The following is a 222,972-nucleotide window of genomic DNA, read 5'->3' as shown; positions in this document are numbered from 1 at the left end:
GCCGCCGCCCAGGAGCAGCACGGCCAGGCCGGTCACCAGGCCGATGATGAGCGCGTTGTTGCTCTTGGCCGGGGGCCTGGGGGCGTGGCCGGGCGCGCCGTATGGCGGTTGGTTACCGTACGGGGGCTGGTTCCCGTAAGGCGGTTGGTTTCCAGGTGGCGGCTGGTTGCCGTGCGATGCCGCACCGGGCCCCTGGCCATGCGGTGGCCGGCCGGGGCCTGGCTGCTGCGGGGCATGGTGCGGCTGCTGCGGCCCGTAACCCTGGGCAGCAGGGCCGTAACCCTGGGACGGGCCGTAACCTTGGGCGGGACCGGGACCCTGGGCGGGACCGGGACCCTGGGCGGGACCGGGACCCTGGGCGGGACCGGGACCCTGGGCGGGACCGGGACCCTGGGCGGGGCCGTGGGCCGGGGGAGGGCCGTAGCCTCCTTGCGACGCCCCCGGGCCCTGTCCGCCGCCCCACGGTCCAGGCTGGTGGGGCTGCGGTTGCGGAGGCGGCTGCGGAGGGTATGCCATGCCCCCATTGTGGTGCAGCCCCTTACCTTCTGCCCCAATTACCCCACCAATCGCCACATCGGACGCGTCGCAGCCCGCGATCCTTTGGTCGCTCACAGCCAGACCAAGGTCGGATGCCCGCCCAGGCCCGCCGTCCGTAGCTTCGGCCTCATGACAGAAGTGCGCACGCCGCCCGCCAGCCGGGTCCACGAGGTCGACGTGGTGCGCGGGTTCGCCCTCGCGGGCATCCTGGTGGCCAACATCGGCTACTTCGCCGACCCCGGCCACGCCGTCAACGGCACCACGCCCATCCCCGACGGCCCGGTGGCCTCGGTCATCACCGCCCTCGTGCTGACCAAGTTCTACATCATCTTCTCGTTCCTGTTCGGCTACTCCTTCACGCTCCAGATGCGCTCGGCGGAGCGGGCCGGCGCGAGCGTGCGGGCCAGGACGTTGCGCCGGTGCCTGGGGCTGTTCGTGATCGGCGTGGCGCACGGCATCCTGCTGTGGATCGGGGACATCCTCACCCTGTACGCGGTGCTCGGCCTGCTCCTGCTCGCGATGCGCGGCATGCGGCCGAGGACCGCCGTGGTGACCGGGTCCGTCATCGTGGGCGTGCTGACCCTGCTGTGGGCGGGCCTCGCGGCGCTGTCCACCCTCGACCCGGCGGCCGGGCAGGCCCCGCCGGTCGACACGGCGGCGGCGGCCCGCACCATCGCCCTGGCCACGGGCAGCCCGCTCGACGTGCTCACCCTGCAACTGGAGCTCTACCCGCCGCTCGCCGCGATGATCTGGGCCTTCCAGGGGCCGATGGCGCTGGCCATGCTCCTGTTCGGGCTGGCGGCGGGCAAGACCAGGCTGCTGGAGGAGACCGGGCGGTGGTGGCACCTGGCGACGCGGATCCAGTGGATCGGGTTCGGCCTCGGCCTGCCGGGCGGGATCCTGCTCGCGGTGACGGCCGGCCGGCCCGGCGCGTGGGAGCTGGCCGGCCTGGCGACGAGCACGGTCACCTCGGTGCTGCTGGCCGCCGCGTACGTGGTGACCCTGCTGCGCGTGACCCGCCGCTTCCCCGCCACCGGGCGCGCGCTGGCCCCCGCGGGGCGGGTGGCGGCCTCCAACTACCTCGGGCAGTCGGTGCTCTGCTGCCTGGTCTTCACCGGGTACGGCCTGGCGCTGGCGGGCAGGCTGTCGCCGCTCGCCGTGATGGGCGTGGCCCTGGTGATCTACACGGTCCTGCTGGGGTTGAGCGCCTGGTGGCTGCGCACGCACCGGTACGGTCCCGTCGAGTACGTGCTGCGCCGCGTCACCAACGGCGGCTAAGCGGCGGTGGCGCAGCGGCGGTACCGGCCGGGCGCCACGCCGTACTCCCGCTTGAAGGCGTTGCCGAAGGCGAACTCCGACGTGTACCCCACCCGCTCGGCCACCTCCGACACCGGCGCGTCGGACTCGCGCAGCATGCGGGCCGCGCTCGCCAGCCGCCACCAGGTCAGGTACGCCAGCGGCGACTGCCCGACCAGCGCCGTGAAGCGGCGCGCGAAGCCGGCCCGCGACAGGCCAGCGTGCGCGCCCAGCGACTCGACCGTCCAGCGGCGGCCGGGCTCGCTGTGGATGGCGTTGAGCGCGCGGCCGATGGCGGGGTCGGCCAGCGCGCCCGCCCACCCGGACAGCGTGCACGGCTCGTCGGCGTTGTCGAACCAGGCCCGCAGGATGTACAGCTGCAACGCGTCGAGCAGGGACGACACGACGGTGTGCGCGCCGAGACGCGGGTTGTCGATCTCGCCGGCCAGCAGCTCGACGGCGGCCCTCAGCTCCGGGTTGCAGCCGAGCGTCGCGGGCAGGTGGATCACGGCGGGCAGCGAGCCCAGGATGGGGTGGACGCGATCGGGGTCGGTACGGTAACCACAGGACAGGATGACCGTCTCGGCCCCGGTGCCGTCGAAGCCGGCCGAGGCGAACAGCTCGGAGTGCAGCGCGCAGTCCGACTCGGCCAGCGGCCGCGCGGGATCGTCGGCCAGCCCGAACGCGTCGCCGTGCGGCAGGAACACCACGTCGCCCACGCTGAGCCCGATGGGCTCGCCGCCCGCCGGGATGAGCCAGCAGGACCCGCGCAGCACCACGTGGAAACCCGCGGACCCGGGCAGCGCGGGGAACGACTGCCCCCACGGGGCGCGCCAGGAGACGCGGGTGGAGGCCGGACGGCCCGTCCGCATGAACGCGACCACGTCGCTCAGCACATCCATGAGCGATGAGTCTAACGCCTGAGACGATGACGTATAAATCTGGGACAGCAGCGCATTCAGTATCTCAGCATCTCCTCCTACGGTGTTTCGAGTAACCGAACCCCCGAGAGGGAGCACTGACATGCTGAAGGTAGGCATCATCCTGGGCAGCACCCGTCCTGGGCGCGTCGGCGAAGTGGTGGCGAACTGGGTCCGCGATCTGGCGGTCAAGCGGGGCGACGCCGAGTACGAGATCGTCGATCTGAAGGACTACGACCTGGGCAACCTGGACGAGCCCGAGCACCCCGCCACGGGCATCTACCAGCACGAGCACACCAGGCGCTGGTCGGCCAGGATCGGGCCCCTGGACGCGTTCGTGATCGTGACCCCCGAGTACAACAACTCCTACCCGGGCGCGCTCAAGAACGCCCTCGACTTCCTCCACGTGGAATGGAAGAACAAGGCGGCCGGGTTCGTCGGCTACGGCGTGGACGGCGCGCCCCGGGCGATCTCGCACCTGCGGGACGTCCTCGGCCTGCTCAGCGTGGCCACCGTGTCGAACCAGGTCGGCCTGTCGATCCACACCGACTTCACCGACGGCTTCAACCCCGCCGGCCACCACGAGGACCGGCTCAATGCCGTCCTCGACCAGCTCAACGCCTGGGGCTCGGCCCTGCGCCCGCTGCGGGCGTGAGCCGCGTACGAGGGCTCACGCCCCCTGCTCACGCGATCTGCGTACGAGGGCTCACGCCCCCTGCTCACGCGGTCTGCGCGACGATGGCGCTGATCGTCCGGGCGGTGGCGAAGTCGGCGGCGAGCCGGTTCTTGGTGACCGCGAACGCCACGCCGGTGGCGGTGTCGGCGCAGGCGTAGCTGCCGCCGCTGCCCGCCCAGCCGAACACGGTCGGCGTGTCGCCGGGATCGGTGCCCAGTCGGCCGACGGCGTACCCGTTCGACAGCACCGCGCGGTTGCCGAACACCCGGTCCACGTCGTCCACGACCGGGGTGCTCAGCTCGCGCAGCCGCTGCGCGGAGACCAGCCGGACACCGTCCACCGGGCCGAGCAGGGCGGCGTACATGCGGGCCGCGGCCCGGGCGGTGAACTGGCCCGCCGCCGGGATCGCCGCGGACAGCACGTCCGGCCGGTTCCCGAACGCGGCCGTCGGCCGCACCCCGCGCGGCGCCACCGCGAGGGAGGGCGAGCCGTCGGGCGCCTCGGCGTAGCCGGGAACGTCCTCGAGCCGGGCGAGCCGGCCCAGCTGGGCCCGCGGCACGCCGAGGAACAGCTCACCCGCCACCTTCAGCGGCGCCGCCACCTCCTCCGCGAACGCCCTGGGGACGGGCACGCCGGTGACCCGCCGCACGACCTCGCCCACGACGTAGCCGAAGGTGTAGGAGTGATAGCCGGTCCCGGTGCCCGGCTCCCACCACGGCCGGGCGCCGGCGACCAGCGCGCACATCCGGCTCCAGTCGCACAGGTCCTCCGGGGTGACGTCGGCCGGCAGCCCCGGCACGCCCGTCGCGTGCGTCAGCGCGTCCCGCACCGTGGCCGCGCCCTTGCCGTGGGCGGCGAACTCCGGCCAGATCTCGGCGATCGGCGTGTCGTAACCGAGCGCGCCGCGTTCGGCGAGCACGTGCACGAGGGCGGCCGTCATGCCCTTGCCCGCCGAGAAGACGTGGAACGGGGTGTCGGGGGTCACCGGCCGCCCGGTGCGCGGGTCGGCCTGCCCGGCGACGACGTCGGCGACCTGCTCGCCGTGCCGGTAGACGGCGATCTGCAGCCCGCGCTCGGCCCCGGAGCGGACGAGCTCGTCGGCCGTGTCCTGGAGCCGTCGTTGCAAGGCGTTCACGAGGGCCTCCTGGGCGGCGTCAGGCGCCGGCCTCGGTACGGTGGACGAGGTCGGCGATGCGGGCGGCAAGCTGCGGCCACAACGCCCTGGGCAGGTGGTGCCCCATGCCGTCGATGACGACCAGCTCGGCCCCCGGGATCGCCTCCGCCGTGGCCCTGCCCCCGCTGACGTCGCACATCAGGTCGGCGGCCCCGTGGATCACCAGCGTCGGCACGCGTACGGAACGCAGCCGCGCCGTCCGGTCCCCCGAGGCGAGGACCGCGACGCTCTGCCGCGTCACCCCCGCCGGGTCGTAGGCCCGGTCGTAGGCGAGCGCGGCACGCTCGCGCAGCTCGGCCTCGCCGGACGGGTAGCCGGGCGACCCGACGAGCAGGAACGCTCTGACCCAGTGCTCGATCACGTCCTCCCGCGCGGCCGGCGGCGGCCCCGTCATCCGGGACAGCGCCTCGAGGTCGGGCCCGCCGACGCCCGGCGCTCCCGTCGTGCTCATCATCGACGTCAGGGACCGGACCCGGGCGGGATGCTCGATCGCGACCTGCTGGGCGATCATCCCGCCCATCGAGGCGCCGACGAGGTGCGCGCTGTCCAGCCCGAGCGCGTCGAGCAGCCCGACGGTGTCGGCCGCCAGGTCGGACAGGGTGTAGGAGGCCGAGGACGCGTCACCGGCCAGCGCTGCCCGCAGGTCGGGCTCCGGCGCGTCGTGGAAGTGGGTCGACAGGCCGGTGTCGCGGTTGTCGAACCTGATCACCTGGCAGCCGCGGGCGACCAGCTCGGCGCAGAACCCCTCGGGCCAGTGGATGAGCTGCCCGCCGGCGCCCATCACCAGCACCACGGGCGGCGCCTGCGGGTCGCCGAGCCGCTCGTACGCCACCTCGATCTTGGCAGGGCCGACGTCGAGCGCCTTTTCCTCGCTCATCATGGCGCCACCTCCTCGTCCGATCATCGTATTTCGCGGGGGCGGCCGCGCGGGCATCATGGATTCCGCCACAAACGAAAATGCGGGGACGATGGTTCAGAGCTCGCGGGCGGCCCAAGCCCTGGCGGATGAGGCCACCGGGCTCGCTGCGCCACTCGGCCAGCGGCACCAGCCCCGGCTCGATGAGCTCGCCGGAGTGCGACGCGTAACCCGCATTCCGGGGGTGCCGAAACAGTTGGCTACCGCGAGCGCCTCTCCCAGGTCCGTTTCTCGGCCGAGTGGCTGCGGCCGTGGCGCGCGGGGAAGCTGCCCTGCGCCCGCCCCGACGCCGCCGCCGCGCGCCTGGCCGCCTTCCTGAGACGATCATGTCCAGCCGACGAGGAGGAGCAGCAAGCATGATCCACGCACTGCCGGTCACCCTGGACGACGTCCACGACGCCGCCGCGCGCATCAAGGGCGTCGCCCACCGCACGCCCGTCCTGCGCTCGCGCACCCTCGACTCCCTGGTGGGCGCCGAGGTCTTCGTCAAGTGCGAGAACTTCCAGCGCATCGGGGCGTTCAAGTTCCGCGGGGCCTACAACGCCGTCTCCCGGCTCACCCCGGACCAGCTGGCCAGGGGCATCGCCGCGTACTCCTCCGGCAACCACGCCCAGGCGGCCGCCCTGGCCGCACGCGAGCTGGGCGGCAGCGCGGTGATCGTCATGCCCGAGGACACCCCGCGCTCCAAGCTGGAGGCCACCGCCGGGTACGGCGCCGAGGTCGTCACCTACGACCGTTACACCGGCGACCGGGTGGCCATCGGGGAGGCACTGGCGGCCGAGCGCGGCCTGACGCTGATCCCCCCGTACGAGCACCCGCACGTCATCGCCGGCCAGGGCACCGCCGCGCTGGAGCTCGTCGAGGACGTCGAGGACCTCGACGCGCTGCTCGTCCCGGTCGGCGGCGGCGGCCTCATCGCCGGCTGCGCCACGGCCGCCAAGGGCCTGCTGCCGCGGATCCGGATGATCGGCGTGGAGCCGGAGGCGGGCGACGACACCAAGCGGTCGCTGGAGGCGGGGGAGCGGGTGTCGATCCCCGTCCCGCGCACGATCGCCGACGGGCAGGCCGCCGAGATCCCGGGCGAGCTGACGTTCTCCATCAACAGGCACCTGGTGGACGACATCGCCCTGGTGGGCGAGGACGACATCCGCGCGGCCATGCGCTTCGCCTTCGAACGCATGAAGATCGTCATCGAGCCCAGCGGCGCCACCCCGCTGGCGGCGCTGCTGTCCGGACGGGTCACCGGCCTGCCGCGCAGGGTCGGCGTGATCGTCTCGGGCGGGAACATCGACGCCCGCCGCTTCGCCGAGCTGTGCGGCCCGTGAGCCTCAGAACTGCCGCCGGCGGACCAGCCACAGGCACAGCCCCATGAGCCCCAGGGCCAGAGCGGTGTAGATGCCGGTCTCGTACCACTGCAGCGGCCAGAACCGGCTGGAGGGGTGGTAGGTGACGTCCTGCCGGTAACCCAGCCGGTTGAGCTCGTCGAGGCAGGTGTCCCTGCTCCGCTCCGGAGGCCCGTCCGGCTGGGCATGGAGGCTGCAGGGGCCCGAGGCCGCGGCCACGGGGACGTGGGTGCCGTCCTCCGGCGCCAGGCCGGGGACGCCGAGGACGCCGGCGCCCGGCGGGCCGGTGATCCGGCTGGACAGCGTCCAGGCGCCGGGGTCGCCGGGCACCCGCGTGTCCACGGCCACGGCCAGCGCGCCGTCATGGCCTCTGAGCAGCTGGTCCACGTTTCCCGGTGAGAGCTCGAAGGTGGCGCGGGACGGAGGCAGCAGGTGGGGCCTGACCAGGAGCGGCATGGCGATCTGGACGGAGGTGAACAGCACCAGGGTGACGGCCATCGCGGGCTGGGGATGGCGCACGAGCATCCCCGCGGTCACCCCGAGGGCGAACGCGAAGGCCGCGTACCCGATGGGGGCGACCCCGCGCCCGCCGAACACCAGCGGCCCCATCAGCGGGAAGTCCGCGGCGGCCCGGTCGAGCGAGGTGGCCCACCAGCTCACCGCGAGGCTGCCCAGCCCGCCGGCCACCGCGGCGGCCCCGCCGAGGAGCGCGAGCTTGACGGCCAGCCAGCGCGTACGGGTGATGCTCTGGCTCCACACCAGCAGGTGCGTGCCCGCCTCCAGCTCGCGCGTGATCAGCGGCGCCCCCCAGAAGAGCCCGATGAGGGCCGGCAGGACCAGGGCGGCGGCGGTGACGCCGAGGAACGGGGTCTGGTGCTCGTCGAAGAACCGGTCGAGGAAACGCTCGCAGTCCCCGCCCTGCGCGCACGCGGCGATGCCCTGCGCGTACTGCTCGGCCAGCGCGGTGCGGGACACGGCCAGGACGGCGGCGAGCACGCCGAGCGCGGCGGCCGTCAGCGCGGCGGTGGCGCGGAACTGCCGCCAGGCCAGCCAGATCACCGCACCACCGCCAGCGCGGGGCGGCTGCGGCGGGCGGCGGGGGCGGCCTGCTCCATGTACGCGAGGACGAGGTCTTCCATGGTGAGCCGGCCGACCGTCCAGGCCGGGTCGAGGATCGGCCCGCCGGCGCGGACGATGAACGTGCTCTGCCGGTCGGTGTGCCGGGCGGAGACGACGTGCTGGTCCGCGGGGAGGCGGTCGGGGTCGCGGCGCGGGCCGGTGAGCCGGTGGTGGGTGGCCAGCAACTCGTCCACCTCTCCCGCCAGGCGGACCTGCGAGTCGACGAGCACGATCAGGTAGTCACAGGTGCGTTCGAGGTCGGAGACCAGGTGCGAGGAGAGCAGCACGCTCAGCTCGTGCTCGGCGGTGGCCTCCATCAGGCCCCGCAGGAACTCGCGGCGGGCCAGCGGGTCGAGCGCGGCCACCGGCTCGTCCAGGACCAGCAGTTCGGGCCGCTTGGCCAGGCCCACGGTGAGGGCGAGCTGGGCGCGCTCGCCGCCCGACAGCCGGCCCGCGCGGCGGCCGGGGTCGAGGCCGATCCGCTCGATCCGCTCGCGCGCCAGCGCGGCGTCCCAGCCGGGGTTGAGCCGGGCGCCCAGCCGCAGGTGCTCGGCCACGGTCAGGCCGGTGTAGGTGGGGGTGTCCTGGGCGACGAAGCCGACCCTGGCCAGTTGCGCCTGGCCGCCGGGCGGTCCGCCGAGCACGGTGATCCGGCCCGACGTCGGGGCGAGCTGGCCGCAGGCGAGCTTCAGCAGCGTGGTCTTCCCGGCCCCGTTGGGCCCGACCAGGCCGACGACGTGCCCGGCGGGCAGTTCGATCGTGCAGTCTCGTAACGCCCAGTGGCGGCCGTACTTCTTGCCCAGGTCCTGGGCCTGCAGGACAGCGGTCACGCGATGTCCTCCTGCGCCGTGTTCCGGAACGTGGTCATGAACAGGGCCTCGATGCTCTCGTCGTCGAGCCCGGCGCCGCGGGCCTTGGCCAGCCAGCGCCGCAGCTCCTGCCGCAGCGGGCCGTGCGCGGCGAGCGTGGCGTCGGTCAGCGTCGCCGTGACGAACGTCCCGACACCGGGCCGGGCGGCGACGAGCTTCTCGTGTTCGAGCTCCCGGTACGCCTTCAGCACGGTGTTGGGGTTGATCGCGAGCTGGGCCACCACCTCCTTGACCGTCGGCAACCGGTCGCCCTCACGCAGCAGGCCCAGCCGCAGCGCGTGCCGTACCTGCCGGACGAGCTGCTGGTACGGCGAGACACCCGACCCGCTGTCCAGATGGAACTCGATCACCGGTTTCTCCATTGAGCTAGTGTCCTAGGTCTTTCTAGGCATGTCACCATACGGTGCGGGTAAAGAACCGCTCCGGAGAAGCCGGGAATGGTGGTGTTCGCAGCCGCTCACTCCGCCTTGGTCAGGTGGTCGAGGAGCGCCTGGCTGATCTCGCCGAGCTGCCGGAACTGCTCGGGGGTGAGCGCGTCGATCAGGTGCGCCCGTACGCTCTCGACGTGGCGCGGGGCCGCCACCCGTAGCGCGGCCAGGCCCTCGTCCGTGAGCACGGCGAGCCACCCGCGCCGGTCTCCCTCGTAGTGCTCCCTGCGCACCCAGCCGCTCTGTTCGAGCTTGTTGACCGCGTGGGAGATGCGGCTGGGCTTGGAGCGGGTCCAGCGCGCCAGCTCGCTCATGCGCAGAGTGCGCTGGGGCGCCTCGGAGAGCAGGACCAGCAGCTCGTAGTAGGTCGGCGGCATGCCGGCCTCGCTCTGCAGATCGCGGTCGAGCCGGTCGATCAGCAGGCGGCTGGCCTGCGCGAATGCCCGCCAGCTGCGTTGTTCGTCGTCGTTCAGCCACCTCGTCACGCCCAGCATCCTACTCAACTGTTGCGCGCTGAAATAAATCTATGTACTGTCGTGCTGGATCTTCCAGTACTGAACTAAATGTGTTCTTGAAGGAGCAGACATGTACCCCAGTGAGCTCGGTGGCGCCTACACCATCGACCCCGCGCACAGCCGCTTCGGTTTCGTCGCCCGCCACGCCATGGTGACCAAGGTCCGTGGCAGCTTTCCCGTCGTGGAGGCCACCGCCACGCTGGACGCCGCGGACCCGGCCGCCTCCAGCGTCCGTGTGGTCCTGGACGCGGCCAGGGTCGACACCGGCAACGGCCAGCGTGACGAGCACCTGCGCACGGGTGACTTCCTCGACGTCGCCACGCACCCGCACATCACGTTCACCAGCACCGGGATCAAGCACGTGGGCGGTGACGGCTTCGAGGTGACCGGCGACCTGACCATCCGCGGCGTCACCCGGGAGATCACCATCCCGCTCGAGTACACCGGATCCGCCACCGACGTCATGGGGCTCAAGCGGGTCGGCTTCGAGGGCGGCACCGTGATCAACCGCAAGGACTTCGGGGTCAGCTTCAACGCCGTCCTGGAGTCCGGCGGGGTGATGGTGTCGGAGAAGATCACGCTCGAGTTCGACCTGTCCGCCGTCAAGGCCGGCTGATGAGACGCGCGTGGCCGGCCACGGGTCGCGGCCGGCCATCGCGGATCAGCGGGCGGCCGTCCGGCGGCGGCTCACGCGGGGCAGGGTGAGTACAGCGGCCGCGTGCCGGTCGGGTAGGCCGACGGGTCGGTGAAGCGGCAGCCGTAGGCGGGGTCGGCCACGGTGGCGGGGCGGCTCACGTCGTCGCCCTGGGGCCGCTTGCCGGTGCGCTCCCAGCGTACGAGGTCGTCCCAGGCCGTGCCCGCCTCGGCGGCGCTGAACTCGCAGTGCCCCGCCGCGCGGATCGCGCGCTGCACCAGCAGCGCGGACCGGCCGTGCCGGGCCACGTCGGCGCGGTAGTGCTGCTCCATCGAGAACGGCACGAAGTTGTCGCCCAGGTTGTGCAGCGACAACACGGGCACGCCGATCCGGCCGGACACGCCGGGGACCTCCGTCAGCCGCTCCGTACGGCGCGCCACCGGATCGGCGGGATCGACCCGCTGCACGCTCGCGTTGACGTTCACCGGCGCCGCCGGGTGGTAGGCGGTGCCGCGGTTGGTCGCCACCCTGCCCGGCTCCCGCGCGAGCGTGCCGCCCTCGTCCGGCCCCGCCAGCCCGAACAGGAAGTCCTGCCAGTACGCGAACGCCGCCGACGCCCCCGGCCGCTGCCCGCCGCCGAGGTTCACCACGATGGAGCGGAACTGCCTGCCCAGCTCGTTGCCGGGCTCGGCCGCGCCCGTCAGGCCGAGCCGTTCCTTGATCCTCGGCACGACCGAGGTCGCGTAGTCCGCCGGGATCGGGTACGCGGGCAGGTCGGCCAGGTCCTGCGCGACGAGCTGGTAGTCGAGGAAGAAGTCGAACAGCTCGTGGTCGCCGAGCACCCCGCACATGGGCAGCGCGGCGTCGTACACGCCGGGGTACTGCTCGATGGAGCGGACGGTGACGTGACCGCCCATGGACACGCCGGCGAGGAACGTCCGGTGCGGCCGCCCCACCTCCCGGGTGAAGCGCGTGACGAGGGCGCGGGTGCTGAGCACGCCCGCCCGCACGTCGTAGCCGTTGGCGTAGTAGGAGGAGGCGGCCCAGGCGTACCCCTGCTCCAGCAGCCGCTGCCGCAGGCCGTAGGCGGGCGGCTCCACGGTGAGGACCGTCGTGTCGCCGCGGTAGCCGTGAGCCCACATCACCAGCTCGCCGTTCCAGCGCGGCGGCACCTCGATGTCGAAGGCCGCGTGCTCGTGCACCCCTTGCAGGACCCGGCTGGGCTTGCCGTGCACGGTGGCCGGGGGCAGGGGCGGGTTGTCGATCGTGTAGCCCGGCAGGGGCTGGTCGTCGGGGACGTCGGGGGTCGTTCCCGCGGCGGGCGTGGCCGATAACGCGCACAGCACGGCGGCGAGAACGACCGGGAGGAGGGTGCGCATCGGCCGTCACCTTTTCCGGAATGGGGGACTCCATCCCATGAGACACCAGTTGCCGGTTCCGCTCCAGCGATGGGAGCCGGGTTATTGCTGAGATCTATGGGCTTTGACGGGTTGTTTGGGTTTAAGGAGGTAACTGAGAGTATCTGCATGGGTACGTCTGCTTCCGTCTAGGCGCTCGCCCAGCCGGGGGACGCCGGATTCTGGCCGATCTATCCAGGAACGGAAACGAGCACGTGAACACTTCAATTCGGCAATCGCGGGCCCCGCGCCAGGGGCGCCTCGCGGCACTCGTTCTGACCGGCGCGGTCGCCGGTGTCATGTTCCTTCCTCTGGGCATGGGGGTGGCCAGCGCGAGCGCCGGCTCCCCCGCCGTCGAGGCCGGAGGCCCGCCCTCCGAGCCGGTACGGCACGTCACCAAGACGAGGTACGTGCCCAGGGAGAAGCCCATCCTGCACAACCCGCGCTACCACATGCCGCGGATCGACGTCATCGTCGACAACGACAACTACTCGCGTAACGAGCGGCGTCACGAGCACGGCAGGCACGAGCCGGTCAGGCGCCCGCCGGTGAAGCAAGAGCCGGTCAAGGAGGAGCCGGTCAAGGAGGAGCCGGTCAAGGAGGAGCCGGTCAAGGACGACAACGACCAGTGGTGGTGGCCGAACCTGGACTGATCCCGGTCCAGGCTCGTGCGCCCGTCGCTGGTGTGGTGACCTTGGGGCCGCTTCCTGTCGGGGAAGGAGGAGGCGGCCCCTCAGCACGGCGGGTCGTCCGACGCACGCGCGACGATGTACGTTTCATCGGCCCCGCCGGGCCGCTGCCGCAACCTTCCAGGTCAGTGGGCGGAAACGGCCCGGTGACGCTGCTCGGGACGGCGGCGTGGTTCCGGTGATCGCGACCTAGCGGATAGCGTCCGATCTCGACGAAGCCTCGCCGCTGGAGCCGTGAAATGCCAGGAAAACGCTGGGCAGTCCCCGTGCTGCTCGCCTTGTCCCTGCCACTGCTAGCCCCCCTGAGCGCCCCACCGGCCGCCGCCGCGGCGTCCGCCGCCGTGCCGCCGCTGGAAGAGATCAACGCCACCACCACCCAGGTCGCCTTCGGCTTACGCCGCCCCACCGCCATCGCGGCCCCCGACGACGGGACGGACCGGCTGTTCATCACCGAGAAGCGCGGCACCGTGCGCGTCTACCACCCGGACACCGGCCTCGAACAGTCGCCGATCATCGACGTCACCGCGTCCGTGGACGAGTCCGGCAACGAGCGGGGGCTGCTCGGCATCGCCCTCGCCCCCGACTTCGCCCAGAGCCAGGACGTGTACCTGGCCTACACCGCGCTGCCGGACGGCGCCGTCACCCTGGCCCGGTACCGGCTGGACGAGGCGCGCCTGGAGCCCCTGCTCTCCCAGGAGCACGCCGAGTACAGCAACCACAACGGCGGCCAGATCACCTTCGGCACCGACGGCAACCTCTACATGAGCATCGGCGACGGCGGAGCCGCGGGCGACCCCTTCGACAGCGGGCAGCGCCTGGACACCCTGCTGGGCAAGATCCTGCGCGTCGACGTGCGCAGGAGCTGCGGCGAGCTGGCCTACTGCATCCCGGCCGGCAACCCGTTCGCCGGGGTCGCGGGGGCGCGGGCCGAGATCTGGATGTACGGCGGCCGCAACCCCTGGCGCTTCTCCGTCGACCGCGCGGACGGCTCCATGTGGATCGGCGACGTCGGCCAGGGCCGGTGGGAGGAGATCAACCACGTCAAGGCCGGGCGGCAGGCCGGCGCGAACCTGGGCTGGTCCTGCTACGAGGGGCTGGAGGTGTTCGACGAGACGCAGTGCAGCTCCGGCGCCACGTACACCAAGCCCGTCTTCACCTACTCCCCGCACACCGGCGGCTGCGCGGTCATCGGCGGGCAGGTCTACCGCGGCAAGCAGTTCGCCGACCTGGTCGGCGGCACCTACATCGCCGCCGACTACTGCTACATGACCGTGTGGGCACTGCGCGAGAACGGCGCCGGCGGCTACACCGCGGCCGAGCTCGGCCAGATGCCGACGCAGGTCACCGCGTTCGGCGCCACGCCGGACGGCGAGCTCTACGTCGTCAACGACCTGCCGGGCGGCCTGCACCGCGTCTCCTTCGAGCGGGCCGCGCCGACCTGCCGGATCGCCTACACCACGCGGGCCTGGGGCACCGGCATGACCGTCGACCTCACGATCACCAACACCGGCACGGCCCCGATCAGCGGCTGGACGCTGCGCTTCCCGCTCGCCAGGGGGCAGAGCGTCGTCTCGGACTGGAACACCGACCTCACCCAGAGCGGTGACATGGTCAACGCCGTCAACGCCACCCACAACGGCTCCGTCGCCCCCGGCCAGAGCGTCACGATGGGCTATCTCGTCAGCCACACGGGCGACGCGTCCCTGCCGAGCCGCTTCACGCTCAACAGGGACACCTGCGCCGTCACCCGCTGAGCGGCGGTTTCGGACGACGGGGCGCCGCCTGGCGTCAGCCTTCGTCCGCGGGGAGGGTGAAGAGGCGGACGTACACCGGGCGGGCGTCCGGCGGGGCCTCGTCGGCCGGGCGGCTGTAGCGCAGCAGCAGGGCGATGTACTCCTCGTAGAACGCGTCCAGGTCCTGCCGGGTCATGCGGGCCAGCCCGCGCGAGCCCTTGGCCCAGCCGGGGTCGGCCCGGTAGGCGGCGGGGAAGCGCTCGAACAGGGCGCGGTCCTCCTCGTAGCCGATCCGGTGGAACTCCTCCAGCACCGCCCGGTCCTCGGGAGCGACCTGGTCGGGGGTGGGCAGGCGCAGGTCCCTCGGGATCCGCGCGCGGCGCCACCAGCGTTCCCGGCCCGTCGAGCGCTCGGGGATCTCCTCGATGAAGCCGTACTTCTCGAGCTGGCGCAGGTGGTAGCTGGTCGTGCCGGTCTTGGCGCCGAGCAGCTCGCCGAGGGTGGTGGAGGTGGCTGGGCCGTGCACGTTCAGGTGGGTCAGCATGCGGCGGCGCATTGGGTGCGCCAGCGCCTTGAGCCGGTCGGGGTCATCGAGCAGGTGCGGCTCGTCATCCTTCATGAGGAGCAGGCTAGTCCTCCAGAACGATATCTGCAGACATCCCTTTGCCGAGAACTCTCTGCAGACTAGTGTCGGCAGTATGAGGAAGATCTTCGCGGCGGTCGTCGCCCTGTTAGTCGCGCTCGCCATGCCGGCCTACGCCACCGCGCGGCCGGCGCCGCCGGGGCTGCCGGGCGACCTGACGTCCACCGAGGTGAGTTTCCGCGGCGCGGGGGACCTGGAGCTGCGCGGCAGCGTGATCAGCCCGGCCGGCGCCCCGGACGGGCGGCCGGGGGTCGTGCTGGTGCACGGCGCGGGCACCGGCACACCCCGGGAGAAGCTGCTGGCCGAGGCCGTGGCCTTCGCCCGGCAGGGCATGTCCGTGCTCGTCTACGACAAGCGCTCGGTCGGGTACTCGCTGTTCGAGCGGTCGTACGCGCAGCTCGCCGAGGACGCCCTGGGCGCCGTCGAGACGCTGCGGCGGCAGCCCGGCGTCGATCCGGGCAAGGTCGGCATCTGGGGGCTCAGCGAGGGCGGGTGGGTGGCGCCGATCGCCGCCACCCGCTCCTCCGGCATCGCCTTCGTCATCCTCGTCGGCGCCAACGCGCTCCAACCGCTCCGGCAGCAGGCCTGGGCGGTGGCGGCCGGGCTGCGCAAGGCGGGTGTCGGCGGATCGCTGGTGGACCGGGCCGAGCCCAACCTGTACCGGGTGATCGCGGACGGCGGGCTGTTCCCGGAGCCGTACCACGACCCGGAGCCCGTCCTGGCGAAGGTGCGGCAGCCCGTGCTCGGCATCTGGGGCGTGCACGACCTGCTCACACCTCCCAGGGAGACGCCGCCGATCCTCGCCGGGGCCCTGGAAGAGGGCGGCAACCGCCGCTACGCGTTCCGGTTCTTCGCCGGGGCCGACCACGCCGCCCACCTGACGCCCGACGGCGGGGTCACCCGGCTGCCCCAGCTGGCTCCCGGCTACGCCGAGCTGGTCGGGACGTGGGTGCGCGAGGCGACCTCAGGGCGCGCGCCCGTGGCCCAGGTGTCGGGGCCGGCCCCCGTGCAGGCGAGCGACAGCTTCGGGGTGCCGCCCACCGCCTGGTGGGAGTCGGCCGCCGTGCAGCTCGCGGCGCTGGTGCTGCTCCTGGTGGCGTTCGGCGGGTATCCCGTGGTGGCGCTGGTCCGGCGGATCAGGCGGCGCGGGGCCGGCACGCCGGTCAGGGCGGCACGGCTGGCGAGCGCGGGCGGGCTGGTGGCGCCGCTGGGCGGGTTCGCGTACCTGTTCCACGTGGTCATGACGGGCGGGAAGCTGGCCGCGCCCGGGCCCATGGCGGGCGACAGGCCGATCCTCTGGCTCGCGCTCCAGGCGGTCGCGGTCGTGACCGTCGCCGCCACCGCGGTCACGGCGGCGCGGTGGCGGCGAGCGGCCCCGCGAGGCGAGCGGGTGCGGCTGGGACTGCTGATCGCGGGCGGCGTGGTGTTCCTGCCCTGGGCCCTGTACTGGGGCCTGCTGCTGCCCTAAGCGCTCTGACCGGCGAGAAGTCCGGTCCGGGCGCGCGAGCGGAAGGTACGGCGGTAGGCGTCCGGAGGCACGCCGACCGTGCGGTTGAAGTGCCGGCGCAGGGTCGTGGCGGTGCCCATGCCCGTGGCCGCGGCGATGCTGTCGACGCTGTCGTCGGTGGCCTCCAGCAGCTCCTGGGCGTGGCGGATCCGCTGGATCAGCAACCACTGCAGCGGGGTGGTGCCGGTCACCGACCTGAAGTGGCGGCCCAGGTTGCGCGAGCTCATCCGCGCCTGGCGGGCCAGGTCGTCCACGGTCAGCGGATGGTCCAGCCGCTCCATCACCCAGGGGAACAGCTCGGCCAGCGGATGGTTGCCAGGGGCGGGCACCGGGGTGGTGACGAACTGGGACTGGCCGCCGTCCCGGTGCGGCGGCACGACCAGGCGGCGGGCGACCGCGTTGGTGACCGAGGAGCCGTGGTCGAGGCGGACCAGGTGCAGGCACAGGTCCATGGCGGCGGCCTTGCCCGCGGAGGTGAGCACGCTGCCGTTGTCCACGTACAGGACGTCCGGGTCCACCTCCACCAGGGGATGGCGGGCGGCCAGCTCCCGGGTGTGCGCCCAGTGCGTGGTCGCGCGCCTGCCGTCCAGCAGGCCGGCCGCGGCCAGCACGAACGCGCCCGTGCACAGGGAGGCCACGCGCGCGCCCGCCTCGTGCGCCGCGCGCACCGCGTCGACCAGGTCGGCGGGCGGGTCCACGTCCACGTCGGCCCAGCCCGGGACGATCACCGTGCCGGCCCGCGCGAGATGGTCGAGGCCGTGGTCGGGCTCCAGCTGGAACCGGCCGGCACGCACGGCGCCCGGCCCGCAGACCACGAAGTCGTACCAGGGATCGGCCAGGTGGGTCAGGTCGGACCCGAAGACCTCGTACGCCAGGGACAGCTCGAAGTGCAGCATGCCGTCGGTGACGGCCAGCGCGACTGTGTGCATGTCCGGAATTGTACGGCTAATGGCGTTCCGGACACTCGTGCGGGGACGGTGGTCCCTGCCAGGATGTTCGCAACAGGATCATCCGAGAACGGGGGAGAACCCATGGGATCAGGGCAGACGGTCGCGGTGTTCGGCGCATACGGGCACACCGGGCGTTTCGTGGTGGCGGAGCTGCGCGAGCGCGGGTTCGTCCCGGTCCTGTCCGGGCGGGACGCCGACAAGCTCAAGGCGCTGGCCTACGAGACCGGGCTGGAGGCGCGGCCGGCGTCGGTCGACGACCCGGCCTCGCTCGACCGCGCGCTGGCCGGAGCGGCGGCCGTGATCAACTGCGCCGGGCCCTTCGCCACGACCGGCGGCCCCGTGATCGAGGCGGCGCTGCGCGCCGGGATCCCCTACCTGGACGTGGCGGCCGAGATCGAGGCCAACGCCGACACGTTCGCGCACTTCGGCGAGCGCGCCCGCGCCGCGGGAGCGGTGATCGTGCCCGCGATGGCCTTCTACGGCGGCCTCGGCGACCTGCTGGCCACCGCCGCGATGGGCGACTGGACGTCGGCCGACGAGGCGCACATCGCGTACGCGCTGAGCAACTGGCACCCCACCGCCGGGACTCGGGCCTCGGGCGTGATCTCGCGGGAGCGGCGGGACGGCCGGCGCGTCCGGTACGCGAACGGCCGGCTGGAGTACCGCGACGACCAGGCACCGACGCTGGAGTGGCCCTTCCCCGAGCCGGTCGGGCCCCGGGCCGTCATCGGGGAGTTCACGATGGCGGACGTCGTCACCGTCCCCAGCCACCTGTCGATCCCCGAGGTGCGCACGTACATGACGGTCGAGGCGGCCAAGGACGTCGTGGCCCCGGACGCCCCGGCGCCCGCCCCGGCCGACGAGTCGGGGCGGTCGGCGCAGACGTTCCTCGTGGACGTGGTCGTGCGCTCGGGCGGCAAGGAGCGGCGCGCCGTGGCCACGGGGCAGGACATCTACGCCATCACCGCGCCGCTCGTGGTGGAGGCCGTCGAGCGCGTCCTCACGGGGCGGACCAGGGCGGTCGGCGTCGCCTCCGCCGGTGAGATCTTCGACGCGCCCGACTTCCTCCGCGCGCTGTCCGCGCACCTCTCGGTGGATCTGCGCCCGTAGCCGCGCTCAGGGGCGCCGCCCGCCGGCTTCCGTCCCGCCGGAGCCGGGGTCGACGTGCCCGCCGGGCGGCAGCCACGCCCTGGCCTTCCGGTGGTCGACGAGCATCATCGAGGCGCGGTCCCGGTCCACCAGGGCGGCGTACACGACGAGGTGCCACGGTGGTGTGGCCGGCTTGGCCACCCGGAACAGCGGCGCGCCCGAGTCCACCCAGCCCAGCGTCCACCGGCGGTCGGCGGCCTCCCGGTCGTCGTGCGGGGAGATCCCCTCGACCAGGGCGCGGATCAGCGTCCGGGGCTGATCGGCGAGTGGCATCGGATCAGTCCCGGCCGGGTTTGTACGCCAGGAAGAACCCCTGCGGGCCCGACCGCGGCCGCTCGCTCGCGTCGGGCTCGCGGATCAGCCGGGCGTCCACGACCAGCCCGGCCTCGCCCAGCAGCTCGGCGATCTGCTCGGGAGGATTCCAGTAGACGTCGAGCGACAACTCGTGACCGTAACCCCTGCTCAGGTGGCGACGCTGGTCACCCACCTTGAACGCGATCAGCAGGTGACCACCCGGAGCCAGCACCCGATGGGCCTCGGCGAACACCGTCGGCAGCAGCTCCGGCGGCGTGTGCACGGTGGAGTACCACAGCACCGCGCCGCCGACGGCCTCGTCCGCCAGGTCCAGAGCGGTCATCGACCCCACGTCGAACCGCAGCCCCGGGTGGCTCCGGCGGGCGACGGCGATCATCTCCGGCGACAGGTCGACGCCGAAGGCGTTCACCCCCAGAGCCCGCAGGTGCGCCGTGACGCGGCCGGGACCGCAGCCGAGATCGGCGACCTCCCCGGCGTCCCGCACGAGCTCGGCGAACGCCGCCAGCATGGCGCGGTCCAGCGGCTTGGTGTCCAGCTCGTCACGGAGAAGCTCGGCGTAGTCGGCGGCGACGGTGTCGTAGGCCACCCGGGTCTCATGGAGGTAGGCAGATTCGGTCACGGCCAAGGACGATAGCCCCGCCGACTGACAGCCGCGGCTAACTCGTGACGACCCGTTCGTCCTGGCGGCCCAGGAAGAAGTAGACGCCGCGGTCCGTCTGCATGGCGGTGTGGAACTTCCTGGCCTTGGGCTTGGCCGACTCGTTGGTGGTGACGACCGTGACGACCACGTAGTTCAGGTACGCGCCCGAGTAGATCGCGCCGTAGGCGTACCTGCTGTGAGCGCTGCCCCTGCGCCAGGCCACCTTCCTGTCGGCGCTGTTCTTGAGCTGGTTCGCGGTCTTCTTGGCGTCGCCGGTCCCGGGGAACTGCAGCACGATCTGCACCGCCCTGAGGTTCCCGCCGTAGGCGGTGTAGGCGAGCTGGATGGCGCTCTCGCAGTTGTTGTCGGCCATCACGCCCTCGGCGTCCAGCGGGTCGCACGAGTCGTACGTCCAGCCGCCGACCTTGCGCGCCGCGTACTTCTCGCCCTTCAAGGAGTAGTTCCAGTTGCCGAACTCGGTGTGGTCGAGCGGTCCCTTCGAGTTGTCGCTGGGCGTGCTGGACGGCTCGGGGGACTCGGTCGGCGTGGGCGACGCCGCCGGGGACGACGGTGCTGGGGACGACGGCGCGGGGGACGACGGTGGTGCGGACGTCGGCGGGGTGCTCGGCTGGGCGATGGGGGTGGCCGTGGGGCCGCCTGAGGAGTTGAGGTAGGCGTAGGCGCCGAAGGCGCCGCCCCCGAGCAGGAGGAGCGCCGACAGGGCGACGATCACGCCGATGAGCACGGGGTTGTTGCGGTTGCCCGGCGGAGGGCCATAGGGCGGCGGCGGGCCGCCCTGGTTGCCGTACTGGCCGGGTGGCGGGCCGCCCTGGTTGCCGTACTGGCCGGGTGGCGGGCCGCCCTGGTTGCCGTACTGGCCGGGTGTCGGGCCTGCCTGGTTGCCGTACTGGCCGGGGGGTGGCCCGGCCTGGTTGCCGTACGGGCCCTGGCCCTGCCCGTGATCGGGCTGGCTCTGGGGTGGCCCGTAGCCGGGCCGGCCCTGTCCGGGGGCCTGAGGGGGGCCGTAGCCGGGGGCACCCTGGGCTGGTGGCGGCGGCCCGTACCCTTGGTGCCCCTGAGGCCCCCAGGGCCCTTGGGGAGGGGGCTGCGGAGGGTATGCCATCACCCCATTGTGGGACACACCACCACCACATACCCCAACCGCCCCACAATTACGATCTCACGCACACCGCCAGACGGCCGCGGCCGGCGAGGCGTTCTGGCCGCGCGTCGTACCGCCGATGGTGTCGTCGTCCCCGATCGTCGTGACGGAGGTGGCATCGCCGAGCTGGCCCACCAGCGTTCCGAACCGCCAGACCTGGAACGGCGTGGACGTCAGGGAGCTGACGATGAGCCCGTTCCTGTTGATGTGCGCCGCCAGCGCGCTCTGGGGCAGCACGTGCGGCTGCCCGTTCCGGTCCCAGTACGCCGGCCGGTTCGGCTCGGAGCCCAGCCGGAGCGACCCGGCCACCAGCCCGTCGGCGATGACCCGGGCGTATCCGTGCTGCATGTCCGGCGCCTCCGGCAGGCGGGTGAGCCGGCCGTCGCGCCACAGGTGCGGCCACGGATAGGTCGAGTCCGTCCCCACCAGCAAGGTGCCGTCGTGGTCCACGTCGATCACCTGCATGCCCGCGGGCATGTCCGGCACCGGCTCGACGACGCCGGGCCGGTCGTGCGGCCAGCGCACCACCACGACCACGGTGCTCGTGCCCTGCCAGACCGTGGCGTGACCGTAGACGTCGCCGCTCTCGGTGATCCCGATGGCCCTGCTGCTCGTCTCCGCGCCGGGCAGCGGGGGCAGGATCTCCCGCCTGCCGTCGCGGATGCGGAAGGAGATCGCGGACGCTCCCCACAGGCCCGTCACGGACGTTCCCGCGATGGTCCCGCTGCGGTTCTGGCCCACGACCCGGTCGGTGCCATGGCCGGTTGACCCGTAGTCGATGACCCGGCCGTCCTTCCAGTAGACGATCCGCCAGCCGGTGTCGGGGAAGTAGGCCCTGCCGGAGTAGCCGCCGTTGTGGTCGGTGGCGTCGACCTGGTGCTGCGTCGCGCCGGCGGGCGCCTGGAGCGCCTGCATCCGCCAGGTGCACGCCGATCGTGCCGCCGCTGCCTGGGGCGCGACGGCGAACGCGGCGACGACCAGCATCGCCGCCATCACGAGTCTGCCTGTCATGACAACAGTCGATCGTGATCGGCCGGGGCGGGCATCTCCCTGAGTGCTCAGGAGCCGAACGCGCGCCGGTAGCTGTTGGGGCTCACGCCGGTCATCCTCTTGAAGCGGTCGCGGAAGGCGGTGGGCGAGCCGAAGCCGACCTGGGCGCCGATGCGCTCGACCGGGTGCCGGGTGGTCTCGAGGAGATGCTGGGCCTGCCGGATGCGGGCGCGGTGCAGCCACTGCAGCGGGGTGGTGCCGGTCTGCTCGCGGAAGCGGCGGATCAGCGTGCGCGTGCTCATGCCGGCGTGGGCGGCGATGCCGTCGAGGGTCAGGCTGCCGGCGAGGTTGTCCTGCAGCCAGGCGAGCAGCGGCTCCAGCTCCGAGCCGCGCGGGACGGCCGGGTGGTCGTGGACGATGAACTGGGCCTGCCCGCCCTCCCGCTCCAGCGGCATGACGGACAGGCGGGCGGCGTCGGCGGCGACGGCCGAGCCGTAGTCGCGGCGGATCAGGTGCAGGCACAGGTCGAGCCCGGCGGCGGCGCCGGCCGAGGTGAGGAACTGGCCGTTGTCCACGTACAGGACGTCGGGGGCGACCTCCAGCCGCGGATGGGCGGCGGCCAGCCGCTCGGCCAGGATCCAGTGGGTGGTCACCCGCCGGCCGTCCAGCAGCCCGGTGGCGGCCAGCGGGAAGGCGCCCGAGCAGATGGAGGCGATGCGGGCGCCGTTCGCGGCCGCCGCGCGCAGGGCGTCGCGGACGGCACCGGGCAGCGGCGCGAACGGGTCCGAGGTGCCCGGCACGATGATCGTGTCCGCTCCCTCCAGCTCGTCCAGCCCCCAGGGCACGCCTATCGTGAACGCGCCCGCGCTGACCTCGGACCGCTCGCCGCACACCCGGGTCCGGTAGCCGGGACGCCCGCCGGGCAGCCGCGTGCGGGTGAAGGCCTCGATCGGGACGGACAGGTCGAACGGGATCACCTGGTCGAGCGCCAGTACGGCGACGGTGTGCATGGCCGCAACCTACCTGGCCGCCCGCCCGCCCTCTCCGGCGGTCATCGGCCGGCCCGCCGTCCGGCCAGCGACGCCACCCGGTACTGCAACGCCGGCGCCGGCCCGAACCCGAGCATGGCCAGGACGCGCGGCGCGAACGCGGACCGGGCCTGATCGCGCAGCCCTGGCGGCCCCACCGGCGGGTGGCACCGGCCACCGAGCTCCGCGGGAGACAGCCACGAGGACAGGGGGTGGTGCGCCCGTCACCCCATGATGACCGTGAGCTCGAACCTGCCCTGGTGCGGGATGCGGAGCGCGTGGAAGCGGCGGGAGCCGTCGCGGAAGTAGCGCACGGTGCCGGCCGCGACGGTCGCCTGCGAGGGGACGCCCCAGCGGAAGCGGATCGTGGTGCGGCCCCAGCGCACGTCGAAGCCGTCGGCGGTGGCGGTGGTCGAGCCGCCGAACGCGGCACGCGTGCCGTCGGTGAAGGTGAGGACGTCGTCGGGCCGCAGTACGAGGGGGATCTGCTCGGTGGCGGCGGCGTTCGCCGTGACCGTGCGCCGGACCGTCCGGCGGGTGATCAGCACGTCCGTGGTGACGTTCGCGTTGCCGTACCGGATGCCGAAGGCGGCGGGCGCCGGGCCGCCGGTCCACTCGCCGCCACCGGGGGCGCCGCGGAAGTAGGTGGCGGGCAGGGGGCCACCCGAGTCGGGGACCTGGCCGGGGAAGACGGTGGACCAGCAGGCGTGGTTGTTGTCGTTGAGCCCGCAGATGATCGTGCCGGCCTCGGGATGCCACAGGAAGGTCAGCCCCGTGCGGGCGCGGGAGGCGCGGTCGCCGAAGTAGCCGCCCAGGTACAGGCCGGGCTTGCGGACGTACAGGAAGTCCTGGCCGCGGTCGCTGCGCAGCTCGACGAAGTCGGACGAGCGCAGGTAGGGCAGGTCCGCGATGGCGGCGGCCCGCTGCCGCCTGCTGGGGAAGCGCTCGCCGAGCAGGCCGTGGGTGAGGATGCGCGGGGAGGTGTCCTGCTTGGCGAGCGGCGTCACCGGCTCGGCGGACGCGGCCCAGGCGGCGCGGGCCTGGGCCAGGTCCTCGCGGGCGGTCATGAACGCCGACAGCAGCGGCACCTGGCGGGTGAAGGTCCAGTTGAGCGCGGTCCTGTCGGGGTCGGGCCTGACCTCGTCGTACCAGCGGGTGCTGGTACGGGTGGAGGGGGCGACGTTGACCAGGTATCCGGCGCCGTCCGGCTCGCGCAGCAGGTTGTAGGACAGGAAGCCGGTGAACGCGCGGGCCATGTCCACCAGGTGCGGGTCGGGGTTGTGGTGGTAGGCGTCGGCCAGCTCGGGGAGCATGACCTCGAAGTTGTAGTTCATGTCGTGGCCGCCCTCCTCGTGGAAGAAGCCGGCGGAGCTCAGGCCGGTCGTGGCGATCCTGGCGAAAGCCTCGGTCAGGCGGGCGGAGAGCGCGGGGTCGGGGTCGAGCCGGAGCGCGACCGAGGACCCGGCCAGGCCCGAGGCGGTCTGGTTCGACCAGGTGAGGCGCTCCTGCCAGACGGTCGGGTTGCCGGCGTCGAGGAACCACGTCATGGCCGTCCGCAGCGCGGCGGTGAGCTGTGCCTGCCGTGCGGGCAGGGCCCCGCTCGCGCGCAGGATGCTCAGGGTCTTGGCCAGGTAGCCGATGCCGAACCCGGTGGGCGCCAGGCCGTGCTGGCCCCGGCTGTACTCGGGGAAGGAGCCGTCGGCGTGCTGCAGCGACAGGTAGTGGCCGAGCGCCGCGTCGAGCGCGGCCAGCAGCCCCGCGTCCCCCGCGTACGGGTTCCACGCGCGGGCGTTGGCGTGGAACCAGGCCAGCGTGAAGACGTGCTCCTGCACGCGGGCGTTGTACGGCGCCGCCGGGTTGCGCCACCAGCCGCCGGCGAAGAAGCCGCTGTCGTCCATGTCGTTGACCATGGGCGCGAGGGTGGCCAGGTACGGCGCGAAGCGCTGCTCGTGGGGGGCGAACAACCCGCGGTCCACGGGCGGCACGGAGGGGATGCCGGCGTGGGCGGTGCCGGGCGCGAGCACGGGGACGGCCGGGAGCAGGGCCGCGGCGCGGAGGAGGGTGCGGCGAGAGAGCATGGTCAGCCTTTCAGACCGGTGTGCGCGAGCCCCTCGATGAACTGCCGCTGGGCCAGCACGAAGACGACCAGGATGGGCAGGGCGGTCATCGTGGCGGCGGACAGCTGCACGTTCCACAGGGGCGAGCCGTAGGCGTCGACGAACTGGGTGAGCGCCTGCGGCAGGGTGAACTTCGACGGGGTCGACAGGAACACGATGGGTTCGAGGTAGAGGTTCCACGAGTGCAGGAACGTGAAGATGGCGACGGCGCCGAGCGCGGGCCTGGCCAGCGGCAGCGCGACGCGGTAGAAGGTGCCGAAGCGGCCGAGCCCGTCGACCCTGGCGGCCTCCTCCAGCTCGCCGGGCAGCGTGATGAAGAACTGCCGCATGATGAACGTCGCCAGCACGCTGGGCGCGCCCAGGATCGGCACCAGGATCAGCGGCCAGTGCGTGTCGGTCAGCCCCGCCGCGTGGAACATCTGGAACAGCGGGACGATCGTCACCTCGCTGGGGATGAGCAGGCCGACGAGCACGACCAGGAAGAGCACGTTCTGGCCGGGGAAGCGGATGCGGGCGAACGCGTAGCCGGCCATCGCGGCCACCGCCATCGTGCCGGCGGTCACCACCGCCGCGATGTAGAGGCTGTTGAGGTACTGCTGCCCGAACGGCTGCAGCTCGAAGACCCGGCCGTAGGTGGAGAAGTCGAACCTCGACGGCAGCAGCGCGGGCGGGAAGGCGAAGATGTCGCTGATCGGCTTCACCGACGAGGTGACCATCCACCAGGTCGGGAAGACGAACGGCACGCACAGCACGCACAGCAGCGCGTACAGCGCGAGCTTGACCCTACGACTCATGGAAGACCCACTTCCGGCGCAGCCGCCACTGCAGCAGCGTCAGCGCCGCGACGATCAGGAACAGCAGGACCGACAGGGTGGCGCCGTAGCCGAGGTGCCGGAACTGGAAGGCCTGCTGGTACAGGTAGTAGACGAGGACCGTGGTGGACATGCCGGGCCCGCCCTGGGTGAGCACGGCGATCTGGGCGAACACCTGCAGCGACCCGACCACGGTGATGATCGAGGTGAGCAGGATGGTGGGGCTGATCAGCGGCACCGTGATGCGCAGGAACCGGGTCCTGGCGCCGGCGCCGTCGAGCTGCGCGGCCTCGTAGAGCTGGCGCGGCACCCCCTGGAGCGCCGCCAGGAACAGGACCATGTTGAGCCCGACGTTCTTGACGACCTGGACCACGATGACCGACAGCAGGGCCGTGCCCTCGCCGCGCAGCCAGTTGGGCCCTTCCACGCCCGCCACGCCGAGCAGCCCGTTGACGCCGCCGTCCTGCTGGAGCAGGAACTGCCACACGATCGTCCAGGCGACCAGCGACACCAGCACCGGCGAGAAGAACAGCGTGCGGAAGAACGTGGTGCCGCCCAGCCGCTGGTTCAGCAGGACGGCCAGGGTGAGCGCGAGGGCGAGGTTGAGCACGACCAGGCCGGCCGAGAAGAGCGCGGTGCTGGTCAGCACCTGCCCCATGTTCGGGTCGGCGAGCAGCTTGGCGTAGTTCTCGCCGCCGACGTAGTCGAACGTGCCCGCCAGCACGTTCCACTCCTGGAGGCTGTAGTGGACGACCAGGCCGAGCGGCAGCAGGACGAACAGCGCGCTGCCCGCGAGCTGCGGCGAGATCAGCAGGTAGCCGACGAGGGCGTCGCGGCGGGGGATGGTCCAGAAGGGGCGGGGCCGGGTGGCGGCGCGCACCGCCACCCGGTCACGCAGGTTCGTCGCCGCCACGTCATCCCCCCAGCAGCGGCTGGATCTTCGCGCACACGCCGTCCAGCACCGCCTTGACGTCGGCGTCCGGCTTCCACAGCGGGTCGAGGGCGGCCCTGGCGGTCTGGGCGAGCTCGGCCTGCCCGGTGTGGCTGGGCTTGACCACGCCCTTCTCGATGCCGTCGATCACGACCTCCTGGAGCTGGTCGCCGTTCAGCATGGGGCTGGTCTTGGCCATGGTGCCGGCGGTCAGCAGCGAGCCGCGCGCGGGCGGGAAGTACGCGGCGAGCTTGGCGGAGTTGGCGGCGTTGGCGAAGTAGGCCAGGAAGTCGGTGGCCTGCTCGGCCCTCGGCGACTTCTTCAGCACCCCGATCCCGGCCTGGCCGATGACCGCGTACTCGCCCTTCGGCCCGGCGGGCAGCGGCACCAGGTCCCACTTGAAGGTCGCGTCCTCCAGCATGGCGGCGCGCGAGATCTGGGCCACGGCCATCGCGGTGTCCCCGGAGAAGAAGTCGACGGCGGTGCCGGGGCCGGGCATCGACTTGTCGGTGAAGATCGCCTTGTGCATGAACGTCATGGCCTCGACCATCTCGGGCGCGTTGAACTGGCAGGTGCCGCCGTCGTCGCTCCACGCCTTGGCGCCCCAGCCCTGCCAGACGGTGGCGAGGTTGTCCCAGGCCTTGTAGTCGAAGTTGAGGATGGTCAGGCCGTTCTTCCCCTTCGCCGCGACGGCCTTGTTGATCTCGCTGGCGTGCTCCCAGTCCCACTGGCCGGCCTCCATCAGGTCCCTCGGCGCCTTCTGGCCCGCGGCCTTGACCAGGTCGGTGTTGACGAAGACGCCGAAGGGCGAGGTGGAGAACGGGTAGGCGTACAGCTCCCCGTCGCGCTCCCACAGGCGGGTGGCGGCCGGGACCAGCTCGCCGGCGTTCTCGATCTTGCTCTTGAGCGGGACGAGAGCGCCCGAGCCGACGAAGTCGGGCGCGGAGTTCTCCATGATCCACGCCAGGTCGGGCGGGTTGCCGCCGGCGATCTGCGTGGTCAGCGTGGTCGTGTAGTTCTCGAACGGGATCGGGTCGAAGGTGATCGCGCCGACCTGCGGGTGGGACTTGCGGTACTCGGCGGCGATCTCGTTGAACAGCTTCAGGTGGGCCTCGTTGGAGGTCCAGATCGACATGCGCAACGGCTGCGGGCCCTGCGCGGCCGTCCCGGCGTCGCCGCCGCAGGCGGTGACGGCGAGGAGGGCGGTCAGCGAGAGTGCCGCCAGCTTCCCGGATGCTTTCATGGGGGGTTTCTCCTTCTGGCGTCGATGACGGCGTCACCAAGTCGACGACGGCGTCAGTAACCGGTGACGTCGGGCCAGCGCAGCTCCACGCCGTCGCGGACGAGCCGATGCTGGTAGTCGGCCAGCAACCGCCCGTCCGCCTGCACGGCGTGCGGCGTGGTCGCGTGGTCCAGGCAGAAGGCGGCGAGCGCGCCGGCCGCCTCGCCGACGTTCCACTCCACCGGGTGCAGGCGGTAGGCGCCGTTGGTGATGTGGGTGGTGCCGATGTTCTTGCAGGCGGGCAGCAGATTGGCCGTCCGCTGCGGGATCAGCGCCCCGAGAGGGATCTCGAACGGGGAGCAGGCGACGTCGATGTAGTTGTCGCCGCCGGTCGAGGGGTGCAGGTCGATGCGGTACATGCCCACGCCCACGGAGTCGTGATAGGAGACGGCGCCCTTGTCGCCGCGTACCGCCACGGACAGGTCCTGCTCGGTGACGGTGGTCAGGGCCCGGACGCGCCGGGACTCGCGGATGTAGGGGGCCTGGGCGAGCCCGTCGGCGCCGCCCGTGACGTCGCCGCGCAGCCGCAGGCCGGGGTAGCCGGTGCCGCCGTCGTGGCGGGGCGCCTCGGTCTGCAGCCAGTACAGCACCGACAGGGACAGCTCGCGGGCCGCCTGGAGGTGCCGGTCGGCGTCCGGCACGTCGATGACCGGCCCCTCCAGGTAGTCGATCATCGGCCAGTTGACGAGCGTGATGTCGCTGCCGTACGCGCCGGGCAGGAAGTTGTCCCGGGCGGCGATCCTGCGGAACGTCCACAGGTTGCCGTCGCCCGGGTTGACCCGCTGGTCGGCCTCCACCAGCCGGGGGTCGTCGCCCGGGTTCGGGGTGAAGGAACGCTCCACGATCTCCAGCGTCCGCGGGCTCGGGCAGCGCCACGACAGCAGCCGGTCGCCCCAGAAGGGCGGCTGGTAGGCGCGCCAGAAGTCGTACGAGGCGGGCCTGTCGATCGTGTGGTCGCCGTCCACGTGGTCGATCGCGAAGCAGACGGACACGGCCTGCATGTTCATCGGCTGCGCGGTCGAGGGGGCGCTCGGCTCGCCGGTCTCGTCCTGGGACTCGAAGCCGGTCACGTACTCGGTCCCGGTCAGGGGCAGCAGCTCGCCGGTCTCGGTGGCGTCCAGCACGTACGCCGCCACGGCCGTGATCTCCCCGCCCCCGTCGCGGTGCGCGAGCCGCACGGCCGTGACGCGGTCGCCGTCCACCTCGGCCCCGACCGGCCGGTACGGCTGCAGCACGCGCAGCCTCCCCGCCCCCCGGTACGGGGCCAGCATGGCCTCGATGACCGCGACGGCGACCCGGGGCTCGTGGCACAGCTTGCTGACGTGCCCGGCGCCCGGGTTGAGCTCGCGCCACGCCCGCGCCCGCTCGGTCAGCGGGTAGTGCTCGCGGTAGTAGCGCCGGATGCCGTCGCGCAGCGCGCGATAGCTCGCCGTGACGCCGAACCGCTCCACCCAGGTGTGCTCGTCCGGCGGCACCGCCTGGCTGGTGAGCTGGCCGCCCAGCCAGTCGTACTCCTCGGTGAGCACCACCGAGCGGCCCGCCCGCAGCAGGGCGAGCGCGGCGGCCACGCCGCCCAGCCCGCCGCCGACGACGAGCGCGTCTGCCGATATCTCAACCACGTGGGGATTGCCTCTCCTCGACTACGGGTCAGGGGGTGCCAAGGCCGAGCCCTGGACTACGGATCAGGTGGCGCCCTGGACTACGGGCGGGGTGGTGCCAGCGTCGAGCCCTCGACCAGCTCGCACGCCAGCAGTTCCTGCGGGGTGCCGCCGTGCTCCAGCACCTGGGTGAGCAGCTCGACGGCCCTGCGCCCCATCTCCCGCCGGGGGATGCGGAACCCCGCGAAGTCGATGTCGGTGGACACCGGCCTGGTGGGCGCGCCCAGCGCGACGATGGACAGGTCGCGCGGCACGTCCAGGCCGCGGGCGCGGGCGACCTCGGCGATGGCCGCGCCGTCCGCCAGCTCCTCGGCGAACACCACGGTGACCTCGGACGCGGGGCCGGAGCCGAACAGCTCGTCCGCGCCCGCCAGGTGCACGCCTTCGGCCCCTGCCTCGGCCACGCCCTCGGTGAAGCCGCGCAACCGGTCGGCGTAGGACTCCGCGCCCTGCCCGGACCCGACGTAGGCCATCCGCCGGTGCCCGAGCGCCGCCGCCCGCCGGACCAGCGCGCGCACCGCCGGCGGGTAGTCCGCGCCGACGTACGGCACCGGCCCGCCGGCGTCGTCGCGGCGCCCGACCGAGACGAACGGGATGCCCTCCGACAGCAGCCTGGACAGGTCGTCCCGGTGGATCGTCCGGCCGAGCAGGACGCATCCGTCCGCCAGCCGGATCCGGCTCTCCGCGCTGAAGATGCGCCGCCGCTCGCCCTGCTCCACCTTGGCGCTGGTGAACAGCAGCAGGTCGCAGCCCGCCTCCTCCGCGCACTCCTCGATCCCGACCAGGAACGGGTGGTAGAAGTCGGCGCTCTCGGCGGGGAAGACGGCCTCGTAGGTGAACACGCCGTAGATGCGGTTGCGCCGCTCGACGAGCCGCCGCGCCGCCGGGTCGGCCACGTAGCCGGTCTCCCTGATCACCTGGAGCACCCGCTCGCGGGTCTCGGGCGAGATCCGCACCTCGCCCTCGGCCCTCCCGTTGAGCACCAGGGACACCGTCGTCTGGCTCACACCCGCCATGCGCGCGATGTCCTGCTGCGTCAGCCGCCGACCTGAAGGAGCCACAGTACGTATCACCCGTTCCGCTGATAATGCGTATTAGTCCGGTCATTGTGGAACCGGGCACAGTGGGGCGTCAAGGGGTAATCGCTGAAGTAATAGGTATTAGCGGTCTTGGCGCTGGAAACGGGCGGTCTCGCCGTTGACAGGCGTAACAACCAAGCGCATGCTTGGGCGCATGGCCGGATCAGCGAGATCGACCAGCAGTCACGACCCCGGAGGCCCCAGCCGCCGTACGCTGCTGCGCGGCGCCGCCGTCGCCGGAGGCGCGCTGGTGACGGGCGCCGCGCTGGGCGGCTCGCCCGCCCGCGCCGAGACCGAGTACGACGTCGTGGTGGTCGGCGCGGGCGCCGCAGGGATGACCGCGGCACTGGCGGCGGCCAAGCGCGGGCTGCGCACCGTCGTGATCGACAAGGCGCCGACGTTCGGCGGATCGGCCGCCCGCTCGGGCGCGGGCATCTGGATCCCGAACAACGAGGTCATCCTCGCCGCCGGGGTGCAGGACACCCCCGCCAAGGCCGCCGCCTACCTCGCCCGCGTCGTCGGCGACACCGTGCCGATCGAGCGGCAGCGGGCGTTCCTGGCCGCGGGGCCGGCCATGATCTCGTTCGTGATGCGGAACAGCCCGCTGCGCTTCCGGTTCATGGAGGGCTACTCCGACTACTATCCGGAGCTGCCCGGCGGCATGCCCGGCGGGCGCTCCATCGAGCCCGCCCAGCTCGACGGCAACCTCCTCGGCGCCGAGCTGGCCCGCCTGAACGGCCCGTACATCCCCACCCCCGCCGGCATGGTGGTCCACAGCGCCGACTACAAGTGGCTCACGCTCGCCGCCGTCAACCCCAAGGGCCTGGAGGTGAGCGCCGCGTGCCTGCTGCGCGGCACCGAGGCCGCGCTGCGCGGCGAGAAGCCGCTGACCATGGGCCAGTCGCTGGCCGCCGGGCTGCGGGCCGGGCTGGCCGCCGCCGGCGTGCCGGTGCTGCTGAACACCCCGCTGCTCGACCTGAGCCGCGAAGCAGGACGGGTCACGGGCGTCATCACGCCGTCCGGCGCGATCAGGGCCCGGCGCGGCGTGATCATCGGGTCGGGCGGGTTCGAGCACAGCGCGGCCATGCGCGCGGAGTTCCAGCGCCAGCCCATCGGCACGAGCTGGACCGTCGGCGCCAGGGCGAACACCGGCGACGGCATCGAGGCCGGCGAGCGGGCCGGCGCCGCGCTCGACCTGATGGACGACGCCTGGTGGGGCCCGGCCATCCCGCTGCCCGACGAGCCCTACTTCTGCCTGGCCGAGCGCACGCTGCCCGGCAGCGTCCTGGTCAACGGCCACGGCGTGCGCTTCGTCAACGAGGGCGCCCCCTACAGCGACGTCGTCCACGTCATGTACGACCGCAACAGCGCCGCCACCCCGCACATCCCCGCCTGGCTGATCGTCGACCAGCACTACCGCAACAAGTACCTGTTCAAGGACGTCGCGCCGCTGCTGCCGCTGCCCGGCGCCTGGTTCGACAGCGGGGCCGCGTACAAGGCGTGGACCATCGAGCAACTGGCCCAGCGGATCGGAGTGCCCCAGGCCGCGCTGCGCGGCACGATCAACCGGTTCAACGGGTTCGCGACGACCGGCAAGGACCTCGACTTCCACCGCGGCGACAGCGCCTACGACCGCTACTACGCCGACCCCCTGGTCAAGCCGAACCCCTGCCTGGCCCCGCTGTGGCTGCCGCCCTTCTACGCGTTCAAGATCATCCCGGGGGACCTCGGCACCAAGGGCGGGATGCGCACGGACGCCCGCGCGCGCGTGCTGCGCGCCGACGGCTCGGTCATCCCCGGCCTGTACGCCGCCGGCAACGCCAGCGCGGCCGTCATGGGCCACAGCTACGCCGGCTCCGGCTCGACCATCGGCCCCGCCATGACCTTCGGCTACGTGGCCGCCAACGACATCGCCGGCATGCTCTGAAGCCGCCGATCGCCGGACGCGTCAGGTCCAGGTCGCCGAATCCGGATCGACGCCCCGCGCGCGGGCGTTGGCGTCGATGATGTCACGGAGCCAGAGGGTCAGGCCCGGCTCGATCGCGTCGTAGTAGGCCGTGAAGCCGGGATCGGCGGCGTGCGTCCTGCCCAGGCAGACCTGCATCGCATGGGTGCAGTCGAAGTACGCGCCGATGGAGGCCCTGTGCCGCTCGGCCAGGGCGTTGGCCTCGGCGCTGCCCGGCCTGACGCCGGCGCGCTTGGCTGCCGCCAGGTCGTTCTCGAGCCTGGCGAGGTTGTCGGCGATCCGCTGCCAGTCCTCGGGGGACATGCCCGCGGCGCGCTCGGCGTACTGCGCCCATTGAGCCGTGTCGCCCCACCGGTCACGTGCGCCCGCGAGCGATGACGGCTCCCAGCGCTGCCCGAAGATCGCGACCTGCTCCTCCGGGGAGAGCAGGATGCCGGCGCTCGCGGCATCGATCATGCGATCGACCGCGTCGACCATCGCCTGCAACCGGGAGATGCGCTCGACGAGCTGGGCGCGCTGCTGTCTCAGCGGCACGGCCATGTCGACCGTCGGAGCGTCGAGCAGCTCGCCGATGTCGTCGAGGGGCAGGCCGAGCTCGCGGTAGATGAGCACCCGGTGGATGCGGGCGACGTCGGCCGCCGAGTAGAGCCGGTAGCCGCCGGAGGTGCGCCCGGACGGGCGGACGAGCCCGATCGCGTCCCAGTGATGCAGGGTGCGGACGGTGACTCCCACGTGCGACGCGGCGGCCCCGACGGTCAGCCCGCCGGCGCCCGCGGCATCGTCCATCACGGTGTCGGTCACGCCATCGAGTCTGACATGCGCGGACCGGTGCCCGCCCTCGCGCCCGGCGCCCGGCCCGCGCGGCGGGCACGGCCGCCACGGCGTCAGCCACTGCGCGATCTTCAACCGGAGGGAGGAGGGCACGCCCGACTTCGACGCGATCGACCCCATCCTCGGCAAGGCGACCGGCACCGTGACGACCTGGCCCACCACGGACCACTCCCCGCGGTACTCCTGATCCCCCGGGCCCAGTGGCGGGCATCACGGAGCCATGCGCGAGACGCGTCAGTCGCTCCATTTCGGCTGGCGCTTGCTCAAGAACGCGGACATGCCCTCGCGAGCCGCGGCGGACTGCGAGGACTCGGCCATGACCCTGGTGGCGAGCTGGTAGGCCTCCGCCTCGGGCAGGGACAGCTGCTGGTGGAGGGTGCGCTTGCCGAGCGCCTTGGAGGCCCGGCTGCCGCGAGTGGCCCGGCCGAGCAGGTCGATGACGGCGGCGTCGAGATCCGCGGCGGGTACCACCCGGTTGACCAGCCCCCATTCAAGCGCTTGCGCGGCGGAGATGGTGTCACCGGTGTAGGCCAGCTCGGCGGCGCGCTTGCGGCCGATGTTGCGGGCGATGGCCACCATCGGGGTGTGGCAGAACCAGCCGCCCTTGCCTCCGGGCGCGGCGAAGCCGGCGGAGTCGGCGGCGACGGCGAGGTCACAGGTGGCGACCAGCTGGCAGCCTGCCGCGGTGGCCAGGCCGTGGACCCGGGCGATGACCGGTTGCGGCACCGATTCGATCAGCTCCATGAGGCGGAGACAGGTGTCAAGGAGGGTGCGCACCCCGTCCACGTCGGCTTCGGCGACGTCGGCGAAGTCATGACCGGCGCTGAAGACGGGACCTGCCCCGGCCAGGATGATCCCTGAGGCGTCGCTGTCGCCGGCGGCGCTGAAGGCGTTGATCAGATCGCGCAGATGGGCCAGCGACAGGGCGTTGCGTCGCTGCGGCCGGTTCATCGTGATCGTCACGAAGTCGACGTCGCGGTCGACCAGTACATGATCGAGGTTCATGGGCGGGCTCCTGATGATTCCGCAGGCCGCGTGACCGCCATCGGCCACGTGCACATTGTTCCCGCCTCGGGGGGCGGCAGCCCTTCGACAGGGTGCCGATGGCGGCCTGGTCGTCCCGGGACCGGCAGCGCCCTTCTTCCCCATGGTGGAGCGGGACGAGTCGGGCGCTGCGGCTGGCGGCCGATCTGGCCGATGCCGGGCATCTGGTCCGGTGGGTGGACGCGAGCGATCACGCCCAGCTCACCGTCCTGCTGTTGCGGGCCGCCCAGGACGACCTCGACGTACCGGACGGGGTGGTCAAGGAGACGCTGGCGGGCAGACGCAACGCTCGCGATGGGTTCTGGACCGCGGTGCCGGCGGACGACACTGGACGGCAGGCTCCGCGTCCTGGGCCACACCCATCCGGAGCCCCTCCGCAGTCAGCGTGACCTGGACGAGCCGGCCGGATGACGGGCGCGCCCTTCTCCTCGGCTGGGACGAGCCAGGTCGGAGCTAGTCGCACCCACCGCGACGGTAGGGGACGTACGGGATGTAGCGCCGCCATTCGGCCTCCGTCAGCGACCGCCCCGCTCTCGCGCAGACGGCGTCCGCGGCGCGTGCGGGGTCGGTCGGATAGTCCAGCAGGTCCCGCCCGCCGCTGGTCGCGTGCAGCGTGCCGTCGGAGTCGAAGGCCAGCGACCCGGCGCCGGCAGGGCCGGCGAACGGCGGGCCGACCTGCTGGCCGGTCGTGGTGTCCCACAACCGGATCTCGCCGAACGTGGCCGAGGCCAGCAGGTCCCCGCCGGGGGAGAACACGATCGCGGAAGCGTCACCGCCCGCGATGCTCGCCGGGGCTCCGGCGCGCACGTCACGTACGAGGGCACGGCGCCTTCCCGTCGCGGTGTCCCAGATGCCGACCTGCCCCTCTTCGCCGACGGCGACGAGCCGGCGGTCGGCGCTGAGCGCCACGACGTTTCCGGTGAACGGGCCGGCCCCGGCTAAGGCCGTCCGCTTCCCGGAGGTCAGGTCGACGATCTCGGCGCCCGAGGTGAGGACGCGGTCGTTGGCCACGAACGCGAGCACCCGCCTGTCCTCGATCGGGAAGGTCTCCGTCATGCTCCGTTTCGCGACGTCCCATGCTCTTGTGTGCTCCGTGCCGTCCTGGCCGACGGCGATCGCCAGCGTCTTGCCGTCCGGGCTGAACGCCTGGACGTGGTCGATGAGGTGGCTCGGGTCGTGCAGATCCGGGAGCCGGCGCCGGGAGGCCACGTCCCACAGGCTCGTCCGCGTGGGTTCGGGTCCGACGCTGATCGCGATGGTGCGCCCGTCCGGGCTGAACAACATCCAGGCGCCCGTGACGGCAGCGGGCTCGCCCAAGCCCTCGAGCTGCCCCAGCAGGCGGCGTTTCCGCACGTCCCACAGCTGTACGGCCGCCGTGCCGCGGTCGAGCAGGGCGGCGACGCGGCCGTCCGGGCTCAGCGCGTGCCCCGCGATCGCCGTCTGCGCCGGCATGGTCGCGTCGCCCAGGGACGGGGGCCGGGTGTAGGCGGAGACGTCGAGGGAGGTGACCGTCATGGGGTTGTCCGCGCGCAGATAGCGCAGTGTCCGGCCGTCCCGGTCGAAGCTCAGGGTGTGCACGTCCTGGCGCCCCAGGGGGAAGGTGGCCAGGGCGATCTGGTCGCCGATCCTCCACAGCGTGATTCCGTCCGGATCGACAACGGCCAGACAGCGGCCGTCCGGGCTGTACGCCACCAGGCCGGGCCCGTAGGAGTTGCGCCACAGGGCGCCCGGCCTCGTCAGCGGCGGGCCGGCGGCCTTGCCTGACGCCACATCCCAGAGCAGCACCTCGGTCGGCCGGACGATCGCCAGGGTGCGGCCGTCCGGCGAGAAGCGCACGGCGATGACGTCCTGGCCCTTCCGCGCGGTGGGCGCGCGAAGCCGCTCGCCGCGGGACAGGTCCCAGATCTCGCCCGGTCCCTCCTGGCGGAACAGGGCCGCGAAGCGGTCGTCCGGGCTGATCGCCACCGACTCGAACGAGCCGCGTTCCAGGAGAGGTTCGCGACCGCCCACCCGCCACAGCTGGGTACGCTCGCCCGCGGTGGTCGCCGCGTAGACCCGGTTCCCGTCGCCGAAGTCGGCGCCCGTGAGGCGGGTGTCGAGGCCGCCGGCAGGCCGTCCGGACGTCATGTCCCACAGCCGGACCCCGTCGCCTTCGACGTCCCCGGCGAGCGCCGCCAGCCGGCCGTCCCGGCTCAGGGAGATCTCGCCGTCCTCGCCGGGCATCGTGACGGCGACCGTGCGGGCCCTGCTGCGGGTGGCGACGTCCCACACGGCCACCTGCCGGTCGTCCCACGTGTAGAAGGTGCGGCCGTCGGAGCCGAACCGGCCGTACCCGAGCGCGTGGACGTCCAGGGCGGGCTGGGCCAGCGAGCCGTACAGGGCCGTGCGCGCCTCGGGCGCCGGGGCGATGTTCCAGGCGGCGGCGCTCAGCAGCATCGCGACCACCGGGTCCTCGGCGCGCAGGGTCTCGGCGCGGGCGGCGACGGCCCGGGCGGCGGCCTCGTCACGCTGCTGGGCGAGGTCCAGGCTCTGCCGGACGGCGATCGCCCCGGCGCCGAGGGCCAGCACGAGCAGGACGCTCAGGCTGGACGTCACCAGGCGGCGGACGCGGCCCCGGCGGCGGGCGACCGCTGTGCCGGCCTCCAGGAACGAGCGTTCCTGGGGGTTCAGGGTCAGGTGCCGGCGGCCCGTGGCGGCCCAGCGCAGCGCCGACTCCAGCGTCCTGCCCTGGAAGGGATCGCCCTGCCCCTCCTGCCAGCGCCGTGCCGCGACCGCGATCTCGCGATGGACGGCCAGGCCGGGACGCTCGGCTTCCACCCAGTCGCGCAGGCGTGGCCACGCCCGCAGCAGCGCCGGCCGGGAGATCATCACGTACTCGCCGCCGGAGGTCACCAGACTGGCCTCCGCGAACGCCGCCAGCACGTCGTCGCCGCCGGCCGGAAGCTCGGCTCGGGCCACTCGCCGCACCGTGTCCTCGCTGTCGGGACCGGCGGCGACCATACGCAGGAAGATCTCGGGTACCAGCTCCTGGGCGGCAGGCGTCAGGGCCGCGTACACCTCCTCGGCGCGCGCCCCGATCGAGGGATCGTCGGAACCGGCGCGAACCTCCGACGCCTTCTCGACCCCGGCGACCAGCGGATCGGGCACGGCCCCCAGCAGCCCCATCAGCAGCTCCCGGGCGGCCGGCCGGTCGGCGGGCTCCTTCCCGAGGGCCGCCTCCACCAGGGAACGCAGCGGGTCGGCGAGGTCGCTCAGATCCGGTTCGGCCGTGAGCACGCTGTACATCACCGCGCCCAGGTTCTCCGCGTGGAAGGGGTCGCGTCCGGTGGCCGCGAACAGGACGATCGCTCCCCAGGCGAACACGTCGGCCGGGGTGCCCGCCCGCCGCCCGGTGAGGATCTCGGGCGCCATGTACGTGGGCGTACCGGCCACGACGCCCGTGGAGGTCAGCGACATCTCGGCGGTCCTGGCGATGCCGAAGTCGATCACCCGTGGGCCGTCCGGGCCGAGCAGCACGTTGTCAGGCTTCAGATCGCGGTGGATGACCTCGGCCTCGTGGATCGCGGTGAGCGCGGTGGCGACGCCGACGGCGAGCCGGTGAAGGTCGGCGCCGCCGAGCGGGCCGCGTTCCGCGACGAACCGGCGCAGGCTCGGGCCTTCGACGTATTCGCTGACGATGTACGGCCTGGCTGCCCCCAGATCGTGGCCGAGCACCTGGGCAGTGCAGAACGAGGCGACCCGCTCGGCGGCGGCCAGCTCCCGGGTGAGCCCGTGCCGCAGCTCGACCCCGTAGAGAATCTTGACGGCGACCCGCCGCCCGGAATCGTCGTACGCCTCGTAGACGACTCCCTGCCCGCCCGACCCCAGCCGCCCCGCCAGCAAGTAGTCGCCCAGGCGCGCCGGATCACCCGGAAGTAGTTCGGCCGAACCACCCATGTCCCGATCCCCCGTCTCTTCCGATCCCCATGCCGTTAGTCGAGACGGGGAGCGAGTTTGTTCGGCGTCCGTGGATCACGCCGGTGGGGCGGGGAGGTGCAGCGGCGAGGGTCGGCCTCCGCGAGAGCCGCCGCGAGCAGTCCCATGGCCTCCCGGCGGTGTGAGTTCGGCGGTGGTGATCATCGGCCGGCGGGGGAGCCCTGCGAAGTCGTGGCTCCCTGCTGGCCCTTTATACCGGCCGGGGGTATGTTCGGAGAGGAGAAGACGACGTGCGGGAGGCGCGCAGTATGAGTGACGCATCCGAGATGTCCGGTATGGCGCAGGTCGAAGGGTTCGCGGCCGATGGATACGACAAGGTACGCGAGGTCTTCCAGAAGCTGGTTCATGACGGCCGGGAGACAGGTGCCGGGGTGTCGGTCTGGCGCGACGGGCGAGAGGTCGTCCGGCTGAGCGGGGGATGGGCCGACTCCTCGCGGCGCCGCCCCTGGCGCGCCGACACCCTCGTCCAGCCGTACTCGCTGTCGAAGTCCTTCGTGACGCTCGCCGCCCTGGTGGCGGTGCGCGATGGCGCACTGGCACTCGATGAGCCGGTGGCCAGGCGCTGGCCCGAGTACGGGGTCGGCGGCAAGGACCGGACGACGTTGCGCCAGGTCCTCACGCACCGGGCAGGACAGCCGCGGTTCCCGGCGGAGGCGGCCGGCCTGGATCTGCTGGACGACGCCGGGCTGCGCGGGAGCCTGGCGAAGGCGGCGCCGGAGTACGTTCCGGGAACGTCGCTCGGGGAGCACGCGCTGACCTACGGGCACCTGGTGGACGGCATCCTGCGCGCGGGTGCCGGCACCACGCTGGGGGAGCTGTTCAACGAGGTCGTACGGCCCGCGCTGGGGCTGGACGCGTGGTTCGGGGTGCCGGACGACCTGCTGGGACGGGTCGCCGACCTGGAGTACGCCGACCCGGACTGGCCCCGCCGGTTGCACGCCGCGCCGTGGCTCCAGATCCCGGACGGGACCCTGGACGTCGAGCGGGCGAACTCCAGAGCCTGGCGGCAGGCGGTCTTCGGCGCGGTCAACCTCCACACGACCGCCGCGGCCATGGCCCGGTTCTTCTCCGAGCTGACCGCCGAGGACGGCCCCGTGCGCGCCCTGCTGGGGCCGGAGCTGCACGCCGAACTGCTCGCCCCGCAGGTCACGGAGTTCGACGAGGTCTTCGGGACCAGGATCACCTGGACGCTGGGCTTCGTCCGAGACCATGGCAAGATCGCCAAGGGTGGCATCGGCGGCTCGGCCGCCTGGTGGTCGCGCAGGCATCACCACGGCTGTGCCTACCTGACCCGCCGGCTGGACGATCACTCCAGGGCCGCGGAGATCGCCGCCGCCCTGGGCGACGACCTGACGGTCGTGGGCGAGGACTGACCGGGATCCGCTGGTGGAACGCCGGCGGCGGGTTCGCGGGCGGCCGATCCAGGGCTGCCCGGGCCGCCGGCCGATCCCCGGACATGCCGGCGTCGCTCACCCGCGCCAGGCTCGGACGTCATCAGGCCGTTGGCCACCTTGGAACCGCCGTATCCGCCGCCCGGCACCACGACGCTGGGACGCACGCCGGCCTTGCTCTCCGTGTTCGTCATCGACGCGGCACTAGCCTGTGCATAGATGCTAGCAAAATAAAAGCGACGACTCTTCTACTAGTATGGGTGTATGGCAAGAGCAGACACGCGGAACGCCATGGACGACTGCGATCGCGGCGACGCCGCGCTGACACGCGCCTTCACCCTCCTCGGCAAGCGCTGGAGCGGCCTGGTGCTGGGCAGCCTCCGAGCCGGGCCCGCCGGGTTCCGCGAGCTGTCGCGGGCGATCGGCGGAGTCAGCGACTCGGTGCTGTCCGACCGGCTGTCGGAGCTGACCAAGGCGGGCCTGATCGCGCGCACCGTGGACGAAGGGCCGCCGGTGACCGTCACGTACGAGCTGACCGAGAGTGGCAAGGCGCTCATGCCCGCGCTTCACGAGCTGTCCCAGTGGGCCGAGGACCACCTGCCCACCGCGCCCGCGTAGCCGCTGGCAGCCCTGCGCGGCAAGGTCCCTGTGTTCTGTGCGCCGCGTGCCCCGGCTGCGGCGCGGTCGGGCACGGGTGTGGCGTAGCCGGCGCCGCTCGGAGGTGAAGCCGAGCAGCGCCGACCATATCGCCAGGGTGACCAGTTCGGCGTCACTGACGCTTGGGTTGCAGACCGGTCCGGGGCCGCTCGGGAGCCAGATCCGGGGGGTGCGATCAGCGCTCCTGTGCGCTGGACGAGGGTGTCAGGGTGTGCCGAACCAGCCGGTGAGTGCTTCTCGCAGTGCGGGCGTGGCGGTGTCGGCGGGTTCGTCGAGGCCGGCGGCCCAGGCGATGTGGGCGTCCGGGCGGATCAGCAGGGCGTCGGCCGGTCGGTCGTCGGTCTTGGCGGTGTGGACGTCGACGCGAGGCTGCCAGTCCCGGGCGGTCTCGCTCAGGTCCGGGCGGGCGGTGAGGTTGAGCAGGACGGGCCGGGCGGGGTGCATGAGGTGGGCGATGCTGGTGATGCCCTGGTCGGTGTGCAGGGTGAGGTCGGGGGCGAAGGTGCCGGCCAGCGGGTGGGGGTGGGTGCCGGGCATCGGGTAGCGGATGTCGGTTCCGGCGAGGAGTGCTCCCATGCGGCGCAGTGGCTGTTCGTCGGTGAGCAGTTCGGTGAACACTTCGCGGAGCGCTTCGGCGGCCGGGTCGTGTCCGCGGCGCAGGGCGACTTGGGCGCGGGTGTGCAGCAGGGTGCGGGCGCCGGCGTGGTGGCGTTCGGCGTGGTAGGTGTCCAGCAGGCCGGCCGGGGCCGTGCCGTGGAGGTCGGCGGCCAGCTTCCAGGCCAGGTTGACCGCGTCCAGCATGCCGGCGTTGAGTGCCACTCCGGTGGCCGGGAACAGGTGCGCCGCGTCGCCGGCCAGCAGGATGCGCCCGTGGCGGTAGCGTTCGGCCTGGCGGGCCTTGAAGGTGAAGCGGGACAGCCGGGTCGATCCGGCCAGGGGCAGGTGGGCGCCGAGCACGCGGTGGATGCTGTCCTGCAGTTCGGTGAGGGTCATGGGGACGTCGTCGTCGTATTCGGTGGTCTCGTCCTCGATGGTGTAGAGGGAGACGGATTGGGAGCCGGGTGAGGAGCCGATGCCGAGCAGGCCGTGGTCGGTGCGGGTGAATCCGGCGCGGATGGTGCCGGAGCCGGGGACGTCGAGATCGCCGTTGCCGAGCACGGTGACCGTGTCGGGCAGGGTGGCCTGGGCCAGCCGGTTGACCTCGGGATAGGTGGTGCCGGGGAACGGGATGCCGGCCCAGTCGCGGATGCGGCTGCGGGCGCCGTCGCATCCCACGAGGTAGCGGGCGCTCACCTGGTACGGGCCGTCCGGGCCCCGCACGTCCACCCGCACCGCGGCCTCGTCCTGGCTCACTCCGGCCGCCTCGTGCCCGCGGCGGATCTCGGCGTCGAGCTCTCGGGGTCGACCTGGCGCAGGTAGTCGGCGATGGGGGCCAGGGCGGGCAGCAGGGATCCGCCGGCCGCGGGGATGTCGATGCCGGCGAAGCGCACCGGCGCCTCGGCTGTGGCGTTGTGCCGGCGTATCCAGCGCAACGGCTCGTCGACTCCCACGGGGATCGCCGCGGCGAGATGAGCCGACAGGTCATCCTCTGTTCCCTCTCCCTGGGCCCAGGCGTCCAGGGAGAAGGCTTCGCTGAAGCCGTACTCGAAGGCCAGGACGGTGAAACCACAACGTTCGGCCAGGAACCGCAGGATGCGCTGGCGCATGAGTGAGAACTCGGTGATGAAGTGGGAGTTCTCCCCGATCGCGACGACGCGCGCGTCGCCGATGATGTCGCGTAGCGGCTCGAGGTCATCGAGCGGTGCCGCAGGGTCGAGGTGGGTGAGCGGGACGGCATGGCCGCGGAGCCAGCCGGCGAAGGGATTGGGGTGGGGCGAAGCAGGCATGCTGATAGCTCGATTCCCGGGGGCTGGAACTGTGAAGGGCTGGAGGCGAGCGGATCACCGGCTCCGGGGCGCGGGCGCGCGTTCTCCAGATGGTCGATGCTGCCGGACATGATCGTGCGGACGTGTTCGGTGATGTGCTGGAGCGGCCAGTCCCACCACGCCACGGCGAGGAGGCGGGCGATGTCGGCGTCGCTGTAGCGGCGGCGGATGAGCCGGGCCGGGTTGCCGCCGACGATGCCGTAGTCGGGCACGTCGTCGACGACCACGGCCCCGGAGGCGACGATCGCTCCGTGCCCGATGCGGACGCCGGGCATCACCAGGGACCGGTAGCCGAACCAGACGTCGTTGCCCACCATGGTGTCACCCCGCCCGGGCAGGCCGGTGATGAGGTCGAAGTGCTCGGCCCAGGAGCCGCCCATGATCGGGAAAGGGAACGTCGAGGGGCCGTCCATGCGATGGTTGGCGCCGTTCATGATGAACCGTACGCCCTCGCCGAGCGCGCAGAACTTCCCGATGATCAGCTTTTCCGGCCCATGGTGGTAGAGCACGTTGCGGGCTTCGAAGGCGGTCGGATCGTCCGGATCGTCGTAGTAGGAGAACTCCCCGACTTCGATCAGCGGTGAGGTGATCAGCGGTTTCAGCAGCACCAGACGCGGCTGTCCGGGCATGGGATGCACCACGGTCGGATCGGTGGGAACAGCGGGGGTCACGAATCTCCCCTTTCTGAAGGCTGTCTCACGGGTGGCGCGAGTCCACCCACGTATGTCTCTTCAGCCCGATAACGGGACTGGTCGTCCCGTATGGCATTGCCCAGAGCGTGCCGGAATCATTCCTTCGTTGTCAAACCAAACGTCCTGTCCCGTTATGATGGAATCATGAACGCCCGCCGCCGCTCCGACGACCGGACCGCAACGATCATGCAGGCCGCCCTGGACCTGGCCCTCGAGGCCGGCTACGCCAAGCTCAGCATGGAGGCGGTCGCCGCCCGGGCCGGCGTCGGCAAGGACACCATCTACCGCCGATGGCCCTCCAAGGCCCTGCTGTTCCTCGACGCGGTTCTCAGCTCGAGAACCACAGGCCTGGAGCATCCCTACACCGACGACATCATGGCCGACCTGCGCGAGGTCATGCACCGGGCCGTCGACCTGCTGGCCCGGCCGCCGTGGGGACCGCTGTACCGAGACCTGATCGGAGAGGCGCAGCACAGCCCCGAAGTCGCCGCCGCCCTCATCGAACGCTTCATCCGGCCACAGACGGCCGACACCCTGGCCCGCCTCAAGGCCGCCCAGGAGCAAGGGCAGCTCGCCCCCGATGTCGACCTGGACCTGGCCTTCGAGATCCTGTCAGGACCGCTGTACTACAGGCTGCTCATCACCCACGAGCCGCTGACGCCCGCCTACCTCGACCGCGTGCTCCAAGCAGTCTTCGCCGGCATGGGCCCTCGGTCATGACCCGCTCGCCGCTGGGCCTGGCCGAGCATCTGCACGCGCTCGCTCGCCCGTGACGCGCCCCCGTGATCACATGGGTGATCACGGGGGCGCTTTCGTCTTGGCTGCTTCGCCGGCAGGTCCCGCTACGGAGAGCCGGGGCAGCCGTGTCAGCGATCAGCGACTCGTCTGCCGCGTTGCGTTCTGAGGTGTCAGCCGCGGGAGGCGGTGACCTCGTCGGCGGGCGCGCCGGTGCGGGTGCGCAGGGTTGCCGCGGCGATCAGGGCGCCGGCGAGGGCGATGGCGGCGGCTCCGATGAAGGCGGCGGAGAAGCCGTTGGTGAGGGCGGGCAGGTCGCCGAGCTGGTCGGCGCCGTTGGCCGAGGCCACGGCGGTCATCGCGGCCAGGCCGAGCGCGGAGCCGACCTGGTAGCTGGTGTTGACGATGCCTGAGGCCAGGCCGCCTTCCTCGGGGCGGGCGGAGGAGATGGCGGTGCCGAGGGAGGGGATGAAGGCCAGTGACATGCCGAGGGCGGCGAGCAGGCTGGCGGGCAGGACGTCGGTGGTGAAGCTGCCGTCCGGGCTGATCAGGGACAGCCAGGCCATCCCGGCGGTGAGCAGGAGCAGGCCGGTGACCGTGGTCGGCTTGGGGCCGAAGCGGCCGATGGCTCGCGGCGCCAGGACGATCATGCCGATCATGATGAGGACGGTCATCGGGACCAGGGCGGCGCCGCTGGGGAAGGCGCTGTAGCCGAGGGCCTGCTGCAGGTAGAGGTTGAGGAAGAACCACATGGGGATCCAGGCGCCGCCCAGCAGGAGCTGGGTGAGGTTGGCGGCGGCCAGGTTCGGGGTGCGGAAGATGGACAGGCGCATCAGCGGTTCGCGGCGGCGGGCCTGGACGGTGACGAACGCGGCCAGCAGCAGTACGGCGACGGCGAGTGTGATCCAGGTCTGGGTGGAGCCCCAGCCGGTCTCGGGTGCGCGGACGATGGCGTAGACGGCGGCGCCGAGGCCGAGGGTGACGGTCAGGGTGCCGAGCACGTCGATGGAGCCGCGTGTTGCGGGGGCGGCGGGCATCAGGGGGCCGGTGGCCGCGAGCGCGATGAGTGCGATGGGGATGTTGATGTAGAAGACCCAGGGCCAGCTGAGGTATTCGGTGATGACGCCGCCGAGGAAGACGCCGGCGGTGCCGCCGGCGGGGGCGGCGGCGCCGTACAGGGCCAGGGCTTTGGTCAGTTCCCTGGGGTCGTGGCCGAACAGCATCATCAGCAGGGTGAGGGCGGACGGGGCGATCAGCGCGGCGCCGATGCCTTGGACGGCGCGGCCGGTCAGCTCGACCCACACTTCGGGTGCGATGCCGGCCAGCAGGGAGCCGGCGAGCAGGATGAGCCAGCCGGCGCTGAAGAGGCGGCGGGCGCCGAGCAGGTCGGACAGGCGGCCGCCCAGCAGGAGGAGGCCGCCGAAGGCGACGACGTAGGCGTTGAAGACCCAGGACAGGTTTTCCTGGGAGAAGCCGAGGTCCTGCTGGATGCGGGGCAGTGCCACGCCGATGATCGACGTGTCCATGATCACGATGAACTGGGCTGTGGCGATCAGGGCCAGGGCGGTCCAGCGCCGGGGGGATGGTGTGGACATGGGGATTCTCCAGTCTTCATGTACCCCTAGGGGGTATGTGCGAGGGCTAATAAATACCACCGGGGGGTATCTGTCAAGCCCGCGGGATCAACGTCCTGTTTCCGGGTGCCGCCGCAGCACCGCCAGCACGATCAGTGCCGCAGGGCCGGCCAGCCCGAAGCCGACGGCCATCCCGGCACCTACGCCGACCAGTTCCTGGAGCCGGCCCAAGGCGACGTACAGCGCGCCCGCCAGGGCGGCCGACACTCCCAGGACCATGCCGGCCGCGCTTGCCGGCGCGCCGGGCGCGAGGTCCTGTGCGAGGACCACGGTGATCGGGCTGCCCACGTACAGGAGGGCGCCCGCCAGGATGGTCGCGATGAAGTAGGGGACGCCGCCCGGCTCCAGGCTCAGGGCCGCGATCAGCGGGACGGGCGCGATGCCCAGGGAGCCCGCCAGCACCGACCGGCGGCCGAGACGGGGCGCCAGCACACCGCCGAGCAGGGATCCGAGCCCCGCGGCCAGCGAGAACGCCGCCAGCGTCCAGCCGATGAGCCCGTCGTCGGTCGGCAGGCCGTGCTCGTTCACCAGCCAGATGGGGACCGAGCTGGTGAAGGTGACGAAGGCCAGGCTCGCCAGGCCGGCCGCGAGCGTCAGCCCGCCGACGGGGCCGCGCAGCAGGCGTAGCCGGAAGAGCGCCCGCAGCGGCCTGCGGCCATGGGACTCCCAGTCGGGCAGCAGGGCGAACATCAGGGCGGCGACCGCGATGCCCGGCACCATCAGCCACGGGGTGGCATCGACGCCGAAGGCCGAGACGATGGAGAGAATCAGCACCGGCCCGAGAGCGAACCCGATCATCCCGCCGGCGGTGAACAGGCCCACGCCGAGGGTTCGGTTCGGTACGGTCGGGCCGCCGGCTACCGCGGTGCCCACGGGATGCAGCGCCGCCGACCCCATGCCGCCGATGATCAGGAGGGCGAAGACCGCCACCAGGGCGGGCGCGACGCCGATCAGGCTCAGGAACAGCGAGGCCAGCAGCACGCCCACTGCTCCGACCAGGCGCAGGCTGCGATCCTCTGCCACCGCGCCGAAGAACGGCTGGGTGACCGAGGACGAGATCGAGTAGACGGCCACGATGAGGGCCAGCAGAACGGGCCCCAGATCGAAACGGGCCTGCAAGGTCGGCAGCAGGGCTCCGAGCATCGCGGTGATCGCGTCGTTGACGAAGTGAACGGCGGCCAGGAAGACGGCCAGCGACGTCCCGCCGAGGATGCCTGGCCTGCGGATCGCGTGGGGCATGTCGAACTCCTCAAGTCTCACCGGGCGGCCGATGGGCCGCCGTCGGTTGTCAGGAATACCATAGGGGGGTATGGTGTTGTCACGAGCGGTTGACCTAGGAGAGGGGTGGACATGGCCGGATATACCGGTACGAAGCAGGATCATGCGATGCGCCTGCGCCGCGTGGAGGGGCAGGTCCGCGGCCTGCAGCGGATGGTCGAAGAGGACAAGTACTGCATCGACATCCTGACGCAGGTGTCGGCGGCGACCAGCGCGCTGAAGTCGTTCTCCCTGTCGCTGCTCGAGGAGCACCTGGCCCACTGTGTCGCCGAGGCCACGCAGAAGGGCGGGCCGGAGGCGGAGGCCAAGGTCAAGGAGGCCTCCGACGCCATCGCACGACTTGTTCGTTCCTGACTGACCCACGGATTGAAGGAGAGACTGATATGAGCACCGCCACCTACACCGTCAAGGGCATGACCTGCGGTCACTGCGTCAGCTCGGTCAAGGAGGAGGTCGGCGAGGTGGCCGGTGTCACCGGCGTCGAGGTGGACCTGGCGACCGGCCTGCTGACCGTGGACAGTGACGGCCCCGTCGACGCGGCGAAGATCGTCGCCGCCGTCGAGGAGGCCGGTTACGAAGTGGCGAACCAGTGAACACCGCGACGAAGCTCGGCTCGTACGTCCTGGGGCTGGCCGTCGTCTTCGGCGGCGCCCTGGGTGTGGGCAAGGCGGTCGGCCCGGTCGGGGCACCTCCGGCCGAGGACCACGCCGCCATGGCCATGCCCACGGCGAGCGCGAGCGCGGGACACGGAGAACACGCCACCGCCCAGGCGAAGGACGATACCCCCGGGGGGCTCCAGGTGTCCGAGAACGGCTACACCCTCAACCCGCTCACCGCGACGATCAAGCCCGGTGAGCCTGCCGACTTCCGCTTCACCGTGACCGGCCCCGACGGCAGGCCGGTCACCGGCTTCCAGGTCGAGCACGACAAGAAGCTGCACCTCATCGTCGCCTCCCGCGATCTGAAGACTTTCCAGCACGTGCACCCGGAGATGGCGCCCGACGGCGTCTGGTCGGTCAAGCTGACACTGCCCAAGGCCGGCCCGTACCGCGCCTTCGCCGACTTCACGGCGACAGGCGGCAGCGCTCTGACCCTGGGCGCCGACCTGTCCGTGGCCGGCGACTACCAGCCGGAGGCGCTCCCTGAGGAGAGCCGCACGGTGAAGGTCGACGGCTACGAGGTCACCCTCGACGGCGACCTGACGCCCGGGCAGTCCAGCAAGCTCACCCTCAAGGTGAGCAAGGACGGCAAGCCGGTCACCGACCTGCAGCCCTACCTCGGCGCCTACGGCCATCTGGTGGCCCTGCGCGCCAGGGACCTGGCCTACCTGCACGTCCACCCGGACGGGGAGCCCGGCGACGGCAGGACCAAGGCCGGCCCCGAGATCGTCTTCCACGCCGAGGTGCCCAGCACCGGCGACTACCGGCTGTTCCTCGACTTCCAGCACGAGGGCGAGGTCCGTACCGCCGACTTCACGCTGGGCGCGGGCGAGCGACCGCAGCTCCCGACGCCGACACCCTCGCCGACGCCGACCGGGCACGGCGACGACGGCCACAGCCACTGAGCGAGAGGAAGGAGAACGGTGATGTCCCAGGTCACCGATGACCGGCAGCACGCGGTCGAACTCTCGATCGGCGGCATGACGTGCGCGTCGTGCGCGAACCGTATCGAGCGCAAGCTGAACAAGCTGGACGGCGTGACCGCCACGGTCAACTACGCCACCGAGAAGGCCAAGGTCACCTTCCCCGAAGGCGTCGCCCCGGAGCAGCTGATCGCGGAGGTGGAGAAGGCCGGCTACACCGCGGCCCTGCCCGCCCCGCCCCGAGCCGAGAGGGCCGAGCAGGAGCCGCAGGACGAGCTCCAGCCGCTGCGCAACCGTCTCATCACCTCCGTGGTGCTGGCCGTGCCCGTGATCGCGATGGCGATGATCCCGCCGCTGCAGTTCACGAACTGGCAGTGGTTGTCGCTGGTGCTGGCGGCGCCGGTGGTGGTGTACGCGGGCTGGCCGTTCCACAAGGCGGCCTGGACCAACCTGCGGCACGGCGCGGCCACCATGGACACGCTGATCTCGCTCGGCACGATCGCCGCGCTGGGCTGGTCGGTGTGGGCGCTGTTCTTCGGGACGGCGGGCACTCCGGGGATGACGCACCCGTTCGCGTTCACGATCGAGCGCACCGACGGCTCCGGCAACATCTACCTGGAGGCCGCGGCAGGCGTCACGGCGTTCATCCTGGCCGGCCGGTACTTCGAGGCGCGGTCCAAGCGGCGGGCCGGGGCGGCGCTGCGGGCGCTGATGGAGCTGGGCGCCAAGGACGTCGAGCTGGCCGACGGCCGGCGCGTCCCGGTCGAGCAGCTCAAGAGCGGGGACCGGTTCGTCGTCCGGCCGGGCGAGAAGATCGCCACCGACGGGGTCATCGAGGAGGGCACCTCGGCGGTGGACGCCTCGATGCTGACCGGTGAGTCGGTGCCGGTGGAGGTGCGGCCGGGTGATCCGGTGACCGGGGCGACGGTGAACGCGGGCGGGCGGCTGATCGTGCGGGCCTCCCGGGTCGGCGCGGACACGCAGCTCGCTCAGATGGCCAGGCTGGTGGAGGAGGCGCAGACCGGCAAGGCGCAGGTGCAGCGGCTGGCCGATCGTATCTCCGGCATCTTCGTGCCGATCGTGATCGCCCTGGCCCTCGGCACGCTGGGCTTCTGGCTGGGCACCGGCGACGGGGTGGGGGCGGCGTTCACCGCGGCGGTGGCGGTGCTGATCATCGCCTGCCCGTGCGCGCTGGGGCTGGCCACGCCGACGGCGTTGCTGGTGGGCACCGGGCGGGGCGCCCAGCTCGGCATCCTGATCAAGGGGCCGGAGGTGCTGGAGTCCACCCGCCGGATCGACACGGTCGTGCTGGACAAGACCGGCACCGTCACCGAGGGCAAGATGACCCTGACCGCCGTCCACGTGGCCGAGGGCGAGAACGAGGAAGAGGTGCTGCGCCTAGCCGGCGCACTGGAGCACGCCTCCGAGCACCCCATCGCCCAGGCCGTCGCCAAGGGTGCCGCCGCCCGCGTCGGCGACCTCCCGGCGGCCGAGGACTTCGCCAACGTCGAAGGGCTGGGCGTCCAGGGCATCGTGGACGGCCACGCCGTGCTGGTCGGCCGCCCCCGGCTGCTGCAGGAGTGGTCCCAGCACCTGCCCGCCGATCTGGAGCGGGACCTGCACGAGGCCCAGGCCGCCGGCCGCACCGCGGTGGCGGTCGGCTGGGACGGCAAGGCCCGCGCCGTGCTCGTCGTGGCCGACGTGGTCAAGCCCACCAGCAAGGAAGCCATCGCCCAGCTCCGGGCCCTCGGCTTGACGCCAGTGCTGCTGACCGGCGACAACGAGGCCGTGGCCAGGACCGTCGCCGCCGAGGTGGGCATCGACGAGGTGATCGCCGAGGTGCTGCCCGCCGACAAGGTGGACGTGGTCAAGAAGCTGCAGTCCGAGGGCAAGGTGGTGGCGATGGTGGGCGACGGCGTCAACGACGCCGCCGCGCTGGCCCAGGCGGATCTGGGGCTGGCCATGGGCACCGGCACCGACGCCGCCATCGAAGCCTCCGACCTGACCCTGGTACGCGGCGACCTGCGGGTGGCGGCCGACGCCATCCGGCTCTCGCGCCGCACGCTGTCAACGATCAAGGGCAACCTGTTCTGGGCCTTCGCCTACAACGTGGCCGCCCTGCCGCTGGCCGCCCTCGGCCTGCTCAACCCGATGATCGCGGGAGCGGCGATGGCGTTCTCCAGCGTCTTCGTCGTCACCAACAGCCTCCGGCTGCGCCGCTTCAAGTAACACGAGCGGGATGGCTCCGCGTCGAACGGCGTGGAGCCATCCCTCGACGCCGGCCAGTGCGATCGGTCACGAGGTCCCAGATCGCGGAGAGGGCCGGCATCGGCCGTGCGACGCCGTACAAGTACCTCCCTGACGTCGAAACGATCCTGCTCGCCTGGCACGAACGGCAGATCACAGGCCACCTCGAACACCTGGCACTGGTACGGGATCAGGCCGGCGAGCCCGCCGCCCGGCTACGGGCCGTACTGGGGGGCATACGCGCACATCTCGGGGCGATCTCGCGGGCACGGGGGTGGCGCGCTCGTGGCGTTCCTGCACCGCGACGAGCAGGTGGGCCGCGCCCAGCAGCAGCTTCACGGCATGTTGCGAGACCTGCCGGCGGAAGGCGCCTTCCGCGCAGACGTGGTCCCTGACGAACTCGCGGCCTCTTGCTTGCACGCGGTCACGGCGGCCAGGGAGTTGCCGTCCGAGGATGCCGCCCACCGCTCGGTCATGGTGATCTTGGATGCGGTCCCACATACCGCTGAGGGGTAAGGTCATGGGCGGTGGCGCCGATGGAGGGGCGGAAATGGCCGGATACAGCCATGGCAAGAAGAACCACATCACCCGGTTGCGCCGTGTCGAGGGGCAGATCCGTGGCCTGCAGCGCATGGTCGAGGAGGACACGTACTGCGTCGACATCCTGACTCAGATATCCGCTGCCACCAGCGCGCTGAAGTCGTTCTCCCTGGCCCTGCTGGAGGAGCACCTCGCCCACTGCGTCGCCGAAGCGACCCGGCAGGGTGGCCCGGAGGCCGAGGCGAAGGTCAAGGAGGCCAGCGACGCCATCGCGAGGCTGGTGCGTTCCTGACCTGCGTTTCGTCACGTAGGTAGCAGGCGTGGCCGGGTACCGCTGGGCCAGGCGGAGCGTGGGCTACCTCGGTTGCCGGCGGCCGATCTTCTCGGAGACGAGGATGACGCCGATCCGCTCGTAGAAGCGTTGTGCGGCTACGTCGGCCTCGGCCACTTCCCGACGGATCACTTTGCCGTCGGCGAGTAGGCGGTGGTGAAGGTCTTGCCGCCGTCCTTGGACTCCAGCACCGTGCCGTCCTCCAGGGCTGCCAGCAGGTGCTGCCGGTCCACGGCGGCGAAGGCTGCAGCCTGTGCGGGGAGCCTTCCGGCGGCCGACCACGTCTCGCCGGAGTCCTGGCTGATGTGTACCCGGCCATCGGCTCCGGCGCCCACGAGCACTTCGCCTGGCAGGACGTCGACGTGGCTGAGCGGGGGAGCCTTCGTGAGGTCGTCGTAGTTCAGCCCGCCGTCCTCACTGACCTTCAGCCCGTCGGGGGTGGTGGCGTAGATGCGGGACGCCTGCTCGGCGCTCGCTCCGAGGTCGATCACCTTCTCCTCGGTGCCCTTCGTCCAGGTGGCGCCGCCGTCGATGCTGCGCCAGACCTTCGAGGTCTGGCTGTCGTAGGCGTACAGGTTGTCGCCGGCGGGCTGGATGGAATGGAAGTCGGCCGAACCGCCTTCCGAGACGGTCTTCCAGGTGAGCCCGGAATCCGTCGACTTGATGAGGCCGAGATGCGGCGGTCGTTCGGGGGAGACGTCCTCTGCCGAGGGGTGCCCGCTCGCCAGGAACGTCTTCGGGCCCATGATGGTGAAGCCCATGTGGTCCTGGTCGCGGTCGGCGACCCGGGTGGCGGCCGTGGGCGAGGTGATCCTGAACAGCCCGTGGTGGCCCGCCACGTAGAGGGCTCCATCGGCCGGGTCGACGCCGAGTCCGTGCACATGTCCGATGCCCAGGTCCGCAGTGGCCGTGCCGCCCGGCTCCTGTGCCGCTTGGCCGCAGGCGGTCAGCGTGACGCCCAGTGCGATTCCGGCCACACCCATGCGCAGCCGCTGTCCCGCGAACTTCATGTCGCGAGTCTACAACTTACTACTATCGTCCGTCGTAGTAGCTAGAGGGTCAGGAAGGAATGACAGTGATGGGCGAGGAACGCGGCCACGCCCGGTGCCGCCGCCAGCGTGGCAGGCCCCACGAGCAGCGCGGCAACCGCAACCAGCCCGGCGATGCGCTCCCGCCGGCCGAGCGGCGCCTGCGGATGCAGCATCCGGCGGACACGCGTCAGTGCCGTCTCACCGCCCGCGCCCAGTGCGAACGACGGCACCTTCCCCGTCGCGAGCCCGACCAGCGCGGTCGCGATGTGGATGCGCTGGTGGCGGCGTGCCGCGACGTCGTCGGCCAGCAGCTCGACCAGGCGCGCGACCTCCACGCGGGCCTGCTCGAACAGGGGCACGCGAGGGAATGCCCGAGCCAGGGCCTCGGCGGCGGCGAGCACCAGGTGATGCCGCCCCCGCAGGTGCGCCTGTTCGTGGGCGAGCACGGCGGCCACCTGTTCGGGGGCGAGCGAGCGCAGCGCGCCGGTGGTGATGACCGCATGGCCCTTCCTGCCGGGCAGGCAGTACACCAGACGCTCGTCGTAGTCCACCACGAGCGCGTCGAGGTCGCCGTCGTGTTTGCCGAGAAGCGACAGCGCTTCGGCGTGCCGCCGACGTTCGCGGCGCGCACGGAGCAGGACGGCGGCGCCCGTGCAGGCGACTCTGATCAGGAGGAGCCCGGCGATGGCGATGCTCGCGCGGGTGCCGGCCGAGTTCAGGGCCGCTTCGTCGTGGAGCAGCGCGGCGCAGGCCTCGAACAGGTCGGCCAGGCCGTGCCCCACCACGGAGGCGGGCACGGCGACGGCGAACGCCGACAACAGCGCCGAGGCGATCACCGACGTTCCGGCCGCCTGCCACATGGCGATCGCCAGTCGCGGCGCGCGGTCGGCCCAGGAGGCCCGCTTGAGCACCTTCGGCAGCGCCAGCGCCGCGAAGAGGCCGTACAGGGCCAGGACGATCGCCACGATCATGAGCTGCGTCCCCGCGGCGGATACACCTGGAGCGCCGCCTCCAAGGCGCTGGCCTCCTCCGGGGTCAGGCGCTCGAGGAAGTGGACCAGCGTGGCCGCCCTGTTGCCGCTCGAGGCCAGGGACGCGCGCATCACATCGGCGGTGTAGGCCTCCTTGGACGACACCGCCTCGTAGATGTAGGCGCGCCCTACCGGCTGGCGCTTGAGCAGGCCCTTGGTGTGCAGCTTGTCCATCACGGTCATGACCGTCGTGTAGGCGAGGGTGCGCTCCTGCTGCAGATGCTCCAGGACATCTCTGACCGAGGCCGGACGCTTGACGGCCCACATGTGATCCATGATCGTGGACTCGAGCTCCCCTAGGCCACGCACCATCTGATCGTCCCTCCACCCGCGGTCTGCCCAAATGCTACCGGTGATCGTAGATGCGTGGCCAGGAGTGCCTGCTGGTCACGCCAGGGAACTCAGGCCATCGCCGGCCGCGATGGCGCGCTTGATACGGATCAGGTCCTTGGGCGCGTTCACCGCGGCCGCGCCGACGAGCGCGCCGTCCTTGGCGAAGGCGACGGCGAAACGTCCCTCGCCCGGGTCCCCGGTCACGATGCGGCTCTCGTCCGCGAGATGCGGCAGGCCGGCGGTCTGGACGCGCGCGCCGTGCACGTGGGTGGCGAAGGAGGGCAGGTCGGCGAAGGGCTTGGCGTTCTCCGGCCCGGCCAGCAGGTTGAGCGCCGCGGCGGCACCCTGGTCGTTGGCGTTCGACCAGTGCTCGATGCGGACCAGCGTGCCCCCGTACAGGTTGTGCGGCCAGCGCGCGACGTCGCCGGCGGCGACCACGTCCTGCGCGCCCGAGGCGAACAGGCGCTCGTCGCACACCACCCCGTCGTTCACCGTCAGGCCGCTGCCGTCCAGCCAGTCGGTGTTCGGCACCACGCCCATGCCGGCGATGACCAGGTCGGCGGGCAGTGTGCGGCCGTCGCTCAGGCGCACCGCCGTCACCCTGCCGTTGCCGTCGAACCCGGTCACGCGGCTCTCGCTGACGAGTTCGACGCCGTTGTCCCGGTGATGGCCGGCCAGCCAGCGTGCGGCTTCGGTGCCCAGGACGTTCCGCATCGGGTACGGGGATGCGTCCACGAGCGTGACGCCCAGCTCGAGGGCGCGAGCGGTCGAGGCGACCTCGCCCCCGATGAAGCCGCCGCCGATGACGACGACGTTGCCGGGCCTCGCGGCCAGCTCCGCGCGCAGCGCCAGGGAGTCCTCGACGGTGCGCAGGGTGTACACGCCCTCGGGGGCGTCGGGCAGCCGTCGCGGGCGTGCGCCGGTGGCGATGATCAGGCCGTCGTAGTGCACCTCCGAGCCGTCGTCCAGGATCAGTCGCCGCTTCGAGGTGTCCAGCCGTACGGCATGGCGGCCCTTGAGCCATCGGTCGCCGAGCTCCTCGGCACCGGGAAGCGTGACCTCGTCGTCGCCCCTCAGCATGCTCTTGGACAGCGGGGGGCGGTTGTAGGGCAGGTGCTTCTCGGCCCCCACCAGGGTGATCGTGCCGTCGAATCCTTCACGCCGCAGCGCCTGGAACGCGCGGAGACCTGCCAGCGAGGCTCCGGCGATGGCGATGCTGGTTCCTGGTGGGTACTACGAGTCGCGTTAGTACACTGGCAAGTGTCGTGACGTGCCGAAGGTCTGCGAGGGGTGGTGGGATCTATGTGGCAGCGTCGTGCAGTGCACGCGCTGCGGGCCGTCCTGCTCGTGGCCCTCGCCCTGGGCGTCTGCGGCATGCACACCCTCGGACACCTGGACGGCCGGCACGGCGGCTCTTCTGCCGCACATGACATGCAGGCCGCTCCAGCTGCCGTTGCCGTGGTTCCCGCGGGCATGGAGGCCTTCGTCCCCGACGGCAAGATGCCCGGGTTCGACCCCACAGACGTCTGCCTGGCCGTGCTCATGACGTTCGTGGTCCTGTTGCTGATCGCGACCTGGGCCAGAGCGGGGCGGCGTGGCGATGGCGAGGGCGAGACGTGGACGTCCGCCGGCCAGGTCGCCAGACCTCCGCCGAAGCACACCTCCCGGCGCCTGGCGATTCTCTCGATGTTGCGCATATAGGCCGACGGCTCACGCGGGACAGGCTCCCGGCCTGCCCGCGAACAGGCCCGAACCTTCCACACGATCGAGAGAACGTACAGCAATGCGCATCAACCGCAAGATGTCCGTCGCCGTCGCCGCAGGAGCACTCGCGCTGGTGGCCGCCTGTGGCGGCAACGGCGACGCCATGGCCGGACACGAAGGAATGGGCGCCGGCAGCGTGCCTGCCACCACCGCCGGCGCGCAGCCCTCGGCCACGTTCAACGACGCGGACGTCATGTTCGCCCAGATGATGATCCCGCACCACGAGCAGGCGGTCGAGATGGCCGAGCTGGCGCCTGAGCGCGCGGCCGACCCGGAGATCAAGGAGCTCGCGGCGAAGATCAAGGCCGCCCAGGACCCGGAGATCCAGACCATGAAGGGCTGGCTGACCGGGTGGGGCAAGGCCGCGCCGGAGGGCGGCATGGGCCATGACATGCCCGGCGTCATGTCCGAGGAGGACATGACGAAGCTCAAGGCGGCCAAGGGGGCGCAGTTCGACAAGCTGTTCGCGCAGCAGATGATCGCCCACCACAACGGCGCCATCGAGATGGCCCGCACCGAGCAGTCGAGCGGCACGAACCCGGAGGCGAAGGAACTGGCCAAGACCATCGAAGCCACGCAGCAGGCCGAGGTGGAGCAACTGCAGAAGATCCTCGACCGGCTCTGAGCGCCAGGCGTGTCCGGGCGTGATGGACGCCCGGACACGCCTTCGCTCACGGTCTCCCATGTGCTTACGAAAGCAACTTGTCCGGGGTGATGGGGAGGGTTCGGACGCGCGTGCCGGTGGCGTGGTAGATCGCGTTGGCGATGGCTGCCGCCACCCCGACAATGCCCAGTTCGCCGATGCCCTTGGCGCCGAGAGGGGTCTGGCGGTCGGGCCGGTCCACGAAGCGCACGTCGATGCCGGGCACGTCGGCGTGGGTGGGGATGTGCTGTTCGGCGAGGCTGGCGTTGACGATGCGGCCGCCGTCGAAGGCGCCGGCCCAGCGGGTGACGCGGACCTCGGCGGTGTCCTCGTCGGCCCGCACCTCCGCGAAGTGCGCGCCGTACGTGCTGGTGGTCCGTTTGAGGGTTTGGTACGGCGGTGCTGACTTGCCGGTCACCTCGACGTGGTCGCGGCCTGCCAGTTCCAGGATCTGCTGGTATGTCGCTCCGCGGCCGTCCTTGGTGAAGAGTCCCTCGTCGCGCGTCTCGATGTCGTCGGCCCGGAGCCCCGCGAGCGGCGTGTCTCTGGCGAGCTTGAGGAGTTCACGTACGAGCCGGTCGCACGCGTTCCGGATGGCCGAGGCGAGGGTGGTGGTGGCCGCCGAGGCGCCGGCGCGGCTCAGGCGTCCTTCAGCGGGCACTCACAGAGTCGTGCGACCGGTCGCGCAGCCGCGTTGCTCGTCCGCCACCTGCCGGGGCTGCCGGCCGGCGTGCGCCACATCGAGCAACTGGTGGACCCGATCGTCTTCCTGACCGAACTGGCCGCCGACGGTTCGTCCTCGACGTGGACGGGTGAACCGCGCGGGAGGCGGTCCCGTCGCTCGCCGGTCAGCCGGGGTCGAGCCAGCCGAGTCGTGCCGCCCGTACGCCTGCCTGGAACCGGCTGCTCGCTCCCAGTGTCGTCGTCAGCTCGCCGACCAGACGGGTGACGGTCCGCGTCGAAACGCCCATGCTGCGCGCGATGGCGGAGTCCTTCGCACCGGCTGCCAGCATGCGTAGAACTGCGAGCTGCTGCTCGGTGAGCGAGACGCCATCAGTTGACCGTGGTACGTCCTCGGGCTCGGAGGCCGTCGTCCAGCAGTAGTCGTAGATCGCCGCCAAGGATTTCACCACGCTGCCGCCGCGAATCAGCACGGCGCCGGCCTGCAGGGACTCCGGATCGGCCTGTACGACGGCGATGTGGCGATCGTAGACGAGCATGCGCGTGGGGATCACGGGTGTGACCCGCACCTCGATGCCGCACCTTCGCCATTCACCCATGAATTCACGGATCAGCGGGTTGGACAGGGCGATCTGCGCGTGCAGGGCGCGCAGCCGTACACCGTTGCGGGCGGTGGTCTCGCTGCGGGCGAGGCCGGCCTCCAGCGACTGGCGTGTCCACGGTGCGACCGGGTGCATGCCGAGCACTTCGTGCTCGGCCTGTTCGGCCAGCTCATCAATGCGCTCGGACAGATGCTCGCGGCGGTCGGGCCAGGGGAAGAACTCGACATGCGCGCGGCTGTCTGCCGGCCCGGACAGGCCGAGATAACGCTTGGCCAGCGAAGCCGTCCTGACGTGCTGCTCCACCAGGCTGTCGAGCAGCCGATGGCTGCTCTGCAGGCTCCGGTTGAGCGCGGTGGCGACGTCGGCGGCGGTCTGCGTTTCAGGATTCAGCAGCTGGAGCCGGACGAGTTCGGAGCGAGCCCGGTCGATGTCCGCCGCCGCCAGGCGCATCTGCTCGGCGGCCTCGGGCAACGACTCCCCTCGGTGCCGCATGCGGGCGTACAAGGAACGCGCCACACTGTCATCCGCGGCAGGCGGCTCCCCGTCCACCACCGAACTCCCTTCCTGGCGCTGGCTCGACGCTGAACAGTGACATATTCAGCCCTGTGTGGCAAAGGTTCCGGTTTCCGCCATGTCGTGATCCGGAAGCGTCTGATACCTCCACGCTGGCCTTTTCGTGCAGCACGATCTGTTCTGACGCGGCGGAGTACCTCGCCGTGAAGCAGAAGGAGGGATCCCTTGATCACTGTTGCCTACAGCCTCGTCGCCTATCGCATCACCGGCCTGTCCCCGGAGACGTGCGATCACTGCGTGGCCGCCATCAAGTCGGAGCTCATCCAGGTGCCGGGAGTCGTCGGCGTGGAGGTCGATCCGGCCGAGGGGCGGGTCAGCATCCTGACTGATGGTCCTGTCGGCGAGGAACGGGTCCGCGTGGCCGTGGAAGCGGCCGGTTGCGCCGTCGCGGGCTCCTGAGAATCTGGGCACCGGGGTCCGCCGGCGCCGATATGGCGGACCCCGGCCGTTCTGGCGGACCACACCCCAGCCGCCGGCTCTGGCGCTCCTGACCCCGCGCCATGGCCACGGCACCGGACACTTCAACGCCGACTCCATCAGGCAGGCCGTCTTCTCGTCCATGCCGGAGTCAAGTGCGCCCGGCCGGCAGCGTGATCAACGGGCTTCGGTGGCGCCGAAGGCGAGCCATCCCCGGTCGGGGAAGCCGGCGGCCTCGGCCACCGCGGCGGAGGCCAGGTTGGCGGGGGAGTGCAGGTAGGTGGGCAGGGCGCCCTCGTCCAGCACTCGCCGGGCCGCCTGGGCGACCAGCCGGCGGGCCAGGCCCCGGCCCCGGGCCGGGGGAGCGGTCACCACGGCCAGCTCGTGCCCGTAGGCGTCGTGCCGCTTGATCCCCACCCCGGCCAGGTGCTCGCCGGTCGCGGGGTCCGTTGCCACCAGGACGTCCCCGCCGAACGGCAGCAGCCATCCCGGTACGCCGGGGGCGTCCGCGGCCATCCAGGTGCCGGCGTCGGGGAGGGGCTCGGGGCGGGTGGTCCACCGGTAGACGGCGGTGAACCAGCCGCGCTCGGGGAAGCCCACCATGGCGGGGATCCGCGGCCCCAGCACGGCGAGGTCCTTGTCCTCGGCGTACTGCTCCGCCACGGCCGTGGCGGCGTGTGGCGGGACCGACAACACACCTGCCTCCGGGCTGGACACCCCGATCGCGGGATGGAACTTGCCGTCCCAGCCGGGATGATCTCGCTCGTCCGCGCCGATGATGTCCAGCTCGGTCACCGCGGGCCAGCCGCCGAGCCAGTGGGACAAATGGTCAACGAGCAGTCGCTCCATGCCTTCCTCCATTATACGGTAGGGGGGTATAGTACACGGGGAGTCCGGAGGAGGACATATGCGACGTCTCGTCCCGCTTGAGCCCGCCGACGCACCGGGCAAGTCCAAGGAACTGCTGAACGACATCCTCGACAGAAGAGGCAGCGTGGGGGAGATGGTCGCCACCATGGCGCACTCGCCGGCGCTGCTCGAGGGCTACCTGAACTTCTCGCGTGCCATGAAGCGGGTCAAGCTGCCCCGTGCCCTCAGCGAGAAGGTCTCCCTCGCCGTCCAGGAGTGGATCGGATGCGGCACCTGCCTGCAGGCGCACGTCGAGGCCGGACGCGCGGCCGGGCTCAGCGAGGCCGACATCGCGCTGGCCCGGCAGGGCACGTCCACCGACGCCAGGGAGGCGGCCCTGATCGCCGTGGCCGTACGGGTGCTGGCGGAGCCGTCCTCCCTCACCGACGCGGATGTCGCCGACCTCCGGGCGCATGGCTGGAGCGACCGCATCATCGCGGAGATCGTCGGCGTGGTCACCCTCAACCTGCTGACCGGAGCCTTCAACCTCCTGTCCGGCCTGCAACCAGCGAACTGAGCGGTGGCACGACGCCCTGCGTTCACTGTCTGGGGAATCGCCGGAACGCCGTGTGGTCCGGGGCACGTCTGGCGCGTGGCTCATCGGCTGTCGTCGGAGCACAACCGTACGACGGCGTCGGCGACCTGCTCCGCGCTGCCCCACGGCGCCACGGCCATGACGTCGATCCGGATGCCGGAGGAGGACCGCGCCGGCCCTCGTCCGGCCGTGGATCCCGCGCGTACTACGCCTTGACCGGCGTCGATTCGCCCCGACCGTCGCGATGTAGCTACGCTGCTGCCCTCTTCTCGCAGGCCGGCTCGCCAAGGCCATCCTTATCCTTCGGCTCCGCGAGGCAAGTTGGAAAGCACTCAATGGTCGATGGATCAGAATATTGTCCGAGCAGATCGCCATAAAACAGCGCACTGTTATCCTGGATGGCAGAAACGCGAAACAGGCAGCGATTGACGACATCAAATGCATCGTCGACAAGAACGGCTGAAGACAATGTCATCTGGTACCCGTAATCACTGGACTCCTGCCAGCCCTCCTGAGGATGGCATCGCAGCCCAGCGCGTGCGCGAGTGGATCGATGCTGGCGAGGGCGGCCTGGACGCCGTAGGGCTCAACCTCTCCGGCGCCGACCTCTCCCACGGCGACTTCTCCGAATCATGGTTTACCGGCGCAAAGCTGGTGAATCTGCGGCTGAGAGGAGCGGAGTTGTACCGCTCGGACGCCCAAGGTGCCGACTTCAGCGGAGCGGACCTGACGGAATGCTCGTTGGTGCGAGTCAACCTTGATGACGCGGTCATGCGAGGGGCTATCCTTGATGGAGCGAACATGGTGAAGGCGTCTCTTTGTGGTGTTGACGCATCAGGGGCAAGTTGTCGCGGAACGCAGTTCATGGGTTCTTCGTTGCTGGAGGTAGATCTTCGTTCCGCAGATCTCAGTGATGCTGTGTTCCAAGAAAATTCATTCATGGTCACCTTGGATCAAAACACCAAGCTCGTTGGTGCATCTGGGTCCGTTTTCGGGCCTGTGGTGATCGTTGAAAATGGGATTTCCCGCGAGCTCTCCGGTGCTGCGCTCGAAGAATGGCTCACACTCAAAGGTGGGTCGCTGCGTGTCATGACGAATGATTGGTAGGTCATTCCGTCCCCGAGTCGACAAGGACGGCATGCTCACCCGGCGGCCCGAATGGTTCTTCGACGAGTGGGAGAACTCGCACGACGAGCTGCTGAACTGACGGCGACGTGTTTGGTGCCGATCGCGCCACCAGCGATCGCGGTCGCCGAGGTCGCCGGGCTGGCGGACACCTGGTGGCGCGGCGCCGACTCGGTCGCGTCCGAGATGCGGTGTAAAAGTGAACGAGCGTAGGTTGCCGTGCTGAACCGACCAAAGTTCGCACAACGCAAGGACCTCCGCTCGTGGCACGCACACTACCGCCCGTCCAAGCCATCCGCGCCGAGATCGACGCCCTGTTCACCGAAGGCCGTGACCTGGTCGAGGTCATCGAGGACGTCGCCCGGCTCGGCGCCCGCCTGATCATCCAGACCGCCGTCGAAGCCGAGGTGGACGCCTTCCTCGGCCGCGCCCGCTACCAGCGCGCCTCCACCATCACCGGTACCGGCGGCAGCGACCAGGACAGCACGCTGCGGCCCGGCTACCGCAACGGGCACTGCCCGACCACCGTCAAGACCACCTCAGGGCCGATCACCATCGCCCGCCCGAAGCTGCGCGGCACCACCGACAAGTTCGCCTCCCGCCTGTTCGGCACCACACCTTCCAATCCGACGGATCCGTGGTCGCCAAGGGCATCGTGAGCAGCGGTACCTCCACCCTGTTCGACTGCTATGTGACCTTCACCGACATCACTACGGTTCGAGACTCGTACGGTGGCGACGTCATGAAGCGCAAGTAAGCGAGGGCAGGCTTGATGACCATGCTCAGGGCCGGGCTGGCGAGCAGAGCACTGGCAGTGGCCGGCGTCCTACTGGTTGCGGCGGGATGCAGTACGTCAGAGTGGCGCGAGGTCAAAAATGTGACACTTTCGCCCGACGGACAGACGCTGACTGTGCAGGTCATGTTTAGCCGCCCGCCCTCGAACCCCGAACCGTGCGAGCGCGTGACCGACACCCTGGTAGAAGAATCCGTCGACGGTCGTCATCGGCGTTCTCGTAGAGGAGGATATCTGCGATCGCCCGTGGCCTTGGGAAGAACCGACGTACAGCATGCTGACCGCGTATGGGCATTCGGTGCAACTCCGGTTGCGGGAACCGCTGGGCAACCGGACCGTAGTAAATACCGCGACCGATAAACCCGTCGCGGTCAGCCCGCAGTCGGGGTAGGAACGCGACGGTTGTGTGTGTGTGTGACAGGCCCGTAGTTCGCTGCGGGCCTGTCAACGCTCCGGCCTTCTCGCATTGCGCCATGAACCGGCGCGGAGGCGGTTGGAGTCCTCGCGCCTCGACCTCCTGTGGGATCTAAGATCAGCGGCGTGCAGCGCCTTCCCCTCTTTGACCTTGACCGAACGCTTATTGACCTCGATGCCGCGTTCCGCCGGTGGGCCGAAGAGTTCACAGAGCGACAGCGCTTAGATCCAGATCCGCCCTTCGGGCGTGCTCGCGTGGATGAGAATCGGTGAGTGTGCCGCCCGCTGACGTCGGTTCCCCTTGGCTCGTGGAGACCGTCGCTTATATTGACACTGGAGCGCTCACCTTCGGGTGTCCCCCGGTTGCGTTGTGAACGCGAGTGTCAGCGTCTTAGTGGTCCAGTTCGTAAGTCATTCGAGGGTTCACGCGGTTGCTTGCAGTGCGGCAGGCTGGTTGCCGCAGCCAGCGGGCTGCTGGGAATGGTGCTCTTTCTGTTCGTGTCGCTCGATCCGGACCATCAGGTCCTCGAGGTCGGCCGGAGTGAACTTCCATGTGAAGGGCCGGGCGGTCTAGTTGTAACGACGCTCGAAGGCGATCAGTCGGTCTTCGACCTGGTCAAGACCGGTGAAGTCGTTGGGTGTGACAACTTTGCGCTGCACGATGGAGAAGAAGATCTCTATTTGGTTCAGCCAGGACGCGTGCACGGGGGTGTGGACCATCACCGCGTTGGGGAACCGCGCGGTGAGCCGGTCGGCGGCCGCCTTGCCACGATGGGAGGAACCGTTGTCCACGACCCAGAACACCCGCCGGGCGGAGGCATATGGTTCCTGCGTCATGACCTGCTCGACCAGGTCCATGAACGGGATGATGCCCGTTTCGGGCGAGCAGCGCCCGAACACGCGGGCCTGGTGGACGTCGTAGGCGGCCTGGTAGGCCAGCGCGCCGCCGCAGTCGTATTCGTGATTGACGCGCATCATCCGGGCGGTGCCGGGCGGCAGGGTGGGGTGACAGCGGCAGCGGGCCTGGATCGAGGTCTTCTCATCAGAGGAGATCACATACTCGTTGCCGGCGAGAGGTTGCCCGTTCCAGATGCGCTGGTAGAGGCCGAGTACACGGGCGGCCTTGGTGGCGAAGTCGGGGTCGCGGATGAACACCCGGGAGGCGTGCTGCCAGGGCTTGAGTACGTCGGCGGCCAGGATCCGGCGGATGGTCGAGGCGGACATCACCTCGGTGATGCCGCGGCCGACCGCTTCGCGGGCCAGGTCGGTGCTGCTCCGTCGGGACAGCGGCATCCCGGTCTCGGCCGGCAACTGGCAGGCCGACGCCGTGACCTCGGCCCGCTGTACAGGGGTGAAGCGGGGCGGCCGGCCCGTCCGTGGCCGGTCCTTGAGCCCGTCGATGCCGTGATCGGCGTAGCGGCCACGCCACCGGCGGACGGTATCGAGGTGGACCCGCTGTCGCAGGGCGATGCGGGCGTTGGAGTAGCCATGTGCGGTGTCCAGCACGATCCGGACGCGGACGACCTGCTGGTAGGGGGCCGTGTGAGAATGCGCCAGCTTCTTGAACCGCCGTCGTTCGGAGGCGGTCAAGACGATCTGGCGAGCGCGAGGGACGGGCACGCGGAACACTTACCATGATCTTTCGGGGGCGTTGCTACTGTGCGCGATCTCCACCGTTGCGGGCATGATCGACACGCCGGGCGGCAAGATGGGGCTCATGCCTGCCATCCCGGAGTCGACCAAGACCTCCCTGACCCAGCGGCTGCGCCAGCGCGCCCGTGATTGCTGGCCTCAACTGGCAGGACTGCACGTCCGCTACCACGGCCGGTTCGCCTACGTCGAAGGCGAACTCGCCGACGGTCACCGCCTGCCCCTCATCCGGCTCCGTTACGGCGGATCGGCCTCCATCTGGGGGTTCGGGCTCTACCTCGCCAGCAGCGGCAAGTACGAAAACCAGATCCTGCCCACCGGCATGTCCGCCGGCACGCCCCAAGAAGCCCTCGACTGTGCCTGCGATCTCTACCTCAGCCACTAACCCCCGAAGGACTTACGGGCAGGACCAGTTAGCCACAAGCGGACCAGCATCGAGCTGTAGGCGATCGGCGTCTGGAGGGCCGACAGGTCCGCCATGAGCCATGAACTCGATCGAGTCTTGGAGCTACAGCTGACATGGGCACCTCCGGCCTTCGATGCCTGGGTCGCGGCTTCGATCATGGCCCACGACTGGCCCACAACCCGTGAGCGTCAACGAGAACGGGCGGGGCTCCGTGAGACTGGAGACCCGCCCGTTCGTACGATGTTCGCCCTGGTCAGCGGCCCAAACCGCCGGTCAAGATCGTGTGCCCCCTGCAGGATTCGAACCTGCGCACCCGGCTCCGGAGGCCGGTGCTCTATCCCCTGAGCTAAGGGGGCTCAACGAGTGTTAAGGCTACCAGCATCTGACCACCACTCGGCACCAGATAAAGCCTCGTGAACACTTCCAGCGAAACCACCCGTCACCAGGCCGCTACACGTTAGCTTTGCGCCCGTGGGTGAGGTTCTTGGGAAAGTACTGGTCGTAGACGACGACGAGGTCATCCGGCAGCTCATCGCGGTGAACCTGAACCTGGAGGGGTTCGAGGTCGTGACCGCCACGGACGGGCAGGATTGTCTGGAGCGGGTGCTCGACGTCATGCCGGATGTCATCACGCTTGACGTGATGATGCCGTTCCTGGACGGGTGGACGACGGCGCAGCGGTTGCGGGCGGAGGAGGCCACCAGTCACATCAAGGTCGTGCTGATCACGGCGAGGGCGCAGGATGACGACAAGGTCCGGGGGCGGGGGATCGGGGTGGACGCGTATCTCACCAAGCCGTTCGATCCTGCTGAGTTGATCCAGGTCGTGCGGGATCTGGCGGGGAGCGGGTCCCGGGACTGAGGTTGAGGTCTGAGGGGGGCGGGACCAGGCGGGACCTGTAGGTCGGGCTCGCGCCTCCTGGCCGGCCCTTGCCGGCTCCTGGGTGGCCTGGGGTCGGCGGCTCCTGGCTGTGAAGTTGTGCCCTGAGGTCTCGAGGGGGGCCGGTGACGAGCTGACGCTCTCGTCGCACTCCGGACCTCGGCGTCGCGGCGCATGTGGTGGGGAGGCGCGGGAGCGGCTGGAGAAGGCCGTACGGCTCCGCAGGGGGATCGGGTTCCTGGCGGGGGTGGTGGCGAACCTGGTTGGATTGGCTCAAATCGCTCTCGACGAAGGGCGGCGCGACGATGCGGTGGCGCTGCTCGACGAGGCGGGGGCGGTGACGGACGGTTGTGGCGCCGAGGGCGTCATGCGTTCGGTTGAGGGGGCTCGTACGCGGCTGTGAGCGGGGCTTGGTGCCCTGCCACCGGCACTCTCGCGTACGCCGCGGCCGGCGGTCGTCGGCGTGAGCAGCCAGACTTCAAGGTCAGAGCCAGGAAAGGGTTGAGAACGTGCGTAGCTCGATATTTCGGAATCTGGATCCTCAGCAGTTGCCTCCGGGGTTCGCGCTGGAGAACGGCAAGATGTTGCGGGTCCAGTTGCCCCACGAGGTGCTGGCCAAGCAGGGGTCCATGGTCGCCTTCCAGGGGCAGATGGACTTCGACTACGAGGGCTCCGGCGGGCTCGGGAAGATGTTCAAGAAGGCGATGACGGGCGAGGGCGCCTCGCTGATGCGGGTACGCGGTGAGGGCCTGCTCTACCTGGCCGACAACGCCGACGACATCCACCTGTTCTACCTGGAGAACGAGGGGATCACGGTCAACGGGCGCAACCTGCTGGCCTTCCAGCCGCAGCTCTCCTGGGACATCCAGCGGGTCCAGGGGGCCGGGGTGGCTGCCGGCGGGCTGTTCAACACCACGGTGACGGGCACGGGGTGGGTGGCCGTGACCACGCACGGCACGCCGGTGCTGCTGGACGTGGCGCGCATGCCGACGTTCGCGGACGGGCAGTCCGCGGTGTGCTGGAGTGCGGGGCTGCAGGTCGGGGTCAACCGGACGATGAAGGTGGGGGCGTTGATCGGCCGCGGGAGCGGGGAGGCCATGCAGCTCGCGTTCAGGGGGCAGGGGTTCGTCCTGGTGCAGGCCAGTGAAGGGGTGCCTGTGGTGCAGGCCTCCCGATAGAGAAGGTAGACAGGTAATTAGCTCATTGCCATAATGGCGGCGTGCTGGACGTCGATCTGGTCAAAGCGCTCGCCAATGACAAGAGGCTGCTGATCCTGGAGTGGTTGCGCGAGCCCGAGCGGCACTTCCGGCCGCAGCGCGACGGAGATCTCGTCCGTGACGGCGTGTGCTCGCTGTTCATCGCCGAGAAGCTGGGTGTGAGCCAGCCGACATGCGGCGAGCATCTCAAGGTGCTCGCCAAGGCGGGCCTGATCCGTGGCCGGAAGATCAAGCAGTGGGTGTTCTACCAGCGTGACGAAGGCCGGATCGCCGCGGCGAAGGAGTTGTTGAGCAGTGACTGGTGAGCCGTACGCCGCCTACGAGCGCCTGATCGCCGACATGGACGCCGCGGGAGCGCGTTACCGGCTGATCGACCACGCGCCCGAGGGACGGACCGAGCTGGTCAGCGCGCTGCGCGGGCACGACGTCTCGCAGGCCGCCAAGTGCCTGATCGTGATGGTGAAGATCGGCAAGAAGCAGACCCGGTACGTGCTGGCCGTCGTGCCCGGCGACGCCCGGCTCGATCTGCAGGCCGTCAAGGCGCTGCTGGGCGGCACGTACGTGGCCTTCGCCGGCACGGAGAAGGCCGAGGAGCTGGCGGGCAGCGTGAGCGGGACCGTGCTGCCGTTCAGCTACGATCCCCGGCTCGAGCTGGTCGCCGATCCTTCCCTGCTGGACCACCCCGAGCTGTACTTCAACGCCGCCAGGCTCGACCGCTCCGTGGCGCTGGCCACCGACGACTACGTACGGCTGGCAGTGCCCCGCCTGGCGCCCGTGACGAGCGACGAAGCCCTCGTCACGGGCGACGAGCCCCCCGTCACGGGCAACAAGCCCCCCGTTACGAGCAGCTAGGCGTGGGGGCGGTGTTCGTGCCGTTCCAGGAGCCCAGGAAGCCGAACGTGGTCGATGCCCCGGGCGCGAGCAGGCCGTTCCACGAGGCGTTGCGCACGGTCACCGAGGACCCGCTCGCGCTCAGCGTGCCGCCCCAGAGCTGGGTGATCTGCTGACCGCCCGCGTACGTCCACGCCACGGTCCACGCGGACCTGGACGTGGTCCCGGTGTTGGTGACGGTGACCTCGCCCTGGAAGCCGCCCTGCCACTGCCCGGTGGTCTGGTACGTGGCCGTGCACCCACCGGGGGGCGGAGGCGTGGTGGTGGTGACGGTGGGCGTGGCGGTGCCGCCGCCGGCCAGGGCGTCCACCAGCGCCGGGTACCACTTGTCGGACATCTTCTGGTCACCCGAGGCGTTCGGGTGCACCCCGTCGTAGGTGTCGGTGCTCGTGCTGAAGCCCGTCCACTGGTCCACCACGACGATCGGCGACTGGGGGGTGGTGGTCGCGGCGGCCCAGGCGGGGATGGCGTTGTTGAAGTTCACGGTGCGCTGGGCGCACTCGGCGCAGGAGGACGGGTTCATCGGGATGATCTTGGCGACGAGGATCTTCATGTTCGGGTTGCTGGAACGCATCTGGTTCACCAGCGTGGTGAAGGAGCCGAGGATCGTCGCCGGCGCGATGTTGCTCCACACGTCGTTGGTGCCGAAGTGCATCAGCACGATGTCGGGCCGGGTGGCGGAGAGCCAGCCGGGCAGCAGGTTCTGGGCGGCCACGTTGGTCGCGAGGTAGCCGCCGTGTCCCTCGTTGTCGCCGTCGTGGGCCACCCCGCAACCCTGCGGCGGGAGGGTGCCGACGAAGTCGATGTTCGTGTGGCCGGCGCTCTGGAGGCGGTTCCAGAGCAGGGCCCGCCAGCAGCCGGGGGATCCGGTGATCGAGTCGCCCAGGGGCATGATCCTGATGGGGGCGGCGCTGGCCGTGGCCGTCGCGGTGGCGAATAACACCGCCGCGGCCAGAGCCGCCAGCGCGGCCAGCACGGAGCCGGTCTTGCTGCGCATCGTGTGCTCTCCCGTCGTAAGCCTGCGCAGATCGTAGGAGCGGCGGCTCGGCGCCGGGAAGCGCGACGATCATGGCGCGGTGCTGACCTGGGAGTACGGATGTAACTTTCAGCGGCGTACCACCGCGAGCGGGCACGGCGCGTGGTGCAGCAGGGCCTGGCTGATCGAGCCGATGAGCATCCCCGCGAGCTGCCCGTGCCCTCGCGACCCGACCACCAGCAGGTCGGCGCGCATGGAGGCCTCCTTGAGCACCTCCACCGGATGCCCGTGCACGACCTCCGCGATCACGTGCACGCCCGGATGCCGCTCCCGGTGCCCGGCCAGCGATTCCTTCAGCGCACGCAGCGTGTCCTGCTCGCTCTCGCGGGAGGCCGGCTCGAAGCCGCCGGGATGGGGCCAGGCCCAGGCCCGTACGGCCCGCAGCCGCGTGCCGCGCAGCTCGGCCTCGGCGAAGGCGAACTCCAGCGCCCGCGTGGCACCGGGTGAGCCGTCGGCCCCGGCCACGATCTCACCGCGCGGGAACGGGGGCGGCTCGTGGATCAGGACGACGTCCGTACGGGCGTGCGCCGCCACCCCGTACGCGACAGATCCGACCAGCAGCCCCCGCACTCCGCCGATCCCCCGGCTGCCCACCACCAGCAGCTTGGCCTCCTGGGACGCCTTGACCAGCGCCGAGCGGGGGTCGCCCGGCAGCAACACGCGCTCCATGCGCACCTGCGGCCACACGCGGCGTGCGCGGTCGCAGGCGGCCGTGAGCACGGTCTCGGCGCCGTCGCGCATCCACTGGGCCACCTCGGCGTAGTGGACGGCGCCCTCGCACACCCACTTCGGCACGGCGTGCGCCACGGTCAGCGGCTCCTGCCGCAGCTCGGCCTCGGCGGCGGCCCAGCCGGCGGCCTCCAGCCCGGTACGGGAGCCGTCCACACCTACGATGATCATGACAGTGCGTAACACTCCACCTCGGCACGGCGGAACGGCAGCCCCTGTGCCTCGGAGTCGCGGGCGCACCTGCGCTCGGACTTGCTGAGCTTGAGCGTGCCGCAGACGGTCACGCCGGAGTACGTCCGGCAGTCGAGCGCCGGGTCGGCTCTGCCGACGCGGTACATGCGCTCGACCGCGGCACGGCACTTCGCCTTTCCTGTGTCGGAGTAGCGGCACTGGGCGATCAGAGTGTCGTACTGTTCCTGGCTGACTTCGTGCTGATCCATGCCGTCCCCGGCGGCTGCGGTGGCGCCGGACGCGGCCATCACGACGAGTAGTCCTGCGACAGCGGCGAATCTCTTCATGTTTCCCCTGATGGGGACCGTACCGCTCACGGCGATCGCCAAACCTCCGCGGCGAGGTTTCAGGCGGGTCGGGGCGTGGGTACGATCACCGCCGTCCAACGCGGGAGCCCGGTGGGGACCGGGCTGAGAGGACGGCTGACAGCCGCCGACCGCCAGAACCTGCTCCGGATAATGCCGGCGAAGGGAGTTTGCGCGATGACGAGCGCGCGCTTTTCCAAGGTCTACACCGGTGAGCTGCGGGTGCCGATGCGCCAGGTGCACCTGTCGAACGGCACGTCGGTGACCCTGTACGACACCTCGGGCCCGTACACCGACCCCGCCTACGAGCCGGACCTGCGGCGCGGCCTGCCGCGCCTGCGCGAGCGGTGGATCCGCGAGCGCGAGGAGGCGGGGCAGCCGGTCACGCAGGTCGGGTGCGCCCGGCGCGGGCTGGTGACCAGGGAGATGGAGTTCGTGGCCGTGCGCGAGGGCGTCACCCCCGAGTTCGTACGCGAGGAGGTCGCCGCGGGCCGGGCCATCATCCCCGCGAACGTCAACCATCCCGAGTCCGAGCCGATGATCATCGGCCGCAACTTCCTGGTGAAGATCAACGCCAACATCGGCAACTCCGCCGTCACCTCCTCCATCGAGGAGGAGGTCGAGAAGATGACCTGGGCCACGCGCTGGGGCGCCGACACGATCATGGACCTGTCCACCGGCGCCGACATCCACGAGACCCGCGAGTGGATCCTGCGCAACTCGCCCGTCCCGGTCGGCACCGTGCCCATCTACCAGGCGCTGGAGAAGGTCAAGGGCCGGCCGGAGCTGCTGTCGTGGGAGGTCTACCGCGACACGCTGATCGAGCAGTGCGAGCAGGGCGTCGACTACGTGACCGTGCACGCGGGGGTGCGGCTGGCGCACGTGCCGCTGACCGCCGGGCGCAAGACCGGCATCGTCTCGCGCGGCGGCTCCATCATGGCCGCCTGGTGCCTGGCGCACCACCGCGAGAGCTTCCTGTACGAGAACTTCGCCGAGATGTGCGAGATCCTGGCCCGCTACGACGTGTCGTACTCGCTGGGCGACGGCCTGCGTCCCGGCTCGATCGCGGACGCCAACGACGAGGCCCAGTTCGCCGAGCTGCGCACGCTGGGCGAGCTGTCGGGGATCGCCCGCGAGCACGACGTCCAGGTGATGATCGAGGGGCCGGGCCACGTGCCCATGCACAAGATCAAGGAGAACGTCGACCTGCAGCGCGAGCTCTGCGACGACGCCCCGTTCTACACGCTCGGCCCGCTCGTGACGGACATCGCGCCCGGCTACGACCACATCACCTCGGGCATCGGGGCCGCCATGATCGGCTGGTACGGCACGGCCATGCTCTGCTACGTCACCCCCAAGGAGCACCTCGGCCTGCCGGACAAGGACGACGTCAAGACCGGCGTGATCACGTACAAGATCGCCGCCCACGCCGCGGACCTGGCCAAGGGCCACCCGCAGGCCCAGGCGTGGGACGACGCGCTGTCGGACGCGCGGTTCGAGTTCCGCTGGGAGGACCAGTTCGACCTGTCGCTGGACCCCGAGACGGCGCGCTCGTTCCACGACGAGACGCTGCCGGCCGCGCCCGCCAAGACCGCGCACTTCTGCTCGATGTGCGGGCCCAAGTTCTGCTCGATGCGGATCAGCCACGAGATCAGGCAGGCGGGGTACGCGGAGAAGGCGGCCGAGTTCCGCCGGCTCGGCGGCAACATCTACGTGGAGTGACCCTTTGTCCAATGTCCGGAACCGCAGTATGGCCGGTCTTCGCAACCGGGCCACCGTCGGCGGCGACGGCAAGGGGCACAAGACAGGGACGCGGGCCGGGCCTAACCCGGCAGCGTCTCGCCGCCGATCGGGGCCAGCACCTCGCCCGTGTAGTACGACGACAGCCGGTTGGAGGCGAAGAAGACGTACGAAGGGGCGATCTCGTCCGGATCGGCGGCCCGCCCCATCGGCACCTGCTTGCCGAACTTCTCCACCTTCTCCTCCGGCATGGTCGCCGGGATCAGCGGCGTCCACACCGGTCCCGGCGCGACGGCGTTCACCCGGATGCCGCGCTCGACCAGGTTCTGCGCCATGGAGTAGGTGAAGGCGTTGATGGCGCCCTTGGTGGCGGCGTAGTCGATCAGCGACTTGTTGCCGCGCAGGCCGTTGATCGACGAGGTGTTCACGATGGCCGCGCCCTCGCGCAGATGCGGGAGCGCGGCCTTCGTGACGCGGTAGTAGCTGTGGATGTTGACCGCGAACGTGTGCTCCCACTGCTCGTCGTCCAGCTCCTCCAGGCCGCTCACGGGCTCCTGGTAGGCCACGTTGTTCACCAGCACGTCCAGGCCGCCCAGCTCGGACACCGCCTGCTCCACCACCGAGGCGCAGTGGGCGCGGTCGCCCAGGTCGCCGGGCAGCAGCACGCAGCGCCGCCCGGCCTCCTCGACCAGCTTGCGGGTGTGCGCGGCGTCCTCATGCTCGCTCAGGTACGCGATCGCGACGTCCGCGCCCTCCTTGGCGAACGCCATCGCGACCGCCCTGCCGATGCCCGAGTCGCCGCCGGTGATCAGTGCCTTCTTGCCGCTGAGCAGGTCACGGCCCACGTAGTCGCGCATCTCGTCGCGCGGCTCCGGCGCCATCTCGCCGGTGTGGCCCGGATAGGGCTGTTTCTGGGGTGGTGGTGTTTGCGACATGTCCAGCGGCCTGCCCTTGATCGGGTATGCCTAACGCCAGCTATTTCACGAATCCCTGTGACCTGAGCCAGTCGCGGGCCACCAGCACGGGCACGTCGCCGTCCACGTCCACCTGGGCGTTGAGGGCGCGCATCACGTCGTCGGTCAGCCTCGCGCTGATCGGCGCGAAGATCCGGGCGATCTCCGGATGCGCGTCGGCGACCGGGCGGCGCAGGGTCACCGCCGCGTTGTACAGCGGGAAGAAGTGCCTGTCGTCCTCCAGCAGGACCAGGTCGAGGGCCTTGATCCGGCCGTCGGTCGTGGTGACCATGCCGAGCGTGCACTGGCCGCTGGCGACCGAGTTGTACAGGACGCCGACCGACAGCCTGCGCACGTTCCCCCTCGGGACCTCCTCGCCGTAGGTCAGGCCGTAACCCCTGAGCATGCCGAGGAAGCCGTCGTCGCGGCCGAAGGTCTCGTGGTCGACGCAGAACGTGCGCTGCGCCACGGGGACCTTCGTCATGTCCGAGATCTTCCTCAGCCCGTACCTCTCGGCCGTGGCCCGGGTGACGCCGATCGTGTAGCTGTTGTTCAGCGGGGCCGGGGGCAGCCAGACGATGCCGTTCTCGCGCAGGTCCAGGTCGCGTACGGCCTCGTACTGCCGCGTACGATCCGGGATCGGCTTCGCCTGGCCGAGGTAGGTGATCCAGCCGGTGCCGGTGTACTCCCACATCAGGTCGGCGTCGCCCCTGGTCAGCGAGGCGCGCGCGTTCACGCTGCCCTGCACGTTCGTCTGGTCGGCCACGTCCGCGCCGGCGGCGGTGAGGGCGAGCACCGCGATCTTGCCGAGCACGAGCTGCTCCGTGAACTCCTTCGACGTCACCCGGATCCGCGCGCCTTCGAGGCCGGGCACCGGCCGGATGCTGCCCGGCTCGACCGGCGGCACGAACGACGACGCCGGTCGCAGCCCGCACGCCGTGACCGCGACGAGCAGCAGCACCGCCATGAGCACCCTCACGAGAGCCCCTTCGGCGACAGGTAACGCTGCGCGAGCCCGGCCAGCCAGTCGATGAACAGCGCCAGCACCGCGATCAGCACGCACCCCGTGACCAGCACCAGGTTGCGCTGCGTGCTCACCCCCGCGGTGATCAGATCGCCGAGCCCGCCGGAGCCGATGAACGCCGCGATGCCCGCCGTGCCCACGTTCAGCACCAGCGTGGTGCGCACCCCCGACAGGATCACCGGCACCGCCATCGGCAGCTCCACCTTGAACAGCACCCCGGCCGCCGACATGCCGATGCCCCGCCCCGCGTCCACCAGCCGCGGGTCCACCTGCTCGATGCCCACCATCGTGTTGCGCAGGGTGGGCAGCAGGCTGTAGGCGAACAACGCGACCACCGCCGTCCAGAACCCGATACTGAACAGCACTGCCAGCAGCACCACCAGGCCGACCGCCGGGGTGGCCTGGCCCAGGTTCACCAGGGACAGCACCACGGGCGTCGCCCTGCGCAGCGCCCGCCTGGTGAGCAGCACGCCCAGCGGCAGCGCCACCACCAGCACCAGCACCGTCGAGAAGAACACCAGCTGGATGTGCTCCCAGGTGCGCCTGAGGAGGAACGTCAGGTTCAGCGAGCCCCGCTCGATGCTGTCGAGCGGCACCATCTGCGTGTAGACGACCATCGCGACGCCGACGACCAGGTAGCACAGCGGCGGCAGGAGCACGTGCCACGACCGCCCGATCCGCGGCTCGGGGGTGGTGGCCTCCCTGGCCGCCGCGCTCTCGACCGTCACGGGGCCTCGCCCCTGCGCAGGCGGCGCTCCCGCTCGCGGGCCTTGATGCTCTGGATCGCGTTCTGCACCGTCGCCAGCGACAGCGCCCCCGCGTACGCCCTGCGCCTGCCGAGCACGGGCAGGAAGTCGGTGTCGGCGTTGAGCAGCGTCTCCAGGGCGTCCTGCAGGGTCATGCGGTGGCCGATCGAGCCGGTGATGGGCTCGCCGGCCGTGCCGACCGGGCCGTGGACGCCTTCGAGGTCGCTCAGGGCGACCCACCTGAGCGGGCGGCGCATGCCGTCGAGGACCAGCGCGTAGCCGCGGCCGTCGAGCTCGACCTCGCGCACCAGGTCGCGCGCGTCCATGTCCTCCGTCGCGTACGGCACCTGGTCCAGCTCGATGTCGCCCACCTGGGTCAGGCGCAGCAGCCGCATCGAGGAGCCGCCGCCGAGGAACTGCTCGACGTACTCGCTGGCCGGGTTGGTGAGGATCTCGGCCGGTCTGGCGTACTGCACGACGTGGCCGGGGCGCTGCATGATCGCGATGTGGTCGCCGATCTTGAGCGCCTCGTCCACGTCGTGGGTGACGAACACGATCGTCTTGGCCAGCTCCTCCTGCAGGCGCAGCAGCTCGTCCTGGATGCGCTCGCGGCTGATGGGGTCGAGCGCGCCGAACGGCTCGTCCATGAGCAGCACGGGCGGGTCGGCGGCCAGCGCCCTGGCCACGCCGACGCGCTGCTGCTGGCCGCCGGAGAGCCGGCGCGGGTAGTTGTCGCGGAACAGCCCCGGCTCCAGGCCCACCAGGGTGAGCAGCTCGTCCACGCGCTCGGCGATGCGCCTGCGGTCCCAGCCGAGCATCTTCGGCACCTGGGCGACGTTGGCGGCCACCGTCATGTGCGGGAACAGGCCGGCCTGCTGGATCACGTACCCGATGTGCCTGCGCAGGCGGTCGGGGTCGATGTCGCGGGAGTTCTGGCCGCCGATGAGGATGTCGCCAGAGGTCGGCTCGATCAGGCGGTTGATCATGCGCATGGTGGTCGTCTTGCCGCAGCCCGAGGGGCCGAGCAGGACCACGATCTCGCCTGCCGGGATGTTCAGGTCCAGCTCCTGCACGGCCGGCTCGCCGCCGCCGGGGAACGCCTTGGTGACCTTCCGCAGCTCGATCGGCACGCCGCCGGTGGCCGCCTGGTCAGGCACGGACGACCCCCGTCCCCGGCGTGGTGAACCGGCCGAGCAGGACGAAGAAGCCGTCGAAGAGGAGCGCGAGGATCGCCACGCCGATCGTGCCGGTCAGGGCGGAGTTGACCGCGTTCGCGCCGCCCAGCCTGGCCAGGCCCGAGAAGATCTGCTCGCCGAGGCCGGGGCCGGAGACGTACGCGGCCACGGCGCCGATGCCCATCGCGAGCTGCGTGGCGACCCGGATGCCGGTCAGGATCACCGGCCAGGCCAGCGGGAGCTCCACCCTGGTGAGCGACCTGCGGCGGCTCATGCCGATGCCGCGGGCGGCGTCGACCAGCGCCGGGTCCACGCCGCGCAGGCCGACGACGGTGTTGCGGATGATCGGCAGCAGCGCGTACAGCACGATCGCGGTCACGCTCGGCGCCACGCCGAGGCCGAGCGAGGGGATCAGCAGGCCGAGCATGGCCAGCGACGGGATCGTGAACACCACTCCGGCGGCCGACGTGGCGAAGGCCGACGGCCTGGGGCGGCGGTAGGTGGCCACGCCGATGAGCACGCCGAGGACGGCCGCGACCAGCACGCACTGGGCGACCATGCTGGCGTGCTGCACGGTCTCGAAGACGATGAGGTCCCATCGATCCTCGACGTACTCCCACAGGTTCATCCCCGGAAACTTAACCGGCCTTGTCAAACCTCAAACGCCACAGGAGTCACACGGGGCTTGCCGCCGGAGGCGCTCAGGGCTGCAGGGAGGCGACGAACTGGGACATGCCGGTCAGCCAGCGGTCCGGGTCCTCGGCCTTGCGGCGGGCGTACTCGGCGACCTCCGGGTGCGGGAAGATGTGGAAACGCTCGGCGGCCAGGCCGTCGATGACCGCCGTCGCCACGTCCGCGGGGTCCAGGATGGTGCCCGACGCGCGTACCGCCCTGGCCGTCAGGTGGTCGGTGTCGATGCCGTGCTCCAGCATCGCGGTCTGCACGCCCTGCGGGCACAGGACACTGACCTTGACGCCCTGGGAGGCGTAGTGGATGGCCACCCACTCGGCGAACGCGACCGCCGCCGCCTTCGTCACCGCGTACGGGGCGTCGCCGGGGCAGCTGATCAGGCCCGCGGCCGAGCACGTGTTGAGCAGGTAGCCGCCGCCCCTGGCCACCATGGAGGGCACGACGGCGCGGGCGGCGTACACGTGGGCCATCACGTTGACCGCGTACAGGCGGCTCCACTCCTGCTCGGGGGCGTCCAGGCCGTGGCCGCCGATGATGCCGGCGTTGGAGCAGAACAGGTCCACCGGGCCGAACGGGGTGTCGGCGAGCGCGGCCACCTCCGGCTCCGAGGAGACGTCCACGCGCACGGGGACGGCCCGCGAGCCGATCTCCTTGGCCACCGCGGCGGCGCCCGCCTCGTCGAGGTCCGCCACGACCACGCCGGACGCGCCCTCGGCGGCGAACCTGAGCGCGAGCGCGCGGCCGATCCCGCTCGCGGCCCCCGTGACGACGACGACCTTGTCCCGTACCAGCATGAGTGCTCTCCCTCCAGCCACCACCGAACCGGACCGGCGACCCGCACCCGTGCTCGCCCGGCCCGGGGACCGGCACGGTCGCGCGGGCGCTCGCGACTGCCCGCGCGGTCGCCTCGCACGAGCGGGCCGTGCCCGCCACCCGCATGCACAGAACATGATTCTACTGCCGGAGTGGGCCGAGGCCCAGATGAGAGGTTTCTCATCTGGGCCTCAGCGTGGTCTCCTCGAAGGGCGTCAGAGTGAGCGCATGAAACATCGGGGAACGGTGATCCTCCTCGCCCTGCTGGTGGCGGCGGCCGGGGTCGTGTCGGTGGGGCTGGTGCAGGCGGCCGACGAGGAGCTGGACCTGGGCGGGCCCGTCGTGGTCTCGCCGTCGTCCTCGCCCGGCACCGGCAGCGCGTCCAGGTCCGTACGGAGCGAGGATGAGGGGAGCGTGCCCGACCCCGCACGAACAGGGCAGGCGGGCGCGTCCGAGCCCGCGCGGGCGGGAGAGGCGTCACCCGGGGCGAGCCCGGGGGCCGTCAAGAGCGGGGAGCCGGTCCGCAGCGAGCGGCCGACGCCGCGCAAGACGAAGGCCGAGCCGGTCAAGCCGCCCTCCCCGAGGCCGGGTGGCGGCGATGATGGTGACGACGATGATGGTGGTGGCGACGATGACGGCGACGACTGATGGGGAGGTCACATGCGGCTGAGCGCCCGTGCCCGGATCGTGGGCTGGATGCTCGTCGTCGTCGGTATCGCCCTGACAGTCGCCGTCTCCGTGACCTGGTCCACCCTGCTGACCCGCCTCGACCACCGGATGGACCTCGAGCTGGGCAACGAGGTCGAGAAGCTCCGGCGGTACGCGGCCACCGCGTACGACCTCCAGACGGGGCGGCCCCTGACCGACGTCGAAGACCTGATGATCGGGTACCTCCAGCTCAACGCGCCCGACCGGTGGGAGACCTTCTTCAGCATCCTCGACGGCAAGGCCCACAGGATCACCGCGCTGCCGCCCCCCGTGCGCCTCGACACCGACGAGAAGCTCCTCGCCCGGATGGCCACGGCGACCCGGGTCGAACGTCACGAGATGGAGACCAGCAAGGGAACGGTCCACTATGCGGTGATCCCGGTGAGCGTGGCCGGAGACTCCCGGCGCGGGCACTTCGTCGTGGCGCACTTCTACGATCTCAACCGCGACGACATCGTCGACGCGGTGGGTGCGCTCGGGCTGTCCGCGCTGGCGGCGATGGGGCTGGCGGGGGCGGCCGGTTGGTTCGTCGCGGGGCAGGTGCTGGCGCCGGTGCGGCTCGTCCGCCAGACGGCCGAGCAGATCAGCGACTCCAGCGACCTGACCCGCCGCCTGGACGTGCCGGGCGACGACGACGTGGCGGCGCTCGCCTCGACGTTCAACCACATGCTCGACCGGCTCGAACACGCCTTCGTGGTGCAGCGCCACTTCATGGACGACGCCGGTCACGAGCTGCGGACACCGATCACGGTCATCCGCGGCCACCTGGAGCTGATGAGCGACGACCCCGACGATCGCGCCGAGACCCTCGCCCTGGTCACCGACGAGCTCGACCGGATGAACCGCATCGTCGACGACCTGCTCACCCTGGCGAAGGCGGAGCAGCCGGGGTTCCTGGCGCTGGACAACGTCGAGCTGGCCGATCTGACGGTCAGCGTGGTCGCCAAGGCCCGGGCGCTGGGCGATCGCCAGTGGCGGGTCGACGAGGTGGCCGAGGCGCGGCTGCCCGCCGACCGGCATCGCCTCACGCAGGCGCTCATGCAGCTCGTGGCGAACGCCGTGCGCCACACCGCCGACGGTGACCTGATCGCCGTCGGCTCCGCCGTGCGTGACGGGCGCGTCGAGCTGTGGGTACGCGACAGCGGCCCGGGGGTCGCGCCGGCCGAACGGGAGCGGATCTTCGGGCGGTTCGTCCGCGGTGCCGGGCGCACCGGGGCGCACGACGGGGCCGGCCTCGGTCTGGCCATCGTCAGGTCCATCGCCCAGGCCCATGGAGGCACTGTGAAGGTGACAGAGGCTCCCGGGGGAGGGGCCTGTTTTGTCATGTCTCTTCCGCTATGGGAGCTGTGGAGGCTGAGTTGAACCGGATTCTGATCGCCGAGGACGAGGCCAGGATCGCCTCATTCGTGGAGAAGGGGTTGCGGGCCAACGGCTTCGTGACCGCCGTGGTGGGAGACGGGGTCGCGGCGTACGATCTGGCCAGCGCGGGCGGGTTCGACCTGCTCATCCTGGACATCGGGTTGCCGTTGAGCGACGGGTTTACGGTGTTGCGGCGGTTGCGCGAGTCCATGGTGACCATCCCTGTGATCATCTTGACCGCGCGTGACAGCGTGAGCGACACGGTGGCGGGGCTGGAGGGCGGCGCCGACGACTACATCGCCAAGCCCTTCGCCTTCGAGGAGCTCCTGGCCAGGGTGCGGTTGCGGCTGCGGGCCGACCGTACGCCCGAGGTGACCGTGTTGCGGGTGTCCGACCTGTCGCTCGATCTGCGGACGAGGCGGGTGTACGTCGGGGACCGGGCGGTGGACCTGTCGACCAGGGAGTTCGCCCTGGCGGAGATCTTCTGCCGCCATCCCGACCAGGTGCTGACGCGCGAGCAGTTGCTCAGCCACGTGTGGGGTTTCGACTTCGATCCCGGGTCGAACGTGGTGGACGTCTACGTCCGCTACCTGCGCCGCAAGATCGGCGCCGACCGCATCGAGACCGTCCGGGGCACGGGCTACCGCATGAGAGTCGCCTAATCGTCAGCTCACCACCGCTTCACCCCCCACCACCAAGCTGTTCATCAGGAACACTGCGGAAGGAGCGGTTGTGATAACAGGACTGGCGATGGACCTCGGGGCGATCGTGCTGCTCGCCTACGGCCTCTACTTCCGCCGCCACCATCGGCGCGACCTGCTGTTCGCCTACATCGCGCTGAACGTGGGCATCTTCGCGGTCGTGTCGCTGCTGCTGGTCCAGCGGGTCGACATCGCCGTCGGTTTCGGGCTGTTCGGCGTGCTGTCCATCATCCGGCTGCGGTCGAGCGAGATCACGCAGCAGGAGATCGCCTACTACTTCGTCGCGATCGTGCTGGGCCTGGTCAACGGCATCGCCGGCGCCTGGCCGCTGACGGCGCTCCTGCTGAACGGGGTGCTGCTGGCGGTGATGTACATCGCCGACCACCCCGGCCTCCTCGGGCGGACCCGCCACCAGGTCGTGACGCTGGACGTGGTGCACGCCGACCCCGAGGCGTTGCGGGTGGACCTGGAGAGCCGGTTGCGGGCGCGGGTGCTGCAGTGCGAGGTCACGCAGGTGGACTACGTACGGGACGTGACGGTGGTGGACGTGCGGTTCATGGCCCCCAACGCGAGGGTCGGTGTGCGGTGACGCGGGAGCCGGGACGGGTTGTCCGTCTCCCGGCCGGACACGCCTGCAGTCACCTGGGCGAGGACGGCGGGAGCGTGCGGGGATCGGCGGAGATGGGCGGCGGCTCCGCGCACGTGGCGACGCGATCCAGGGCGGACGCGCGCACGTGGTTCCCGCCGGCGGCGGGCGGATGGACGGGGAGGGGTGCGCATGGCTGAGCCGTACGCGGATGCGTTGCTCGCGGGGGTCGCCGCCACGATGCCGGCGGTCGGGCTGGAGGAGGTGCCGGAGCTGATGAGCCGGGTCGACTGCAAGTACATCGTCACCGCCTCCACCATGGCGCGGCTCGCGGCGGAGCTGGGCGACCGCTTCCTCGCGTTGCGGATCGAGGGGCGGCGGCAGTTCCGTTACACCTCCACCTACTTCGACACCCCCGGCCTGCTCACCTACCACCAGCATCGGCAGGATCGGCGGCGCAGGTTCAAGCTCCGCACGCGTACCTATCTCGACGGGGGCGGCCAGTGGCTGGAGCTCAAGCTCAGCGGCGCGCGGGGCAGCACCGACAAGCACCGCATCCCCTACGACGGGGTGCCGAGCCACACGCTCACGAATCAGGCGCTGGAGTTCGTCCATGACACGCTGCTCAGCGAGCTGCGCCTGATCGCGCCCGAGACGCTGGAGCCGGTGCTGGCCACCGACTACAAGCGGGTGACGCTCATCGACCGCTCCGGCACGGCACGGCTGACCTGCGACACGGGGCTGGTGTGCCGTGACGGGCAGCGCAGCAGTCCGGCGCGTGGTGACCTGGTGCTGCTGGAGTCGAAGTCGGTGGACGGGAAGGCGCTGATCGACAAGGTGCTGCGCGGGTTGGGGGTGCGGCCGGTGACGGTGAGCAAGTACTGCCTCGCGGTCGCCGCGCTCCGGGAGCTGCCCGCCAACCGGTGGCATCCGGTGTTGCAGCGCTACCTCGTGCATCGGCCCGGGCCTCGGCGCCCGGCCTCCCGGGGGCACTCGTCCGGACAGTCAGCCGGGCCCTCGTCCAGGTCGTCGCACGCGGCCTCGGCGGGCTCCTGGTCCGGGCCGTCGGCAGAGTCCTGACGGGCCTTCAGCAGGGTCTCGCCTCGGCTGCGGCCGGGGGCGGGAGGTCGCCTCCTCGGAGCGGCGGCGGAACGTCGAGGCGGCTGGCATAGTGATCGGCCATGGACGTCGCCGGGTGGCAGCTGATCGATGAGTCCGTCCGGGACGAGATCGCGGAGGAGGTTCACACCGCCGTGGCCGCCGGGCGTCACGGCTTCGAGCGGGTGGTCCGAGGCGTGATCGAGACCTGGATGGACGAGGTCGAGGACCAGGACCTGCTGGACGAGGCGATCAGGGGCGTCGTGGCCGAGGAGTTCGCCGGGCATCTCGCCGCCCAGGACGGCTGGCCCGCTGTCACGGACAACGATCGGTTGAGCCTGGCCATGGGGGAGCTCGCGATGGCGGGGATCCTGGCCAGGGAGCACCACACCTGCTGCATGAGCTGCGGGATCGCCGAGATCGGCAGGGAGATCAGCGGGCTTTCCGGGGTGCGGGGCTACGTCTTCTACCACGAGCAGGACGTCGAGAGGGCTGTGGCGGGCGGCGGCATCCATCTCGCGTTCGGGCCCAGCGAGCTCGGTGGTGGGAGAAAGCGTGGTCGGGGCGGTGGGATCGGGGGCGAGATCGTCGAGGTGCTGCGGCGCCGGGGGCTGCACGTCGAGTGGAGCGGGGACGACGGGCAGCGGATCCACGTCCGGGTGAACTGGCAGCGGCGGCGCTTCGGGCGGCTGGCGGAGCATCCGGGAACGGCCGGTGGCGGCGAGCCCGGGCAGGGGCTGCTGGTCACCTTCTGCGACCCCTCCTGGGCCGCTGGGGACGAGCCGGTCGTCATGTCGGCGCAGGAGAGCCGGGATCTGCTGCTCCGGCTGACTCCGCGTGATGGCGCCTTCGCCTCCTACGAGGGGGCGTCGGGGAGTGTCCTGCAGTTCGCGTGGGAGGGCGGGACCCGGCTCTGGGCGGAGACGCCGGATGCGGCGGCAGGGTGCTCCCACGGGCGGCATGTGACCCTCGACGAGGGGCTGGCGATGATCGCGGTGCTGGTGGAGGAGGGGCGGATCGGGCTGCGGGACTTGGGGGAGCTGGAGGAGGTTTCCTGGTCCTGGCGCGTTTCGCCGCGAATCCGGCGGGCCGGCGGTGCCGCGAAGCCCGAGCCGCCGGGGCCTTTCGCGACGGTGGGGCGATTGACACGCTTTATGGCTAACCGCTATCTATAGGATAACCGTTAGGGGAGGGTGTAAGCGCAGTGCTGGCGATGCTCGCCGAGAAACCGTCGCACGGGTGGCAGCGGGTGACCGGGCCGTGAGTGACAGCAGCTCCGGGCCGGAGCCGGCCGGCCGCAGCCAGAGCGCCGAGGGGCGGTCCGGTGCGGCCGCACGACCTGGTGCGGAAGCCGACGCCGAAGCCGACGCGGGACCCGTCCGAGGACGTCGGCGACGACCCGGCCTGCGCCGCCGACCCCGCCTGCGCCGGCCCGGACGACGGCGACGCGGGCGACGGCCCGCCAGGGGACGGTGGCGACGAGACGGCGGACGACGGCGGCGATCCCGATGACAGCACCACCATCGACGAGGGCACCCAGCCCTTCGGGGACGGCTAGGCTCGCCGGCGCGACATCATGCGGTCGAGCAGGACGGGCACTGTCGTGAGGGCCGCCAGGCCCGCGCCCAGCCACGGGATGGCGCCGACCCCGCCCGCGCCGACCCCGCCCGCGCCGACCCCGCCCGCGCCGGCCCCGCCCATCCCGTCGCCACCGGCGCCGGCGTCGAGCACGAGGGCGGCGAAGGCGGGGACGAGGCTGATGCCGAGCTGGAAGGCGGAGACGGTGGTGGCGCCGGCCAGCGTGGGCGCCTGGCCCGCGATGGCGAACACCCGCCCGTAGATCGCCGGATTCAGCACGAATCCGGCGACACCCAACAGCAGCACGAGGGGGACGACGGCCACCGCGTGCCTGGCGAAGGCCCCGAGCAGCACGGAGCCGGCCAGGATCCCCAGGGCGCCGGCCAGGAGCGCGTGGGTGGGCAGCCGGTCGGCGATCCTGCCTCCGATGGACAGCCCGATGAAGGCGCCGGCGCCGAACAGCGTCAGGACCGCGGGGATCCAGACCCCGGGCATGCGGGTGACGTCGGTGAGGAGCGCGGCCAGGTAGTTGAAGGTGATCATGTAGGCGGCGGTGCTGAGGAGGGTGGCGGCGTACACGATCCACAGCTGGGGACGCCGCATGGTGCGCAGCTCGTCCCGGATGCCGGCGCCGCCGCGCGCGCGGGAGGCGGGCAGCGCCACGAACGTCAGGAGCGCGCCGGCGACGGTGAGGGCGGCCACGGCCCAGAAGCCGCCACGCCATCCGGTGAAGTAGCTGATCAGCGTGCCGGCCGGGCCGCCGGCCACCATCGCGAGGCTGAGGCCGCTGACGACGACGCCCGAGGCGCGCGCCGCGCGGTCGGGCGGGACCAGGCTGATCGCGGTGACCGCCGCGACCGCCCAGAACCCCGCATAGGCGAGGCCGGACAGGAATCGGGTCACCAGCAGCACCGCGTAGCTGTCGGTCAGGACGCCGGCCACCACGCACGCGGCGAAGGCCGCCTGCGTGGCCACCAGCGTCGCCCGCCGCCGCCAGCGGTGCGTCGCGATGGCCAGGGGCGGGCCGCCGACGACCACGGCGGCGGCGAACGCCGAGATCAGCCCCCCGGCGGAGGACAGCGTGATCCGCAGGTCGCCGGCGATGGCCGGCAGCACGCCGGCGAGCAGGAACTCCGCGCTGCCCATCGCGAACAGGCTCAGCGACAGCAGGTAGACCCCCAGGGGCAGCCTGCCCCGCCGCGCGACCTGTACGGTGCCGGCGCTCATCGGCTCTCACCGTCCAGGACGCGTCGCTCGACGGAACGCCGCACGTCCTCCTCCGTCAGGTCGCCGTTGATGGCGAAGGCGGCGGCCGACCCCATCCCCGCCGCGGTGACGACCTGGGCGCGTGGGTCGACGACGTTGCCGGCCGCCCAGACGCCGGACACGCTGGTACGGCCGGTGCGGTCGGTGACGGTCCAGCCGCTGTCGTCCCTGGCGCAGCCGAGGCCGGTCAGCAGCTCGTCCTGCGGCACCATGCGCGGGAAGAGGAAGACGGCGGCGCGGGGGATGGCGCGGCCGTCGGCGAGCTCGATGCCGCGCAGCCGGTCGTCCTCGACGGCGAGGCGGGCGATCGTGCCCTCGACGACGCGTACGCCGTGGCACTCCAGGCGTGCCCGGTCCTCCGCCGCCAGGTCCAGCGTGTGCCGCAGGAACAGCACGTCGTCGCTCCACTGCCGCAGCAGCAGGGCCTGGTGCACCGCTCCCGGGTGCGTGCCGAGCACGGCGAGGGGCTGGTCGCGTACCTCGTAGCCGTGGCAGTAGGGGCAGTGCAGCACGTCCTGGCCCCACCGCTCGCGGATCCCGGGGATGCCGGGCAGCTCGTCGCGCAGGCCGGTCGCCACAAGGATGCGGCGGGCGTCGAGCACCTGGCCGTCCGCGAGCCGGACGGTGAAACCGTGGTCGATCCGCTCGACCCGGCTCCGGACGAGCCGCACGCCGTACCGGAAGATCTCGGCGCGTCCGAGCTCCAGCAGCTCGGACGGGGGCAGCCCGTCGCGGGACAGGAAACCGTGCATGTGACGGGCCGGCGCGTTGCGCGGCTCCCCGGCGTCGATCACAACGACCCTGCGCCGCGCGCGTCCCAGGAGCAGGGCCGCGTTCAGCCCGGCCGCCCCGGCACCCACGATCACCACATCATGCCTGTTCATCGCCTTGTCCACAGCGATCACCTCCGGCGCCGATGGTGCGGCCGCGGGTGCTTGAATGACAACTATCGTTGCCATTTCCGCAACAGTAGAGAGGACCTGACGGTTATGAGCACCACGCTGGAGGAGACGCTGGCCCAGGTCGGCCCGCGGCTCAGGCGCATCCGTACGCAGCGTGAGGTGAGCCTTTCAGCGCTGTCCGAGGCCACCGGCATCTCCAAGAGCACGCTCTCGCGGCTGGAGTCGGGCCACCGCCGCCCCAGCCTGGAGCTCCTCCTGCCGATCGCGCAGGCGCACCAGGTGCCGCTCGACGAGCTGGTCGGCGCGCCGGACGTCGGCGACCCGCGCATCCGCTGCAAGCCCCTGGTCCGCAACGGCCGGACCGTGATCCCCCTGACCACCCAGCCGGGGCCGCTGCAGGCGTGGAAGTCGATCATTCCCGCCGAGCAGAACCAGCCGCGGCCGATCACGCACGAGGGCTACGAGTGGATGTACGTGCTCTCGGGCCGCGTGCGGCTCGTCGTGGCGGACCACGACCTGGTCCTGGGGCCGGGCGAGGCCGCGGAATTCGACACCCGCCTGCCGCACTGGTTCGGCCCCGCCGGGAACTCGCCGGTGGAGGTGCTCAATCTCTTCGGCCGCCAGGGGGAGCGCGTGCACGTACGGGCCAAGCCTCGACCGCGTGCGGGGAAATGATGGGATCAGAGCAGAATCGCCCGTGCTGACCTGGGGAAACTAAACTCAAGGGCTTCCTGGTGATAGGCAGGGATTGTGCTTGAACGCATTCATGAGATACCGGGCGTCATGTTGAGTGCGGATGAGTATCTCGACGACTTCTGGCCGAATTTCCATCAGATCGATGACGTGTTCTGGAAGCTCGAACGGCGGCAGAGCTTCCGGGGCCGGCCGAGCTGGGTCGCGACGGTGGAGGGCGACTGGGACCGGTCGCTCAAGCTGCTCGACGACGGGGCCGGGGCGGCCGGGGGGCGCGAACGCCCGGCCAAACGGTTCCGGCGGCGGCGGATCAGGATCGTCGAGCAGCCGGTCACGCCGTACCTGCAGTGGGAGATGCACCTGCTGGCGGTGCGGGACGCCGCCGTCGAGCAGGTGCGGGTGCTCGACTCGGGGGAGGTGGCCGAGATCGAGGTCGGGCGGCGGTTGCCGGAGCTGGTCGTGCTCGGGACGGTGGCGATGTACGAGGTGACGTACGACGAGTCGGGGACGCACAGCGGGGCACGGCGGATCGACGACCGGGAAGTGATCGCGGCCTGCCAGGGGGAGCTGGACAAGCTGTTCGAGCGGGGGGAGGAGTTCCGGCCGTACTACGAGCGCGAGATCTTGCCGCTGCCCGCCCCCCGGGTGTCCGTCTGACGAGGGCCACGCTTTTACTTGCCTGGCGGGAAAGTGAAGTGTTAGCTTTCCTGGTAGGAAAGTCAAACCGTGGAGGATCAGCGTGAACCACACCGATGACGCACAGGCCCGGCTCGCGGAGATCGCCAAGCGTCGCAGCCAGGTCATCGACGGCGCGTCCCGCGGCCGGCACCGCGGCTGGGACGCCGCCGGCATGATCGCGATGATCGCCGGGTTCGGGGCACTCGACCTTCCCGTGGCCTCGGGCCTGTCGCTGGGCCTGCTCGGCGTCGCCATGGTCGCCGCCCTGGTCTGCTTCACCCGTGCCGGCCGGCACAGCAGGGCGGTCATGCACCCGTCGCAGCTGACCGGCCGGTTCTGGGCCGTGCTCGGGGGTTGCGCGCTCGCCGCCGGTGCCCTCACCTTCGCCGGGATGTGGCTGGTCGGCCGGAGCGACCTGCCGCTGCGTAACACCCTGATCGGCGTGCTGCTCGTGGTCCTCGTCGTGGCCGGCGAGCCGCTGTACCGGGCGTTGGTGCGGCGGGCGGCGGCATGACGGTCCCCGCGGGCTTCGACGAGCTGATCCATCCGCCCACCCGGCTGGGGCTGGTGGCGCTCCTCGCGGCGGCGCAGTGGGCCGAGTTCAGCTTCCTCAAGGAGAGCCTCGAGCTCACCGACTCGGCGCTGTCCAAGCAGGTCTCGACCCTCGCCGAGGCCGGGTACGCCGAGGTCCGCAAGGAGGGCGCCGGCCGCCGGCGCCGCACCCTGGTCATGCTGACGCCGCTTGGCCGGGCGGCCTTCGACGGCCATGTCGCCGCCCTGCGGCAACTCGTCGACCGCGCCTCCACGCCGGGCCTTCGGCAAGAGGCCCAGCAAGGCGACGGCAGTACAGTCGGCGCGTAGGCGCGTAGGCGCGTAGGCGGCGCAGCGCGGCCTGCACCGCCACCGGCGCCGACGGCGGACGGACTGCCCGCGCCCGGGGCGGCCGGACTGCCCGCGCCGAAACCGCCCGTGCCGAAACCGCCCGTGCCGAAACCGCCCGCGCCGGGGGCGGCCGAGCCGCCCCCGGGCATGGCAGGTTCCGGTGGTCAGATGGGCAGGCCGCCGGTGGCGGAGCTGGTGGAGCCGGTCGCCTGGTAGGCGGCGATGGTGCGCTCGGCGATGCGCATCTGGTGGATCTCGTCGGCGCCGTCAGCGAAGCGGGCCCAGCGGGCGTGCTGGAACATGTTCGCCAGCGGTGTGTCCGTCGAGTAGCCGAGGGCCCCGTGCACCTGGATCGCGCGGTCGATGATCCGGTTGAGGCTGTTGGCCACGAAGTGCTTGGCCATCGACACCTCCGTACGGAAGTCCTCGCCCTTGTCGATCTTGCTGGCGGCGTGCAGGACCATCAGCTTGCACTGGTACAGCTCCATGGCCGAGTCGGCGATCAGCCACTGGATGCCCTGCTTCTCGGCCAGCAGGGAGCCGTGGCTGTAACGCTTGAGCGCACGGTCGACCATCATGTCCAGCGCCGTCTCCGCCTGCGAGATCCAGCGCATGCAGTGGGCCAGGCGGGCCGGGCCGAGGCGGTACTGGCCCAGCCGGTGACCGTTGCCGCGGCCGCCGAGGATCGCGCTGCCGGGCACGCGCAGGTCCTTGATGACGATCTCGCTGTGGCCGGTGGAGCCGTGCATGGTCTCCACCTCGCGCACGTCGTTCCAGCCCGGGTTGGGCAGGTCCACCAGGAAGGCGGTGTTGGCGCCGCGGGAGCCCTCCGGCACGTCCTGCTCGGTCCTGGCGACGAGGATGGCGAAGTTGGCCCGGCGGGCGTTGGAGATGAACCACTTGTGGCCGTTGATGACCCACTCGTCGCCGTCCTGGACGGCGTGCGTGCGGATCAGCGTGGGGTCCGACCCGGCCACCTCCGGCTCGGTCATGGCGAAGCAGGACATCTTCACGCCGTCGAGCAGCGGGCGCAGGTACTTCTCCTTCTGCTCGTCGGTGGCCCAGTGCAGCAGGGTGTGCATGTTGCCCTCGTCCGGGGCCTGGCAGTTGAACACCCACGGCCCGATGCGGGTCTTGGCCGCCTCCGACTGCACCATCGCCAGCTCCACATGGCCCAGGCCCATGCCGCCCCACTCCTTCGGCATGTGGGGCAGCCACAGGCCCTCCGCCTTGGCCAGGGAACGGAGGTGGAAGATCGTGCGGAGGTACTCGTCGCGGTCGCCCTCCTTCAGGTCCTCCATGGCGGGCATGACCGTGCCCTGGATGAAGGCGCGGACCCGCTTGCGGATCTCCTCGTGCTCGGGGGCGAGGGTGAAATCGATGGCCATGTCGTTCATTACTCCTTGACAGGTAGGGCGGGGTAGTGACAGGCGAGCCAGTGGTCGTCGCCGATCTGCCTGATCCGTGGCTCCTCCTCCGCGCATCTCGCCGCCGCGCGCGGGCACCGCGTACGGAAGCGGCACCCGGAGGGCGGGTCGACGGGCGACGGGGGTTCGCCGCTGATCAACGTGTCGGCGGGCGGCAGGTCGAGGCCGCCGCCCGGGATGGAGGCGATCAGGGCCCGGGTGTACGGGTGCGCCGGGCGGCTGATCAGGTCGGCGCTCGGCGCCAGCTCGCACACCTTGCCCAGGTACATCACCATGATGCGGTCGCTGACGTTCTTCACCACGGCCAGGTCGTGGGCGATGAAGACGAGGGTGAGCCGGTAGCGGGCCTTGAGGTCCTCCAGCAGGCCGAGGATCTGGGCCTGCACCGAGACGTCCAGCGCCGACACCGGCTCGTCGCAGATCACCACCTCCGGGTCGAGGATCAGGGCCCTGGCGATGGAGATGCGCTGGCACTGCCCGCCGGAGAACTCGTGCGGCCGGCGCTCGGCCGCCGTCTCCGGGTCGAGGCCGACCGCCTCCAGGACCTCGTCCACGCGGTCGCCCGGGAGGTGCCACACGCGAGGGCCCTCGCCGACGATGTCGCGGACGCGGCGGCGGGGGTTGAGCGAGGAGATGGGGTCCTGGAAGATCATCTGGAGGCGCCGGCGGGTCATCCGCAGGGCCTCGCCGCGCAGGGCGGTCAGCTCCAGGCCGTCCAGCCGGACCGAGCCCGAGCGGGGCGGCGGGAGCTGGACGAGCGCGCGGGCGGCGCTGGACTTGCCGCAGCCCGACTCGCCGACGATGCCGAGCGTCTCGCCGCGCGCCAGGTCGAAGCTCACTCCGGCGACCGCACTCACGGTACGGCCCCGCCCCGCGGGGAACTCCACGACCAGATCCTCCACCCGCAGCAGCACCTCGTCACGGGGGCGCAGGTGCGCGTTTCCGCTACCGGCCACGGCTCTCAACTCCTGACGGCGGGGTGACGGCGGTCCCGAGGCCGGCGGGCGGGTTCTCGGCTCCGGCGCGCTCAGGCTCGGGAGCGGTGCCCTCGCGCGGGTACCAGCAGGCGTACCGGTGGTGGTGCGGGCCGTCCTCGAACAGGGGCGGCGCCTCCAGCTCGCACCGCTCCTGCGCGTACGGGCACCGCGCCCGGAACGCGCACCCCGCGGGCAGGTGCGCCAGGTCCGGCGGCCGGCCGGGGATGACGCGCAGCCGGTGGTGCACCGGGTCGGTGAGCCGGGGCGCGGCCTGGAGCAGCGACTCGGTGTACGGCATCCGCGGCCGCGCGAACACCTCCCCGGCCGGCCCCCGCTCCACCACCTTCCCGGCGTACATGACGATCACCTCGTCCGCCCACTGGGCGACCACCGACAGGTCGTGGCTGACCAGCACCACGGCCATGTCGCGCTCCTCGCGCAGCCGGTGCAGCAGCCGCAGCACCTGGTCCTGGATGGTCACGTCGAGCGCGGTGGTGGGCTCGTCGGCGAACAGCACGTCGGGCCGGCACGACAGGGCCATCGCGATCGTCACCCGCTGCCGCATCCCGCCGGAGAGCTGGTGCGGGTAGCGGCGCAGCGTGCGTGCGGGGTCGGGGATGCCGACGGAGGCGAGCAGGGCGGCGGCCTCGGCGCGGGCCTGCTTGCGGCTCATGCGCAGGTGCACCCGCAGCGGCTCCATCACCTGGGTGCCGATCGTGCGGACGGGGTTCAGCGCGGTCATCGGGTCCTGGAACACGGTGCCGAGCCGCCGGCCGAGCACGGCGCGCATCTCGGCGGGGCTGTGGGTGGTCAGGTCGTCGCCCGACAGGTACACGTGGCCGCCGCGGACCGAGGTGCCGGGCAGCAGGCCCAGGATGGAGCGGATCAGCATGGACTTGCCCGACCCCGACTCGCCGACGATGGCCAGGGTGCGGCCCCGGTCGAGGGTGAAGGAGACGCCGTCCACGGCCCTGACGACGCCGCGCGGCGTGACGAAGTGCGTGCGCAGCTCCTCGGCCTGCAGCAGGGTGTCGCGGATGGCGTGGGTGGCGGTCGGCATCGTGGTGGCGGCGGCCTGGCGTACCGGCTCCAGGCCGATCTCGCGCACGTCGGTCATCGCCCGCAGCCGGTCGCCCACCAGGTTGAACGAAAGCACGGTCAGGAACATGACGATCGAGGGGGCCAGCACGACGTGCGGCGCGGTCTCCATGAGCGTGCGGCCCTCGTTGATCAGCCCGCCCCAGGTGGGGGTGGGCGCCTGGACGGACAGGCCGAGGAAGGCCAGGCTGCCCTCCGCGACCACGACCACGGCCATCCCGATGAAGGCGTACGAAGCGGCGGGGACCGCCACGTTCGGCATGATCTCCCGCCACAGGATGCGCCGGTCGCGGGTGCCGAGCACGCGCGCGGCCAGCACGAACTCGCGCTCGGCGAAGGTGAGGGTGGCGCCCCTGATGAGGCGGACCCAGGAGGGCACGCCGAGCACGCCGAGGACGATCAGCACGTTGCGCAGGTTCGCCCCGGCGAAGGCCACCACGGCCAGCGCGAACACCAGCGCGGGGAACGCCTGTGCCACGTCGTTGACCGCCATGATGACCGCGTCCGCGGCCCGCCGCCGGTAGCCGGCCAGGATGCCGAGCGGGGCGCCGATGCCCAGGCCGAGGAGCACGGCGCCGATGCCGACGCCGAGCGAGACGCGGGCGCCGTACACGACCCGGCTGAGCACGTCGCGGCCGAGCCCGTCGGTGCCGAAGGGGTGCGCGGCGCTGGGCCCCGACTGCGGCGGCCCGGCGAGCGTCTCGTCGTAGCGGGCGAACGGCAGGAAGTCGGCCAGCAGGGCGGCGAGCAGCACCAGCCCGATCCAGCCGGCGGCCAGCCAGACCCCGAGACCCAGCCGCCTACGCACGACGGATCCTCGGGTCGACGGCGGCGTACACCAGGTCCACCGCGAAGTTGACGATCACGTAGCCGACCGAGATCAGCACGACGCCTCCCTGCACCGTCAGGTAGTCGCGGGAAAAGATGGAGTCGACGATGAGCCGCCCGACGCCGGGCAGGCCGAACAGGGTCTCGATGATCACGGTGCCGCCGATGAGCGCGCCCAGGTTGAGGCCGATGGCGGTGATCAGGGTGATCGCGGAGGGGCGCAGCGCGTGCCGCCACAGGATGCGGCGCGGTGACAGGCCGCGGGCGCGCGCCAGCGTGATGTAGTCCTCCTGGAGGGTGGCGATCAGGTCGGCGCGCAGCAGCCGCGCGTACACGGCGAACTGCCCGCAGCCCAGCGTGATCGCGGGCAGCACCACGGAGGTGAGGTTCCAGCCCACGTCGACCGAGAGGGACGTCCAGCCGGTCGCGGGCAGCACCTGCCAGGTGACCGCGAACAGCAGGATCAGCAGCACCCCGAGCACGAACACGGGCGTGGACAGCAGCGCGAAGCTGAGCGCGGTGAGCATCTGGTCCAGGGCGCGCCCGGCGCGGCGGGCCGCGGCCACGCCCACCGGGACCGCCAGGCCCAGCGCCACGATCTGCGCGGCGACCAGCAGCTCCAGCGTGACGGGCAGCCGCTCGGCCAGCTCGGCGCCGACGGGCATCCGGGTGATGTAGGAGGTGCCGAAGTCGCCGGCGGCCAGGCCGCCGAGCCAGTCGAGGTAGCGCACCAGCAGCGGCTGGTCGAGCCCGAGCTCCTGGCGGAGCTGCGCGCGGGACTCCTCGGTCGCCGACAGGCCCAGGATCTGCGTGACCGGGTCACCGGGCAGCAGGTTGAGCAGGACGAACGACAGGAAGGTCACCACGACCAGCACCACCAGGAGCCGGACCAGCCGGTGGAGGACGATCACCGCTCGCTGACCCAGAGCTGGCCGAACGGGTGGTACGGGATGGGCGAGCCGGTCAGCGGGAGCCCCTTCTCGCCGTCGGGCAGCACGTGCTCGCCGATGCCGCGCACCTTGGTCCTGGCGATGATCGCGCCGGTGTTGAGGTGGTCGATGAACACGTAGGGCACCTGGTCGCGCAGCCGCTGCTGCACGGTCGCGTACGCCTGCTTGCGCGTGGCCTCGTCCGGGCTCATCCGGCCCGCGTCCAGGGCGGAGCTCAGCTTGTCGTCCTTGAGCCTGGTCATGTTGAGCGAGATGGAGCCGACGGGCTTGGCGTAGGACTGGTGCATCCAGACGTACTCGCCGTCGGGGTCCTGGGCGGAGAACTGGGTCCACACGGTGGCCGAGAATTGGCCGGTGATGGCGCGGTTGATCAGGTCGGCCTGGTCGGCCTGCTTGATCGACACCTCGATGCCGGCCTTGCGCCACATGTCCTGGGCCAGCTCGACGCCCTGCATGGTGTTCGGGTCGGGGGTGGAGATCAGCTCGAAGCTGATCGGGCCCTTCTCCGCCTCGACCTCCTTGACCAGGGCGGTGGCCTTGGCCAGGTCGTAGGCGGGGTAGCCGCCGGGGGTGTACCACGGGGAGTCCTTGGACCAGGGGCCGTCGGCGGGTTCGGTCATGCCGCCGCGCAGGGTCTTGATGACCGTCTCGCGGTCCATGGCGTGGGCCATGGCCCGGCGCACCCGTACGTCGTCGAGCGGGGCCACGGCGGTGTTGAGCAGGAACATGTACTCGGCCACGGCCATGCCCTGCGCCCGGTGCACGGTGTAGGTGTCCTTCATGGCGCCGAACTTGGTCAGGTCCTCGTCGCGGGAGGTGCCGATGGCGTCCACGCCGCCCGCTTCGAGGGTCTGGGCTCGGGTCTGGGTGTCGGGCAGGATCCGGAACTCGATCTCGTCCAGGTACGGCAGGCCCTGCCGCCAGTAGCGCGGGTTGCGGGTGACGACCATGCGGTTGTCCGGCACGTACTCCTTGAAGACGAACGGCCCGGTGCCGACCGGCTTGAGGCTGGCCGTCCTGGGGTCGGTGAGCGAGGCCGGCGGGACGATCATGCCGGTCTGCGTGGCCAGGTAGTAGGGGAAGGCCACCCACGGCAGGTGCAGGTTGACCTTGACCGTCATCGGGCCGGTGAGCTCGAACGACTTGATCGGGATGAACGTCGCCGCGGTCAGCGGTGACTTCTTCTGGGCTTCCAGGTTGGCCTTGACGATGTCACCGGTCAGGGAGATCCCGTCGGAGAACGAGATGCCGGACCTGACCTTGATCGTCCATTCGTCGTACTTCTTGTTCGGGGTGAGCGACTCGGCCAGGTACGGCTTCCAGTCGCCGTTGGCGTCCACGCTCACCAGCGGCTCGATGATCGTGCCGGTCATGCTGTAGCTCTGCGCCGCGAATTGGTCGGTGATGGGGTTGAACCCGTTGGCGTCCGCGCTGAGCGCGTAGACCAGGCGCCCGCCCTGGGCGGGGCCGGTCGCGGCCGGCCCGCTGGACGGGGACTGCGGTTCAACCGGTCGCTGGCCGCTGCACGCCAGCATCACCGACGCGGCCAGCAACAGCGTGGCCGGCGTCCTCCAGCGTTTCATTCACGCCTCCTCCCGGCAGATCCCCCGAGAGCAATTTCACCGATAGTACTATCGGTGAAATTCCGCACAAGTGGCGCGAGACAATCGTTACGGGAGGGGAGGGACTCATGACGGGCACGCCGCTCACGAGGAGCGAGGCGAAGGATCTGACCAGGCGCAAGCTCATCCGCGCCGCCCTGTCGATCCTCGACGAGGAGGGCGAGGCGGGGCTGAGCACGGTCAAGGTGGCCAAGGCCGCGGGCATCGCGCAGTCCAGCTTCTACGTGCACTTCAAGGACATGCAGGAGCTGCTGCGGGTGCTCGCCGAGGAGGGCGGCGAGCGGTTGCGCGCCTCGATGCGCGAGGCGCGGCGCAGGGCCCGCGAGCACCCCGGCGACCTCGACCTGCACCGCGAGACGTTCCGCATCCCGCTGGAGTCGATCTGCCGGCACCCCGAGCTGCTGCGCATCCAGATCAGGGCGCGGCACGACCCCTCCTCCTCGCTGCGCGACTTCGCCACGGAGACGGCGGCGGCCTACCGCGAGCACCACGCCGCCGACCTGGCCGCCCTCGGCTACACGGCCGACAACGAGCGCGACAGGCGGCGGCTGGAGATGATCGCCGACGGCATCAACGCGGCCACCAACGCGCTGGCCATGGGGCACCTGGAGGGGCGCTACCCCGACCTGGACGAGGCCGCCGACATCCTGACGGCCCTGTCGCGCGGCGCGCTGCGGCTGCTGCGGGCGACCTCGAACAGGCCGCTCACCGAGCCTCCCGGACAGCCGGGCGATCCGGTCAGCGAGCCTCCCGGACGATCCTGACCGCGCCGGCGGGGACCGTCAGTGAGCCGTCCACCGGGGCGCCGTCCAGCGTCGTGCCCTTGGCCTCCACGACCGCGCCGGCGTACGAGTGGTTGACGGCGAACAGGAAGGAGCGGCCGTCGGGGTGCGAGCGGCGGACCAGCTCGACGCCGCCCGTCGAGACAGTGGGGACGCCCGCCTCCGCGCAGACCGCCGACAGCACGCGGGCCAGCGCGGGGCCGGTGGGCAGCGTCGTGACGTAGTGCGCCGCGCCCCGCCCGTGCTCGTTGCGCGTCCAGGCCGGGGCCGCCGGCCGCGTACGAGCCGGGTGCCGGCGCGGGACCGCCGGTCGCGTACGAGCCGGGTGCCGGCGCGGGGCCGCGCTGGTGGAGTGCTCCATGAGCAGCCACGGCCTGTCCCGCTTCAGCGAGCGGGTCAGGTCGGCGGCGAAGGCCAGGTCGATGTGCGGGAGGTGTCGCAGTAGCAGCGCGAGTTGCGGGCGCCGTACTCGTTGTGCACGTGCCACATCGCCGGCGCCGGATGGCCGCCGTAGCGGCGGCCGAGCTGCTCGGCGACGGCCAGCGCCTTGTCGAGGTAGGCCGGGGAGCTGGGGCAGAACGCCTGCCGGCTGCCGCGCCACAGCCGGCGCCCGTCGGCGTCCACGGGCAGCGCCTCGGGGTAGCGCTGCCCGAACCACGGAGGCGGGGAGGCGTGGACAGGTAGACCTTGATCCCGGCGTCGCCCAGCAGGCCCATGACGCGGTCGAGCCAGCCGAACTCGTAGCGGCCCTCCACCGGTTCCAGCAGGGACCAGGAGAAGATGCCCAGGCTGACACCGTTGACGCCGGTTTCGCCCATGAGCCGGACATCCTCGGCCCAGGTCTCCTCCCGCCACCGATGCCGGAACCTCCGAGGACCTCTACCGCAGTAGCTCGCCGGCGACGGCGGCCGCCGCTGGCGCGTCCAGCCGGCCGTCGAGCACCGCCGTGACGACCCGCCTCGTCAGCGTGGTCTCCACGGTGAGCGGCCGGTCCCACGCCAGGGCCTGGCCGACCCCCGGGTACTCCTCGACCCGGACGAACCAGGGGTCGCCGTCCGCCTGGGCGAAGACGAGCGTCCAGTCCTGGCCCTCGGGGGTGGTGCCCGACATGGCGAGCCACGGGGCGGTGCTGCCGTGCACGGCCTGCTCGTCCCCCGGAAGGGTGGTCCGTTCCACGGAGGTGCCCGGCGCGCGCCAGAAGAAGCCGCCGTAGCCCGCGCCCGCCCGGCCCTTGGTGGCCGAGCTGTTGATCTCCAGCGGCGCGCCGGTCAGGTTCGTGAGGGTGAACGCGAAGTCCAGCGCCCAGCCCTGCCCGAGCGGTCGCGCGGTCACGGTCCGCTCCTCGCGCGCCACCAGGCGGCCGCCCGGCCCGGTCCACTCCAGGTGCTCGGTGAAGCCGCCGTCGTCCAGGCGGGTGAACGCCACGTGCCGCTGCGTGCCGTGGTCGTCCAGCCAGGTCGGCCCCTGGTCCTTGACGTACGTGCGCCCGCCCCAGAAGTTCACCCCGCCGAGGTCGGAGATCGCCACCCCGACGCCGAGGTGGTGCACGTGGTCCTCGGGCCGGACCTGGGTGACCTCCACGCCGCCGAGGGTCCGCACCGCGTGCAGGTAGGGGCGGGGCGAGTCGGTGGCGGGCAGGTCGGGGCGGAGCTCGTAGGCGGCCACCGGCCGGTCCGACACCAGCAGCTCCACCCGCGTCCACGGCGCGTCGAGCTCGGAGTAGAGCGCCAGCTCCGCCGCGCTGCGCCGGACCAGGTCGGCCACGCCGGGCAGCAACCGGCCCACGACCTCGCCCTCGGCGTCCCGCTCCAGGAGCTGGTGCCGCTCGGGGATGGGCATCGGCTCGGGAGCCAGCCGGATCGCGTCCAGCACCTGCGTGAACCGCTCGGTGCTCGCGAGCGGCACCAGCAGCTCGGCGCCCGTGCGGACGTGGTCGATGAGGTTCTCCAGCAACTCCACCCGGTCGTGCACGGTCGTCGTGACCGAGCCGTCCGGCAGCTCCACCTTGAGCCGGTCATGCGTGTACATCAGCGTCGCCCGGCCCGCGTCCCCCTGCACCACCAGGTGGGCCTCGCCGCGCAGCGCCTTGCCCGGCGGCGGCGCCACGTAGGGCGCGCACAGCGTCGCCGCCATCGTGATCGTGAACCCGTCCGCCAGCCGCACGCGCACGCAGGAGGTGTCGTCCGACTCGATCGGGTGGGCGCGATACAGCTCGGTCTCGATCTCCGCGATCGGGCTGTCGTGCAGGGCCAGCGCGGTGGCGATGGCGTGCGCGAACGGGTTCGTCAGCGCGCCGTCCATCACGTCCACGCCGTTCAGGCGGCGCCGGCCGGCCCAGGGGGCACGGGTGAAGTAGGCCGACGGGCGGTGCCAGGCGCCCCAGCCGCCGATGCCGCGCACCCGGCCGAGCCGCCCGCTCGCGATCAGCGCGCGCAGCGCCGGGACGGCCGCGGAGCCGAGCGACTGGAACCCCACCTGGCAGGCCAGCCCGGTCTCGGCCACCACCTCGGCGATCCTGCGCTGCTCCGCGGGGCTGGGCGCGGGCGGCTTCTCCAGCAGCACGTGCGAGCCCGCCCGCAGCGCGGCGATCGCGAGGTCGGCGTGGGTGTTGATCGGCGTGCAGACGATCGTGATCTCCGCGCCGGTCTTGGCGATCAGCTCGCCCAGGTCCGACGACTGCAGCGGCGCGCCGAAGTCCACCTCGACCGGCCGCAGGTCGCAGATCCCCGCCAGCTCGACCACGCCGCGGCCAGCCAGCTCGCGCAGGACGCCGAGGTGGTGCGTCCCGTGGCCCGTGGCGCCGGCCAGGACCACCTTCACCGGCGCCATCACGACCACCTCAGCCCGAGCCCGGCGTGCCCGCCCGCGCGCAGCACGCCACCGGAGATCTCCACCGGGTACGGCTCCGCCAGCAGCCCCAGCCGGGCGAAGGAGGCGTCCTCCACGTCCTCGGCCATGACCGGCAGCGGCAGGGCCAGCGCGAGCTGCCCGGACACCTCGCCCAGCAGGTGCGGGTAGACCGGCACGTCGTACGTCCTGGCCAGCTCCACGATCCGCAGGAACGGCGTGATGCCGCCGACCCGCACCACGTTCGGCTGCACCACGTCGCAGGCCCCGGCCGCCAGCAGGTCGCGGAAGCCGTAGGCGGTGTAGACGTTCTCGCCGACCGCGACCGGCACGTCGATGGAGCGGCGCAGCTCCACGTGCGCGGCCACGTCGTCGGCGGGCAGCGGCTCCTCGATCCAGTGCAGGTCGAACTCGCGCAGCGCGGCCAGCGCCCGCCGGGCCCTGTGCAGGTCCCAGCGCTGGTTGGCGTCGATCATCAGCAGCCGGTCGGGGCCGATCACCTCGCGGACCGCGGCCACCCGCGCCACGTCCTCGGCCAGGTCGGGCCGGCCGACCTTGATCTTGACGCCCCGGTAGCCGGCCGCGACCCAGCGCCCGGCCTGCGCGACCAGCTCGTCGAGGGGGTAGTGCAGGTTGACGCCGCTGCCGTAGACCGGCACCTCGTCGCGCCGCCTGCCCAGCACGTCGGGCAGCGCGTCGCCGCCGCAGCGCAGGTCCCACAGCGCCAGGTCGATCCCGGCCAGCGCGATCGTGGTGATCCCGCCGGGGCCGGCCTCGCGCAGGTGCCGCCACAGGCGGTCCCACACCACCTCGGGGTGCGCGGGCAGCCCGATCAGCGCCTCGCGCAGGTCGTGGTCGAGCAGCGCCTTGACGGCGTGCGCGCCGATCTGCGGCGTCCACGAGAAGCCGGTGCCGGTGCGCCCGTCCTTCAGCGTGACGTGGGTGACGATGACGTGGTTGTACGGCACGTCCTCGCCCCACGGGCGCGGCAGCGGCGCCGTGCGCAGCTCCGTACGAAGGTCCGCGATGGTCATGGCGCGACCAGTTCGAGACCGGTCTTGATCAACGCCTCCAGCTCGGCGAGGTGCTCGTCGGTCACCTCGACCAGCGGCGGGCGGACGGTGCCGACGTCCAGGCCGCGCAGCCGTACGCCGGCCTTGACCAGCGCGACCGGGTAGCCGGGCACCTTGCCGCGCAGCCGGACGAGCGGCGCGTAGAACTCGGTGAGCAGCCGCTCGTCGCCGTTGAGGTAGGCCAGCGCGATCTCGGGCGCGAACGCGAACACGGCGCTGGAGTACAGCTCCACGCCGATGCCCCGGTAGGCGGGCATGGTCAGCTCGGCGGTCGGCAGCCCGTTGAAGAACAGGAAGTCCGGGTGCGTCTCGCGCACCGCCAGCACGGTGCGCTGCATGCGGTCGATGTCGCCCAGGCCGTCCTTGAGCCCGATCACCCCGGGGATGCCGGCCAGCTCCACCACGGCGTCCGGCTCCAGCACGACCGAGCCGCGCTGGTAGACGATCACCGGCAGCACCTCGGCGACCGCCCGCACGTACGCCGCGAAGCCGTGCCCCGGCCCCTGGGCCAGGTACGGCGGCATGAGCAGCAGCCCGTCGGCGCCCGCCTCGCGCGCGGCCCGCGCCTGGTTCAGCGCCGCGCCGAGCGGCCCGCCCGCGCCCGCGAACACCGGCACCCGGCCGGCCACGACCTCCGCCGCGACCCGCGTGGCCCGCGCGTGCTCGGACTCGGACAGGGCCGAGAACTCGCCGGTGCCGCACGCCACGAAGACGCCGCCCGGCCCGTGCTCCATGCCCTGCCGGACGTGCTCGGCCAGCACCTGCTCGGCGAGCGTGCCGTCGGCGTCGAAGGGGGTCACGGGAAAGAACAGCACACCGCTGAGGTTCATTCGGCTTCTTCCTTGAGTTCGGTACGCCAGCTGCGCTTGGGCCGCCAGCCGAGCAGGCGCTCTGCCTTGGCGGTCGAGAAGGCGGGGGTGGTGCCGGTCAGGCCGGCCGCGTACGCCTCGGTGCCGGGCACGACCTGGGGGAGCAGGTCGGCGAGCGGCTTCCTGGCCAGCGCGTCGGCCGCGCCGGCGAAGAACACCTCGCCGTTCGGCAGGTCGGGCAGCGCCTCGGCGAGCACGGTGATCATCTCGGCGGCGTCGCGGGAGTCGATGTAGTTGAACAGCGACACCCCGCCCAGCTCCGGCCGGTCGAGCCGCTCGCGCACCGTGTGGCCCGACTGCGTGGGCGCGCCCGCCCACTCCTCGGGCGGGATCACGAAGCACGGCCGGACGGCGGCCAGCTTCGTCCTGCCCGCCCTGGCGTACGCCTTCATCGTCTCCTCGGCCGTCACCTTGGACAGGTTGTAGGCGTTCCACGGGCGTACCGGGTGCTCCTCGTCGATCGGCAGGTACGCCGGCGTCCAGCCGCCCGGCGCGCCGTACCCCATGACGGTGGGGCTGCTGGCCACCACCACGCCCGCCACGCCCAGGGCCACCGACGCCGAGCACACGTTGTACGCGAGCTGCGTGTTGACCTTGAAGATCACCGATTCCGGGACGCTGAACGGGGTGGCGATGGCGGCCAGGTGGATCACCGACTCGGGCCTGAACCTGGACAGGACCTCGAACGTCTCACCGGTGTCGGTGAGGTCGGCCGGCAGCGTGACCGCTGCCTCCGGCGGGGTTCCTGGGGCGCGGTCGACGCCGATGACCTCGTGCCCGGCCGCCGCGAGCGTGCTGACCACGCTGCGGCCGAGGCGTCCTGCGCTTCCGGTGACGAGGACTCTGCTCACCGTGTGGGGCTCCTTCAAGACTGCAAACAGTTGCACTAAACCTTCATGTCCGGAAGGGTGAGGCGTCAAGAGGCGATTTCGTCACCGCCCGTCTAGCTGGGGGTTCCTAGAGGCTTCCGTTTCGGGGACGTGCGGCAAGCGCTTTCATCGTACTCATGGGTTCTGCAAGCGGTTGCGTTAGGGTGTGCGACTGTGACAGTGACGATTCGTGATGTGGCCAGGGCCTCCGGCGTGCATGTCTCGACGGTGTCCCGGACGTTCTCCGCGCCGCACATGGTGAACGCCGCCACCCGTACCAGGGTGCTCACCGTGGCCGAGGAGCTCGGCTACCGGCCCAACCGGGCGGCCAGGGCGCTCACGACCGGGCGTACCCACAATCTGGGCCTCATTGTGGCCGACATCGCCAACCCGTTCTTCCCTCCGCTGATCAAGGCGGCGCACTCGGCGGCCCGCCAGCGCGACTACCACCTGTTCGTGGCCGACACCGACGAGGAGCCGGCGGCCGAGGAGGAGCTGATCCAGGCCTTCTCCAAGCAGGTGGACGGCGTGGTGCTGTGCAGCCCCCGCTCGTCGAACAAGGCGCTGGAGCGGCTGGCCGAGCGCGTGCCGTTCGTGGTGATCAACCGGCGGCTGCGCGGCGCGGCCACCGTCCTGATGGACGTCGGGCACGGGGCCAGGCTGGCCGTTGAGCACCTGGCGGGGCTGGGGCACGAGCGGGTCGCGCTGGTGTCGGGCCCCGCCGGGTCGTGGACGAGCGCGGAGATCCGCACGGCGGCCGAGCAGGTGCCGGGCGTCGAGCTCGTCGTCATCGGCCCGAACGCGCCCACCGAGCGCGGCGGGTTCGCCGCTGCCGTCCGGGTGCGCGACTCCGGGGTGACCGGCGTGCTGGCCTACAACGACCTGGTGGCCATCGGGCTCATCGAGGGGCTGGGCGACCTCGGCCTGAGCGTGCCCGAGGACATGAGCGTGGTCGGGATAGACGACATAGTGCCGGGACGGCTGAACCGCCCGAAGCTCACCACCGTGGCCATGCCGACGGCCGCTGCCGGGCGGCTCGCGGTGGACCTGCTCATCCAGGAGGTGAGCGCCACCACCTCGCTGGAGACCCGCCTCGTGATCAGGGACTCCACCGCAGCTCCACGGTAGTTCCGTGATGGCTCTGCGTCTGCAAACGGTTGTACTAAACCGGATCGTAATTCATCAGACTTATTGGGCGGACACCCTTGCTAGCTGGGAAAACGTCGTGGCGATATATCGGTAACGGCTATGTAACGCCTGCAAAGGGTTGACGTAACTTTCCCGCCAGCTATAGGAAAGCGCTATCCATTCACTTCTCGCCGGAAGGTCCGTGATGACTGAAGTTTCGGTGGCGGTGAAACCTGCGCGGGCCGTGAAGCAACCCCCGCGCGGCGGTCATCGCTCCACGAAACGGTCCCGCCGGGAGGCACGGGCCGCGTACCTCTTCCTGGCCCCATGGTTCGTCGGGCTGCTCGTCATCACGATCGGTCCGATCTTCGCCTCCCTCTATCTGTCGTTCACCGACTACAGCCTCCTGGAGGAGGCCAAGTGGATCGGGTTCGACAACTACATCAAGATGTTCACCGAGGACCCGAGGTTCATGAACTCGCTGTGGGTGACCACGGTCTACGTGATCGTCTCGGTCCCGATGCAGCTCGCCTTCGCCCTCGCCCTCGCCCTGGTGCTCGACCGCGGCCTGCGCGGCCTGTCCTTCTACCGCTCGATCTTCTACCTGCCCTCGCTGCTCGGCGGCAGCGTCGCGATCGCGATCCTGTGGCGCAAGGTCTTCGGCGCCGACGGCCTGGTCAACGCGGTGCTCGCGATGTTCGGCATCGAGGGGCCCGGGTGGGTGGGTCACCCGGACTACGCGCTGGGCACGCTGATCCTCCTGCACGTGTGGACGTTCGGCGCGCCGATGATCATCTTCCTGGCAGGCCTCCGCCAGATCCCGAGCAGCTACTACGAGGCGGCCTCCGTGGACGGCGCCGGCAAGTGGCGGCAGTTCCGGTCGATCACGCTGCCGCTGCTGACGCCGATCATCTTCTTCAACCTCGTGCTGGAGCTCATCAAGTCGTTCCAGTCGTTCACGCAGGCGTTCATCGTCAGCGGCGGCAAGGGCGGACCCGCCGACTCCACGCTGTTCTACACGCTCTACCTCTACCTCGAGGGCTTCAAGAACTACGACATGGGCTACGCCGCCGCGATGGCGTGGGTCCTGCTGATCATCATCGCCGCCCTCACCGGGGTGAACTTCCTCGCTTCCAAGTATTGGGTCTTCTATGGCGACACCAAGTAGGCCGGTTCCGGTCCTGTTCCGCCCGTTCAGGGGCGGGCGGGTGGCCAAGCACATCCTGCTGATCGGCTTCGGCCTGGTCATGCTCTATCCGCTGCTGTGGATGATCTCCAGCTCGCTCAAGCCGGAGGAGATCATCTTCCGCGAGCCGGGCCTGTGGCCCAGCGAGGTCACGCTGGAGAACTACACCGAGGGCTGGTACGCGCTCAAGCACCCCTTCGGCTACTACCTGTGGAACTCCGCGGTCATCACCGGCATCTCGGTGGTGGCGAACCTGGTGGCCTGCTCGCTGGCCGCCTACGCCTTCGCCCGGCTGAGCTTCCCGCTCAAGTCGTTCTGGTTCGCGATCATGCTGGGCACGATCATGCTGCCGCACCACGTGACGATCGTGCCGCAGTACATCATGTTCTCCGAGCTCGACCTGATCAACACGATCTGGCCGCTGGTCATGCCGAAGATCCTGGCCACCGACGCGTTCTTCATCTTCCTCATGGTGCAGTTCATCCGCACCCTGCCCCGCGAGCTGGACGAGGCGGCGGAGATCGACGGCGCCGGCTACTGGCGGATCTTCATCAGGGTCGTCATGCCGCTGTGCATGCCGGCGCTGGCCACGACCGCCATCTTCACGTTCATCTGGACGTGGAACGACTTCCTCAGCCAGCTCCTGTACCTCAACAACCCCGACAACTTCACCGTACCGGTAGCGTTGCGCACGTTCCTGGACGCCAGCAGCGATTCGTCGTGGGGCCCGATGTTCGCCATGTCGATCATCGCGCTCGGCCCCATCTTCGGGTTCTTCCTGGCCGGCCAGAAATACCTGATCCGTGGTGTCGCCACCACGGGCTTGAAGTAGATCCTCCACCCCCCAACAGTGAACACCCATAGGAGGTAGAGCCGTGAGCTCTGGCAAGAAGATGTGGTCGGCGGCACTGCTCGCCACCGCTGTGCTGGCGGTCACCGCGGCCTGCGGCAGTGGCAGCGGCGGCGGAGAGACCGCCGACGGCAAGATCAAGCTGCGCTTCTCCTACTGGGGCAGTGACGCGCGGCAGAAGATGACCGAAGAGGCGATCAAGAAGTTCGAGGCCAAGAACCCGACCATCGACGTCGAGGGCGAGTTCTCGGACTGGGCCAGCTACTACGAGACGCTGTCCACCAAGGTCGCGGGCAGCGACGCGCCGGACGTCATGAGCCTGGAGATCCGCGGCCTGCGCGAGTACGCCGACCGCGGCACGCTCGCCGACGTCACCGGCAAGGTCAACACCGCCGACATCGACGCCAAGGTGCTGGCCACCGGCGCCATCGACGGCAAGCAGTACGCCATCCCCACCGGCATCAACGCCTTCTCCCTGATCGTCAACAAGGCCCTGGTCGAGCAGTCCAAGGCCACGCTCCCCGACGACAAGACGTGGACCTGGGAGGAGTACGTCGAGCTGGCCAACAAGATCACCGCCGGCAGCGGCGGCAAGATCACCGGAACGCAGCTCAGCTGGAACCCCGCCTACCTGCAGATCTACGCCACGCAGAAGGGCGAGCAGTTCTACAACGGCAACAAGCTCGGCGTGACCCCCGAGACCATCAAGGAATGGTGGTCGGTCATGCAGAACCTGATCAAGGGCAAGGGCGCGCCGGACGCCGCCAAGAGCGCCGAGATCGGCGCGACCAGCATCGACCAGTCGCTGCTCGGCACCAACACCGGCGCCATGGGCATGTGGTGGAGCAACCAGCTCGGCGCGGCCAGCAAGGCGTCAGGCCAGGAGCTGGACCTGCTGGTCATGCCGAAGATCAAGGGCGCCACCGCGGGCGGCATGTTCACGCAGCCGGCCATGTTCTACAGCGCCTCCTCCAAGACCGAGCACGCCGCCGAGGCCGCGAAGTTCATCGACTTCATGATCAACGACCCGGAGGCGGGCGCGATCATCCTCAGCGACCGCGGTCTGCCCGCCAGCTCCAAGGTGCTCGCCGCGGTCCGCGACAAGCTCCCCCCGGCGGACCAGAAGACGCTGGCCTTCCTCGACGAGAACAAGGACGCGCTGACCGACCCGCCGGCCGCCCCGCCGAAGGGCTCCAGCGCCACGGAGGACATCATCACGCGTTACTCCGAGGAGGTCATGTTCGGCCGCATGACCCCCGACGACGCGGCGCAGAAGCTGATCACCGAGGTCAACGCCTCCATCGCGGGCTGACCAGGTCGTAAGGAGAGGCATGAGGTACGCGTTCGTCGGGCTCGGGCACCGCGCGCAGATGTACGTCGACGCGCTGCTCGGGGAGTGGCGCGACACCGGCACCATCGTCGCCCTGTGCGACACCAACCGGACCCGCATGGACTACTACGTCGAGCGGATCGGCCGGCAGGTGCCGTGCTTCGCCCCCGATGAGTTCGGCAAGGTGCTCGAGCTCGCCGACGCGGTCATCGTCACCACCGTCGACGCCACGCACGCGAGATACGTGTGCGCGGCGCTCGACGCGGGCCTCGACGTCATCGTGGAGAAGCCGCTCACGACCGACGCCGACGGCTGCGCGGCCATCGCGGCCGCCGCGGAGCGTGCCACCGGCAAGCTGATCGTCACGTTCAACTACCGGTACTCGCCCCGCAACTCCGCCGTGCGCCGCCTCCTCCAGCAGGGCGCGATCGGCGAGGTCACCTCGGTGCACTTCGAGTGGATGCTCGACACCATCCACGGCGCCGACTACTTCCGCCGCTGGCACCGCGAGCGGGCCAGCTCGGGCGGGCTGCTCGTGCACAAGTCCACCCACCACTTCGACCTGGTCAACTGGTGGCTGGGCGCGGCGCCCGAGCTCGTCTTCGCCCAGACCGACCTGCGCTTCTACGGCGCCGAGAACGCCAGGAAGCGGGGCCTGACCGGCCGCCCCGAGCGCGCCCACGGCGCACCGGGGCTCGGCACGGACCCGTTCCTGCTGGACATCTCCAGGGACGAGCGGCTCAAGCGGCTCTACCTGGACGCCGAGCACGAGGACGGCTACGTCCGCGACCAGGACGTCTTCGGCGAGGGCATCGACATCGACGACAACATGTCGGTCATGGTGCGCTACACCGATCGCGCGGTCCTGACGTACTCGCTGCACGCCCACGCCCCCTGGGAGGGGTACCGGGTGGCCTTCAACGGCACGGCGGGGCGGCTGGAGCTGGACGTGGTGGAGCGGGAGTGGACGCCCCCGCACGCCGCCATCGACCCCAGCGCGGCCTCCAAGGAGCACGCGACCGGCTCGTCGGAGCGGCTCCTGCTGCGCCGGCACTGGAGCGAGCCGGAGGAGGTGCCCATCGAGTCAGGGGCCGGTGGGCACGGCGGCGGCGACCGCCTGCTGCTGAACGACGTCTTCCGCGGCCCCGGCGACGACCCGCTGGCCAGGCAGGCCGGCTGGCGCGACGGCATCCGCAGCGTGCTGACCGGCCACGCGGCCGGCGTCTCCGCCCGTACAGGGGCTCCCGTGCGCCTGACCGACGACGGCACGCGTGTTCTCTGAGCTGGCCGGGATCGCCGCCGCGCAGCGCGGGCTCTACCCGGTCCTGCCCGGGCCCGAGCTGCGCGCGGCGGCCAGGGAGGCCATCGGGGTGCTCGACCTGGCCGCCGCGGACGTGCGCGTCGAGCGGACCTGGACCGACGGCGGCCTGTACGGCGAGGAACTGTCGTGGTCGGTCGGGTTCGGGCCGCGCACGCGGGCGTACCTGCTCAAGCCCCGCGACGCTCACGGGCCGCTGCCCGGGGTGGTGGCGCTGCACTGCCACGCCGGGATGAAGTACGCCGGCAAGGAGAAGATCGCCGACGGCCCCGAGGAGCCGTCGCCCGAGGTGCGGCGGCTGCGGGACGGCATCTACGGCGGCAGGGCCTTCGCGAACGCGCTGGCCCTGCGCGGATTCGTGGTGCTCGCGCACGACGTGTTCGCCTGGGGCAGCCGCCGCTTCCCCCTGGAGACGGCTGAGGGGCCGCCCGGCGCGGCGCAGCGTGGGGACGCGCCGGATGCGCCCCTCAGCGACGCCGACCGGTATGACCTGCTGGCCAGGGAGCACGAGCACGTCGTGGCCAAGCACTGCGCCGCGCTCGGCACCTCGTTCACGGGCGTCGTCGCCGGCGAGGACCTGGCCGCGGCGGCCTACCTGCGCTCGCGCCCCGACGTCGGCGCGGTCGGCTGCGCCGGCCTGTCCGGCGGCGGCCTGCGGGCGGCGCTGCTCGGCGCGTTCGACCCGGACGTGCGCGCGGTCGTCGTCGCCGCGATGGCCTCCTCCTACCGGGACATGCTCGGCGGGTACGTCGAGCGGCACACCTGGATGCTCTGGCCGCCTGGCCTGCCGCGGCTGGGCGACTATCCGGACCTGATCGCCGCCCGCGCCCCCGAACCGCTCATGGTCCAGTACGCGATGCGCGACGAGTTGTTCCCCGAGGCGGGCATGCTCCGCGCCGACGCCATCATCGCCGAGCGGTACCGCGGCGCCCCCGAGAGCTACGCGGCCGTGTTCGCCGAGGTGCCGCACAGCTTCGACGTGCCCATGCAGGAGCGCGCCTTCGACTGGCTGGCGGCTCACCTCAAGGTCTAGCCGCCGCCCGTTTCCTGCCACGGGCGGCGGCCACGGCCGTCAGTCGCCCTGCTTCCAGGTGGCGATCAGCTTGTCGTAGTCGAGCGTCTCCGGCTTGCCGCGCTCGTCGGCCAGCTTCGGCGCCGGGGCGCCCGGCTGGTCGTACCAGTACTGGGCGTCACGCTCCTGGTTCAGCTTGGGCGCGCACTGGCCGCCGTACCCCTCCCGCTGCTGCGAGAGCCGCTCCAGCCGCGACAGGATCTCGTCCTGCTGCCTGGCCAGGTTGTCCATCGACTGCTGCGGCGTGGTCTCGCCGGTCACGGCGGTGGCCACGTTCTGCCACCAGAGCTGGGCCAGCTTCGGGTAGTCGGGCACGTTCGTGCCGGTCGGCGTCCACTGCTTGCGGGCCGGCGAGTTGTAGAACTCGATCAGGCCGCCGTACTTCTCGGCGTTGTCGGCGAAGTACCGGCTCTTGACGTCGGAGTCGCGGATGAACGTCAGCCCGACGATCGACTTCTTCAGCGACACCGTCTTCGACGTCACGAACTGCGCGTACAGCCAGGCGGCCGCCCTGCGGTCCTGCGGCGTGCTCTTCAGCAGCGTCCACGAGCCGGCGTCCTGGTAGCCCAGCTTGTTGCCGGTCTTCCAGTACGAGCCGTGCGGGCTCGGCGCGATGCGCCACTTGGGCGTGCCGTCGCTGTTGACGACCGGCAGGCCCTGCTTGGTCATGTCGGCCGTGAACGAGGTGTACCAGAAGATCTGCTGGGCGATGTTGCCCTGCGCCGGCACCGGGCCGGCCTCGCTGAAGTTCATGCCCGCCGCCTCGCGGGGCGCGTACTTCTTCAGCCAGTCCACGTACTTCGTCAGCGCGTAGACCGCGGCAGGGCCGTTGGTGTCGCCGCCTCGGGTGACCGACGAGCCGACCGGGCGGCAGTTCTCCACCCTGATGCCCCAGTCGTCCACCGGCAGGCCGTTGGGGATGCCGGGGTCGCCGTTGCCGGCCATCGACAGCCAGGCGTCGGTGAAGCGCCAGCCCAGGGACGGGTCCTTGCGGCCGTAGTCCATGTGGCCGTAGACCTTCTTGCCGTCGATGGTGCCGTTGCCGTTGACCTTGCTGGTGAAGAAGTCGGCGATGTCCTCGTAGGCCGCCCAGTTGACCGGGACGCCGAGGTCGTAGCCGTACGCGTCCTTGAACTGCTTCTTGATCTCCGGGTCGGTGAACCAGTCGTAGCGGAACCAGTAGAGGTTGGCGAACTGCTGGTCGGGGAGCTGGTAGACCTTCTTGTCCGGGCCGGTGGTGAAGCTGATGCCGATGAAGTCGTTCAGGTCGAGGGTGGGCGAGGTGACGTTCCTGCCCTCGCCGGCCATGTAGTCCGACAGCGGCACCACGTAGTCGCCGCGCGAGTGGGTGCCGATGAGGTCGGAGTCGTTGACGTAGGCGTCGTAGATGTTCTGGTTGCCCTGGATCTGGGTCTGGAGCTTCTCGACGACGTCGCCCTCCTGGATCAGGTCGTGCTTGATCCTGATCCCGGTGATCTCGGTGAACGCCTTGGCGAGCTGCCGCGACTCGTACTCGTGCGTGGTGATCGTCTCGGAGACCACGTTGATCTGCATGCCCCGGTACGGCGCCGCGGCCTTGATGAACCAGTCCATCTCGGCGAGCTGCTGCTCCTTGCTCAGCGTGCTCGGGGTGAACTCCTGCGACACCCACCTCTGGGCCGCGGCCTTGCCGTCGGCCTCCTTGAAGTCGCTCGCCGGCTTCTGCGCGCCCTGCGTGCATCCGGCCGCTATGAGGGCGACCGCGGCCAGACCGGCGGCCACGGATCTGCGTGTCCGATGCCTCATCGCCTGCTCCTCTTCTGTTAGCCCCATATGCCGATCACGACCGCCACCAGCAGCGCGCAGCCGAGCGCGAGCCACATGGACAGGTCGGTGATTGCGATCCAGCCGGCCAGCACGACGGCGGCGCTGATCAGGCCGATGTAGAGCCGGTCGCCGCGGTCGGTCTCGATGCGCAGGAAACCGCGCCTGGCCACGGGCGGGGAGATGCGCGCCCAGACCGCCATGACGACCAGCAGGAGGGCCAGCCCGGCGAACACCAGGGCGGTGGGGACGGTCCAGACCATCCATTCGAGCATCGCTAGACCCTCCCCAGCGCGAAGCCCTTGGCGATGTAGTTGCGCACGAACCAGATGACGACGGCGCCGGGCACGATGGTGAGCACGCCCGCGGTGGCCAGCAGGCCCCAGTCCACGCCGGCCGCGCTCACGGTCCGCGTCATCGTGGCGGCGATCGGCTTGGCGTCCACCGAGGTGATCGTCCTGGCGATCAGCAGCTCGACCCAGCTGAACATGAAGCAGAAGAACAGCGTCACGCCGATCGCCGAGCGGATCATCGGCAGGAAGATCCTGATGAAGAACCGCGGCAGCGAATAACCGTCGATCGCCGCGGTCTCGTCTATTTCCCGCGGAATTCCGGACATGAATCCTTCGAGGATCCACACCGCGAGCGGGACGTTGAACAGCATGTGCGCGATGGCCACGCCGAGATGCGTGTCGAACAGGCCGACGCTCTGGTAAATCTGGAAGAACGGCAGCAGGAAAACCGCCGGCGGGGCCATGCGATTGGTCAGCAGCCAGAAGAACAGGTGCTTGTCGCCGGCGAAACGGAACCGCGAGAACGCGTACGCCGCGGGCAGCGCCACGATCAGCGACATCACGGCGTTCAGCGAGGTGTAGACGATGGAGTTCAGATAGCTCGAATACCACGCCGAGTCGCTGAAGAATGTGGCGTAGTTGTCGAACGTCACCCGCTGCGGCACGAGCGAGAAACTGCCGAGGATGTCCTCGTTCGGCCGGATCGACATGCCGAACATCCACAGCAGCGGCAGCATCAGCGTGGCCACGTACAACCAGAAGACCGTGCGCGCCCACGGGAGCCGCCGCCCGTTGACCCTCGCCATCCCGCTCACCTCCCCGACCTGGTGAGCACGGTGAAGAAGACGTAGCAGAAGACCTGCACGATGAGGAAGTAGAGCAGCGAGAACGCCGCCGCCGGCCCCACGTCGAACTGGCCGACCGCGATCTTCGACAGCAGGATGCTGAGGAACGAGGTCGCGTTGCCGGGCCCGCCGCCGGTCACCACGAACGGCTCGGTGTAGATCATGAAGCTGTCCATGAACCTGAGCAGGATCGCGATCGTCAGCACCCCGCGCAGCCGGGGGAGCTGGATGTGCCGGAAGGTGGCCCACGCCGAGGCTGCGTCGATCTGCGCGGCCTGGAAGTACGGCTCGGGGATCGAGCGCAGCCCCGCGTACGCCAGCAGCGCCACCAGCGGCGTCCAGTGCCACACGTCCATCACCAGGACCGTGATCCAGGCGTCCGTGGAGTCCAGCGTGTAGTTGAAGTTGATGCCGAGCACGTTGTTGACCGTCCAGCCGCCCAGGCCGATGTCGCCGCGGGCGAAGATCTGCCAGATCGTGCCCACCACGTTCCACGGGATGAGCAGCGGCAGCGCGACCAGCACCAGCGCCACCGACACCCACACGCCCCTGCGCGGCATCACCACGGCCAGCGCCACGCCCAGCGGGATCTCCAGCAGCAGCACCTGCGCCGAGAACAGCAGCGTGCGCACCAGCGCCGCGCGCACCTCGGGGTCGCGGGAGATCGTCTGGAACCACTCCAGGCCGACGAAGACCCGGTCGACGGGGCTGAAGACGTCCTGCACGGAGAAGTTGACCACGGTCATCAGCGGGATCACCGCGGTGAACGCCACCGACACCACGACCGGCAGGACCAGCCACCAGGCCCGGTTGTCCTTGCGTTTCAGCGCGGCGCGCGGCGCCTCCTCCCCGGCCGGTGCGGCCGGCGCCTCCGTGGCGACGACCTCGCCGCCCACCTGGCTGCCTGCGACGGTCACGCCTGCCCCCTTCCGTCCAGCGGCGCGAGGGAGCCGCATCTGACCTGGTCGCGGAAGAGGAACGTGCGGTCGGCGGGGAAGTGCAGGTACTCGACCGCGTCCGGCCGGTAGGAGCGGCCCGCCTCGGTCTTGGCGATCACCCGGTGCCCGCCGACCGCGGCGTGGACCAGGTCGTAGGCGCCCATGCGGTCGATCCCGGTCACCCGGGCGGGCACGCCGGGGGAGCCGCTCGCCGGGGTGATCCGCACGAACTCGGGCCGCACCCCGATCCGCACGGGGCCCGGCGGCAGCGGCTCCTTGACCGTGCCCACGTCCTCCTGCCCGACGCGGACGACGTCGCCGACGATCTCGGCGGGCAGCATGTTCATCCCGGGCGAGCCGATGAAGTGGCCGACGAACTCGTGCGCCGGCGACAGGAACAGCTCCGACGGCTCGCCGGCCTGCACGATCGCCCCCTCGTTGAGCACCACCACCTCGTCGGCGAACGTCAGCGCCTCCGTCTGGTCGTGGGTGACGTAGACCAGCGTGTGGCCGGTGTCGCGGTGGATCTCCTTGAGCTTGCTGCGCAGCGTCCACTTCAGCGCCGGGTCCACCACGGTCAGCGGCTCGTCGAGCAGGACGGCGGCGACCTGGGAGCGGACCAGGCCGCGGCCCAGGCTGACGATCTGCTGGTGGCCCGCGTCCAGCCTGCGTGACCTGCGGCCCAGCACCTGGTCCAGGCCGAGGAGCCGGGAGACCTCGCGGACCCGCCGGTCCACCTCCTGCTTGGGCACCTTCCTGTTCCTGAGGGGGAAGGCGAGGTTGTCGTAGACCGACATCTCCTCGTACAGGACGGGGAACTGGAAGACCTGCGCGATGTTGCGGCCCGCGGTGGGCACGCCGGTGACGTCGCGGTCGTCGAAGAAGACGCGGCCCTCGGTGGGCGTGATCAGGCCGGAGATGATGTTCAGCAGCGTCGTCTTGCCGCAGCCGCTGGGGCCCAGCAGCGCGTACGCCCGCGAGCCGCGCCAGGTCCACGTCATCGGCTTGACCGCCCACGTCCGGCCGCCGTCGTAGCTGTGGCCCACGCCCTCCAGCCGGATGTCAGCCATGCAGGTCCACCTCCGCCGCGCTGGTGGCGAGCAGGCGGCCCCCCGACCCGCCCGCCTCGTCGAAGACGAAGACGTGCGCGGGGTCCACGTACGCGACCGTGGACTCGCCGGGCGTGAAGAGCTGGGTGCCCGGCAGGTGGGCGACCAGGTGGCGGCCGCCCTGCAGGAGGAGGTGCAGGAACGTCGCGCTGCCCGTCACCTCCGCCAGCCTGATCTCGGCCGGCAGTTCCAGCGCGCCGGGGCCGTTACGCTCGATCGTCACCTGGTGGGGGCGGATGCCGAGCATGACCGTGCGGCCGGTGGAGTGGGCGCGGGGGGCCGGGAAGGACGTGCCGAGCACCTCTATCCGGCCGTCGCGGACCACGCCGGGCAGCAGGTTGAGCGGCGGGTCGCTGAGCGTGGCCGCCACGGCGAGGGTGGGCGGGTGCGCGTACATGGCGGCGACGTCGCCGACCTGCTGCACCCGGCCCTCGCCCAGCACCACGGTCGGCGCGGCGAACGTCAGCGCCTCGTTCGGGTCGGCGGTGGAGTAGAGCACCACGCCGGAGGAGCCGGCGAACATCGCCTTCAGGTCGGCGCGCAACTGCTCGCGCAGCTTGAAGTCCAGGTTGGCGAGGGGCTCGTCGAGCAGCAGCACGTCCACGGGGCGGGCCAGGGCGCGGGCGATGGCGGTGCGCTGCTGCTGCCCGCCCGACAGCTCGGACGGCCGGCGGTCCAGCAGGCCGGCGATGCCCATGAGCTCGGCCACCTCGCGCACCCGCCGGTCCAGGCCGTCACGGCGGAAGCGGGGGTCGAGGCGCAGCGGGGAGGCGATGTTCTCGTAGACGGTGAGCGCGGGATAATTGATGAATTGCTGATAGACGAAAGCGACCGAACGTTTTCGCACCGAGATTTTCGTGACATCTTCCCCGTTGACCAGCACCCGCCCTGAATCGGGCGTCAGCAGACCGGCGACGACACGCATCAACGTCGTCTTTCCGGCCGTCATCGGGCCGATGAGGGTGGTCAATCCGTCGGATAATTCGAGGTTTATGTCGTCGAGCCAGGTCTCTGCGCGCTGCCGTACGGAGATGCCGTCGAGAATCACCGTCACTGTGCCCGGTCCTCTCTGCTTCCCTCCCTTCTAACATGATCTGTATGGGCCTGCAAAGAGGGCTTGTGAGGCATTTGTTGACGATGGTGCGTCTGTTGTCAGCGCATTTCTGTAGCCCCTGGTCAGGGGAGGATCGAGTCGACGTACCCGCCGTCCACCCGCACCGCCGCACCCGTCGTCGCGGAGGCGAAGGGAGAGCTGAGATAGACCACCAGGTTCGCGATCTCCTCGGGCTCGATCAGGCGCTGGAGCAGTGACTGCGGGCGGTGCAGCCGCATGAACTCCCGCTGCGCCTCCTCCCACGGCAGCTCCCGGTCCACGAGCTGGTAGACGAACTCCTCCACACCCCCGGTGTGCGTCGGCCCCGCGATCACCGAGTTGACCGTGACGCCGCTGCCCGCCGCCTCCTTGGCGAACCCGCGCGAGACCGCCAGCAGCGCCGTCTTCGACATGCCGTAGTGGATCATCTCGTGCGGGATGACGATGGCCGAGTCGCTGGCGATGTACTGGATCCGGCCCCAGCCGCGCTCCCGCATCCCCGGCAGGTACGCGCGCGTCAGCCGGACCGCGGCCAGCACGTTGACCTCGAAGTAGCGCCGCCACTCGCCGTCGTCGATCTCCAGCGCCGGCCTGGCGCCGAAGATGCCCAGGTTGTTCACCAGGATGTCCACGTGCGGGAGCAGGTGCGCGACCCGCGCGCAGCCCTCCTCCGTCGAGACGTCGCCGGGCGCCGCGACGAGGTCGTAGTGCAGCCGCTCGCCGGCGACCCGCTCGGCCTCGATGCGCTCGTCGTCCATCCGCTCGATGGCCGCGGCCACCGAGCCCTCGCCACGGCCGTTGACGCCCACCCGGGCCCCCGCCCGCGCCAGCCCGGTGGCGATGGCCGCTCCGATTCCCTGGGTCGAGCCGGTGACCAGCGCGGTCCTGCCGCTGAGATCGATACGCATGATGTCATTCTCCGCGATCAGATCGTGACGGTCCGCGCCGGGGTCGCCGCGTAGTCTGGAGGCCGGGCGTGGAAGGGGTGTGAGTGCACCGGGTCCTGTGGCTGATCGTGGCGGCCGCCTTCGTGGCGGGACTGGTCATTCCTGACGATCCCGTGCCGGAGGAGTGCCCGCCGCGCGACACCAGGGTCGTGGCGCCCTACGCGGTCACCGGCTACTGGGTGATGCCGCGCGCCGACCGGTGCGTCACGCAGCGCATGGTCGAGGCGATCCACGCGATCGGCGGCGACACGCTGATCACGTTCGGGCCCCGGTTCAACGCGCGGCAGGACCCCGACTTCCCCGGCTGCCTCGTGGACGGCAAGCCCTGCGCCGAGGTGCCCGGCGTGCGCGTCCGCCAGGTGTACACGTACCTGACCAGCGAGGAGTTCGGGCAGGGCATGCTGCGCTGCCCCGGCATCGACCGGCGGATCGGGAGCGGCGGGCGCACCTTCTACCGGCTGACGCTGGCCGAGTCGTGCGCCGCCGCCGAGCACGACCTCGTGCTCGCCGCCACCGACGGCGACGGGCTGGGCAACCTGATGCGGGAGGCGAGCGCGTACGGCATGACGGTCTTCCCCGGCCTGCCCGCCGCCTCGCAGCGCGAGGACAAGCCGTGGGAGCCCGACGCCGCCCACACCGCCGCGCTCAACGCGTTCACCGCCCGCGTGCTGGCCGACTACCGGGCGCGCTTCGCGGGGCTGTCCGCGTTCGGCGGGGTGTACCAGTCGTTCGAGCTGGCCATGCGGGCGCGGGCCGAGCAGGACCCGATCATCTCCCTGTACGCCGCCCAGCACGCCGTGGTCGCCTCCGCGCTGCCGGGCAAGAAGATCGTGGTCAGCCCGTACATCGACGCGCGGCGGGGCCGCGGCTTCCCGCCGTCGCAGGTCGAGGAGGGGCTGGCCGACATCGCGGGCACGCGGGCCGGCGCGCCCATGGCGGTCGCCGTGCAGGACGGGCGCGGCACCGGCAAGGTGCCGGTGCACGGGCCGCGGGAGGGCGGGGCCAAGGTGGCGCCGCGGCTGGTGCCCGTCGTGGGCGAGGTGTCCAACGCGCAGGCGTACTACGGGCCCACCAGCGCGTACGTGGAGGCCGCCGCCCGGCGGGTGCCCGGCGGGGTCGAGCTGTGGGTGAACGTCGAAGGTTTCGAGCCCACGCCGGTCGAGGGCGAGTGCGGGCGGGCCGACCCGCTGCCGCCCCGCGGGCGCACCACGAAGGCCCGGCTCGACCAGCAGGTGATGGCGTCGGGGCCGCACCCCGTCAAGATCATCTCGTACGGGTGGGACCCCTTCTTCACCTGCCAGGCCCGCCACGACACGCCGTCGCTGGCCGACGACATCGCGGCCGGATGGCAGCAGCCGATCATCGTCGGCGCGCGGCCGGAGGAGCGGGGCGGGCGGCCGGGCGTGCTCGTCGAGGGCTACCACCTGCGGGGCGGCACGCTGCGGTTCGAGCCGGGCGGGGCCGTGGTGGCGCAGGAGTCGTACACCCGGGGGCGGCTCGAATCCGCCTGGGTCCCCTACGCCTGGCCGTGGACGTCCGTCACGGCCACGAACGCGGCCGGCCACTCCAGCACGAGCGGCTACCCGATCCGCGCGGAGCGTTGAACGGCGGCCACCCGGTTTCTGTCGGTGCCCGCCGCTACTTTCCGATCATCCCCCCGATCGATGGAGGTTGGTCGATGTACCGACAGGGCGACATCCTGATCGTGCCCGTCCCCGAGGAGTCCGTTCCCGGCGGGTTGCGGCCCGAGCCGCGCGACGCGCGCGGGCGGCTCGTGCTGGCGCACGGCGAGGCCACCGGGCACTGCCATGCCATCCCCGGCCCCGGCACGCTGTCGCGCGGCTTCCTGCACCTGCCCGAGGGCGGCATGCTCGTGCACGAGGAGCACGACGCGATCTCGCTGCCGAAGGGCTGGTACCGCGTGGTGCGGCAGCGTGAGTACGTGCCGGGCTCCTACCGGGTGGTGGCCGACTGATGACGACCTTGACGTGGGAGCGGGTCACCGTCGCGACCGGGCCCGGCGAGGGCGCCGAGGCGGCCGTGCGGCAGGCGTACCGGGAGGCGGGGCTGGCCGAGCCCGAGCGGGTGCTGGTGCTGCCGTCGCCCCTGGCCGGAGCGGTCGTGGCGGCGTGGCTGACCGGTGACGAGACGCTTCGGGCAAAGCTGGAGCAGGCCAGGCCCGCCGATCCGGAGCGGCGGCACACCGGCCTGCCGGGCTTGCGGGCGGATCCGGCGGTGCGGGCCGTGCTGGAGGCCGGCGACCCCGGCCGGCCGGTGCGCGACGCCGTCCGCACCGCGCCGTGGGAGCGGGCCAGGGCGGCCGCCTACGCCGAGCTGGGGCCCGCCGGCTGGGCGCGGCTCTGGGCCGAGACGGGCGGGCGGCTGTGGCCGCAGGCCGAGCGGCTGGTCGGCGACCTGCGCCGCGCCATCGCCGACCGGGGCGCCGCCCTCGACACGGCCCTAGGCACGGACACAGACCTGGAGGCCGAGCGGTTCGGCGAGAGCCTGCGGCACGTGACGCTCGACGCCGTGCTCGGGCAGCACGACGCGCCCTGGCTGTCGGCGTTCGACGGGCTCGACGGGCTCAAGCGGGTGGCGGAGCGGGCGGGCTGGTGGTGGCCGTACGAGCGGCTCGCCATCGTCACCGAGCGGCCCGTCGAGCTGCACCTCGACGACCTCGGCCGGCTGCACCGCGCCGACGGCGCCGCCCTGGCCTACGCCGACGGTTTCGCCCTGCACGCCTGGCACGGCATGCCCGTCCCGCCCGGCTTCGGGGCCGCGATGACCGGGCTCACCCCCGAGCGCATCCGCTCGGAGGCCAACGCCGAGCTGCGCCGCGCCATGCTGGAGCACTTCGGCCTCGACCGCTACCTGGCCGAGTCGGGCGCGCAGCCGGTGCAGTCCGACGAGACCGGCGTGTTGTGGCGGATCGAGCTGCCCGACGACGAGCCGCTGGCCATGGTGGAGGTGGTCAACTCCACGCCCGAGCCCGACGGCACCCGCCGCACCTACTTCCTGCGGGTGCCGCCGTGGGTGCGGCGGGCGCGGGAGGGGGTGGCGTGGACGTTCGGCATCGCCGAGGACGACTACCGGCCGCGGCGCGAGACCTGACGTCACACCGCACCGGGCAGGACGATCTCGAAGAAGTCCTGCGCCGTGTACGTGGTGAGCTTCCTGGCCCGGCCGGTCTCGACGTTCACGGCGTAGGCGGTCAGCGTCCGGTAAGGCTGGTCGAGTTGCTCGGCCTCCTCGTCGGGCCCCTCGTGGTAGGCCTCCACGTCGCAGGGGACGGACTCGGCCAGCGCCGTCACCTCCTCCGGCCCGAGCCACGTGCGCAGGGAGAGGCTGGTGACGCCCGCGTCCAGGCCCTGCACGATGACGGACCTGAGCTTCACGCCGGTGCGGGCGTCCAGCACGGCCAGGTTGCCCAGGCGGGGGCAGGGGAAGTCGCGGGCGAAGTACCTCTCGACGGCCGCGATGCTGCGCCCGTCGGGGGCGAGCGGGCTGAATTCGTAGTCCTGCGGCAGCGTGACCGAGGTGCCGCCGCCCGAGGCCGTCCACAACCTCGGGATGGTGCGCAGCATCGATCTGGGCGCGTACTGGGAGAGCGTGAGGGTGCCGCCGTCCGGTGACAGGCCGGCGGGAACCCAGCCGTTGGGCAGCTCGCGGACGGCCCCCGCTCGCAGGTCGAAGATCAGCCCCGGGTCCTTGAACTGCGGGTTCTTCATGAAGGTGAGGTAGCGGCCGTCGTCGGAGAGCATCAGGCGGGTCCTGCTGTACAGCCACTCCTTCGGCACCTTCGCGGGGGCGGTGGTGCGCCTGCCCGACGCCAGGTCGCGGAGCACGAACGTCTCCTCCTCGGCGCCGTAGTAGGCGATCTTGCCGCCGTCGCGGCTGATCGCCAGCGGGCTGTCACGCAGGCCGGTCCGGCCAGGCACGAGGCCGGGCAGCGCGTCGGGCACGCGATACGTCCTGCCGTCACGCGTGACCAGCCGCCACTCCCCGTCCCGGCAGTCCTCGGGCGCCCGCCCGCTCGCCGGCCTGCAGTACGTCCTGACCGCGTGACTCAGCGGCCCCACCCCCTTCGCCGGCAGGTCGCTCACCGAGGCGGCGTCGTCGGGCCCGGGCGGCAGCAGCCGCGCGGCCACCGTCACGCCCAGCGCCGTGACCACCACCATGGCCGCCGCGACCAGCGAGATCGCCGTACGCCGCCGGCGGTCACGGATCATGATCGTGCGCTCGGCCAGATCCACCTGGGGAGAGTCCTCGGCCAGGTCGACGAGCACGTCCCGCAGCCAGGTCATCGCTGTCCCTCCCGGACGTCGGTCTCCAACTCGGCGAGCCGCGGCGCCAGCTCGGGCGCCAGCTCGCGTAACCGGGCCAGCGCGTAGTGGGCCTGGCTCTTCACCGTCCCGACCGAGCAGCCCAGCAGCTCGGCGGTCTCGCGTTCCGTGCGGTCCTCGTAGTAACGCAGCACGATCACCGCCCGCTGCCGGGGCGGCAGCCGCATCAGCGCCTGCCGCATCACGACCCGGACGATCGTGGCGTCCTCGCTCGAGTACGGCCGCTCGGGCGGCGCGGCAGTGGACAGCTCGGCCCCCGCCCTGCGCGGCCGCCGCCACGAGATGTACTGGTTCACCAGCGCCTTGCGCGCGTACGCCTCCGGGCGCTCCACGCGCGACAGCCGGGACCAGCGCCGCAGCACCTTCAGCAGCACGCTCTGCAGCAGGTCCTCGGCCAGGTGCGGGTCGCCCGTGAGCAGGTACGCGGTACGCATCAGCGCCTGCTGATGCCCCGCGACGAACTCGCGGAAGCTGTCATTGCGGTCCAAGACGGCTCCTCTCACCCGTACCGACGCCGGTCACGGGTCGAAAGGTTCGGCGGGCTCGCCGGATCCGTCGTCGCCGAACGATGAGGACCTCAGCGGGGGACGCGTTCCAGGACGCCGCCGGCGAAGACGTCGTAGAGGCCCAGCGGCTCCAGGTGCACGTAGCCGATGTGGCAGTCGCAGGAGGCCGCCGGGCAGGGGCGGGGGCGCAGGGCGGGGCGGTAGGAGCCGTCGTAGAGGTTGCCCAGGACCTCGGGGACGAAGTGGCAGCGGCGGACCGTGCCGTCACCGTTCACCGAGATCACGCTGTCGCCCGTGCGGCAGGGCAGGCCCGCGCTGGCGTGCGGGAAGCGGCTGTAGGAGAAGAGAGGGTCGATGGCCGCCCAGTCGGCGGCCTCGGCGTCGGTGTAGAGGCGGCCCTCCTCGGCGTTGACCCACACGTACGTCTCCGGCGGCAGGTCGGCCCGCAGCCGCCGCGCGTGCGGCAGGTGGGCGGGGTCGCCGACGATGCCGACGCTGTGCCGGACCGGGAGCGAGCGGACCTTGGCCAGGAACCGCTCGTACGGGACCTGCGTCGGGTGGTAGGTCACCCACAGCGCGGCCCGCTCCGACGCCTCGGAGAGCCAGTCCGTACGGCAGCTCAGGTTCGTCTGGATCGCCACCTTCGCCACGTGCGGCAGCCGGGAGAGCTCCACGAGTGCCCGCCGGTACCACGACCTGACCAGCCCCTCGCCCCACGGCGTGAACAGGATCGAGACCTCGAAGTCCCGCCCCGCCACCCAGGCCGTGAACCGCTCCAGCGCGGCCCGGTCGGCGCGGAGCTGCTCGGGCGCGTCGCGGCGTTTGGCGAACGGGCAGTAGGCGCAGTCGTAGTCGCAGCTCGCCAGGGGGCCGCGGTAGAGGATGGTCAGCATGCCTGGTATCCGTCCATGAGCGCCCGGACCCGCGGCGAGAACAGGGCGGGGCCGATCGCGTCCGAGTACGCCAGCCCCTCCGGAGTGAGCGCGACCGTCGAGTCCGTGATCGTGAGCCACTGCGCGAAGGAGTCCAGGGGGAAGTCGTCCAGGACGTCGGTGCCGAACCGGCCGGCGTACAGGCTGCGTGACATGCCCTCGGCCCGCAGGAGCGACTGGATCAGGTGCCGCCGCCTGCGCTCGCCGGGGGAGAGCGCGAAGCCCACGTTCGCGGTGCCGAAGCCGGTCTCGGCCACGTAGTCGTCGATGATCGAGCGCACGTGCCGGGCGCCGACGGCGTAGTCGAAGGAGTAGTGCAGGGCGCTCGTGTACGACCGGGCGCCGCAGCCCAGCCCGACCATGCCGTCGGTCTGGCAGCAGTATCCGGTGGAGCCGGGCGTGCCCGGCAGGCGGAACATGCGCATCGACACCTGCTCGTACCCGGCCGCCAGCAGATGGTCGCGCCCCGCCCGGTAGAGCTCCAGCCGCTGGTCGTCCCAGGCCCGGCCCTGCTTGCCGAGCCCGGTCAGCGGCCGGACGTACAGCGGGTAGAGGTACAGCTCCTCGGGCCGCCAGCCGAGCGCCGTGTCCAGCGAGTACAGCCACGACCGCGGCGTCTGGCCGTCGATGCCGTAGATCAGGTCGATGTTCAGCACCGGCACGCCCGACGCCCTGATCGTGTCCAGCGCCGCGTCCACCTCGGCGCGCTTCTGCGGGCGGACGGCGGAGCGGGCCTCCTCGGGCACGAAGCTCTGCACGCCGATCGAGATCCGCGACGTGCCCCGCTCGGCCAGCACGGACAGGCGGTCGGGCGTGGCGGTGGCGGGGGAGGTCTCCACCGACAGCGGGATCCGCGCCAGGTCCACGCCCATCGTGCGCTCGGTGAGGTCGAACAGGCGGGTCAGCTCGCGGGCACTGAGGTACGTCGGCGTGCCGCCGCCGAACGCCGCCGTGGCGAAGCCGGTCTCCTGCAACGCCTCGCGCACCTGCTCGGCCTGCCGTTCGAGGGCGTCGAGGTAGGCGGTGACCAGCTCCTCGGGGGCGCCGGTGCGGGTGAACAGGTTGCAGAAGCCGCAGCGCATCTCGCAGAACGGGATGTGCACGTACAGGGCGCCGGGCCGTTCCCCGGACCAGACCTCCTTCAGGCGCGGGCGCGGGTCGAGCGGCCGGTACGCGGTCTTGTGCGGGTAGGCGTAGACGTAACTCTCATACGGCCGCATGGCTCTCCAGGACGAAATGGGTGTAGGGGACCGTCCAGACCACCTCGTGGCCGATCCGGTGGCCGACGTGACCGTCCTCGCCGTACGCCGTGCCGTGGTCGGAGCAGACGATGGCCAGGCAGGGCCGGCGGCGGCGCATGAGCGAGTAGAGCCGACCGATGTGCCGGTCCACGTAGCGCAGGGCGGCGGCGTGGCTGTCCAGGCAGTCGCCGGTGGCTCCCGGCAGGTAGAAGTGGTTGGGCTGGTGCAGGGCCGAGACGTTGACGAAGAGGAGGACCGGGCCGGGCACGCGCGCCAGCACCTCGGCGGCGCGGTCGATCTGGTGCTCCAGCGAGGCGGGGTCCGTCACGCCGAACTCCGGCTCCCAGTGGCTCTCGGCGAACAGGCCGGGCAGCGCCGACCCGAGAGGCGTCCGCTTGTTGAAGAACCCGACGCCGCCGATGCACACCGTGTGGTAGCCCGCCCGTGCCAGCCCCGCAGGCAGGTCGGGCGCGTCGAACACCCACGTGCCCGCCGCCGTCGTCTCGCTGCCCGGGAACGTGGCCGCGAACAGCCGGGGATGCGGGCCCGGGGTGGCGGGCGTGGGAAGGAAGCCGGCGAAGATGGCGGCGTGGGCGGCGTAGGTGAAGCTGCCGGGGCTGTGCCGCCGCTCCCAGCGGGCGCCCGGGGGGAGGAGGTTCGGCAGCAGCCCGGCCTCGGCCTGGGCGGCGGCCACGTCGTAGCGCAGCGTGTCGAGCGTGACGAGGAGAATGTCGTGGCTGCCCACGATCTCGTTCATGTCCACGAGGTCAGCACCGCCTCGACCTGTTCGGCGTACGTGTCTCGCCCATGTCCCGAAAAATCCCCCAATCCCGGCAGCAGGTCCCCGAACGCGTTGACCTCCGCCACCGCCACCGACCGCCAGTCCGACCCGACCATCACGTCCACCCCCGTGCTCAGGCTGCGCGGGAAGCACCCGGCCGCCCGCGCGGACACCTCCAGCACCCGCTCCCACAGCCCGGCCCGCCCCCGCACCGCCTCCAGGTCGCCGCGCGACCCGCCGAGATGCAGGTTCGTCATCGGGCTGCGGCTGGTCCGCACGACGGCGTGCGTGGGCCGGCCCGCCACGGTCACCACCCGCAGGTCGAACGCCCGCCCGCCGCTCGCCGCCTTGGGGAACCACTGCTCGACGTGCAGCCCGTCGGGCGCCAGGAAGTCCACCAGCCGCCGCGCCTCCGCCTCGTCGGTCACGGCCCTGACCCGCAGCGAGTTGCACCACGTCCCGCCGGTCCAGGTGGCCGAGGTGACGGCGTGGACCCGCCCCGCGTGGGCCTGGAAGGCGATCACGCCGGAGGCCGAGGAGCCGTGGGCCGGCTTGACGAACACGCGGGCCCACCCGCGGGCCGCCATCCCGTCCCGCAGCTCCTCGTACGAGCCCGCCGGGAACCCCTCGGGCACCGGCACCCCGGCCGCCGAGAGCGCCGCGTGGCAGCGCCGCTTGTCGAACATCACCCCGATCTCGCCGACGTCCCCCAGCAGCCGAACGCCGGGGATCGCCGCGACCCGTTCCAGCCCCGCGGTGAAGGCCCGGTACCAGGCGGCGCCCCCGCCGACCCGCGCCGGCTCGCCCGGCCCGCGCAGCAGCGCGTCGGCCTGCGCGTCCTCGCCGGGCGAGTCGATCCGCAGCAGCGCCCCCTCGGGCGCGCCCAGCTCCCGCCCTGCCAGCACGTCCCGCCAGGCGATCACGTACGGCTCCGCGAGGCCGCGGGCCACCACGGCGTCGCGGAAGAGCGTGACCCGGCGATCTCCCGGCGTCCCGACGACGGCGAACCGCACCGTCACGCGGTCACCGCCACGCACATGCGGGACAGCCGTGTCACCCGGTCACCGCGACGCACGACCCGGGACAGCCGTGTCACCCGGTCACCGCGACGCACGATCCGGGACAGCCGCGTCACTCGGTCACCGCCACGTACATCCAGCCGTCGTCCTCGGCGCGCTGCTGCTCGTCCAGATCGACGGCCACTTCGGGCAGCGCGTCCAGCACGCGCGGCACCATGGCGTCGCTGAGGAAGTGGTGGCGCAGGTCGAGCACGCGCAGGTGGGTCAGCGGCTGGCCGCTGAGCAGCGCCTCCGCGCCCCGGTCGGTGAGCGCCCCCATGCCCAGGCTCAGCTCCTCCAGCCGGCCGACCACGGGCGCGGCCGCCACGGCCGCGGCCACGTCGTCCTGCCGCTCGCTGTCACGCAGGCCGAGCCGTTTGAGCGCGGGCAGGCCCGTGCCCGACAGGATGCCGTCCAGGTCGGCGGCGGTCGTGTCACCGCCGTACCGCTCGACGCCGAGCCACAGCTCCAGGTGCTCCAGCGCGGGGAACGTGCTCGCGCCCACCGCCCGCACCACCGCTCCCGGCAGCCCGCCGGACTCGAAGCGCAGCACCTTGAGCCGTTCGTGTGTGACAGGCCGCAGCTCCAGGCCCTGCGACCCGCGCACCTCCAGCCGCTCCAGCCTCGGGTACGCCTCCAGCAGCGGCGTGATGTCGCCGTGCCGGATCCAGGAGATCTCCCAGTGCTCACGCTCGATGTAACCGAGGAACACCGAGCGCAGCCCGGTCAGCCGCCGGGCGTGCTGCGCCAGCAGCCGCGGCGCGTTGGCGGCGCCGTGGCCCGTGACGGCGAGGGCCGTCACCTGGGCGGGGTTCACCCGGCGCAGCAGGCGGTCCAGCTCGTCGGCCAGGGCCGTGTCGTCCCTGTCGTCTTCGAAGCCGAAGCCGGTCTCGTCCGTCACCAGCCAGGCGACCTGGTCGGGCCGGCTGGGGACGCCGTCGTCGAGCTCCCTGACGGGCAGGCCCGCGAAGCGCTCGCGGTGCATGCCGGCCAGGTCGAAGCGGTAGACGGCATCCTCGGGGAGGAACGTCTCCCCGGGATCGCGGGGATCGGCCGGCGTCTCCTCGTAACTCTCGTCCTCGTCCTCGTCGGAGGAGTCGTAAAGGTTGTTCATGTCACTCGCTCACCGCGACGTAACGCCAGTCCTCCTCGCGGCTGCGCCGGTCGTCGAGCCGGACCTCGACGCCCGGCAGCGCCGCCGGCAGGCGCTCCGCCATCGTGTCGCTCAAGTAGTTGTGGTGCAGGTCTAGCCGGCGCAGGTGGTTCAGCGGCTGGCCGCTGAGCAGCGCCTCGGCGCCGTCGTTCCCGAGCGAGCCCATCGACAGGCTCAGCGCCTCCAGCCGGGCCACGACGGGCGCGGCGGCCACGGCGGCGGCCAGCTCGTCGGCGTACGGGCAGTTCTGCAGGCCCAGGTAGCGCAGCGCGGGCAGGCGCTCGCCGCTCAGGATGCCGGCGACGTCGGCCGCCGTGGAGTCACCGCCGTACTCGTCGACGCCGAACCAGAGCTCCAGGTGCTCCAGCGCGGGCAGGTCGCTGTCGCCGACCCCGCGCACGACCTCGGCGGGCAGGCCGCCGGTCTCGAACCTGAGCACGCGCAGCGACTCGTGCCGCACGGGCGGGAACGCCAGCCCCGACCCGCCTCGCACCTCCAGGCGCTCCAGCTTCGGGTACGCCTCCAGCAGCGGCGTGACGTCGGACTGCTGGATCCAGGAGATCTCCGACTGCTCCGGCGACATCGCTCCGACGAACACCGAGCGCAGCTCGGGAAGGCGGTCGGCGCTCGCGGCGAGCCGCTCGATGATCGGCGCGTTGCTGGTTTCGTAGCTCGACTCCCACTCGCCGATCACGATCGCCTTGACCTTCGCGGTGTCGACATTGTCGAGGAACCAGTCGAAAGTTTCGGTGATCTCGGCGGGGAGGTCGTCGTTGAACTCGCTGGCCTCCAGCTTCCAGGCGACGGCTCCGGCGTCCTCCGGGAGGGGCTCGTCCTCGTGCTCACCGGAAAGGACGCAGAACACGGGCATCCCCGCGTAGGTCTTGTAGTAGGTGTCGTAATGGCTGGGTTGCGCGTCGATGGTCACGGACGGTCCTAGTGTCGGGGGGATCCAGCGAAGCCTGTCCTACCAGATCCACCCGACATTTCCCGCGTCCAGGCGGCCGAGCCCGCCTGCCCGCCGGCACCCGGCAAGCGTCCGGGACGGCGGGTTCAGCCCTTGAGGTTGTCGGCCAGCAGGTCGAGCAGGGGCTCGCGGCGTACGCACCGCTCCAGCAGGAACGAGTCGGCCAGCACGAGCAGCTCGTCGTCGCCGAGCCCGCGGAACAGCCCGGCGTACTCGGGCAGCAGCGCCTGCGCCAGCAGGATGTGCCTGATCAGGTCGTCGGTCTGGTAGCGCGCGCCCCAGGGGTAGGGGTGCCACTCGGGGAACTCCGTCTCGACCAGCGCGTGCAGCGGGGCCAGCGCCTCGGCCGACTCCTCCATCGTCGAGCCCCAGCGGTCCACGCCGAGCCGCCGCTTCTTGGCGATGAAGCCGCCGAACCGCTCCAGGTACGGCTCCGAGACGTGGACCAGCCCCTGCAACCCCACGTCCTTGTACGTCCAGAGCGACCAGCCCGCGTCCTGCTCGTCGTAGATCGCGAGCTGGTCGCGCAGGATCTGGTAGCGCTGCCGGTCCACGGCCGGGTCCCCGGTGTAGACGGGCCCGAACTCGCCCACCCACAGCGGCGTGCCCGTCTCGCGCTGGAAGCGGGAGCGTTTGGCGAAGGTGCGCTCCAGCTCGGCCCGGTCGCACCACTCGCCGCGGGTGTACCCCGGGTAGGGGCCGCCGTGGGCGAACCCGGCCAGCGCGTAATCGTGCATGACGAAGACGGTGTTCTCATACACCTCCCGAAATATCGAGAAGTCGGTGGAGTAGGTGTTGCCGTCCAGGAACAGGACGTGCCGCGGGTCGGCGGCCCTGATCGCCTTGACCAGCCGGTCGTAGAACGGGCCGATCACCTTGCCCGACACGTCGCCGGGCTCGTTGACCGGGTTGTAGCCGGCCACCCAGGGATGGTCGCGGTAGTGGTCGGCGATGACCTCCCACAGGTGTACCGCCCGGTCCTGGAAGTGCCGGTGCTGCCAGAACGCGGCCACGTGGGTGGGGTTGTCGGAGTGCCAGTGCTGGTTCTGGGCGCCGGGCAGCGCGTGCAGGTCGATCACGCTGTAGACGCCGTGCTCGCCCAGCAGGTCGATCACCCGGTCCAGGTGGCGGAAGCCGCGCTGGTCGATCTCCATCGGGCGCTCGTCGGACTCCCAGTGGCGGTAGTTGACCGGGATGCGCACGCAGTTCATGCCCAGCCCGGCCAGCAGCGCGGCGTCCTGCTGGGTGAAGAACGAGGTCAGCAGCCGGTCGAAGAACAGCTCGGCCCGGTCGTCGCCGAGCACGGAGCGCACCGCGTACCGCATGGAGCTCTCGTCGGCCGGGAAGCCGGTGATGAAGTTCTCCATGTTCATCCAGCCCCCGAGACCCACCCCCCGTAGCCGTACCGGCGCGTCGTCGTCCGTCACGAGATGGGTTCCGGACACGTGCAGCATGGAGTCACCCCTTCGTCGCACCCGCGGTGAGCCCACCGACCAGGTGACGTTCCGCTATGGCGTAGAACCCGAGCGCGGGCACCATGGCCAGGATGAGGTAGGCCAGGATGCGGGCGGTGTCGGAGGCGTACTGGCCCTGGAACTGCTGGATGCCCAGCGGCAGCGTCCAGCTCGTCTCCTCGCTGAACACCACCAGCGGGAGCATGAAGTTGTTCCAGCTCCCCACGATGGCCAGCACCGAGACGGTGGCGATGGCGGGCCTGGCCATCGGCAGCAGGATTCGCCAGAAGAAGCCGAACGGCGAGCACCCGTCGATCGTGGCCGCCTCCTCGATCTCGCCCGGGATGCTGCGGAAGAAGCCGCGCAGGATGATGATCGTCAGCGGCAGCCCGAAGGCGGCCTGCGTGAGGATCACCCCGAGCGGGTTGTCCAGCAGCCCGAACGTGCGCAGCAGCACGAAGATGGGCAGGATCGCCACCGCGAACGGGAACATCAGCCCCGCGGTGAACAGCGTGAAGTACAGCTCCCTGCCGCGGAAGGCGAAGCGGGCGAAGACGAACGCCGCCAGCGCCGACAGCGCGACCGTCACCACGGTCGTGGTGACGGCGATGAACGTGCTGTTCCACATCTGCCGCCAGAACGAGCCGGAGCCCAGCACGTCGGTGTAGTTCGCGGTGATCCACTCGCCGGGCAGGCCGAACGGGTTCTCGGACAGCTCGCTGTTGTCCTTGAAGCCGCCGAGCAGCGCGTAGAAGACCGGGATGACCATGAACACGCCGACGATGATCGCGATCACGTGCAGGGGCAGCGTGTTGCGCCGCCGCTTGAGCGGCTTCTTGTGGCTCATGGCCGTCCCCCTTGGGAGGTCATCGCGCCCTCCAGGTCGCGGCGCATCACGAGCCGCTGGTAGACGAGGGCGAAGACGAGACTGAGCGCGAACATCACGACGCTGATCGCGCTGGCGTAGCCGACCTGGGAGCGCTTGAAGCCCCAGTCCATCATGGTGACGGCCATCGTCTCCGAGGCGTGCGAGGGTCCGCCGCCGGTGAGGATCCAGACCAGGTCGAACAGCTGGATGGTGTAGATGACGGACAGGAAGATGCTGATCCGGATCGTCGGGCCGAGCAGCGGCAGCGTGACGTGCCTGAACGTCTTCCAGCCCGTCGCGCCGTCGATCTGGGCGGCCTCGATGAGCTCGTTCGGGATGTTCTGCCGTCCCGCCAGATAGATCATCATGTGGAAGCCGAAGTACTTCCAGGTCATGACCAGGAAGAGCGACGGCATCACGGTGTCGGGGTTCGCCAGCCACTCCGACTCCCAGCCGAACACCGACAGGACCTGGTTCGCCATGCCCGAGTCAGGAGAGAGGATCAGCGAGAACAGCACGCCCGTGATGACCTCGGACAACACGTACGGCGCGAAGAACAGCACGCGGTAGAGCGCCCGCCCGCGCATGCGCTGGTTCAGCAGCATGGCGATGGCCAGCGAGAACGGCAGCTGCACGCAGGTCGACAGCAGGACCAGCACCAGCAGGTGCCACAGGTCCTGGGCGAAGATCTCGCTGCTGAACAGCCGGGTGAAGTTGTCCAGGCCGATGAAGTTGGTGGGCAGGCCGCCGAAGCCGTTCCATCGGAACACGCTCGCGTACAGGGCCACCAGCATCGGGGCCACGACCAGCATGAAGAAGAGCACCAGCGCGGGCAGCAGGAACAGGGTGATCGTCACCCAGCGGCCGCGGCGCCGGGCGGCAGGCGCGGGGGCCGGAAGCTTGAGAGCCTCCGGCCCTTTCGTGAGCGTCGTCATCCGGCTTCGCTCTTGGCCACTTCGGTGATGTCCGCGCCGACCTCTTCAGGCGTCTTCGTACCGGCGATCAGCTCGGCCACGCTGTCGTTGACCTGCTGGCCGACGGCCGGCGGGTAGGCCTGGTCCAGGTAGAGCTGGTAGCCGCTGGCACCGGCCAGCAGCGTCGCCACCTGCTTGAGGTTCGGGTCCTTGACCGCGCTCTCCTCGCCCTTGAGCACCGGCAGCACGCCGCCGGACTCCACGGCCTTGGAGTGGTTGCCCATCTCGGTCATGAACTTGACGAAGTCCACGGCCTCCTTGGGCGCGTCCGCGCCGACGGTCAGCCCGCCGCCACCGCCGAACGCGTCGCCGATCGAGCCCTTGCCGCCCTCGACCGCCGGGAACGGGAAGAAGCCGAGGTCCTCGCCGAGGCCCTTGCCCGAGTCCTGCTGCACGCTCGGCGCCCACTGGCCCATCAGCTCCATGGCCGCCTTGCCGTTGCTCACGGTGGCGGACTGGCCGTCAGGGGTGGAGTACGCGGCGCCCAGGAAGCCCTTCTGGAACGGCTGCAGGTCCGCCAGCGCCTTCACCTGCTGGCCGGCGGCCACGAAGTCGGGCTTGGTGAAGTCGTGGTCGACGGCCGCCTGCTTGAGCGCGTCCAGACCGGCGATGCGCAGGGCGAGGTAGGCCCAGTAGTAGTGGCCGGGCCACTTCTCCTTGCCCGCCAGGGCGATCGGGGTGACGCCCGCGGCCTTCAGCTTCTTGACGTCCTCCAGGAACGCCGACCAGGTGGCGGGCGGCTCCGTGATGCCTGCCTTTTCGAAAAGTTTCTTGTTGTACCAGAAACCCACCAGCCCGATGTCGGTCGGCAGGCCGTACGTCTTGCCGTCCAGCTGGTACGCGCTGAGCGCCGCGGGCGTGAAGGTCGGCAGCACGTCGGCGACGTCGGCGGAGATGTCCTTGACCAGGCCGGCGTCGATCTGCTGCTTGAGCACGCCGCCGCCCCACGAGGCGAAGACGTCGGGCGCGTTGCCCGATTGCGTGATCGTGGTCAGCTTGGCCTTGTACGCCTCGTTCTCCAGGACCGTGGCCTTGATCGTGACGTGCGGGTTCTTGGCCTCGAACTCCTTGGCGCGTTGCGCCCAGAGCGACTTGAGCGGCTCGGCGGTCGAGAGGTGCCACCACTCCAGCGTCACCTTCGCGGGCGCGCCGCCCGTGCCCTGCTGAGGCGCTGCCTCCCCGCCACCGCCGCCGCAGCCGGCCAGGAGCACCGCGGCGGCGACCAACACGACAGTGCGTTTCATAGGGGTCCCTTCCTCAGCGAATAGTCGAAAGTTTCGTGAACCCCCCGATAATTTCTTTGGCGTGATCGTAGGTAAACGCCATGTAAAGCGTCAACACCTCGGCCGGGAGCGATCCCAAACCGAAACTTTCGGATACACTCCCGATTTGTGTCAGCGAAGAGGCGGGTGACGATCGCACTGATCGCGGAGGAGGCCGGGGTCTCCATACCGACGGTCTCGAAGGTCATCAACGGGCGTCCGGAGGTCGCTCCGGCGACCCGCCACAGGGTCGAACGGCTGCTGCAGGAGCATGGCTACCAGCGGCGCATCAGCCAGGACGACACCCCGGCCGGCCTGGTGGACCTGGTCTTCGCGGAGATCGAGTCGCCCTGGGCCATGGAGATCGTCCGAGGGGCGGAGAGCGCGGCCCACGAGGCCGGCGCCAGCGTCGTCATCTCGGTCCTGCACACGCACGCGGGCCCCGGCCGCGACTGGCTGGAACGCCTGGCGGCCCGCCGCACGGACGGCGTGGTGATAGTCGCCTCGCGGCTCTCGACCGGCATCCAGGCCCAGCTCAGCGCGCGCTCCCTGCCGTTCGCGGTGGTGGACCCCGAGGGCGAGCCCGCACCGGGCGTGATCTCGGTCGGCGCCACCAACTGGAACGGCGGCCTGGCGGCCACCCGGCACCTGCTGGAGCTCGGGCACCGCCGCATCGGCATGATCAGCGGCCCCGCCGACATGCTGTGCAGCCAGGCGCGCATAGACGGCTACCGGGCGGCCCTGGAAACGGCAGGCCTCCCGGTCGTCCCCGAGCTGATCAGGCGCGGCACGTTCCTCGTGGAGTCGGGCCACGACCAGGGCCACGCCCTCCTCTCCCTCCCCGAGCCGCCCACGGCGATCTTCGCGGGGAGCGACCTGATGGCGTTCGGCGTCTTCGAGGCGGCCAGGCAACGCGGCCTGCGCGTACCCGAGGACCTGAGCGTGGTCGGCTTCGACGACCTGCCGCTGGCCAAGTCGGCCTGGCCCCCGCTGACCACCGTCCGCCAGCCGCTGCAGGAGATGGCGGCGCTGGCCACGCGAACGGTGCTGGCGATGGGCCACGGAGAGGTGCCGGAGACGAAGCGGGTGGAACTGGCCACGGAACTCATCGTCAGGGACAGCACGGCCCGCTACGAGTAGGTTGGCCAGCCGCGCCCACCCGTTGCCCGTTCACGGGGCGAGCCGTCCGCGACCCACACCGAAAGGGCTTCGGAAGGGGCGCTTCGCGTGGCAAGGACAGGGGGAATCGCATGGACCAGGACGAACGGCTCCAGCACAGCTCATCATTCGGCGCAGCGGCCGCCGCATACGCCGAGCACCGCCCCGACTACGCACACGCCGCCGTGCACTGGGCGCTCGCCCCCGCACCCGGCCCGCGAGTGCTCGACCTCGGCGCTGGAACCGGCAAGCTGACCGCCACGCTGGTCGAGCTGGGCGCCGACGTCACCGCGGTCGAGCCCGACCCGGCGATGCTGGTCGAGCTGCGCCGCGAGCTGCCGGCTGTGCGCGCCCTGCCGGGTAGTGCCGAGGCGATCCCCCTGCCGGACGCGTCCGTCGACGCCGTGCTGGCCGGCAACGCCATGCACTGGTTCGACATAGCCGTCGCGGGCCCCGAGATGGCCAGGGTCCTCGCCCCCGGCGGCATTCTCGCCGGCCTGTGGAACCTGCTCGACGACAGCGTCGGCTGGGTGGCCGGGCTCGCGCGGGTCAGCGGGAGCGCGGCTGTCGGCCCGCGCGACACGCCCGCCGCTTGGCGCGCCGAGACGGCCGGCATGCACCTGCCCAGGACGGGCGAGGCCGCCCGGTTCGGCTCTCCGGAGCAGGCGGAGTTCCCGCACGGGCAGCTCCGCACCGCCGGCTCCCTCGTCGCGACGCTCGCCACTCGGGCGGGGATGCTGGTCATGCCCGACCAGGAACGAGCGGCCGCGCTCGGCCGGATCCGCGCCTTCCTCGCGAGCCGGCCCGAGACCGCCGGCGGCGAGTTCACCCTTCCCATGCTGACGGGCGTGCTCCGGGTCCGGCGGCTGTGAACCTGCCGGCCGTCCGTACCTCTTCCGGGCCGTGCCGGGCGAGGCCACTGCCTAGTGGCCGATCTTGTCCAGCTCGGCGAGGTCCTCATCGGAGAGCGAGAGCCCCGCGCCGGCGACGTTCTCGCGCAGGTGCGCCACCGACGACGTGCCGGGGATGAGCAGGATGTTCGGCGACCGGTGCAGCAACCAGGCGAGGGCGACGGACATCGGCGTCGCGTCCAACCGGGCGGCCACCGTCGAGAGCGCCGAGGACTGGAGCGGGCTGAAGCCGCCGAGCGGGAAGAAGGGCACGTAGGCGATCCCCTGCTCGGCGAGCTGGTCGACCAGCTCGTCGTCGTGCCGGTGGGCGAGGTTGTACATGTTCTGCACGCACACGATCGGCGCGATCGCCTGCGCCTCGGCGACCTGCTCCGCCGTCGCGTTGCTCACTCCGAGGTGCCGGATCAGACCCTGCCGCTGGAGCTCGGCGAGGGTCTCGAACGGCTCGGCGAGCGAGCCTGGCCGCGGCCCCTGGGCGTCGCCGAGCCGGAGGTTGACCAGGTCGAGCACCTCGAGGCCGAGGGCTTCCAGGTTCTCGTGCACGGAACGGCGAACGTCTTCCGGCCGCCGGGCCGGGGGCCAGCCGCCGTGCTGGTCACGGGTCGCGCCGACCTTGGTCACGATGTGCAGCGATTCCGGGTACGGGTGCAGCGCTTCCCGGATGAGCAGGTTGGTGACGCGCGGTCCGTAGGCGTCGCTGGTGTCGATATGGGTGATTCCGAGGCCGGCGACCTCGCGGAGGACGGCGAGTGCGCTGTCGCGGTCGGCCGGCGGTCCCATCACCCCGGGGCCGGCGAGCTGCATGGCACCGTAGCCGAACCGGGTGACGGTCAGGTCGCCCAGGGCCCAGGTGCCGCCGGGAAGCGAAGCGGGGATCGTGCTCATACCTCTGCCTTTACGTGTTGAGCTGGGTGGTGCTTGTCGGTTCGTTGCTCCAGTATGGAGAGGTAACTTCCTGACAGGAAGCAGGCACTTCGAAGTGCGTAACACACCGGCGGGTTGGAGGAGCGGTCGATGGCGACGACGACGGCGGCCCAGAAGAGGGCCCAGGACAAGGCGGCATATGACGCTTTCATGGCGGCATGTCCAAGCCGCAAGCTGCTCGACCGGATCTCCAACAAATGGGTCACCCTGATCCTGGCCGCGCTCGGCAGCGCCGGCTCGCCTCTGCAGGGCGCGGGCTGCGTGGGTGAGCCCCGGTCGATGCGTTACTCCGAGCTGTCCCGCTTGCTGGCCGGCGTCAGCCAGAAGATGCTCACGCAGACGCTGCGCTCCCTGGAACGTGACGGTCTCATCACGCGCACCGTGACGCCGACCGTACCCGTCACGGTCACGTACGAGCTGACCGACCTCGGGATCTCCCTGCACCACATGATGCGCGGTCTCAAGGGCTGGGCCGAGACGCACATGGACGATGTGCTCGCCAACCGCGAGACGTACGATTCCCGCGTCGCCTGAACAGGTCAGTGGAAGTAGGACCTGCGCGAGTCCACACCGGTCCGGCTGGCGATGCAGCGGTAGAACCGCACCCCGTCCTCGAACTGGGACTGCGACGGCGGCATCACGTCCGCCTTCCACTGCGCGGCGGCGAAGCTCCGCGCCGTGCCGGTCCTGGTGGCTAGCAGGACCGTGCGGCTGCAGACCTTCTTCACGGCCGGGTGCCTGGCGAGGTCCTGCTGCACGTACGTCTCGGCGTCCTTCGGGATGGGCGCGACCGCGAACGTCTCCCACGAGTGGGACTCCTCGCAGCCCAGCCGCCTGGCCTTCGTGTCGCCCACGATGATGACCAGGCCGCCCCAGCACTCCGCCTCCCGCACGCACGCCGCACCGGCCCCCTTGACCTTCGCGGCGGGGCAGTTCTCGGTGTACGTGTCCAGGCCCGCGAACACGCTGGGCTCCTTCTCCGGAGTCGTGGCGGCGGTGCTCGGCGCGGCGGCGGTCTCCTGCTCGCCCTTGGCGGGCGGCTGGATGACCTGGGTGTAGACGAACACGCCCGCACCGGCCACGATCACCAGCGACAGGGCCGCGATGATCCCCACCAGGACCTTGTTGATGCCGTGGGGTGCCGCCGGGGGCCTGGTGACCGGCTCGTGCGGCGGGTTGGTGGGCTGCGGGGGCACCGGGGCGAAGGGCGCCGAGTGGCGTCCCGATGCCGGGGCGGGGGCCGAGTGGTGCGCCGGCGCCGGGGGCGGCGGTGTGGGGGCGAGCGCGTGGCGGCCTGCGGGGGTGGACGGCGGGAGCGGGACGGCGGCCAGCTCGTCGCGCAGGGCCGCCGCGCTGGGGGTGCGCTGCCGGGGGTCGCCGGCCAGGGCGCGGCGGAGGACGGCCGTCAGCTCCGGGGGCACGCCGGGGATGTCCGGGACGGGCAGGCGGTGCAGGGCGAGGATCATCGCCAGGTTGGGGACGCCGCTCTCCGGGAACCGGGGCGGGCGGCCGGACAGCAGCGCGTAGACGGTGGCGGCGAGCGCGTACACGTCGCCCACGGGTGACGGCTCGGCCAGCTCGAACGCCTCGGGCGGGGCGTAGGAGGGGGTGAGCGACTCGCGGGTGACCGAGGCGTCGGGGCCGGACGCGGGCATGGTGGCCAGGCCGAAGTCCGACAGCGCCACCTGGCCGTACCGGTTGAGCAGGATGTTGGCCGGTTTCACGTCGCGGTGCAGCACGCCTTGCGCGTGTGCGGCGGCGAGCGCGTCGGCGATGCGGACGCCGACGTCCCTGGCGTCGGCGGGGGAGAGCGTCCGCCCGGCCAGCGAGCCGCCGGGGCACAGCTCCAGCACCATGAACGGCCGCCCGTCCGGCAGCAGCCCCGCGTCGTAGACGGGCACCACGTGCGGATGGCCGGACAGCGCGCCGGCCGCCGTCACCTCGCGCAGGAAGCGGCGCCTGTCGCGTTCGGACAGCAGCACCCGGTTGTCGACCTTGAGCGCCACCTCACGGCCGACGGCCGATTGCAGGGCGAGGTAGACCACCCCGAAGCCGCCCTGGCCGAGTACGCCCTTGATCTCGTAGCCCGGGACCGATAATTCCGACACGCGCGGAAGCGTACACGTGTGCGGTCAGGGGGGCAGGCAGGAGTTCGGGGAGAAGCTCGCGCAGGCGGGCGGCGTCCGCACGGGGTCCGTGGTGGCTGCCGGGCAGCATCGCGACCTCGGTGCGCAGGAGCGCGCGTTATTTGCGTAGCTGGGGGATGAGCCGGTCGGCCAGTTCCTCCAGCGCGGCCACGGTCTCGCGGACCCGCTGCGGGTCGTCCGTGCCCAGCGCCGTGGCGAGCGCGTCGTCGATGGGGGTGTCGCGTACCCGCGTCACCTGCTCCGACACCTCGGGCGCCTCCCGGATGATCGTGCGGCGGCGGTCTCGCGGGTCGGTCTCCGCGATCACGGCGCCCACGGTGCGCAACCGCCCGATGGCCGCGGACACGGCGCTCTGCGGCAGCCCCGTACGGGCGGCGATCTCGCCCACCGTCGTCTCCGGATGGGCGCGCAGGTCGCTCACGACGATCAGGACGGTGCGGGCGCTCGTGGACTGGTCGCCCATCCCCTCGGACGGCATCGCCTCCTCGCCGATCTTCATCAGCGCCCGGCCCAGCAGGAACAGTTCGACCCCATTCACGCTACGCAACATACCCGCAGGGCTCGATAGGGTCGGGTGGCGTGACGACGGAGTTGGAGCGCCTTGCCGCGCGGCTGCGCGAGTTCGCGCGGGTCAGGGAGTGGGAGCAGTTCCACACCCCGAAGAACCTGGCGATGGCGCTGGCGGGCGAGGTCGGGGAGCTGGTGGCGGAGTTCCAGTGGCTCACGGCGGAGCAGTCGCGCAGCCCCGATCCGGAAACCCTGGCCAGGATGCGTACCGAGCTGGGCGACGTCACCCTCTACCTCGTCCGGCTGGCCGACGTCCTGGGCGTTGACCTGCTGGAGGCGGCGCGGGCCAAGCTCGACGACAACGACCGCCGCTACGACGCCGACCTCTACCGCGGCTCCGCCAGGAAGGCCCCGCCGTCCTGACGCTCACCGCGGCGTGATCCGGAGCCCCGGCGACTTGCCGCGAGGAAGAGCAGCGTGCGCGTCTCCGCTGGACCGCACCGGCTCGCTTCTCGCCATCCGCCGTCCTGCCGTTTGTCGGACGCTTCTCGTAGGGTGACGTGCATGCGATTTGGGGTGCTTGGGCCGTTGGCCGTCTGGACGGACGCCGGGGAGACCGTCACCATTCCCGGTCTCAAGGTCCGGGCGCTCCTCGTGGACCTGCTCGTCCACGAGGGTCATCCGGTGTCGGTCGACCGGCTGGTCGACGACCTGTGGGGTGCGGAGCCGCCGGCCAACCCGGCGGGCGCGCTGCAGGTGCGCGTCTCGCAGCTGCGCAAGGCGTTCGAGGACGCCGAGCCCGGCGGCAAGAACCTCGTCGTCTCCCGCGCCCCCGGCTACCTGCTGCGCGCCGACGAGGGCGCCGTGGACGCCGTGCGCTTCGCCGACCTGCTGGCCAGGGCCGAGGCCACCGACAGCCCCAGGACCAAGGCCGGGCTGCTGGCCGACGCGCTGGCGCTGTGGCGGGGGCCCGCGTACGCGGACTTCGCCGACGAGGAGTACACCAGGTCGGCCGTCCACCGCCTGGAGGAGCAGCGGCTGTCGGCGCTGGAGCAGCACGCCGAGGCGCGGCTGGAGCTGGGCGAGCACGGGCTGCTCGTGGGCGAGCTGGGCGACCTGGTCGACCGCCACCCGCTCAGGGAGCGGCTGCGCGCCGTCCACATGCGGGCCCTGTACCGCGCGGGGCGGCAGAGCGAGGCGCTGGCCAGCTTCGGCGAGCTGCGCGAGCGGCTGGCCGACGAGCTCGGCCTCGACCCGGGGCCCGAGCTGGTCGCCTTGCACCAGGCGATCCTCGGGCAGGATCCGGCGCTGAGCGTGCCCGCCGACCGTCCCGTGACGAACCTGCCCGCCTCCGTCAGCAAGCTGATCGGCCGCGACGAGGCGCTGACCGAGGTGTGCGGGCTGGTCGAGGAGGAGCGCCTGGTCACGCTCACCGGCAGCGGCGGCGTCGGCAAGACCCGGCTGGCGCTGGAGGCCGCGAACCGCCTGCTCGACACGTTCGCGGACGGCGCCTGGCTGGTCGCGCTCGACCAGGGCCCCCGCTCGCCGGCGGAGGCCGTCATGGCGGCCCTGGACATCAGGGAGGAGGCCGGGGTCCCCGTCGCTCCGGGCGGCGGCAGGCCCGACGCCGCCGGTGTCGACGCCGCCCTGGCGGCGCGGCTGGCGTCCGTGCTCAGGCCGCGGCGGATGCTGCTCGTGCTGGACAACTGCGAGCACGTCGTCGAGCAGGTCGCCGAGCTGGCCGAGGTGCTGCTGCGCAGCTGCCCCGACCTGCGCATCCTGGCGACGAGCCGGGAGCCGCTGGCCGTCGCGGGCGAGGTGTTGTGGAGCGTGCCGCCGCTCGACGTGCCCGCCGGCGCCGACCTGGCCGTCATGGCCCGCTCCGACGCCGTGCGGCTCTTCGTGACCAGGGCCGCCGCCTCGGCCCGCGGGTTCCGGCTGGAGGCCGGCAACGCGCAGGCCGTCGCGCAGCTCTGCAGGCGGCTCGACGGCATCCCGCTGGCGCTGGAGCTGGCCGCGACGAGGGTGCGCGCGCTCGGCGTGCAGGGCGTGGTGGCCCGGCTGGACGACAGGTTCCGGCTGCTGGCCTCGGGGCAGCGGGGAGCGCCGGCCCGCCAGCAGACGCTCACCGCCGTGATCGACTGGAGCTGGGACCTGCTGCCGGAGGAGGAGCGCGTCGTCCTGCGCCGCCTGGCCGTGCACGTCGACGGCTGCACGCTGGAGGCCGCCGAATCCGTCTGCGCCGACGGGGAACCCGCCGCCGCGCCGGACGTGCTGGACCTGCTGGCCAGGCTCGTGGACCGGTCACTGGTGGTGGTCGTGGACGCTCCCACCGGCGTCCGGTACCGCCTGCTGGAGTCGGTGTCGGAGTACTGCCGGGCCAGGATGTCCGACGCGGGCGAGCTCGACGCCGTGCACCACGCGCACCTGCGCCACTACCTGGACCTCGCCGTACGGGCAGAACCCGCCCTGTACGGGCCGGAGCAGCGAGACTGGCTGCTGCGCCTGGACGCGGAGGCCGCCAACATGCGGGCGGCACTCGACACGGCGGCGGCCCGCGGCGACGCGCACAGCGCGGCCCGGCTGGTGAACGCGCTGGCCTGGTACTGGTTCCTGCGCGGCAGGCTGGCCGAGGGCAGGCGGGCCATGGCGCAGGCGCTGGCCGTTCCGAAGCAGGACGACGACCCGGCGCGGGACAGGGCGGCGGCCTGGGAGGCCGGGTTCGCCCTCTGCCTCGGCGAGCAGCCCGGCTGGCAGCCCGTCCTCGACGCGGTCGAGGACCCGGGGGAGCGCGCCAGGGCCAGGCTCTTCGTCGGGCTGCACGTCGACGACATGCCGGCCGGGCAGGAGCAGACGGAGCTGGCGCTGGCCACGTTCAGGGAGATCGGCGACCGGTGGGGCATCGCCGCCGCGCTCACCAGGCAGGCCATGGACGCCTTCACGGTGCGCGACCAGGAGGCGATCGAGCGGATCGCGGGCGAGAGCGCCCGCCTGTTCACCGAGCTGGGAGACCGGTGGGGGTTGCTGCGCGCCACCGAGTGGCTGGCCTCGCTGGCCGAGATGCGGCGCGACGCCGAGCAGGCGAACCGCCTGTTCGGCGAGGGGCTGCGGATGGCCGAGGAGCTGGGGCTGTGGCCCGAGGTCGCCACGCACACGGCCTGGCTGGGCTGGGTGGCCCTGGAGAGCGCCCAGTACGAGCGCGCCATCGAGCTGTGCGGGAACGCGCTGAAGCAGGCGAACGCCCAGGGGTACAGCAAGGGCCAGACCATGGCCGAGATGGGCCTGGCCTACGCCGCGCGCAGGGCAGGCCGGCTCGACCTGGCGGAGCGGCACCTGCACCACCTGCTCGAAGGGCTGTCCCGCGACCCCGACGGCGAGCCCGCGCTGCACCTGCCCGACACCCTCATCGAGCTGGGCTGGCTCACCGAGCTGCGCGGCGACCTGGCCGGGGCCATGGCGCTGCACGCGGAGGCCCTGGCGTTCGCCTGGAAGATCGGCGACCCCAGGACGACGATCGGCGCCGTGGAGGGCGCGGCCGCCGCCGCAGGGCCCACCGGGAAGTCGGCCCTGCTGCTGGGCCTGGCGGCGGCCGCCAGGGAGGGGTACCAGCTTCCGCCGAACGCGGCCGAGCTGGAGGACATCGAGCGGGTAACCGTGCGGACACGGGAGGCGCTCGGCGAGGAGGCGTTCGCGGCCGCGTTCGCGCAGGGCGGCACCTACAAGCTGGACGACGCCCAGGACCTGCTCTGATCGTGCACGTGGGCGGCCAGGCGGTCGAAGAACTCGATCCAGCCCGCCTTGGCCCCCTCGGCGTGCTCCTGGTCGGTGTTGACCCCGTACTGGTGGAACCGCATCTCGGTCCTGCCGCCGGCGTCGGTCAGCGTGACCGTCACGATTGACGCCGGTCCGTCACCCGGGTCGTCGGGGTCGCCGGTGGTGAACACCAGCCGCTCCGGCGCCGCCACCTCCCGGTACGTCCCGTCCAGCGTCACCTCGAACCCCTCCTCGCCCACCAGCGTGGCCCGCCAGACCCCGCCCGGCCAGGCGTCGAGCGTGATCCGGCCCACCGGCGTGGCCAGCGTCTCCGGCCCGAACCAGCGGGAGAACCGCTCGGGGTCGGTCCACGCCGCCCACACCTGCTCGCGGGGCGCGTCGAAGAATCGGGTGAGCTCGTACTCGGCGGTCTGGGTCATCGTGCTGCCCTCCTTGGTGTCCATGACTCCACGGTGACCGGCCGGGCTTACGATCCCCTTCTCGCGGCCTTTAGGCGGTGGCAGTCTGGGACTCATGAGGATCATTCGCGCCGCCAAGGTGCTCACCGGGCGTCCAGGAGAAGTGATCGCGGACGGCGAGGTCCTCATCGACGGGGCGAAGATCGTCTCCGTGGGGCCGCGCGGCAGCGCGGGGGCGGCGGAGGAGGTGCTCGACCTGCCCGGCCACACGGTGCTGCCCGGGATGGTGGACGCGCACGTGCACCTGGGGTTCGACGACAAGGTCGATCCGGTGACCAGGCGCAGCCCGGAGAGCGACCACCACCTGCTGCTGCGGATGGCCGAGAACGCCCGCAAGCTCGTCTCCGCCGGCGTCACCACCGCCCGCGACCTGGGCGGGCGCGGCTTCCTCGACGTGGTGCTGCGCGACGCCATCGAGGAGGGGCTGGCCGTCGGCCCGCACCTCGTGGTCGCCACCCGCCCGATCACGATCACCGGCGGCCACTGCTGGTACATGGGCGGCGAGGCCGACGACGAGCCCGCCATCCGCCGCGTGGCCAGGGAGAACCTGCGCGCGGGCGCCGACTGCCTCAAGGTGATGGCCTCGGGCGGCCTGATGACGCCGAGCGCGCCGCCGAGCTGGGTGCCGCAGTACAACACGGAGCAGCTCCGCGTGGTCGTCCACGAGGCCGCCACGCGCGGCAGGCACGTCGCGGCGCACGCCCACGCGCACGCCTCCATCCGGAGCTGCGTCGAGGCCGGCGTCGCCACCATCGAGCACTGCACGTTCTTCACGCCGTCGGGCCACCAGTACGACCCCAGGCTCGCCGACTTCGTCGCGGCCAGCGGCACGTACGTGTGCCCGACCGTGCACGGGGTGCACGAGCGGATCGCCGAGGTGCACGGGCAGGCGATGGTCGACGCCTGGCTGGCCGGCGTCGCCGCGATGCGGGACGCGGGCATGCGGCTGATCGCGGGCACCGACGCGGGGTTCGCGGTGGGCGGCATCGCGAACCGTACGGATGGGTACGTCGGAGGTCTGGAGACGTTCGCGTCGGTGGGCTACGGCAACGCGGAGGTCATCGAGCTGGCCACCGTGCTGGCCGCCGACGCCTGCGGGGTGGGCGAGATCGCCGGCAGCCTGGACCCCGGCAAGCGGGCCGACCTCGTCGCGGTCGCGGGCGACCCGCTCGAACGCATCTCCGACCTGCGCAACGTCGCGCTCGTGCTGGTGTCCGGCCGCTCGGTCGGGCAGGCGGGCGTGGACACCGTGACCTCGTCCGTGGGCTGAACGTCTCTGGAGGGAGATCTCATGCTGCCCTGGTCCGCCGAACTGGCCGGCCGCCTGGACCACCACGTCGTCCACAGCGACCTGCTGCGGGGCAACCCGCTGGGGGATCCGCACGAACGGCCGCTCGTGGTGTACGTGCCGCCCGGGTACGACGACTCGCCCGGCCGCCGCTACCCGTCCCTGTACGTGCTGCTCGGCTACACCGGGCACGTCGGCATGTGGTTCAACCGGGCGCCGTTCCGCCAGCCGTACCCGGAGCTGGCCGACGCCATGTTCGCCGCCGGCGACGCGCCACCCGCCATCGTCGTGTACGTGGACGCGTGGACCTCGCTCGGCGGCAGCCAGTACCTCGACTCGCCCGCCACCGGCCGGTACCACTCGTACCTGCGCGACGAGATCGTCCCCTTCGTGGACGGCCGCTACCGCACCTTGGCGGACCGCGACCACCGGGCTGTCACCGGCAAGTCGAGCGGCGGCTACGGGGCCATGGTGACCGCCATGCTGGCCCCCGACGTGTTCGGCGCGCTGGCCACGCACGCGGGGGACGCGCTGTTCGAGGTCTCCTACCGGCCCCAGTTCCCCGCGCTGGCGCGCCGGCTGCGCGACATGTACGACGGCTCGTACGACAAGTTCCTGGCGGACTTCCGCGGCCGCCTGGCCGGAACCAAGGAGGGGGATCTCGAGCTGCTGGAGATGTACGCCTACGCGGCCGCGTACTCCGGCGACGGCATCGTGCGCCTGCCGTTCGACGACACCGGCGCGGTCGTGCCGGAGGTGTGGGAGCGGTGGCTCGCCCTCGACCCGGTCGTGATGGCCGGGGAGCCGCGCCACGCTGAGGCGCTGCGCTCGATGCGGGCGATCTGGGTGGACGCGGGCAACCGCGACGAGTACCACCTCGACTTCGGCGCCGTGGCCTTCCGCCGGGCGCTGGAGGCGGCCGGGGTGCCGGAGGAACGGGTGCACTTCGAGCTGTTCGAGGCCGGCCACGGGGGCATCGAGTACCGCTACCCGCTCGCCCTCGCCTGGCTCTCCCACCGCCTCACGTAGCTCCCGGGGTCGTGAGCCGGGCCGCAGCCGCCGGCCGCGCATACCAGCGGCATACCGCTGCGCCCAACAATGGCGATCACGACCTACGGGAGGAACACCATGAAGATCCTGCGTAACCTGGCCGTCGTCGCCGCGATGGGCATGGCCGCGTCGATCGCCGCGACGCCCGCCATGGCGTCCGCCGAAGGGTACCTCGTCACCAGTTGCAGCAGCGGCGGCTACGGCATCGAGCTCAAGGTCCGGTACCTGACGAGCGCGACGAACCACGCGTTCACCGAGGTGTCCTGGCGGATCAGCGGCAACGTCGGCGGCAACAACACCGTCCGCGTCTACTTCGTGCAGGACGCCCAGCCGGACGTCGTGTTCAAGGCATTCAACTACACGGGCGGCAGGACGGGCACGCGGAAAATCTCGGTGACCAGGCCGAAGCCGCACCAGGTGTTCGTGAAGCTCGGTGCCCGTTTCGACACGAGTGCCTCCTCCGACCCGGGCTGCACGTCCCAGACCCGCGGCATTTAGCGGCGGCGCCGAACCTTCTCCGGGTTAGTCACGACAAGGTCCCGGAAACGCGTACAGCAGGAGAACGGGAGCTGGACGCCGGCGCATTCGGCCTGGTCAGCAGCTAAGCCGGGTCTTGCTGAAGGGGCGACGGGCGGCGATCGACATACTCCCGGCATACCGCCGCTCCCTACGGTCGGTTCCGTGGAACGACCACGTGCGGACAAATGCCGATGAAGCCGCGTGAACGAGGCGCCGGCGGAACCGAGCAACTGCTCGGAATGCACCGGTTCCATGAATTCCGCTTTCATCTGGCCCGGCCCGGAACTGAATCGCGTGAGAAACCAGGAGGAATCGTGTCGCCATCCACGCTGTTACGATCCGTCATCACCACGGCACTCGTCGCCGCCTTCAGCATCGCCGGCACGGCGAGCGGCCACGCGGCGACGGCCGCTCCCGATCTCCAGCTCCCCTTCCCCTGCGGCCAGCAGTGGCGCCTGGACACCTGGGCCCACGCCCCCGCACTCGACATGGTGAAGGAGCCCGACCAGCACGGCACCGAGGGCGCCACCCTGATCGCCCCCGCCGCGGGGAGGGTGAACCAGTCCTACCGACACGGCAGCGCCGGCAACATGATCCAGATCGACCACGGCGGCGGCTACCACACCACCTACATCCACCTGCAGTCCCGAGCGGTATCGGTCGGCGAGAGGGTGCAGCGGGGGACGGTGATCGGCAGGGTCGGCAAGGACGGGGCGACCGCGAACGGCCACCCGCACCTGCACTTCGAGCTCGGCTACGACTCCGACGGCAACGGGTCGGCCTCCTGGGGGTTCGAGGGCGCCGAGCGGATCAGGCCGACCTTCGACGGCGTCGCCTACGGCCAGTCGGACGGCCAGACCTGGCGTGACGTCACCAGCCGCAACTGCTCCGCGCCCGCCCCCGAGGGGCTGGCGTCGGTGTACGGGGTGCTCGCGGACGGGCGGTTGACGTACACGGCGATCGACGGGGCGTCGGGTGAGCGTACGCATGGTGCGGTGACCTCTGCCGCGGCGCTGGGGTTCACGCCCAAGGCGATGGCGACGCTGAACTTCAACACGTTGCTGGTGACGAGTGATGATCCGGACGGGAAGTTGTATCGGGTCGACATCCGTACGAATCGGGAGGCTCTGATCTTCGAGCCGCCGGTGTATCTCGGTAAGGGGTACACGCATGATCTGCTGGCCCATGACGGCCGGAGTCATCTGTACGGGATCGCCGATGGGGTGTTGCGTCGTTACACGGTGACCGCGGCCAAGCCGGTGCTGGCTGACATCACGGGTAACACGCTGATCGGGAGCGGTTTCACGTTGAAGACGCTCACCGCGACGGGGCCGGACTGGTTGCTGGGTACTACCGCTGGGGGGCAGCTGATCTCCTACCGGGTCGCGGGTGCCGGTAGCTGGCAGCGTCATCAGTTGCGGGACAGTACCTGGCAGGGCTTCGATCATCTGCTCTCCCCGGGTGGGGGTGTCTACTACGGTCACCACCCGGCGGGTTCCCTGCACCGCTACTTCGATGCCGACCCCTACGACGGCCGGGCCGACGACCTGTCCGGTCAGGGCACCGTGGACGCCAGCGGCTGGACGCAGACCCTCCTGTCCGCCCAGCCCGCCACCGTCACCTGAGAACACCTGACAGACACGGGTCCCCGGGCCCCGGCGCAGGCCGGGGCCCGAAGCGCGTCGTGGCCCGGTCGTGGCCCGCCGGGGTAGCACGGGCACGGCGACCGGCGGCCTCACCATCGCGGCGCCCCTGCCACATCGTGCCTGCCCAGGACACTAGGCTGCCGCTATGGATCTGAAAGAGCAGGTACGCGAGCTGCGCCTGCAGGGCAAGTCGCCCAAGGAGATCGCCCGCGCGCTCAAGGTCTCGCCGTCGGTCGTGGCGCCGCTCGTCCGCGCCATCGCCGCCGAGACCGCCGAGTCCGCCGAGGCCGCGGGCCCGGGCGAGGCCGAGGTGGCCGGGTGCTGGATCAACGTGGGCTGGAGCGAGGGGCTCGGCATCGACCCGGCGCGCGGCTGGGTGGACGAGGCCCCCGCCTCCGGCGTGGGCGGCACGGTGTGCGTGCTCGTCGCCCGCCGGCACAACTGGGACCGGCTGTCCGTCTGCGGCTACCTGGCCGACGTCTACTGCATGGGCGTCAAGAGCGTCATCGGCCCCGACGTGCTCGACGACCGTGACCTGGTGCGGTTCCGCGAGTACTTCTTCGGCGAGTACCCGGCCTGGCAGGAGGCTCCGATCGAGCTGGCCAGGCACCTGGTGTTCGGCTCCGTCGACTACGCGCGCACGCTCGGGTTCGAGCCGCACGACCTGTTCGCGCTCGGCTCCGACCTGCTCGGCAAGTGGGAGGAGCAGTCGGCCGTCACGTTCGGCCGCGACGGCAAGCCGTTCTACGTGCAGGGGCCGGAGGACGACCCCGCCAGGGTGCTGCGCACGCTGCGGCGCACGCTGTCGGACGACGAGTTCGGGTACGTCACCTCAGGCCAGTGACCCTCAGCGTGAGGTTGAGGCGGCCCGAGGCCAGCCCGGTGGCGGGATCGCCGGTGCCCGGGTAGACCTTCGGCACGCCGTGGTAGGCGAAGCGGGACGGCCCGCCGAACACGAACAGGTCGCCCGAGGCGAGCTGCACGTCGGTGTACGGCCGCCCGCGCGTCTCGGTGTTGCCGAAGCGGAACAGGCAGGTGTCGCCGATGCTCAGGGACACCACCGGGGCGTCGGACCGCTCGTCCTTGTCCTGGTGCATGCCCATCCTGGCCTGGCCGTCGTAGAAGTTGATCAGCGCGGTGTCGGGTTCGTACGCCACGCTGTGCCCGTAGGCGTCCGCCAGGGCGCGCCGACCCAGGTCGGCCAGCCATCCGGGCAGCTCCGCCACCTGACGGCCGTTCACGTCGTGGGCGATGCGCGTGTACCTGTACGGCTGCCAGTGCCACCCCAGGCACACCGTCCGCACCGACATGACGCCGCCGCCCGGCAGCACGGTGTGCCGGATCGGCACCGGGCCCCGCGCCCACTCGCGGCACTCCCGGACGAGATGGCGCTGCTCGTCGAGCGTCAGCCAGCCGGGCACGTGCACCGCGCCCGGCGCGATCTCCCTCATCGGCAGCGGGATCATGACGGCTCCCGAGACAGTGTGATGGTCATGACTCCTCCCAGGACGGCGGAGTCCGGAAAAATCACGTTACGGCCGATCCGCTCTTCCATCGCGGTCGGCGCCGCGCATCCCTTCCAGGATCCCAGGCGGACGCGATCGCCACGACCCGCCATCGGCGCTGATCAGGGTCATTTCGCGTCGTGGAAGACGAGGCCGAGCGTGTGCCGCAGCCCGGACCGTACGGTGCTCACCCCGTGCCGCACGGGGGAGGCCGACCAGCCGCGCGACGACCGGACGGGACGGTCCCGGGTGGTGAAGATCAGCCCGTGCCCCTGCGGCAGCAGCGTCACCGTCCCCCGCGACTGCGCCCGGGGCCGCTGCTCCACCAGCAGGAACTCGCCGCCGGTGTAGTCCTCGCCCGGCCGGTCGAGCCCGATCACCACCTGCAGCGGGAACACCAGGTCGCCGTACAGGTCGCGATGCAGCGCGTTCCAGTCGTGCTCCCGGTAGCGCAGCAGGATGGGCGTCGGGCGGGTCTGGCCGGCCCGGTGACACATGTCGAGCCACTCGCCGAAGTCGTCCGGCCAGGGTGCGGGCTGCCCCAGCCGGGCCGCCCAGTCCCTGGCGATCGGCAGCAGCCGGGGGTAGAACGCCGCCCGCAGCCGCTCCACCAGGGGTGGGAGCGGGTGGTCGAAGTACCGGTACTGCCCGGCCCCGAACCGGTAGCGCTCCATGTCGATGGTGGCGCGGAAGAACCCGGCCTCGTCGTACAGGGCGGAGATCTCCGCGCACTCCTCGGGCGTGAGGAGCTGCGGCGTCAGCGCGCACCCGTACGCGTCCAGCCCGGCCGCCAGCTCCTTCCAGTCGGCGGCCGCCACGTTCGCGGCCGGCACGTTCCTCTCGCGGGCCTTCTCCTCGGCCCTCTCGCCGGTCCTGTCACCGGCCCTCTCGCCGGTCCTGTCACCGGTCCTGTCGCCGGCCTTCACGCGGGTCTTCTCCTCGGCGTTCACAGCGTGCTCCAGAGCTGGGGCTGCAGGACGCCTTCGAGCGTGAGCAGCGCGTGCTTGCGTTCGAGGCCGCCGGCGTACCCCGTCAGGGCGCCGTCGGCGGCGACGACGCGGTGGCAGGGCAGCAGCACGAGCAGCGGGTTCGCGCCGACCGCCGCGCCCACGGCGCGGATCCGGTCCGCGGGTGCGCCGACGCGCGCGGCGAGCGCGCCGTAGCTGATCGTGGTGCCGTACGGGAGCTCGGCCAGCTCCGCCCACACCCGCTCCTGGAACGCGGTGCCGCGCGGGCCGAGCGGCAGGTCGAAGGAGGTGCGCTCGCCCGCGAAGTACTCGCCGAGCTGCCGCTCCGCCTCGGCGAACGCGGCCGGCTCCCGCCCTCGCCCTGACCGCGCTCCGGCCCCCGAGGCGGCCACGCCGAACGACACGCGGGTCAGTGCCGTGCCGTCCCCGGCGAGCAGGATCTCGCCCAGCGGGCTGTCGATCGTGGTGTAGATGTCCATACTCTCTTCAACACCGGCGAGCGCCGGAAGGTCGGCGGTTTTCGGACGTCGCGGCCGTCGTCCTCCGTGGCGTACGCTCACCTCACTTTCGAGCTAGGAGTGAGCATGGCGGAAGCACGCGAGCACACCTTCACCGGCACGAGGGGCCGCAACACGGTCCGCGAATGGCCCCATGAGCGGCCGCGATACCTCGCGATCCTCGTCCACGGGTACGGCGAGCACATCGGCCGCTACGAGTACGTGGCCGACCGGCTGGTCCGCCACGGCGCCGCCGTCTACGGCCTCGACCACATGGGGCACGGCAAGTCCGAAGGTGACAGGGTGCTCGTCGAGGACTTCGAGGACGTGGTCACCGACGTGCACTCCGTCGAGGAGCACGCCAGGGCCGAGCACCCCGGCGTGCCCGTCGTGCTGATCGGCCACTCGATGGGCGGCATGATCGCGGCCCGCTACGCCCAGCGGTACGCCTCCGGCCTGACCGCGCTCGTCCTGTCGGGGCCGGTGATCGGGGAGTGGGCGGTCGTGCCCGGGTTGCTGGCGTTCGAGGAGCCGCCGGACGTGCCGATCGACCCGGGCACGCTCTCCCGCGACCCGTCGGTGGGCGCCGCGTACGCCGCCGACCCGCTGGTGTGGCACGGGCCGTTCAAGCGCGCGACGCTGGAGGCGTTCGCGACGATCCTGGACACCATCGCCAAGGGCGGCACGTTCGGCGCGCTGCCCACGCTGTGGGTGCACGGGGACGACGACCAGCTCGTGCCGCTGCCCGGCAGCCGCGCCGGCATCGCGGCGGTCAGGGGCAGCGACCTGACGGAGAGGATCTATCCGGGGGCTCGGCACGAGGTGTTCAACGAGACCAACAAGGACGAGGTCCTGGACGACGTCACGTCCTTCATCGATCGCGCCCTGCCTGCCGCGTGATCCACCGCCTGCACGCGCGTCATGGATCATGCACCCGGCCCCCGGCGTGATCCACTGCCCGCTCGCGCGTCGTGGATCACGCACTCGGCCCCCGGTGTGACGCACCGCCCGCTCGCGCGTCGTGGATCACGCACTCTGCCCGTGGCGAGATCTACCGCCCGCTCGCGCGTCGTAGGTCACCGGCCCTGCCCGCAGCGTGATCCTCTGCCCGCTCGCGCGCGGGTAGGTCATCCGCCCTGCCCGGGCGTGACGTGGCGCTCGTCTGTGGGCCGTAGGTGTCCGGAACCTGCTCTCGCTCAGATCCCGATCACGCCGTCTCCTTAGGCCGACATCCCGTGCCGGCCACCACGAGGCGGCGGTGGCCGTCCTGGTTCGCGGCGAGCGTCGTGTCAACGATGCCGGGAAACGCCGCGCCAGTCCGGCCCGCTGCCCCCGGCGGGCGGGACGTCAGCGGACGGGCAGCCAGACGTGACCCGACCCCCGGCTGCGGGACAGCTCGACCTTCCAGCAGCCCGGCTTCGGGAACACGAACCCGGTGCCCCACTCCTGCCCAGGCCGCCGCCAGCTCGACCCCCCGTGCTCCTCGGGACCCCAGACCCGCTCGGCGGCGGTCCCGTCGGGATGGGCGGCCCGGATCCGCAGCGGCCCTTCTCCGGTCGTCCGCCATACGATCTTGACCTCGTCGCCCGCCCTGAGAGGCGTCGCCCGTACGAACAGCAGCCCCCAGAGCTCAGCGTCCCGCGCCGTCCCGCGCACCTCGGGAAAGCCCTCCCCCTCGAACACCGACGTGCCGTTGCACCCGGCACCGGTAGCACTCGGACGCGGGCTCGCCTCCTCACCGGCAGCCACGCTCGTACGCGCACCACCGGCCGGGGCGGACGCACTGCTGCCGACCGGCGCGGAGGCACCGCCGACGGCCGGTGCGGAGGCACCGCCACCTACCGATGCTCCGCCCGCACACCCGCCGCCCGCCACCATCACCACAGCCGCCACCGACGCCGCCCCGGCCCACGCTCTCATCAACCGCATCGAACCTCCTCGCCCTCATTACCCGAGCCACGAGCGGAAGGTTCCACGCCTCCTACCGGCCCCCGAAAACGGGCAATGTGAGCGATGACGGACGCCCGGCGTCATGGAAGATCTCGAACCGCGTCGGCCGCGTCCGCACCGCCTCACCCACCGGCTCGCCGGTCCCGTGGTTGCGGGCGAAGCGCGGGAACGCCCCACCCGCCACCTGCACCCGCAGCCGGTGCCCGCGCAGGAACCGGTACCCCGTCGGATGCAGCTCCACCTCGGCCTTCACCACGCCCTCGCTCCCGGCGGGCAGCCGCAGGATGCCGTCGGTGACGTTGCGCGACACGCCGGCAGGGTCCACGTCGCACAGCCGGACGAACACGTCGCCGTGCCCCGTGTCGGTCCGCACGTACACGGTCGCCGAGACGGGGCCGATCAGGTCGAGATCGCGGGGGAGCGGCGCGCCCGTGTAGACGAGCACGTCGGGGCGGGCCTCGATGGCGCGGTTGTCGCGCTGCTTCGACTCGCGCATGTCCAGGAGCGGCCCGCCCACCGAGCGGGTGGGGCGCGCGGGATCGTAGGTGAACACGTCCGGGGCGCCCTCGCCGGGCGCGCTCCAGCCGAGCCTGCCGTACGGCAGCAGGTGCAGCGGCGTCGGCGCCGACTGCGGGGGCGGCCACTGCTCGAAGTCCAGCCAGCGGCCGGCCCGCTGCAGGTAGAGCCGCACGGGGGAGCGCTGGAGCTGGGCGGTGTCGCCGAGCAGGTGAGCCGACAGCCACGACACCTCCTCGGACAGCAGCGCCCGCATCGCACCGAGGTCGTGCCCCCACGGGCCGATGAGGATGCGGCTGCGCCTCCCGGCCTCGCGCAGCGCGGCGTGGTCGCGCAGCTGCGCGGGCAGCAGCAGGTCCCACCAGCCGGTGACCATGCTGGTCGGCGTCGTCATCTTGACCGCGGCGGCGCTGTGGTCGACGTCCGTCCAGAAGGCGTCGCCCGCCGCGGCGTGCGCGGCGGCCTCCCGCAGGAACGGCACCTGCTTCCCGATCGCGGCCACGTCCGACCTGCCGATCGGCACGTGCGCCATGGCCCGCCGCACCCGCCTCTCCCTGCGCGGACTGGGCAGCAGCCCGCCCAGCGGCGCCTCCTCCTGCGTGCCGATGAGCGCCGCCCAGGTCAGCAGGTTGTGCAGGGCAAACACGCCGCCCGGATAGAACGTCGTCCTGAACTCGCTGGCCGTCACCCCCAGGCACATGGCCTCCAGCGGCGGATCCAGGTAGGGCCCGACCGCCCACTGCGTGAACCCGAGATAGCTCGCCCCGGCCATCGCCAGCCGCCCGTCGCACCACGGCTGCTCCCGCAGCCAGACGGCCGTGGCCAGGCCGTCCTCCTTCTCCTGATGAAAGGCCGAGAACCGGCCGCCCGAGCCGAACGTGCCCCTGGCGTCCTGCACCACGACCTGCATGCCGCGCCGCGCCAGCACCCGGGCCGTCCCTCTGGCGTCCAGCTTGTGCCTCCCGTACGGCGTGCGGATCAGCACCACCGGCAGCGGCTCCGACCCGCGCGGCCGGTAGCGGTCGGCGTGCAACACGACCCCGTCGGGCATCGGAACGCGCAGGTCGCGGGCGATCTCGAGGTCGGGAGTGGTGGCCTCGGGCAGGCCGAGAAGTCGATCGAACAGGCTGCTGAGCATCCCCATGGCAGATCCTTCCGCTCCGCCCCAGCGTACGACTCACCTTCCGGACGAACAGCGCCCTCGCGTCCTCTCCGGCCGAGCGTCTCCCGGGAGGCGATGACTTTTCACCTCCCCCTGGGTCTGCATTCACGAGGAGGCGACATGAGCGACCAGAAACGTGCACTGACAGCAGGCGTGGCGCTGCTGGAACGGGCGATCGACTACGCGCTCGGCAGCTTGCGCATCGTGACCCCCGCGGCACTCTGCCGCCCCACCCCCTGCGCGGCCTGGAACCTCCATCAGTTGCTCCATCACCTGGACGACTCCCTCCAAGCCCTGCACGAGGCCGCCGCCGGCCACATCCGCACCGGCCCCGAGCTCGTGAACCCCGCCCCGCACGCTCGCGCCGCGGCCCCCGTCCCGCACGTTCGCGCCGCGGACCCCGCCACGCGGGCTCGCGCCGCCGACCCGGCCGTGGGCGCCCGCGCCGTGAACGCGCCTCCGCGGGACGCCCCCAGCGGCCTGGCCGCGGGGCTGCTCGGCCCTGCCGGCACTCCGCCCGCATGCGACCCCGCCGGCGGGCCGGCCGCCGGGTGCGGAACGGGTGCCGCCGCCGCGGGTGGTCCGCCGTCGGTGCCGGCGCTGTGGACCCGCAACCCGGCCCTCGTGCTCAGGGACAGCGCCACGGAGGTGCTCGGCCGGTGGATCGCCGCGACCAGCGCCGACCTCGTCACCATCCACGACCGCCACCTGACCAGCCCGATGGTGGCCGCGGCCGGTGCCATCGAGATCACCGCGCACGCCTGGGACGTGGCCAGGGCCTGCGGCGAGCATCACCCGATCCCGCCGCTCCTGGCGGAGGAGCTGCTGGACCTGGCCCACCTGTTCGTCACCCGCGCCGACCGCCCCGCGAGGTTCGCCCGCCCGGTGACCGTGCCCATGTCCGCGCCGGCTCAGGATCACCTCCTCGCCCACCTCGGCCGCCACCCCACCTGGCCCGAACACAACTGAACGACCGCCCGCACTCACATCCGCCGCCGCCACGCCGTACGATCACCCTGTACGGCAATGCCAGACCACACATCGCGGCACCACACTTGGCGGAACCCGCGACGTCATGCCCGATACGGTGAGAAGATCGGTAATAACCGATCTGTCACGCCGGGACGACCCACGCAGACCACACCGTGCCAGGGGGACGGGAACCTTCCGGCCGATCCGCGAGGCGGCACGCACGCGGTTGCCGCGGACAGGCCGATCAACGTGGTGGCGACGACCGTTCTTCGTGCGGCCGTCGCCATCACCCCCGCCACCGACCCTTCCGGGCTCGCCATCACCACGCCGCCTTTCGCAGTCGCGGGTGGCTCAGCATGACGGCTGGCGGGGCCGCGATGAACCAGCTTGTTGTCGGCGTCGTCCGCTCAAGCGTGAGATCTCCCGCGAGTAGCAGGCAGCGCGGACCACGGCAGGCGCCGTAGGGAGCGCAGACCACGGTGGGTGTCGCAGGCCCGAGTGGACTACGGCCTTCCGGAGCGCGCGGGAAGGGCGTCAGAGGAGGGTCTGCTCGCCCTCCTCCGGCTCCTCCGGCCGCTCCTGTGACGCGTCGTCCCCATGGAGCGTGCGCAGCACCTGCTCCCCGTACTTGGCCAGCTTGTTCTCCCCGACGCCGTTCACCTTGCTCAGCTCCGCCAGCGTGGTGGGCGCCAGGGTGGCGATCTCGCGCAGGGTCGCGTCGTGGAAGATGACGTAGGCGGGCACGCCCTGCTCCTTGGCCGTGGCGCCGCGCCACGAGCGCAGGCGTTCGAAGAGGTCGGCGGCCTCGGCGGGCAGCTCCACCGCGGGCTGGGCGGACTTGGCGCCGGAGCTGGTCCTGGCGCGGGCCGGGCGGTGGGCGTCGCGGCGCAGGTGTACCTCGCGCTGGCCGCGCAGCACCGCCGCGCTGTCGTCCGTCAGCACCAGCGCGCCGTAGTCGGACTCCACCGCGAGCAGGCCCTGGGCCAGGAGCTGGCGCACCACGCCGTGCCACTCCGCGTTGCCCAGATCGGTGCCCACCCCGAACACCTTCAGGCTCTCGTGCCCGTGCTGCAGCACCTTGGCGGTCTTCTTGCCGAGCAGGATGTCGACCACCTGCCCCACGCCGAACTTCTGGCGCCGCTCCCTGAGCAGCCGCAGCACCGTGGACAGCACCTTCTGCGCCGCGATCGTGCCGTCCCAGGACTCGGGAGGCGTCTGGCAGGTGTCGCAGTTGCCGCACGGCTGCGACCCCTTCTGCCCGAAGTAGTCGAGCAGCATCATCCGGCGGCAGCCCACGGTCTCGCACAGCGCCAGCATCGCGTCGAGGTGGAGCACCTGGCGGCGGCGATGGGCGTCGTCGCCCTCCATCGCCATGCGGCGGTGCTGCACGACGTCCTGCAGCCCGTACGCCATCCACGCGGTCGCGGGCAGCCCGTCACGCCCCGCCCGCCCGGTCTCCTGGTAGTAGCCCTCCAGGGACTTGGGCAGGTCGAGATGGGCCACGAAGCGCACGTCGGGCTTGTCGATGCCCATGCCGAAGGCGATCGTGGCCACCACGATCAGCCCGTCCTCGCGCAGGAAGCGGGCCTGGTGGAGGGCGCGGGTGCGGGCGTCGAGCCCCGCGTGGTACGGCACCGCCGCGATGCCGTTGTCGACCAGGAACTCGGCGATCTTCTCCACCGAGGAGCGCGACAGGCAGTAGACGATGCCGGACTCGTCGGGGTGCTCGGTGCGCAGGAACTCCAGGAGCTGCCGCTTGGGCTCGCTCTTGGACGTGATGCGGTAGTGGATGTTGGGCCGGTCGAAGCTGGCCACGAAGTGGCGGGCCTGCTCGAGGCCGAGCCGGGAGGAGATCTCGGCATGCGTGGACGGCGTGGCGGTGGCCGTCAGCGCGATGCGCGGCACGTCGGGCCACAGCTCGCGCAGCCTGGACAGCTCCAGGTAGTCGGGGCGGAAGTCGTGACCCCACTGGGCCACGCAGTGCGCCTCGTCGATGGCGAACACCGCGATGTCACCCTTGGCCAGCAGGCGCAGCGTGGCGTCCACGCGCAGCCGCTCGGGCGCGAGGTAGAGCAGGTCGAGCTCCCCGGACAGGAACTCCGACTCCACGAGCTGCCGCTCGTCGAAGCCCTGCGTCGAGTTGAGGAACCCCGCCCGCACGCCGAGCGCCCGCAGCGCGTCGACCTGGTCCTGCATCAGCGCGATCAGGGGCGAGATGACCACCCCCACGCCTTTGCGCACCAGGGCGGGGATCTGGTAGCAGAGCGACTTGCCGCCGCCGGTGGGCATCAGGACGAGCGCGTCACCGCCGGCCACGACGTGGTCGATGATCTCTTGCTGACCCGCCCGGAACGAGTCGTAGCCGAACACGCGGTTCAGAACCTCGGTGGGGGTATCCATGCGGCTACCTTACGTGTTCGGGGATGTGCGGATCGTCAGTTCCGCCGATGGCGGAGAGAGGCAGCGCCGGCGCTTGCCCGCGTGCCTTCGGCGATCGATCGTAGCCGCCCCGACCGACAGTCGCCCGCCGCAACCTCGCCACCCGAACACCCGCAGCCCCGCCCAAGGAGGTCGTCACGACCCCTGGGCTGCCGCCGGTCGCGACCTGTCGTACACCACCAGCGACAGCGCCCCCAGCACGCAGGCCGCCGCCACCACCCCCATCACCGCCGGATACCCCGCCACCTGCGCGATCCCGGCCGCCACCAGCGGCGCCACGGCCTTGGCCACCGTGATCGGCAACGCGAGCGCCCCGCTCAACGACGCGTACGCGGCCGTCCCGTACCGATCGGCGAGCAGCGCGGGCCGCGCGATCGTGCCCACCCCGAAGCCCAGCCCGAACAGCACCACGGCCACCACCGCCCCGACGGCCCCGCGCCCGACCATCGGCAGCAGCACGGCCGCCAGCCCCTGCAGCCCGAACATGGCCGCCGTGATCAGCGACACCGGCCACCGCGCCTGCAACCCGGTGGTCACCAGCCGCCCCGTCACCGACAGCACCCCGAGCAGCCCGGCCACGCCGGCCGCGAACACGGGCGGATGCCCGAGCGTGATCAGGTACGTGACCAGCAGCACCCCCATGACCGCCACGGCGCCCGTCTGCGTCAGGAACGCCGCCGCCAGCAGCCAGAACGGCCGTTCGCGCAGTGCCGCCCCCACGATCTCCCGCCGGTCCACGTGGGCGGGCGCGGCCCGGCCCCGTACGGCCAGCCCGTGCAGGGGCACGGCGGTCAGCGCGTACCCGGCGGACAGGATGACCAGCGCCTGCCGCCACCCGTACAGCTCCACCAGGAGCCCTGTCAGCGGCAGGAAGATGCTGGAGGCGAACCCGGCCACCACCGTCACCGCCAGCAGCGCCCGTGCCCGCCGGGCCGCGTCGAACCAGGCCACGATCACCGCGAACGCCGCCTCGTACAGCACCATGGCCGACGCCACGCCCAGCACCCCGCACACGAGGTAGAGCTGCACCACCGAGCGCACCTGCGACCAGGCCAGCACCGCCAGCGCGCCCAGCACGGACCCGGCCGTCATCAGCCCCCGCCCGCCGTGCCGGTCCAGCCAGCGTCCGACGAGCGGCGCGACGAGCCCCGACACCAGCACGGACAGCGTGATCGCCCCGGTGAGCTGCGCGACCCCGGCCTGGAGCTCGCGCGACATGGGCGGGATGAACACGGAGAACGCGTAATAGAGAATGCCGTATCCGGCGGTCTGAGTGATCGCGAGTGCGCCGATCATTCGCGCGGGCGCTTTCGGTCCTGCGGTGGCGATCACGCTGTGATTTGTTCCCGTTCATCTGCCGTAAATACGGTGATAAAGGTCACTTCGCCACCGAATAATTCCCGCGAATTCCCGCCTTGCCGTCATAACGTCGGGTCATGACTCTTTCGTACGTGGTGACCGGCGGCGGGCGCGGCATCGGCAGGGCCGTGGTCGAGCGGCTCCTCGGAGACCGGAACGTCGTGGTGGTCATCGAGCACGACAAGGACGCCCTCGACTGGGCGGGCCCCCGGGTCGTCCCGGTGATCGGCGACGCGGCGGACGAGGAGGTCGCCGCCTGGGCCGCCGACCTGGCCCAGGAGTCGGGCACCCTGGCCGGCTGGGTCAACAACGCCGCCGTGTTCCGGGACGCCTCCGTGCACTCCTCCCCGATCTCCGAGGTCAGAGCGCTGATCGCGGCCAACCTCGACCTGGCCGTGGTGGGCTGTGCCACCGCCGTGCGCCACTTCCTGGAGGCCGGCACCCCGGGCGCCATCGTGAACGTCACCTCGCACCAGGCCTCCAGGGCCGTGCCCGGCAGCCTTCCCTACTCCACGGCGAAGGCCGCGACGGAGGGGCTGACCAGGGCGCTCGCGGTCGAGTACGGCAGGCAGGGCATCCGGGTCAACGCCGTGGCGCCCGGCTCGGTGGCCACGGAGCGGTACGAGAGGCAGCGCACGCCGGAGATGGAGGCGGAGCTGGCCAGGCTGCATCCGCTGGGCCGGGTCGCCACCCCGGCGGAGGTGGCCTCCGTGGTGGCGCACCTGCTCTCCCCGGACGCCGCCTTCGTCAACGGCGCCACGATCCCGGTGGACGGTGGGCGTACCGTGCTCGGACTGGATCCGGAAGCCAGGGAATGAAAACCGTTGTCGCCTGGTTGCAGGGGCCATGAAGAAGAACCTGCACCCCCAGTACCGTCCGGTCGTCTTCCGCGACCCGAGCGTCGGCTTCGCCTTCCTCACCCGCTCGACCCTGTCCAGCGACAGGACGATCGAGTGGGAGGACGGCAGGACGTACCCGGTCGTGGACGTGGACGTCTCGTCCGCCAGCCACCCCTTCTACACGGGCCGTGGCCGCATCCTCGACACCGCCGGCCGCGTCGAGCGCTTCAACCAGCGTTATGGCAGGGCATGATGTGAGGCATGTTCGGCTCGCCCCTGTCCGCCCGGCTTGAGCGTTCCAGCCGGATCCTCGTCGCCGGCGCGGGCGGGGGCTCCGACGTGTACGCCGGGTTACCCCTCGCGTTCTCCTTGCAGGAAGCGGGCAAGGAGGTGCACCTGGCGAACCTGTCGTTCAGCCATCTCGACGCCCTCGACCTGGACGCCTGGCTGTGCGAGGACGTCGCGGAGATCCACCCGGACACCGAGGCCCGCGACTGGTACTTCCCCGAGGGCTGCCTGTCCCGCTGGCTGGCGGCGCACGGCCGGCCGTCCACCGTGTACGCCTTCCCCAAGATCGGGGTCCGGCCGCTGCGCGCCGCGTACGCCAAGCTCGCCGAGCACCTCGGCCTGGACGCGGTGGTCCTGGTGGACGGCGGCACCGACATCCTCATGCGCGGTGACGAGGCCGGCCTCGGCACCCCGGCCGACGACATGACGAGCCTGGCCGCCGTGCACGCGCTCGACGTGCCGGAGAAGGCGGTGGTCTGCCTGGGCTTCGGCGTGGACGCCTACCACGGCGTGAACCACGTACAGGTGCTGGAGAACCTGGCGGCGCTCGAACGCGACGGCGCCTACCTCGGCGCGTTCTCCGTCTCCCGGTCCACGAAGGCGGGCGCGCTCTACCTCGACGCCGTAGCGCACGCCCAGGGCTCTACCTGGACCGCCTCCAGGACACCGTGCTCATGCGCCAGGTCGTCTCCGTCATCGAGGCGTTCCGCGACGAGGTGACGCCCCGGCCGCCGAAGGCGTTCCCGCACTAGGCAGCGCTAGAGGCCCATGGTGTCGGCGAGCGAGTCGATCTCGGCCGCCAGCAACGCCGTCCCGACCCCGGCGAACGGGCCCCGCAGCTCCACGCTGAGCACCCCCTGCAACCTGGTCCACACCAGGACGGCCCCGGTCAGCGCCGCCACCGGGTCACCTTCCCGCACGTGCGCCCACGCGGGCAGCCCGTCCAGCGCGGGCGCCGATCGCGCCTGCGCGAACACCGGCAGGAACGGCCCGAGCACCTCCTCGACGCCCGCCAGGGTGGGCGCCGAGGACACGAGCAGGAACAGGCCGGGACGCGCCACGGCCCAGCCGTGGAACGCCCGTGCCAGCGCGTGCAGCCGCTCCCGCGGCCCGCCCTCCGGCAGGGCTCCGGCGCGTACGGCCGCCGCCAGCTCGCCCAGCCCGTCCTGGACCAGCTCGGCGATCAGCTCGTCGCGGCTCGCGAAGTACTTGTAGAGGGCGGGCCCCGTCATGCCCAGGCGCCTGGCCACCGCCGTCAGGCTCAGCGGCTCGCCCTCGCCGATCCGGGCGAGCGCGGCCTGCTTGATCTCCCTCCTGACCTGTTCCCGGTAACGCTGCCGCGGTGTCGACATGCCCTCATCATCCACAGTTCCGATGCCACCACAGTGCGTGATCACCAAGCGCGGGTCAACACCCCGGCTTGCGGGCGCCTACCGGTGGGTAAGAAACGGTCGACGGCGTGAGAGCAGTGGTGGTGCGATGAGTCTCTCCGGAAGGGAACGCCGTATTCTCGCCGAGATCGAGCGCGCCCTCGAACGGGACGACCCCGAGCTGGCCAGGCGCGTCGCGGCCATCAACAGGATCGAGGCAGGCGGCGAGCCGCTGCCCCCGCAGCCCTACGGCGACCGGTTGCGCATGTGGGCGCTGGCCCGCGTCTGGGTGCTGTTCTGGGCGGCCGCGGTGGTGATCGTGCTACTGCTGCTTGCCGTGCTGACCACCTGAGCGGTGGTGCCGCAGCACCAGCAGGCTGATGGCGGCGCACACGGCCACCAGGGCGGCGATGGCGGCCTCCCAGCGCCACACCTCCTCGCCGGTACGCATGGCCAGGACGGTGCAGAACACCGCCGCCACGATCCCGAACACCAGGGCGACGAGCGACAGGACGCGCCGGGCACGCAGCGGGCTGCGGGCCGTCACCGGCTCGGTCCCCTCGCGGTTACGCAGCCACATGACCTCCTCCTCAGGCCAGGCACCTCAGTGCCGAGGCGATGCGCGGGTCGAGGTGGTGCGAGGCGGGCAGCCGGCCCACCGTGGCCTCGACGAACTCCGGGTACGACAGGTTGGCGGTGACCCCGTCCACGGCGGCGAAGATCTCGTCGGCCGTCTGCTCCACCTGCACCTTGGCGTCCTGCTCCGCCAGCACGAACCGGCCGACCGCCACCCGCCACAGGGTCCGGTCGTCGACCTCGCCCTCGGCGACGGGCGCGCCCACGTCGTCGGCGTGGGTGGCGTACTCGGAGTCGTAGTGGAAGGCCTGCTGCCCGACGGGGTACGGCCCGGCCATCGTGTCGAGCATGGCGTGGCGGCCCAGCGCCCGCATGCGCTCGCGCGTCTCGCCGTTCTTCGTGCGCCACTCCGCCAGGACCTCTTCCACGGGCAGGGCCCCGCGCTCGCGCACGCACCACTCGTTGAAGTCGTTGTAGCCGCCGATGCCCGCGTCGGCCAGCCGGCCCATCAGGTCCTCCACGGTCCCGTCGAGGCAGGCGTGGTTGTACAGCTCCTCGCCCGCCAGGTGCGCCAGCACGTCGCGGACCGACCAGCCCTCGCACCGGGACGGCCGCCGCCAGCCGGCGTCGTCCAGGCCGGAGAAGTACCGGTCGAGCCTGGCGGCCTCGGCGTCGAAGATGTCGAACGGGTCGAAGTCTTTGAGCAGGTCATGGGCCATACCCGGACGCTACCCCTCAGGTCTTGACTTTATCGCCGATGGCGGACCTGACCCTGCTGTACTCGTCGGCGCAGGCCGGCGCGCGCCCGGCCGGCACCCAGCCGCCCTTGGCGATCTTGCCGTACCTGCCCGGGTCGGCGCCGTAGAGCAGGCAGGCGAACGTGGCCGACTCCGCCATGCCTGACAGGTGGTCGAGGCCGGCGTGCCCGGCGAGCAGGTGGCGGGCCTCGGCGGCGGCCACCACCCGTCCGGGGTCGTCGGCCGTCAGCGTCAGCGCGGCGAACCGGTCGGCCTGCCCCTCGTCGTCGGTCATGCCGTTGAGCGTGGTCAGCGCGTGGCCGAGCTGGTGGTGGAAGAGCACGGACAGGGCGCCGCGCATGCGCGCCCTGGTGGCCTTCTCGCCCGTCTCCTCGGTCTGGGAGATGCCCTTGATCGTGCGGTTCACCTGCTCCACCAGCGAGTAGCAGATCGTGATCTCGCGCTTGCCGTGGTCCCAGCCGGCCTTGGGCGCGTCGCAGTCGCGGGCGACGACGGTGACCCGCTCGGGCAGCCGGACCTCGGTCCTCAGCGCGTCGCTGTCCTTCAGCAGCCGCTGGGCCCGCTCGGCGCGGGGTGAGTCGGGGCGCTCGTACCGTACGGACAGCTCCGCGGAGGGGGCCGCTCCCAGCGTGCTCGTCATGCTCAGGACGAGGGCGATCACGGGATGCGGCATGCGTGGGCTCCTTCGGGGGTTCGATCAACGCAATGGGACTTCCCATGCGACGAATGCGTGATCGCTAAACCTGCCGGAGGCGAAAAAGCCGGAGGCCCAGCCCCGAAGGGCTGGGCCTCAGCGTGGTGATTCAGTAACTGGTGGAACTACCGGCGCCAGGAGTAGACGCGCACGTAGTCCGAGCGGCTCTTGGCGCCCTCGAGCTCGTCGTCACCGCTGTACACGGCACGGAACGTGCCGCTCTTGTAGGCCTTCGTCGTGGCGTAGAACTTGCCGCCGCGACCGGTCCAGTCGGAGGCGACCCACTTCCAGCCACTGCGGTAGTTGGCCTTGTAGTAGATGTTGACCTTCTCGCCGCGGACACCCTCCCAGCCGTCGTCGTCCACCAGGAGACGGCCGGAGAAGTGGATCGACTTGCCCTTGCGGACCTTGTACGGGTCGGCGCTGAAGCGCGAGATCGTGGTCTCGAGCTTGCCCTTCTCGACCTCGACCGAGAAGAACGCGTCGTCCTTGGCGATCTCCTTGCCGTCCTTGTCGAAGGCCACGGCGGTGGCCTTCCACTTGCCGGCGTAGTCGTTCTCGTTGAACCCGATGGCCCAACGCCAGCCCTCGAGGTCCTTGATGTCCTTGGTACGCATCGTGCGGAAGTTGTTCTCCGCGGGGGCGACGCTGAGCTCGACCTTCTGGACGTCGGAGCTGGCGCCGACGTCGAAGTACGCCGTCGTCTCGGAGCCCTTCTTGACCACGACCGGGTTCGGGCTGATGTCGCGGATCACGAGCTGAGTGTCTGCCTTGGTGGCGGCGGAGGCGATTCCCGCGCCCGACACCAGCATGGCACCGCCGATGGTGGCGGAAAGGATACCTACTGCGATCTTCCTCATGAGGGTGCTGATTCCTCTCCCCGTATTGACTTCGGAGCCGGTTTCGGGGTGACCGGCTCCCTCTACTACTTTGAGGCACGATCAAGGGAAAAGGTTGGCTAAAGTTACAGAAAATATTTGATCACGGTCATAACCAGGGCTTATGCGGAAAAATCGGTTTTGGGTTGACTTGACCGGCTACAGTCTGGCGCATGACGGACGTCTACACGCTGGGCGAGCCGCTGGGGGTGGTCTCCAGCGGCCGGGTCCGCCACGAGAACGAGGCCAGGCTGGACGTCTGCGGGCCCGAGTTCACGCTGGCCATCGCCCTGGCCCGGCTCGGGCACCGCTGCGCGTACCTGGGCAAGGTGGCCGATGACGAGCTGGGCGCCAGGGCCCTGACCGTCCTGCGGGGCGAGGGCGTGGACGTGGCGGACATGCGCGTGGCCGAGGGCGCCCGCACGGGGCTGCTCCTGCGGGAGTCGCGCGTCGGCCGCGAGCTCGCCGTGACGCACTACCGCGCCGGCTCCGCCGGCGCGCTGCTCGCGCCGGGCAACGTGCCCATCGACCGGATCGCTGCCTCCCGGATGCTGCACGTCACCGGTCTCACGGCAGCCCTGGGCCGGGACGCGCAGGACGCCGTGCGCGCCGCCATCACCGCTGCCAGGAACGCCGAGGTGGCGATCTCGTTCTCCGTCGAGTACGTCCCCGAGCTGTGGCCCTCGGTGCGCGAGGCCGAGGAGGTGCTCGGCGAGCTGGCCTGCCAGGCGCACCTGCTCTTCCTCCGCCAGGACGAGCTCGACCTGGTCAAGCCCGCCCTCACCCCCGAGCGGGAGGTCGTGGTGGACCGCGGGGCGAAGGGCGCCAGCGTGCGGGCCGACCGCATGCGCTACGACGTGCAGGGCTGGGAGGTCCCCGTGGTGGACACCGCGGGAGCGGGGGAGGCGTTCGCGGCCGGGTACATCAGCGCCGCGCTCGACGGTCTCCTTCCCCAGGAACGCCTGCACCGCGGGGCGCTGCTGAGCGCCGCCGCGGTGACCAGCGTGAGCGACTGGCAGGGGTTGCCCACCAGGGCCGAGCTCTAGTTGATGTTCAGCGTGAACGTCGAGGTCGTGTTCTTGACGTTCTGATGGTTGTTGCTGAACCGCAGGTTGTTGAAGGTGGCCGAGCCGATCGCCGGGCCCTGGCCGGGCTCGGGCAGCTCGTTCACCCAGATGCCGAACCCTGACTTGGCGTCGAAGGCGTCACCGCTCTTCTGCGCCCCGCTGATCGACACGTTCGTGAAGACCGTGTCCTTGATCGGGTTCAGCGGCGTCGAGGGGTTCGAGTAGCCGGTCTGGAACATGATCCCGCTGTACGTCGGGTCCACGATGTCCAGATTGCTGACCCGGATTCCCTGGAACACCTTCGAGGAGGAGAACAGCCACATCGCCGGGAACGTCTGCTGCCCCCAGAAGTGCCCGCCGGCCCGGACCAGCGAGATGTTGTCGAAGGTCGTGGGCGGGCTGGCGCCGAAGCCGTGCATCGGGATCCCGAAGTCCAGCGAGCTGATCGTGACGCCCGAGTACACCAGGGTGTCGGCCACGTAGATGTTCCTGAAGGTGTTGCCGTAGCCGCCGTACACGGCCAGGCCCGCGGCCCGCCAGGTCAGCAGCGAGGTCAGGTTCTCGTAGACGTTGCCGAACTGCTCGCCCGAGTTGTTGTCGATGGCCGAGAACAGCGCGAAGCTGTCGTCGCCCGTGGACCTGGTCTCGATGTTGGTGACGTGGTTGCCGGTGCTGCCGTTGGTCATGTTCAGGCCGTCGGCGAACACGTTGCGGATCCGCGCGTTCCTGATCGTCAGGTTGTCCGTGTTGGAGCCCCACAACATGCAGATCTGGTGCTCGATCCAGACGTCGTCGATCGTCATGCCGGACACGTTGTTGAAGTCGAACACCTTGCCCGGACCGTCGATGCGCTCGACGTAGTTGCCGAAGTAGGCGAAGCCCGCGAACGTCGAGCCGTTGGCCGTGGCCTCGGCGCGGAAGCCGATGTCGGTGTTCGACTGGCCGGACGGCGCGTGGAACCTGGTGAACCACGGGCCCGCCCCGACGACCTTGACCGTCTTGCCGTACACCTGGAACTTGCCGTTGGTCTGGTAGTCGCCGGGCGGCAGGTAGACGCCGGTCAGGTTGGCGTCCATGCGGGCCTTGTCCAGCGCGTTCTGCACGTCCTGATGGGTGAACCCGGCCGGTACGGCGTACTTCGCCGGGTCCGGGTTCGCGACCTGGGTGGCCAGCTCGAAGTCCACGAAGTCGATCGCGTAGTTCAGCGAGTTGGCCGCGTCCTTCTGCAGCCTGATCTTGCTGCCCTTCGGGACGGTGGTGCCGAGCAGCAGGTTCGCCTCGTCGTAGATGTGCCTGGGCGGGCCGGAGCCGGGGTTGTTGTTCGGGCTCGCCTCCGGGCCGTACAGCCAGGCGTAGCGCGAGGTCAGGTTGACGGCCTTGAGGAAGGAGCCGTTGACGTAGACGTTCAGCGTCGAGTTGAGCCCGCCGCCGCCCGGCGCGTCCGGCATCGAGAAGCGGGTGACCAGGGTGTTGGTGTCGGCCCTGGTGGTGAACTCGACGTACGCGCCGGTCTGGTTGAGCGTGACCGCGCGCCGTCCCGACGCCTCGCCGGCGATCGTGCCGATGTCCCTGCTGGGGCCGACGCGGGCCGCGCCGCCGCCGATGGTGGCGTCCTCGGCCTCGTAGGTGTCGTACGGCATGTTCGCGCCGCGACCCACGAACAGCGGCAGCGTGCTGGTGTTGTTGGCCCGCTTGACCGGCAGCTCGTTGGCGTCGTCGGCGAGCACCGTCCTGACCGTGTACTTGCCGTTGGCCGCCGTCCACGTGCCCAGGGTCACCGGGCTCGTGGTGGCCCCGGCGGCGATCGCGCCGCTGGTGGAGCCGGTCAGCGTCCTGACGACGGCGCCGGAGTCGTCGGTGACGGTCAGCGTGATGCCGTGCGCGCCGCCGCTGGAGGCCACGGTGCCCTGGTTCCTGATCGCGACGGAGAACGTCACCGGGGCGCCCGCGGCCGGGTTGCCCGGCGTCCAGGCGACGGGGGAGGCGATCAGGTCGGCCGTGTCGACGGGCCTCACGGTGAGCGTGCCGGTCGTGCTGTTGTTGGCCTCGTTCTGCTCGGCGACCTGGCCGCTCTCGTCCACCTTGGCCGAGAGCTGGTACGTGCCCGCGTCCCTGGCCCCGATGTTCGCCGACACGGTGGCGGACGCCCCGGCGGCCAGCGCGCCCACGCCGGCGCTGCCCACCTTGGTGGTGCCCGCGTAGAAGTTGACCGAGGTGGCGGCGGAGGCGGCGGTGCCGGCGTTCCTGACCGTGGCCGACAGCGTCACCGCGTCGGTCTCGACCGGGGCCGCCGGTGAGGAGGTCAGGCCCGACACGGTCAGGTCGGGGTTGGGCGCGGGGGTGCCGAAGATCTGGAACTCGGCGACCTGCCCGCTGGGGGCGCCGGAGTTGGCGGTGAACTGCAGCCGCACGTCGGCGGCCCTGCCGGTGACCGGGATGGTCACGGTGTTGCCCGTGGCCGGGTCGAACGTGTAGGTGGCCTGGGCGACCAGGGTGGTGAAGGAGCCGGCGGACTGCTCGCGGCCGAGGACCTGGAGGGTCTGGGTGCGGCGGCCCCAGGCGCCGTCGGGGTTGAGCCTGACCACGACGGACGACAGGTCGGCGTTGGCGCCGAGCTGGGCGGTCAGGGTGGCCGGGTAGGCGGCGCCCTCCCAGTACGTCTGCAGGTTGTCGTCGTTGGCGTTGGCGGCGGCGTAGGTGTGGGTGTGGCCGGACTCGGTCATGGTCTTGCCGAGGGCCAGGTTGGGGCCGCCGGGGCCGGGGCCGGGATCGTCCTGGGCGCTGCCCCAGACTTCCAGCTCCGAGAGCTGGCCGGCGGGCCAGCCGGAGTTGGCCGTGATGTGCACGCGGACGTGGCGCGCGGTGGTGCCTGCGGGCAGGGTGATGGTGGCGGCCGGGCTGATGGTGTGGGTGGCCGGGGCGGCGATGGTGGTGAAGCTGGAGCCGTTCGTGCTGCCCTGGACGCTCAGCGTCTGGGTGCGGCCGGGCCAGCCGGCGGGCAGCTTGAGCACCACCCTGGTCACGCTCGCGGCGGCGCCGAGGTCGACCTGGATCCACTGCGGGAAGGCGTTGCTGGCCGATTCCCAGTAGGTGGCCTGGTTGCCGTCGGTGACGTTGGCGGCGCGGTAGACGTCGGCGAAGCTGCTGGCGGTCGCGGCCTTGCCGGCGGCGAGGTTGGTGTCGGCCGCGGCGTGCGCGGGCGGCGCGGCGAGGAATCCGATGAGTAACGCAAGGGCGGCTAACAGTGCTCTCATGGGGGTGGCCCTTCGGGTAAGGCGGATGGCCGAACCATAAGATGTCGCGCAGATGGCCGCAATATTTCGACTGCATTTCGCAAACAGTTGACTGACTCTGAGCGTGTGCCGTCGTCTCCTGTCGCTGGTCAGAGGCCGGTAACCGGCAGGAAGCCCGGTGTGGACGCGGTGCAAGCCACGACGTTCGATGGACGTAAGCCGTTGCAAGCGCTTGCGTGGAAGGCCGTATAGTTTGCGCATGACGCGACGACTCGCAGAGGTGGCCAAGAAGGTCGGGGTGAGCGAGGCGACCGTGAGCCGCGTGCTCAACGGCAAGCCCGGGGTGTCCGACGCGACCCGCGAGGCCGTGCTGACGGCGCTCGACGTGCTCGGCTACGAACGGCCCACCCAGCTCCGCGGCGACCGCGCCCGGCTGGTCGGCCTCGTCCTCCCGGAGCTGCAGAACCCGATCTTCCCCGCCTTCGCGGAAGTGGTCGGCGGCGCGCTGGCCCAGCAGGGCTTCACCTCCGTGCTGTGCACCCGCACGGTCGGCGGCGTCTCCGAGGCCGACTACGTCGACCTCCTGCTCCAGCAGCAGGTCAGCGGCGTGGTCTTCGCCGGCGGCCTGTACGCCCAGGCCGACGCCTCCCACGGCCACTACGAGCTGCTGCACGAGCGCAAACTCCCCACGGTCCTGGTCAACGCCGCGGTCCAGCACCTGGACTTCCCGCAGGTGTCGTGCGACGACGTGGTGGCCGCCGAGATGGCCGTCGCCCACCTGCGCGCGCTCGGCCACGAGCGGATCGGCATGGTGCTCGGGCCCAAGGACCACATGCCGTCGCGGCGCAAGCTCGAGACTTTCCAGGCCTCGGGCGGGGACACCGAGCTGGTGGAGCACACGATGTTCTCCCTGGAAGGCGGGCACGCCGCCGCCGCCCGCCTGGTCAAGCGGGGCGTCACGGGCGTCATCTGCGCCAGCGACCTGCTCGCCCTGGGCACCGTACGCGCCGCCCGCCGCGCCGGCCTCGCCGTCCCGGCAGACATCTCGGTCATCGGCTTCGACGACTCGGCCCTGATGAACTGCACGGAGCCGCCGCTCACCACGGTCCGCCAGCCCATCGACGCGATGGGCCGGGCGGCGGTGGACCTGCTGGTTGCCCAGATCGACAAGGCGGTCGTGCCGGCGGACGAGCTCCTGTTCGAACCGGAACTCGTCGTCCGCGCCTCCACCACCCGCGCCCGCCCCTGACCCTGGGCACCACGCGGCCGTGGGACTTGCACGGGGTGCGGGCCCGCTGGCGGGCGAAGGCGTTACCCCACCTGGTCACGGCACAGCACGGCACAGCACGGCACAGCACGGCACAGCACGGCACAGCACGGCACAGCACGGCACAGCACGGCACAGCACGGCACGGCGCCGGCCGAACGATGGGCGCCCAGGTCGGCGGGATGGTGCGCTGCGGCGATCGGCGCAAGGTGTGCGGCGCCTGGCCCGGCGTGGCGGCACGTGGCCCGACCGGTGCCGCCGGGCGCCATGCCGCCGCCGTCCGCCGCCCGCCGTGCGCCCCGCGTTGCGCAGCGTTGCGCAGGTGTGGGGCGCGCTCGCCGTCCCGCATGCCGGTGGCGGGAGCCCGCCGGTGACCGCCTCGAGCGCCGGGGTTCCGTTGGGTGGCGAGCCCGTCGCCACCCCGCCCCCGAAGGTCGCCTGACCCCGGACGGCGCCACGAGCGGCCCTTCCCTCTCGGCGTAACGCAGTCGTTATCTTGCAATATGAAGTCGAAATCTTGCGAACATACGTCACGGATCCTATGGTGTGGGCACCTCGCATCAGAAGGGTCAGACCATGCAGAGATCCACCGGACTCTTGCTCGTATCCGCGCTAGCCCTGTCCACCGCCGCCTGCGGTTCAGGGAGCGAGCCCGCCACGCCCACCGCCGGCGGCGCCAAGGCCGTGTCGATCACGGTGGCCTGCCAGCCCGCCAAGTCCGCGCCGAAGGAACGGCAGGCCTGGGACGATGACGTGGCCACGTTCATGAAGGCGCACCCCGGCGTGACGGTCAAGAGCACGGACCAGCAGCCGTGCTTCGACCCCAAGACGTTCGGCCCCAAGCTGGCGGGCGGCCAGATGGAGACGGCGTTCGTGGTGCCCGTGACGAACTACAACGACGTGATCTCCAAGGGCCAGGCCCTCGACATCACCCCGTACACCAGCGCGATCAAGAACTGGAACGACCTGCGCCCCGACCACAAGGAGCTGGTCACCAAGGACGGCAAGGTCTACGGCGTCCCGAACGTGCACTACAGCGTCGGCCTGGTCTACAACCGCGCCCTGTTCACCAAGGCCGGGCTGAACCCCGACGCCCCGCCCAAGACGTGGGCCGAGGTCCGCGAGGCGGCGAAGAAGATCGCCGGGCTCGGCCCCGGCTACGTCGGCTACGGCGAGTACTCCGGCGGCAACACCGGCGGCTGGCACTTCACCCAGGCCATCTACGGCCGCGGCGGCGACATCCTGACCCCCGACAACAAGAAGGCCGCGTTCAACTCGCCCGAGGGCAAGGCCGTGCTGCAGACCCTGCACGACATGCGCTGGGTGGACAACAGCATGGGCACCAAGCTCCTGGTCGGCTGGGAGTCGCTGATGGTCGCCATGGGCAGCGGCAAGGTCGGCATGATGCTCGGCGCGCCCGACGTGGTCACCGACGTGGTCAACAAGTTCAAGGGCAACGTCGCCGACTACGGCATCACCGGCTTCCCCGAGGCCAAGGCGTCGCTGAGCGGCGGCGAGGCGTTCATGATCAACCCGAAGGCCACGCCCGAGGAGGCCAAGGCCGCGCTGGAGTGGATCGACTTCCGCTTCAACACGGTCGGCAAGGGCCGCTTCGACTTCGCCCGCGGCAAGAGCCTCGGCAACCCCGTCGGCGTCCCGGACAACGCCGTCTACGGCGACTCGCCCACCGGCCAGGCCATCCAGGCCGACCGGGTGAAGAACGCCTCGCTGCCGGTCTCGAACTACGAGACCTACGTCCAGGCCGCCGGCACGATCCCGCCGAAGGCCGAGCCGCTGCACGCCCAGGAGCTGTACGCGATCCTCGACGTGGCCATGTCGGGCGTGCTGAGCCGCAAGGACGCCAGCATCGACCAGCTCCTCGCCGACGCGGAGACGAAGGCCAACTCGGTGCTGGCGGCCAAGGGCTGACCCTATGCAGATCTTGAGGCGCAATCTGACGGCCTACGGGTTCTTGTGCGCGGCGCTGGCGTGTTTCACGGTGTTCGCCTGGTATCCGATGGTCAGGGAGTTCATTCTGAGCTTCCAGAAGACCGACCTGATCAACGAGCCGATCTGGGTGGGCCTGGACAATTTCGTGACGGCGTTCCAGGACCCGGCCTTCGGTGAGGCGTGGCTGAACACGCTGGAGTTCACGTTCCTCGCACTGGTGTGCGGCTATGCCGTGCCGTTCGTCGTCGCGCTCGTGCTGAACGAGCTGCGCCACGCCCGGGCCTACCTGCGGTTCGTGGTCTACCTGCCGGTCATGCTGCCGCCGATCGTGGCGGTGCTGCTGTTCAGGTGGTTCTACGACCCGGGGCCCGGGCTGTTCAACCAGGTGCTCGACGTGTTCGGCCTGCCGCCGCTGGCCTGGCTGGACAGCTCCTCGACCGCGCTGATCTCCCTGGTCATCGTCTCGACCTGGATGAACATGGGCAGCGCGACGCTGATCTACCTGGCCGCGCTGCAGAACATCCCGCCGGAGCTGTACGAGGCCGCGGAGCTCGACGGGGCCGGCATCTGGAAGCGCATCAGGCACGTCACCATCCCGCAGACGCGGCTGATCCTGCTGCTCATGCTGATGCTGCAGATCGTGGCCACCATGCAGGTGTTCATCGAGCCGTACATGCTGACCGGCGGCGGCCCGGAGAACTCCACCGTCACGGTCGCGTACCTGATGTTCCAGAACGCGTTCACCCTGCAGGACTACGGCTCGGCGGGGGCGCTCGGCATGATGCTGATGATCGTGCTGCTCGTGTTCGCCGCCTTCCAGCTCCGCCTGACGAGGGAGGACAAGGCGTGATCTCCGTCGGAGCCCAGGCGACGCCCCGGGGCAAGCGGGGCAGGAAGCGGTCGCCGAGGCCGATCGAGGTGCAGTTCCGTACGATCGTCTCGCCGCACCAGCTCAACAGCAGGTGGGGCCGGCGCATCTACTGGCTCGTGCTGACAGCGGTGCTCGTGCTGTTCACGACGGCGTTCGTCTTCCCGCTCTACTGGATGGTCACCGGCGCGCTGAAGACGCCGGAGGAGCTGGCGCAGATGCCGCCCACGTTCTTCCCGGCCGATCCGACGCCGGACGCCTTCTTCGAGGCGTGGGACCTGTTCGACATCGGCACGCTGCTGCTGAACACCGGCTACTACTCGCTGGGCGGCTGGATCGTGTGCATGGCCGTGGACGTGTCGGCGGCGTACGCGCTGTCGAAGCTGCGGCCGATGTTCGGCAACGTCATCCTCGGCATGATGCTGGCCACGCTGATGATCCCGGCGATGGTCGTGCTCATCCCGCTGTACGTGACGGTCGTGGACCTGGGCCTGCTCAACAACCCGTGGGCGCTGTGGCTGCCCGCGGCGGCCAACGGGTTCAACATCTTCCTGCTCAAGCGTTTCTTCGACTCGATTCCCCGTGAACTGATCGAGGCCGCGCAGATCGACGGGGCGGGCGCGGTGCGGATCCTGCGTTCGGTGGTCCTGCCCATCTCCCGGCCCATCCTGGGCGTGGTGTCGATCTTCACGATCGTCACCTCGTTCAAGGACTTCGTCTGGCCGCTGCTCGTCATGACCGACAGCGACAAGATGACGATCAGCGTGGGCCTGTCGCAGACGGCCGGGGCCGTCACCCAGAACCAGGTCATGGGCGGCCTGCTGATCACCAGCATCCCCATGATCATTGTTTTCTTCATCTTTCAACGGCACATCATGGCGGGACTCACCGCCGGAAGCATCAAGGGATGAGCGCATGTCGCAAACGTGGTGGCGGGGGGCCGCGATCTACCAGGTCTACCTGCGTAGTTTCGCCGACGGGAACGGCGACGGCGCCGGCGATCTCGCCGGCCTGCGCTTCCGCCTGCCGTACTTGAAGGATCTGGGGATCGACGCCATCTGGCTCAACCCGTGGTATCCGTCGCCGATGGCCGACGGCGGCTACGACGTGGCCGACTACCGCGACATCGAGCCGGTCTTCGGGACGCTGGAAGAGGCCGAGCGGTTCATCGAGGAGGCGCACCAGCTCGACATCAAGGTCATCATCGACGTCGTGCCGAACCACAGCTCCACCGAGAGCGCCTGGTTCAAGGAGGCGCTGGCGAACCCGGCGGCCCGCGACCGGTTCTGGTTCGCCGACGAGCCGCTGAACGACTGGCAGTCCATCTTCGGCGGCTCGGCCTGGACGCAGGTGCCCGACGGGCAGTGGTACCTGCACCTGTTCGCCCCGGAGCAGCCGGACTTCAACTGGAACAACCCGGAGGTCCACCAGGAGTTCGAGGACGTGCTGCGCTTCTGGTTCGACCGGGGCGTGGACGGCGTGCGCATCGACTCCGCCGCACTGCTGATCAAGTCAGACACCGCCTACGAAGACCTCGACGAGGTCCACGACGTCTACCGCCGGTGGCGCGAGGTGGCCGACGAGTACGACGAGCGCATCCTGATCGGGGAGGTCTGGCTCCCCGACCAGGAGCGTTTCGCCCGGTACCTGCGCCCCGACGAGCTGCACACGGCCTTCAACTTCGACTTCCTGTCCTGCGCCTGGGATCCCGCCGACCTGCGCAGGTCGATCGAGCTGACGCTGGCCACGCACACCCCCATCGGCGCCCCGCCGACGTGGGTGCTGTCCAACCACGACGTGACCAGGCCCGTCACCCGGTACGGCCGCGCCGACACCTCCTTCGCCCACGGCGGCGCCCTGCACGGCACCCCGACGGACCTGGAGCTGGGCTACCGCCGGGCCCGCGCCGCGGCGCTGCTGGCCATGGCGCTGCCCGGCTCCGTCTACGTCTACCAGGGCGAGGAGCTGGGCCTGCCGGAGGTGGAGGACCTGCCGGACGAGGTGCGCCAGGACCCGATGTACGCCCGCTCCGGCGGCACGAACCCGGGCCGCGACGGCTGCCGCATCCCGCTGCCGTGGTCGGGCGACGAGCCGCCGTTCGGCTTCGGCACGGGCACGCCGTGGCTGCCGCAGCCGGAGGGCTGGCGCAAGCTGACGGCCGAGGCGCAGCGTACGGACCTGGGGTCGATGCTGAACCTCTACCGCACGGCGCTGGGCATCCGGCGGCGGCTGCTCGGGGACGGCACGCTGACCTGGCTGCCGCTGGGCGAGCAGGTGCTGGCCTTCACCCGCGACTCCGGCCTGACCTGCGTCACGAACCTGGGCCCGGACGCGGTCCCGCTGCCGCCGGGCAAGGTCCTGCTGGCCAGCGGGCCGGTCGTGGACGGCCTGCTGCCGTCCGACACCACGGCCTGGCTTTCCCCGGAGAGCTGACGACCCGGCGCAGTACCTCGGACCACCCCTACGCCGTGTCCGCCGGGCGGCGGCTCGGACATCGCCGCCCGGCTGCCGGCGTGGGGGGAGGGCCCACCTGCTACGAGCGCCCGTTCGCCAACCGGTCGCGAGAGCGTGATCAGCCGTTCACGGCGTCAACGTCACCACGTATCGCCGCAGCCCTCCCTCCGCCCCCTCGAACACCGCTCCGAGCCGCTCGGCCAGCCGCTGGGAGGTCACGTTGCCGTCGTCGGTCTCGATGAGGACCTCCTTCAGCCGGGCCCGCCTCCCCGCCGCGAGCACCGCCTGAGCCGCCTCGGCCGCCAGCCCGGCGCCCCAGTACCCGGGATCCAGGCTGTAGAGGATCTCGACCCGCTCCTCGCCACGCCGCCGCAGCCCGCACACCCCGATGAGCACGTCCTGAAGGAAGACCTGCCACAGGCCGTACCCGCGCCGCGCGAAGTCGGCCTCGCTGTCGCGCAGCAGCGTCTCGGCCAGCCGGGGATCGACCTCCCTGTCGTCGAACAGGTAGCGCCTGACCTGAGGGTCGTTCCAGTGCCGCACGAGCGCGCCGAGATCGCGCAGCCCGGCGGGACGCAGCTCCAGCCGTTTCGTGGACATCGCCGTCATGCCTCCACAGAACACCTCGCCGGAGGCGCGGAGAAGGGCCGGTTACGATCGCGGGATGGCACGCCTGCGCAGGACGCCCCCGCACGAGCTGGACCCGGAGGCCCGGGCGCTCTACGACAAGATCACCTCAGGGCCGCGTGGCCGGTTCATGGTCGACGAGGAGGGCGGGCTCACCGGGCCGTTCAACGCGATGCTGCTCAGCCCGCCCCTCGGCGGCCCGCTCCAGGAGTTGGGCGCCGCCGTCCGTTACCGCTCCACGCTCACCGGCCGGGCGCGGGAGCTGGCGATCCTGGTCGTGGCCGGGCACCACGACAGCGCGTTCGAGCGGGCCGCCCACGAGCCGATCGCCCGCGAGCTGGGCTTCACCGAGGAGCAGCTCCAGGCGTTGCGCGACGGCACGCCCCTGGCGCTCGCCGACCCGGCCGAGGCGGCGGTGCTGCGCGTGGCCAGGGCCCTGGTGGCGAAGGGGGACCTGGACGAGGAGGAGTACGCGGTGCTGGGGGAGCGGGAGCTGTTCGAGCTGACCACGCTGGTCGGCTACTACTCCACCCTCGCCCTCCAGCTCCGCGTCTTCCGCGTGTGAACCGGCGGTGGGGTCGGGGCCGACGGGCTAGGCCGACTCCCTGATCACCAGCTCCGTGGGCAGGATGATCGGATCGGTCGGCCCGCCCTCGAACAGGTTGAGCAGCAGCCTGACCATGGCCGCCGCCTGCTCGACGACCGGGTGCCGGAGCGTCGTCAGCGGCGGCTCGGTGTACTTCGCCGCCTCGATGTCGTCGAAGCCCACCAACGCCACGTCGTCGGGCACCCGCCGCCCGGCCTGCCGCAGCGACTGCAACGCGCCGACCGCCATCAGGTCGTTGGCCACGAACACGGCGTCCAGCGCCGGATCGTCGCCGAGGAGCTGGCGCATCGCGATCGCACCCGACTCGCGGGTGAAGTCGCCCACCGCCACGATCGAGCGGCGGTCGGAGTCGCGCAGCACGTTGCGGTAGCCGGCCAGGCGGTCCTGGCCGGCGATCATGTCCTGCGGCCCGGCGATGGTGGCGATCCTGCGCCGCCCCGTCTCCACCAGGTGCCGCACCCCGGCCTCGGCCCCGCCGACGTTGTCGTTGTCGACGAACGGGATGTCCACCGGCACGGCGGGCCGCCCGTAGGAGACGACCGGCACGCGCAGCCGCGACAGCGCGGACGGCAGCGGGTCGGCGCCGTGCATGGACAGCAGCATCACGCCGTCGACGTGGCCGCCGGCGATGTAACGCTCCACCCTGGCGTGACTCTTGGCCGAGGACGCCAGCATCAGCACGACCTGCTTGTTGATCGCCTCCAGCTCCACCGAGGCGGACCTGATCGCCGTGGAGAACAGCGGGTCCTCGGAGAACACCCGCGTCCCCGGCTCGCTCACGACCAGGGCCACGGAGTCGGTGCGCTGGGTGACCAGGCTGCGCGCGGCGGAGTTGGGCACGTACCCCAGCTCGTCGATCGCGCGCAGCACGGCGTCGCGGATGTGCGGCGCCACCGTCGTCTGCCCGTTGACCACCCGGGAGGCGGTGGCGCGCGAAACGCCCGCGCGGGCGGCGACCGCCTCAAGGGTCGGGCGCCTCATGTCTGCACCAGGAGGGAGAGCACGTCAAAGAATCTACAGGCCGTTTCTGCCGATCACGTCCCGGTACCACAGCGCGCTGTCCTTGGGCACGCGCTCCAGCGTCGCGTAGTCCACGTGCACGATGCCGAAGCGCCGCCGGTAACCCTCGGCCCACTCGAAGTTGTCCAGCAGCGACCACACCAGGTAACCCCGCAGGTCCGCGCCCGCCTCGATGGCCCGGTGCACCTCGCGCAGATGCCCGTCCAGGTACGCCACCCGCTCGTCGTCGTGCACCCGGCCGTCCTGCACGACGTCGTCGAAGGCCGCGCCGTTCTCGGTCACCATGAGGCCGACCTGCGGGTAGTCCTGGGAGAGCCGGACGAGCAGCCTCGACAGCCCGTCCGGCACGATGGGCCAGCCCATCGCGGTCGTGGGCGCGTCCGCCGTGGCGAACCTGACGTTCTCCGAGCCCGGCCAGGCGGCGTCGGCCGGCAGCCCGGGGCCCGACTCCACCACGCACGGGTTGTAGTAGTTGACGCCGATCAGGTCGATCGGGGCGTTGATCAGCTCCAGGTCGCCGTCGTGGATGTGGTCCGTCCCGCCGTTGCGGGCCGCCGCGTCCAGCACCTCCTCGGGGTAGGTCCCGTACACGGCCGGGTCGAGGAACTGCCTGGTCAGCAGCGTGTGGATGCGGTGCACCGCGGCCGCGTCCGCCTCGCTGGGCACCGCCGACGGGTCGTTGACCTGGGCGGGGGTGAGCACGGGGGAGGAGTTGACGACCAGCATGATGCGCCGCGCGCCGGCCTCGCGCAGCCGCCGGGCCGCCAGCCCGTGGCCGAGCAGCAGGTGGTGGGCCGAGCGCATGGCGTCGGCCGGGCGGCGGCGGCCCGGCGCGTGCACGCCGTTGCCGTAGCCGAGGAAGGCGGCCACCCAGGGCTCGTTCAGCGTGGCCCAGTCGGCGACGCGGTCCCCGAGCCTGGCGTGGACGGCCTCGGCGTAGTCGGCGAAGCGGTAGGCGGTGTCCCGGTTCGTCCAGCCGCCGCGGTCTTCGAGGGCTTGGGGGAGATCCCAGTGATAAAGCGTGACATAAGGCGAAATTCCGGCGGCCAGGAGTTCATCCACGAGCTTGTCGTAGAACGCCAGGCCGCGGGGGTTGACCGAGCCCTCGCCGTCCGGCTGGATGCGCGGCCAGGCCACCGAGAACCGGTAGGCCGCCAGCCGCAGCTCGCGCATCAGCCCGATGTCGTCACGGAAGCGGTGATAGTGATCGCAGGCCACGTCGCCGGTGTCGCCGTCGGCCACGTTCCCGGGGGTGTGGGAGAAGGTGTCCCAGATCGACTGGCCCCGCCCGTCCTCCTTGACCGCCCCCTCGATCTGGTACGAGGCCGTGGCGGCGCCCCAGACGAAGTCCTCGGGAAAGATCATCCCTTAACAGCTCCTTGCATGATTCCACCGATGATTTGCTTGCCGAACAGGGCGAAGACGGCCACGAGCGGCAGGGTCCCGATCGCCGTTCCCGCCAGGCCGAGCACGTAGTCGTTGACGTACCCGCTGGCCAGGGTCGACAGCGCCACCTGGACGGTCGGATTGTCCGGGTTGAGCACGACCAGCGGCCAGAAGTAGTCGTTCCAGGCCGACATGAACGTCAGCATGCCCAGCACCGCCGCCGCCGGACGCGCGGCCGGCAGCACGACGTGCCAGAACAGCCCCCACGTCGAGCAGCCGTCCACCCGCCCGGCCTCCAGCAGCTCGGTGGGCAGGGCGCGCGAGAGGTACTGCGTCATGAAGAACACGCCGAACGCGTTGACCAGCGCCGGCACGATCAGCGCGTAGTTGGTGCCGGTCCACTCCAGCTTCACCATGAGCATGTAGAGCGGGATGATGCCGAGCTGCGCGGGGACCATCATGGTCGCGACCGTGATCACGAGCATGATGTTCCTGCCCCTGAACTTCAGCTTGGCGAAGGCGAACCCGGCCAGCGTCGAGAAGAACATCACCGCGATCGAGATCGACCCCGCCACGATGAACGAGTTGGCCAGCGCGAGCCCGAAGGGCACGGTGTCGAAGACCCGGGAGACGTTGGCGAAGAAGTTCCCGCCCGGGATCAGCGGGGGCGGCACCTCGGCCAGCGCGGAGTTGTGCCTGGAGGCCACCACGACGCTGTAGTACAGCGGGAACGCCGAGAAGAAGGCCACCGCGGTCAGGGTGAGGTAACGCAGTCTCACACCAGACCTCCCTTCACCTTGCGGGTGATCAGGAAGTTGATCCCGGCGACGACCACCACGGCCACGAACATCAGCCACGACGCCGCCGAGGCGTAGCCGAAGTCGAACGTCGAGTTCGCGAAGCCCTGCTCGTAGACGAACAGCGCCAGCGTCTGGAACTGGCGGTCGGGGCCGCCCGTGGCGATGCCGCCACCGCCGCCGCTGCTCTGCCCGAACAGCATGGGCTCGGCGATGATCTGCATGGCGCCGATCGTGGAGACGATGACCACGAAGATGATGGTCGGGCGGATCATCGGGATCGTGATCCGGCGGAGCTGGGTGAAGTTGCTCGCGCCGTCCAGGGTCGCGGCCTCGTACAGCTCGCGCGGGACGGCCTGCATGGCGGCCAGGAAGATCAGCGCGTTGTAACCGGTCCAGCGCCACATGATCATCACTGACAGCGCCACGTGCGAGGTGGCCGTGCCCGCCGCCCAGTCGATGTGGCCGACCCCGAACCAGGACAGCATCCAGTTGATCAGCCCGAAGTCCCGGCCGAAGAGCTGGCTGAAGATCACCACGACCGCGACCACGCTCGTGACGTTCGGCAGCAGCAGGGAGATCCTGAACAGCGTCTGGAACCGCAGCCGCCGGTTGAGCAGGTGCGCCAGCCAGATGGCCAGCGCGAGCTGCGGCACGGTCGACAACACGCCGATGGACAGGGTGTTGAAGGTGGCGTTCCAGAAGTACGCGTCGGTGAGCAGCGTCGAGTAGTTGCCGAGCCCGACGAACTCCTGCGTCTCGGACAGCAGCGTCCACTCGTGCAGGCTCACCCAGGCCGTGTAGACCAGCGGGAACAGGCCGAAGGCGCAGAACAGCAGGAAGAACGGGGCCACGTAGGCGTACGGCGACACCCTCACGTCGAGGGTGTGCCGCACGCTGCGCCTACGCCGTCGCGTGACCGCGAGGGGAAGGGTGCTCATTTGATCTTCTTGACGTCCTCGAGCACCTGTGCCCACGCCTCGTCCGGCGTCTGCTTGCCCTGCTCGACGCGCCCGAGGCCGTTGCCGATGGCCGTGCGCACGTCGGCCTCCTTCGGGCCGAGGTGCTGCGGCTTGAGCGCCTTGGCGGCGTCGGAGTAGATCTTGCCGATCGGGGCGTCGCCGAAGAACGGCTTGGTGAAGTTCTGGATGGACGGGTCGTCGTACAGGGCCGGGATGGACGGGAACGTGCCCTCCTCCTTGAAGACCTTGGCCTGGTTCTCCTTGGAGGTGAGGAAGTCGATCAGCTCGGCCGCCTCCTTGGGGTGCTTGCTCTGCTTGGGCACCATCAGGTGCGAGCCGCCGCTGTTGCCGGAGCCGCCGGGCACGTTCGCGATGTCCCACTTGCCGGCCGAGTCCTTGGCCTGCTCCTGGATGAAGCCGGTCATCCAGGCCGGGCAGATGATCGTGGCGAACGAGCCCTTGGCGAAGCCGGTGTTCCACGGCGGCGAGAAGGCGGCCAGCTTGGCGGTCAGGCCGCCGGCGGTGAGCTGGTTCGACAGGTCCCAGGCCTTCTTCACGTCGGGGTTGGACTCGACGATGATGTTGTCCTGGGCGTCGTACAGGCCGACGGGCGCCTGGTTGACCATGGCGCGGAAGATCTCGCCGGGGGAGTCCACGAACTTGGCGCCGGCCACGTTCGCCGCGGCGAACTTCTTGCCCGTCTCGATGTACTGCTCCCACGTCGGCCAGAGCGCCGACACCTGCTCGCGCTCCTCGGGCAGCCCGGCCTTCTTGAACAGGTCCTTGCGGTAGCACATGGCCAGGCCGCCCACGTCGGTGCCGAGGCCGAGGACCTGCGCGCCGTCCTTGCTCAGGCCCTGCTGCCACTTCCAGTCGAGGTAGTCCGGCTGGCGCTTGTCGAGCCCGTACTGCTTGAGGTCCACGAACTTGCCCGGCTGGGCGGTGAACGTGCTGATGTAGCCCACCTCGACCGCTGCGACGTCCCCCGCGCCCGCGTTCGTGGCCAGCCGCTTGACCAGGTTGCTGTGGTGGTCGTTGAACTGCGTGACGTTCTCGACGATCTCGATGTTCGGGTGGGTCTTCTTGTATTCCGCGTAGAGCGGTTTGAAGCCGAAGTCGCCGAACAGGTCGACCGTCAGCTTGATCTTCTCTCCGGGCTTGGCGCTCGACTCGGTGGCGGTGTCGCCGCCGCCTCCTCCGCCGCCGCACGCCGTCGCCAGGGCGAGGACGGACGCGGTGAGCAACGGCAGGCCGAACCGCCGGATGCGAGGGGCCATGGGAAACCCTCCTGGGTCATGCTTGAGGAACAGGGCGAGAGAGCGCTCTCTCAAGAGAGTCCCGGTGCTCACACGCTGCTGTCAACGAAGGTTAAATAACGATCCGTGTTACCAGAGAGAGCGCGTTCTTCACCGGCCACCCCTCGGGGAGCTCGCCAGACGGTTAGGTTAGGCTTCCCTAATTGAAATAAGGTTTACCTAACTTGGAGTTGATGTGGCATCCCTCATCCGCGCCGGCCTCGCGGCGCTCCTGGCGGCCGTCAGCCTCGCCGCGTGCGGGTCCGGCGGCGAGGAGGCCGCCGGGACCTCGGCGCAGAGCGGTCCGACACGTACGGTGCGGCACGAGGCCGGCACGACCGAGGTGCCCGCCACGCCGAAGCGCATCGTGTCCACCAGCGTCACGATGACCGGCCAGCTGCTCGCGATCGGCGCCCCCGTCGTGTCCTCCCAGGCGACCCCTCCCGGCCCCATCACCGACGCCAACGGCTTCTTCAAGCAGTGGTCCGAGGCGGCCACCAAGGCCGGCGTGACCGTGCTGTACCAGGGTTACGAGGCCGACATCGAGAAGGTCATCGCGGCCAAGCCCGACCTCATCGTCGGCAGCGCCTCCGGCGCCGACAGCACCGCCAAGGTCTACGACCAGCTCAAGGCCGTCGCGCCGACCATCCTGTTCCGGCACGACAACGTGACCTGGCAGGAGCTGAGCACCAAGCTCGGCCAGGCGCTCGGCCTGGAGGCGAACGCCGCCAAGGTCGTCGCCGGCTACGACCAGCGCGTCGCCGAGGTCAAGGCCAAGATCAAGGTCCCCGCCGGGGAAGCCGTCATCCTGCGCGACAACAACACCGACATCCCGGTCTTCACCGAGGCCTCCGCCCAGGGCGGCCTGCTCACCGCGCTCGGCTTCAAGCTGCACCCGGTCGACGCGGCGCTGGCCGCCGAGTCCACCAAGGAGGGCGGCGGCCGCAAGGACATCGTGAACATCTCCCAGGAGAACGTCATCAAGGCGTTCGGCGACAGCTCGCTCTTCTTCGCCGGCCACAGCGCCGAGCAGATCGCCGCCACCGAGGCCAAGGCCCTGTGGAAGGACCTGCCCGCCGTCACCGGCAATCGGGTCCACGACCTGGGCATCGACGCCTTCCGCATCGACTACTACAGCGCCTCCAACATCCTCGGCCGGATCGAGCAGCAGTTCTCCTGATGCGCGATCTCCCGCCGCGGGTCCCCAGGCCCGCACCTCCGCAGACCATGCGCACTCCCGCGCCCGGCGTGGACGCCTCGCCGCTGGTGACCGAGGTGGACGCCGGCCACCGCGCCGTGACGTTCCAGTGGCGCGGCGCGGCCTCGGAGGTGCGGGTGCTGGCCAACAAGCTGACCCATGACACCGATGCCGCGCTGATGGAGCGCACCGGCGACCGCTGGCACCGCACGTACGTGGTGCCGGCCGGCTGGCGCGCCTCGTACCGGCTGTCCGTGGACGGCGCCGTCGTCACCGACCCGCTCAACCCGCGGGTCTGGCGCGGCTTCTCGGTCGCCGAGACCGCCCCGCCGTCGCCCTGGCTCGCCCCGCGCGCCGAGCCGGGGCACGAGCTCACCCGCCATCCGAACGGCTGGCGGTACGACCCGGCACGCCCGCCGCGCGCCACCCTGGTGATCCTGGACGGCGAGCACTGGGTGGACGACCTGCCGGTCATGCTCGACAACCTCATCGAGGCGGGGGCGCTGCCCCCGGTCACGGCCTGGCTGGTGGAGTCGGGGCCCGACCGGGCGCGGCTGCTCACCTGCGATCCGGAGTTCGTGGACGCGCTGCCGTACGAAGGGGCGACGGTGATCGCCGGGCAGAGCTTCGGCGGGCTGGCGGCCGTCTACGCCGCCCACCGCCGGCCCGACCGGTTCGTGGCGGCGGTGTCGCAGTCGGGCTCGTTCTGGTGGCCCAACGGCCCGGAGCCGGAATGGCTCACGGGCGAGCTGGCCAGGACGGCGCCGCCCACGGTCCACCTCCAGGTCGGCACCGACGAATGGGCCCTGACGGGGCCGACGGCACGGCTGCGCGAGCGGCTGGGGGAGACGAGCACGTTCCGCGAGTACGCGGGCGGCCACGACCGCTACTGCTGGCGCAACGAGCTCGCCGACGCCCTCATCACCGCCTTCGCCGCCCTGCCCCGCTAACGGCGCCACTCCCGATACAGCAGCCAGGCCAGGTACAACCCGCCGAGCCCCCCGGTCAGCACCCCCACGGGAAGCTGGCCGGGCGTGGGCAGCCGCTGCGCCACCAGGTCGGCGGCCCCCAGCAACAGCGCCCCCATGGCGGCCGACGACGCGATCCCCGGGCCGGGCGCCCGCGTGACCCGCCTGGCGAGCTGTGGCGCCGCCAGCGCGACGAACCCGACCGGCCCCGCGCTCGACACGGCCACACCCGACAGCCCGACCGCGATCAGCAGCAGCACCAGCCGCAGCCTCTCCACCCGCAACCCCAGGGCTCCCGCCGCGGCGTCCCCCATCTCCATCAGCGCCGCCGACCGGCTCAACCCCAGCGCGACCGGCAGCCCCGCCACGACGGCCAGCGCCACGGGCCAGACCCGTTCCCAGCTCGCCCCCGCCAGGCTGCCGATCAGCCACACCTTGGCGCCCTGCGACTCGTACAGGTCGGCCCGGGTCAGCAGGTACGCGATCAGCGAGTGCAGCATCGCCGTCACCCCCACGCCGACCAGCACCAGCCGCGTCCCCTTGACGCCCCGCCTGAACGACAGCGCGTACACCAGCAGCCCCGCCGCCAGCCCGCACACCAGGGCCCCCAGCGAGACCCCGCTCTCGGAGCCCAGGACGAGGATCATCAGCACGGCTCCGGCGGCGGCCCCGGCGTTCACGCCGATGACGTCCGGGCTGCCCAGCGGGTTGCGCGACAGGCTCTGCACCACCGCCCCGCCGACGCCCAGCGCCGCGCCCACGAACAGGGCCAGCAGCACCCGGGGCGCCCGCAACGTGTAGACGACCAGCTCGGTGGCGGCGTCGCCGTACCCGAAGAGCGTCCGCAGCGCGTCGCCCGTGGACAGGGCCGAGCCGGTGCTCAGCGCGACCAGGGCCAGCGCGGCGCTCGCCGCGAGCAGGCACCCCATCACCACGCAGGCCCGCACGTGGACGCGCAGCGCCAGCCCCGAGATCCGCAGCGTCCTCACGCCGCCACCGCCTTCCGCCGCCGCAGCAGGTAGATGAAGATCGGCCCGCCCACGAACGCGGTCACGATGCCGCTCTCCAGCTCTCCCGGCCGGACGACCACCCGCCCCAGCACGTCGGCGGCCAGCAGCAGCGCGGGGGCGAGCACCGCCGAGTACGCCAGCACCCAGCGGTGGTCGGGCCCGGTGAAGGCGCGTACGGCGTGCGGCGCCATCAGCCCGATGAACCCGATCGGCCCGGCAGCCGCCGTCGCCGCCCCGCACAGCAGCGTGATCGCCACCCCGGCCAGCAGCCGGGTACGCCCCAGCCGCACGCCCAGCGCCTGCCCGGTCTGCTCGCCCAGCGCGATCACGTTCAGCCCGCGCCCGAGGCCCAGCGCCAGCAGCGAACCCACCAGCACGAACGGCGCCACCTGCGCCACCACGTCCAGCGAGCGCCCGGCCAGCGCCCCGACGTCCCAGAACCGCCACTGGTCGAACACGCCGGAGTCCAGCGCCAGCACCCCGTTGATCGCGGCCACCAGCGAGGCGCTGATCGCGGATCCCGCCAGCACGAGGCGGGTGGGGTGGTGGGCGCCGAGCGCGTACACGGCCACGGCCGCCACCAGCGCGCCCGCCATCGAGAACCACACCCACGTGGTCATGTCGTGCGCCCCGAAGAACAGGATCGAGCAGACGACGGCCAGCGAGGCGCCCGAGTTCACGCCGAGCAGCCCGGGGTCGGCCAGCGGGTTGCGGGTCAGCCCCTGCATGAGCGCGCCCGCCAGGCCCAGCGCCAGGCCGACGCAGAGGCCGAGCAGCGTGCGGGGCAGCCGGAGGTCGTGGATCACGGCGGCCGTCTCCCCGCCGTCGGGGTGCCAGAACTGCTGCCACACCTCGCCGATGGGTATCGCCTGCGCGCCGACCGCCAGGCTCAACGCCGCCATGGCCACCAGCACCGCCAGGGACAGCCCGAGTCCCGTCCACCGCATGCACCTTCTCCTTATTAGGCAAGGCTTACCTTAGCGGTGGCTTCCGTCGGCGAAGTCAGGTGGTCAGGACGCGTCCGGCCATCCGCGCGTACATGCGGCCCGGGCTCGGCGCCTCGGCCAGGAAGCCGGGCAACATCGGCAGGTCCACGGCGAACGGGTCGAGCCGCCCGTACAGCTCGTCGGCGTCGGCGGGCCGGTCGTCCGGCTGCTTCTCCAGCAGTTGCGCCAGCAGCGCGCTCAGCGGCTCCGGCAGCCCCGGGATCCGCGGCGGACGCTCCTTGACCTGCTTCTCGAAGACCACGTAGTCGGTCGGGCCGGTGAAGAGCTGCCGCCCGCTCAGCATCTCGTGCAGAACGCACCCGAGCGCGTACAGATCGCTGCGCGGCTCGGCGACGCCGTGCTGGATCTGCTCGGGAGCCATGTACGCCGGAGTGCCCAGGATCTGCCCGATCCTGGTGAACGTGGTGACGTCCGACTCCCGCAGCATGGCCAGCCCGAAGTCCAGCACCTTCACGCTGCCGTCCGGGCAGAGCATGAGGTTGGTCGGCTTGAGGTCGCGATGGCAGATGGCCAGGGCGTGCGCCGCCGACAGCACCGCGCACGCCTGCGCCGCGATCGCCGCGGCCCACGGCACCGGCAGCGGCCCGTGCTCGTGCACCACGTCGGCCACCGTGACGCCCTCGATGAACTGCATCACCTGGTAGAGCCGCTGCTCGTGGGTGCCGAAGTCGTACAGGACGGGAGCCCCCGGATGCTCCAGCCGGGCCAGGATGCGCGCCTCGCGGATGAACCTGCGCTCCAGCTCCTGATCGGGCCCGCTGGGCAGCCGCAGCAGCTTCACCGCGACCCGCCGGTCGAGGTGGCGGTCGTGACCCGCGTAGACGGCGCCCATGCCGCCTTGCCCAAGAGGGAGGTCGTCGAGCTCATAGCGGTCACCGATGACCATCAACGCCCCTCCCGCAGCCTTTCGGGGAAAAACTACACCGTCAGGACTGCGGGTGCAGGTGGCCGTCGGCGAGGCCGTCGAGGCCCAGCCGGATCAGCGTCTGCCCCAGCGTCGAGGTCTCACGGATGGCGTCCTCCAGCACGGCGAGTTGCCTGAACGCCTCGCCGTACGCCTTCTGCTCCTTCAGCGACAGCCGCGGCAGGCGGGTGCGCCGCACGTCGAACCTGCTGGAGCCGGTCGTCACCCGCCCGCCCGCGGCCCGCAGGAAGCCGGCCAGGAAGTCGGGGTCGAGCCTGCGCGCATCCACGCGGTACAGCGTCAGGTGCGGCCCCAGCACGGCGCCGCCGCCGTCCTCCACCACCCGTACGGCCGAGTAGGAGGCCACCACGTCGCCGGGGTGGATCGGCACGAGCCCCTGCTGAACGGTGGTCAGGCCGGACGGGGCGCCGCCGCTGAGCACGTCGTCGGAGGTCAGGACCGGCACGTCGCCGCCGTCGGCGGACATCTTGGGCGGGGCCTGGGACGTGGTCACCAGCCCCTCCTTGATCAGGTCGCCCAGCGTGGTCGCGGGCTGGTCGAGCGGCTGCTCCAGCACCTTCAGGTCCGGCGGCACGGCCGCCGCCGCGAGGAAACGGTCGCGGGCCTCGGCGAACGCCCGGCCCACGTCGTCGCGCCGCTGGTGCCGGGCCGGGGTCATGTCGACCTCGTCGGCCAGCAGGTCGATGATGCGTACGGTCTGGTCGGAACGGTCCTCCAGGTACGCCTGCCAGGCCGGCTCGACCACCGACAGGTCGGCCGTGGCGTCCAGGATGAGCACCTCGGACGGCGGTCGCTCACCGGCCGCCGGGCGGCGCAGCAGCCACAGGTCGGAGCCGGGCAGCGCGACGACCGCCCGCAGCGCTCCCGCGCGCAGCAGGTTGGCGCGGATGCGGCGGCCCGCCTTGCGGCTGGCGGCGGCCGGCGGCATGAGGATGGCGACCAGGCCGCGCGGCTTGACGTGGGTGAGGCAGTGCTGCACCCAGGCCAGCTCGGGCTCGCCGCGCGGCGGCAGCCCGTACTCCCAGCGCGGGTCGCCGGTCAGCTCCTCGTAGCCCCAGGCCCGCTCGTTGAACGGCGGGTCGCACACCACGGCGTCGGCCCGCTCGCCCGCGAAGCCGTCGTGCCGCATGGTGTCGCCGGCCACGATCCTGGCCTCGACGCCGCGCAGCAGCAGCCTGGCGGCGGTGATCGCGGCGGAGGTCTCGCTCAGCTCCTGCCCGAGCACCCGCGCCGGGGCGAGGCCGCGCGGCGGGCTGGCGCCGTCCTCTCCGTTCGAGGCACGCGGTGGGTTGGCGCCGTCCTCTCCGCTCGAGGCACGCGGTGGGTTGGCGCCGCTCTCCCCGCTCGTGGTCCGCGCCGGATCGGCGTCGCCCTCTCCGTTCGTGGTCCGCGCCGAGGTGACGCCGCTCTCCCCGGCCGGTGTCCGCGCCGCGGAGCCGGGGGCGAGCAGCAGGGTGCCGACGCCGCAGGCCGGGTCGAGCACGGTCGCGCCGCCGGCGCTCACGAGCCGCACCATCAGCGCGGCGACGTCCTCCCGGGTGACCGAGAGCTGCCGGGAGTGGGCTTCGAGGTAACGCTCGCAGAGGAACTCGTACGCGGCCGACACGCCGTGCTGCTCGCCCAGCTCGCGGACGAGCTCGGCCAGCTCGGGATCGAGCCCGCCGCCGGCGCTCTCCTCCCGGCTCGCCCCGGCCACCAGGGCTCCGGCCTGGCCGGCCCCGGTCAGCAGGACTCCGGCCTGGGCCACCAGCTCGCCCAGCCGCAAATCACCTGCGGCTTTCAGGCGTTGCCAGACCCGATCTCCCAGCGATACCTGGTAGGACTTCCCATAGCGCCGCAGCCAGGACTCGACCTGCCGCAGCGAGAACAGCGGCTGGTTGGCGGTGCCGCCGATGGGCTGGGGGAAGTCGTCGTGGCGACGGCGCCAGTTGCTCACCGCGGCACGCCCGACACCCGCGAGCCGGGCGATGTCCCCGGCGTTCACGGTCGGGTCGTGGCTCATGCAGCCCACAGTAGTTCACAAGAGTCTTCAGCGCATCTGCTTGTGAAGTCTTTCAACCAATGATTTACTGCAGGGTATGAAGCACAACATCCGCTATGCCGCCGGATCAGACGTGGGCCGTCGCAGGGAGCAGAACGAGGATTCTGGCTACGCGAGCGGCCGGTTGCTCGTGGTGGCTGACGGGATGGGTGGACACGCGGCCGGCGAGCTGGCGAGCTCGGCGGCGATCGCCGTCATGCGCGAGCTGGATGCCACGCTTCCCGAGACGGGCTCGGACCTTGAGGCGGCCCTGGAGGGCGCCGTGCACGAGGCGGCTCGCAGGCTGGTCGAGCTGGCCGACATCGACCCCGCCCGCAGGGGCATGGGGACCACGGTGACCGCCATGCTGTGGGATGGCTACCACTTCGCCCTGGCTCATCTCGGTGACTCCCGCGGATACTTGCTTCGCGATGGTGCGCTCTACCAGATGACCAAGGATCACACACTTGTGCAGTCGATGGTGGACGAAGGCCGGATAACGGAGGATCAAGCCGCGGTGCACCCCCGCCGTTCGATGGTGCTGCGGGTGCTGGGCAGCGAGGGCAGGGCCGAGCCTGACATGGCGCTGCGCGAAGCCGAGCCTGATGATCGCTACCTCCTCTGCTCCGACGGGCTCACGACCGTGCTCGGGCCCGAGATGCTGCACGAAGTGCTGACCACGGTGGCAGACCCTGCGGCGTGCGTCCAGCGGCTCATCGATCTGGCGAACGAGGGAGGCTCGCCGGACAACGTGACCGTGATCGTGGCCGACGTGGTCGCGCCGGGCATGGGCGACGAGGGCATCTACCGGGTGGGCGCGGGCTCCTAACGAGAGTAGTAGCCAGTCCCATCGGTCACAGAAGCCACAAAGCCATAATTTCGGCTCACAACCAGACACTTTCCGGTTGATACGCGCAATTCCGCGATGGCGCTACTACAGTCCATCGTGATTTGTCGGTTTTCTGGGAGGAGTCACCCTGGACCCGATCGCGGATGAGCTGCTGAAAACGGTGCGGCAGGAACTCGGCTACAAGGAGAAGAGCGGCCAGTTCACCAAGTTCGGTCAGTGGTACGCGGATCGCGTCCAAGACACCCAGTACCGCGACGCGCCATGGTGCGACATGTTCCTCGCCTGGGCCGCGGACAGGTCCGGCCTCACCGACTACGTCGGCGAGTTCGCCTGGACGCCTTCCCACGCGGCCTGGTTCATCCAGCAGAACGCCTGGAGCAGGAAGCCCGAGCCCGGAGCGCTGGTCTTCTTCGACTGGCGCGGCGGCAAGAGCTACAAGGGCATCGATCACGTCGGGGTCGTGGAACGCGTCGAGGGCAAGAAGATCCACACCATCGAGGCGAACGTCGACCGCGTCTGGCTCAAGCGCAAGACCAGGGAGACGGACAAGGTCGTCGGGTACGGCATCCCGCGCATGGTCAAGGACAACCTGGAGCGGCTGGACGAGATCCGGTCGACCGAGCGGCCCTTCGTGTCGCCGCCCCGTTCCGAGACCGGGCACGGGTCGCCGCTGGACGTGCTGGGCACGCCGCCCGCGTTATTGGCCGCGATGGTCCTCATGACCATCGTCCTCTCGCTCCGCGTCACCGGCCGCCGCCGCGGCACCCACCGCCGCCTGCCGTGGCTGCCCTGGCGCGGCAACCCGGCCGGCCCTCCCGCGAGGCCGGGGGTCCCGTCGCCCAGGAACCCGTTCGCGGGCGAGAAGGAGGCCGGCGATGAGGCGCCCCTGCTGGTGAAGGCCCGCGGCAAGGCCGCGGTCTCCGGGAAGCCGTATGGTGGCAACGCCGCGGACTCCCAGCGGGCGCAGGAGCATGGCGACGCGCCGCTCGCGGATCCGGCGAAGGCGCAGGCCAAGCCCCGCCCGGCCACATCCGCCGCGTCCGGCGCGCAGACCGGCCGCACCGCGAAGGCGCGGGTCCCGGCGGGCGCCGGTCGCCCCACCCCGAAGCCGCACCCCACTCCGAAGCGGCGCAAGCCCTACGACCCGACCTGAGCGCCGCTAGGCGGTCAGGTCGATGACGGCCTTGACGTCGTTCTCGTCGGGCTGGAAGGCCTCCAGGGCGCGGGACAGCGGGATCCGGCGCGTGATCAACCGCTCCAGCCACCCCCGGTCCGCCGCCGCCAGCGCCGCGGCCGCGTCGCGGTAGTGGCGGAGGTTGGCGTTGACGGTGCCGAAGATGACGTCGTTCTCCAGGACGATGTCCCGGTTGATCACCCCGGCGTCCACCCGGTGCGCACGCCCTCCGGGAGCGAGCCCGCACAGGCACACGATCCCCGCCGCGGCAGTGGTGATCATGGAGTCGATGACGAGCTGCCCCGCCCCGGTGCACTCGATGATGACGTCCGGCTTGGCCCGGGCGAACGGCTCCAGGGACGAGGCCGAGTGGTAGGTCCCGCCGAGCGCCTCGACCAGGTCCGACTTGTGCCCGCGCGGGGCCCGGTCGAGCACGTGCACCTCCATGCCCCGCTGCCGTCCGAGCAGCGCGGCCAGCAGCCCGATCGGCCCCGCGCCCGTGACGAGCAGCGTGTGCGGCTCGAACCAGGTGCGCGAGCCGATCCGTTCGATCTGCTCCCACGCCTTGGCCACCACCGACGCGGGCTCGACCAGCACCCCGACGTCCGCCAGCGAGGGGTCCAGGCGCACGGCGTAGGCGGCCTCGACGGTCCACGTCTGGCTGCCGTACCCGTCGATCTCCTTGATGCCGCGCTCGGTGTAGCGGCCGTTGCGGCACATGTCGAACTCGCCGTGCCCGCACGCCCCGCACGGCTCCGGGTCGGGCCGGCGGACCACGCCCACCACCAGGTCCCCTGGCGAGAACGCGGAGCCGTCCGGCGACTCCAGCACCCGGCCGAGCGATTCGTGCCCGATGACCATGCGTTCCCTGCCCGGCGGCGGCCAGCCGTACTCGGCCTGCTCCAGCTCCCTGTCCGTCCCGCAGATGCCCAGGGCCAGCCCCTGGACGAGCAGCTCGCCCCGCCCCGGCTCCGGGTCGGGCACCTCCTCCACGTCGAGCGTGCCCTTCTGACCTGGCACGAACGTCAGCGCGCGCATCGGCGTCACCCCCTCGAAGGGCCCTCTACCCCGGACGCCCTTGGGAAATAGTAGGACGTCCTAGTATCTTCGGAAGGAGAGGCCTCCACGAAGGAGTGATCAGGCGTGCACGTCCCGGCCCACCCCGTACGCTTCGTGACCGCCGCTGCCCTGTTCGACGGGCACGACGCGGCGATCAACATCATGCGGCGCATCCTCCAGTCCCAGGGGGCCGAGGTCATCCACCTCGGGCACAACCGATCGGTGGACGAGATCGTCACCGCGGCCATCCAGGAGGACGTCCAGGGCGTGGCGATCAGCTCCTACCAGGGCGGCCACGTGGAGTTCTTCTCCTACCTGGTGGAGCTGCTGCGCGAGCGCGGCGCCGGGCACGTCAAGGTGTACGGCGGCGGCGGGGGCGTGATCGTCCCGGAGGAGATCGAGCTGCTGCACTCGCGCGGCGTCACCCGCATCTTCTCGCCCGAGGACGGCCAGCGGTACGGCCTGCCCGGCATGATCAACAAGCTGATCGAGGACTGCGACGTCGAGCTGGGCGACCCGCCGCCGGTGGAGGCCGTGGTCTCCGGCGACCAGGCGGCGCTGGCCCGCGCGATCACCCTCATCGAGTCGGGCCGCGCCCCCGAGGGCCTGGCCGAGGGCCTGCGCGCGGCGGGGAAGCAGGCCCCCGTGCTCGGCATCACCGGTACGGGCGGCTCCGGCAAGTCCTCCCTCACCGACGAGCTGGTCCGCAGGTTCCGCGTCGACAACGACGACAAGCTGCGGATAGCGATCATCGCCATCGACCCCACCCGCAGGCGGGGCGGCGGCGCGCTGCTCGGCGACCGCATCAGGATGAACAGCCTCAGCCCCCAGACCTACTTCCGCTCCCTGGCCACCAGGGGCGCGGCCAACGAGGTGCCCGCCTGCCTCGACGACGTGATCGCCGCCTGCCGGGCCGCCGGCTACGACCTGGTGATCGTGGAGACGCCGGGCATCGGCCAGGGCGACGCGGGCATCGTGCCGCACGTGGACGTGCCGATCTACGTGATGACGCCGGAGTTCGGCGCGGCCTCCCAGCTTGAGAAGATCGACATGCTCGACTTCGCCGAGGCCGTGGTGATCAACAAGTACGAGCGGCGCGGCGCCGAGGACGCCCTGCGCGACGTGCGCCGCCAGCTCGTACGCAACCGCGAGGCGTTCGGCGCCTCACCCGACGACATGCCGGTCTTCGGCACCATCGCCGCCCGCTACAACGACGCCGGCGTCACCGCCCTCTACCACCACCTCAAGCCGCTGCTCCCGATCGGCGACGGCGGCCCCGGCCTGCTCGCCCCGGTGGAGGGCCGCACGTCCCAGGTGTCGGCCGCGATCGTCCCGCCCGCCAGGTCCCGCTACCTGGCCGACATCGCCGAGACCGTGCGCGGGTACCACGCCGAGACGCTCGCGCAGGCCGAGGTGGCGCGCCGCCGCCAGCAGCTCGCCGCCGTCCGCGACCTGCTGAACGAGGACGGCGCGCGGGAGAGCGAGCGGGTGGAGCGGGAGCTGTCGGAGGAGAGCCGCGCGCTGCTCGACGGCTGGCCCGCCGTCAAGGCGCGGTACTCCGCCGACGAGCTGGTCGTGAAGGTGCGCGACCGCGAGATCCACACGCCGCTCTGGCGCGAGACGCTCTCCGGCAACCGCATCCCCCGGGTGGCGCTGCCCCGCTACAGCGACCACGGCGACCTGCTGCGCTTCCTCAGGAGCGAGAACCTGCCGGGCATGTTCCCGTTCACCGCCGGGGTGTTCCCGTTCAAGCGCGACGACGAGGACCCGACCCGGATGTTCGCCGGGGAGGGTGACCCGTTCCGCACGAACAGGCGGTTCAAGCTGCTGTCGGAGGGGCAGCCCGCAACCCGGCTGTCCACGGCGTTCGACTCGGTGACGCTGTACGGCCACGACCCCGACATGCGGCCCGACATTTACGGAAAAGTCGGCACTTCGGGGGTGTCCATCGCGACCCTCGACGACATGAAGGTGCTCTACGACGGCTTCGACCTCGCGGCACCCAACACGTCCGTGTCGATGACCATCAACGGCCCGGCCCCGACCATCCTGGCCTTCTACCTCAACGCCGCCATCGACCAGGCCAGAGACCGCTTCCGCGCCGAACACGGCCGCGACCCCGACGAGGCCGAGGACCGCGACCTGCGCGCCCGCACGCTCGCCACCGTCAGGGGCACCGTGCAGGCCGACATCCTCAAGGAGGACCAGGGGCAGAACACCTGCATCTTCTCCACCGAGTTCTCCCTGCGGATGATGGCCGACATCCAGGCGTGGTTCGTCGAGAACGGCGTCAGGAACTTCTACTCGGTCTCCATCAGCGGCTACCACATCGCCGAGGCCGGGGCGAACCCGATCAGCCAGCTCGCCTTCACGCTGGCCAACGGCTTCACGTACGTGGAGGCGTACCTGGCCAGAGGCATGAAGATCGACGACTTCGCGCCGAACCTGTCGTTCTTCTTCTCCAACGGCATGGACCCCGAATACAGCGTGCTCGGCCGGGTGGCCCGCCGCATCTGGGCGGTGGCGATGCGCGAGCGCTACGGCGCCGGCGAGCGCTCGCAGAAGCTGAAGTACCACGTCCAGACCTCGGGCCGCTCCCTGCACGCCCAGGAGATGAACTTCAACGACATCCGCACCACACTCCAGGCCCTGATCGCCATCTACGACAACTGCAACAGCCTGCACACCAACGCCTTCGACGAGGCCGTGACCACCCCGTCGGCCGACTCGGTGCGCCGCGCCATGGCCATCCAGCTCATCATCAACCGCGAGTGGGGCCTGGCCAGGAACGAGAACCCGCTGCAGGGCGCGTTCATCGTCGAGGAGCTGACGGACCTGGTGGAGGAGGCGGTGCTGAGCGAGTTCGAGCGGCTGTCGGACCGGGGCGGCGTGCTCGGCGCCATGGAGACCGGCTACCAGCGCGGCAAGATCCAGGACGAGTCCATGCTGTACGAGATGCGCAAGCACGACGGCTCGCTGCCCATCGTCGGCGTGAACACGTTCACCAAGGACACCGACGAGCCGGAGCCGCACAAGCTGGAGCTGGCCAGGGGCACCGAGGAGGAGAAGCAGTCGCAGCTACGGCGGCTGCGCGACTTCCACGAGCGCAACCGCTCCGAGGCGCCCGCCCAGCTCGCCCGGCTCCGCGAGGCCGCCATGTCCGACGGCAACGCGTTCGCGGTGCTGATGGAGGCGGCCCGCCACTGCTCGCTGGGCCAGATCACCGACGCGCTGTTCGAGGCGGGCGGCCAGTACAGACGCAACGTGTGACCGACGCCCGGGTCGTCCGTGCCCTGCCCGGCGTCAAGGGCGCGGCGCTCCAGCCGGACCTGTCGCTGCCGCACGCTCCAGCGGCGGCTGCGGACGCGCGTCCGGCTCGGCCGGCGCGCGGCCCGCCACGACTGGGCCCGGCAGGGGACGCCGATAGGATCACGATGCTGGGAGAACATCGTTATCAGGAGGCTTTCCATGTCCGTCACCTTCAAGGGCAATCCCATCACCGTGGCCGGCACCTTCCCGAAGCCCGGCGACAGCGCTCCCGCGTTCCGCCTCGTGGGCGCCGACCTGGCCGAGCGCACGCTGGCGGACTTCGGGCAGCAGACCAAGGTCCTCAACATCTTCCCGAGCCTCGACACCGGCGTGTGCGCGGCGTCCGTGCGCCGCTTCAACGAGGTCGCCGCCGAGCACCCCGACGTGGCGGTGCTGTGCATCTCGGCGGACCTGCCCTTCGCCCAGAAGCGGTTCTGCGGCGCCGAGGGCCTGGAGAACGTGACCACGCTCTCGCTCATGCGGGGCCGCGAGTTCCTGAACGACTACGGCGTCTCCCAGGAGTCGGGGCCGCTGGCCGGCCTGGCCGCGCGCGCGGTGGTCGTGCTCGACGGCGACAACAAGGTGGTGTACTCCGAGCTCGTGCCGGAGATCACGCAGGAGCCCGACTACGACGGCGCGCTGGCCGCCCTCAAGTAAGCCCCGCGCGGGGCGCCTCGCCCGAGCGCCCCACCAGCTCCGCCAGCTCGGCCCGCACGGCCGCCGCCAGGTCGAGCAGGTGCTCGTCGCTCGTCGCGGTGTGCTGCAGATCCAGGATGACCTCGTGCACGCCTGCCTGCGCCGCGGTGGCCAGGTAGGCGGAGATCTCGGCGACGGTGCCGCTCCTGGGCGGCGTGCCGCCCTCGGTGATCAGCGGGTTGGAGCGCAGGATCATGCGCAGGCCGGCGGGGTCGCGGCCGGCCTGCTCCGCGGTGCGGCACACGGTCTGCCACATCGACGTGAGCACGGGGACCGGCAGCGCCGCCGTCAGCCAGCCGTCGCCCCTGCGCCCGATGCGGCGCAGCGCCGCCTCGGAGAAGCCCGCCAGGTAGAGCGGCGGGCGCCGGGCCGGTTTAGGCTCGATGTGGCTGGGCGCGATCGTCCACAGCTCGTGCTCGTAGGACACCGGGTCGGTGGTCCAGATCGCCTCCAGCGCGTCGAGCGTCGCCTCGTAGCGCCGGGCCCGGCCCTGCCACGGCACGCCGGCGGCGGCGTACTCGTCGGAGGACCAGCCCAGCCCGAGACCGGCGTCGAGCCGCCCGCCGCTGAGGTGGTCGATCGTGGTGAGCGATCGCGCCAGGACGGCCGGGGCGTACCAGCAGGCGTTGAGCGCGCTGGTGCCCAGCCGCACGGTGGAGGTCGCCGACGCGGCCACCGACAGCACCGCGAACGGGTCGAGGAACACCCGGTGCGCCTCGGGGATCCGCCCGTCGCCGGCCGGGTAGCGGTCCTTCGGCGTCAGCGGCGTCAGCAGCCGGTCGCCGGCCCACAGGCTGTGCAGGCCCATCGACTCGGCCTCGCGCGCCACCCGCAGCACGCTGGACAGCCGCGCGAACCTGCCGTACTGCGGCACCGCCAGCCCGATCTCCATGGCCTCAGCCCTTCCTGCCCACGCCGCCCAGGGCCAGCGACGACTGCGGGCTGTCGCCGAAGTCGATCAGATCGGCCTGCTCGGGACGCCACTCGGGCAGCCAGACCAGGCCCGGGTCCACCAGCTCGAAGCCCTGGAACAGCCCCGCGATCCGCTCCCGCCCGCGCAGCGTGAGCGGCGTGTCGGCGGTGCGGTAGACCTCGGTGGCCCGCTCGACGGCCGCCGCCCTGGCGTCGCTGGTGCCGTGGGACAGGACCAGGTAGCTGCCCGGGGCCAGCGCGTCGCGCAGCGTCGCGACGATCTCCTCGGGCTCGTCCGGATCCTCGACGTGGTGCATGACCGCCGACAGCAGCACGCCCACGGGCCGGTCGAAGTCGAGCGCCCGCAGCACCTCGGGGTCCTTCAGCAGCGCCTCGGGCTCGCGCAGGTCGCCCTCGACCACGGTCGTGTCGCCCTGGCCGGCCAGCAGCGCCCTGGCGTGCACGAGTACCACGGGATCGCGATCGACGTAGACCACCCGCGCCGCGGGAGCCACCTCGTGCACGTTGCCGGGCGCGGGCAGGCCCGTGCCGATGTCGAGGAACTGGTCGACGCCGGCCCCGGCGAGGAAGCGCACCGCCCGGCCGAGGAACGCGCGGTTGGCCCGCGCCGCGGCCCGCAGCTCGGGAGCCACCTCGAGGATCCGCTCCGCCGCCGCGCGATCGGCGGGGAAGTGGTCCTTGCCGCCGAGAAGGTAGTCGTAGAGCCTGGCCACGCTGGGTGTTTTCGGATCGAAGCCGAGCGACTCGCGCTGCAACCGTCGTCCCCCGATCACGAGTTAACGATCTTTGCCTGGAGTCTACGGCTCCGCGCCGACAAACGATCATCAGATCCGCAGATCTAGGCTTGCTGATGTGGATGATGACACCGGTGCGGCCGTGAAGATTCCCGTGACCGTGAGGCGGATCGTCTCCCTGGTGCCCTCGCTGACCGAGTCGGTGGCGGCGAGCCTGCCCGGCGCGCTGGTCGGGGCGACCGACTGGTGCTCGCACCCGGCGGATCTCGACGTGGCCAGGGTCAGGGGCACCAAGAACCCCGACCTGAACGCGATCAGGCGGCTCGCCCCCGACGTGGTGCTGGCCAACGCCGAGGAGAACCGGCCACCCGACATCGAGGCGCTGCGCGAGACGGGCGTGGCGGTGTGGGTGACGAGGATCGAGACGGTGGAGGAGGCGTTCGCGTCGCTGGAGCGCATGTTCGCGGTCGCCTGCCGTACGGAGCCGCCCGGGTGGCTGGCGCGGGCGCGGCAGGCGTGGCGGGCGCCCTTCGACGGGCCGAGGCGGACGGCGATCGTGCCGATCTGGCGCCGGCCGTGGATGGTGGTGGGGCGCGACACGTTCACCGGCGACGTGCTCCGGCGCCTCGGCGTGGACAACCTGTACGCCGACCACCCCGAGCGCTACCCCAGGATCCCGCTGCCCGAGCTGGTGGAACGGCGGCCCGAGCTCGTGGTGCTGCCCGACGAGCCCTACGCGTTCAGCGAGACCGACGGCCCCGAGTCCTTCCCCGGTCTCAGGTGCGTGCCGGTCAGCGGACGCCTGCTCACCTGGTACGGCCCCTCGCTCGTCGAGGCGCCCGCCCTGCTGCGCCGCGCCCTCAGTTGACCAGGTTCGCCTTCTCGGCCAGGGCCGCGTCCACGGAGGCGGGGGAGAGCACGTGCTCCATGACGATCACCGCCATCCCGACGATCCCCGCCCGGTCGCCCAGCGAGCTCGTGACGATCTCCAGGTTGCGCGTCGTGTACGGCAGGCTGCGCCGGTAGACGATCTCCCTGATGCCCGTCAGGTAGTGCTCCCTGGTCTCCGCCATGTCCCCGGCCAGCACCAGCACGCCCGGGTTGAGCAGGCTGACCGCCGTGGCCAGCACCACGCCGAGCGTGCGCCCGGCCTCCTGGACGCGGGCGATGGCCTCGGGGTCGCCGGCCTGCACCAGCCGGACCACGTCGCGGCTGGAGGCCACGTCCAGGTCGGTGGCCACGGCGTGGCCGCTGGCCAGCGAGGCCACGCAGCCGCGCGAGCCGCAGGTGCAGACCCGGTCGTCGGTCTCGCGCAGCCGGACGTGCCCGATGTTCCCGGCGGCCTCCTCGACGCCGCGGTAGATCTGCCCGTCGAGGATGATGCCGGTGCCGATCCCGGTGGACACCTTGATGAGGACCAGCGAGTCGGTGTCGCGCCAGGACGACCACCACTGGCCCAGCGCCATCGCGTTGGCGTCGTTCTCCACGAGGATCGGCACGTCGAAGGTGGACCTGATCGCCTCGCGCACCGGATGGTCGTCCCACCCGGGCATCAGGAACGACCTGATCACCCGCCCGGTGGCGGGGTCGACCGAGCCGGGCAGGTCGAGGCCGATCCCGCACACCTCGCCCGCCGGCCGCCCCACCCTGTCCAGCATCCGCTGGAACGCCTCACGCACCCACGACAGCACGGCGTCGGGGCCGAGCTCGATGCGCATCTCGGTGTGCTCCTCGGCCATCGGCCGGGCGGCCAGGTCGGTGAGCGCCACCCTGGCGTGGTGGGCGCCCAGGTCGGCCACCAGCATCAGGCGCCTGGTGGCGTCCACGTCGAGCACCGAGGGCGGTCGCCCGCCCCCGGAGGCGCCGACGCCGGACTCGTGGATGTAGCCGGCGTCGATGAGCCGGTCGACCCGGTCGGTGATCGTCGACCGGGACAGGCCGGTGAACTCGATCAGTTCCTTGCGCGTCCGGCAGGAGCCATCGCGGATGAGCTGGAGGATCTGCCCTGCCGTCAGCATCGTCTATCCCTTCTCCGCTCCTGCGGTGAGGCCCTCCGTCAGCAGCCGCTCGCTGGCGAAGAACACGATCACGATGGGCAGCGTGAGCACCACCGATCCTGCCATCAGAACCGTCGTCGGGATCTCTATGCTCCCCGCGAGCTGAGAGAGCCCCAGGGAAACCGTCCAGCTCTCCCTCCTCTCCACCAGGAAGAGCAGGGCGAACAGGAACTCGTTCCAAGCGATCATGAACGCGTAGAGGCCGGTGGCCATCAGCGCGGGCTTGGACAGCGGCAGCACCACGCGCCAGATGGTCGACAGCCTCGTGCACCCGTCGATCGCCGCCGCTTCCTCCACGCTTTGCGGCACGGTCTCGAAGTAGTTGCGGAGCATGTATACCGTGACAGGCACGGTTTGCGCGATATACACGAGGATCAGTCCGATCAGGGACCCCCGCAGCCCGATCATGGTGAAGAGCACGAACAGCGGGATGGCCAGCACGATCGCCGGGAACAGGTACACCGCCAGGAAGAGGAAGTGCACCTGGCGCCGGCCGAAGAAGCGCAGCCGCGCGACCGCGTACGCGCCGGGGATCGAGATCAGCAGCGTGACCGCCACCGAGGAGACGGCGATGATCGCGCTGTTGCCGAGGAAGGTCAGGAAGCCCTGCCGGGTCAGCACGTTCACGTACGTGTCCAGGGTGAAGCTGCGCGGCCAGAGCGAGCCCGGCTCCAGGATGAGCTCCTGGATGTCGCGTACCGACAGCATCACCATGTAGAAGAACGGGAACGCGGTGATCAGGAAGAGGAACGCGATCACCAGCGGCTTGAGCACCCTGAGCAGGCCCCGCTCGAACCTATCTCTGGTCATCGCGCTCACCTCCCGCGAAGAACCGCAGGTAGACGACCAGGAAGACCACCAGGAAGACGGCCAGCACGATGGCCTGCGCCGCGGAGGCGCCGATGTCGTCGCGCGAGGTCAGGAAGTTGTAGACGCGCACGCTGACGACCTCGGTGCCGGCCCCGCCGCCGGTCAGCAGGTAGACGTCGTCGAACTTGGTGAAGGTGAACACGAACCGCAGCACCGACAGCAGCGCGATGATCCGCCAGAGCTGCGGCATGATCACGTACCGGAAGCGCTGGGTGGGCGTGGCGCCGTCGACCACCGCGGCCTCGTCCAGCTCGGCGGGCAGCGCCTGCAGCCGGGCCAGGATGAACAGGAAGGCGAACGGGAAGTACCGCCACGCCTCGAACGCGATCACCGTGAGCAGCGCCACGGGCACCTGGAGGCCCAGGAACTCGCCCCTGGCCTGGGTGAGGAAGGCGATCGGCTCGCTCAGCCAGGTGTTGACGATGCCGTACTGCGGGTTGAGCATCGTCTCCCACAGGAACGCCACGGCCACCACCGGAGCCACGTACGGGATCAGGATCGAGGCCCGCACCAGGGTCCGCCCCTTGAACCTGTCACGCAGCGCCAGCGCCGTCACCAGCCCGATCGCGATCGACAACGCCGTCCCCGCGACGGTGTAGACGAGCGTGTTGACCAGTGACGACCAGAAGCCCGGCTCGGACATGACGTAGCCGAAGTTCTCCAGCGTGTAGTGCCCGAAGACGCCCACGCGCCGGATGTTGATCAGCCTCGCGTCCTGGAACGCCAGCATGATCGCCCACAGCAGCGGCACCACCACCACGACCAGCGTGATGATCAGCGTGGGCGAGATGAGCGCCAGCCCGGCCCGGCCCTCCTGCTCGCGCAGCGTCCGCCCGCGCCGTGCGGGCCCGCGGTGCTGCGGCGCCTGCGGCTTGCTCGCGGTCGCCGTCACTGCCGGATCCCGCGTTTGATCGATTCCACGTCCGCCTTGGCCTGGGCCGCGGCGGCCTGCGGGGTCAGCGAGCCGTCGACGACCGAGCTCAGCGCCTTGGGCACGGGCAGCTCGCCCATCGTGGCGCCGACCAGCTTGCCCTGGCCCTGCGGGATGCCCCACCGGGCGAAGGTGTCAGGGCTCTTGCGCAGCGCCTCCAGCACGTCGGCCGGGTAGACGTCGGCCAGCGGCTTCTTGGAGTCGACGCCGGCGGGCAGCTTGTTCCACTTGTCCTCGAAGCCCTTGCGGGTGGGGAACTTGCCCTCCGGCGCCATCCCGATCCAGCGCTCGTACCCCTCGTTCATCATGTAGGAGACGAACTTGCTCGCCGGCTCCGTGGCGGCGTCGCGGGTGATCGCCCAGGAGACGATCTCGCCGTACTGCGCGGGCGCGCTCCCGTCGGGCCCCTTCAGCGCCGTGACCACCCCGGTGTTCCTGGCCAGCCACTCGGGGTCCTCGCGGCACTCCTGGCAGCTCGGCAGCGCGTCCTTGCGCAGCCCGGCCATCTCGTCGAGGATGAACGACGACCAGATCATCATGGCCGCCTTGCCGGAGAAGTACGTGGCCCTGGTCGAGTCGACGTCCTGCTTGCCCTTGACCGAGTAGTTCTTCGCCAGGTTCGCGTAGAACTCGAAGGCCCGCGCGCACTGCGGCGAGTCGAGGGCGACGTTTCCCGCGTTGTCGACGAGCTGGCATCCGTTCGCCTGCGCGATGTGCTCGAAGCTCTGCGCGGTGAACGAGTCCTTCGGCGCGATCGCCAGCGTGATGCCCGCGACCCCGCCCGTGTTCAGCTTGGCCGCCGCCGCCTGCAGCGCCTCGTACGTGTCAGGCGGCTGCAGCCCCGCCTTCTCGAACAGGTCCTTGCGGTACAGGATGAGCTGCGCCCACCCGTCGCTGGGCACCGCGAGCAGCTTCCCGCCGGAGGTGTCGAGCTCCAGCGCGCGCGGTGAGAACGTGTCGCGGCCGAGCTGGTCGACGATCTTGCCCGGCGTCTCGGTGTCGAGCAGCTCGTTGGTCTCCATCTCGCGGATGGAGGCCAGCGGCAGCGCCCCGATCACGTCGGGCAGGTCGTCCGCCGCGGCGGCCGCGGTGAGGGTCTGGCTGAACTGGTCCTCGGCGACGCCGACCAGCTTCACCTTGATCCCGGTCTTCTGGGTGAACTCAGTGACGATCTTGTTCTGCACGGCCATCCGGTCCTCGAGGTTCTCCTCGGTCCAGACGGTGATCTCGTTGCTCGTTGACGACTGCTCGCCACCGCCGTCCCCGCAGGCCGTCAGGGAGGCGGCGGCGAGCAGGGCGACAGAGAGGACGGCGGTTACCTTCGTCGGCATGGCACGCTCCTCTGGTTGGGGATATGCCGCCCTTACCCGTGGACAAGAGGCCGCAACGTGCGGTAGGCGATACCGAGACCGGTCTGTACCCTCTCCGTGCTGCCGCTCCACACGGCATCCTCATGCTCCACAGAGACCACTCCGTCGTATCCGCCCTCGTAGAGCGCGTCGATCACGCTCGTCCAGTCGATCTGCCCGAGCCCCGGTACGCGGAAGCGGTACCACCCTTTTTCCCCGCTTACCGGGCCGTAGAAGCCGAAACGGTCGATCTTGCCGGGAAGGAACTGCGTGTCCTTGGCCTGGACGTGCGCGATGTTCTCGACGTACGGGGTCAGTGCCGTTACCGGATCGATGCCGAGCGCCACGAGGTGGGAAGGGTCGTAGTTGAGCTTGAGGCCCAACGAGAACATCCATTCCCATAGTTCGGGCGAGTAGGCCAAATTGCCCGGATAACCATCGGGATGCCAGCTTTTCATCACGCAGTTCTCGATGACGATCTCGACGCCGTGCCGCCGGGCGTGCTCGACGAGCGGGCCGAAGACGTCGGTCGCCCGTGCCAGGTTCTCCCGTACAGGCAGCCCGGGATCGCGGCCCACGAACGTGCCGACCGTGGGGCAGCCGAGCGCGGCGGCGGCCTCGATACACCGTCTGACGTGCGTGTTCACTTCCTTCCCTGTCGTAGGGTGGAGATTGTTCTCGTAGTAGGCGATCGAGGAAAGCGTCAGTCCGGTCTCCGCGAAGATCCGCCGGACCCGTTCGCATTCGGCGTCGTCGAAACGATCCACTCTGATGTGATTTCGGTCATCCGGTTCCGGCCAGCCGGCCACCTCCAGAGCCTCGAAGCCCTGGGTAGCGGCCCAGTGAGCAATGTCGGTAAGGTCGCTTTCCGGAAGACACGCTGTCAGAAACCCCAATTTCATCTGTCACCTCCGACGGAAGTCGTAGACTTAAGCGTGTTACGAGCGCAACTATCGTGTGCAAGGTAGCGCTAAATCTTCGACTTTTGTTTGATCAATAAGCGTAAGTGTGGGGAATGCGCGTCATCACCTTCGAAGAGCCAGGCCATGTCCGCGTCAGCCTGGAGTCGCCCGCCGAGCTTGAGCCGGGCACAGTGCGAGTTCGCACTCTCTATTCAGGAGTCTCAGCGGGCACCGAGCTGACCGCCTACCGCGGAACCAACCCCTATCTCACCCGCAAGTGGGACATCGAGCGTCGGCTCTTCGTAGAGGGCCAGACGCATGCCTACCCACTCAGCGGCTGGGGCTATCAGGAAGTCGGCGAGGTGGTGGAGGCCGCGCCCGATGTGGCCGACCCGCCGGTCGGCAGCCTGGTGTGGGGCATCTGGGGCCACCGCGCCGAGGCCGTCGTCCCGGCGGACAAGCTCGTCGGCCACGTCCTGCCGCCCGGCGCCGACGCCCTGACCGGCGTCTTCGCCCGGGTGGGCGCCATCGCGCTCAACGCCGTGCACGCCGCCGACGTGCACCTGGGCGACCAGATCGCGATCTTCGGCCAGGGCGTCATCGGGCTGCTCGCCACCCGGCTGGCCGTGCTCAGCGGGGCCCGCGTGGTCGCCGCCGACGCCATCCCCGACCGGCTGGAGCTGGCCAGGAAGTTCGGCGCGGCCGAGACGTTCGACGTGGCCTCCGGGTCGGTCGCCGAGTTCATGCGCAAGCGCGTGGTGGGCGCCGACACCGTCATCGAGCTCAGCGGCAGCCACCTCGGCCTGCACGAGGCGATCAGGACCGTCCGCAAGGGCGGCCGGGTGGTGGCCGCAGGTTTCTACCAGGGCGACGGCATCGGGCTGCGGCTCGGCGAGGAGTTCCACCACAACCAGGTCCAGCTCGTCTCCTCCCAGATCGGCGGCGTCGCCTCGTGGCTGGCGCACCGGTGGGACGTCGAGCGGCTGCAGCGCACGTTCATGGAGCTCGTGCACCGCGGAGAGGTCGACGCCCGCGAGCTCGTCACCCACGTCATGCCCGTCGACCGGGCTGCCGAGGCCTTCGACCTGCTCGACAAGCACCAGTCCGAGGTCCTCCAGCTCGTCTTCCAATTTGAGGAGTAAACAGTGAAGCTCGCCGTACAGGAGCAGCTTCTGCCCGGTCGCTCGCTGCAGGAGAAGTTCGCGTTCGCCCTCGATGCCGGCTTCGACGCCATCGAGCTGCGCGGCAAGGGCGACTTCCACTTCGCGGGCCGCCTGACGGAGCTCAAGCGGGCACGGGCCGACGGCGTGGAGATGCCGACGGTGTGCGTGGACATGCCGCACTTCATCGGCGACTTCGACCCCGCCAAGCGCAAGGACGCCATCCAGCAGCTCCGCTCCCAGCTCACGGTCATCGCCGAGCTGGGCGGCATCGGCGTCATGACGCCCGCCTCCTGGGGGCAGTTCTCCCGCCGACTGCCGCCGTTCGAGCCGCCGCGCAGCCCCGAGGAGGACCGCGAGGTGCTGGCCGAGGCGCTGGGCATCCTCGGCGAGCACGCGCACCGCAACGGCGTGCTGATCATGCTGGAGCCGCTCAACCGGTACGAGAACCACATGGTCAACACGCTGGCCGAGGCCGTCTCCTACTGCGCCATGGACTCCATCAGGATCGTCGGCGACACCTACCACATGAACATCGAGGAGGACGACCCCTGCCGCGCGCTGATCGACGCGGCCCCGTACATCGCGCACATGCAGATCAGCGAGTCGAACAGGAACCAGCCGGGCACCGGGCACCTCGACTGGGGCGCGCAGCTCGCCACGCTCGACGCCGTCGGCTTCGACGGTTACCTCGCCCTGGAATGCCGGCTCCGCGGCGAGCCCGAGATCGTTCTTCCCCAAACCGCAGCATTCGTGAGGAAGTATCTATGATCCTCCGCGACGCCGTGCGCGTCCTGGTCAGCAACTGGGACGGCAGTTACACGGTTCCCTCCCGTCGCCTCTACCCCCACCAGTGGAGCTGGGACTCCGCGTTCATCGCGATCGGCAACGCCCGCTGGTCGCCCCGCAGGGCCAGGACGGAGCTGCTGAGCCTGTTCGGGGCCCAGTGGTACGACGGCCGGGTGCCGCACATCGTCTTCAACCCGCGGGTGCCGGAGGACGCCTACTTCCCCAGCTCCGACTTCTGGCGGACGTCCGCGCCCTCCGGGGCGCGGACCTCCGGCATCGTCCAGCCCCCGGTGCACGCGCTGGCCGCCTGGAAGACGCACCAGGCCGAGCCCGACCCGGCGTTCCTGCGCCGGATCTATCCCCGGCTGGTCGCGCAGCAGGAGTTCCTGCGTCAGCAGCGCCGCTCCGCCGAGGGGCTGATCTCGATCGTGCACCCCTGGGAGTCGGGCATGGACAACAGCCCGGCCTGGGACCTGCCGCTGGCGGCCGTGCAGGCGAGCGCGACCGGGTTCGTCCGCAGGGACCTGCAGACGGTCAGCGCCGACGAGCGGCCCACCGACCGCGACTACGTCCAGTACGTCGAGCTCGCCCAGGCCTACCGCGAGTCCGGCTACCGCGAGCCTGGCGCGTTCCAGGTCGAGGATCCGCTGTTCAACGCCGCCTACGGCGTGGCGGAGTCGACGCTGGCCACCATCGCCGCGGAGCTCGGCCTGGACCCGGAGCCGCACCGGCGCGAGGCCGAGGCGATCACCAAGGCCATGGTGACGCACCTCTTCGACGGCAAGCTCTTCCAGGCGCGCGACGTGCACAGCGGCGCCCTGATCCACTCCAGCAGCGTGGCGGGGCTGACGCCGCTCATGCTGCCGGGCCTGCCGCCCGAGGTCGCCGACGCGCTGATCGGGACGGCGATCTCCCGGTTCGGGCTGACCGACATGCCGCTGCCCAGCTACGCCCTGGACGCGCCCGAGTTCGACCCGGCCCGCTACTGGCGCGGCCCGAGCTGGGTCAACGTGAGCTGGCTGGTCTGGCAGGGGCTGCGGGAGCGCCGCCCCGACCTGGCCAGGATGCTCGCGGACGCGATGATGCGGGCGGTGAGCCTGTCGGGCTTCCGCGAGTACTTCAACCCGCTCACGCTGCGCGGTCACGGCTGCCGGGACTTCAGCTGGTCAGCCGCCCTCATCCTGGACATCGTCGCGGAGCACAGCCTGAACGGTCTGAAGCCGGCGCGCCGCGAGTCCGGTCAGGAGCCGGGGCGCATCAGAAAAGCCGACGACATCAGTGATCACGTGCTCGCGTAGCGGGCCGCCGTGCTGCCTGAGCAGGGTGATGGTCTCGTGCGAGAGCCGCTCCCTGTCCCAGGCGTGGGCCAGGCCGCGCGGCACCCGGCCGATCTGGGCGCAGCGCAGGGTCAGCCCGTTGTGGTGGAACTCCTCGCCGAGCCGGACCTCGTCGGCGCCGTCGGTGTAGAAGGCCAGGTCCACCAGCGTGCCCTGGGGGCGCAGGAGCCGTAGCCCGAGCGCCAGCGCCCTGGGCCGGCCACGGCACTGGAAGACCACGTCCGCGCCGCGGTCGTTCGGGGCGTGCCGCCAGCGGCGCTTGAGCACGACGGCCGGGTCGTCGTCGGCGGCCAGCACCTCGGCGCCGAGCGCCGCGGCGATCTCCAGCCTGGCCGGGGTCTCGTCCACGACGACGACCTCGGCCGCGCCGCCGGAGATGGCGAACAGGGCCGTCAGCAGCCCGACCACGCCCGCGCCCACCACCACGACGCGCCGCCCGCGCACGCCGTCGCCGAGGTCGCGCACGGCCGGGCCGTGCAGGTCGTGCGCCGCGTGCAGCAGGCCGTTGGCGCAGATGGGGCCCATGTGGGCGACGTAGATGCCGAGCAGGGGATCGAGGTCGCCCGGCAGCTCCACGAACCGGTCCGTCATCGGGTCGGCCACGTACGCCGTGCGGTGCCCGTAACACATCGCGACCAGCGCGCCCTCGCGCACGGCCCGCGTCCGCGTCTCGGCCACCCTGCCGACCTGCATGTACCCGATGCCGCGCACCGGGTACGCCACCGACGGCGAGCCCTCCAGGAACAACCCGAGCGAGGGGTCCCACGTCGAGGTGAGGTAGGGGTTGGTGCCCTTGACGAAGGTCAGCTCGGTGCCGGCCGAGACCCCGCTGTAGACGGTCTCCACCAGGAACCCGCCCTCGGGCACGTCGGGCAGCTTCTCCTCGACCAGGCAGACCTCGCCCGGCTCGTCGATGCTGAGAACGTTACTGGTCATCATCGAGCGTCACCGGCCTCCGTTCGACGGCGGATCGGGCGAGTGCGAGCGCCAGGCGGTGGGTCCGCAGCGCCTCCTCGTACGGTACGCGGACATCGGCCTGCTTGCCCTGCACGGTGTTGATGAACTCGCGGTCCACCCGCACCTTGGCCTGGCCGTCGTCCTCGATCACGCGCTGGCCGTCCACGAGGAGCCTGGTCTCGCTGAGCTCCAGCGCGATCCCGTCGGCGCACACCTCCAGCCCCACCCGGTGCTTGTGGGCGAGCAGGCAGGAGGTGGCCAGCAGCCCGGCGGCCCCGCCGGAGAAGCGCAGCACCGCGGCCGTGGCCCGGTCCACCTCGCCGTCCACGGCGTTCTCCGCGGGCACCACGTGCACCATGGACACCTCGCCCACCAGCAGCCGGGCCAGGTCCAGGACGTGGACCGCCTGTTCCACGATCTGGCCGCCGGACATGTTCGGGTCCAGCCACCACGCGACCGGCGGCACCTTGTCCAGCCAGTGGCCGAGCGCAAGCTGCACCGGACGGCCGGAGAGCAGGTCGCGGGCCTGCTGGACGATGTCCAGGTAACGCCAGTGGTGGCCGACGGCCGAGGGCAGAGATCTCCGCGCGATTTCGGACGCGATGGATTCTGCGGTTTTGAGGTCTAGCGAAAGGGGTTTTTCCACGAAAATCGGGAGATTGCACGACAGAACATCTTGTTCCGGGTTACCGTGCGCGAAAGGAGGCACACAGACGTAGACAGCGTCAAGACCGCCGGCGCTGAGCAGGTCGGCATGGCCGCCGTAGGCGGGGGAGCCGTGCTTCGAGGCCAGCGCCTCGGCCCTGCGGGAATCGGTGTCGGCGATCCCAGCGATCGTGACATCGGGGAATCCGGACAGGACGTCAGCATGACGAGCGGCGACATTTCCGGCACCTATGATGCCGACACGGGTCATTGGGGACACAACCCGGCATATGCCACGTCTAGGCCGAATCAAACAAACATGTTCAAGTGCCTATAGACCGGGCAGAAGTCGTGACCTCATGAGATCGGGGCTGATGCATGGAGACAGATATGCGAGCCTTGGCCAGGGTCCAGGAGTGGTACGGCCCGCACTCGAGCACCGCAGCAGAGTGGCCGGTGGACGCCTTAATGATGGCCAAGGGAGACACCACGGTCAGCGTGGTCCTTCCCGCACGTGACGAGGAGAGCACGGTGGGCGACATCGTCGCCGCGATCCGCCGCGACCTCGTCGAGCACACGCCACTCGTCGACGAAGTCCTCGTCGTCGACTCCAACTCGACCGACGCCACCGCCCAGCGGGCCCGCGAGGCGGGCGCCCGCGTGGTGGCGCAGGGCGAGGTTCTCTCCCACCTCCCACCCCTCACAGGCAAGGGCGAGGCCCTGTGGAAAGGGCTTGCCGCCTCCAAGGGGGACATCGTCGTCTACATCGACAGCGACCTGCGCAGCTTCGGCGCGCACTACGTGTCGGGCCTGGTCGGCCCGCTGCTGGCCGACGCCGACACCCACTTCGTCAAGGCAACCTACGAACGGCCGTACATCGGCTCGGACGGTGTCGCCCAGCAGGGCGGCGGCGGGCGCGTGACCGAGCTGGTGGCCAGGCCGCTGCTCAATATGTTCTGGCCAGAACTGGCCGGCTTCGCCCAGCCGCTCGGCGGCGAGTACGCCGCCCGGCGCGAGGTGCTCGAACAGGTGCCCTTCGTCACCGAGTACGGCGTGGAGTTCGGGCTCCTCGTCGACCTGCTCCACCTCGTCGGGCTGGACGCCATGGCCCAGGTGGACCTGGGGCACCGCACGCACACGCACCAGTCGATCCCCGCGCTCGGCCGCATGGCCGGGCAGATCATGCTCACCGCCTGGTCGCGCCTGGAACGGCAGGGCCGCGTGCTCGCGTCGGAGCCTCCGGCGCACACGCTCCTGCAGTTCGGGCTCGACGGGCACGCCGACCTGGTGGACGTGGCCGTGGCGGAGCGACCTCCGCTCGCCTCCCTCGTACTGGAGGAGGATCTGGCATGAAAGTCCTGGTGAACGCGGGGCCGTGGCTCACGGTTCCGCCCGCCGGCTACGGCGGGATCGAGAACGTGGTGGCCACGCTGGTGCCGGCGCTGCGCTCGCGCGGCGTGCAGGTGGTGCTGGCCTCCGTAGGGTCCAGCACGCTCGAGGTGGACGAGCTGATCAGCGTGTACGAGGACGAGCAGTTCACCGAGCTGCAGAAACCGTACAACCAGGTCATGGGCATCACCCACGCCCACCTGGCCCGGGTGGTGTCCGAGCTGCGCCGGCGCGACGACATCGACCTCGTGCACGACCACGTCGAGGTGGTGGGCCCCGCGGTGCTCTCGGCGCTCGGCGGCCCGCCCGTCCTCCACACCCTTCACTGGGACCTGCACAAACATCCCGCCTTCTACGGCGCGTTCCCGGCCTCGATCGCGGTCAACGGCGTCTCGGAGTCGCAGGTCGCCCGCGCCCCCGAAGCCCTGCGCGCCGCCTCGCTCGGCGCCGTCCACCTCGCCACCCCGCTCGCCGACCACGCCCCGCGCGCGGACCAGGGCGAGCACCTGGTGGTGATGGGCCGCATCTGCGGGCTCAAGGGCCAGCACGTGGCGGCCAGGATCTGCCAGAAGCTCGGGCTCCCGCTGGTCCTGGCCGGCCCGGTGAGCGGCCGCAACACGCCCGCCGAGCTGGACGTCGTGGCCCAGAACCCCTACCACCCGCTGCACAGCCACCCGGACGTGCGCTACCACCTCGACCAGGTGTCCCGCTACCTCGACGGCGACCTGGTCCGGTGGGTCGGCGCCGTCGGCGGCCCCGACAGGGACCGGCTGTACGCCTCGGCCCGCGCCGCCCTCTTCCCGATCCAGTGGGACGAGCCGGGCGGCACGGCCGTCGTGGAGGCCCTGGCGCTCGGCGTCCCGCCGGTCGGCCTGCGGCGCGGCTGCCTGCCGGAGATCATCGACCACGGCCGCACCGGCTTCCTGGCCGACACCGAGGAGGAGCTGGCGGAGTGGGTGCTCCGGGTGGACGAGATCGACCCCGAGGAGTGCCGCCAGGAGGCCCGCCGCCGCTTCTCGCCGTCGGTGATGGCCGATCGGTACCTGGAACTGTACGAAAGGGTCCTCTCAGGCCGATGACACCGCCTCCGCCGGGCGGGTCCTGAGGGCCAGGCGGGCGGGGAGGGACGTGGACAGCAGAGCCAGGGCCGTCGCCGCGGCGATCACCAGCACGTACGTCACCGGCGGCACGTACGGCACCGCCGATCCCGTCATCCCCGCCCCGAACGCCGACAGCGTCACCAGCGCCACCGCCGTGCCCGTCACCGCGGAGGCCAGCACGGCGCAGAGCGTCTCCAGGCGGAGCATGCGCAGGACCTGACGCCGGGTGGTGCCCGCCAGGCGCAGCACGGCCAGCTCCCTGGCCCGGCCCGAGGTGGCCATGGCCAGGGTGTTGACCACGGCGATGGCGGTGAAGGCGATGATCAGGCCGAGCGCCACCAAGGTGACCTGCGGATCGGCGGAGCCGGTCGGGGCCGCCTCGGGCGCCGCGGCCGGCAGGGCGACCCCGGGGGCCGCGACCAGGAGGGTGCCCGACGGGTCGTCCACGTGGCCTTGTACCAGCTCGTACGGCAGCGTCACGTCGCCGAAGCCGAGGCCGCGGGAGTAGACGGCGGCCACCTTCAGCGTGGCCGGGGTGCCGTCGCCGAGCGTGAGCCTGGCCCGGTCCCCCGGCGAGAGGGAGAGGCGGGCGGCGGCGGTGCCGCTGAGCGCCACCGAGCCGGCGCCGAAGCCGTCCATCGTGCCGGCGACGACCCCCAGGTCCATCGTGCGCGGGTCGTAGGTGACGGCCTGGGCCGGGTACTTGTCCAGGCCGAACCGGACCGAGGTGCGCAGCACCTGCGTGACGGCCTGCACGCCGGGAACCCGCCGGATCTCCTCGGCGGAGGCGCCGGGCAGCACGTGGTCCGCGCGGGTGCCGGCGGCGGCCTGCTTCTCGGCGGCGGCGCCCATCGTGGTCTGGGCGAACAGGATCGTGCAGGTCATCGCCACCATCAGGGTGAGCGGCGACAGCACGGAGGCCAGCGCCTTGGGGGTGGCGCGCAGGTTCCTGGCGGCCAGGAAACCGCTCGCCCCGGCCCACGGCAGCGGGAGCAGCCGGACGGACCTGGCCAGCAGCGGCCCCAGCACCGACACGGCGACCGTCCAGAGCAGCGCGGTCAGCATGGTCACCGGCGTGGCGGCGGCCTCCGTGTCCAGCCCCGACAGCACCAGGGTGAGCGTCACGGCCCCCGCCACCAGCACCGGCCCCGCCACCAGCCGCCACCGGGGCAGCCGCCCGTCGTCGAGCGCCGCCTCCCCGAGCGCCTCCACCGGGCGGATCCTGGCCAGGCGGCGGGCGGAGACCCGGGCCGCGGCCCAGGCGGCGGCGACGGTGGCGAGCAGCGCGGCCAGCGGCGGGAACGGGCTGACGACCAGAGACAGGTTCGCCGGGGTCGCGCCGAGCGCCACGAAGACCGAGTGCAGCCACAGGCCCAGCCCGACGCCCGCAGCGGCCCCCGGCACCCCCGCCAGCACGCCCACCACCAGCGCCTGACCGCCCACCAGCCGGCGGATCTGGCGTGGCGTGGCGGCCACCGCCCGCAGCAGCGCGAGCTCGCGCTGGCGTTGCTGGATCGACAGCGCGAACGTGCCCACCACGACGAGGACGGCCACGATCAGCGACGTCCCGGCCAGCGCACCGCCCATGCTGATCAGCTTGACCCTGGCCTGCTCCGCGTCCAGGAACTCCAGCCGGCCGCGCTCGTCCCCGGCGTACAGCACGGCCCCCTGCGGCGCCCGCGCGACGGCGGGGAAGACGCCGGCGGCGCTGACCATGCCGGGGTGCCCGGCCAGGCGGCGGGCCTGCGCGGTGCTGAAGAACACGGTGGCCTGGCTCGGCAGGGCCTGCGCGGTGACGCCCACGACGCGGTACCCGCGCAGCCGTGCCCCCACCTCCAGACCGGCGCGGGCGTCCACCACGATCTCGCCGGAGGCGCGCGGCTCGCGCCCCCGCTCGATCGTGAACGGGGTGAGCGCGGCCGACTCCCAGCCATGACCCGTGTACGGGCCGAACGGGAACGTCACCTCGGCCACCACCTTCGACACGCCGGGCGTGCGCCGCAGCGTCCCGACGACCGACTCGGGCAGCCAGGCGCGCTCGGCCAGCGGCTTGGCCTTCGTCTTGGTCTCGCCGTCGCCCTTGGCGACGGTCTCCCGCACGTACTGGTCGGCGGCCACGATCACGGGCGCGCCCGCGTACCGCTCGGGCGAGACCGAGCCGCGCAGCCCGGTCTCCAGCAGCATCAGGCACGCGCACACCAGCGCGGCGGCGCACAGCAGCGCCACGAACGCCCCCGCGAACGCGCCCTTGCGGTCGCGCAACGTCTTCCACGCCAAGCCGATCACTTCCACGCCCCCAGCCTGGTCATCCGCTCGGCCACCTTCTCGGCGGCCGGGTCGCTCATCGAGTCCACGATCCGGCCGTCGGCCAGGAACAGCACGGTGTCGGCGTACGAGGCGGCCAGCGGGTCGTGCGTGACCATCACCACGGTCTGGCCCATGCCGTCCACCACCTCGCGCAGCAGCCGCAGCACGTCCCTGGCCGTCATGGTGTCCAGCGCGCCGGTCGGCTCGTCGCCGAACACCACCTCGGGGCCGGTGATCAGCGCCCTGGCGATGGCCACCCGCTGCTGCTGCCCGCCCGAGAGCTGCGCGGGACGGTGCCCGGCGCGGCCCTCCAGGCCCACCCTGCGCAGGATGTCCTCCAGCAGGCCGTGCGGCGCCCGGGCGCCGGACAGGCGGAGGGGGAGGGTGACGTTCTCGACCACGTCGAGCGCCGGGACCAGGTTGAACGCCTGGAACACGAAGCCGACCCGCTGCCTGCGCAGCTCGGTCAGCTCCGTCTCGCCCATCCCGGCCAGCTCGGTGCCGCCGAGCCGCACCGAGCCGGACGACGGCACGTCCAGCCCCGCCGCGCAGTGCAGGAACGTGCTCTTGCCCGACCCCGACGGTCCCATCACGGCGGTGAACGAGCCGCGCGGGATGCCGACCGACACCTCCCGCAGGGCCGCCACCGCGCCCTGCCCCTTGCCGTACACCTTGCTCACGGCGTCCAGCCGCACTGCCTCTGTCATGTCTTCCAGCGTGCCGACCAGCGAGTACGCGCCCCAGAGAGGCCGTCACCGATCGCCCATGACGTCATCACGATCCGGACACTGGTGGACAATGTCTGCGTGATTCGCATACTTCTGGCCGAGGATCAGGCGGTCATCAGGGGCGCGCTCTCGGCGCTGCTCGGGCTGGAGCCGGACCTGGAGGTGGTCGCCGCCGTCGACTCCGGCGCCGCCGCCGTCGCCTCGGCCGCCGTGGAGCTGCCCGACGTGGCCGTCCTGGACATCGACATGCCCGGCGAGCTCGACGGCCTGGACGCCGCCGCGCGGATCAGCGCCCGCGTGCCGTCGTGCCGCACGCTCATGCTCACCGGGCACGGCAAGCCCGCGCACCTCAAGCGGGCGCTGGCGGCGCAGGTGGGCGGGTTCATGCTGAAGACGGCGCCGCCCGAGGAACTGGTCGCCGCGATCCGCGACGTCGCGGGGGGCAAGCGGGTGCTGGACCCGTCGCTGGCCATCACGGCGTGGGACCTGGCCGACAACCCGCTCACGCCGCGCGAGGCCGACGTGCTGCGGCTGGTCGCCGACGGCCTGGACGCGCCCGAGATCGCGGCGCGGCTGCACCTGACGGCCGGGACCGTGCGCAACTACCTGACGGCCATCGTGGCCAAGCTGAACGCGCGCAACCGCACCGACGCGGTCCGCCTCGCCACCGAGGCGGGCTGGATCTAGCGCGTCATCGAGGCGGGGGCGGATCCGGCGCGCCACCGAGGCGGGTCGGCTTCAGCGCGTCACCGAGGCGGGGCGGATCCGGCTCGCGGTGGCGGGGACCGGCGGAGCCGTGGCGGGGACCAGCGGCGCCGTCGCGTCGAGCTGGAACCAGCCGTCCTCGACGCCGGTCGTGAGCCGGCCGTCCAGCGCCGCCAGGCGGGTCGTCAGGTTGCCCAGGCCCGACGAGCCGCGCCGGGCCTCGGCGGTGCGGGCGCCGTCGTTGCGCACGGTCAGGCGTACCCGGTCGCCCTCGGTGGCCGTGCCGATCACGCAGTGGCGGGCGGTGCTGTGGCGCAGGACGTTCGTGACGGCCTCGCGCAGCACGGCGCTGAGCACGGTCTCGACCTCGGCGGGCAGCGGCGGGTGCGCCAGGTCGGCGCTCACCTCGACGCGCGCCGCGCGCAGGACGGACGCGGCCGACTCCGTTTCGGCGGCGAGCGAGAGGTCGAGCTGCTCGCCCGAGACCGAGCGCAGGTCGTGCTCGGCCCGCTCGGCCATCTCCAGCACGTCCGCCAGCTCCGCCCGCGCCCGCTCCGGCGGGAGGCGGCGGGCCAGCTCGCACTTGAGCAGGATCGCGGCCAGGTTGTGGCCGAGCAGGTCGTGCAGGTCGCGGGCGGCGCGCAGGCGCTCCTCGACGACGGCCGAGCGGGCCAGGCCCTCCCTGGCCGCCTGCAGTTCCTTCGCCAGCCCGGCCAGGCGCAGCAGGCTGTAGACGACCAGGCCGGTGACGAGGTTGCTCACGGTGACGTTCGCCGCCGCGGGGAAGGGCAGGCCGTAGGACGCGGCGACGGCGGCCGTCGCGGCGATGATCGCGGCGACCAGCGGCCAGGCCGTACGCGGGCGGAAGGCCAGCAGCACCGGGCCCGCCAGGAAGCCGCCCGTGCCCAGCCAGATCGGGCCGAACAGCGGGATCGGCGCGAACGCCAGCACCGCCATCACGCTCAGCGCCGTCATGTGCCGGCCCGTGACGGACCTGAGCTGCATGACCACGATGGCGGCCAGGAGCGCGGTGGCGGGCAGGAGGAGGTTCGCGGGGATCTGGAGCAGGGCCTTGAGGCTGAAGCCGGCCAGCACGGCGGCCAGGAGGAGCACGGACAGGTCGGCGGGCTCGCGCTCCTGCTCGCGTTGCGGGGCGGGCAGGGTGGCCTCGACCGTGTGGCGGCCCTGGTTCGACAGGCTGCCGGCCAGCCTGCCGCCGGCGGCTGTGACCTGGGCGGCGAGGTCGCCCAGCGCGTCGTCCTCGGCGGTGCGGCGGCCGTCGTCGGTGACGCGCAGGGTCACCGTGCCGGACCGCTCCACGGTCTCGATCACGCAGAGGCGGGCCGTGCCGCGGCGTACGACGTCGGTGACGGCCTCGCGCAGCACGGTCGCGAGCAGCGCCCCGGCGGGGCCCAGCGGCTCGGCGTGCCCGGCACGCACCTCCACGCTCATCCCCGCCGCCGCCAGCATGCCCCTGGCCGTGGTCAGCTCGGGAGTCAGTGACATCGCGCGGTAGCCGGCCGCCGCCGCCCGCGCGTCAGTCAGCGACCGCCGTGCCGCGCTCACCACCTCGCCCAGCTCCTCGGCGCCGGAGCCCCGCACGGCCCGGCGCACCCCGGCCATGATCGTCGCCAGCCCGCGCCCCAGGCCGTCGCTCAGCTCGGCCGCGATGCGCAGCCGCTCCTCGCCCACCGCCGCCGCGGCCAGCGCCCGGCGGGTGGCGTGCAGCTCGTCCACGCGTTCCACCAGCCGGATGAGCCCGGGCACGATCAAGGTCATCAGCATCGTGGTGATCGCCAGGTCGAGCGTCGTGACGACGTCGCCGCCCCGGGCGTACGCGATCACGACCGCGCTGAACACCACCCCGGGCGCCACCGCCCACAGCCGCGTCACCAGCAGCGAGCCCGCCAGGAAGCCCAGCACGACCACCGACGAGCCGGTCCCCAGCGTCACCCAGTAGACGAGCCCGGCCTGCGCGGCCAGCAGCCACCACTTCCTGGCCCAGAGCGTGTACAGGCACTGCACCGCGAACACGAGCACCGCGCCGCCCGCGCCCGCCAGCACGTACACGCTGGACAACGCGGCCAGCACCGCCACCACGATCACCCGCGCCAGGAACACACCCGCAAGCCTAGGAGAAACCCCTCGGCAGCACGGTGACCGGGCAGGCGGAGGCGCGCAGCACCTTCATGGCCAGCTCGCCGAGGAACACCCGGTGCGGCTGGGCGTCCTCGCTCGCCGCGCACACCAGCAGCTCGCCCGGCAGCCACTCCACGTCCGCCAGCGCGGCCGTCACGTCGTGGCCCTCGGCCACCTCCGACTCCGCCTCGATCCCGGTCTGCTCCCAGGCCAGCCGGACGGCCAGCGCCAGGTCGTCCCTGAGCTTGCCCTGGTTCTCGGTGCGCAGGTCGAGGGTGATCAGCCGGAGCGGCACGCCCAGCCGCAGCGCCGCCTGCGCCACCTGGCCGACGGCCGCGTCGCACTGGGGCCGGTGCACGTACGCCAGCGTGAGGCGGGCGGGCTCGGCGGGCGGCACGTACTGGGCGGGCGCCAGCATGACCGCCTCGGACGACAGGTGCAGCAGGTGGTCGGCGGTGCTGCCGATCGTGATGCGGCCGTGCCGGCCGCCGGCCGCCGAGCCGACCACGATCAGGTCGGCCCTGATCCTGCTCGCCAGCACCGACAGGCCGCGCCCCGTGCCCCTGCTCTCGTACGTGATGTACTCGGCGGGCACCGGCCCCAGCTCCTCGGCCGCGTGGGCCAGGTTGGCCTGCGCCTCGACCGCCAGCCCCGGGCTGCCCGGCGGGTAGATCACGGCGACCGTGAGCTCCCCTCCGGTGACACGGGTGATCGCGGAACCGAGGGCGAGAGCGTCTCTCCCGCCCGCGTCGTTCGCGTATCCGACGATCACGTGCGCTCCGATCACGATTGCCCTCTTACCCGCTCTGAACTGGGAATACGCGGCCTTCCTGCGAACGTTGCAAACCTGCGGAGGCGCAAAGAAAGTGAAGATCACCCTTGAAACCCGGTTCAACGGGTCCCTCGGTCCCGTCACCCTCCGTGAAGCGGTTCAGCAGCTCAGGGAGCGGGACCTGGCGTGCACGGTGGCCTCGGACGCCGTGGAGCGGAAGGTGTCCATCTTCTCCGACTGCGTGGAGCGCGGGTTCACCCCGCTGCGCAGCGAGATCATGGCCGCGTACTACGTCGCCGAGCGCGACGCCACCACCGAGGCGTTCGATCGCGGCCTGATCACCCGCGGCGAGCTGGAGACCAGGTACGCGGCGCTGGCCCGCCGGCTCCTTACTTAAGTCAGAGGTGGTTTTCGGCCGTTTGGTCGAGGCATGTCACGCGTTCAGTCCGTAAGGTCGTGTCCATTGATCGTTCACGGATTGGACACGCGTGTACCAGGACATCGTCGGCTTCTCGCTCACCACCCCCGCATGGCTGCACACCTTCGCCGAGGTCGGCACCGACGCCGGGTTATTCCTCTTCGCGGCGCTGTTCGTGGTGGCCGCCGTGCGGGCGTGGCGAGGGCCCGCGCGTGACCTGGCGCTCGTGATCGCCGGGCCCGCGGGGATCGTGGGCGCGTACGTGGTGAGCGAGGTCGTCAAGCTGCTCGTCAGGGAGGACCGGCCGTGCCGGGGCGGCGTGGCGACCATCGCCGCCTGCCCGCCCCTGGGCGACTGGTCCTTCCCCAGCAACCACTCGGTCATCGCGGCGGGCGCGGCGGCCACGCTCGTGCTGGTCTGGCGCGGCCTGGCCTGGGCGGTGTTCCCGCTGGCCGCCGTCATGGCGTTCTCGCGGGTGTTCGTCGGGGTGCACTACCCGCACGACGTGGCCGCGGGCTTCCTGCTGGGCGTGGCGCTCGCCCCGCTGTTCACGCTGTTGCTGGTGGGGGCGGTCACCCCCGCGGTACGGCTCGCCCGCGCCCGCCTGCTCGGCGGCAAGGGGGACCCCGCCCCGCAGCCGGGCGCCTGGCCGGCCGGCCGGTCCGGCGGCGGAGCCGCCCCGCGGCCGGGCCCCGGAGGCTACGTCGCGGAACCGCCCGCGAACCGGTCGGTCGCCTCGATGAGCCGATCCAGGACTCCCGGCTCCGAGTAGGCGTGCCCGGCGTCGTGGACCACGTGGAACTCGGCCTCGGGCCACGCCTTGTGCAGGTCCCAGGCCGTGGCCATGGGCGTGCAGGAGTCGTAACGGCCCTGCACGATCACCGCCGGGATGTGCCTGATCCTGTCGATGCCCCTGAGGAGCTGGTCGGCCGGCTCGAACCAGCCGCCGTGGCGGAAGTAGTGGTTCTCGATCCTGGCGAAGCAGACGGCATGCTTGTCCTCGCCGAACTCCGCCACCAGCGCCGGATCGGGCAGCAGCGTCACCGTGCCGCCCTCCCACTGCGACCACGCCTTGGCCGCCGCCAGCCTGGCCTCGTCGTCCGCCCCCTCCAGCCTCCTGCCGAACGCGGCGATCAGATCCCCCCGCTCCGCCTCGGGGATCGGAGCCACGTAACGCTCCCACAGGTCGGGGAACAGGTAGGAGGCGCCCTCCTGGTAGAACCAGCGCAGCTCCTGCGGCCGCAGCAGGAAGATCCCGCGCAGCACGAGCTCGCTCGTCCTGCCGGGGTGCGTCTGCGCGTACGACAGGGCCAGCGCGCTGCCCCACGACCCCCCGAACACCTGCCAGCGCTCGATGCCGAGGTGCTCGCGCAGCCTTTCCATGTCGGCCACCAGGTGCCAGGTGGTGTTGGCGGTGAGGTCGGTCGCCGGGTCGGCGGCGTGCGGCAGGCTCCGGCCGCAGTTGCGCTGGTCGAACAGGACGATGCGGTAGAGCTCGGGGTTCCACTGGCGGCGGTGCTTGGCACTGCACCCGCCTCCGGGGCCGCCGTGGATCATGACGGCGGGCTTGCCGTCGGGGTTGCCGCAGACCTCGTAGTAGATCTGGTTGCCGTCACCGACGTCGAGCAGGCCCGACTCGTACGGCTCGATGGGCGGGTACAGGGTTCTCATACGCCCCGATCCTGCCGTATCTCCCGGCCAGGGGCGCAACGCTGGGCATCGTGGCGCCTCGGCTCCCGCCCCGCGATCTACGGCTGAGCCCACTCGTACCGGTTGAGAAACGCCCGATCCCCCGTCGCGTACTCGTTGAACGCCTGCCGCACCTCCGCCAGCTCCGCCACCATCGCCCGGACCAGCGCCCCCTCCTTGTACTCCAGCTCGAACCCGGGCGAGACCTGCAAGAAGTGCTGCCCGAAGTTCACCAGCGCCACGAACGGGTTCTGGGCGGACATCGTCCCCAGCACGTCATGGACCAGCCCGAGGTCGGGATCGTTGACCACCATCCCGTCCCCGGTGTGCAGCTGCATGCCCTCGTACACCCCGAGCGGCGCCACGTTGTGCACCAGATCCCGCTGAGGGTCGTAACACACCAGCCCGTGCGCCCGCGCGACCGTGAACACCTGCGCCGACATCTCGTCCATCGTGTCCAGATCCATGCTCACCAGCACGTGCCCCGGATAGAGCGTGACCTCCCCCGGCAGCTCCTTGGCCACGTCGGGCTCGACGCCGGCGCCAGGCGCGGTCCGCTTGACCGCCAGGTACGTCGCGCGCGCCTGGTCCCTGCTGATCGGCACCGGCTCGTCCCAGACCATCAACTCAACGCTCATCGGTCCATCTTGACGGACCGGTGCCGCCGTCGCGCGTCATGGCCTGGGTTTTTCCGAATCCGGCACCAGCTCCACCGTGCAGTACATGCACCGGCGGGCCTCGGTCGGGATGTCGGACAGGCACTCGGGACACTGCTTGGTCGCGGCCGACTTGTTCCGGTCGAGGAGGCTGATCAGCCGGGTCATCGGGGCCACGACCAGCCAGTAGACGATGGCCGAGATGATCAGGAAGGTGATCAGGTGGTTGAGGAAGTCGCCGTACTTGAACTCGCTGCCGTTGACGGTGAAGGAGTACTCGGCGAAGTTCGGCTGACGGCCGCCGGTGACCGCGCCGATCAGCGGGGTGACCAGATCGCGTACGAAGGCCTGGACGAGGCCGCTGAACGTGGCGCCGACGATCACGGCGACGGCGAGCTCGACGATGTTGCCACGGAGTAAGAACTGTTTGAAACCACCCATGGGGTCGGCACATTGCCCCAGAAGGGACGCTGAAACCGGCTCGCCCGCTTGACGTCCGGGGGATGCTGGGTTGGTGGGCCGCCTCCGATACCGCGCCGTCGGGGCGGCCCACCCCTTTTGACCTCGTGCGAAGCAACCCGGAGTAATGACACCGCGAGCGTGGGAAGGAACAGAGTGATCTAGTGAGGCCCGGGGTTGTCCGGTAGAGCGGGGGAACGGAACATGGGGAGAGACCGCAAGGGAGCCTCGATGATCGAGATCTGGCCGGGAGACCCCTATCCACTCGGGGCGACCTACGACGGCGCCGGCACCAACTTCTCGCTCTACACCGAGGTCGCCGACCAGGTCGAGCTGTGCCTGTTCGACGAGGACAACGTCGAGTCGCGGGTGCAGCTGAGCGAGGTGGACGGGTTCATCTGGCACGGTTACCTGCCGGGCATCGGGCCGGGGCAGCGGTACGGCTACCGCGTCCACGGGCCGTACGACCCGGCGCGCGGCATGCGCTGCAACCCCAACAAGCTGCTGCTCGACCCGTACGCCATGGCCATCGAGGGCGGCGTCAACTGGAACGAGGCGGTCTACGGCTACCGGTTCGGCTCCCCGGACGTCAAGAACGATCGCGACTCGGCCCCGTACGTGCCGCGCTCCGTGGTGATCAATCCGTTCTTCGGCTGGGGGCACGACCGGCCGCCCGCGACGCCGTACCACGACACCGTGATCTACGAGGCGCACGTGCGGGGGCTCACGATCAGCCACCCCAAGATCCCCAAGCACCTGCGCGGCACGTACGCCGCCCTCGGCCACCCCGAGATCCTCGACCACCTCACCAGGCTCGGGGTGACGGCGCTGGAGCTGATGCCGGTCCACCAGTTCGTCACCGATCACATCCTGGAGCAGCGCGGGCTGTCGAACTACTGGGGCTACAACTCGATCGGGTTCTTCGCCCCGCACAACCGCTACTCCAGCCAGGGGCAGCGCGGCGGGCAGGTGCTGGAGTTCAAGGCGATGGTGCGCTCGCTGCACGAGGCGGGCATCGAGGTCATCCTCGACGTCGTCTACAACCACACCGCCGAGGGCAACCACCTGGGGCCGACGCTGGGGTTCCGGGGGATCGACAACCTCAACTACTACCGGCTGGTCGAGAACGACAAGCGGTACTACGTGGACACCACGGGCACCGGAAACAGCCTGCTCATGCGCTCGCCGCACGTCCTTCAGATGATCATGGACTCGCTCCGCTACTGGGTCATCGAGATGCACGTCGACGGGTTCAGGTTCGACCTGGCCTCGACGCTGGCGCGGGAGCTGCACGAGGTGGACCGGCTGAGCGCCTTCTTCGACCTGGTGCAGCAGGACCCCGTGCTGTCGCAGGTCAAGCTCATCGCCGAGCCGTGGGACGTGGGCCCGGGCGGATACCAGGTGGGCAACTTCCCGTCCCGGTGGACGGAGTGGAACGGGCGATACCGCGACACGATCCGCGACCTGTGGCGCGGGCAGGCGGCCACGCTGCCGGAGTTCGGCTCCCGGTTCACCGGGTCGAGCGACCTGTACAAGGACGACAGCCGCCGCCCCGCCGCCTCGATCAACTTCGTGACCTGCCACGACGGCTTCACCCTGCAGGACCTCGTCTCGTACAACAACAAGCACAACGAGGCGAACAAGGAGGGCAACCGCGACGGCACCGACGACAACAGGTCGTGGAACTGCGGCGAGGAAGGCCCCGCGGGCATCGCCGTCGAATCGCTGCGCGAGCAGCAGAAACGCAACTTCCTCACCACGCTGTTCCTGTCGCAGGGCGTGCCGATGCTCTCGCACGGCGACGAGCTGGGCCGCACCCAGCGCGGCAACAACAACGGCTACTGCCAGGACAACGAGCTGACCTGGGTCGACTGGTCGGACGTCAGGGAGAACTGGCTGCTGCTCGAGTTCACCCAGAGCCTGGCCGAGCTGCGCAAGAGACATCCGGTGTTCCGGCGCCGCCGGTTCTTCTACGGCAAACCGGTACGCGGGCTGCGCGACATCGCGTGGCTCACCCCGTCAGGGGAGGAGATGACCGACGGCGACTGGACGGTCGGATACGCCAAGTCCCTGGCCGTCTTCCTGAACGGCGACGCCATCACCGAGCCCGACCGGCGCGGCCGGACCATCAGGGACGACTCCTTCCTGCTGCTGTTCAACGCCCACTACGACACGATCAAGTTCACGATCCCCAAGGACTATGGCGAGATGTGGCATACGGAGATCGACACGGCCATGCCGATCAGGCTGGACGTCCGGATGGTGAAGGCGGGCGACGCGATCGCGGTGCCGGGCCGCAGCGTGCGGGTGCTCCGCCGTGTCTAGCCCGCCGAACCCGCCCAGGCCCGCTTCCACCTACCGGGTGCAGCTCACCCCCGACTTCGGCTTCGCCCAGGTGGCCGAGATCGCCGGCTACCTGCGCGACCTCGGCGTGAGTCACGTCTACCTCTCGCCGATCCTGCAGGCCACGCCCGAGTCGCGGCACGGGTACGACGTCACCGACCACTCCAGGATCAGGGAGGAGTTCGGCGGCGCCACCGGGTTCAGGGAGATGGCGCAGCAGCTGGCCGCGCAGGACCTCGGCATCGTGGTGGACATCGTGCCGAACCACATGAACACCGTGAACGCCCAGTTCTGGTCGGTGCTGAAGGAGGGGCCCGCCTCGCCGTACGCCTCCTGGTTCGACATCGACTGGGTGGACGGCAAGGTCGCGCTGCCCGTGCTGGGCGACGACACCCCGCCGGTCGTGGACGGTGACGTGCTGCGCTACCACGAGCACGCCTTCCCGCACCCCGGCCACTACCGGCTCGTCGACTGGCGCGAGGGGCCCGGCTACCGGCGCTTCTTCGACGTGTCGTCGCTGATCGGGCTGCGCGTCGAGGACCCGTCCGTGCTGTTCGCCACGCACGAGGTGATCTTCTGGCTGCTCGACGAAGGGCTGGTGGACGGGCTGCGCGTCGACCACCCCGACGGCCTGGCCGACCCGCGCGGCTACCTCGAACGCCTGCGCGCCCGCGCCGGCAGCGCCTGGACCGTCGTCGAGAAGATCCTCATCGGCCCGGAGCGGCTGCCCGACGACTGGGCCTGCGACGGCACCACCGGCTACGAGGTGCTCAACCGCGTCAACGGCCTGTTCGTCGATCCCGCCGGCAAGCAGCCGCTCATCCGGCTGTTCACCGAGCTGACCGGGCAGCCCGCCGAGTACCGCCCGGTGATGGCGCAGGCCAAGCAGGAGGTGCTCGACCTGTTCTTCGGCGCCGAGGTGGATCGCCTGGCCAAGGTCACCTCCTGCGACCCCGCCGCCGTACGCGAGCTGCTCGCCGCCATGCCGGTCTACCGCGCGTACGTGGTGCCGGGCGAGCCGCCGCCGCCCCTGGCGGTCGAGACCGTCGAACTGGCCGCCGCCTCCTGCTCACCCGCCGTCCGCCCCCTGGTCCAGGAGGTCCTGTACGGCTCCGCCGAGGCGATCGTGCGCTTCCAGCAGGCGTGCGGGCCCGTCATGGCCAAGGGGGTGGAGGACACGGCGCTCTACCGGTGGTTCCCGCTGGCCTGCCTGAACGAGGTCGGCGGGGAGCCGGACGTGTTCGGCGTGCCGGTGGAGGAGTTTCACGAGTTCTGCGCCGACCTGCCCCCGTACACGATGACCACGCTGTCCACCCACGACACCAAGCGGTCCGAGGACGTGCGGGCCCGGCTGTCGGTGCTGTCGGAGATGCCCGGCGAGTGGGCGGCGGCCGTGGCCGAGTGGTCGGCGCAGGTCAGCTTCGACCCGCACCTCGACTACCTGGCCTGGCAGAACCTCATGGCCGCCTGGCCCATCTCCGCCGAACGCTTCACCGACTTCCTCCTCAAGGCCGCCCGCGAAGCCAAGACCGCCATCTCCTGGGTGAACCCGGACCCCGACTACGAGCGCCGCCTGCGCGCCTTCGCCGAGGCCGCCGTCCGCCTCCCGATCGGCGGCTTCACCGAGCGCGTCGATCCGTACGCCATGTCCAACTCCCTCGGGGCCAAGCTGGTGCAGCTGATGATGCCGGGGGTGCCGGACGTGTACCAGGGGAACGAGACGACCGACTTCTCCCTGGTCGATCCGGACAACCGGCGGCCGGTGACGTTCCCGCGCAAGCCCGAGACCTCATGGGACTCGGCCAAACTCCTGGTCACCACGCAGGCCCTGCGCCTGCGCCGGCGGCTGGGGGGCGCGGCGGCGTACCTGCCGCTGCACGCGGAGGGGGCGCGCGCGGACCACGTGATCGCCTTCGCCCGCGCCGCCACCGACACCGCCACGAACCTCACCCCTTGGCCCGAAACCGCCGACGTCTGGGCTGGTGCGGCCCCCGAGTCTGACGCCTGGGGGCGGGGCGAGGCGGACGGCGACTTCGGGGCCCGCGCTGCTGCGGGAGGCGATGGGCAGGTCCGGGGGGAGTCGGATGGCGGGCCCGGGGTTCGCGCCACCGCCGCCCTGGGCGCGGACTCCGGGGCCAGTGCTGCTGCGGACGCTGATCGCGGGGCCGGCGCTGCGGATGCCGATCGCGGGGCCGGTGCTGCGGATGCCGATCCCAGGGCCGGTGCTGCTGTGCGGGACGGCGCCCCGCAGCCGGCGCGGGTCGATGCCGGGCACCGAGCGCAGCCTGCCGACGGGTACCGGCCGCGGCGGGCCGATGAGGACGGGGTGCGGATCGATGCCGGATACGGGCCGCCGCCCGCCGGCAAGCACCATATGCGAGCCGACGCCGGGGACGGAGCGCCGCCTGCGGGCGAGCACGGCGCCCGTGCCGATACGGGGCAGCCGGCCCGGGCCTCTGGCGAGCATGGCGCGCGTGCCGATACGGGACAGCCGAACCGAGCCTCTGGCGAGCACGATGTGCGTGCAGGCGCGGGGCAGCCGGAGCAGGCCGCCGGCGAGCACCAGCTGCAGGGCGTAGCCGAGGAGCGGGCGCGGGCTGTTGCTGAGGCTGGGGTGCGGCCGCGGGCGGTCGTGGTCGCCACCCGGCTGCCCGTGCGCCTGGCCGCCGAGGGCGGGTGGGGCGCCACCACGTTGACGTTGCCCGCGGGCACCTGGCGGGACCTGCTCACCGGCGCCTCGTTCACCGGGCGCGTCCCGCTCGCCCACCTGCTCGGTCAGTATCCG

At 71.3% G+C, this 222,972-nt stretch carries 215 protein-coding genes, 1 tRNA gene, 3 pseudogenes and 1 riboswitch (2 of these 220 running past the window's edge); of the genes and pseudogenes, 93 read left to right on the top strand and 126 right to left on the bottom strand.

Annotated elements, in window-relative coordinates; all coding sequences use genetic code 11:
• Positions 1–36: the 5' end (the start) of a hypothetical protein gene (locus ACBJ32_RS21110; RefSeq protein ID WP_375128153.1), read on the bottom strand. 657 nt of this gene lie to the left of the window's left edge; the window shows 36 of its 693 coding nt (coding positions 1–36); it begins with the start codon at positions 34–36; its stop codon lies beyond the left edge, outside the window.
• A 630-nt stretch (positions 37–666) separates the two neighbouring features.
• Here ACBJ32_RS21110 and ACBJ32_RS21105 point away from each other — a divergent pair.
• Complete coding sequence (locus ACBJ32_RS21105; RefSeq protein ID WP_375128152.1) at positions 667–1,815, top strand: DUF418 domain-containing protein; 1,149 nt, start codon at positions 667–669, stop codon at positions 1,813–1,815.
• Here ACBJ32_RS21105 and ACBJ32_RS21100 read toward each other — a convergent pair.
• Positions 1,812–2,735, bottom strand: a complete 924-nt coding sequence (locus ACBJ32_RS21100; protein WP_375128151.1) for an AraC family transcriptional regulator — start codon at positions 2,733–2,735, stop codon at positions 1,812–1,814. The two genes, ACBJ32_RS21105 and ACBJ32_RS21100, sit on opposite strands and share 4 nt — an antisense overlap.
• A 121-nt stretch (positions 2,736–2,856) precedes the next feature.
• On the opposite strand from ACBJ32_RS21100, the gene ACBJ32_RS21095 reads away from it, so the two are divergent.
• Entirely contained in the window at positions 2,857–3,408 is a 552-nt protein-coding gene (locus ACBJ32_RS21095; protein WP_375128150.1) for an NADPH-dependent FMN reductase, read from the top strand.
• Between the two features lie 64 nt (positions 3,409–3,472).
• On the opposite strand, the gene ACBJ32_RS21090 is transcribed toward ACBJ32_RS21095, so the two are convergent.
• Both ACBJ32_RS21090 and ACBJ32_RS21085 read right to left on the bottom strand, forming a co-directional pair.
• On the bottom strand, positions 3,473–4,564 hold the full coding sequence (locus tag ACBJ32_RS21090) for a serine hydrolase domain-containing protein (RefSeq protein ID WP_375128149.1): 1,092 nt from the start codon (positions 4,562–4,564) through the stop codon (positions 3,473–3,475).
• Between the two features lie 19 nt (positions 4,565–4,583).
• Positions 4,584–5,483 (bottom strand): alpha/beta fold hydrolase, encoded by a 900-nt coding sequence (locus ACBJ32_RS21085; RefSeq protein ID WP_375128148.1) that lies wholly within the window; start codon positions 5,481–5,483, stop codon positions 4,584–4,586.
• A gap of 392 nt (positions 5,484–5,875) precedes the next feature.
• Between ACBJ32_RS21085 and ACBJ32_RS21080 the strand changes: the two genes are divergently transcribed.
• Positions 5,876–6,844 (top strand): threo-3-hydroxy-L-aspartate ammonia-lyase, encoded by a 969-nt coding sequence (locus tag ACBJ32_RS21080; protein WP_375128147.1) that lies wholly within the window; start codon positions 5,876–5,878, stop codon positions 6,842–6,844.
• 3 nt (positions 6,845–6,847) lie between these two features.
• On the opposite strand, the gene ACBJ32_RS21075 is transcribed toward ACBJ32_RS21080, so the two are convergent.
• From ACBJ32_RS21075 to ACBJ32_RS21060, 4 genes are all read right to left on the bottom strand, one after another.
• Positions 6,848–7,921, bottom strand: coding sequence for an ABC transporter permease subunit (locus ACBJ32_RS21075; protein ID WP_375128146.1), 1,074 nt, complete (start codon positions 7,919–7,921; stop codon positions 6,848–6,850).
• Complete coding sequence (locus tag ACBJ32_RS21070) at positions 7,918–8,811, bottom strand: ABC transporter ATP-binding protein (protein ID WP_375128145.1); 894 nt, start codon at positions 8,809–8,811, stop codon at positions 7,918–7,920. The genes ACBJ32_RS21075 and ACBJ32_RS21070 overlap by 4 nt, the downstream gene beginning before the upstream one ends.
• Positions 8,808–9,200 (bottom strand): GntR family transcriptional regulator, encoded by a 393-nt coding sequence (locus tag ACBJ32_RS21065; RefSeq protein WP_253751191.1) that lies wholly within the window; start codon positions 9,198–9,200, stop codon positions 8,808–8,810. The genes ACBJ32_RS21070 and ACBJ32_RS21065 overlap by 4 nt, the downstream gene beginning before the upstream one ends.
• Positions 9,201–9,307: 107 nt before the next feature.
• Positions 9,308–9,772 (bottom strand): MarR family transcriptional regulator, encoded by a 465-nt coding sequence (locus ACBJ32_RS21060; RefSeq protein WP_357874148.1) that lies wholly within the window; start codon positions 9,770–9,772, stop codon positions 9,308–9,310.
• Between the two features lie 91 nt (positions 9,773–9,863).
• Between ACBJ32_RS21060 and ACBJ32_RS21055 the strand changes: the two genes are divergently transcribed.
• Positions 9,864–10,409: a YceI family protein gene (locus ACBJ32_RS21055; protein WP_375128144.1), complete on the top strand. Its 546-nt coding sequence runs from the start codon at positions 9,864–9,866 to the stop codon at positions 10,407–10,409.
• Positions 10,410–10,480: 71 nt separating this feature from the next.
• Here ACBJ32_RS21055 and ACBJ32_RS21050 read toward each other — a convergent pair whose 3' ends face one another.
• Positions 10,481–11,806: a DUF6351 family protein gene (locus ACBJ32_RS21050; protein ID WP_375128143.1), complete on the bottom strand. Its 1,326-nt coding sequence runs from the start codon at positions 11,804–11,806 to the stop codon at positions 10,481–10,483.
• A gap of 526 nt (positions 11,807–12,332) precedes the next feature.
• Complete coding sequence (locus tag ACBJ32_RS21045) at positions 12,333–12,407, bottom strand: hypothetical protein (RefSeq protein ID WP_375128461.1); 75 nt, start codon at positions 12,405–12,407, stop codon at positions 12,333–12,335.
• A gap of 345 nt (positions 12,408–12,752) precedes the next feature.
• On the opposite strand from ACBJ32_RS21045, the gene ACBJ32_RS21040 reads away from it, so the two are divergent.
• Positions 12,753–14,267 (top strand): PQQ-dependent sugar dehydrogenase, encoded by a 1,515-nt coding sequence (locus tag ACBJ32_RS21040; RefSeq protein ID WP_375128142.1) that lies wholly within the window; start codon positions 12,753–12,755, stop codon positions 14,265–14,267.
• Positions 14,268–14,301: 34 nt separating this feature from the next.
• Here ACBJ32_RS21040 and ACBJ32_RS21035 read toward each other — a convergent pair whose 3' ends face one another.
• Positions 14,302–14,865: a helix-turn-helix domain-containing protein gene (locus ACBJ32_RS21035; protein ID WP_357874162.1), complete on the bottom strand. Its 564-nt coding sequence runs from the start codon at positions 14,863–14,865 to the stop codon at positions 14,302–14,304.
• Between the two features lie 79 nt (positions 14,866–14,944).
• Between ACBJ32_RS21035 and ACBJ32_RS21030 the strand changes: the two genes are divergently transcribed.
• A complete protein-coding gene (locus tag ACBJ32_RS21030; RefSeq protein ID WP_375128141.1) occupies positions 14,945–16,357 on the top strand; it encodes an alpha/beta hydrolase family protein in 1,413 nt (470 codons plus the stop codon).
• Here ACBJ32_RS21030 and ACBJ32_RS21025 read toward each other — a convergent pair.
• Positions 16,354–17,325: a helix-turn-helix domain-containing protein gene (locus ACBJ32_RS21025; protein ID WP_375128140.1), complete on the bottom strand. Its 972-nt coding sequence runs from the start codon at positions 17,323–17,325 to the stop codon at positions 16,354–16,356. The two genes, ACBJ32_RS21030 and ACBJ32_RS21025, sit on opposite strands and share 4 nt — an antisense overlap.
• Positions 17,326–17,427: 102 nt before the next feature.
• On the opposite strand from ACBJ32_RS21025, the gene ACBJ32_RS21020 reads away from it, so the two are divergent.
• Positions 17,428–18,456, top strand: a complete 1,029-nt coding sequence (locus ACBJ32_RS21020; protein ID WP_375128139.1) for a saccharopine dehydrogenase family protein — start codon at positions 17,428–17,430, stop codon at positions 18,454–18,456.
• Between the two features lie 6 nt (positions 18,457–18,462).
• Here ACBJ32_RS21020 and ACBJ32_RS21015 read toward each other — a convergent pair whose 3' ends face one another.
• The 11 genes from ACBJ32_RS21015 to ACBJ32_RS20965 form a co-directional block, all read right to left on the bottom strand.
• Positions 18,463–18,768: a hypothetical protein gene (locus tag ACBJ32_RS21015; protein ID WP_375128138.1), complete on the bottom strand. Its 306-nt coding sequence runs from the start codon at positions 18,766–18,768 to the stop codon at positions 18,463–18,465.
• Positions 18,769–18,772: 4 nt separating this feature from the next.
• Positions 18,773–19,429 carry a class I SAM-dependent DNA methyltransferase gene (locus tag ACBJ32_RS21010; RefSeq protein WP_375128137.1) on the bottom strand — a complete coding sequence of 219 codons (657 nt, stop codon included), beginning with the start codon at positions 19,427–19,429 and terminating at the stop codon, positions 18,773–18,775.
• 37 nt (positions 19,430–19,466) lie between these two features.
• Positions 19,467–20,573, bottom strand: coding sequence for a hypothetical protein (locus ACBJ32_RS21005; protein WP_375128136.1), 1,107 nt, complete (start codon positions 20,571–20,573; stop codon positions 19,467–19,469).
• A gap of 57 nt (positions 20,574–20,630) precedes the next feature.
• Positions 20,631–21,623 (bottom strand): hypothetical protein, encoded by a 993-nt coding sequence (locus ACBJ32_RS21000; protein WP_375128135.1) that lies wholly within the window; start codon positions 21,621–21,623, stop codon positions 20,631–20,633.
• Between the two features lie 47 nt (positions 21,624–21,670).
• Entirely contained in the window at positions 21,671–22,612 is a 942-nt protein-coding gene (locus ACBJ32_RS20995) for a GlxA family transcriptional regulator (protein WP_375128134.1), read from the bottom strand.
• 242 nt (positions 22,613–22,854) lie between these two features.
• Positions 22,855–24,708 (bottom strand): hypothetical protein, encoded by a 1,854-nt coding sequence (locus ACBJ32_RS20990; RefSeq protein ID WP_375128133.1) that lies wholly within the window; start codon positions 24,706–24,708, stop codon positions 22,855–22,857.
• Positions 24,709–24,710: 2 nt separating this feature from the next.
• Positions 24,711–25,541: a carbohydrate ABC transporter permease gene (locus ACBJ32_RS20985; protein WP_357874193.1), complete on the bottom strand. Its 831-nt coding sequence runs from the start codon at positions 25,539–25,541 to the stop codon at positions 24,711–24,713.
• Positions 25,531–26,472, bottom strand: coding sequence for a carbohydrate ABC transporter permease (locus ACBJ32_RS20980; RefSeq protein ID WP_375128132.1), 942 nt, complete (start codon positions 26,470–26,472; stop codon positions 25,531–25,533). Before ACBJ32_RS20980 ends, ACBJ32_RS20985 begins: the two co-directional genes overlap by 11 nt.
• Position 26,473: 1 nt before the next feature.
• Positions 26,474–27,733: an ABC transporter substrate-binding protein gene (locus ACBJ32_RS20975; RefSeq protein WP_375128131.1), complete on the bottom strand. Its 1,260-nt coding sequence runs from the start codon at positions 27,731–27,733 to the stop codon at positions 26,474–26,476.
• Positions 27,734–27,786: 53 nt separating this feature from the next.
• Complete coding sequence (locus tag ACBJ32_RS20970) at positions 27,787–29,391, bottom strand: FAD-dependent oxidoreductase (protein WP_375128130.1); 1,605 nt, start codon at positions 29,389–29,391, stop codon at positions 27,787–27,789.
• Positions 29,392–29,471: 80 nt separating this feature from the next.
• Positions 29,472–30,491, bottom strand: coding sequence for a LacI family DNA-binding transcriptional regulator (locus ACBJ32_RS20965; RefSeq protein WP_375128129.1), 1,020 nt, complete (start codon positions 30,489–30,491; stop codon positions 29,472–29,474).
• Positions 30,492–30,663: 172 nt separating this feature from the next.
• Here ACBJ32_RS20965 and kstD point away from each other — a divergent pair, with 172 nt between their 5' ends.
• Positions 30,664–32,436, top strand: coding sequence for a 3-oxosteroid 1-dehydrogenase (kstD, locus tag ACBJ32_RS20960; protein ID WP_375128128.1), 1,773 nt, complete (start codon positions 30,664–30,666; stop codon positions 32,434–32,436).
• A 21-nt stretch (positions 32,437–32,457) separates the two neighbouring features.
• Here the strand turns inward: kstD and ACBJ32_RS20955 are convergent, their stop codons facing one another.
• Positions 32,458–33,276, bottom strand: coding sequence for a MerR family transcriptional regulator (locus ACBJ32_RS20955; RefSeq protein WP_375128127.1), 819 nt, complete (start codon positions 33,274–33,276; stop codon positions 32,458–32,460).
• On the opposite strand from ACBJ32_RS20955, the gene ACBJ32_RS20950 reads away from it, so the two are divergent.
• Positions 33,266–33,493, top strand: coding sequence for a hypothetical protein (locus ACBJ32_RS20950; protein WP_375128126.1), 228 nt, complete (start codon positions 33,266–33,268; stop codon positions 33,491–33,493). The genes ACBJ32_RS20955 and ACBJ32_RS20950 overlap by 11 nt on opposite strands.
• A gap of 47 nt (positions 33,494–33,540) precedes the next feature.
• Here the strand turns inward: ACBJ32_RS20950 and ACBJ32_RS20945 are convergent, their stop codons facing one another.
• Both ACBJ32_RS20945 and ACBJ32_RS20940 read right to left on the bottom strand, forming a co-directional pair.
• Positions 33,541–34,311, bottom strand: a complete 771-nt coding sequence (locus tag ACBJ32_RS20945) for an enoyl-CoA hydratase-related protein (protein WP_375128125.1) — start codon at positions 34,309–34,311, stop codon at positions 33,541–33,543.
• Between the two features lie 492 nt (positions 34,312–34,803).
• Positions 34,804–38,286: a protein kinase gene (locus tag ACBJ32_RS20940; protein ID WP_375128124.1), complete on the bottom strand. Its 3,483-nt coding sequence runs from the start codon at positions 38,284–38,286 to the stop codon at positions 34,804–34,806.
• A gap of 287 nt (positions 38,287–38,573) precedes the next feature.
• On the opposite strand from ACBJ32_RS20940, the gene ACBJ32_RS20935 reads away from it, so the two are divergent.
• Positions 38,574–39,698 carry a serine hydrolase domain-containing protein gene (locus tag ACBJ32_RS20935; protein ID WP_375128123.1) on the top strand — a complete coding sequence of 375 codons (1,125 nt, stop codon included), beginning with the start codon at positions 38,574–38,576 and terminating at the stop codon, positions 39,696–39,698.
• Between the two features lie 282 nt (positions 39,699–39,980).
• Positions 39,981–40,334, top strand: a complete 354-nt coding sequence (locus tag ACBJ32_RS20930) for a winged helix-turn-helix transcriptional regulator (RefSeq protein ID WP_375128122.1) — start codon at positions 39,981–39,983, stop codon at positions 40,332–40,334.
• A 243-nt stretch (positions 40,335–40,577) separates the two neighbouring features.
• On the opposite strand, the gene ACBJ32_RS20925 is transcribed toward ACBJ32_RS20930, so the two are convergent.
• The 3 genes and pseudogenes from ACBJ32_RS20925 to ACBJ32_RS20915 form a co-directional block, all read right to left on the bottom strand.
• Positions 40,578–41,726, bottom strand: coding sequence for an FAD-dependent monooxygenase (locus ACBJ32_RS20925; RefSeq protein WP_375128121.1), 1,149 nt, complete (start codon positions 41,724–41,726; stop codon positions 40,578–40,580).
• A complete protein-coding gene (locus ACBJ32_RS20920; protein ID WP_375128120.1) occupies positions 41,723–42,259 on the bottom strand; it encodes an erythromycin esterase family protein in 537 nt (178 codons plus the stop codon). The genes ACBJ32_RS20925 and ACBJ32_RS20920 overlap by 4 nt, the downstream gene beginning before the upstream one ends.
• A 77-nt stretch (positions 42,260–42,336) precedes the next feature.
• Positions 42,337–42,927, bottom strand: a pseudogene (locus ACBJ32_RS20915) (CatB-related O-acetyltransferase); the annotation flags it as partial.
• 207 nt (positions 42,928–43,134) lie between these two features.
• Here ACBJ32_RS20915 and ACBJ32_RS20910 point away from each other — a divergent pair.
• The gene (locus tag ACBJ32_RS20910) at positions 43,135–43,710 is read left to right on the top strand and encodes a TetR/AcrR family transcriptional regulator (protein WP_375128119.1); all 576 of its coding nucleotides are present in this window, start codon (positions 43,135–43,137) and stop codon (positions 43,708–43,710) included.
• A gap of 188 nt (positions 43,711–43,898) precedes the next feature.
• Here ACBJ32_RS20910 and ACBJ32_RS20905 read toward each other — a convergent pair whose 3' ends face one another.
• Together ACBJ32_RS20905 and ACBJ32_RS20900 are read right to left on the bottom strand one after the other, a co-directional pair.
• Positions 43,899–45,320, bottom strand: a complete 1,422-nt coding sequence (locus tag ACBJ32_RS20905; protein WP_375128118.1) for an MFS transporter — start codon at positions 45,318–45,320, stop codon at positions 43,899–43,901.
• 87 nt (positions 45,321–45,407) lie between these two features.
• Positions 45,408–46,598, bottom strand: coding sequence for an MFS transporter (locus ACBJ32_RS20900; RefSeq protein ID WP_375128117.1), 1,191 nt, complete (start codon positions 46,596–46,598; stop codon positions 45,408–45,410).
• Positions 46,599–46,709: 111 nt separating this feature from the next.
• On the opposite strand from ACBJ32_RS20900, the gene ACBJ32_RS20895 reads away from it, so the two are divergent.
• The 6 genes from ACBJ32_RS20895 (at position 46,710) to ACBJ32_RS20870 (ending at position 51,298) form a co-directional block, all read left to right on the top strand.
• Positions 46,710–46,991 (top strand): metal-sensitive transcriptional regulator, encoded by a 282-nt coding sequence (locus ACBJ32_RS20895; RefSeq protein ID WP_357874241.1) that lies wholly within the window; start codon positions 46,710–46,712, stop codon positions 46,989–46,991.
• A 29-nt stretch (positions 46,992–47,020) separates the two neighbouring features.
• Positions 47,021–47,230, top strand: a complete 210-nt coding sequence (locus ACBJ32_RS20890; RefSeq protein WP_375125692.1) for a heavy-metal-associated domain-containing protein — start codon at positions 47,021–47,023, stop codon at positions 47,228–47,230.
• Complete coding sequence (locus ACBJ32_RS20885; protein WP_375128116.1) at positions 47,227–48,201, top strand: hypothetical protein; 975 nt, start codon at positions 47,227–47,229, stop codon at positions 48,199–48,201. The genes ACBJ32_RS20890 and ACBJ32_RS20885 overlap by 4 nt, the downstream gene beginning before the upstream one ends.
• Before the next feature lie 21 nt (positions 48,202–48,222).
• Positions 48,223–50,448: a heavy metal translocating P-type ATPase gene (locus tag ACBJ32_RS20880; RefSeq protein ID WP_375128115.1), complete on the top strand. Its 2,226-nt coding sequence runs from the start codon at positions 48,223–48,225 to the stop codon at positions 50,446–50,448.
• A 303-nt stretch (positions 50,449–50,751) separates the two neighbouring features.
• Positions 50,752–50,982 (top strand): hypothetical protein, encoded by a 231-nt coding sequence (locus ACBJ32_RS20875; RefSeq protein ID WP_375128114.1) that lies wholly within the window; start codon positions 50,752–50,754, stop codon positions 50,980–50,982.
• 34 nt (positions 50,983–51,016) lie between these two features.
• A complete protein-coding gene (locus ACBJ32_RS20870) occupies positions 51,017–51,298 on the top strand; it encodes a metal-sensitive transcriptional regulator (protein ID WP_357889126.1) in 282 nt (93 codons plus the stop codon).
• Between the two features lie 167 nt (positions 51,299–51,465).
• Here ACBJ32_RS20870 and ACBJ32_RS20865 read toward each other — a convergent pair whose 3' ends face one another.
• The 4 genes from ACBJ32_RS20865 to ACBJ32_RS20850 all read right to left on the bottom strand — a co-directional run bounded on the left by ACBJ32_RS20865 (position 51,466) and on the right by ACBJ32_RS20850 (position 54,940).
• Complete coding sequence (locus ACBJ32_RS20865) at positions 51,466–52,347, bottom strand: F510_1955 family glycosylhydrolase (protein ID WP_375128113.1); 882 nt, start codon at positions 52,345–52,347, stop codon at positions 51,466–51,468.
• 41 nt (positions 52,348–52,388) lie between these two features.
• Positions 52,389–53,339: a M56 family metallopeptidase gene (locus ACBJ32_RS20860; RefSeq protein WP_375128112.1), complete on the bottom strand. Its 951-nt coding sequence runs from the start codon at positions 53,337–53,339 to the stop codon at positions 52,389–52,391.
• Positions 53,336–53,710 carry a BlaI/MecI/CopY family transcriptional regulator gene (locus ACBJ32_RS20855; protein ID WP_375128111.1) on the bottom strand — a complete coding sequence of 125 codons (375 nt, stop codon included), beginning with the start codon at positions 53,708–53,710 and terminating at the stop codon, positions 53,336–53,338. Before ACBJ32_RS20855 ends, ACBJ32_RS20860 begins: the two co-directional genes overlap by 4 nt.
• Positions 53,711–53,785: 75 nt before the next feature.
• A complete protein-coding gene (locus tag ACBJ32_RS20850; protein ID WP_375128460.1) occupies positions 53,786–54,940 on the bottom strand; it encodes an NAD(P)/FAD-dependent oxidoreductase in 1,155 nt (384 codons plus the stop codon).
• A 93-nt stretch (positions 54,941–55,033) separates the two neighbouring features.
• Between ACBJ32_RS20850 and ACBJ32_RS20845 the strand changes: the two genes are divergently transcribed.
• Both ACBJ32_RS20845 and ACBJ32_RS20840 read left to right on the top strand, forming a co-directional pair.
• Positions 55,034–55,432: a DUF6153 family protein gene (locus ACBJ32_RS20845; protein WP_375128110.1), complete on the top strand. Its 399-nt coding sequence runs from the start codon at positions 55,034–55,036 to the stop codon at positions 55,430–55,432.
• An 82-nt stretch (positions 55,433–55,514) separates the two neighbouring features.
• Positions 55,515–56,120 (top strand): DUF305 domain-containing protein, encoded by a 606-nt coding sequence (locus tag ACBJ32_RS20840; RefSeq protein ID WP_375128109.1) that lies wholly within the window; start codon positions 55,515–55,517, stop codon positions 56,118–56,120.
• Between the two features lie 64 nt (positions 56,121–56,184).
• On the opposite strand, the gene ACBJ32_RS20835 is transcribed toward ACBJ32_RS20840, so the two are convergent.
• Complete coding sequence (locus tag ACBJ32_RS20835) at positions 56,185–56,799, bottom strand: molybdopterin cofactor-binding domain-containing protein (protein WP_375128108.1); 615 nt, start codon at positions 56,797–56,799, stop codon at positions 56,185–56,187.
• 187 nt (positions 56,800–56,986) lie between these two features.
• The gene (locus ACBJ32_RS20830) at positions 56,987–57,892 is read right to left on the bottom strand and encodes a LuxR C-terminal-related transcriptional regulator (protein ID WP_375128107.1); all 906 of its coding nucleotides are present in this window, start codon (positions 57,890–57,892) and stop codon (positions 56,987–56,989) included.
• Positions 57,893–58,159: 267 nt separating this feature from the next.
• On the opposite strand from ACBJ32_RS20830, the gene ACBJ32_RS20825 reads away from it, so the two are divergent.
• Positions 58,160–58,393: a heavy-metal-associated domain-containing protein gene (locus tag ACBJ32_RS20825; protein WP_375128106.1), complete on the top strand. Its 234-nt coding sequence runs from the start codon at positions 58,160–58,162 to the stop codon at positions 58,391–58,393.
• A 195-nt stretch (positions 58,394–58,588) separates the two neighbouring features.
• Here the strand turns inward: ACBJ32_RS20825 and ACBJ32_RS20820 are convergent, their stop codons facing one another.
• Positions 58,589–59,260, bottom strand: coding sequence for a GNAT family N-acetyltransferase (locus ACBJ32_RS20820; protein WP_375128105.1), 672 nt, complete (start codon positions 59,258–59,260; stop codon positions 58,589–58,591).
• Between the two features lie 58 nt (positions 59,261–59,318).
• Between ACBJ32_RS20820 and ACBJ32_RS20815 the strand changes: the two genes are divergently transcribed.
• The gene (locus tag ACBJ32_RS20815; RefSeq protein ID WP_375128104.1) at positions 59,319–59,837 is read left to right on the top strand and encodes a carboxymuconolactone decarboxylase family protein; all 519 of its coding nucleotides are present in this window, start codon (positions 59,319–59,321) and stop codon (positions 59,835–59,837) included.
• Between the two features lie 268 nt (positions 59,838–60,105).
• Here ACBJ32_RS20815 and ACBJ32_RS20810 read toward each other — a convergent pair whose 3' ends face one another.
• Positions 60,106–60,330, bottom strand: coding sequence for a hypothetical protein (locus tag ACBJ32_RS20810; RefSeq protein ID WP_375128103.1), 225 nt, complete (start codon positions 60,328–60,330; stop codon positions 60,106–60,108).
• A 62-nt stretch (positions 60,331–60,392) separates the two neighbouring features.
• On the opposite strand from ACBJ32_RS20810, the gene ACBJ32_RS20805 reads away from it, so the two are divergent.
• The 3 genes from ACBJ32_RS20805 (at position 60,393) to ACBJ32_RS20795 (ending at position 61,639) form a co-directional block, all read left to right on the top strand.
• The gene (locus ACBJ32_RS20805) at positions 60,393–60,962 is read left to right on the top strand and encodes a pentapeptide repeat-containing protein (RefSeq protein WP_375128102.1); all 570 of its coding nucleotides are present in this window, start codon (positions 60,393–60,395) and stop codon (positions 60,960–60,962) included.
• The gene (locus ACBJ32_RS20800) at positions 60,952–61,062 is read left to right on the top strand and encodes a DUF3696 domain-containing protein (RefSeq protein ID WP_375128101.1); all 111 of its coding nucleotides are present in this window, start codon (positions 60,952–60,954) and stop codon (positions 61,060–61,062) included. Before ACBJ32_RS20805 ends, ACBJ32_RS20800 begins: the two co-directional genes overlap by 11 nt.
• 181 nt (positions 61,063–61,243) lie before the next feature.
• Positions 61,244–61,639 carry a hypothetical protein gene (locus ACBJ32_RS20795; RefSeq protein WP_375128100.1) on the top strand — a complete coding sequence of 132 codons (396 nt, stop codon included), beginning with the start codon at positions 61,244–61,246 and terminating at the stop codon, positions 61,637–61,639.
• A 1,118-nt stretch (positions 61,640–62,757) separates the two neighbouring features.
• Here the strand turns inward: ACBJ32_RS20795 and ACBJ32_RS20790 are convergent.
• Positions 62,758–63,807, bottom strand: coding sequence for an IS630 family transposase (locus ACBJ32_RS20790; protein WP_375128099.1), 1,050 nt, complete (start codon positions 63,805–63,807; stop codon positions 62,758–62,760).
• Between the two features lie 64 nt (positions 63,808–63,871).
• Between ACBJ32_RS20790 and ACBJ32_RS20785 the strand changes: the two genes are divergently transcribed.
• Entirely contained in the window at positions 63,872–64,222 is a 351-nt protein-coding gene (locus tag ACBJ32_RS20785; RefSeq protein ID WP_375128098.1) for a hypothetical protein, read from the top strand.
• Positions 64,223–64,527: 305 nt separating this feature from the next.
• Here the strand turns inward: ACBJ32_RS20785 and ACBJ32_RS20780 are convergent.
• A tRNA-Arg gene (locus ACBJ32_RS20780) sits at positions 64,528–64,599 on the bottom strand.
• A gap of 115 nt (positions 64,600–64,714) precedes the next feature.
• On the opposite strand from ACBJ32_RS20780, the gene ACBJ32_RS20775 reads away from it, so the two are divergent.
• The 5 genes from ACBJ32_RS20775 (at position 64,715) to ACBJ32_RS20755 (ending at position 67,191) form a co-directional block, all read left to right on the top strand.
• The gene (locus tag ACBJ32_RS20775) at positions 64,715–65,104 is read left to right on the top strand and encodes a response regulator (protein WP_357889063.1); all 390 of its coding nucleotides are present in this window, start codon (positions 64,715–64,717) and stop codon (positions 65,102–65,104) included.
• A 286-nt stretch (positions 65,105–65,390) separates the two neighbouring features.
• Positions 65,391–65,525, top strand: a complete 135-nt coding sequence (locus tag ACBJ32_RS20770; RefSeq protein ID WP_375128097.1) for a hypothetical protein — start codon at positions 65,391–65,393, stop codon at positions 65,523–65,525.
• Between the two features lie 106 nt (positions 65,526–65,631).
• On the top strand, positions 65,632–66,300 hold the full coding sequence (locus ACBJ32_RS20765; RefSeq protein ID WP_357889057.1) for an AIM24 family protein: 669 nt from the start codon (positions 65,632–65,634) through the stop codon (positions 66,298–66,300).
• 41 nt (positions 66,301–66,341) lie between these two features.
• Positions 66,342–66,644 carry a winged helix-turn-helix domain-containing protein gene (locus tag ACBJ32_RS20760; protein WP_357889054.1) on the top strand — a complete coding sequence of 101 codons (303 nt, stop codon included), beginning with the start codon at positions 66,342–66,344 and terminating at the stop codon, positions 66,642–66,644.
• On the top strand, positions 66,634–67,191 hold the full coding sequence (locus ACBJ32_RS20755) for a YbaK/prolyl-tRNA synthetase associated domain-containing protein (protein WP_375128096.1): 558 nt from the start codon (positions 66,634–66,636) through the stop codon (positions 67,189–67,191). Before ACBJ32_RS20760 ends, ACBJ32_RS20755 begins: the two co-directional genes overlap by 11 nt.
• Here the strand turns inward: ACBJ32_RS20755 and ACBJ32_RS20750 are convergent.
• The 3 genes from ACBJ32_RS20750 to ACBJ32_RS20740 form a co-directional block, all read right to left on the bottom strand.
• A complete protein-coding gene (locus tag ACBJ32_RS20750) occupies positions 67,178–68,227 on the bottom strand; it encodes a cellulose binding domain-containing protein (RefSeq protein ID WP_375128095.1) in 1,050 nt (349 codons plus the stop codon). The two genes, ACBJ32_RS20755 and ACBJ32_RS20750, sit on opposite strands and share 14 nt — an antisense overlap.
• Positions 68,228–68,335: 108 nt before the next feature.
• Entirely contained in the window at positions 68,336–69,166 is an 831-nt protein-coding gene (locus tag ACBJ32_RS20745) for a universal stress protein (RefSeq protein ID WP_375128094.1), read from the bottom strand.
• Positions 69,163–69,513 (bottom strand): hypothetical protein, encoded by a 351-nt coding sequence (locus tag ACBJ32_RS20740; RefSeq protein ID WP_357889041.1) that lies wholly within the window; start codon positions 69,511–69,513, stop codon positions 69,163–69,165. The genes ACBJ32_RS20745 and ACBJ32_RS20740 overlap by 4 nt, the downstream gene beginning before the upstream one ends.
• Before the next feature lie 90 nt (positions 69,514–69,603).
• A riboswitch (TPP riboswitch) is annotated at positions 69,604–69,716 on the top strand.
• Here ACBJ32_RS20740 and thiC point away from each other — a divergent pair.
• A complete protein-coding gene (thiC, locus tag ACBJ32_RS20735; protein ID WP_375128093.1) occupies positions 69,709–71,253 on the top strand; it encodes a phosphomethylpyrimidine synthase ThiC in 1,545 nt (514 codons plus the stop codon). (Overlaps the previous riboswitch by 8 nt.)
• Positions 71,254–71,354: 101 nt before the next feature.
• Here thiC and ACBJ32_RS20730 read toward each other — a convergent pair whose 3' ends face one another.
• The 6 genes from ACBJ32_RS20730 to ACBJ32_RS20705 all read right to left on the bottom strand — a co-directional run bounded on the left by ACBJ32_RS20730 (position 71,355) and on the right by ACBJ32_RS20705 (position 76,653).
• Positions 71,355–72,206: an SDR family oxidoreductase gene (locus tag ACBJ32_RS20730; protein WP_375128092.1), complete on the bottom strand. Its 852-nt coding sequence runs from the start codon at positions 72,204–72,206 to the stop codon at positions 71,355–71,357.
• A gap of 40 nt (positions 72,207–72,246) precedes the next feature.
• Entirely contained in the window at positions 72,247–73,203 is a 957-nt protein-coding gene (locus tag ACBJ32_RS20725; RefSeq protein WP_375128091.1) for a glycine betaine ABC transporter substrate-binding protein, read from the bottom strand.
• Entirely contained in the window at positions 73,200–73,976 is a 777-nt protein-coding gene (locus ACBJ32_RS20720) for an ABC transporter permease (RefSeq protein ID WP_375128090.1), read from the bottom strand. Before ACBJ32_RS20720 ends, ACBJ32_RS20725 begins: the two co-directional genes overlap by 4 nt.
• Entirely contained in the window at positions 73,973–75,151 is a 1,179-nt protein-coding gene (locus ACBJ32_RS20715) for an ABC transporter ATP-binding protein (RefSeq protein WP_357889024.1), read from the bottom strand. Before ACBJ32_RS20715 ends, ACBJ32_RS20720 begins: the two co-directional genes overlap by 4 nt.
• Positions 75,144–75,797, bottom strand: coding sequence for an ABC transporter permease (locus tag ACBJ32_RS20710; RefSeq protein ID WP_375128089.1), 654 nt, complete (start codon positions 75,795–75,797; stop codon positions 75,144–75,146). The genes ACBJ32_RS20715 and ACBJ32_RS20710 overlap by 8 nt, the downstream gene beginning before the upstream one ends.
• Positions 75,798–75,870: 73 nt before the next feature.
• Positions 75,871–76,653 (bottom strand): SDR family oxidoreductase, encoded by a 783-nt coding sequence (locus ACBJ32_RS20705; RefSeq protein ID WP_375128088.1) that lies wholly within the window; start codon positions 76,651–76,653, stop codon positions 75,871–75,873.
• Positions 76,654–76,900: 247 nt separating this feature from the next.
• Between ACBJ32_RS20705 and ACBJ32_RS20700 the strand changes: the two genes are divergently transcribed.
• The 7 genes from ACBJ32_RS20700 (at position 76,901) to ACBJ32_RS20670 (ending at position 82,682) form a co-directional block, all read left to right on the top strand.
• The gene (locus ACBJ32_RS20700; RefSeq protein ID WP_375128087.1) at positions 76,901–77,320 is read left to right on the top strand and encodes a hypothetical protein; all 420 of its coding nucleotides are present in this window, start codon (positions 76,901–76,903) and stop codon (positions 77,318–77,320) included.
• A gap of 12 nt (positions 77,321–77,332) precedes the next feature.
• Positions 77,333–78,742: a HAMP domain-containing sensor histidine kinase gene (locus tag ACBJ32_RS20695; protein WP_357889013.1), complete on the top strand. Its 1,410-nt coding sequence runs from the start codon at positions 77,333–77,335 to the stop codon at positions 78,740–78,742.
• The gene (locus ACBJ32_RS20690; RefSeq protein ID WP_185109788.1) at positions 78,739–79,401 is read left to right on the top strand and encodes a response regulator transcription factor; all 663 of its coding nucleotides are present in this window, start codon (positions 78,739–78,741) and stop codon (positions 79,399–79,401) included. Before ACBJ32_RS20695 ends, ACBJ32_RS20690 begins: the two co-directional genes overlap by 4 nt.
• 88 nt (positions 79,402–79,489) lie before the next feature.
• Entirely contained in the window at positions 79,490–80,029 is a 540-nt protein-coding gene (locus tag ACBJ32_RS20685) for a DUF4956 domain-containing protein (RefSeq protein WP_357889133.1), read from the top strand.
• A gap of 189 nt (positions 80,030–80,218) precedes the next feature.
• A complete protein-coding gene (locus ACBJ32_RS20680) occupies positions 80,219–81,106 on the top strand; it encodes a polyphosphate polymerase domain-containing protein (protein ID WP_375128086.1) in 888 nt (295 codons plus the stop codon).
• 101 nt (positions 81,107–81,207) lie between these two features.
• Positions 81,208–82,299 carry a hypothetical protein gene (locus ACBJ32_RS20675; RefSeq protein ID WP_375128085.1) on the top strand — a complete coding sequence of 364 codons (1,092 nt, stop codon included), beginning with the start codon at positions 81,208–81,210 and terminating at the stop codon, positions 82,297–82,299.
• A 149-nt stretch (positions 82,300–82,448) separates the two neighbouring features.
• Entirely contained in the window at positions 82,449–82,682 is a 234-nt protein-coding gene (locus ACBJ32_RS20670) for a hypothetical protein (protein WP_375128084.1), read from the top strand.
• Here the strand turns inward: ACBJ32_RS20670 and ACBJ32_RS20665 are convergent.
• The gene (locus ACBJ32_RS20665) at positions 82,679–83,929 is read right to left on the bottom strand and encodes an MFS transporter (protein WP_375128083.1); all 1,251 of its coding nucleotides are present in this window, start codon (positions 83,927–83,929) and stop codon (positions 82,679–82,681) included. The genes ACBJ32_RS20670 and ACBJ32_RS20665 overlap by 4 nt on opposite strands.
• Entirely contained in the window at positions 83,926–84,852 is a 927-nt protein-coding gene (locus tag ACBJ32_RS20660; RefSeq protein WP_375128082.1) for an NAD(P)/FAD-dependent oxidoreductase, read from the bottom strand. The genes ACBJ32_RS20665 and ACBJ32_RS20660 overlap by 4 nt, the downstream gene beginning before the upstream one ends.
• A 105-nt stretch (positions 84,853–84,957) precedes the next feature.
• Between ACBJ32_RS20660 and ACBJ32_RS20655 the strand changes: the two genes are divergently transcribed.
• From ACBJ32_RS20655 to ACBJ32_RS20640, 4 genes are all read left to right on the top strand, one after another.
• A complete protein-coding gene (locus tag ACBJ32_RS20655; protein ID WP_375128081.1) occupies positions 84,958–85,545 on the top strand; it encodes a helix-turn-helix domain-containing protein in 588 nt (195 codons plus the stop codon).
• Positions 85,546–85,653: 108 nt separating this feature from the next.
• A complete protein-coding gene (locus ACBJ32_RS20650) occupies positions 85,654–86,220 on the top strand; it encodes a DUF6879 family protein (protein ID WP_375128080.1) in 567 nt (188 codons plus the stop codon).
• An 82-nt stretch (positions 86,221–86,302) separates the two neighbouring features.
• Positions 86,303–86,755: a hypothetical protein gene (locus ACBJ32_RS20645; protein ID WP_375128079.1), complete on the top strand. Its 453-nt coding sequence runs from the start codon at positions 86,303–86,305 to the stop codon at positions 86,753–86,755.
• Positions 86,752–87,102, top strand: coding sequence for a winged helix-turn-helix domain-containing protein (locus ACBJ32_RS20640; protein WP_375128078.1), 351 nt, complete (start codon positions 86,752–86,754; stop codon positions 87,100–87,102). The genes ACBJ32_RS20645 and ACBJ32_RS20640 overlap by 4 nt, the downstream gene beginning before the upstream one ends.
• Positions 87,103–87,287: 185 nt before the next feature.
• Here the strand turns inward: ACBJ32_RS20640 and ACBJ32_RS20635 are convergent, their stop codons facing one another.
• The 5 genes from ACBJ32_RS20635 to ACBJ32_RS20615 are packed head-to-tail and all read right to left on the bottom strand — an operon-like array spanning position 87,288 to position 93,986.
• Positions 87,288–88,511, bottom strand: coding sequence for an acyl-CoA dehydrogenase family protein (locus ACBJ32_RS20635; RefSeq protein WP_375128077.1), 1,224 nt, complete (start codon positions 88,509–88,511; stop codon positions 87,288–87,290).
• A gap of 8 nt (positions 88,512–88,519) precedes the next feature.
• Positions 88,520–89,506, bottom strand: a complete 987-nt coding sequence (locus tag ACBJ32_RS20630) for an oligopeptide/dipeptide ABC transporter ATP-binding protein (protein ID WP_357888980.1) — start codon at positions 89,504–89,506, stop codon at positions 88,520–88,522.
• Positions 89,496–91,433, bottom strand: coding sequence for a dipeptide/oligopeptide/nickel ABC transporter permease/ATP-binding protein (locus ACBJ32_RS20625; RefSeq protein WP_375128075.1), 1,938 nt, complete (start codon positions 91,431–91,433; stop codon positions 89,496–89,498). Before ACBJ32_RS20625 ends, ACBJ32_RS20630 begins: the two co-directional genes overlap by 11 nt.
• On the bottom strand, positions 91,426–92,364 hold the full coding sequence (locus tag ACBJ32_RS20620) for an ABC transporter permease (protein ID WP_357888974.1): 939 nt from the start codon (positions 92,362–92,364) through the stop codon (positions 91,426–91,428). The genes ACBJ32_RS20625 and ACBJ32_RS20620 overlap by 8 nt, the downstream gene beginning before the upstream one ends.
• Complete coding sequence (locus ACBJ32_RS20615) at positions 92,361–93,986, bottom strand: ABC transporter substrate-binding protein (protein WP_375128074.1); 1,626 nt, start codon at positions 93,984–93,986, stop codon at positions 92,361–92,363. Before ACBJ32_RS20615 ends, ACBJ32_RS20620 begins: the two co-directional genes overlap by 4 nt.
• A gap of 107 nt (positions 93,987–94,093) precedes the next feature.
• On the opposite strand from ACBJ32_RS20615, the gene ACBJ32_RS20610 reads away from it, so the two are divergent.
• Positions 94,094–94,789: a TetR family transcriptional regulator gene (locus ACBJ32_RS20610; RefSeq protein WP_375128073.1), complete on the top strand. Its 696-nt coding sequence runs from the start codon at positions 94,094–94,096 to the stop codon at positions 94,787–94,789.
• On the opposite strand, the gene ACBJ32_RS20605 is transcribed toward ACBJ32_RS20610, so the two are convergent.
• From ACBJ32_RS20605 to ACBJ32_RS20580, 6 genes and pseudogenes are all read right to left on the bottom strand, one after another.
• Positions 94,764–95,168, bottom strand: a complete 405-nt coding sequence (locus tag ACBJ32_RS20605) for a Beta-galactosidase C-terminal domain (protein WP_375128459.1) — start codon at positions 95,166–95,168, stop codon at positions 94,764–94,766. The genes ACBJ32_RS20610 and ACBJ32_RS20605 overlap by 26 nt on opposite strands.
• Before the next feature lie 35 nt (positions 95,169–95,203).
• Positions 95,204–95,625: pseudogene (locus tag ACBJ32_RS20600) on the bottom strand (beta-galactosidase).
• Between the two features lie 61 nt (positions 95,626–95,686).
• On the bottom strand, positions 95,687–97,636 hold the full coding sequence (locus ACBJ32_RS20595; protein WP_375128072.1) for a DUF6807 family protein: 1,950 nt from the start codon (positions 97,634–97,636) through the stop codon (positions 95,687–95,689).
• The gene (locus ACBJ32_RS20590) at positions 97,636–98,688 is read right to left on the bottom strand and encodes a mandelate racemase/muconate lactonizing enzyme family protein (protein ID WP_375128071.1); all 1,053 of its coding nucleotides are present in this window, start codon (positions 98,686–98,688) and stop codon (positions 97,636–97,638) included. Before ACBJ32_RS20590 ends, ACBJ32_RS20595 begins: the two co-directional genes overlap by 1 nt.
• Positions 98,685–99,557 carry a 5-dehydro-4-deoxyglucarate dehydratase gene (locus tag ACBJ32_RS20585; protein ID WP_357888960.1) on the bottom strand — a complete coding sequence of 291 codons (873 nt, stop codon included), beginning with the start codon at positions 99,555–99,557 and terminating at the stop codon, positions 98,685–98,687. The genes ACBJ32_RS20590 and ACBJ32_RS20585 overlap by 4 nt, the downstream gene beginning before the upstream one ends.
• Positions 99,554–100,447, bottom strand: coding sequence for an NAD-dependent epimerase/dehydratase family protein (locus tag ACBJ32_RS20580; protein ID WP_375128070.1), 894 nt, complete (start codon positions 100,445–100,447; stop codon positions 99,554–99,556). Before ACBJ32_RS20580 ends, ACBJ32_RS20585 begins: the two co-directional genes overlap by 4 nt.
• A 192-nt stretch (positions 100,448–100,639) precedes the next feature.
• On the opposite strand from ACBJ32_RS20580, the gene ACBJ32_RS20575 reads away from it, so the two are divergent.
• The 6 genes from ACBJ32_RS20575 to ACBJ32_RS20550 all read left to right on the top strand — a co-directional run bounded on the left by ACBJ32_RS20575 (position 100,640) and on the right by ACBJ32_RS20550 (position 107,310).
• Positions 100,640–101,593, top strand: a complete 954-nt coding sequence (locus ACBJ32_RS20575) for a LacI family DNA-binding transcriptional regulator (RefSeq protein WP_357888954.1) — start codon at positions 100,640–100,642, stop codon at positions 101,591–101,593.
• Between the two features lie 205 nt (positions 101,594–101,798).
• Positions 101,799–102,761: a sugar ABC transporter permease gene (locus ACBJ32_RS20570; RefSeq protein WP_357888951.1), complete on the top strand. Its 963-nt coding sequence runs from the start codon at positions 101,799–101,801 to the stop codon at positions 102,759–102,761.
• The gene (locus tag ACBJ32_RS20565) at positions 102,745–103,611 is read left to right on the top strand and encodes a carbohydrate ABC transporter permease (protein ID WP_357888949.1); all 867 of its coding nucleotides are present in this window, start codon (positions 102,745–102,747) and stop codon (positions 103,609–103,611) included. The genes ACBJ32_RS20570 and ACBJ32_RS20565 overlap by 17 nt, the downstream gene beginning before the upstream one ends.
• 43 nt (positions 103,612–103,654) lie before the next feature.
• Positions 103,655–104,941: an extracellular solute-binding protein gene (locus tag ACBJ32_RS20560; RefSeq protein WP_357888946.1), complete on the top strand. Its 1,287-nt coding sequence runs from the start codon at positions 103,655–103,657 to the stop codon at positions 104,939–104,941.
• A gap of 19 nt (positions 104,942–104,960) precedes the next feature.
• Positions 104,961–106,241: a Gfo/Idh/MocA family protein gene (locus ACBJ32_RS20555; RefSeq protein ID WP_375128068.1), complete on the top strand. Its 1,281-nt coding sequence runs from the start codon at positions 104,961–104,963 to the stop codon at positions 106,239–106,241.
• The gene (locus tag ACBJ32_RS20550; protein WP_375128067.1) at positions 106,231–107,310 is read left to right on the top strand and encodes a hypothetical protein; all 1,080 of its coding nucleotides are present in this window, start codon (positions 106,231–106,233) and stop codon (positions 107,308–107,310) included. Before ACBJ32_RS20555 ends, ACBJ32_RS20550 begins: the two co-directional genes overlap by 11 nt.
• 39 nt (positions 107,311–107,349) lie before the next feature.
• Here ACBJ32_RS20550 and ACBJ32_RS20545 read toward each other — a convergent pair whose 3' ends face one another.
• The 7 genes from ACBJ32_RS20545 to ACBJ32_RS20515 form a co-directional block, all read right to left on the bottom strand.
• Complete coding sequence (locus tag ACBJ32_RS20545; RefSeq protein WP_375128066.1) at positions 107,350–109,134, bottom strand: ABC transporter substrate-binding protein; 1,785 nt, start codon at positions 109,132–109,134, stop codon at positions 107,350–107,352.
• A 17-nt stretch (positions 109,135–109,151) separates the two neighbouring features.
• Entirely contained in the window at positions 109,152–109,427 is a 276-nt protein-coding gene (locus ACBJ32_RS20540) for a DUF2160 family membrane protein (RefSeq protein WP_357888934.1), read from the bottom strand.
• Positions 109,428–109,429: 2 nt separating this feature from the next.
• The gene (locus tag ACBJ32_RS20535) at positions 109,430–110,182 is read right to left on the bottom strand and encodes a carbohydrate ABC transporter permease (protein WP_375128458.1); all 753 of its coding nucleotides are present in this window, start codon (positions 110,180–110,182) and stop codon (positions 109,430–109,432) included.
• 74 nt (positions 110,183–110,256) lie between these two features.
• Positions 110,257–111,207, bottom strand: a complete 951-nt coding sequence (locus tag ACBJ32_RS20530) for a carbohydrate ABC transporter permease (RefSeq protein ID WP_375128065.1) — start codon at positions 111,205–111,207, stop codon at positions 110,257–110,259.
• A complete protein-coding gene (locus ACBJ32_RS20525) occupies positions 111,204–112,298 on the bottom strand; it encodes an ABC transporter ATP-binding protein (protein WP_375128064.1) in 1,095 nt (364 codons plus the stop codon). Before ACBJ32_RS20525 ends, ACBJ32_RS20530 begins: the two co-directional genes overlap by 4 nt.
• Positions 112,291–113,391: an ABC transporter ATP-binding protein gene (locus tag ACBJ32_RS20520; RefSeq protein WP_375128063.1), complete on the bottom strand. Its 1,101-nt coding sequence runs from the start codon at positions 113,389–113,391 to the stop codon at positions 112,291–112,293. The genes ACBJ32_RS20525 and ACBJ32_RS20520 overlap by 8 nt, the downstream gene beginning before the upstream one ends.
• Before the next feature lie 122 nt (positions 113,392–113,513).
• Positions 113,514–114,338, bottom strand: coding sequence for an SDR family oxidoreductase (locus ACBJ32_RS20515; protein ID WP_357888920.1), 825 nt, complete (start codon positions 114,336–114,338; stop codon positions 113,514–113,516).
• An 83-nt stretch (positions 114,339–114,421) separates the two neighbouring features.
• Here ACBJ32_RS20515 and ACBJ32_RS20510 point away from each other — a divergent pair, with 83 nt between their 5' ends.
• The 3 genes from ACBJ32_RS20510 to ACBJ32_RS20500 all read left to right on the top strand — a co-directional run bounded on the left by ACBJ32_RS20510 (position 114,422) and on the right by ACBJ32_RS20500 (position 117,488).
• Complete coding sequence (locus ACBJ32_RS20510; RefSeq protein ID WP_375128062.1) at positions 114,422–115,981, top strand: DUF4434 domain-containing protein; 1,560 nt, start codon at positions 114,422–114,424, stop codon at positions 115,979–115,981.
• A gap of 74 nt (positions 115,982–116,055) precedes the next feature.
• Positions 116,056–116,352: a hypothetical protein gene (locus tag ACBJ32_RS20505; RefSeq protein WP_375128061.1), complete on the top strand. Its 297-nt coding sequence runs from the start codon at positions 116,056–116,058 to the stop codon at positions 116,350–116,352.
• Positions 116,352–117,488 carry a DUF6745 domain-containing protein gene (locus ACBJ32_RS20500; protein ID WP_375128060.1) on the top strand — a complete coding sequence of 379 codons (1,137 nt, stop codon included), beginning with the start codon at positions 116,352–116,354 and terminating at the stop codon, positions 117,486–117,488. Before ACBJ32_RS20505 ends, ACBJ32_RS20500 begins: the two co-directional genes overlap by 1 nt.
• A gap of 2 nt (positions 117,489–117,490) precedes the next feature.
• On the opposite strand, the gene ACBJ32_RS20495 is transcribed toward ACBJ32_RS20500, so the two are convergent.
• From ACBJ32_RS20495 to ACBJ32_RS20440, 12 genes are all read right to left on the bottom strand, one after another.
• Entirely contained in the window at positions 117,491–118,681 is a 1,191-nt protein-coding gene (locus ACBJ32_RS20495) for a hypothetical protein (RefSeq protein WP_375128059.1), read from the bottom strand.
• A complete protein-coding gene (locus ACBJ32_RS20490) occupies positions 118,678–119,208 on the bottom strand; it encodes a SigE family RNA polymerase sigma factor (protein ID WP_357888907.1) in 531 nt (176 codons plus the stop codon). Before ACBJ32_RS20490 ends, ACBJ32_RS20495 begins: the two co-directional genes overlap by 4 nt.
• Before the next feature lie 89 nt (positions 119,209–119,297).
• Positions 119,298–120,119, bottom strand: coding sequence for an STM4011 family radical SAM protein (locus ACBJ32_RS20485; protein WP_375128058.1), 822 nt, complete (start codon positions 120,117–120,119; stop codon positions 119,298–119,300).
• The gene (locus ACBJ32_RS20480) at positions 120,113–121,378 is read right to left on the bottom strand and encodes an STM4012 family radical SAM protein (RefSeq protein ID WP_375128057.1); all 1,266 of its coding nucleotides are present in this window, start codon (positions 121,376–121,378) and stop codon (positions 120,113–120,115) included. The genes ACBJ32_RS20485 and ACBJ32_RS20480 overlap by 7 nt, the downstream gene beginning before the upstream one ends.
• Complete coding sequence (locus ACBJ32_RS20475) at positions 121,365–122,156, bottom strand: STM4013/SEN3800 family hydrolase (RefSeq protein WP_375128056.1); 792 nt, start codon at positions 122,154–122,156, stop codon at positions 121,365–121,367. The genes ACBJ32_RS20480 and ACBJ32_RS20475 overlap by 14 nt, the downstream gene beginning before the upstream one ends.
• Positions 122,153–123,199: an STM4014 family protein gene (locus ACBJ32_RS20470; protein ID WP_375128055.1), complete on the bottom strand. Its 1,047-nt coding sequence runs from the start codon at positions 123,197–123,199 to the stop codon at positions 122,153–122,155. The genes ACBJ32_RS20475 and ACBJ32_RS20470 overlap by 4 nt, the downstream gene beginning before the upstream one ends.
• 112 nt (positions 123,200–123,311) lie before the next feature.
• On the bottom strand, positions 123,312–124,352 hold the full coding sequence (locus ACBJ32_RS20465) for an STM4015 family protein (protein WP_375128054.1): 1,041 nt from the start codon (positions 124,350–124,352) through the stop codon (positions 123,312–123,314).
• A 1-nt stretch (position 124,353) separates the two neighbouring features.
• Positions 124,354–125,319 carry an STM4015 family protein gene (locus tag ACBJ32_RS20460; RefSeq protein WP_375128053.1) on the bottom strand — a complete coding sequence of 322 codons (966 nt, stop codon included), beginning with the start codon at positions 125,317–125,319 and terminating at the stop codon, positions 124,354–124,356.
• 125 nt (positions 125,320–125,444) lie between these two features.
• Positions 125,445–126,812 carry a glycoside hydrolase family 5 protein gene (locus ACBJ32_RS20455; protein ID WP_375128052.1) on the bottom strand — a complete coding sequence of 456 codons (1,368 nt, stop codon included), beginning with the start codon at positions 126,810–126,812 and terminating at the stop codon, positions 125,445–125,447.
• A gap of 4 nt (positions 126,813–126,816) precedes the next feature.
• Positions 126,817–127,659 carry a carbohydrate ABC transporter permease gene (locus ACBJ32_RS20450; protein WP_357888883.1) on the bottom strand — a complete coding sequence of 281 codons (843 nt, stop codon included), beginning with the start codon at positions 127,657–127,659 and terminating at the stop codon, positions 126,817–126,819.
• Positions 127,656–128,615: a sugar ABC transporter permease gene (locus ACBJ32_RS20445; RefSeq protein ID WP_357888880.1), complete on the bottom strand. Its 960-nt coding sequence runs from the start codon at positions 128,613–128,615 to the stop codon at positions 127,656–127,658. Before ACBJ32_RS20445 ends, ACBJ32_RS20450 begins: the two co-directional genes overlap by 4 nt.
• Complete coding sequence (locus tag ACBJ32_RS20440; protein WP_375128051.1) at positions 128,612–129,898, bottom strand: extracellular solute-binding protein; 1,287 nt, start codon at positions 129,896–129,898, stop codon at positions 128,612–128,614. Before ACBJ32_RS20440 ends, ACBJ32_RS20445 begins: the two co-directional genes overlap by 4 nt.
• A gap of 147 nt (positions 129,899–130,045) precedes the next feature.
• On the opposite strand from ACBJ32_RS20440, the gene ACBJ32_RS20435 reads away from it, so the two are divergent.
• Together ACBJ32_RS20435 and ACBJ32_RS20430 are read left to right on the top strand one after the other, a co-directional pair.
• Entirely contained in the window at positions 130,046–131,056 is a 1,011-nt protein-coding gene (locus tag ACBJ32_RS20435; RefSeq protein ID WP_185109745.1) for a LacI family DNA-binding transcriptional regulator, read from the top strand.
• A gap of 110 nt (positions 131,057–131,166) precedes the next feature.
• On the top strand, positions 131,167–131,946 hold the full coding sequence (locus ACBJ32_RS20430) for a class I SAM-dependent methyltransferase (protein WP_375128050.1): 780 nt from the start codon (positions 131,167–131,169) through the stop codon (positions 131,944–131,946).
• Between the two features lie 51 nt (positions 131,947–131,997).
• Here the strand turns inward: ACBJ32_RS20430 and ACBJ32_RS20425 are convergent, their stop codons facing one another.
• Positions 131,998–132,870 carry an aldo/keto reductase family oxidoreductase gene (locus tag ACBJ32_RS20425; RefSeq protein ID WP_375128049.1) on the bottom strand — a complete coding sequence of 291 codons (873 nt, stop codon included), beginning with the start codon at positions 132,868–132,870 and terminating at the stop codon, positions 131,998–132,000.
• A gap of 129 nt (positions 132,871–132,999) precedes the next feature.
• Here ACBJ32_RS20425 and ACBJ32_RS20420 point away from each other — a divergent pair, with 129 nt between their 5' ends.
• On the top strand, positions 133,000–133,443 hold the full coding sequence (locus ACBJ32_RS20420; protein WP_375128048.1) for a winged helix-turn-helix transcriptional regulator: 444 nt from the start codon (positions 133,000–133,002) through the stop codon (positions 133,441–133,443).
• Between the two features lie 5 nt (positions 133,444–133,448).
• Here ACBJ32_RS20420 and ACBJ32_RS20415 read toward each other — a convergent pair whose 3' ends face one another.
• On the bottom strand, positions 133,449–135,017 hold the full coding sequence (locus ACBJ32_RS20415; protein ID WP_375128047.1) for a serine/threonine-protein kinase: 1,569 nt from the start codon (positions 135,015–135,017) through the stop codon (positions 133,449–133,451).
• 136 nt (positions 135,018–135,153) lie between these two features.
• Entirely contained in the window at positions 135,154–135,594 is a 441-nt protein-coding gene (locus ACBJ32_RS20410) for a MarR family transcriptional regulator (RefSeq protein WP_375128046.1), read from the bottom strand.
• A 41-nt stretch (positions 135,595–135,635) separates the two neighbouring features.
• Here ACBJ32_RS20410 and ACBJ32_RS20405 point away from each other — a divergent pair, with 41 nt between their 5' ends.
• Entirely contained in the window at positions 135,636–135,986 is a 351-nt protein-coding gene (locus tag ACBJ32_RS20405) for a nucleotide pyrophosphohydrolase (protein WP_375128045.1), read from the top strand.
• A 165-nt stretch (positions 135,987–136,151) separates the two neighbouring features.
• The gene (locus ACBJ32_RS20400; RefSeq protein ID WP_375128044.1) at positions 136,152–139,313 is read left to right on the top strand and encodes a BTAD domain-containing putative transcriptional regulator; all 3,162 of its coding nucleotides are present in this window, start codon (positions 136,152–136,154) and stop codon (positions 139,311–139,313) included.
• Here the strand turns inward: ACBJ32_RS20400 and ACBJ32_RS20395 are convergent.
• On the bottom strand, positions 139,280–139,780 hold the full coding sequence (locus ACBJ32_RS20395) for an SRPBCC domain-containing protein (protein WP_375128043.1): 501 nt from the start codon (positions 139,778–139,780) through the stop codon (positions 139,280–139,282). The two genes, ACBJ32_RS20400 and ACBJ32_RS20395, sit on opposite strands and share 34 nt — an antisense overlap.
• Before the next feature lie 70 nt (positions 139,781–139,850).
• Between ACBJ32_RS20395 and ACBJ32_RS20390 the strand changes: the two genes are divergently transcribed.
• The 5 genes from ACBJ32_RS20390 to ACBJ32_RS20370 all read left to right on the top strand — a co-directional run bounded on the left by ACBJ32_RS20390 (position 139,851) and on the right by ACBJ32_RS20370 (position 145,142).
• Positions 139,851–141,065, top strand: coding sequence for an amidohydrolase family protein (locus tag ACBJ32_RS20390; protein ID WP_375128042.1), 1,215 nt, complete (start codon positions 139,851–139,853; stop codon positions 141,063–141,065).
• 21 nt (positions 141,066–141,086) lie between these two features.
• A complete protein-coding gene (locus ACBJ32_RS20385) occupies positions 141,087–142,112 on the top strand; it encodes an alpha/beta hydrolase-fold protein (RefSeq protein ID WP_375128041.1) in 1,026 nt (341 codons plus the stop codon).
• A gap of 99 nt (positions 142,113–142,211) precedes the next feature.
• On the top strand, positions 142,212–142,631 hold the full coding sequence (locus ACBJ32_RS20380) for a hypothetical protein (RefSeq protein WP_375128040.1): 420 nt from the start codon (positions 142,212–142,214) through the stop codon (positions 142,629–142,631).
• A 335-nt stretch (positions 142,632–142,966) separates the two neighbouring features.
• Complete coding sequence (locus tag ACBJ32_RS20375) at positions 142,967–144,277, top strand: M23 family metallopeptidase (protein WP_375128039.1); 1,311 nt, start codon at positions 142,967–142,969, stop codon at positions 144,275–144,277.
• A 166-nt stretch (positions 144,278–144,443) separates the two neighbouring features.
• The gene (locus ACBJ32_RS20370; RefSeq protein WP_357888839.1) at positions 144,444–145,142 is read left to right on the top strand and encodes a helix-turn-helix domain-containing protein; all 699 of its coding nucleotides are present in this window, start codon (positions 144,444–144,446) and stop codon (positions 145,140–145,142) included.
• On the opposite strand, the gene ACBJ32_RS20365 is transcribed toward ACBJ32_RS20370, so the two are convergent.
• The 3 genes from ACBJ32_RS20365 to ACBJ32_RS20355 all read right to left on the bottom strand — a co-directional run bounded on the left by ACBJ32_RS20365 (position 145,126) and on the right by ACBJ32_RS20355 (position 147,250).
• Complete coding sequence (locus tag ACBJ32_RS20365; protein WP_357888836.1) at positions 145,126–145,764, bottom strand: alpha-ketoglutarate-dependent dioxygenase AlkB; 639 nt, start codon at positions 145,762–145,764, stop codon at positions 145,126–145,128. The genes ACBJ32_RS20370 and ACBJ32_RS20365 overlap by 17 nt on opposite strands.
• A 167-nt stretch (positions 145,765–145,931) precedes the next feature.
• Positions 145,932–146,753 carry a 2OG-Fe(II) oxygenase gene (locus ACBJ32_RS20360; protein ID WP_375128038.1) on the bottom strand — a complete coding sequence of 274 codons (822 nt, stop codon included), beginning with the start codon at positions 146,751–146,753 and terminating at the stop codon, positions 145,932–145,934.
• Positions 146,750–147,250, bottom strand: coding sequence for a methylated-DNA--[protein]-cysteine S-methyltransferase (locus ACBJ32_RS20355; protein WP_375128037.1), 501 nt, complete (start codon positions 147,248–147,250; stop codon positions 146,750–146,752). The genes ACBJ32_RS20360 and ACBJ32_RS20355 overlap by 4 nt, the downstream gene beginning before the upstream one ends.
• A 105-nt stretch (positions 147,251–147,355) precedes the next feature.
• On the opposite strand from ACBJ32_RS20355, the gene ACBJ32_RS20350 reads away from it, so the two are divergent.
• Positions 147,356–148,168 (top strand): alpha/beta hydrolase, encoded by an 813-nt coding sequence (locus ACBJ32_RS20350; protein WP_375128036.1) that lies wholly within the window; start codon positions 147,356–147,358, stop codon positions 148,166–148,168.
• 447 nt (positions 148,169–148,615) lie between these two features.
• Here ACBJ32_RS20350 and ACBJ32_RS20345 read toward each other — a convergent pair whose 3' ends face one another.
• Positions 148,616–148,951 (bottom strand): hypothetical protein, encoded by a 336-nt coding sequence (locus ACBJ32_RS20345; protein WP_375128035.1) that lies wholly within the window; start codon positions 148,949–148,951, stop codon positions 148,616–148,618.
• 298 nt (positions 148,952–149,249) lie between these two features.
• Positions 149,250–150,878, bottom strand: a complete 1,629-nt coding sequence (locus ACBJ32_RS20340) for a CocE/NonD family hydrolase (RefSeq protein ID WP_375128034.1) — start codon at positions 150,876–150,878, stop codon at positions 149,250–149,252.
• A 138-nt stretch (positions 150,879–151,016) separates the two neighbouring features.
• On the opposite strand from ACBJ32_RS20340, the gene ACBJ32_RS20335 reads away from it, so the two are divergent.
• Complete coding sequence (locus ACBJ32_RS20335; RefSeq protein WP_375128033.1) at positions 151,017–151,865, top strand: hypothetical protein; 849 nt, start codon at positions 151,017–151,019, stop codon at positions 151,863–151,865.
• Between the two features lie 537 nt (positions 151,866–152,402).
• Here ACBJ32_RS20335 and recQ read toward each other — a convergent pair.
• Positions 152,403–154,268, bottom strand: a complete 1,866-nt coding sequence (gene recQ / locus ACBJ32_RS20330) for a DNA helicase RecQ (protein ID WP_375128032.1) — start codon at positions 154,266–154,268, stop codon at positions 152,403–152,405.
• A 174-nt stretch (positions 154,269–154,442) separates the two neighbouring features.
• Entirely contained in the window at positions 154,443–155,603 is a 1,161-nt protein-coding gene (locus tag ACBJ32_RS20325; protein ID WP_375128031.1) for an MFS transporter, read from the bottom strand.
• Positions 155,604–155,743: 140 nt separating this feature from the next.
• On the opposite strand from ACBJ32_RS20325, the gene ACBJ32_RS20320 reads away from it, so the two are divergent.
• Genes ACBJ32_RS20320 through ACBJ32_RS20310 form a run of 3 tightly spaced genes read left to right on the top strand, consistent with a single transcriptional unit; the run spans position 155,744 to position 157,513 of the window.
• Positions 155,744–156,484: an SDR family oxidoreductase gene (locus ACBJ32_RS20320; RefSeq protein ID WP_357888807.1), complete on the top strand. Its 741-nt coding sequence runs from the start codon at positions 155,744–155,746 to the stop codon at positions 156,482–156,484.
• Positions 156,485–156,512: 28 nt separating this feature from the next.
• Positions 156,513–156,758 carry a type B 50S ribosomal protein L31 gene (locus tag ACBJ32_RS20315; RefSeq protein ID WP_375128030.1) on the top strand — a complete coding sequence of 82 codons (246 nt, stop codon included), beginning with the start codon at positions 156,513–156,515 and terminating at the stop codon, positions 156,756–156,758.
• 8 nt (positions 156,759–156,766) lie between these two features.
• Positions 156,767–157,513, top strand: a complete 747-nt coding sequence (locus ACBJ32_RS20310; RefSeq protein ID WP_375128029.1) for a DUF1152 domain-containing protein — start codon at positions 156,767–156,769, stop codon at positions 157,511–157,513.
• A 38-nt stretch (positions 157,514–157,551) separates the two neighbouring features.
• On the opposite strand, the gene ACBJ32_RS20305 is transcribed toward ACBJ32_RS20310, so the two are convergent.
• Positions 157,552–158,145, bottom strand: a complete 594-nt coding sequence (locus tag ACBJ32_RS20305; protein WP_375128028.1) for a TetR/AcrR family transcriptional regulator — start codon at positions 158,143–158,145, stop codon at positions 157,552–157,554.
• 127 nt (positions 158,146–158,272) lie between these two features.
• Here ACBJ32_RS20305 and ACBJ32_RS20300 point away from each other — a divergent pair, with 127 nt between their 5' ends.
• Positions 158,273–158,515, top strand: coding sequence for a DUF3040 domain-containing protein (locus ACBJ32_RS20300; RefSeq protein WP_375128027.1), 243 nt, complete (start codon positions 158,273–158,275; stop codon positions 158,513–158,515).
• Here ACBJ32_RS20300 and ACBJ32_RS20295 read toward each other — a convergent pair.
• The 4 genes from ACBJ32_RS20295 to ACBJ32_RS20280 all read right to left on the bottom strand — a co-directional run bounded on the left by ACBJ32_RS20295 (position 158,486) and on the right by ACBJ32_RS20280 (position 161,051).
• Positions 158,486–158,743 (bottom strand): DUF6343 family protein, encoded by a 258-nt coding sequence (locus ACBJ32_RS20295; RefSeq protein WP_357888792.1) that lies wholly within the window; start codon positions 158,741–158,743, stop codon positions 158,486–158,488. The genes ACBJ32_RS20300 and ACBJ32_RS20295 overlap by 30 nt on opposite strands.
• 10 nt (positions 158,744–158,753) lie before the next feature.
• A complete protein-coding gene (locus tag ACBJ32_RS20290; RefSeq protein ID WP_375128026.1) occupies positions 158,754–159,458 on the bottom strand; it encodes a maleylpyruvate isomerase family mycothiol-dependent enzyme in 705 nt (234 codons plus the stop codon).
• A 16-nt stretch (positions 159,459–159,474) separates the two neighbouring features.
• Positions 159,475–160,170, bottom strand: coding sequence for a DUF4344 domain-containing metallopeptidase (locus tag ACBJ32_RS20285; protein WP_375128025.1), 696 nt, complete (start codon positions 160,168–160,170; stop codon positions 159,475–159,477).
• A 146-nt stretch (positions 160,171–160,316) separates the two neighbouring features.
• Entirely contained in the window at positions 160,317–161,051 is a 735-nt protein-coding gene (locus ACBJ32_RS20280) for a hypothetical protein (RefSeq protein ID WP_375128024.1), read from the bottom strand.
• A gap of 191 nt (positions 161,052–161,242) precedes the next feature.
• Here ACBJ32_RS20280 and ACBJ32_RS20275 point away from each other — a divergent pair, with 191 nt between their 5' ends.
• Positions 161,243–162,115 (top strand): sugar kinase, encoded by an 873-nt coding sequence (locus ACBJ32_RS20275; protein ID WP_375128023.1) that lies wholly within the window; start codon positions 161,243–161,245, stop codon positions 162,113–162,115.
• Here the strand turns inward: ACBJ32_RS20275 and ACBJ32_RS20270 are convergent.
• The gene (locus tag ACBJ32_RS20270) at positions 162,112–165,390 is read right to left on the bottom strand and encodes a discoidin domain-containing protein (protein WP_375128022.1); all 3,279 of its coding nucleotides are present in this window, start codon (positions 165,388–165,390) and stop codon (positions 162,112–162,114) included. The two genes, ACBJ32_RS20275 and ACBJ32_RS20270, sit on opposite strands and share 4 nt — an antisense overlap.
• Positions 165,391–165,628: 238 nt before the next feature.
• On the opposite strand from ACBJ32_RS20270, the gene ACBJ32_RS20265 reads away from it, so the two are divergent.
• The 5 genes from ACBJ32_RS20265 (at position 165,629) to ACBJ32_RS20245 (ending at position 171,887) form a co-directional block, all read left to right on the top strand.
• Entirely contained in the window at positions 165,629–166,618 is a 990-nt protein-coding gene (locus tag ACBJ32_RS20265) for a LacI family DNA-binding transcriptional regulator (RefSeq protein WP_375128021.1), read from the top strand.
• 594 nt (positions 166,619–167,212) lie between these two features.
• Positions 167,213–168,565, top strand: coding sequence for an ABC transporter substrate-binding protein (locus tag ACBJ32_RS20260; RefSeq protein ID WP_375128020.1), 1,353 nt, complete (start codon positions 167,213–167,215; stop codon positions 168,563–168,565).
• Between the two features lie 4 nt (positions 168,566–168,569).
• Positions 168,570–169,436, top strand: a complete 867-nt coding sequence (locus tag ACBJ32_RS20255) for a sugar ABC transporter permease (protein ID WP_357875955.1) — start codon at positions 168,570–168,572, stop codon at positions 169,434–169,436.
• Positions 169,433–170,365 (top strand): carbohydrate ABC transporter permease, encoded by a 933-nt coding sequence (locus tag ACBJ32_RS20250; RefSeq protein ID WP_375128019.1) that lies wholly within the window; start codon positions 169,433–169,435, stop codon positions 170,363–170,365. Before ACBJ32_RS20255 ends, ACBJ32_RS20250 begins: the two co-directional genes overlap by 4 nt.
• Before the next feature lie 4 nt (positions 170,366–170,369).
• The gene (locus ACBJ32_RS20245) at positions 170,370–171,887 is read left to right on the top strand and encodes a glycoside hydrolase family 13 protein (protein ID WP_375128017.1); all 1,518 of its coding nucleotides are present in this window, start codon (positions 170,370–170,372) and stop codon (positions 171,885–171,887) included.
• A 147-nt stretch (positions 171,888–172,034) separates the two neighbouring features.
• Here ACBJ32_RS20245 and ACBJ32_RS20240 read toward each other — a convergent pair whose 3' ends face one another.
• A complete protein-coding gene (locus ACBJ32_RS20240) occupies positions 172,035–172,508 on the bottom strand; it encodes a GNAT family N-acetyltransferase (RefSeq protein ID WP_375128016.1) in 474 nt (157 codons plus the stop codon).
• Between the two features lie 64 nt (positions 172,509–172,572).
• Between ACBJ32_RS20240 and ACBJ32_RS20235 the strand changes: the two genes are divergently transcribed.
• A complete protein-coding gene (locus ACBJ32_RS20235; protein WP_375128015.1) occupies positions 172,573–173,100 on the top strand; it encodes a carboxymuconolactone decarboxylase family protein in 528 nt (175 codons plus the stop codon).
• 27 nt (positions 173,101–173,127) lie between these two features.
• On the opposite strand, the gene ACBJ32_RS20230 is transcribed toward ACBJ32_RS20235, so the two are convergent.
• The 5 genes from ACBJ32_RS20230 to ACBJ32_RS20210 are packed head-to-tail and all read right to left on the bottom strand — an operon-like array spanning position 173,128 to position 178,584.
• A complete protein-coding gene (locus ACBJ32_RS20230; protein WP_375128014.1) occupies positions 173,128–174,123 on the bottom strand; it encodes a LacI family DNA-binding transcriptional regulator in 996 nt (331 codons plus the stop codon).
• A 33-nt stretch (positions 174,124–174,156) separates the two neighbouring features.
• On the bottom strand, positions 174,157–175,527 hold the full coding sequence (locus ACBJ32_RS20225; RefSeq protein WP_357875943.1) for a GH1 family beta-glucosidase: 1,371 nt from the start codon (positions 175,525–175,527) through the stop codon (positions 174,157–174,159).
• Positions 175,524–176,327, bottom strand: coding sequence for a carbohydrate ABC transporter permease (locus tag ACBJ32_RS20220; protein ID WP_357875941.1), 804 nt, complete (start codon positions 176,325–176,327; stop codon positions 175,524–175,526). Before ACBJ32_RS20220 ends, ACBJ32_RS20225 begins: the two co-directional genes overlap by 4 nt.
• Complete coding sequence (locus ACBJ32_RS20215) at positions 176,324–177,286, bottom strand: carbohydrate ABC transporter permease (protein WP_375128013.1); 963 nt, start codon at positions 177,284–177,286, stop codon at positions 176,324–176,326. The genes ACBJ32_RS20220 and ACBJ32_RS20215 overlap by 4 nt, the downstream gene beginning before the upstream one ends.
• Positions 177,283–178,584 carry an extracellular solute-binding protein gene (locus ACBJ32_RS20210; protein WP_375128012.1) on the bottom strand — a complete coding sequence of 434 codons (1,302 nt, stop codon included), beginning with the start codon at positions 178,582–178,584 and terminating at the stop codon, positions 177,283–177,285. The genes ACBJ32_RS20215 and ACBJ32_RS20210 overlap by 4 nt, the downstream gene beginning before the upstream one ends.
• A 214-nt stretch (positions 178,585–178,798) precedes the next feature.
• Between ACBJ32_RS20210 and fepB the strand changes: the two genes are divergently transcribed.
• Together fepB and ACBJ32_RS20200 are read left to right on the top strand one after the other, a co-directional pair.
• Entirely contained in the window at positions 178,799–179,782 is a 984-nt protein-coding gene (fepB, locus tag ACBJ32_RS20205; RefSeq protein WP_375128011.1) for a Fe2+-enterobactin ABC transporter substrate-binding protein, read from the top strand.
• A gap of 47 nt (positions 179,783–179,829) precedes the next feature.
• Positions 179,830–180,750 (top strand): alpha/beta hydrolase-fold protein, encoded by a 921-nt coding sequence (locus ACBJ32_RS20200; protein WP_375128009.1) that lies wholly within the window; start codon positions 179,830–179,832, stop codon positions 180,748–180,750.
• Here ACBJ32_RS20200 and ACBJ32_RS20195 read toward each other — a convergent pair.
• From ACBJ32_RS20195 to ACBJ32_RS20180, 4 genes are read right to left on the bottom strand one after another with little or no spacing between them, the layout of a single operon-like run.
• Positions 180,747–181,757 carry a FecCD family ABC transporter permease gene (locus ACBJ32_RS20195; protein ID WP_375128008.1) on the bottom strand — a complete coding sequence of 337 codons (1,011 nt, stop codon included), beginning with the start codon at positions 181,755–181,757 and terminating at the stop codon, positions 180,747–180,749. The two genes, ACBJ32_RS20200 and ACBJ32_RS20195, sit on opposite strands and share 4 nt — an antisense overlap.
• Positions 181,754–182,725 (bottom strand): FecCD family ABC transporter permease, encoded by a 972-nt coding sequence (locus ACBJ32_RS20190; RefSeq protein ID WP_375128007.1) that lies wholly within the window; start codon positions 182,723–182,725, stop codon positions 181,754–181,756. Before ACBJ32_RS20190 ends, ACBJ32_RS20195 begins: the two co-directional genes overlap by 4 nt.
• Before the next feature lie 55 nt (positions 182,726–182,780).
• Entirely contained in the window at positions 182,781–183,671 is an 891-nt protein-coding gene (locus ACBJ32_RS20185; protein ID WP_357875928.1) for a serine/threonine-protein kinase, read from the bottom strand.
• Between the two features lie 40 nt (positions 183,672–183,711).
• Entirely contained in the window at positions 183,712–185,712 is a 2,001-nt protein-coding gene (locus ACBJ32_RS20180) for an N-6 DNA methylase (RefSeq protein ID WP_375128006.1), read from the bottom strand.
• A 76-nt stretch (positions 185,713–185,788) separates the two neighbouring features.
• On the opposite strand from ACBJ32_RS20180, the gene ACBJ32_RS20175 reads away from it, so the two are divergent.
• Together ACBJ32_RS20175 and ACBJ32_RS20170 are read left to right on the top strand one after the other, a co-directional pair.
• Positions 185,789–186,559 (top strand): protein phosphatase 2C domain-containing protein, encoded by a 771-nt coding sequence (locus ACBJ32_RS20175; RefSeq protein ID WP_357875925.1) that lies wholly within the window; start codon positions 185,789–185,791, stop codon positions 186,557–186,559.
• 181 nt (positions 186,560–186,740) lie between these two features.
• Positions 186,741–187,733 carry a CHAP domain-containing protein gene (locus ACBJ32_RS20170; protein WP_375128005.1) on the top strand — a complete coding sequence of 331 codons (993 nt, stop codon included), beginning with the start codon at positions 186,741–186,743 and terminating at the stop codon, positions 187,731–187,733.
• Between the two features lie 6 nt (positions 187,734–187,739).
• Here the strand turns inward: ACBJ32_RS20170 and ACBJ32_RS20165 are convergent, their stop codons facing one another.
• A complete protein-coding gene (locus tag ACBJ32_RS20165; RefSeq protein WP_375128004.1) occupies positions 187,740–188,792 on the bottom strand; it encodes a glucose 1-dehydrogenase in 1,053 nt (350 codons plus the stop codon).
• 105 nt (positions 188,793–188,897) lie between these two features.
• Between ACBJ32_RS20165 and icmF the strand changes: the two genes are divergently transcribed.
• Together icmF and tpx are read left to right on the top strand one after the other, a co-directional pair.
• Entirely contained in the window at positions 188,898–192,083 is a 3,186-nt protein-coding gene (icmF, locus tag ACBJ32_RS20160) for a fused isobutyryl-CoA mutase/GTPase IcmF (protein WP_375128003.1), read from the top strand.
• Between the two features lie 198 nt (positions 192,084–192,281).
• On the top strand, positions 192,282–192,779 hold the full coding sequence (gene tpx / locus ACBJ32_RS20155) for a thiol peroxidase (protein ID WP_375128002.1): 498 nt from the start codon (positions 192,282–192,284) through the stop codon (positions 192,777–192,779).
• Here the strand turns inward: tpx and ACBJ32_RS20150 are convergent.
• Complete coding sequence (locus ACBJ32_RS20150; RefSeq protein ID WP_375128001.1) at positions 192,772–193,710, bottom strand: TIGR03619 family F420-dependent LLM class oxidoreductase; 939 nt, start codon at positions 193,708–193,710, stop codon at positions 192,772–192,774. The genes tpx and ACBJ32_RS20150 overlap by 8 nt on opposite strands.
• A gap of 4 nt (positions 193,711–193,714) precedes the next feature.
• Positions 193,715–194,524 carry an SAM-dependent methyltransferase gene (locus ACBJ32_RS20145; RefSeq protein ID WP_375128000.1) on the bottom strand — a complete coding sequence of 270 codons (810 nt, stop codon included), beginning with the start codon at positions 194,522–194,524 and terminating at the stop codon, positions 193,715–193,717.
• Between the two features lie 79 nt (positions 194,525–194,603).
• Here ACBJ32_RS20145 and ACBJ32_RS20140 point away from each other — a divergent pair, with 79 nt between their 5' ends.
• Complete coding sequence (locus ACBJ32_RS20140; protein WP_375127999.1) at positions 194,604–195,353, top strand: helical backbone metal receptor; 750 nt, start codon at positions 194,604–194,606, stop codon at positions 195,351–195,353.
• On the opposite strand, the gene ACBJ32_RS20135 is transcribed toward ACBJ32_RS20140, so the two are convergent.
• The 5 genes from ACBJ32_RS20135 to ACBJ32_RS20115 are packed head-to-tail and all read right to left on the bottom strand — an operon-like array spanning position 195,346 to position 200,594.
• Positions 195,346–196,503 (bottom strand): ROK family transcriptional regulator, encoded by a 1,158-nt coding sequence (locus ACBJ32_RS20135; RefSeq protein WP_357875909.1) that lies wholly within the window; start codon positions 196,501–196,503, stop codon positions 195,346–195,348. The two genes, ACBJ32_RS20140 and ACBJ32_RS20135, sit on opposite strands and share 8 nt — an antisense overlap.
• A 3-nt stretch (positions 196,504–196,506) precedes the next feature.
• Complete coding sequence (locus ACBJ32_RS20130; protein WP_357875907.1) at positions 196,507–197,352, bottom strand: carbohydrate ABC transporter permease; 846 nt, start codon at positions 197,350–197,352, stop codon at positions 196,507–196,509.
• Positions 197,339–198,304 carry a carbohydrate ABC transporter permease gene (locus tag ACBJ32_RS20125; protein ID WP_375127998.1) on the bottom strand — a complete coding sequence of 322 codons (966 nt, stop codon included), beginning with the start codon at positions 198,302–198,304 and terminating at the stop codon, positions 197,339–197,341. The genes ACBJ32_RS20130 and ACBJ32_RS20125 overlap by 14 nt, the downstream gene beginning before the upstream one ends.
• Positions 198,301–199,674: an extracellular solute-binding protein gene (locus ACBJ32_RS20120; protein WP_357875903.1), complete on the bottom strand. Its 1,374-nt coding sequence runs from the start codon at positions 199,672–199,674 to the stop codon at positions 198,301–198,303. The genes ACBJ32_RS20125 and ACBJ32_RS20120 overlap by 4 nt, the downstream gene beginning before the upstream one ends.
• Before the next feature lie 32 nt (positions 199,675–199,706).
• The gene (locus tag ACBJ32_RS20115) at positions 199,707–200,594 is read right to left on the bottom strand and encodes a sugar phosphate isomerase/epimerase family protein (RefSeq protein ID WP_375127997.1); all 888 of its coding nucleotides are present in this window, start codon (positions 200,592–200,594) and stop codon (positions 199,707–199,709) included.
• A 191-nt stretch (positions 200,595–200,785) separates the two neighbouring features.
• Here ACBJ32_RS20115 and ACBJ32_RS20110 point away from each other — a divergent pair, with 191 nt between their 5' ends.
• The 3 genes and pseudogenes from ACBJ32_RS20110 to ACBJ32_RS20100 form a co-directional block, all read left to right on the top strand.
• The gene (locus ACBJ32_RS20110; protein WP_375127996.1) at positions 200,786–201,736 is read left to right on the top strand and encodes a zinc-binding alcohol dehydrogenase; all 951 of its coding nucleotides are present in this window, start codon (positions 200,786–200,788) and stop codon (positions 201,734–201,736) included.
• A gap of 3 nt (positions 201,737–201,739) precedes the next feature.
• Positions 201,740–202,525 carry a sugar phosphate isomerase/epimerase family protein gene (locus ACBJ32_RS20105; protein WP_357875897.1) on the top strand — a complete coding sequence of 262 codons (786 nt, stop codon included), beginning with the start codon at positions 201,740–201,742 and terminating at the stop codon, positions 202,523–202,525.
• Positions 202,456–203,700: pseudogene (locus ACBJ32_RS20100) on the top strand (hypothetical protein); the annotation flags it as partial. The gene ACBJ32_RS20105 and the pseudogene ACBJ32_RS20100, both read left to right, overlap by 70 nt.
• A 9-nt stretch (positions 203,701–203,709) precedes the next feature.
• On the opposite strand, the gene ACBJ32_RS20095 reads toward ACBJ32_RS20100, so the two are convergent.
• Positions 203,710–204,819 (bottom strand): zinc-binding dehydrogenase, encoded by a 1,110-nt coding sequence (locus ACBJ32_RS20095; RefSeq protein WP_375127995.1) that lies wholly within the window; start codon positions 204,817–204,819, stop codon positions 203,710–203,712.
• Positions 204,806–205,753 (bottom strand): Gfo/Idh/MocA family protein, encoded by a 948-nt coding sequence (locus ACBJ32_RS20090; RefSeq protein WP_375127994.1) that lies wholly within the window; start codon positions 205,751–205,753, stop codon positions 204,806–204,808. The genes ACBJ32_RS20095 and ACBJ32_RS20090 overlap by 14 nt, the downstream gene beginning before the upstream one ends.
• Before the next feature lie 119 nt (positions 205,754–205,872).
• Between ACBJ32_RS20090 and ACBJ32_RS20085 the strand changes: the two genes are divergently transcribed.
• On the top strand, positions 205,873–206,835 hold the full coding sequence (locus ACBJ32_RS20085) for a glucosyl-3-phosphoglycerate synthase (RefSeq protein ID WP_375127993.1): 963 nt from the start codon (positions 205,873–205,875) through the stop codon (positions 206,833–206,835).
• Positions 206,832–207,950 (top strand): glycosyltransferase, encoded by a 1,119-nt coding sequence (locus ACBJ32_RS20080; RefSeq protein WP_357875889.1) that lies wholly within the window; start codon positions 206,832–206,834, stop codon positions 207,948–207,950. Before ACBJ32_RS20085 ends, ACBJ32_RS20080 begins: the two co-directional genes overlap by 4 nt.
• Here the strand turns inward: ACBJ32_RS20080 and ACBJ32_RS20075 are convergent.
• On the bottom strand, positions 207,939–210,263 hold the full coding sequence (locus ACBJ32_RS20075) for an FtsX-like permease family protein (protein ID WP_375127992.1): 2,325 nt from the start codon (positions 210,261–210,263) through the stop codon (positions 207,939–207,941). The two genes, ACBJ32_RS20080 and ACBJ32_RS20075, sit on opposite strands and share 12 nt — an antisense overlap.
• Positions 210,254–210,985 (bottom strand): ABC transporter ATP-binding protein, encoded by a 732-nt coding sequence (locus ACBJ32_RS20070; protein WP_375127991.1) that lies wholly within the window; start codon positions 210,983–210,985, stop codon positions 210,254–210,256. Before ACBJ32_RS20070 ends, ACBJ32_RS20075 begins: the two co-directional genes overlap by 10 nt.
• A 99-nt stretch (positions 210,986–211,084) precedes the next feature.
• Here ACBJ32_RS20070 and ACBJ32_RS20065 point away from each other — a divergent pair, with 99 nt between their 5' ends.
• On the top strand, positions 211,085–211,693 hold the full coding sequence (locus ACBJ32_RS20065) for a DNA-binding response regulator (protein ID WP_375127990.1): 609 nt from the start codon (positions 211,085–211,087) through the stop codon (positions 211,691–211,693).
• A gap of 51 nt (positions 211,694–211,744) precedes the next feature.
• Here the strand turns inward: ACBJ32_RS20065 and ACBJ32_RS20060 are convergent, their stop codons facing one another.
• Positions 211,745–213,832, bottom strand: a complete 2,088-nt coding sequence (locus tag ACBJ32_RS20060) for a sensor histidine kinase (RefSeq protein WP_375127989.1) — start codon at positions 213,830–213,832, stop codon at positions 211,745–211,747.
• Between the two features lie 10 nt (positions 213,833–213,842).
• Complete coding sequence (locus ACBJ32_RS20055) at positions 213,843–214,637, bottom strand: universal stress protein (protein WP_375127988.1); 795 nt, start codon at positions 214,635–214,637, stop codon at positions 213,843–213,845.
• Between the two features lie 79 nt (positions 214,638–214,716).
• Between ACBJ32_RS20055 and ACBJ32_RS20050 the strand changes: the two genes are divergently transcribed.
• Together ACBJ32_RS20050 and ACBJ32_RS20045 are read left to right on the top strand one after the other, a co-directional pair.
• Positions 214,717–215,019: a hypothetical protein gene (locus tag ACBJ32_RS20050; protein WP_375127987.1), complete on the top strand. Its 303-nt coding sequence runs from the start codon at positions 214,717–214,719 to the stop codon at positions 215,017–215,019.
• Positions 215,020–215,110: 91 nt separating this feature from the next.
• Complete coding sequence (locus ACBJ32_RS20045; protein ID WP_375127986.1) at positions 215,111–215,812, top strand: phosphatase PAP2 family protein; 702 nt, start codon at positions 215,111–215,113, stop codon at positions 215,810–215,812.
• Here the strand turns inward: ACBJ32_RS20045 and pip are convergent.
• The 3 genes from pip to mscL all read right to left on the bottom strand — a co-directional run bounded on the left by pip (position 215,740) and on the right by mscL (position 217,826).
• Complete coding sequence (gene pip / locus ACBJ32_RS20040; RefSeq protein ID WP_357875873.1) at positions 215,740–216,711, bottom strand: prolyl aminopeptidase; 972 nt, start codon at positions 216,709–216,711, stop codon at positions 215,740–215,742. The two genes, ACBJ32_RS20045 and pip, sit on opposite strands and share 73 nt — an antisense overlap.
• Before the next feature lie 77 nt (positions 216,712–216,788).
• Complete coding sequence (locus ACBJ32_RS20035; protein WP_375127985.1) at positions 216,789–217,367, bottom strand: hypothetical protein; 579 nt, start codon at positions 217,365–217,367, stop codon at positions 216,789–216,791.
• A gap of 36 nt (positions 217,368–217,403) precedes the next feature.
• Positions 217,404–217,826, bottom strand: a complete 423-nt coding sequence (gene mscL, locus ACBJ32_RS20030) for a large conductance mechanosensitive channel protein MscL (RefSeq protein WP_357875869.1) — start codon at positions 217,824–217,826, stop codon at positions 217,404–217,406.
• A gap of 249 nt (positions 217,827–218,075) precedes the next feature.
• Here mscL and glgX point away from each other — a divergent pair, with 249 nt between their 5' ends.
• The gene (glgX, locus tag ACBJ32_RS20025; protein ID WP_357875867.1) at positions 218,076–220,169 is read left to right on the top strand and encodes a glycogen debranching protein GlgX; all 2,094 of its coding nucleotides are present in this window, start codon (positions 218,076–218,078) and stop codon (positions 220,167–220,169) included.
• Positions 220,162–222,972, top strand: the 5' portion of a protein-coding gene (gene treY / locus ACBJ32_RS20020; RefSeq protein ID WP_375127984.1) for a malto-oligosyltrehalose synthase. It continues 30 nt past the right edge of the window; only the first 2,811 of its 2,841 coding nucleotides appear in the window; it begins with the start codon at positions 220,162–220,164; its stop codon lies off the right edge, out of view. Before glgX ends, treY begins: the two co-directional genes overlap by 8 nt.

The sequence above is a fragment of the Nonomuraea sp. GTA35 genome (genome assembly GCF_041950525.1).
Classification (GTDB): Bacteria; Actinomycetota; Actinomycetes; order Streptosporangiales; family Streptosporangiaceae; genus Nonomuraea.
This window is presented reverse-complemented; position numbering and strand designations above follow the sequence as displayed.

Excerpts from the sequence above, each read along its gene's own strand:
- ACBJ32_RS20975 (WP_375128131.1), bottom strand. The coding sequence starts at position 27,733 with ATGAAAGCATCCGGGAAGCTGGCGGCACTCTCGCTGACCGCCCTCCTC.
- ACBJ32_RS20325 (WP_375128031.1), bottom strand. The coding sequence starts at position 155,603 with ATGATCGGCGCACTCGCGATCACTCAGACCGCCGGATACGGCATTCTC.
- ACBJ32_RS20245 (WP_375128017.1), top strand. The coding sequence starts at position 170,370 with ATGTCGCAAACGTGGTGGCGGGGGGCCGCGATCTACCAGGTCTACCTG.
- ACBJ32_RS20890 (WP_375125692.1), top strand. The coding sequence starts at position 47,021 with ATGAGCACCGCCACCTACACCGTCAAGGGCATGACCTGCGGTCACTGC.
- ACBJ32_RS21085 (WP_375128148.1), bottom strand. The coding sequence starts at position 5,483 with ATGATGAGCGAGGAAAAGGCGCTCGACGTCGGCCCTGCCAAGATCGAG.
- ACBJ32_RS20845 (WP_375128110.1), top strand. The coding sequence starts at position 55,034 with ATGTGGCAGCGTCGTGCAGTGCACGCGCTGCGGGCCGTCCTGCTCGTG.
- ACBJ32_RS20450 (WP_357888883.1), bottom strand. The coding sequence starts at position 127,659 with ATGAGCCACAAGAAGCCGCTCAAGCGGCGGCGCAACACGCTGCCCCTG.
- ACBJ32_RS20395 (WP_375128043.1), bottom strand. The coding sequence starts at position 139,780 with ATGGACACCAAGGAGGGCAGCACGATGACCCAGACCGCCGAGTACGAG.
- ACBJ32_RS21015 (WP_375128138.1), bottom strand. The coding sequence starts at position 18,768 with ATGCCACTCGCCGATCAGCCCCGGACGCTGATCCGCGCCCTGGTCGAG.
- ACBJ32_RS20385 (WP_375128041.1), top strand. The coding sequence starts at position 141,087 with ATGCTGCCCTGGTCCGCCGAACTGGCCGGCCGCCTGGACCACCACGTC.
- ACBJ32_RS20280 (WP_375128024.1), bottom strand. The coding sequence starts at position 161,051 with ATGAGGAAGATCGCAGTAGGTATCCTTTCCGCCACCATCGGCGGTGCC.
- ACBJ32_RS20615 (WP_375128074.1), bottom strand. The coding sequence starts at position 93,986 with ATGAAACGCTGGAGGACGCCGGCCACGCTGTTGCTGGCCGCGTCGGTG.
- ACBJ32_RS20985 (WP_357874193.1), bottom strand. The coding sequence starts at position 25,541 with ATGAGTCGTAGGGTCAAGCTCGCGCTGTACGCGCTGCTGTGCGTGCTG.
- mscL (WP_357875869.1), bottom strand. The coding sequence starts at position 217,826 with ATGGGTGGTTTCAAACAGTTCTTACTCCGTGGCAACATCGTCGAGCTC.
- ACBJ32_RS20350 (WP_375128036.1), top strand. The coding sequence starts at position 147,356 with ATGGCGGAAGCACGCGAGCACACCTTCACCGGCACGAGGGGCCGCAAC.
- ACBJ32_RS20515 (WP_357888920.1), bottom strand. The coding sequence starts at position 114,338 with ATGCGTATCGATCTCAGCGGCAGGACCGCGCTGGTCACCGGCTCGACC.
- ACBJ32_RS20285 (WP_375128025.1), bottom strand. The coding sequence starts at position 160,170 with ATGCCGCATCCCGTGATCGCCCTCGTCCTGAGCATGACGAGCACGCTG.
- ACBJ32_RS20525 (WP_375128064.1), bottom strand. The coding sequence starts at position 112,298 with ATGGCTGACATCCGGCTGGAGGGCGTGGGCCACAGCTACGACGGCGGC.
- ACBJ32_RS20650 (WP_375128080.1), top strand. The coding sequence starts at position 85,654 with ATGTTGAGTGCGGATGAGTATCTCGACGACTTCTGGCCGAATTTCCAT.
- ACBJ32_RS21035 (WP_357874162.1), bottom strand. The coding sequence starts at position 14,865 with ATGAAGGATGACGAGCCGCACCTGCTCGATGACCCCGACCGGCTCAAG.
- ACBJ32_RS20290 (WP_375128026.1), bottom strand. The coding sequence starts at position 159,458 with ATGGCCCATGACCTGCTCAAAGACTTCGACCCGTTCGACATCTTCGAC.
- ACBJ32_RS20475 (WP_375128056.1), bottom strand. The coding sequence starts at position 122,156 with ATGAACGAGATCGTGGGCAGCCACGACATTCTCCTCGTCACGCTCGAC.
- ACBJ32_RS20485 (WP_375128058.1), bottom strand. The coding sequence starts at position 120,119 with ATGCTGACCATCCTCTACCGCGGCCCCCTGGCGAGCTGCGACTACGAC.
- ACBJ32_RS20675 (WP_375128085.1), top strand. The coding sequence starts at position 81,208 with ATGGACGTCGCCGGGTGGCAGCTGATCGATGAGTCCGTCCGGGACGAG.
- ACBJ32_RS20935 (WP_375128123.1), top strand. The coding sequence starts at position 38,574 with ATGAGTGACGCATCCGAGATGTCCGGTATGGCGCAGGTCGAAGGGTTC.
- ACBJ32_RS20880 (WP_375128115.1), top strand. The coding sequence starts at position 48,223 with ATGTCCCAGGTCACCGATGACCGGCAGCACGCGGTCGAACTCTCGATC.
- ACBJ32_RS21050 (WP_375128143.1), bottom strand. The coding sequence starts at position 11,806 with ATGCGCACCCTCCTCCCGGTCGTTCTCGCCGCCGTGCTGTGCGCGTTA.
- ACBJ32_RS20745 (WP_375128094.1), bottom strand. The coding sequence starts at position 69,166 with ATGATCATCGTAGGTGTGGACGGCTCCCGTACCGGGCTGGAGGCCGCC.
- ACBJ32_RS21060 (WP_357874148.1), bottom strand. The coding sequence starts at position 9,772 with ATGCTGGGCGTGACGAGGTGGCTGAACGACGACGAACAACGCAGCTGG.
- tpx (WP_375128002.1), top strand. The coding sequence starts at position 192,282 with ATGTCCGTCACCTTCAAGGGCAATCCCATCACCGTGGCCGGCACCTTC.
- ACBJ32_RS20440 (WP_375128051.1), bottom strand. The coding sequence starts at position 129,898 with ATGAAACGCACTGTCGTGTTGGTCGCCGCCGCGGTGCTCCTGGCCGGC.
- ACBJ32_RS20315 (WP_375128030.1), top strand. The coding sequence starts at position 156,513 with ATGAAGAAGAACCTGCACCCCCAGTACCGTCCGGTCGTCTTCCGCGAC.
- ACBJ32_RS20255 (WP_357875955.1), top strand. The coding sequence starts at position 168,570 with ATGCAGATCTTGAGGCGCAATCTGACGGCCTACGGGTTCTTGTGCGCG.
- ACBJ32_RS20995 (WP_375128134.1), bottom strand. The coding sequence starts at position 22,612 with ATGCACACCGTCGCCGTACTGGCGCTCGACCAGGTGATCCCGTTCGAC.
- ACBJ32_RS20130 (WP_357875907.1), bottom strand. The coding sequence starts at position 197,352 with ATGACCAGAGATAGGTTCGAGCGGGGCCTGCTCAGGGTGCTCAAGCCG.
- recQ (WP_375128032.1), bottom strand. The coding sequence starts at position 154,268 with ATGGATACCCCCACCGAGGTTCTGAACCGCGTGTTCGGCTACGACTCG.
- ACBJ32_RS20185 (WP_357875928.1), bottom strand. The coding sequence starts at position 183,671 with ATGGTCATCGGTGACCGCTATGAGCTCGACGACCTCCCTCTTGGGCAA.
- ACBJ32_RS20355 (WP_375128037.1), bottom strand. The coding sequence starts at position 147,250 with ATGGACATCTACACCACGATCGACAGCCCGCTGGGCGAGATCCTGCTC.
- ACBJ32_RS20800 (WP_375128101.1), top strand. The coding sequence starts at position 60,952 with ATGATTGGTAGGTCATTCCGTCCCCGAGTCGACAAGGACGGCATGCTC.
- ACBJ32_RS20480 (WP_375128057.1), bottom strand. The coding sequence starts at position 121,378 with ATGCGGCCGTATGAGAGTTACGTCTACGCCTACCCGCACAAGACCGCG.
- ACBJ32_RS20165 (WP_375128004.1), bottom strand. The coding sequence starts at position 188,792 with ATGCGCGCGCTGACGTTCGTGCCAGGTCAGAAGGGCACGCTCGACGTG.
- ACBJ32_RS20230 (WP_375128014.1), bottom strand. The coding sequence starts at position 174,123 with ATGAGGCGCCCGACCCTTGAGGCGGTCGCCGCCCGCGCGGGCGTTTCG.
- ACBJ32_RS20270 (WP_375128022.1), bottom strand. The coding sequence starts at position 165,390 with ATGAGAGCACTGTTAGCCGCCCTTGCGTTACTCATCGGATTCCTCGCC.
- ACBJ32_RS20390 (WP_375128042.1), top strand. The coding sequence starts at position 139,851 with ATGAGGATCATTCGCGCCGCCAAGGTGCTCACCGGGCGTCCAGGAGAA.
- ACBJ32_RS20605 (WP_375128459.1), bottom strand. The coding sequence starts at position 95,168 with ATGGAGCACTCCACCAGCGCGGCCCCGCGCCGGCACCCGGCTCGTACG.
- ACBJ32_RS20090 (WP_375127994.1), bottom strand. The coding sequence starts at position 205,753 with ATGACCCGTGTCGGCATCATAGGTGCCGGAAATGTCGCCGCTCGTCAT.
- ACBJ32_RS20940 (WP_375128124.1), bottom strand. The coding sequence starts at position 38,286 with ATGGGTGGTTCGGCCGAACTACTTCCGGGTGATCCGGCGCGCCTGGGC.
- ACBJ32_RS20320 (WP_357888807.1), top strand. The coding sequence starts at position 155,744 with ATGACTCTTTCGTACGTGGTGACCGGCGGCGGGCGCGGCATCGGCAGG.
- ACBJ32_RS20370 (WP_357888839.1), top strand. The coding sequence starts at position 144,444 with ATGGATCTGAAAGAGCAGGTACGCGAGCTGCGCCTGCAGGGCAAGTCG.
- ACBJ32_RS20225 (WP_357875943.1), bottom strand. The coding sequence starts at position 175,527 with ATGATCTTTCCCGAGGACTTCGTCTGGGGCGCCGCCACGGCCTCGTAC.
- ACBJ32_RS20180 (WP_375128006.1), bottom strand. The coding sequence starts at position 185,712 with ATGAGCCACGACCCGACCGTGAACGCCGGGGACATCGCCCGGCTCGCG.
- ACBJ32_RS20665 (WP_375128083.1), bottom strand. The coding sequence starts at position 83,929 with ATGAGCGCCGGCACCGTACAGGTCGCGCGGCGGGGCAGGCTGCCCCTG.
- ACBJ32_RS20815 (WP_375128104.1), top strand. The coding sequence starts at position 59,319 with ATGCGACGTCTCGTCCCGCTTGAGCCCGCCGACGCACCGGGCAAGTCC.
- ACBJ32_RS21025 (WP_375128140.1), bottom strand. The coding sequence starts at position 17,325 with ATGCACACAGTCGCGCTGGCCGTCACCGACGGCATGCTGCACTTCGAG.
- ACBJ32_RS20295 (WP_357888792.1), bottom strand. The coding sequence starts at position 158,743 with ATGTGGCTGCGTAACCGCGAGGGGACCGAGCCGGTGACGGCCCGCAGC.
- ACBJ32_RS21000 (WP_375128135.1), bottom strand. The coding sequence starts at position 21,623 with ATGACAGGCAGACTCGTGATGGCGGCGATGCTGGTCGTCGCCGCGTTC.
- ACBJ32_RS20895 (WP_357874241.1), top strand. The coding sequence starts at position 46,710 with ATGGCCGGATATACCGGTACGAAGCAGGATCATGCGATGCGCCTGCGC.
- ACBJ32_RS20655 (WP_375128081.1), top strand. The coding sequence starts at position 84,958 with ATGAGCACCACGCTGGAGGAGACGCTGGCCCAGGTCGGCCCGCGGCTC.
- ACBJ32_RS20565 (WP_357888949.1), top strand. The coding sequence starts at position 102,745 with ATGGCGACACCAAGTAGGCCGGTTCCGGTCCTGTTCCGCCCGTTCAGG.
- ACBJ32_RS20740 (WP_357889041.1), bottom strand. The coding sequence starts at position 69,513 with ATGAAGAGATTCGCCGCTGTCGCAGGACTACTCGTCGTGATGGCCGCG.
- ACBJ32_RS20365 (WP_357888836.1), bottom strand. The coding sequence starts at position 145,764 with ATGATCCCGCTGCCGATGAGGGAGATCGCGCCGGGCGCGGTGCACGTG.
- ACBJ32_RS20210 (WP_375128012.1), bottom strand. The coding sequence starts at position 178,584 with ATGGCCCCTCGCATCCGGCGGTTCGGCCTGCCGTTGCTCACCGCGTCC.
- ACBJ32_RS21040 (WP_375128142.1), top strand. The coding sequence starts at position 12,753 with ATGCCAGGAAAACGCTGGGCAGTCCCCGTGCTGCTCGCCTTGTCCCTG.
- ACBJ32_RS20610 (WP_375128073.1), top strand. The coding sequence starts at position 94,094 with ATGACGGGCACGCCGCTCACGAGGAGCGAGGCGAAGGATCTGACCAGG.
- ACBJ32_RS20865 (WP_375128113.1), bottom strand. The coding sequence starts at position 52,347 with ATGAAGTTCGCGGGACAGCGGCTGCGCATGGGTGTGGCCGGAATCGCA.
- ACBJ32_RS20570 (WP_357888951.1), top strand. The coding sequence starts at position 101,799 with ATGACTGAAGTTTCGGTGGCGGTGAAACCTGCGCGGGCCGTGAAGCAA.
- ACBJ32_RS20260 (WP_375128020.1), top strand. The coding sequence starts at position 167,213 with ATGCAGAGATCCACCGGACTCTTGCTCGTATCCGCGCTAGCCCTGTCC.
- ACBJ32_RS20860 (WP_375128112.1), bottom strand. The coding sequence starts at position 53,339 with ATGATCGTGGCGATCGTCCTGGCCCTGTACGGCCTCTTCGCGGCGCTG.
- ACBJ32_RS20595 (WP_375128072.1), bottom strand. The coding sequence starts at position 97,636 with ATGGCGCCGGTGAAGGTGGTCCTGGCCGGCGCCACGGGCCACGGGACG.
- ACBJ32_RS20535 (WP_375128458.1), bottom strand. The coding sequence starts at position 110,182 with ATGCTGCCGCTGCTGTGGATGTTCGGCATGTCGATCCGGCCGAACGAG.
- ACBJ32_RS20465 (WP_375128054.1), bottom strand. The coding sequence starts at position 124,352 with ATGAACAACCTTTACGACTCCTCCGACGAGGACGAGGACGAGAGTTAC.
- ACBJ32_RS20135 (WP_357875909.1), bottom strand. The coding sequence starts at position 196,503 with ATGCTGACGGCAGGGCAGATCCTCCAGCTCATCCGCGATGGCTCCTGC.
- kstD (WP_375128128.1), top strand. The coding sequence starts at position 30,664 with ATGGCCGGATCAGCGAGATCGACCAGCAGTCACGACCCCGGAGGCCCC.
- ACBJ32_RS20730 (WP_375128092.1), bottom strand. The coding sequence starts at position 72,206 with ATGTCGCAAACACCACCACCCCAGAAACAGCCCTATCCGGGCCACACC.
- pip (WP_357875873.1), bottom strand. The coding sequence starts at position 216,711 with ATGAGAACCCTGTACCCGCCCATCGAGCCGTACGAGTCGGGCCTGCTC.
- ACBJ32_RS20660 (WP_375128082.1), bottom strand. The coding sequence starts at position 84,852 with ATGAACAGGCATGATGTGGTGATCGTGGGTGCCGGGGCGGCCGGGCTG.
- ACBJ32_RS21020 (WP_375128139.1), top strand. The coding sequence starts at position 17,428 with ATGGGATCAGGGCAGACGGTCGCGGTGTTCGGCGCATACGGGCACACC.
- ACBJ32_RS20590 (WP_375128071.1), bottom strand. The coding sequence starts at position 98,688 with ATGACCATCGCGGACCTTCGTACGGAGCTGCGCACGGCGCCGCTGCCG.
- ACBJ32_RS20310 (WP_375128029.1), top strand. The coding sequence starts at position 156,767 with ATGTTCGGCTCGCCCCTGTCCGCCCGGCTTGAGCGTTCCAGCCGGATC.
- ACBJ32_RS20425 (WP_375128049.1), bottom strand. The coding sequence starts at position 132,870 with ATGAGCACGATCCCCGCTTCGCTTCCCGGCGGCACCTGGGCCCTGGGC.
- ACBJ32_RS20300 (WP_375128027.1), top strand. The coding sequence starts at position 158,273 with ATGAGTCTCTCCGGAAGGGAACGCCGTATTCTCGCCGAGATCGAGCGC.
- ACBJ32_RS20640 (WP_375128078.1), top strand. The coding sequence starts at position 86,752 with ATGACGGTCCCCGCGGGCTTCGACGAGCTGATCCATCCGCCCACCCGG.
- ACBJ32_RS20070 (WP_375127991.1), bottom strand. The coding sequence starts at position 210,985 with ATGACAGAGGCAGTGCGGCTGGACGCCGTGAGCAAGGTGTACGGCAAG.
- ACBJ32_RS20080 (WP_357875889.1), top strand. The coding sequence starts at position 206,832 with ATGAAAGTCCTGGTGAACGCGGGGCCGTGGCTCACGGTTCCGCCCGCC.
- ACBJ32_RS20500 (WP_375128060.1), top strand. The coding sequence starts at position 116,352 with ATGACGACCTTGACGTGGGAGCGGGTCACCGTCGCGACCGGGCCCGGC.
- ACBJ32_RS20190 (WP_375128007.1), bottom strand. The coding sequence starts at position 182,725 with ATGCGGTGGACGGGACTCGGGCTGTCCCTGGCGGTGCTGGTGGCCATG.
- ACBJ32_RS20555 (WP_375128068.1), top strand. The coding sequence starts at position 104,961 with ATGAGGTACGCGTTCGTCGGGCTCGGGCACCGCGCGCAGATGTACGTC.
- ACBJ32_RS21080 (WP_375128147.1), top strand. The coding sequence starts at position 5,876 with ATGATCCACGCACTGCCGGTCACCCTGGACGACGTCCACGACGCCGCC.
- ACBJ32_RS20870 (WP_357889126.1), top strand. The coding sequence starts at position 51,017 with ATGGCCGGATACAGCCATGGCAAGAAGAACCACATCACCCGGTTGCGC.
- ACBJ32_RS20905 (WP_375128118.1), bottom strand. The coding sequence starts at position 45,320 with ATGTCCACACCATCCCCCCGGCGCTGGACCGCCCTGGCCCTGATCGCC.
- ACBJ32_RS20820 (WP_375128105.1), bottom strand. The coding sequence starts at position 59,260 with ATGGAGCGACTGCTCGTTGACCATTTGTCCCACTGGCTCGGCGGCTGG.
- ACBJ32_RS20235 (WP_375128015.1), top strand. The coding sequence starts at position 172,573 with ATGGCACGCCTGCGCAGGACGCCCCCGCACGAGCTGGACCCGGAGGCC.
- ACBJ32_RS20455 (WP_375128052.1), bottom strand. The coding sequence starts at position 126,812 with ATGCTGCACGTGTCCGGAACCCATCTCGTGACGGACGACGACGCGCCG.
- ACBJ32_RS20305 (WP_375128028.1), bottom strand. The coding sequence starts at position 158,145 with ATGTCGACACCGCGGCAGCGTTACCGGGAACAGGTCAGGAGGGAGATC.
- ACBJ32_RS20540 (WP_357888934.1), bottom strand. The coding sequence starts at position 109,427 with ATGCTCGAATGGATGGTCTGGACCGTCCCCACCGCCCTGGTGTTCGCC.
- ACBJ32_RS21030 (WP_375128141.1), top strand. The coding sequence starts at position 14,945 with ATGAGGAAGATCTTCGCGGCGGTCGTCGCCCTGTTAGTCGCGCTCGCC.
- ACBJ32_RS20335 (WP_375128033.1), top strand. The coding sequence starts at position 151,017 with ATGAGCGACCAGAAACGTGCACTGACAGCAGGCGTGGCGCTGCTGGAA.
- ACBJ32_RS20710 (WP_375128089.1), bottom strand. The coding sequence starts at position 75,797 with ATGAACCTGTGGGAGTACGTCGAGGATCGATGGGACCTCATCGTCTTC.
- ACBJ32_RS20910 (WP_375128119.1), top strand. The coding sequence starts at position 43,135 with ATGAACGCCCGCCGCCGCTCCGACGACCGGACCGCAACGATCATGCAG.
- ACBJ32_RS21095 (WP_375128150.1), top strand. The coding sequence starts at position 2,857 with ATGCTGAAGGTAGGCATCATCCTGGGCAGCACCCGTCCTGGGCGCGTC.
- ACBJ32_RS20635 (WP_375128077.1), bottom strand. The coding sequence starts at position 88,511 with ATGGCCATCGATTTCACCCTCGCCCCCGAGCACGAGGAGATCCGCAAG.
- ACBJ32_RS20200 (WP_375128009.1), top strand. The coding sequence starts at position 179,830 with ATGCGCACTCCCGCGCCCGGCGTGGACGCCTCGCCGCTGGTGACCGAG.
- ACBJ32_RS20275 (WP_375128023.1), top strand. The coding sequence starts at position 161,243 with ATGACGGACGTCTACACGCTGGGCGAGCCGCTGGGGGTGGTCTCCAGC.
- ACBJ32_RS20785 (WP_375128098.1), top strand. The coding sequence starts at position 63,872 with ATGATCGACACGCCGGGCGGCAAGATGGGGCTCATGCCTGCCATCCCG.
- ACBJ32_RS20495 (WP_375128059.1), bottom strand. The coding sequence starts at position 118,681 with ATGACCTGGCTGCGGGACGTGCTCGTCGACCTGGCCGAGGACTCTCCC.
- ACBJ32_RS20685 (WP_357889133.1), top strand. The coding sequence starts at position 79,490 with ATGGACCTCGGGGCGATCGTGCTGCTCGCCTACGGCCTCTACTTCCGC.
- ACBJ32_RS20240 (WP_375128016.1), bottom strand. The coding sequence starts at position 172,508 with ATGTCCACGAAACGGCTGGAGCTGCGTCCCGCCGGGCTGCGCGATCTC.
- ACBJ32_RS20445 (WP_357888880.1), bottom strand. The coding sequence starts at position 128,615 with ATGACGACGCTCACGAAAGGGCCGGAGGCTCTCAAGCTTCCGGCCCCC.
- thiC (WP_375128093.1), top strand. The coding sequence starts at position 69,709 with ATGACGAGCGCGCGCTTTTCCAAGGTCTACACCGGTGAGCTGCGGGTG.
- ACBJ32_RS20705 (WP_375128088.1), bottom strand. The coding sequence starts at position 76,653 with ATGCTGGTACGGGACAAGGTCGTCGTCGTCACGGGGGCCGCGAGCGGG.
- ACBJ32_RS20115 (WP_375127997.1), bottom strand. The coding sequence starts at position 200,594 with ATGAAATTGGGGTTTCTGACAGCGTGTCTTCCGGAAAGCGACCTTACC.
- ACBJ32_RS21105 (WP_375128152.1), top strand. The coding sequence starts at position 667 with ATGACAGAAGTGCGCACGCCGCCCGCCAGCCGGGTCCACGAGGTCGAC.
- ACBJ32_RS20680 (WP_375128086.1), top strand. The coding sequence starts at position 80,219 with ATGGCTGAGCCGTACGCGGATGCGTTGCTCGCGGGGGTCGCCGCCACG.
- ACBJ32_RS20810 (WP_375128103.1), bottom strand. The coding sequence starts at position 60,330 with ATGACATTGTCTTCAGCCGTTCTTGTCGACGATGCATTTGATGTCGTC.
- ACBJ32_RS20750 (WP_375128095.1), bottom strand. The coding sequence starts at position 68,227 with ATGCGCAGCAAGACCGGCTCCGTGCTGGCCGCGCTGGCGGCTCTGGCC.
- ACBJ32_RS20035 (WP_375127985.1), bottom strand. The coding sequence starts at position 217,367 with ATGAGCGTTGAGTTGATGGTCTGGGACGAGCCGGTGCCGATCAGCAGG.
- ACBJ32_RS20545 (WP_375128066.1), bottom strand. The coding sequence starts at position 109,134 with ATGAGGCATCGGACACGCAGATCCGTGGCCGCCGGTCTGGCCGCGGTC.
- ACBJ32_RS20695 (WP_357889013.1), top strand. The coding sequence starts at position 77,333 with ATGCGGCTGAGCGCCCGTGCCCGGATCGTGGGCTGGATGCTCGTCGTC.
- ACBJ32_RS20585 (WP_357888960.1), bottom strand. The coding sequence starts at position 99,557 with ATGAACCTCAGCGGTGTGCTGTTCTTTCCCGTGACCCCCTTCGACGCC.
- ACBJ32_RS20430 (WP_375128050.1), top strand. The coding sequence starts at position 131,167 with ATGGACCAGGACGAACGGCTCCAGCACAGCTCATCATTCGGCGCAGCG.
- ACBJ32_RS20265 (WP_375128021.1), top strand. The coding sequence starts at position 165,629 with ATGACGCGACGACTCGCAGAGGTGGCCAAGAAGGTCGGGGTGAGCGAG.
- ACBJ32_RS20930 (WP_375128122.1), top strand. The coding sequence starts at position 39,981 with ATGGCAAGAGCAGACACGCGGAACGCCATGGACGACTGCGATCGCGGC.
- ACBJ32_RS21100 (WP_375128151.1), bottom strand. The coding sequence starts at position 2,735 with ATGGATGTGCTGAGCGACGTGGTCGCGTTCATGCGGACGGGCCGTCCG.
- ACBJ32_RS20945 (WP_375128125.1), bottom strand. The coding sequence starts at position 34,311 with ATGAACCTCGATCATGTACTGGTCGACCGCGACGTCGACTTCGTGACG.
- glgX (WP_357875867.1), top strand. The coding sequence starts at position 218,076 with ATGATCGAGATCTGGCCGGGAGACCCCTATCCACTCGGGGCGACCTAC.
- ACBJ32_RS20700 (WP_375128087.1), top strand. The coding sequence starts at position 76,901 with ATGAAACATCGGGGAACGGTGATCCTCCTCGCCCTGCTGGTGGCGGCG.
- ACBJ32_RS20340 (WP_375128034.1), bottom strand. The coding sequence starts at position 150,878 with ATGGGGATGCTCAGCAGCCTGTTCGATCGACTTCTCGGCCTGCCCGAG.
- ACBJ32_RS20920 (WP_375128120.1), bottom strand. The coding sequence starts at position 42,259 with ATGCCTGCTTCGCCCCACCCCAATCCCTTCGCCGGCTGGCTCCGCGGC.
- ACBJ32_RS20420 (WP_375128048.1), top strand. The coding sequence starts at position 133,000 with ATGGCGACGACGACGGCGGCCCAGAAGAGGGCCCAGGACAAGGCGGCA.
- ACBJ32_RS20855 (WP_375128111.1), bottom strand. The coding sequence starts at position 53,710 with ATGGTGCGTGGCCTAGGGGAGCTCGAGTCCACGATCATGGATCACATG.
- ACBJ32_RS20085 (WP_375127993.1), top strand. The coding sequence starts at position 205,873 with ATGCGAGCCTTGGCCAGGGTCCAGGAGTGGTACGGCCCGCACTCGAGC.
- ACBJ32_RS20990 (WP_375128133.1), bottom strand. The coding sequence starts at position 24,708 with ATGCTCTCTCGCCGCACCCTCCTCCGCGCCGCGGCCCTGCTCCCGGCC.
- ACBJ32_RS20380 (WP_375128040.1), top strand. The coding sequence starts at position 142,212 with ATGAAGATCCTGCGTAACCTGGCCGTCGTCGCCGCGATGGGCATGGCC.
- ACBJ32_RS21005 (WP_375128136.1), bottom strand. The coding sequence starts at position 20,573 with ATGGCATACCCTCCGCAGCCCCCTCCCCAAGGGCCCTGGGGGCCTCAG.
- ACBJ32_RS20900 (WP_375128117.1), bottom strand. The coding sequence starts at position 46,598 with ATGCCCCACGCGATCCGCAGGCCAGGCATCCTCGGCGGGACGTCGCTG.
- ACBJ32_RS20215 (WP_375128013.1), bottom strand. The coding sequence starts at position 177,286 with ATGAGCACCCTTCCCCTCGCGGTCACGCGACGGCGTAGGCGCAGCGTG.
- ACBJ32_RS21055 (WP_375128144.1), top strand. The coding sequence starts at position 9,864 with ATGTACCCCAGTGAGCTCGGTGGCGCCTACACCATCGACCCCGCGCAC.
- ACBJ32_RS20095 (WP_375127995.1), bottom strand. The coding sequence starts at position 204,819 with ATGATGACCAGTAACGTTCTCAGCATCGACGAGCCGGGCGAGGTCTGC.
- ACBJ32_RS20505 (WP_375128061.1), top strand. The coding sequence starts at position 116,056 with ATGTACCGACAGGGCGACATCCTGATCGTGCCCGTCCCCGAGGAGTCC.
- ACBJ32_RS20840 (WP_375128109.1), top strand. The coding sequence starts at position 55,515 with ATGCGCATCAACCGCAAGATGTCCGTCGCCGTCGCCGCAGGAGCACTC.
- ACBJ32_RS20150 (WP_375128001.1), bottom strand. The coding sequence starts at position 193,710 with ATGGAGATCGGGCTGGCGGTGCCGCAGTACGGCAGGTTCGCGCGGCTG.
- ACBJ32_RS20120 (WP_357875903.1), bottom strand. The coding sequence starts at position 199,674 with ATGCCGACGAAGGTAACCGCCGTCCTCTCTGTCGCCCTGCTCGCCGCC.
- ACBJ32_RS20175 (WP_357875925.1), top strand. The coding sequence starts at position 185,789 with ATGAAGCACAACATCCGCTATGCCGCCGGATCAGACGTGGGCCGTCGC.